The organism is Streptococcus sp. 'caviae', from assembly GCF_001937065.1.
Classification (GTDB): Bacteria; Bacillota; Bacilli; order Lactobacillales; family Streptococcaceae; genus Streptococcus.
Genome location: NZ_MOWR01000005.1, coordinates 1 through 170,626, shown reverse-complemented (window position 1 = coordinate 170,626; position 170,626 = coordinate 1). Strand labels below are relative to the sequence as shown.

The following is a 170,626-nucleotide window of genomic DNA, read 5'->3' as shown; positions in this document are numbered from 1 at the left end:
CGCGACTCACGATTATGGTGTAGCAAGCTACGGTTTAATCGTGCGTTCCACTTGCATGTATTAGGCACGCCGCCAGCGTTCGTCCTGAGCCAGGATCAAACTCTCTTCATAGTTTGAGCTCTCACTCGTTCCTGTCCACTGACAGATTTATTGCTTTGACAGGTCGTATTCCTACAACCCGCACTTGGTTCGTCTTGTTCAGTTTTCAAAGGGCTGATAAGTGCTGTCTGAAACAGCAACTCTGATAGTATATCAAAGCTTTTACAAGTTTGTCAACACTTTTTTACAAAAAAATTTTAAAAGTTAAAAAAACAAAGGAAGGTTGCTCCTTCCTTTGTTCTGGCGTTTCCTCAATCTGTTAAGATTGACAGTGTTTCCAGCAGATTTTCTGCATTGACTTCAATCGTGTCACCGCTTGATTTGATTTTGACTTCAACAATTCCATCTGAGGCTTTCTTCCCAACAGTTACGCGGATCGGCAGGCCAATGAGGTCACTGTCGGAAAATTTGGACCCAATTCGCTCATTGCGATCGTCTGTTAAAACAGAATAATTAGCCTGCATTAGGCATTCTTCCACTTTTTGCGTCAGCTGCTGAGCAGCCTCATCTTTGATATTAACCGTAATCAAATGGACATCAAATGGCGCCAAGGATTTAGGAAAATTGATTCCCCAGGCAAAGCGGTAGCCCCCCTTAGGTGTTTTATTGACAAAAATGCGAGCGTGCTGCTCAATAACTGCTGACAAAATCCGGCTGACGCCGATACCGTAACTGCCCATAACTATAGGAATGGAACGGCCGTTTTCATCCAAAATAGTGGCTCCCATGCTGTCGGAGTAGCGTGTCCCCAGTTTGAAAATATGGCCAATTTCGATACCGCGGGCAAATTTAAGAACACCTTTGCCATCCGGCGACGTTTCTCCTTCACAGACTTCACGAATATCTGCATAGACCGCTTTAAAATCGCGTTCGGGATTAACCCCGGTCAAATGGTAGCCATCCTCATTGGCACCGACAACGGCATTTCCCAAATTTTGAACTTTGAGATCCGCAATAATTGTAACATTTTCCGGCAAGTTAACAGGTCCTAAAGAGCCAAATGAAGCACCGAAAATTTCTTTGGCCTCGTCTTCATTTGCTGCTTCTAAGAAATCAGCCCCAAGATAGTTTTTTAATTTGACATCATTAAGCTGATCATTTCCTGCCAGTAATGCAACAACTGGTTCACCATCTGCAATAAATAACAAGGTCTTAATCGCTTGCGATGAATCAATTCCTAAGAAAGCCGCTACTTCGTCAATCGTCTTACAATCCGGGGTTTCAACGCGCCGAACCTCTTCGTGGGAAACAACCTTTCCGCTTGGCTTATATTCGCTCGTGGCCATTTCAAGGTTAGCAGCATAATCAGATTCACTGGAATAAGCGATGGTGTCCTCACCTGATATAAGCCAGGATGAGAGTTCTTCCTTAATCTCTGATAAAACTTCTTCCGGAATTTCTTCTATGGAAGCGATGGACTTATCAAGAACCAGCCAATGCTCTAAATCTGTGCGGTCCGGTGTAATGGCCATAAATTCTTGGCTGTCCTTACCCCCCATAGCTCCGCCATCACCAATAATTGCCTTAAAGTCTAAACCAACTCTGGTAAAAATCGCTTCGTAGGCAGTCCGATAATCTTCATAGGCAGCATCAAGACTGTCATAGTTCGCATGAAAACTATAGCCATCCTTCATAATGAATTCACGAGTTCGAAGCAGCCCGTTTCGGGGACGCTTTTCATCACGGTATTTCGCCTGAATCTGATAAAGATTCAAAGGCAGCTGTTTGTACGATTTCACAGAATCTCTAATCAGGCTGGTAAAGGTCTCCTCGTGAGTCGGACCCAAAATAAAGTCTGACTGGTCACGGTTTTTTAATTTATAGAGGTCTTCTCCGTATGTTTCATAGCGGCCCGATTCACGCCACAGATCAGCTGTCAAAAGGGCAGGTGCCAGCATCTCAACCGCACCGATTTTATCAAACTCTTCACGCATGATTTCTTTGATTTTTTCAATCACTCGGTTGGCCAGCGGCAAATAAGAATAAATCCCTGCTGATACTTGGCGGACATAGCCTGCACGCACCATAAGCGCATGGCTGATAACCTGCGCATCACTTGGCATTTCGCGCAAGGTTGGGATTAACATGTTACTTTGTTTCATTAAAAATTCTTCTCCATCTAAATTAGTTTAGAAAAAGGCTCGCATAATATCATTCCACGTCACGGCGATCATCAATGCGACCATGACCAGAACACCGGCGAGTGTAATGTAAGTTTCTGTTTCCTGCCTAAGCGGCTTTTTGCGGATAGCTTCTATCAGATTGATTAGAATTTTTCCGCCGTCCAGAGCAGGAATAGGAATCAAATTGAAAATACCTAAGTTAATAGAGAGCATTGCCATTAGGTTGAGTACAGGCGCTAAGCCTCCTCTGGCGGCAGTATTGCTCATTTGATAAATAGCAACCGGCCCGCCCAGTTTGTTGAGACTGGGCTGCAGGATAAGATTCTTCAGCGCATTTAATATGGCAAAAGCACCTTCCCAAGACATCTTAAACGCACCGACTATCTTATCAGAAAAGCCGGTCTTCAAGCTCGGCATAACACCGATAACATAGCTGCCGTTGACTTTCCTTGGGCGAACCTGTAATACTTCAACGCCTGTTTTCGTTTTGACTTTAAAGGGAATCGTTTCGTTCTTGCCCAAATCAGCGGTTGATTCAGCCACTGCCTCGGTCAGATCTTCCCAATTGTCAACTTTATTTTTGCCGATTTGCAGAATTTGATCATTATCTTTGACACCCAGCTTTGCCACAGCACCATCAGGCACTACCCTCACATGGTTGCTGGAACCATCTTGGACGCCGCCTTGCACAAAGACAAGGATAATAAAGACAAGGATTCCCAGAATAAAATTATTCATCGGACCCGCAAAATTAGTAATCAAACGCCCCCAGATACTGGCATTTTGGTATTGAACATCAAGCGGCGCAATTCTGATTTCTGTTCCGTCTTCTTCAACAATCGTTGCGTCATGATCAACCTGATAGGTTTTTGTCTCATCCAGTACACGGCCGGTAATTTCCAGCCTGTCTTCTAAATCATAGGCAGTTACATTCATGGGCAGTGCCGTTTTGTCTAACTGTCTATTCGAAAGATTGATCCGAACCACAATTCCCTGATCATTAAGCGTTAAAGCAGCGGGTGTTCCCGTTTTAATTTCGGTCGTATCATCTCCCCAGCCTGCCATGCGAACATAGCCTCCCAAAGGCAGCATGCGAAGAGTGTAGGCCGTACCGTCTTTGCCCTGATGAGCAAAAATCTTCGGTCCCATACCGATCGCAAATTCTCGAACTAAAATGCCCGATTTTCTGGCAAAATAGAAATGCCCAAATTCATGGACAAGTACTATAATTCCAAAAATAATGATAAATGCAATTAATCCTGACATATTTTCACTGCCTCCCTTTTAGAACAATCCAAAGAAGTGCATAATAGGGAAAACAAAGATCATACTGTCAAAGCGGTCCAAAATACCGCCGTGCCCCGGTATCAGTTTGCCTGAGTCTTTAACACCGAAATGACGCTTTACAGAACTTTCTACTAAATCACCAAACTGAGCGAAAATACTAAAGAGCACAACCAAAAGGAGCATGACAAAGAAATTGTGAGGGGCATAGACAGCCTTATCAAAAAGCATGAACACAAAAGCAATGACAACTGCTGACAAAATGCCGCCCAAGCTGCCTTCAACCGTCTTATTGGGTGAAACAGCCGGCATCAGCTTGCGGTTGCCAAACTGCCGCCCAATCATATAAGCACCGATATCTGTTGCCCAGACGATGAAAAGAGCCAAAAAGACTTTGTCAAGACCAGTGGTGCGGGCATTGATAAGATTTTGAAAGCCGATTCCTACGTAAAGACTGGATGCAATGGGAAAAGCAGCATCGTCAAAAGAATAATGTCCGGTATTGAGAACAGTTCCTGCTAAAATCAGGAAAACTACCAGACTAAAAGTGCTGAAATTACCATCAATCGGCAAAAAAGTTAAGTAATTATCCAAAGGAACGGTCAGCACAAAAGCTGCCAGCATTGTCAGGATACCTTCAAATGAAAAAATTTCTAAGCCCTTCATTTTCAGCATTTCCGATACAGCAATCATAGCTAGAATACCGACAAAGAGCTGAAAAAAGATTCCCCCTAAGAACAGGAATGGCAGGAAAACAGCTAAGGCCGCTCCTCCGAAAATAACGCGTTTCTGCATATGATAAACTCCTTCTAAACGCCGCCAAACCGACGGTGACGATGATTGAATTCTTCAATAGCCAAAAGCAGGGCATCCCTGTCGAAATCCGGCCACAAAACGTCAGTGAAATAAAACTCACTGTAAGCAGACTGCCAAGGCAAAAAGTTACTGAGCCGCATCTCCCCGCTGGTTCTGATGATTAAATCAGGATCCCGATACAGATAAGGAAGGCTGTCAGTCATCAGATAAGCAGCAATAAGATCTTCGGTAATATCTCCGGGATTCAGACGGGCATCTAACACATCCTGAGCAATTAATTTTACAGCATTGGTGATTTCAGCACGGCCGCCATAATTAAGGGCAAAATTCAAAATCAAGCCCGAATTATGCTTGGTCAGCTCTCTGGCACGCTCCAAAGCATCCAAAGTAGGCTGAGGCAGCCCTTCTTTGTCTCCGATGACTACAATACGAACGTTATTTTTATGAAGTTCAGGAACGTACTTGTCAAAAAATTCTACCGGCAGATTCATGATGAACTTGACTTCGTCTTTAGGCCGGCTCCAGTTTTCCGTCGAAAAGGCATAAACCGTCAGCACCTTAACCCCTAAATCCGATGCAGCTATCGTCACTTCCTGCAGAGCATCCATCCCGGCCTTGTGCCCAAAAACACGCGGTTTCATCCGTTTTTTTGCCCAGCGCCCGTTGCCATCCATAATAATAGCAATATGATTGGGGATTTTGGCTAATTTTACGTCTTGTTTTTTTCTCTTAAATGCAAACATTACTTTTCCTTAAAAAATACTATTGTTTCTATTTTACCATAATTTAAGAATTGTGACTGTTCTTTCACCTAAAAAAGCCCCAATCTAGTATGATTGAGGGGCCAATATTATTCTTCAATAGCAGATTCGCCATCTGATGCTTTGTCTGAAGCGTCAACTGTATCTGAAGTTTCAATTGCTTCAGCTGATTCTTCCGGCAGCGAAGATGCACTGTCTCCCTTAGCCACCACGCGCTTGATCGCTGTCAATTCAAACGGAAGGAATACTCCGTCAACATCAAGGACGATTTTTTTGCTGTCATTATCCACTTCGTCAACAACAGCGTACATCCCGCCAATAGTCACTACTTCATCGCCCTTAGTGATAGCATTCAGCTGATTCTGGCGTTCCTGAGCCTGTTTCTTTTGAGAACGTTGCATCAAAAAAATAGCGCCAACAAGAACAGCAAACATAATAATTGTCGTATAAGGCATAGTTAATTCTCCTCATTATTTAAAGTCATCAAATACTATAACAAAATTAAGCCTTAAGAGCAAGCGGAAAGTCAGTAAAAAATCCCTGAGAGCAGGGATTGTAAGCGTTAAGCAATAAAATCACGGATAGCTTCTTCTGACAGTGATGAGTCACAGACAACCTTGATTTGACCATTTTGAGCGACCAAAAGCCCCGGAACAGTATTCACAGAATAAGCACTGCGCAGGTCCTGAATCGCTTTTAAATCATTTTGATCTTCACTGTTTAAAAAGGCAACTGCCAGATGATCAGCTTTAGCTACATTGTTCAATTTAGGGGCAAAGCGCCGGCAAAACGGGCAGGTCGAGCGGCCAATAAAAAGAATAAATTTTTTCCCGCTGTCGATTCTTTTTTGTGCTTCCTCAGCTGTCACACGCTCAAAATCCTTAACAGCTTCTGCAAAATTTAACATATCATTCCTCACTTTTTTTAATATTTTTATGATAGCCTTTTTGAAATCACTTATCAAGCATTTGAACTTAAAAAGAGCGGAACTCAGTCTTGATTTTGCAGCCCGTCCCCGCACGGCTGCTTAGAATCAAAAAACGGGACAGGCAATCATGTGCGCCCATCCCAGACCCTTATCTTATAAACCATCTACATTGTGATAAACCTTTTGAACATCGTCATCATCTTCAAGGACATCTATCAATTTTTCAAAGACGTCTAAGTCTTCTCCTTCCAAAGTAACTTCAGACTGCGGAATCATTTCAAGTTCTGTAATCTGAAATTCTTCGATTCCTGAAGCACGCAAGGCTTCAAGCGCCTTATGCAGATCAGTCGGCGCTGTATAGACAGTGATGCTGCCATCTTCTGCCTCGACATCTTCAACATCAACATCTGCTTCTAAAAGCTGTTCAAAAACAGTGTCTGCATCATCACCTTTAAAGACGATAACACCCTTGCGGTCAAACATATAAGCTACCGAACCAGAAGCTCCCATATTACCGCCGTTTTTACCGAAAGCAGCACGAACATTGGCTGCTGTACGATTAACATTTGAGGTAAGGGTGTCAACAATAATCATTGAACCGTTTGGACCAAAGCCTTCATAACGCCCCTCAACGAAAGTTTCATCGGTATTTCCCTTAGCTTTATCAATGGCTTTATCAATAACATGCTTTGGCACCTGCGCTTGCTTAGCACGCTCCAAAACAAATTTCAAGGCTGAATTTGACTCTGGATCAGGATCTCCCTGCTTAGCGGCTGCATAAATTTCAACGCCAAACTTAGCGTACACCTTTGAATTGGCGCCATCTTTAGCAGTTTTCTTTGCAACAATATTTGCCCATTTACGTCCCATTAAAAATTCTCCTTTGTATTTTTCAATCGTTAATTATTATAGCACAAGATAAGTCATTTGAGAATTCGCTTAAATTAATCTTCCCTCCAAATGATCCATTTCATGCTGGATAATTTGAGCAGGCAGCTCTTTAAAAGACAAACTCTGCTTTTGCCAATGGCTATCAAAAAAGTCAACAGTGATATGATGATAGCGCTTGGTCGGCCTGCTGCCAGTCAGCGACAGGCAGCTTTCTTCCGTCTGATAAGGCTGTGCTTTTGCTGTGATAACCGGGTTATACATGACAAGATTACTAAAGCCGACAGAAACAATGATAATCCGTTTGTTAACACCAATCATGTTGGCTGCCATGCCAAGGCAATTATCCCTGTTAGCTAATAGCGTATCCTGCAAGTCCTGACCGACAGACAAGTCAGATTTTGCCGCCGGCTCCGCCTTTTGCTGTAAAAAGAAGATGTCTTTAACGATAGGTCTAATCATAAGAATCCTTTTCTAGTTTTATAGCTAGTATAACAAATTTTGCAAGAAGGAAACACTCTTAGCTGAAAAAACGAACATAGAAATCAGATTCTGAGAAATATAGCATAAGAGGCCAAAGCTAGTGCTTTGGCCTCTAGAACAAGATTTACTGACAGTAAGCCGCAATCGCCTGAGCCACAAAAGCTGCTGTTCCCTGACCGCCTGCCTGATCAATAAACTGGCTAAATCGATTATCCGCAGCATACATTTGCCCTAAGCCTGCTAAAACATCATTGCTGCAAGGATAAAAATGATCACTGATATAAGCTTTCAGGATATCCACCTGCTGCTGCACCTTGCTATCATCAGCCGATAAGTCCTTCAATCGTCCGAATTCTGCCATAATAGCAGACATTTCTGAACTGATTTGAGCAAAATCTTGCTGATTTGTCCTAGTGTCAAATGCCTGAAAAGCCGCTGTATTTCCCCAACGTTCTTTGGCTTCTGCCTGAAAGGCTGTCAAATCTGTCTTGTCAAATGCTTGAAAATCCATGTAATTGTCTCCCTTCTGCTGCAAGGATTTGGCGTGCTTGATGACCTTCTCCAAATGCTTCTTTTTCAGCTCCAGAAGTTTGATCTGATCTCTTAAAGCAGCATCTCTGTCATAAGCAGCATTCCCTACAATCTTTTTAATATCTTTGAGAGGAAATTCCAGTTCCCGAAAAAGTAAGATTTCCTGCAGCTTTTCAAAAGCCTCATTGTCATAATAGCGATAGCCGTTATCAGCAACAAAACTAGGCGTCAGCAAATTTATTTCATCATAATAATGAAGGGTGCGCACACTGATACCTGAAAGCTGACTCATTTCCTTAACTGTTTTCATAGGTAAACTCCTCTCATAATTAGCAGTATAATCTATGACCCTGCGTTAGAGTCAAGGAAGAAATTAAATAATTATCAGTCATAAGATTATTTTTCGTCTTCCAAAAGGCACTGGATAATTGTCATAATCCAATGCCTTTTTATATCTCTTATTTTTTATCTTTAGGAACAATAAAGATGATTGACAGAATAGACAAGCAGCCAAGGCCGTTACCTCTGCTATATATTTATAATCCTTAACAGGTATAGTTTCCTTTCACTTTCAAAACTGTCGCAAGTTCATTATATCACAAAAGCCCCGTAGAACACGGAGCTTAATAATGATCTTTAAAAGATAAAAAGGCGACACTATCGTTATCAACCATATAGATAATACGATTCTCTGCATCGATTCGCCGTGACCAGGCACCTTGAAAGTCATATTTCAATGGCTCAGGTTTTCCAATTCCAGTAAAAGGGTTGCGCTGAATATCCTTAATAATCTTGTTAATACGTTTCAAGGTCTTACGATCCTGTCCCTGCCAGTAACAATAATCATTCCAAGCATCATCCGTAAAAGTTAATAACATCACTTACTCCTCAATCTGATGAACTTTAACAGCACCTGACTTGACCTGCGCCATGCCTCGTAAAACTTTATCCGACAGCTCTTGATTTTGTGCAATGCGCAAAGTCTCTTGAATACTGTCCCATTCACTTTTAGACAGGACTACAATGTCTTCATCAGGATTTTTATTGACAACCGTTAATGGTTCAAATTCATCATTAACCTTTTTCATATAATCCTTCAAATGATTCCGAAATGTTGAATACAGTACTGCTTCCATTACCATACCTCACTTAACCTTTTTTCCATAAGTATAACAAAAACAAAGAACTTGTCAAGATGTTGTACAAGTTCTTTGTCTTTATTTTTATTATTCGAAAAATCAATATTAAAATAACTTCTCTTCAAGCAATATTCTTGTAGCGTCTATATCATAACCATTATTTAAACAATCCAATTCAATAATTTTTTCAATTTTATTTGTATTTCCATTATATAAGTACATAGATTCAGTATCAATAAGTAACACTTTAAACAAATAGATATCTTTTGAATCAATAATCTTATTTTTCTTTTTATCTAATATACATTTGTCTAAAAAGGTATATGACTGTAATTGCCCTAACAGTTCTTTTTCTAAAGCAATGTTCAGCTTGATTTCAACAGGTAAGTACAAGCCCGCTATCTTAATGACATTATCAACAAATTTGACATTTTCACTAGATTTATAGCAGGCACATTCTTTATAAATGGTTTTAATGTCACTTAGTTCTTTTAGTAAATAGTCAACATAAAAAACTCTAAATTGATATTCTAAAAAGAATTGCCGTCTATACATGTTTCCCATCTCTAGCCAATTCTCTTGATTGATGTTTTTCATGGGAAATGGACTAGCTTCTACAGATAACAAAGTGCTTAACTCTTGATTTTTACGACAGATTAGATTTTTTAATTTAGAAAATTCCATACCCAACACAGGAGTAATACCCGATTGTCTAGAAATATGAATAAATTCTCTAAAATCATCTATTGTTATAGGATTTTTTAATACTTCAACATTATCAATTCCGCTATAAATATTTGAACCCCAATGAAAACTATTTATATAAGCAAAATCATCTCGAAATAATCTACCTCTTACCTGACCGAGAGCAAAAATACTAGCACCAAACTTGCTATAGTAGTACTCGCCTTTATCAAGTAGCAAAAATAATTTTGTAACTTCCTCTACACCAAATACATCAGCATCTTTTACTTCATTTAATTGTTTCCTTAATCGTCTAATAATGTTAATTGATGTTTTAGAATACATAAAAAATATTATATCTCCAACTTTTGACCACCTTGGCACTGTCCATTCAAATTCTTCGCCTGATAATATCAATTCAATGTTCAATTCATCAATTTGCAATAGCTCCTCTAAAGTTTTAGGAAATGATGAGTTTGCTATAAAGGCCTGTACTTGATTTACCATTATAGAATTCTACTTCTTTCTGATATTCACCGGCACCCGTCCCCAAGTTTGCTCCGCTATGTCTGCCTTTCCTAGTTGGTAGACTTGGTCGGCTTGCTGGGTCAATGCGTCCCATGGTGCTTGGCCAATTCGGGAGATGATGGGAACTTTGTTCTTGATCTTAGCCAGATGCCTGCGGCCAGCAGCCGTGAAGCCAAGAATGCGGACACCTTGCGGGAGCGCGGCCTCACGCGCATTGACTAGGATATAGGTCAGCACTCGGCGCACGCGCGCCTTGGTATAGCGTTTGGTGGCTACCGCTTCTATTAATTGGTCAATAGTTGCTGCCTGCCGGACGGCCTTTTGGATGCGGGCAGCTAATTCTTCATTGACCTGAAAGATTTGTGTCAAGTCTGGCTGAGTTGCAATCTGGTATTTCAGAAGCTGGAAATAGTCTGCCCAAGTCACTTGCGGGCTTGCTTGAAATAGGTCTGCATTGGGCATGCTCTTAGCCACAAAAGTCTTATCCTGTCTGTGTTGACGCAGACTGCTTGCAGAAGCGTAAACCGCCTCTTTTTCAGCAGAATGGTAGGCAGCTCCCTGCCTTAGGATAGGCTTGAGCCCTATATTCTTCTCAGCGCCGGCCTTTGCGTAGGCCAATCCTAAAATATGATTGGGAGTGTCGCCTGTGAACTGAACGCCTGCAAATTTCTCCCACATGAGTTGCGTTTTCTGGGGATAGCTGAGCTCCTCAGGCAGCGTCGAAAGGAAATCTGCCATCTGCTCCGCTTTTTCGCCATAAATCGCTGATAAACGCTGATAATCAAGGCTTTCCTCGCTTCCAAAAGCAAGAGTGTCAATGCCCAGCCGACTTAAAATGGCCACTGCTCCGCAGGCAAAATAATCAGCTGACTGAACAGCCACCAAAAAAGGGAGCTCAACCACAAGGTCAGCACCGTTTGCCAGCGCCATCTGCGCCCGCGTCCACTTATCAATGATAGCAGGTTCACCGCGCTGGACGAAATTGCCAGACATAGCGACGATTTTAAGACCATCAGTTTGAGTCAAAAGATACTTGTGTCCATTATGAAAGGGATTGAATTCGGCGATGATGCCTGTGATGATCATGGAAGGGTCCTTTCTGGTTTTATTTATCGCTCACTATTTTGAGCGATAAAATGAGCGATAACTTCTTCATATTTTAATTTTTTCTATTTGAGTTGTAATTACTTTTCAGTTTTCCACTTATTTACAAGTTCCATCGCCTCTTGCTCATTAGTACGCTCCATACCACCCTTATGATGATTCAACACGAACGAAGCCAATTTAATCTGTTCAATTTCAGTAAATTCATCTAATTTGTTCTTATCAAAACTCTGAATTGTATTATATATTTCATCTTGTGAAATATATTCAGAATAGCTTTTTACAAAGAAGCTCCAACCATTACCATTAGTACCATTCCATCTACCTGCCAGCCCACAAATAAATCTAAGTTTATTCACTGTATTTTTAAACAATTTTTCCAAATAAAACTTAGCTCCATCTTTATCCAAACACTGCCACAAATAGAAAACAATATTCATTTCATCTATATCCAAAAGTGACTCAGAATCTGCAATAGAACTGATTCTAACTACATAAATTTTCTCAAGTTCTTCTAGATTAGATAAACTAATTATTTGATCCTCTTCTTTTTCTGAATCTCCAACTAATCTTCCGTATGCAAGCTCTGTCCTGTTGATGATTCGAGCCATCACACCACAAGTAGATTTATCCATATTTTCTACTGCCGAGCGGATGAGTCCATATCTTTCTTTCTCCGTTTCAAGCCTATTCATAATATCATATACAAGATATTCAGCCTTATCCTTTGCCGATATTGAAAAGAGGTACTTTTGTTCTTCACCTTTGAATTCACCTTGTAAATTAAGCATGACTGAAGCCAATAAATCCAATCGAGTATATGGAATTTTATCAACTAATGATTTTAACTCTTCTATGAAGTAAGTAATATTTCCTTGTTTATTAATGCCTGTAATAGTTATTCTTAAAGTAGTTTCATCAAATTCATATATACAATTATTAATTATGTTTCTAGAAACTTTTATATCATCTAAATCAAACATAAAATACAATTCAAATCTTCCCTTATCTGCAACGCACATCCTACTTCTGACATCTGATATAGGCCGATATCCATACTGATGTTCATTAATAACATTTGCAAATACGGGAAATATAGTTGAAACGCAACTCAAGGCTAAATCAGGATTTATTTTCAGCCTTTCAAACTCGTTATAATATAATTTCCGATAATCCGAATTACTATTATTTGACAAAAATTCAGGCATAAATCCTCCACAAACAGACTCTTTATTGCTAGCAATCCACTTATATAATTCTGGCTCTAATACCTCAAGGGTCGTAATTGCTATCATGTCTTCAAAAGAAGTTTCCTGATATACCAAACTATATCTAAACTGAAATGTATTCACTACCCTATTCACATCTCTTAAAGTATGAATAAATGGTTCTATACAATTTCTGAAGACACTGCTCCAATAACTTTCATCCCACTCTACTTTATTAGGAAGATTATTAATAACCTGACCAAGTTTAGCGAAAAATATATCATGCAATTTTGATTTTCTTAATTCCGGCAACTCAAACGGCACTTGAATAATTTTCTCTAAATATTCACTCCCATCTATATTGTGTACTTCTGTTAAAGCACTACGAACTACATCTCTATCCATAGCTAATACATATATTACATTAGGAAAATCAGCTACTTGTTTTACTAATTGAAAAATATCTCTAATTTGTGAATTAGTTAGTCGATCTATATCATCAATTACTATAATAATTTTCTTATTAACATCAATCAATACTTTTTCAAGAATTTCTTTCGTTTTATCTAAATCGGTATCTTGTATCCATTTATTTCCTAACCTTTTCGCAAACATCTTTGCCACTATCGCGCCCGTACTGAGTACCGGAATAGTTGACAGCACATCAAAGGCATTTGAATAATCGTTTAATGCTTTTCCTATCTTCTTTTTAACTTCCTCATTATCTTGAATATCTATTTTATTTTTTAAACTCTGAAAAAATAAACTGATAAGATTATCCTTATCAGAATAATTCCACGGAGCAAATCTCATGATCAATGGCTTATTCTCATCTTTTTCAGAAAGATGAATAATCTCATTTTCTGCCATATTAATAACAGAAGTCTTTCCAGTTCCCCATTTCCCAAATAATCCTATTACTAAACCATCCTTTCCATTATACTCATAAATTGCTTTTCCTAATTGTTTTGAAAAGGAAGCTCTACCTAATAAATCATCTTCTGCTGTATGAATCGGTCTATCTGTACTATAATCCATATTTCTACTCCTGTTTTGCATATAAAATTGATCATAAGTCAAAAAATTTCTCTTATCTTTTTATATAGTTTTTTTCAAAATTAATAATTTAACCAAGTCAACCCATTATAATCTCTAAACATAAAATTCACTCTTACTTTTCTTACATTAACATAGTATCATTATACCACAAAAAGCCCTTGTTTTAGGGCTTTTCAGTTGTTTTATAAGACGCAACCATTTTGCTAGGTCTCATTTTCTGTATAGGATAGTATTGCCAAATAAGTATCCAATCTCTCATTCAGATAGCGCGCGAATAGATGTTCCATTGTCGATAGGTTTCCTTTCGCATGAAAATCATCAAATGCTTGGTAATGAGCTAATCTATCTGTAAATTTGATATCAATAGGGGGATAACCTGCTTTCATCAGCTATAAGTTAACTAGTAGCCTTCCTGTTCGACCATTCCCGTCAATGAACGAATGAATACTTTTAAATTGGATATGGAAACAAGCCATCTTGGTCACTATATTTTCTTGACTAATGGTATAATCTTTTAATAGTTGTTTCATCAAGAGGCGAATTATATAGAGTTGAGCAGGCTCGTTAGTGGCTCCCACGATACGAACGGGAACCTTTCAATAGCCCTCACTTCCATCCTTTTCTATTACTTTATTATACCATAGTCCGGAACAATAGATGTTTTAGCGGAACAACGTTTTACGGTTTACGGAACAATAAAAGGCTATCAAATAGCCACAGACTGTAGACAAATCTCCATTTGTCTACCTTGATCAGCAAAGAAGTCTGCAGACTACCATATAAATTTCACGAACGCAAACGAGTTTAAAGGATACTTCCGCCGTGATGAAAGTGTCAGAAATGGTGAATTTAAGCCAATTCTGACACTCGGAAACTTTGAAACCGTGGCTCAAAGTTTAGGCATGGAATTCCCTGGGAAGTCGCTGCCGTCCGACATCACCTAAGGAAGTATCAAACTTTTTCTTCAAGCTAAGGCTATCAAATAGCCAACTTTTGCCACTATTACCTTATACTGTTTCTTTAGTTAATGAGCCAAGTCCCCGTTATCAAATAAGTGATCAAATCTGAACACAAAACAAAAGTCGCTAGAAAAACCAGGCCCGTTACCATATTTCTAACAGGCTGTCGATGTTTTGCTACAAGCTTATTAAACCATTTTGTAAATGCTAGATGCTTGTTAGTCAAAATGGTGAGCGTCAGTAAAAAAAGAGGCAGCTGGCTTAAAAGAACCCAGATAAGATTGCTCATAAAAGCTAATATTAAATGCTGTCGTCCTGAAAGGGCTAAAACAGCAATGAAAGTTGGATCAATAAGAGCAGTCACAATCATAAAACCAATCATTCCCCAAAGCCCCTTTTTACCTCCCTTTGCTGCCTTATCTGGCGCAGTCTTTTCGATAGCTCGCAGTCTCTTTAGCCCTAAAATGACAAGGAAAGAGATGATAAAAATGTAAATGACAACCCACAGACTATCAGGCAGCTTAAAGAGACTGGATAATAGGTTCTCTATGACATAGCTCAATCTATTGCCAAAAATAGCAGATAAAACCGTTCCTAGAAGACTGGTTCCCAGAAAAACACCTAGCGCATAAATGAGTGCTTTCTTCTTATCAAATCCTTTAGCCAGGCCGCCAAGCAACAGTAAGATACCTACAGGATCAATACCGGCAAAGCCAAGTCCCACAATAATCAGTAAATGTGTCATATTCAACCTCAAAAAACGGAAATTATCTATATTATAGCAAAAAGCCCACTCTCTTGAGTGGGTCTAAAGTCGTATTTAAGGGCTTTCCTACTTCTCACACACAAAAAACCAGCGCTTGCTTGTTGCTGTTGGTTCCTTGTCTTCAAAGTCCGCATAAACCTTCACATTTTGGAAGCCTGCCTGCTCCAGCAAGATATCGTAGGTCAGCAGCTCATAGGTGCGCTCTTCGTGAACCTCGTCATAGCGCGTGAAACGCCCATCTTCGTCCTGAATGAAAAAGGTCAATTCATGGACAACAGAATGCGGCGCTTGGTCGGCATAGGTATCCCAAACCATAGCAAAATCTTCCGCATTTTCATGGTAGGAATAATCCGGAAAAATCTCGTCTGTCTGATAGGTCGAGTGAACATCAAAAATAAAAGTACCACCATCATTGAGATGAGCGTAAACCTGCTCGAAAACATCGCCTACAGCTGCCTCATCTTCCATATAACAAAGAGAATCCGAATAACAAGTCACCAAATCAAACTGACCCACATGGGACAAATCCAGCATATTACCCTGCACAAAGGGAATATCCAAGTGCGCTGCCTCAGCTCGTTTGCCTGCCAATTCCAGCATATCCGCACTCAGATCCAGCCCCGTCACATCAAAACCTGCCTTTTTGAAGAAAACAGACTGAATCCCTGTTCCGCAGGCCAGCTCCAAGAGCTTGGCCTTTTTCGCATCTTTTGGAAAATGGCGGAGCGAAAAGTCGGTCCAAAGATTATAGAGCGAGTCGTCCATGATGCTGTCATAGACGGCAGCGAATTTTTGGTAGTTTTTCATCTTTTTTCGGGTAAGGCTCGCTTTGCTTACCTTTTGTCCTTTCTCTTTTATCAAAACAGCAGCCAAAAGACTGCTGTTTTTTATTCGTCATTTTGCGGCAAAAAGTCCTTAATATCTAATATCGGTGCTTCATGCCAGAGTTTTTCGAGATTGTAGTGATACCGTTCTTCTTCTGAAAAGATATGCACAACGACATCATTGAGGTCAAGCAGCACCCAGCCGCCCTTAGAATCGCCTTCAATGTGGCTGGCATTGCCTCCAGCTTCAATTACCTTTTCACGAATATTATCGGCAATAGCCTCCAGCTGACGGCTGTTGGCTGCATGCATAATAACAAAGTAATCCGTCAGAGTGGTCAGCCCCTGCAAATCCATGACAACAATATCTTCCGCCCGCTTTTCATCTGCGGCTTTAACAATTAATTTCAGTAAGTCTTTTTCCTTCATTTAATCCTCTCTTAAATAGCCCACATAAGCATTGTAGGTCTCAATTGTTTGCGGGTAAATCGGCACGGCCTGATGCGCCAGATGCTCAACCGTATGAACGGTTTCAAAGGCCACTGCCTTGTCCAGCGATTGCTCCGCTATCTCACGCGCTTTATTGACTCCCGGGAAATCGCGATTGCATTCAATATAGTCTGCAACATAGACGATTTTATCCAGCATGGTCATCTCAGAACTGCCAACTGTATGGATTTCTATTGCCCGCAGAATCTCTTTATCCTTTAAACCTAAATCTTCTTGAATTTTGTAAATGCCCACGAGGCCATGCCAGACTTCGTTCCCCCAATTTTTGAGTTCAGGGTTTAAATGGTATTTATCCATCAACGCTAGGAAATCTTCGTCTGAAAGCTCCTTGGCGTAATCGTGCAAAAGCCCTGCAAACCCTGCTTTTTCAGGATCATAGCCATTAATCTCAGCCAAGTAGATACTTGCTTTTTCCACCCCCAGCATATGCTTCAGGCGTTTTTTAGAGACCTGCGCTTTGAGCTTTTCCAGCAGGTTTTCACGGGTCATGCCAACATAGGTTTCATAGGTCATTGATAAAGCCCCTCTTTCTCAATATAATCCAGAACCGGTTTAGGCAGCAAAAAATTAGGCTTCCGATTTTTCCGGATAAATTCTCTGAGCATACTGGATGAAATATCCATCAAGGGCACGTCCACCCAAATCACCGGATAAGATGTTCCAGCCTTGTACTTAGGCCGCTGAACACCGACAAACTGCACTAGCTGCATTAATTCATCAATCTTATGCCATTTGGGCAGATAATCCACCATATCAGCTCCGATAATGAAATAATAATCCACATCCGGATTTTTTTCTGTCAGCAATTTCATAGTGTCGTAGGTATAGCTGACTCCTTTTCGTTCAAGCTCTATAGTCTCAATATCCAGACCTTCAATGCCTTCAATCGCCAGCTGCAGCATCTTTAGACGGTGCTGCTCATCAATCGTTTCTTTCTTATCAACATGAGGCGGTATAAATTCAGGCATCAGCAGCACCTGGTCAAGTCCCAGCTGCTGTCTTACCTGATCAGCAACAACCAAATGAGCATTATGGACAGGATTAAAATTTCCTCCCAAAATACCAATTTGTTTTCGGTTACTATCTTTTTTTTCTTCTTCCAATTCCACCTTGGTAAAAGGTGTCAACAGTTCTAAAGCCATCTTGCCTCCACTATCAAAATTAACTCTTTAGATTGTTTTAACTTTAGCTGAAATCTTCCGATTGTCCTTGCGGCTCGATTCCTTATACAGGATCAAAATACGGCCAATTTTCAGGACTGTCTCCAGGCCAATCTCCTCTTCCAAAATCTCTGCAACCTCATGGATATTCTCATCCGTATTCTGCAACAGTGTTACTTTAATTAATTCACGCGCATCCAGAGCGTTTCGGATACTTGTTTTGATTTGATCATTTAAACCGTTCTTGCCGATGTGAACGATCGGTTTTAGCGAATGCGCTTGACTCTTTAAAAAGGCTCTTTGTTTACTTGTTAATGCCATAAGCTTCCTTTATCATTTTATATCAATGCCTTTCTGGTCACTACAGCAACTCCCTGCGGTGCCCAAGCGGCAATTTTTGCCTGTCCTGCCAGTCGAATCCAGCCTAAGCCAGAAAAAACAATATCCGTTTTTCCATCCACAGCAAATTCGTGTCTCACCAGCTGCGGAAAATCTGCCAATTCTTCCTTGTCCGGCGGCGTCAGAAGTTCTCCTGCATGCTTTTTATAAAAAGCATCTGCCCCAGCCAGTTTTGTTCGGTGAAGTTTAAGATTATTGTCAAAATAAGCGGTAAAGCCCTGCTTATTTCCCTGAAGAAAATCAAACCGTCCCAGACCGCCTAAAAAGAGGGTTTGTTCGGGATTAAGCTGATAGGTCTTAGGCTTGATTTCCTTTTTAGGGCTGATATACTTGAGGGCCTTAGCTGACAAATAATGTGCCATCTGATGGCGGTGAATAATGCCGGGAGTATCAAAAATATAGCTGCCGTCATCCAGCGGAATTTCGATCTTATCCAGCGTCGTTCCCGGAAAACGTGAGGTGGTAATCACATCCTTGTCACCAGTAACTTCCCTGATGATGGCGTTAATCAGCGTAGATTTGCCGACATTGGTAACGCCAACCACATAAACATCGCGGCCCTTGCGCAGTTTTTCAATAGCTGCAATCAGCTCTTTAATGGCATAGTGATTTTGAGCGCTGGTCAAAAGAACATCAACCGGGCGAAATCCTTCTTCATGAGCCCTCTCTCTAAGCCATTGTTTTACCTTGCTGGCCTTGACGGATTTAGGCAAAATGTCAGCCTTATTGCCGACCAAAAGAACATCATTGCCAGAGACAAAGCGCGGCAGACCGGGAATGACAGAACCATTAAAATCAAAAATATCAACGACATTGACAACCAGAGCGCTGCTGTCGCCCACTTCGTGCAAGAGTTTCACAAACGCATCATCCGAAATATGAACATCGGTGATTTCATTATAATGACGCAGCCTAAAACAGCGCTGACAATAGACCTCTCCCGTTTCCAGACCCTTTTCCAAGGCTGATTGCGGCGTGTAGCCAGCACGATTTTTTTCTTCTGTTTGAATTTGGGCTCCGCAGCCGATACAAAATAATGCTTCCACTTAAATTTCCTTTTTATAGACAAATGCACCATATTTGTCTTCGATTTTTTTCCAAACACGGCGTTCACGCGCACGATTAAACTTAGTATTCCAAGCATCTGATTCCACCAAAGGTTTCACTAGAATACTTTTAATACCGGCACGATGAGCCGCACGAATATCCGTCATCAGCTGATCCCCCACCATGACCACTTCATCTTTTGAAAAGCCATAGCGGCTGACCGCCGCGTTAATGCCATGCGCAAAAGGCTTCATGGCCCGGCTGACAAAGTCAACATGAAACCTCTCCACCGCGCGTCTGACACGTGCATGGCTGTTATTAGAGACCACAACGACCGGCATATCTGCTTCAGTCATGCTATCCAGCCAGTCGCGCAGCTCCGGCGTCCCATCAGGATGATTCCAGGCTATCAGGGTATTGTCCAAATCCACAAGAACGGCCTTAATCCCGTGCTTTCGCAGGCTATCAGGGGTTAAATCATAAACAGCTTCCACCACAAAATCGGGTCGATAATTTTCAATACTCACAGACTTCTCCAAATACAATAGTACCCTTTATTTTAACATAAAATGAAGAATAAGGCGAGGATGAAAAAGACCTGCGGCAGTCTGAAAATATGAAGAAAATGCATGAAACCTACGGTGAATGACATGCATTTTTTAATAGTTTTAGACAGATAGCATCCCAGTCCATTCTTTATACCACAATTATACCGCTCTGTTGACACATGAACCAATCCCAAAATCAACCAAAGAATCCAATGATAAACCTCTATAAAATTCTCAAATTTTTCCTTTGCCGGCTGCTAATAACTCTCTTACAGAAATGATGAGGACAGCCAGTATAATCAAGAGCATGCCTAAAAGATCCATGGGATAAAAAACTTCTTTCATAATCGCAGCTGAGAAAAAGATTGCCGCTATTGGCTCAATGGTTGCCAAAAGACTGCCCTTTACAGCACCAATCAGACTGACGCCTTTTAAAAAGGCAGTATAAGCAAAAACACTGCCGACAATAATTAAGCCAAAATAAGCAAGGAGGTTATCCGTTTGAAATTGCGGATTGTATTGCCAAGACTGGGTGCTTAGACCAAATACCAGACCGCCCATCAGCATGCCCAGACCAATGACCAACAGGCTTCCCCATTGTTGAATCAACTTGATGGGCAAAAACATATAAAGGGTATAAGTCACAGCAGAAAAGAGCCCCCAAAAAAGACCGGCCGGAGTCAGAGCCAGACTTCCCAACTGTCCATGCGTTGCTATAACAAAGGCTCCCAAAGTGGCTAAAAGAATCGCAGCAACTTCACCCAATGTCGGCAAACTGCGATCTTTAAAACAAACAACAGCCAAAACTAAAACCGGCGCCAGATACTGCAGAACGGTTGCCGTTCCAGCATTGGTATGATGGATAGCCTGCAGATAGCTAAACTGATTGAAAAGAAGACCGCATATACTAAAAACTAAAATTCTGCTTAACGTCTTTTTATCATTAAGCATTATTTTGACTTGCTTAGGCTGTTTCCAAATCACAAAGGCAAGCAAGATGGTTCCTGATAGGAGCATACGCAATGACGTCAGTAAATTAACGGAAATCCCCTGATTCATTAAATACTGGCCCGAAACTCCTGATAAGCCCCAAGAAACAGCCGCCAGAACAATGAGAACTGTCCCATTAAACAATTTTTTCATACCAGCTCCCAGCCATACTTTTTCCCTTATTGTAGCATAATTTTGCAGCAAAAAATCGGCCGCAGCCGATTTTTAAATTTATAATTTCCCCAATTCTTCATTAAGCAGCTTTTGGGCGACTTGTGGATTGGCCTGTCCTTTGGTGGCTTTCATGATTTGGCCGACCAGAGATTTGGCTGCATTTTTGTTGCCGCCTTTGTAGTCATTGAGAGCTTTTTCGTTGTTGGCAAAGACTTCTTGGATGATTGGCAGGAGCTGAGCCGGGTCTGATATTTGAACAAGACCAGCTGATTTAACATAGGCTTCTGCAGAACCGCCGTTTTTAGCCAAATGAAGGAAAACTTTCTTAGCTATTTTGGAGGAAATTGTTCCGTCTGCTACTAATTGCAGCATTTCTGTTAGGTTTTCAGGGGTTAAGCCGATTTGATCAATTGTTTGACTTTCTGCATTGAGGTATTGGGCAATATCTCCCTGCAGCCAGTTAGAAACAGCTTTAGCATCTGCTCCTTCAGCTACCGCAGCTTCAAAGAAATCTGAAATGGCTTTTGAGCTGGTCAGCTGAACAGCATCGTAGTCTGATAAGCCCAGATCATTGATATACTTGGCACGGCGTTCCTGCGGAAAAGCAGGCAGCTCTGCACGTACTTTTTCAATCCACTCATCTTCAATCTCAAAGATTGGCAGATCAGGTTCTGGGAAATAGCGGTAGTCTGCTGAACCTTCTTTGACACGCATCAGCACTGTTTCACCAGTTGTTTCATCATAGCGGCGTGTTTCCTGCTGAATCTGACCGCCAGAACGCAGAACTTCTGCCTGACGCTTTTCTTCATAGGCCAAACCGCGGCGGACAAAATTGAAGGAGTTCAGATTTTTCAGCTCAGTCTTAACGCCAAATTCTTCTTGTCCATAAGGACGGATAGAAATGTTGGCATCCACCCGCATGGAACCTTCTTCCATCTTAACATCGGAGATTCCTGTGTATTGGATAATTTCTTTAAGAGCTGTCAAGTAAGCATAGGCTTCTTCAGGAGAACGCATATCGGCTTCTGATACGATCTCAATCAAAGGAACACCTTGACGGTTAAGATCGACATAGGAATAGCCGTCTGCACCGTGCGTATTTTTACCGGCATCTTCTTCCAAGTGGGCACGTTCAATGCGGATTTTTTTGGTGCTGCCATCTTCTAATTCAATATCAATCCAGCCATTGTAGCCAATAGGCTCGTCAAACTGTGAAATTTGATAGGCCTTTGGATTGTCAGGGTAGAAATAGTTTTTACGGTCGAAATGCATGCGCTGATGAATATCCATGTTAAGCGCCAAGGCCGCCTTGATTCCATAATCAATGACCCCTTTATTCATAACAGGCAAGACGCCGGGGAAAGACCAGTCAACGATATTGGTATTGGCATTTGGATCTTCGCCAAAATGCGCCGGTGCAGGTGAGAAAATTTTAGAATTTGTTTTTAATTCAACGTGGACTTCTAATCCGATGATAGTTTCAAAATTCATTAGTTGCCACCTCCAAAAATGACTGGCTGTTGTTTATGATAATCCGTACTTGCTTCAAAAGCCGCTGCTGCTTGATAAATGGTTTGTTCATCAAACGGTTTGCCAATCAGCTGCATGCCGACAGGCAAGCCATCAGCAAATCCGGCAGGAATAGAAATCCCTGGCAGACCGGCCAAATTCACAGGGATAGTCAAAAGGTCAGCTAGATACATGGCAACAGGGTCTTGGTGCTGCGAATCCAAATCATAGGCAACAGTCGGTGCTGTCGGGCCTAAAATCAAATCATAGTCTGCAAAGACTTTCTTGAAATCTTCCATGATAAGCGTCCGTACTTGCCCTGCTTTTTTAAAGTAGGCATCATAGTAGCCAGATGACAGACTAAAGGTTCCAAGCATGATACGACGTTTAACTTCCTCACCAAAACCTTCGCTGCGGGTATTGATATAGACATCATCCAGATTTTCATAATCGCTTGTGCGATAGCCGTAACGAATACCGTCAAAACGCTGTAAGTTGGAAGATGCTTCTGACGATGCAATGATGTAGTAAACTGCTACGCCGTATTTAGAATGCGGCAGACTGACTTCCTCAACAACAGCACCTAAGCTTTCAAGCTGCTTAGCAGCTTTCAAGATTGTTTCTTTAACCTTCTCATCAATACCTTGGCCGACATATTCTTTAGGAAGAGCAATCTTCATTCCTTTGATGTCTTTGCCGATGAACTGGGTGAAATCAGGCACTTCCACTTGTGAAGAAGTAGAATCCTTCTTATCATGACCCGAGATAACATTCAATAATTGGGCATTTTCTTTAACCGTTTGCGAGAAAGGTCCGATTTGGTCCAGCGAAGAACCAAAGGCAATCAAACCAAAGCGGGATACGCGGCCGTAAGTCGGCTTAAGCCCGACAACTCCATTGAAGGCTGCAGGCTGACGAATAGAACCGCCAGTATCAGATCCAAGCGACAAACGCACCTGACCGGCAGCAACTGCCGTTGCAGAGCCACCTGAAGAACCGCCGGCAACCTTGTCTTGATTCCAGGCATTTTTTGTTAGTTTAAAGTAGGAATTTTCTGTTGAACCGCCCATGGCAAATTCATCCATGTTGGTTTTACCAACAATAATCATATCCTTGCCGTAGAGTTTCTCAACAGATGTCGCATCAAAAATCGGCTTGTAATTATAAAGCATTTTTGACGCAGCAGTGGTCAGGATATTCTTGGTTGAAATATTATCCTTAACAGCAAGCGGAATACCAGACATAACATTGTCCGCATCAATGCCTTTTTCATCAATAGCAGCGGCCTGGGCTAAGGCTTCTTCTTCTGTTACCGTGATAAAGGAGCCGACTGTTTCCTCACGTTCCTTAATATCTTCCAAAGCAGACTTGGTCAATTCAAGAGCCGAAATTTCTTTGTTGACAAGAAGGTCGTGCAATTCATCAATTGATTTAGTATTAAAAGTCATTAGGCGTCTCCTCCATCATCAATAATTGCCGGAACTTTAATCAAACCGTCTTCGTGCTCTGGAACATTTTTGAACAGGTCATCACGGTTCCAGCCCGGTACTGAAACATCTTCGCGCATGTAGTTGATGTTGTCAGCCACATTGGAAGTAAAGGGCACACCCTCCGTGTCAACTTCATTTAGTAATTCGACCATGTCAACAATCTTGGTCAAGGTCGTTGCAAATTCTTTTGTTTCGCTATCCGAGAATTTCAACTTCGACAAATTAGCCACATGGCGAACTTCTGCTTCTGAAATCTTCATTATTTTCTCCTTAATAAAATATCAACTTTTTTATTTTACCATAAAACCAGCAGCTTAGTCACGCAAAGCAAGACGCAAATCTGCCAGCTGATGCTCCCCGACAAAGCTTGGACTTTCAAGCATTGGATCAGACCCCTGACCGTTTTTAGGAAAGGCAATAACCTCGCGGATATTTTCTTCTCCTGCTAAAATCATGACCAAGCGGTCAAGTCCCAGAGCAAGACCTCCATGAGGCGGGAAACCATAGTCCAGGGCTTCCAGGAAGAAACCAAAATCACGCTCATAATCTTCTTTTTTCATGCCCAGCAGCTCAAACATGGCTTCTTGGGCCTTGCGCTCATGAATCCGCAGACTTCCCCCGCCGATTTCATAGCCGTTTAGAACGATGTCATAGGCTCTGCTCATAATTTTTTCAGGATTTTCCTGCCAGTCGCTGCCTTCTTCAAAGGCTCCCTGAGTAAAAGGATGGTGCATGGCCTGATAGCGGCCCAAATCATCATTCCACTCAAGCAGCGGCCAGTCAGTTACCCAGAGGAAGTTCAACTTATCATTATCGATTAAGTCTAAATCTTTGGCTAATCTGATTCGAAGACCTCCAAGAGCCTCTTGGACACGTCTGAGCGAACCTGTTACAAAGAAGATGAGGTCTCCATCTTCAGCCGCAAACAAGTCCAGCAATTCAGCGTTATGCTCCTTGAAAGTAGATTTGAGAGAGCCTGTAATTTGACCGTTTTCTATGGTTGCTGTCGCAAAACCGGCGACTCCGAAATCCATAACCAATTGTTTCAATCCAGCCATTTGCCGATTGGTGAAAGCCTTGGCAGCATTTTTGGCACAGATTCCCATGACAGCCCCATTTTCTTTTTTGAGGCCTTTTTGCAGAAAGAGCGACGGATTGCCTTTGGAAAGTTCTGTCAGATCCTTAAGTTCCATGGCAAAGCGGGTATCCGGTTTGTCAGAACCAAAGCGGCTCATAGCTTCTGCATAGGAAATCGTTGGAAAATCAGCAGTCAGATCAATGCCTCTGCTGGCCTTGACAACCGCTTTGAGCATGCCTTCTACCAGCTGTCGGACATCTTCTTCGCTGACAAAGCTCATCTCCAAATCAACCTGAGTAAATTCAGGCTGGCGGTCACCGCGCAGATCCTCGTCACGAAAACAGCGGACAATCTGATAATAGCGCTCAAGCCCTGCTCCCATGAGGAGCTGTTTTAACATCTGCGGGCTCTGCGGCAGAGCATAAAATTGATTTTTGAAGACGCGCGACGGCACCAAGAAATCACGGGCACCTTCCGGCGTTGATTTGGTCAGATAAGGCGTCTCAACATCGATGAAATCAGCCTGATTGAGATAATCGCGGATGGCCTTTGTGACTTGATGGCGCAGCTTCAAGTTAGCCGTCATCTTCTCACGGCGCAAGTCCAGATAGCGGTATTTCTGACGGATTTCCTCGCCAGCATGAGCATGATTGTCCAATTCAAAAGGCAGTGCCTTGCTGTCAGCAATAATGTCAATTTTTTCTGCCCGCAGCTCAACCTGACCTGATTTAATATGGGGATTGACAAAGCGCTCATCGCGGGCAACGACCTCTCCTGTCACCGCTAAAATACTTTCCTTATGCAGCTCATGGAGCTTTTCAAAATCAGCAATCTGGCCGTCTACAAATACCTGCAAAAGCCCTTCTCGGTCACGCAGTTCAATAAAGGCCAGCTTCCCGTGATTTCTGATATTAGCGACCCAGCCTTTAGCGGTCAAGCGCTGTCCGACTTGTTCTAAACCGTAATTTCCGATAAATAATTCTTTCATGATTTCCTCTTTATTGTAACTAAAAAAGCACCGCCTTCATCTAAACAGACGAAGACCGCGGTGCCACTGTTATTTGTCATCAAAGTTTTGATAACCTCTTAATTCGTAACGTGAATGAGACGCCTAAATTTTTAAGATAGGAGATTAAAGCATGTTCTTCGGATTCTTTTGGCTTGGCATCACTCCCAGCAACGGATGCTCTCTGGACAAGCCGCAAGGCCTACTCTGCTTCTCTTCATATTTAATTTTTTACTTATTGATTATTCTATTATAGTTGCACCCAGCACATTTTGCAAGTGGTTGAGCGCAAATTGATGATTTTCTTGACTCAAAGAAGCTACAGCCGACTCTATCACTTCAATTTGATAGCCGAGATTATAGGCATCAACAGCTGTATGCAAGACGCAGATATCTGTCAGAACCCCTGTCAAAACAACTGTCTTTACGCCCCGCTCACGCAGGCGGATATCCAAATCCGTTCCTGAAAAGGCAGAATAATGACGCTTATCTAACCAAAAGACACTTTGATCAGTCTTGTGCTCTTGGTAGAAATCAGCCAGAGGGCCATACAAGTCACGTCCGCTTGTTCCTTTGATATTATGAGGCGGAAAGAGCTTAGTCTCCGGATGAAAGACGTCTCCTTCGTCGTGACCGTCAATAGCAAAGAAAATATAGTCGCCCTTGTCATAAGCAGCCTGTGTCACCTGAGCAATTCTTTCTGAAATAGCCTGAGCCGGTTTTCCCGCTGTCAGTTTGCCGTCATCGGCAACAAAATCATAGGTGTAATCAATTGAAATCAGTGCTTTTGCCATTAACTATAGTCCTTTAGTTTATCAAAAATGCCTTCATTGATGACTTTTAAATAAGTCCCCTTCATGCCCAGCGAACGGCTTTCAATGATGCCCGCACTTTCGAGTTTTCGAAGGGCATTGACGATGACGCTGCGCGTAATGCCGATACGATCTGCAATGACCGAAGCCGTCAGGCGGCCTTCATTGCCATCAAGTTCATTGAGAATAGCCGCAACAGCTTTCATTTCTGAATAAGACAAGGTATTAATCGCCATATTAATCGCCGTTTGCTTGCGGATGGTTTCTTCCAGATTTTCTGTCTGCAGGTTCAAGAGCTGAATCCCTACAACCGTAGAGGCAATTTCAATTAAGATCAAATCATCGTCATTGAACTCTTTGTCATTGCGCCAGATAATCAGAGAACCCAGCCGCATACCGCCGCCGTAAATGGGAGCAATGGTCGTTAAACCATCCGGATAGATATCCTTGGATTCAACCGGGAAAATCGTCAGCTCATTTTCAACTGACAAATTAGCCTCTGTGTCATAGATACGGCTGGCCGCTTTGACATAGTCCTCAGGAAGTTTTTTTGCTTGGAAAAATTCTTCAACACGATCGGTATTGGTTTTATATTTCATCGCATAGCCGAGAATTTTGCCGCTCCCATCGATAATACACGTATTGCAGTCAATAATTTCAGCCAACTGATCCGCAATCGTATCGTAGGGCAAATCACTTTGAAGACTTTCGGCCGACCGCTGCAAAATAGACGTAATACGTCGTGTTTTTGATAATAAATTAGCCATAAGTCACTCTTTCTTTGATAGTCAAAACTATTATAACAAAGGATTTTTTAGAATGCAAATAATTGTCAGAAAATTCCTTACTGTTTGACAACTTTTTTGAAAGCCCTTTTATTTTCGATACTGACTGAGAAAGCGTGTCATTTTTTCTTGAATTTCAGAAAGCTCTTCAACACGCGGCAAATAAACGATGCGGAAGTGATCCGGCTCCATCCAGTTAAAGCCGCGGCCGTGAACGAGGAGCACTTTTTCCTGCTTAAGGAAATTGAGCACAAACTGCTCATCATCATCAATGCGATACATGCTGCGGTCAATCTTAGGGAAGATATAGAGCCCTGCCTGCGGCTTAACTGCTGTAATCCCCGGAATCTCATTCATGGCCTTATAGATGAAATTGCGCTGTTCATAAATGCGTCCTCCCGGCAGCAAAAGTTTATCAATCGACTGCACACCGCCCAGAGAAGTCTGAATAACCTGCTGGGCTAAAACATTGGAACAAAGACGCATATTAGAGAGCATATTGAGCCCTTCAATATAATCTTTAACATGCTTCTTCGGTCCGGACAGCACCATCCAGCCGACACGGAAACCGGCAATACGATGCGATTTTGACAAACCATTCATTGACACACAGAAGAGGTCCGGCGCCAGGCTAGCAATAGCCACATGCTCACCGCCATCCATAACCAGACGGTCATAAATCTCATCTGCAAAAATAATCAGATCATTTTGTCTGGCAATTTCTACAATATCCAGCAAGACATCCTTGGAATAGAGAGCTCCGGTAGGATTATTGGGATTAATGATGACGATAGCCTTTGTATTAGAAGTGATCTTGGACTTGATGTCATTGATATCCGGATACCAATTAGAGCTTTCATCGCAAACGTAATGAACAGCGTGGCCGCCGGCAAGACTGACAGAAGCTGTCCAGAGCGGATAGTCCGGCATTGGGATTAAGACCTCATCTCCGTCATCTAAAAGCCCCTGCATGGACATGGTAATCATTTCAGATACCCCGTTGCCGATATAGATATCATCAACGTCAACATCAGGAATATTTTTAAGCTGGCAGTACTGCATGATGGCTTTACGAGCTGGGAAAATGCCTTTTGAATCCGAATATCCTTCGCTCTCACGCGCATTCATAATTAAATCACGGATAACTTCATCAGGAGCAGTCAGACCAAAAGCAGCCGGATTGCCGGTATTCAGCCGAAGAATCTTTTCGCCATTGACAATCATGCGGTTGGCCTCTTCCAAGACCGGGCCCCGAATATCATAAGCGACATGCTCAAGTTTAATGGATTTATTAAATTCTCTCATCGTTTCACCTCACTGGTTACATTGGTGTCATTATTGTAGCGCATTTTAACTAAAATCGCAATCAAGCTCCTAAGAACCAATAGACATTTTGGTTTTATCTGTTGACCAGTCAGCCTGTATACTTGAATCTCCTCTTGCCTTTGTCAAAAAAATGTGCCATAATACAGTTATCCTAAAAAATATCCAAGGTTAACTAAAGGAGCTTTTCGCATCATGAAAACAAAAACAATCGCCTTAATCGCCGTAATGATTGCTATTATCATTGCACTGGGCTTTATTCCCGGTATTCCTCTGGGCTTCATTCCTGTTCCCATTATCTTACAGAATATGGGGATTATGCTGGCGGGAGCTCTCCTAGGCTCTAAGCGCGGGTTTTTATGCGTCAGCATCTTTCTGGTGCTGGCTGCCTTGGGAATGCCAGTCTTATCCGGCGGGTCCGGCAATATCGCTGTTTTCATGGGACCCACAGCAGGCTACTTGTTCTCCTATCCTTTTGCAGCTTTTCTCGTGGGACTGGTCACAGAAAAATGTGATAAGGCCAATGTTTTCTTGGAATTCTTGCTGATTTGGTTAGCTGGAGCATTGTTTATAGATGTCATGGGAGCTATCGGTCTGACAGTTCAATCCCACATGCCGCTGCCGCAAGCTTTAATGGCCAGCCTCATTTTTCTCCCGGGTGATACCATCAAAGTATTGATTGTCACCCTCATTCATCGAAGATTTAAAAATTCCTCTTTCCTTCAGGCATAAGCACTGGTAAAAGCTGCCGGAAACCGCTTAGATATATTTTACTTTTTTTCAGAAAAGGGTTACAATATAAGTATAAAGATGAGACGGAGGTTTAGCTTATGTCTACTTATAAAAATATCATGGTTGCTATTGACGGCTCCTACGAATCTGAACTGGCTTTTGAAAAAGGGGTCAGCGTTGCTCTGAGAAATGATGCCAATCTGCTCTTGACCCATGTCGTTGACACACGCGCACTCCAAAGTGTTGCAACCTTTGATGCTTACATCTATGAAAAGCTGGAACAAGAAGCTCACAGCGTCTTAGATGATTATGAAAAGCAAGCCCGCGAAAGAGGCTTGGAAAAGGTCAGACAGATTATTGAATTTGGCAATCCTAAACCTCTGCTAGCTACCGAGATTCCTGAGCGTGAAAAGGTGGATCTTATTATGCTTGGTGCAACCGGACTCAACGCTTTTGAGCGGCTGCTTATCGGTTCTTCATCAGAATATATCCTTCGCCATGCTAAGGTAGATTTGCTGGTTGTCCGCGACCCTGAAAAAACATTATAAATAAAACAAAATAAAAACGAACAAGCTGAGATATGATGCAAAATCATGATCGGCTGTTCGTTTTTTCATTATGTGACTTTTAGTCCGTCTCGCTCCGTAGGTGCGAGACAAATAAACCACCCGCTATGCGGGTGCGCAATCTGCGGTTATACCAAGAAAACTCCAAACGCGCTACAATAGAGGTGTTCAAACCTATTGTAAAGCGAAAGGAGAAAAGTATGGCTCAAAAAGCGCATAATTTATCACACACAAAGTGGATGTGTAAATACCACATTGTGTTACCCCTAAGTATAGACGAAAAGTAATCTATAATCAATATCGCAGCAGTTTAGGTAAGATATTTCACCGATTATGTCGCTACAAAGGTGTTGAGATTATTGAAGAGCATTGATGCCTGATCATGTTCATATGTTGGTTAGTATTCTTCCTCAAATTATCACATCTAGCTTCATGGGATATTTGATAAATATATCAATCTCAAATATAAGTTTAGGAATTACCATTTTTATTACATGAGAATAGCCGAGCTTAATGAAGCCCACAATAAAGAAATATATTCAAGAGCAGGAACAGACTGTCACCACACTTGATAAACTGAGTGTGAAAGAGTATGAAGATCCCTTTAAGAACAATGCCAAGTAATACAGATACTTTTGTAAGAGGCTGGCTGGTGATATGATATTGACTTATACCCCTAGTTCAAACCACCCGTTTGACGGGTGGTTATGATTAGTGAGCTTAGGTTTTTAAGACTTGCGCAGGGATTTTTGAATCTGCCGATCCAGCTCCCTTTTAATGGCCGGTTCGGGAGCAAAGTGCTCCTCCCAGTCGTCCGGCTTTAGAATCTTATGGGTTTCAGGATCAAAGTGCGCCTTGCCATCCGGAAAAATCTTTCCAATATTAGCTTCGTGCACCGTATCAAAGAAAGGCTTAGGATCGACTCCCATCAGCACAAAGGAACCGTAGGTAAAGTAAAGCAGATCTGTTAGAGCATCTACCTGCCCAACCAAAGGTGTTTCGGGATGCGGCTTGGTTAAAACTTTATCGGCTGCCTTATCAACAGCTTGGTGAAGCCGCTGAACTGCCTGGGCAAAGGCTTCTTGATCCCCGTTGCTGGCAGCGTATAGAAATTCGACAATCTCTTCTGCTTTGAAATCGGAGCGGTGCCCTCCTTCAACAATATCATAAACTCTCGGCGTTTCACAGGTTTCGCCGTCCATCAGCTGATGGAAATCCTTGACCTTGTTGAAGTTATCATCACTGCTGGAGAAGACCTTGGCTGTTTTATGGTGAATCAGGCCAAAATGCGACAGGGCCTTGGAAATCCCGTCGTCATTGTTGCTGGCGGTTGTATAGCTGGCAATTTTTTTAATCTGCTCAGTGGCATTGCCCATGGCAACGCCCAGACCGACACCGGACAGCATTTCAATATCATTGTCAGAATCGCCGAAGGCCATGACCTCAGACATTTCGATATCGAACTCTCTGGCGACACGGGCAATTCCCTTAATCTTAGACATGCCCTTAGAAATCAAATCGGCTGAATAGGGGCTGCTGCGGGTAATGGTCAAATGCGGAAATTTTTCCGCGATAACATCGCTTTGTTCCTTCGTTGCCACCAAAACAATCTGAAAAATCGGCTGGCGCATAATCGTCATCAGGCTATTTAAACTCTGCGGTTTAACACGACGGACAATGTGTTTAAAACTCCTGGTAACTGTCTTCGTCCATCTTTTGGGAATAATCCGGCTGAGCCATTGCCCAAAACGGCTGGTTCCCATATTGATGATATTAGAACCGACAAGACCTGAACTCGTCCCCAGAGAAATGTCACGGCGCTGCTCACTGGCATATTTGATGACACGGTAAACGGTAGATTTGGGCAGCTGGTTCTGGTACAAAACACGGTCGCGCGTGAAAATATACTGGCCGTTATAGGTAATGGCAAAATCAAGCCCTAAATTTTCCATAAAAGGTGCAACAAAAGCAGGCCCTCTGCCGGTCGCCACACCAACAAGAATGCCTTGCTTTTTCATATTTTTAATCGCCTGCTGGGTCGATTTCTGAACATGCTTGCGATCATTCAGCAAAGTGCCGTCAATATCGAAAAAAACTGCTCTGATTGCCACGCTATCACCTTTTATATCCTTTAAATTATGTTAAAATATAGTATAACACAATTTGAAAGAATTTTAAAAACGATGAAAAAAATACTTGTTTTGCATACCGGCGGAACGATTTCCATGCATACCGATGAAACAGGCAAGGTTGTTCCGGACAAGGACAATCCTATGAAAAATGTCGGCTTTACTCTCGACGATATTCAGATTGAAGCGGTTGATTTTTTCAACCTCCCCAGTCCCCATATCAAGGTCGAGCACATGCTCTTATTAGCGCAAAAAATCCGCCAGACAGCCGGAAGCTATGATGGCGTCGTCATTACCCACGGAACCGACACTTTAGAAGAGACGGCTTATTTTCTTGATACTCTGCTGCTGCCCGCTATTCCCATTGTGCTGACCGGTGCCATGCGGTCTTCCAATGAACTAGGGAGCGATGGCATCTACAATTATCTGTCTGCTCTGCGGGTTGCCAGCCATGATAAGGCGGCTGACAAGGGAGTGCTGGTTGTCATGAATGATGAAATCCACGCTGCCAAGTACGTCACCAAAACGCATACGACCAATGTCTCAACCTTTCAGACACCGACACACGGTCCTTTAGGAATCATCATGAAACACGATATTCTCTTTTTCAAAACTGCTGAGCCGCGGGTTCGCTTTGAGCTGACAGAAATATCAGGAACCGTTCCTATTATTAAAGCCTATGCCGGTATGGGAGACTGGCTTTTAAGCAGCCTGAGCCCAAACAATATTGACGGCTTAATCGTTGAAGCATTGGGAGCCGGCAATCTGCCGCCGGAGGCCGCTCAGAGTATCGTCAAATTAATCAAGCAAGGCATTCCTGTCGCGCTGGTTTCCCGCTGTTTCAACGGCATTGCAGAACCCGTCTATGCCTACGAAGGCGGCGGCGTTAGGCTGCAAGAGGCTGGTGTCATGTTTGTCAAGGAATTAAACAGTCAAAAGGCCCGCCTCAAACTTCTAATCGCTCTTAATGCCGGACTCAAAGGACAGGAGCTCAGAGAATATATTGAAGGATAAAAAGTTCCGAGATCCTCACGAAGCTGGATATTACTGCATCAGACAAACCTAAGCAGCAAGAATTCAGCTACTCGCTGGAAATCTCAGAAGGACAAATGTTAACAACGGTAGCTGCTGTTTGCGGAACGGTTCTGCTGCCAACCTTGAACAAAGGCTGTTTAAAAAATAAAAATCCTCTATTAACATGTAAAAACAAGCCAGTTTAAATTTGCTCCTTAAGCTAAAACCTGATAGTTCAGCTTAGGGAGATTTTTAGTGCCCTAAAGTTGTCATTATCAATATTCTTAACTTTAAAGGATGACACTTATAACTTTGCTGTACTCAAAAAGGAGAAATGGCAAAATCTCTCCTTTTGTTTTTTGACACTCAGTCCTCTTTAGCTAAAATTCTATCTGCTAAGGCAGGCTGTTACCAGCACTAAGATAGATATCATACCATTCTGGACGGGTTAAATTCACCCTGTAAGCAGCGGCAATTTTTTCAATACGCTTTGGATTCATAGAACCGATAACAGCCTGCATTTTGGCTGGGTGGCGCAGTATCCAGGCAATAACGATTGCTTCTGCAGAAACACTGTATTGCTGAGCATATTTAGCAATAGTCAGATTGAGATCCTGATAGTCAGGATTTTCTGAAAACAAACCGCTGGCCAGATCAATTTGAAAAGGTGACCAAGCCTGAATCGTGACCTGATGCAACCGGCAGTAATCAACCGTTCCACTATCACGATCAATGGCTGCGCTGTTTTTCATATTAACATTTAAGCCTGCATCAAACAGCGGAGTATGAGCAGGTGAGAGCTGCAGCTGATTGACAGCTAAAGGTTCTTCTAAATAAGCAGCCAGCAGTTCCATTTGGTAGCGATTCTGATTGCTGACACCAAAATGCTTGACTTTACCAGCCGCCTTCAGTTGCATGAAAGCTTCTGCTACTTCGTCAGGTTCCATGAGAACGTCCGGCCGGTGTAACAGCAGAAAATCCAGATAATCCGTGTTTAACCGCTGTAAAATCCCATCTACAGCAGTTACGATATGATCTTTGGAAAAATCAAAATACCCTTTTTGAATACCGCATTTTGACTGCAAAATCAGCTGTTCTCGCTCAATACCGAGATTCCTGACTGCTGCTGCAAAGCGTTTTTCAGATTCACCGCCACCGTAAATATCGGCATGATCAAAAAAGTTTATGCCTTGTTCAAGAGCTGACTTAAGAACTTGCTCAGCATCCTTTATTTCTAGCGCTGCCATGCGCATACACCCTAGAGCAATGCGCGACCCAATCATATCTGTTTGTCCAATCTTTTGTAGCATAGACGATCTCCTTTTTTCTTTTGTCTTTATTATAACATTTTATGTAAGCGTTTGCTTTTAAAATAGACCTCTGACAAGAAGTGCTTCATGGCCTTAATCCTAACTCCTTGATGCAGGAGTTGGGAATAAAAATGACCGATTTCTGTCCCCTCTCGTTTTACTTTTCTCAATACAAAAAGACAAGTGCATGCAGCTTTGATCAAGTCACATGCACTTGCCTTTCTAATTGTTTCAAAAGATGATACAGCGCATTTTTATTGTTCATATCTCAATCCAAAATCTCCTTTTGTCTAAGATTTTGAACGAGAACTGCCCAGCGTTTGTCTTGCTGCCAGTCTTTGTCACGGACAATTTCTGCTGCAAGGCGGCGGGCTTCTTCCAGAATATTGTAGTCCTCTACGATGTCAGCCACCTGAAATTCCGGAATTCCTGATTGACGGGTGCCGAAAATTTCTCCGGAACCGCGCATTTTTAAATCTTCTTCTGCCAGAAGAAAGCCATCTGTCGTTTCAGTCATAATCCGCATGCGATCCTTTCCGGCATCTGTTTTTGGATTAGCCACTAAAATAGCATAGGACTGCTTATCGCCGCGGCCGACACGCCCGCGCAGCTGATGCAGCTGACTGAGACCAAAGCGGTCTGCATCCATAATAATCATGATGGTGGCATTGGGTACATTGACACCGACTTCGATGACTGTTGTTGATACCAAAATATCAACAGCGCCTTTTTTAAATTCCTGCATGATGGCATCTTTTTCGTCGTTTTTCATGCGGCCGTGCATGAGAGCAACGCTGGCAGTATGGGCAAAATAATCTTTTAATTCTTTTTCTAAGGCACTGGCATTTTTTAAATCAAGACTTTCAGACTCTTCAATCAAAGGAGAAACAACATAAACCTGTGCCCCTTTTTCAATCTGATCTTTGACCCAAGACAGAACCTTATCCAGCTGTTCATGCTTGACCCAGCGTGTCTTAACGGGCTTACGCCCCTTTGGCAGCTCATCAATAACAGAGACATCCATTTCCCCAAAAGCGGTGATGGCCAGTGTCCTGGGAATGGGCGTGGCAGTCATCATGAGGACATCAGGATTCTCTCCCTTTTCGCGGAAAAGACGCCTTTGCTTGACTCCAAAGCGGTGCTGTTCGTCGGTAATGACCAAGCCTAGCTTATGATAGTCAACTCCTTCTTGTATTAAGGCGTGTGTTCCGACAATCATATCAACAGAGCCATTGGCAATAGCTGCTAGAGCTGAGCGTTTGACAGCTGCCTTCATGCCCGAGGTCAGCAAGGCAATGGATAATTCAGGAAACAGGGTATTCAGACTGTCATAGTGCTGTTCTGCTAAAATTTCCGTTGGCACCATCAAAGCCGACTGCATGCCAGCTGTATAGGCTGCATACATGGCAAGACCGGCGACAACAGTCTTGCCGGAGCCAACATCTCCTTGTAAAAGACGGTTCATATGAGCTCCGGAGGCCATATCTGCCAGTATCTCTTCCAAGCTGCGTTGTTGAGCACCTGTCAAAGGAAAGGGCAGTTCCGCAATTTTTCGGGCTATTTTTGTTCTGTCATAAGCTATCGCTAAACCATTTGACTCTGCCTTATTATCGGCTTTTAGAATCTGCAGATCCAGCTGAAAATAAAAGAGCTCTTCAAATTTAATACGCCGAAGCGCCTGACGGTACTCTGCCAAATCTTTAGGGAAATGCATGGCCCGTGTCGCCGTCTTTCTGTCCAATAGACGGTACTTATCCAGCAAAACCTGCGGAAGATTTTCCGGCAGACTGTCTGCACAACCTGAGTCAAAAGCCGATTTGATGGCCTTGACAAGCGCAGCCTGCGAGATGCCTTGGGCAACATGGTAAACAGGCTGCATGTCATCAGCTGCCTGAACTAAAATTTTAATGCCTGTCAAAGAAGACTTGGCCTGATTCCATTTGCCAAAAATGGCAATTTCCTGATCAACTTCCACCTTATCCTGCAAATAGGGCTGATTGAAAAAAGACACAGCAATGACAGCCTCTCCCTGCTTGATTTTAAAAGACAGGCGGTTGCGTTTGAAGCCATAATACTGAACGTTTGGCGGGGTCACGACCGTTCCGGTGACAACAGCCTTTTCACCATCCAACAAGTCAAAAACAGACTTGGTCTTAAAATCTTCATAGCGAAAAGGATAATAGAGCAGCAGATCTTCGATTGTATAGATGTCTAATTTGTGGAATTTTTCTGCAGACTTAGGACCTAAACCCTTTAAAACTGCAATTGATGATTGTAAGTCCATAAGCACCCCTCTACTAACTTTTTTACCATTATATCAAAAGCAGCGGACTTTCGACAGGCTGTAAAGCAACTCTTAAATAAGCCATAAAAAGCGGGAGCACACCTGTGACTGTATAGCATTCAGTCTGTGTCCTCCCAAGCCTTTTTATTCACGTACTATAGCAGTCTTAGCGCTGCAAGCTAATTAGCTGCATTGCCGGATTGTGGCTGATATTTTCTGGGAACACGGTCGCTGATGAGGCAAAGAACTTCATAATTAATTGTTCCTTTTTTGTCAGCAACATCAGTCGCCGAAATACTCTTACTCCCGTCTTGACCGATCAGAGTAACTTTTGTTCCTAGCGGATAGCGCTTAGGCAGACGAATGGTAATTTGATCCATGGACACACGTCCGACAATCTCACAATACTGACCGTCTACCAACACTTTAAAGCCTTGCAAATTTCTTGTCCAGCCATCGGCGTAGCCGATAGGCACTGTTCCGATGATTTCACCTTGATCAGCCGTATAGGTGGCACCATAACCAATGGTGTCTCCGGCATTTACCTCTTTGACCTGAACCAAGAGTGATGTCAAGTCCAGTGCCGGTTGGAGAGGATAAGGCAGCTCAAGCGCCTGACCGCTTGGATTTAAGCCGTACATCACAACTCCTAAGCGGACGGCATTCATAACCGTGTCACTGTGCCAAATGCTGGCAGCCGAATTGGAGGAGTGGACAATTGGCGGCCTGCTGTCCAAGTGTTCAACGATTCCTTCAAATTTTTGCAGCTGCTGCTTAAATTTAACATCGGAAGCTTCGTCAGCTGTTGCAAAATGGGTGAAAATCCCTTCAACTGCTGCTCCTGCTTCCTGCAAACCGGCAATAAGCTGATTAGCTTCTGTCAGATTTCTGACACCGATTCTGCCCATACCGGAGTCAACCTTAACGTGCACTGACAGGCCCTTTAAATCAATTTTTTTAGCCTTAGCCTCCTGCAGCCACTCCAGATCAGCAACTGTAAGTGTAATGCCTTCCTCTTTGGCTAAAGCTGCTTCATCAGGCAGAATAACCCCTAAAATCAGAACGAAATCTTTCAAACCGGCCCGACGCAGTTCAAGTGCCTCGTCTAAATTAGACACACAAAAACCATCTACCTGATTTTGAATGGCCTTCGCCACTGGCACGGCACCGTGACCGTAAGCATTGGCCTTGACAACGGCAAATGTTTTAATGTCTTTGCTGATGTGGCTTTGTACCTGTTTGATATTAGAAGCAATGCGGTCCAGATGAATATGTGCGGTTGTTGGACGATGATAACTAGCAATCATGATTCTCCTCCAAAATAACACTGGCTTCAACGAAGTTCCCCGAATGAGAGATACTGATAAAGATATTTCCGGAAAAAGGCGCCTTGGTAAAGATGGGCGCTCCTTTGTCATTAGATAAAATTTCCAAATCCTGAAAGCGCAAACTGCCGATACCGCTGCCATAGGCTTTTGAAAAAGCCTCTTTGGCAGCCCAGCGTCCGGCCAAGTATTCAATCTTTCGTTTCTCAGCAAGGGTTGAAAATATTTCCAGCTCTTTAGCCGTCAGCACCTTATCAGCAAAACGGCTGTTTTTTTGATAGGCCTTCTGAACAGCACCTATCTCTTGCAAATCAATTCCGTGTCCTACTATCATAATATCTTTCTAAAAGAGACTGGGACAGGGTCTCAATCTCTTATCGTTATCAAACTTAACATTTGGCAGGATAAATGCTGACAGCTCCCTGCTTTTTTCAGTAAAATTTTAGCACCAGATCTGCCTGAGATCAGATAATCCGCTTAACTGTCTTTCAAGGTATCATAAATCTCATGTACCAATTGTTCGGTGTTGTCCCAGCCCAGACACGGATCCGTGATCGATTTTCCGAAAACTTCCGGTTCGTCCTGACGGCCGTCTTCTAAATAAGACTCAATCATAAAGCCGCGGACATATTTGTTAATCTTGTCATTCCAATCACGGTTGATAAGCGTGTGGCGAACAATCCGCACCTGTTCCAAATAGTTTTTCCCTGAATTATCATGATTGGTATCAATGACAATGAAAGGATAGGACAGTCCCATATCTTCATACTGGTCAATCAGTTTTAAGAGAATGTCATAGTAATAATTAGGCTCGTATTCACCATGTTCATTGCTGCCGCCGCGCAGGATGACATGAGCTAAAGGATTGCCATCGGTTTCTACCTCAGCACCATTGTAAATAAAATTCTGCGAACTCTGAGCTGCGTGAATAGCATTCAGCATCACCTTGAGATTGCCGGAGGTCGGATTTTTCATTCCTGTCGGAACATCAATCCCTGAAGCTACAAAACGATGTTCCTGGTCTTCAACCGAACGGGCACCGACAGCATGGTAGGAAACCAAATCATCAACTAAGACAAGATTGGACGGATAAAGCATCTCATCAGCCGTTGTCAGCCCTGTCTCAGTAATGACACGGTAGTGAAGATTGCGGACTGCATGAATGCCATTGATAAGATCCGGCAGCTTAGAGCTGTTAGGCTGATGGATAAGCCCCTTGTAGCCGTCACCGTTCGTCCGAGGCTTAGCTGTATAGACACGCATGACAATAAAGATATGATCTTTTACTTCTTCTTGAAGCTTTGCCAAACGATGTGCATATTCCAGCACCGCTTCTTCATTGTCCGATGAACAAGGCCCCATGACCAAAAGAATACGGTCATCTTCACCTTTGATAATCTTAGCCAGTTCAGCGTCACGCGCCTGTTTTCTGGCTAAATCCCCATCTTTTAGCTGCGTATCTGCTTTGATTTTAGAAATATCTATGGTTGTGCTTTTTTGATGAATGCCCATTTTATTTTCCCAAAGTATCGTAAATTTCGTGAACTAATTGTTCAGTGTTGTCCCAGCCCAGACATGGATCTGTGATTGATTTTCCGAAGACTTCCGGTTCGTTTTGACGCCCGTCTTCTAAGTAAGACTCGATCATAAAGCCGCGGACGTATTTGTTAATCTTGTCATTCCAATCACGGTTGATAAGGGTCTGGCGAACAATTCTGACCTGCTCCAAATATTGTTTTCCTGAATTGTCGTGGTTGGTATCGATAACGATGAAAGGATTTTCCAGTCCCATGTTTTCATACTGTTCGATGGTATCTAAAACGTTGTCGTAGTAGTAATTTGGAATATTTTTGCCGTATTCATTAACACCGCCGCGCAAAATAGCATGGGCCAAAGGATTGCCGCTGGTTTCGACTTCTTCTCCATTAAAGAGGAAAGACTGTTTATTTTGAGCCGCATAAATACCATTAAACATAATATTCAGGTTACCGGATGTTGGATTTTTCATTCCTGTCGGAACATCAATTCCGGAAGCCACAAAGCGGTGCTGCTGATCCTCAACCGAGCGGGCACCGACAGCTATATAAGACACCAAATCCTCAATCAAAGGCAGGTTTTCGGGATAAAGCATTTCATCTGCTGTTGTCAGCCCTGTTTCTGTAATGACCCGGTAATGGAGGTTGCGAACAGCCATAATCCCGTTAATCAGGCTCGGTGCTTCTTCTGTATTAGGCTGATGCACCATTCCCTTATAGCCGTCACCGTTGGTGCGCGGTTTAGCCGTATAGACGCGCATAACCATGAACACACGATCCTTGACTTCTTCCTGCAGCTTTGCTAAGCGCTTAGCATACTCAAGGACGGCTTCTTCATTATCCGAGGAGCAGGGACCGATAATTAAAAGCAGGCGGTCATCTTCTCCCTTAATAATTGCTTCCAGCTCACGGTCGCGAGCTTCTTTTTTGTCCAAAGCGTCGCCTGTCAATTGTGACAGGCTGCGGACTTCTTCAACATTAATTTTATCACTGGTTGCTTTAAAAGACATTGTTGTTCTCCCCCTTTTTAGAATCGCTTGCGGCCATGGCAATTCTTAAACTTCTTGCCCGAACCGCACGGACACTTATCATTGCGGCCGACACCTTTAAAAACAGGGTCTTGCTGAGCCGCTGTTCCAGACTGGGCTGAAATATTTTGTTGGGCAGTTGTTCTGCTTTCAGCCTCTTTTTCACGTTCCTGTTCATGAATTTGTGCTTTCATCATCGTACGGGTCACATCAAATTCAATAGCACCAATCATATCCTGGAACATTCTAAAGCCTTCTGACTGGTATTCAACGATAGGATTGTTCTGTGCATAGCCGCGCAAACCGACCGAACTTCTGAGCTGATCCAAGGCATCGATATGGTCGGTCCACTTATTGTCAACGACCATTAGGATAAGCACCTTTTGGAATTCCCGGACCGCTTCTTCATCGCGAAGTTTGGCAATCTGACGGTCATAATTTTTTAAGGCAGCATCATAGAGCAAATCCTTAATATCATCATACTTCAGATCTTCGATATCGTGTAGGCTGATCGAATCTTCGGGCAGCAGATTGGTTTTAGCGAAATTAAGAATAGCCTCGAGACTTTCCTTGCGGTCCAAGCGGCTGTGAGACTCCACTGTGCGCTCAATTGTCCGCTTAATCATGGCCTTGATTTCTGGGCCAAGGTCTCTCTCAGCAGTGATGACATCGTAACGTTCAGCATAGATAATCTCACGCTGTTCACGCATAACGTCATCGTACTGGAGGACTTGTTTCCGTGTGTCATAATTGTTACCTTCAACCCGCTTTTGAGCAGATTCAACCTGATTGGTCAGCATACGCGATTTAATAACCACATCGCTGTCTTCTTCAATGAAGCGGTCGAGAAGAGCCTTGATGCGTTCCGAACCAAAGCGGCGCATCAATTCATCTTCAAGCGACAGATAAAACTGGGATTCACCGGGATCTCCCTGACGTCCCGAACGTCCGCGCAGCTGATTATCAATCCGGCGGCTTTCGTGACGTTCTGTACCGATAACACAAAGACCTCCGAGTTCACGTACACCTTCACCAAGCTTAATATCTGTTCCGCGCCCGGCCATATTGGTCGCAATAGTAACAGCACCGCGCTGACCGGCATTCATAATAATCTGAGCTTCTTTAAAGTGATTTTTGGCATTGAGAACCTCATGAGGAATGCCTGCCTGAGTCAGCATTTTTGAAATAAGGTCTGAGGTTTCAACCGCAACAGTACCGACCAAAACCGGCTGACCTTTCTCATGGCGGGCCTTCACATCAGCAATAACGGCCTTAAACTTAGACTCAAGCGTCGGGTAGAGCAAATCCTGATGATCAATACGAGCTACCGGACGGTTAGTCGGAATCGGAATGACACGCATGTTATAGATTTCGCGGAATTCCTCTTCTTCCGTCTTAGCAGTACCGGTCATACCGGCCAGCTTCTTGTACATCCGAAACATGTTTTGGTAGGTGATAGAGGCACTGGTCTTTGATTCATCCTGAATTGACACGCCTTCTTTGGCTTCAATCGCCTGATGAAGTCCGTCAGAAAAACGGCGTCCTTCCATTGTCCGCCCGGTAAATTGGTCAACAATCAGAATTTCCTGATCCTCACTGACCACATAGTCAATATCAAGCAGCATGATGTAGTTGGCACGCAGAGCATTATCAATATAGTGAGTCAGAGCGACATTTTCAATATCGTAGAGATTGTCCAGATGGAAATAGGCCTCTGCCTTATCAATCCCAGAGTCCTTAAGACCGATGGTTTTCGTCGGCGTATCGATAGCATAATCATCTTCTGTCAGCGTCTTTACAAAACTGTCTGCACGGTAATAGAGCTGGTTGGTTTCTGTGCTGACAGGCCCTGAAACAATAAGCGGCGTTCTGGCTTCGTCAATCAAAACGGAGTCAACCTCATCCACAAGTGCAAAATTAAGCGGCCGCTGTACCATATTTTCCTTGCGAACCACCATATTATCACGCAGGTAATCAAAACCGATCTCAGCGTTGGTCGAATAAGTAATATCACAATTGTAGGCGTCACGCTTTTCTGATGATGATTTGGCTGCCAGATTGATTCCGACAGACAGTCCCAGCCATGAATAAAGCTCACCCATTTCAGTAGCATCACGCGTTGCCAAGTATTCATTGACTGTGACAACATGCACGCCTTCACCGGCAAGTGCGTTGAGGTAAACAGGCATGGTTGCTGTCAGGGTTTTCCCTTCACCGGTCTTCATTTCAGGAATATCGCCGTGGTGAAGAACCACCCCGCCCATAATTTGAACGTGATAAGGATAAAGACCTAAAACACGCTTTGAAGCTTCACGAACAACAGCAAAAGCCTCAGGAAGAAGGTCATCCAAGGATTCGCCATTTTGATAGCGCTGCTTAAATTCTTCCGTTTTAGCTTGGAGTTCCTCATCTGCCAGGGTCTCCATTTCATCAGCATAACTTTCAACTTTTTTTGCTATTTTTGCTAATTTTCTTACTTCGCCTTTATCATTCTCAATGATAGTGCGTAGAATATTTGCCATCTTGCTTCCTTTCGATAGTATTATCGCTCTATTTTATCATAAATACCGCTCTTATTCAAGAATTCCTATGAGCCGTTTAAGCCAAACAAAAGAGTGAAAATTGGAGTTACTTTCACCACCAAAGCCGGCTTTCACGCTCCTATTTGCAGCCTAAAATGCAGCTGTAAAATGCAGGCTTCCAGCAATCAAGCTCTACAGCCAGCCTTGACCGACCGACGAAAATTTTGCCTTAGCTGCTGTGCCAAGAAAGTCTGTTCCTCAATCAGGCGGCTAAACCGTTCAATCCAATTCGATCTTTTACTGTCGGCAGCAGTTCATTTAAAAATCTGCTCCTTGGCAAGGAGCAGATTTCTCATGTCAGCGCTCATTAGGGTGGCTGGCAATTATTGTCAGATTTCCTGTAAATTCCCAGGCTTTGACATCACTTGGAAGGATAAAGTGGTCTCCCTTTTTAAGAGGGTAGTTTTTTTCGTCGACAGTGATGCTGCCCTCTCCGGCCAGTACACTGAGCAAGAGATAGGGAGCAGTCTGCCGCATCCTGACAGAACCGTCTATTTCCCACTTATAAACAGCAAAGAAAGAACTGGAAACCAAAAGAGTGGTCTTTATTCCTTCTAAAGCCAGACTGACAGGGGTTGAATTAGCAGGGGCTCCAATATTCAAAACATCAATGGATGCCTCAATATGCAGTTCCCGCTTTTGTCCTTGGCTATCCCTGCGGTCAAAATCATAAACGCGGTAAGTCGTGTCACTGGACTGCTGGGTCTCCAAAATCATAATTCCCTTGCCAATCGCATGCATGGTACCGCTGGGAACATAAAAGAAATCTCCGGCTTTAACCGGAATGCGCGTCAGAAGCTGATCCCAGTCTTCTGACGCGATCAAATCCCGCAGCTCAGCTTTTGACTGAGCATTATGACCGTAAATGATTTCAGCCCCTTCATCAGCAGAAATAACATACCAGCACTCGGTCTTTCCCAATTCTCCTTCATGCTCCAAAGCATATTGATCATCCGGGTGAACCTGAACACTCAGCCAATCGTTAGCATCTAAAATCTTCGTCAGGAGCGGAAAAACAGGACTCTTGCTCTGCCCAAACAATTCTCTGTGTTCGGCGTAGAGTTTATCAAGCGCAGTTCCTTGATAAAGACCGTTTGTGACAAGAGAAACTCCGTTAGGATGAGCTGAGATTGCCCAATATTCACCGGTTGTTTCGCTGGGAATGTCATAAGCAAATTCTGTTTTCAAACGATTGCCGCCCCAGATTTTTTCATGCATTTGTGATTGTAAAAATAAAGGTTCTGCCATTACATGTTCTCCTGTCATTTTTTCTCATTATATCACATTTTAGCAAAAGAAAAAGACGCAGGGCGAACTTGCTTGGTCTAAAGACCCAAGTTCGCCCTGCGTCACAAAAGTAACTAAGCAGGCAGAGCTGTCTATCAGCCGCCTCTTTTTTTGAAAGATATCAGCGTTCTGAAATTTTTTTCGCCAGAGCAAAATTCCCCAGTGTAGCAGAGCCATTTTCAGCAACTGCCGGCGTAACAATGTAGTCTTTGACATCCGGTACAGGAAGGTAGTCATTAAGCAATGAGGTGAATTTTTCACGAACCCGGCGCAGCATATGCTCCTGGGCCATGACCCCGCCGCCAAAAACGATAACCTGCGGACGGTAAAGAACCGTCGCCTGAATAGCTGCCTGAGCAATATAATAAGCTTGAATATCCCAAACATCAGAATTTTGCTCAATCAGCTCCCCGCGAATACCAGTTCTGGCTTCAAGGCTGGGACCTGCTGCCAAGCCTTCCAGACAGCCCTTATGGAAAGGACAGGTTCCGTAAAAATCGTTGGCTGCATCGCTTGGATGGAGGGCCAGATAAGTATGCCCTGCTTCCGTGTGGCCAACACCGCCAATGAACTCACCGTTTTGAATAGCTCCCGCTCCGATACCGGTACCGATTGTATAGTAGACTAAGCTTTTCGCTTTAGGACGGGCAATGGTTTCACCGTAGGCTGAAGAATTTACATCCGTTGTAAAGTAAAAAGGAATCTTAAAATCTTTGGACATCAAACCTACCAAGTCAACATTAGCCCAATTAGGTTTAGGGGTTGACGTAATATAACCGTAGGTTTCTGAATTAGGATCAATATCAATAGGTCCAAAAGAACCGATTGCTACACTGGCCAAATCAGCTTCGAATCGTTTGAAAAAGTCAACAGTCTTTTCAATTGTTTCATAGGGAGTTGTTGTTGGAAACTGAACCTTTTCAACAATCTGAAACTGTTCATCGCCAACTGCACAGACAAATTTTGTTCCGCCAGCTTCCACGCTGCCATATAATTTAGACATAGTAAACCTCGAATCTTTTTTGCTTCAATACCAGTAGCTGCCCCTGCTTGCAAAAGCACAATTCCAGGAAGAACTACTTTTTTTCATTATACCATAATTAAAGGAACTGCTGAGAAAGAATTCTGCTTTTAATCCGGCAGAATAAAAATAAAAGGCTGAGGCTAGTATATGTCTACTAACCCCAGCAAAAGCTGTTATTTTTTAACTTCCAGCAAGTCGTCGCCAACTTCTACTGTTCCTGAAGAAACAGGTGAAACTGATGCATAATCTGCTGTGTTAGTAATGATAAACATTGTTGTATCATCAAGACCGGCCTGTGCGATCTTCGCACTGTCAAATGTTCCCAGAACATCGCCTTTTTTAACTTTTTGATCAGCTTTTACCTTTTGGTCAAAGCCATCACCATTCATAGATACTGTATCAATACCGATATGAATCAGAATTTCTGCACCCTTATCAGATTTAATACCGTAGGCATGACCTGTGTCAAATGCGATTTGAATGGTACCGTCAACCGGTGCATAGACCGTGTTGCCGCTAGGTTTAACAGCGACACCTTTACCCATAGCTTCGCTGGAGAAAACGGGATCATTTACAGACTTAAGGTCTACGACTTGGCCTGCAAGAGGAGCTGCCAGAATTTCGTCTGTGACTTCTGCAGTTGCTGGAGCTGCTTCAGCGACTTGACCAGTTTTTTCTTCTTCAGCAAGCGCAGCTGTATCAGCGGCTTCCTCAGCAGTTTCCTCATCATTATAACCAAACATGTAAGTCAAAGTGAAGCCGAGGGCTGTTGTCGCAAGTACCATGATAATGTATTTAAAGACTTGACCGTTTAAATAAAGGAGCGTTCCTGGAATAATGGTAATACCAAAACCAGTACCGGCAAGATTAAGGATAGAAGCTAACCAACCGCCGGCAGCACCAGCAACAAGCCCCATTACAAATGGTTTACCAAAGCGCAAGTTCACACCGAAAATAGCTGGTTCTGTGATTCCCAGTCCTGCAGAAAGGGCAGCCGGAAAGGCGAGCGCTTTAAGTTTAGCTGATTTAGTTTTAACACCAACCGCCAGTGTTGCACCGGCTTGAGCAGTCATGGCTGCAGTAATAATAGCGTTAAACGGATCTTTTCCATCAGCAGCAATTAATTGAGATTCAAGAAGGTTGAAGATGTGGTGAACACCGGTAACGACGATAACTTGGTGAAGACCGCCAAGAATCAGCCCTGACAGACCGAGAGGCAATTCTAAAAGGAATTTTGTTGCGGCTAAAACGTAATCTTCCACAGTGTGGAATACCGGACCGATAACAAAGAGGGCAAGAATAGACATTACGGTAAATGTCAGGAAAGGCACTAAGAGCAGATCCAAGACATCCGGGACTCTCTTATGCAGCCATTTTTCAAATTTAGCACCCAGCAGACCAACAAAGAAAGCCGGAAGAACTGAATTTTGATAACCAACAACCGGAACAAAACCGAAGAAATAAATCGGTTTAGCAGCGCCGGAAGCTACATCCCAAGCATTTGGAAGAGCGGAGTTAACCATCATAAGCCCTAGAACCAAACCAATAACCGGATTTCCTCCGAAAACGCGGAAGGCTGACCAAGAAATCAAGGCTGGGAAGAAGGCAAAGGCCGTATCCGTTAAGACAACCGTGTAGGTGTAAAAGTTGGAAGCAGAGAAGGCTTTCGAAGTCGTTCCAAACAGTCCGAGAATAGTGTCATTATTGATGGCACCGCGAATCCCCATGAAAAGACCGGTTGCTACGATTGCCGGAAGCAGCGGTACAAAGACATCACCAAAGGTACGGACAGCACGCTGAAAAGCATTCCCTTGTTTTGCAGCTTCTTCTTTTTGATCGCCTGTTGATGAGGCAGGAAGGCCCAAAGCAACGACTTCTTCATAAATTTTATTAACTGTTCCGGTACCAAAAATGATTTGATACTGACCGGCGTTAAAGAAGGCTCCTTTAACCTTGTCAATGCTTTCCGCCTTACTTTTATCGATTTTTCCTTCATCAACAACCATAACGCGGAGACGTGTTGCACAGTGGGCGACACTTTTTACGTTATCACGGCCGCCAACGGCTGCAATAACCTCTTTTGCAATTTGTGTGTTATCCATTTGCAAAAAACTCCTTTAATTTTTTTGATTTTTGAAAGCGTTTTTTTACTTTCCACGCTTTATATTTTATCATTTTTTCATAATATGTCAATCGTTTTACATAAAAAAGTCACTTTTTGCAGTAAAATATTGATTTTTAAGAAGAAAACGTCTAGTATATAATATAGAATTATACGATGGAGGCACTATGTCATTAACAACTGAACAAAAGTACAAACCTTATGATAAATGGACAGAGGAAGAGGTTCAGAAAATTAAAGAAAACGCTGCCAGCTCTCCCTGGCATACAGTATTTCATGTTGAACCGGCCTACGGTCTTCTCAATGATCCCAATGGCTTCTCCTACTTCAAAGGAAAATGGCAGCTCTTTTACCAGTATTTCCCATTTGGTGCTGCTCACGGTCTCAAGTCCTGGGTACAGACAGAGTCAACCGACTTAATCCATTTTAAAGAGACAGGAACGATTTTATATCCGGATACATCCTTGGACAGCCACGGGATGTACTCAGGTTCTGCCATGCAGTTTGGCGATAAGCTGTTCATCTTTTATACAGGCAATGTCCGCGATGAAAACTGGGTGCGGCATACCTATCAAAACGGCGGTTTACTCGACAGCAGCGGACATTTAGAAAAAGTCCCTCAAACACTGATTGCTAAGCCAGATGATGTGACTGAACATTTCCGCGATCCGCAGATTTTCTTCTACAAAGGCGACTACTACGCTATTATCGGCGCGCAAAGCCTTGATAAAAAAGGATTTATCAAACTTTATAAGGCTCTGAACAACAGTTATAAAGAATGGACTTTTGTCGGAGATTTGGACTTTGACAATGATGCCACCTCTTACATGATTGAATGCCCTAATCTGGTTTTTGTAGATGACCAGCCGGTTCTTCTTTACTGTCCTCAGGGGCTGGACAAAAAGGTCATTAGCTATGACAATATTTATCCAAACATGTATAAAATAGGTCAAACGTTTGACACAGAAAAAGCTGCCCTCATCAACCCTTCTGAGATTCATAATTTGGATTACGGCTTTGAAGTCTATGCAACCCAAGCCTTCAACGCACCTAACGGCCGAGCCTTATCTATCAGCTGGATTGGACTGCCGGACGTGGAATATCCAACCGACAAATATGATTACCAAGGAGCCATGAGCCTGGTCAAAGAACTGACGATTAAAGACGGAAAATTGTACCAATATCCTGTTGATGCCATTACTGACCTGCGTCAGGAAGAAAAGGCCTTCACCAATATGAGTTCAACCAACAATACTTATGAGCTGGAGCTGACCTTTGACAAGGACAGCCGCAGTGAAATTATTTTATTTGCTGACCAAAACGGCAAGGGCTTATCGGTGACTGTCGATACCAAAAAAGGCGAAATTCTGCTGGATCGCTCTCAGGCAGGGGAACAGTATGCTCTTGAATACGGCACAACCCGTTCCTGTGCGATTGATAATGAAGTTACAACTGCAAATATTTTCATCGACAAATCAATTTTTGAAATTTTCATCAATAAGGGAGAAAAAGTATTTACAGGCCGTGTCTTCCCGCATGCAGACCAGAACGGTATTGCTGTCAAAGAAGGACAGCCAACCGGTAAGTACTTTGAATTAAACTATTAGCTTATGGTTACAAAATTAACAGATGTTGCAGAATTAGCGGGTGTCAGTCCTACTACTGTTTCCCGCGTGATTAATAACAAAGGCTATCTTTCAAAGAAAACCATTCAAAAAGTCAATGAGGCCATGCGTGAACTCGGCTATAAACCCAATAATCTCGCCAGAAGTCTGCAGGGAAAATCGTCTAAGCTGGTTGGCCTGATTTTCCCCAATATCAGCCATATCTTTTATGCTGAATTAATTGAACATTTGGAGCGCGAGCTGTTTGACAAAGGCTACAAGACCATTATCTGCAACAGCGAGCACGATTCTGACAAGGAACGCGAATACTTGGAAATGCTGGAAGCCAATCAGGTGGATGGCATTATCTCCGGCAGCCATAATTTAGGAATTCCTGATTACGACCGTGTCACTGCTCCTATTATTTCCTTCGACCGCAATCTTTCTCCCAATATTCCTGTTGTTTCATCTGACAATTTTCAAGGCGGTGCTCTGGCTGCCCATACTTTAGAGCAGGCTGGCTGCAAGCGAATTGTCATGATTACCGGCAATGACGACAGCTGCTCACCGACAGCCCTGCGCCGCACAGGCTTTAGCTCTGTCCTGCCTGACTCTTATTTCATTAACGTTTCCAGCGACTATTCTCCTGTTCGCAAGGAAATGGAAATCAAAAATATTCTTGATCGTTTTCAGCCGGACGGTATTTTCACGTCTGATGACCTGACAGCTATGCTGGTGATGAAAGTCGCCAATGAATTAGAGATTAAGATTCCTGGAGACTTAAAGTTAATCGGCTATGACGGAACTGCCTTCATTGAAAACTATCTGCCGCAGCTGACCACCATTAAGCAACCCATTCACGATATCGCTCAGCTGACCGTTGAGCTGCTGCTTAAAAAAATTGCAGGACAGACCATAACCGAAAAAGAGCACAAACTTCCTATAACCCTGCTGTCCGGCAGGAGCATTTAAAAACTCACAAAGCCTTAGCTTTGTGAGTTTTTTTAAACAACAAAATCGTCTGTCACCGCTGGTTTTAAGAGCCAGGCCTGCAAGTCAAGGTGGGAACTCGCACTGTAGTAAGCTTCCTGTTTGGTAGGATACAGATGGGAGGTAAAGGTGGCCTGCCCGTCATTAATAAATATTTCAACAGAGCTCTTGTCAATATAGACAGCAAGCTTGGTCAGCTCATCTTCCAAGGGAACCGTCAAACACTCCCCAAGCTCTGCATTGAAATGCTGATCCATCTGACTGCGGTCAACTGTACAGAGTTTTGCTTGGCCATCGTAAGAAATGCAAAAACCGCCGCTGCCATCTTTCTTGCTGAACAGTTTCAATTCAAAGTCTTGCCCTTGCTGGTTTGATATCTCCAATTCACAGACCCTAGGCAGTTCTTCATCTAAAACCACAGCTTCCTTTCGAAGCGAGGCAAGGGCCGGCACGGGCCGCTGAAGCAAGCGATTGTTAACAAGGCGCAGCTCACGCGGCAGGGTCAGACTGCCCTCCCAGTCTTCTGCTTCAGTTGGATAGTGATTATCCGGCAGTCCCATCCAAGCCGTTAAAACAGCTCTGTCAGGATCTCCGTCATTGGCAGCAAACTGGGCGGCATAAAAATCAAAGCCGTAATCCAGATGGCGATAATTTCCTTCTGCTGTGAACGTTAAGTTCTTATAATCCATTTTGCCAAGCAAATAAATGTTATGGTTAGTACTTTGGTTACGATTTGGCAGGGTTGTGTACTGGGGTGAGAAAACTAAGACGTCCTTGCCGGAAATGCGCTCGATGGACGGGCACTCCCACATACCGCCTAAGTCTTCAAAGCCCGGAACCTGCAGTTCACCGGCAAAAGTCCAGCCTTCCAGCAGGGAATCCGAACGGTAAATTAAAACCTTCCCTTTAAGGTCTTTAGACTGCGCTCCCAAAAGAATGTAATACTGTTGAGTGTCTTCATCATAAACAACCTTGGGATCACGCTGGTGTTCCGTATAATTTTCATGAGGGCCAAAAAGAGGCTGGGGAGCTTTAACCAGCTCACCGGAATCTTCTAACTTGGCAACACAGGTATAGGGTGTCCGTACCCAGTCTTCATCACGATGGTTGCCTGTATAAAAAAGGTAGAGATCATCTCCTGTCGAAAAACCTGAGCCAGAATGCACTCCTTTATTATCATAAAAAGAGTCCGGATAAATGCCCACACCGCGGTTTTCCCAATGGACCAAATCTTTTGATACTGAATGGTACCAGTATTTTAAGCCGTGCACAGCGCCCCACGGGCACCACTGGTAAAAAAGATGCCAGATGCCCTTATGATAAACAAAGCCATTGGGATCGCTCGATAAGCCTGTAATCGGCTGTACATGATAAGTTTGCCTGTAATCAGATTCTTTGATGCTCTCATAAAGTCCGCGAATGTCATCTGCACCCTGCAGCACACGGTAACGCTCTTCCCGCGTCCATTCTTTCATTTTCTTCTCCTTTGATTAAAAACAGATACTTTCATTATAGCGTATGCGCTTTCATTTTTCAATCATTCTTTTTTCACACAAAAACAGCAGCCCTGCCGACCGCTGTCATAGAAACTATTTTTACCTAAATGCTGATCTATTTGACAATAGCAAAAAAGCAGCCTGAGCCTTTTATTTTTTCTCAGCAATAAACTGACTTAGAACACCATTGATAAATTTACTGGATTTTTCGTCAGCATATTTCTTTGAAATTTCAATGATTTCATTGAGAGCGACACGTTCTGGGGTTTCTTCATAATATTTAATTTCATATAAACCCAGCCGCAGCAGATTTTTATCAACCAGCGTCAGACGAGACAGCGTCCAGCCTGATTTAAGCTGCTGGGAAATGCTTTTATCCAGGTCTTCTCTGTACTCAGATACGCCTTGAACCAGGGCCAGCAGGAACAAAGGCAGGTCAGCTTCTCCCTCATCAGCCTTGTCATAAGTATAAGCAAAATCTGCGGCCTTGAGACTGTCACCGCCAAATTCCAAAGAAAAGAGTGCCTGAAAGGCACGTTCACGAAGATCACGTCTGGAATCACTAAACACACTAGCCATCAAGAAAATCCTCATCAAATAGGGTTTTCATATCAGGTTTTGGTGTTTTTTCAGGAACGATACCAACAACATGGACGTTAACTGCTGAAAGACTGACTTCTGCCATATCGTAAACAGCTGCCTTGACAGCTTGCTGAATCTCGATAGAGACTGCCGGCACATTGACACCGTATTGCAGATAGACATAAATATCAGCGTTAACGGTCCCGTCTTCTTCTGTCTGAAGATAAACGCCTCGTCCATGAGCGACCTTGCTAAGACTGTCAGCTACTTTTTTATTATGAAGTGAGTGAACACCTTCAACCTTGGTTGTCGCAATGCCTGTAATTACTTCAAGTACACGCGGAGAAATGACAATTTCTCCAATCATTTCATTTGCCATCATGCTATCCTTTCTAATAAAGTTTACAAATCCGGCTTTATTTAAGCACGAGAAACGTAAGTACCTTCTGCTGTATTGATGATCAGCTTCTGACCGACTTCAATGAAGTCCGGCACATTAACAACGAGTCCTGTCTCAAGCGTTGCAGGTTTTCCTGAGCCTGTTACAGTTGCTCCCTTGATAGATGGCTGTGTATCCGTAACGGTCAGCTCGACAGTTGTTGGTATGGTAACACCGATAACTTCTGCCCCGTAAAACTGAATTTTAACTTCTGAATTTTCCAAAATGAATTTTAATTCTTCTGCCACATTGGCAATCGGAATTTCATACTGCTCATAATTTTCTGTATCCATGAAATAAGCTGTATCATCCATTTGATAAAGGTATTGAGCAGGACGTGTTTCAATGATAGCCTGTTCAAATTTTTCTTCCGGACGGTAGGTTGTATCAAAAGTTGAACCCGTACGGACATCGCGCAGTTTCATACGCATAACAGTATTGCCTTTACCTGGTTTATGATGGCTGGCTTCAAGTACCTTGATCAATTTACCGTCATTGGTCTCAAAAGTCATGCCAGCCTTAAGCTTACTTGCTTCAATCATTTTTTCTATACCTCTTTACAAAATATTATCATCTCATTCTACCATAATGTCACAGCATTCTCAAATGTTTTCTGAACCTGGCTGCTCTTGCTGCCCCAGATGAATTTCCGGTACATCATGCTGAAAATAGGGAACATTTTTAGCTTCTAACAGTTCAATGGCAAAAGGATGAGGATGGTAGGCCGTCTTATAGGTAATCTTGCTGACACCCGCCTGCAGGAGCGCTTTAGTGCAGTTGATACATGGAAAATGCGTGACGTAAATTTCGGTATTATTAGTCGAGATCCCCTCTTTAGCACACTGAATGAGCGCGTTCATCTCGGCATGAACCGTTCGGATACAGTGTCCGTCTTCCATTTGATGGCCAGCGTCATCACAGTTATCCGTATCAGACACACCGCCGTTGTAGCCCGTGGCAATGATCCGCTTATTTTTAACCAAAACAGCCCCGACATAGGCTCGGTTGCAGGTCGAACGCTTGGAAATCAGCTCCGCATTAGCCATGAAATAATCCTGCCAAGACAGCCTTTTTGTCACCGTCATATAAAACCCCTCCACGTAAATAAAATCCGCCAAATGTTAAAAAATTTTCTTTTATTGCAAGCACCGGCGATTGCTAGACTAGTTTGATTAATTCAAAACAATTAACTCTTTGGGTGCCGAAGTCAGAACCTCGCAGCCGTCCTCAGTAATGAGGAGATCATCTTCGATCCTGACACCAAACCTATCCTCTAAATAAATCCCCGGTTCATCTGTCAAAACCATTCCGGCTTTAATGGTGTCATCGGATTTGCCAAAATAAGGAAGCTCATGAATATCAAGTCCGATACCGTGGCCAATGCCATGCGTAAAATACGCTCCATAACCAGCTGCATCAATCACCTCACGCGCAATCTGGTCATAAGCACGATAAGTCACCCCGGCTTTAGCAGATGCAATCAACGCCTGATTGCTCCGCAGGACAATCTCATAGACTTCCCGCTCCTGATCGCTCGCTTGTCCAATATGGACCGTCCGCGTCATGTCAGAAACATAGTGATTATAGTAACAGCCAAAGTCAAGGGTCAGCATCTCGCCTCTTTGAATGACCTTGTCTGACGCTACTCCATGGGGCATAGCAGAGCGATAGCCTGATGCCGCAATCGTTTCAAAGGATACACCGCTTGCACCGTATTGTCTCATGCGAAAATCTAAAAAGTCAGCCACTTCTAGCTCAGTCGTTTGACCGGGCTTGATAAAATCAAGCACATCTAAAAAAGCTTGGTCAGAAATCTGGCAGGCACGGCGGATAGCCTTAATTTCATCCGCATCTTTAATCATACGGATGGCTTCAATAAAATCCGCCATTGGTCGCAAGTGATAGCCAGCAAAGACATTTTCCAAAGACTTAAAACAGCGATAAGATACTTGGTCATCAAAGCCGATGGCTGTCAATTTATCGCCGGCTATCATTTTGGCAATTTCAGTCAGAGAATCGCGTGTTTCGATAATGTCAAAGCAGCCCTTAACCACATTCTTAGCAATCAAGCTATAGCGAGCATCTGTCAAAAACAAGCGACGGCTCTTACTGATAAAAACGGTTGCCTGTGTTCCCCAAAAACCGGTCAAATAATAAATATTTTTAAGATTGGTTACCAGAACTGCATCACAGCCGGCATCAGCCAGCGCAGCTTCTACTTTTTGAACTCTGTGTTTCATGAAAAGATCTCCTGTATTCTTGCTTATAAGTTTATCATGAATTTAATAGATTTAAAAGAGCCGAGAAGAATCTGTCAACAACTGGCTCTTAGAAATGAAAAGTGGGATAATATTGATAGAAACAATGGAGGTAATCATATGATTTGCAACGAATGTTATGTCGCGGAAAACAGGGCAACACCTTTACTTCATCCGAAAGAGTGCTTAGAAAATCACACGCAATACATTTGTGGAAGCTGCGGGAGATGTATTTGTATTGAACAGACCGAAAAAGGGTTACAGAGATGGCAATTCCCGTTTAAATCCCTAGAAATCGCTAAGCTTTATTTGAGAACAGCAGATTTTACCATGAAGCAGTGCTGCGGTATTTATGAAATTCAAAACAGCAACGGAAGGTTTTCTTATAAAATCTTTACAGATAAAAATACCATGCTGGCTTATCTCAAAAAGAACAAGGATAAGAGCTGTATAAGCGGCAACCCGCTCTTTTCAACATCTGATTATAGAGAATTTCCTAATACAGAAATCAGAAAACTTACGGCTGAAGAAGTTAGAAAATATTTATCCCAACAGTAACAGACATGATGCAGGACAGTTCAGCTGTCTTTGATCAATTTATTCAATAAATGGGATTCTCACTCAGTAAAGCAAAGTGAAGGCAACAATCTATAATTTTGATTTTTAAAGAGTATAAGATAGCAGTAAAACAAAAAGAAACAGGGTGGGACTTTCATGATTATAATAATCATAAAGATCCTGCCCTTTGCTCTTATTTTAACTTATTTTTTAAATACTGACCTGTAAAGCTGTCCGGTACTTGAGCCACCTCTTCTGGTGTTCCGGTCGCAATAACTTGACCGCCGCCAACTCCGCCTTCAGGACCTAAGTCAATAATGTGATCTGCTGTTTTAATCACATCCAAATTATGCTCAATGACTAGCACCGTATTGCCATCATCCACAAAACGCTCTAAAACTTTAAGAAGTCTGGCAATGTCATCGGTATGAAGACCGGTAGTCGGCTCATCTAAAATATAAAAGCTCTTGCCGGTAGAGCGTTTATGGAGTTCGCTGGCCAGCTTCATCCGCTGCGCTTCACCGCCTGATAGAGTAGTAGCCGGCTGCCCGAGTGTCACATAGCCGAGACCAACATCCTTGATGGTTTGAATCTTGCGGGCAATCTTAGGAATCGGTGCAAAAAATTCTGCCGCATCATTGACCGTCATATCAAGAATTTCCGCGATATTTTTTTCCTTGTAATGAACTTCCAAAGTCTCACTGTTGTAACGGGTGCCATGGCAGACCTCACAAGGCACATAAACATCTGGCAGGAAGTGCATTTCAATCTTGATGATGCCGTCACCTGAGCAGGCTTCACAGCGGCCGCCTTTGACATTGAAAGAGAACCGCCCCTTCTTATAACCGCGGATTTTAGCTTCATTGGTTTGGGCAAATAAATCCCGGATATCGTCAAATACCCCTGTATAGGTTGCCGGATTCGACCTTGGCGTCCGGCCGATAGGACTTTGGTCAATATCAATCAAACGATCGATATGTTCAATCCCTGAAATCGACTTGTATCTACCCGGCTTTTCAGAATTGCGGTTAAGCTTTTGCGCAATGGCCTTCTTTAAAATACTGTTGACAAGGGTTGACTTGCCAGAACCCGATACCCCTGTTACAGCGATAAATTTCCCCAGAGGAAACTTGACATTAATCTTTTGCAGATTGTTCTCTGCTGCTCCTTTGACTTCAATGAAACGGCCGTTTCCTCTGCGGCGCTCAAGCGGCACAGGGATCTCTTTCTTGCCGGATAGGTATTGTCCGGTAATGGATTTTTTATTTTTAGCAACCTGCTTAGGAGTACCCGAAGCTACAATTTCTCCGCCCGCAGCACCGGCTCCCGGTCCTACGTCAACCAGCCAGTCTGCGGCCATCATGGTGTCTTCATCGTGTTCAACCACAATTAAAGTATTGCCCAGATCGCGCATCTTCTTAAGACTGGAAATCAGGCGGTCATTGTCTCTTTGGTGCAGACCGATTGAGGGTTCATCCAAGATGTAAAGCACGCCGCTCAGGTTGGAGCCAATCTGAGTCGCCAAACGAATACGCTGGCTCTCCCCGCCTGATAAGGTTCCTGCCGAACGCGATAGGGTCAGGTAATTGAGGCCAACATTGTTAAGGAAGGTCAAGCGATCCTTGATTTCCTTAACAATCGGTGTCGCAATCGTTTTTTCATTTTCTGACAGTTCCAAATGCGTCAGCAAATCCAGATGATCCGCAATAGATAAATCTGATACCTGCCCGATATTCATTCCTTTTTCACCGCCCACACGCACGCAGAGCGCCTGATCATTAAGACGGTAACCCTGACAAGTAGCACAGGGCAGCTCATTCATATAACCGCGCATCACATTGCGGGTGAAGTCACTGTTGGTTTCGTGATAGCGCCGGCTGATATTGCTGACAACGCCTTCAAAAGGAATATCGATATCTCTGACACCGCCAAACTCATTCTCATAATGGAAATGAAATTCTCGGCCATCAGAGCCATACAAAATCAGATTTTTAGCCTCGTCCGGCAAATCCTCCCAAGGTTTATCCATGTCCACAGCAAAAGCATCCATGGCCTGTTCCAACATTTGGGGATAGTAATTTGAAGAAATCGGATTCCAAGGAGCAAGGGCTCCTTCTCTCAGCGTTTTCGTCTCATCGGGAATGACCAAATCTAAGTCCACTTCCAATTTGATACCCAGACCGTCACAGGTCGGACAGGAACCAAAGGGAGCGTTGAACGAAAAGAGGCGCGGTTCCAGCTCAGGCACTGTAAAGCCGCAGACAGGACAGGAATAATGCTCTGAAAAAATCAATTCATTGCCATCCATGGTATCGATCATAACATAGCCGTCACCTAGCCGCAGGGCAGCTTCAATAGAATCAAACAGCCGGCCGCGAATACCCTCTTTTTGCACCAAACGGTCAACAACGACTTCAATATTGTGCATCTTGCTTTTGGACAGTTCCGGAACTTCTGCTATATCGACAATTTCACCATCAACCCGCACGCGGACATAGCCGTCCTTTTGAATGCGCTCAAAAACAGACTTATGCTGACCCTTTTTCCGGCGGACAACAGGCGCCAAAATCTGCATGCGCGTCCGCTCAGGCAAGCTCAGCACCTGATCCACAATCTGCTCTACAGACGAAGCTGTGATTGCACCATGGCCGTTTTTACAGTAAGGGACACCGACACGCGCATACAAAAGCCGCAGGTAATCATTTATTTCTGTGACCGTCCCAACCGTTGAACGCGGATTTTTGCTGGTCGTTTTTTGGTCTATGGAAATGGCGGGGCTGAGACCGTCAATTGAATCCACATCGGGCTTGTCCATATTTCCTAAAAACTGTCTGGCATAGGCCGACAGACTCTCGACATAGCGGCGCTGACCTTCAGCATAAATCGTATCAAATGCAAGGCTTGATTTCCCAGAACCCGACAGTCCGGTCATAACAATCAGCTTATCACGCGGAATCTCCACATCAATATTTTTTAAATTATGAGCACGCGCTCCATGAATAATTAACTTATCCTGCATAATGAATTGAGCCTTCTCTCTAGTCTTATCCTCTTATTATAACAAATATTTAAGAATCAGTTGCCCCAAAATGTTTCAAATGTAGTATAATAAAACAGTATGCATTAAATAAATGAAGAGGAGGGCTTGTCATGAAGCAAATGTTTCTTTCAACAGCAACAGAATTCAAAGAAATTGAAACATTCGAGCCGGGTGCTTGGATTAATTTGGTCAACCCCTCCCAGGAAGAGTCCTTGCAGGTTGCCGAAAATTTCAATATTGACATTACAGACTTGCGGGCACCGCTCGATGTCGAAGAAACTTCACGGATTTCCATAGAAGATAACTATACCCTTATCATCGTTGACGTTCCTACACCGGAAGAGCGCAACAGCCGCAGTTACTATATCACCATTCCTTTGGGAATTATCGTGACCGAAACAGCTGTTATCACGACTTGTTTAGAACCGTTGACGCTCTTTGACAATTTCTTAAACCATCGGATTCGCAATTTCTATACCTTCATGAAGACGCGCTTTGTCTTTCAGCTCCTTTACCGAAACGCGGGGCTCTACCTGACCGCCCTTCGTTCCATCGATCGCCAAAGCGATAAAATTGAAGCTCAGCTGGAAAAAGCGACGCGTAATGAGCAGCTGATTGACATGATGGAGCTGGAAAAATCCATTGTCTACCTGCGAGCTTCCCTCAAGCTCAATGAACGGATTGTCAAAAAGCTCTCCAGCAGCACATCCAGTCTCAAAAAGTATGTTGAAGATGAGGACTTACTGGAAGACACCCTGATTGAGACCCAGCAGGCCATTGAAATGGCTGGCATTTATGAAAATGTCCTTAATGTCATGACAGAGACCTCAGCCTCAATCATTTCCAACAACCAAAATACCATTATGAAGACCTTAGCTCTGATGACCATGGCTCTGGATATTCCAACCGTTGTCTTTTCTGCCTACGGCATGAACTTCCAGAACAACTGGCTGCCCTTAAACGGCATGGACCACGCCTTCTGGTACATCGTGCTAATCGCAGCAGCCATGAGCTCAATCGTCGTCATCTACTTTATTAGGAAGAAATGGTTCTAAATGGGTAAGAATGTCGGACACTAAAAGTGTCTCGTCATTCTACGGCAGCCGCTATTGGGCGGTCTGCCTTACCCATTCACTGGAACAGGCAGGTCAAATAGTATCGATTTGACCGCCTGTCCGGCGTAACTCTTCCTTGAATGTCGGACACTAAAAGTGTCTCGTCATTCTACGGCAGCCGCTATTGGGCGGTCTGCCTTACCCATTCACTGGGTCAGGCAGGTCAAATAGTATCGATTTGACCGCCTGTCCGGCGTAACTCTTCCTTGAATGTCGGACATTAAAAATGTCTCGCCATTCTACGGCAGCCGCTATTGGGCGGTCTGCCTTGCCCATTTACTGGGGCAGGCAGATAGATAGATTGATTCCGCTTCCTACGCGGCCTAACTTAGGACACCCAAACATCAGGCTGCCTGTTCCCATTATGTTCTTATTTTGATTTTTACAAACAGGAGAATTCTGACCCATGGATTTACAAAATCTTACTAAAAAAAACCAAGAATTTATCAACATTGTCACCCATCAATTCATTCAGGCCGGCAAATCTGACGAAGACATCAAGGCCATCCTTGAAGAATACCTGCCGGATATCTTAGAAAAGCAAAAGCAGGGAATCCCCGCCCGATCTTTTCTCGGCGCTCCGAGTGCCTGGGCAGCTAATTTCATTGAAGATGACGCAGACAGAGCAAATAAACCTGCTCCCAAAAATACCAATCCTTGGCTGATGTGGCTGGATACTTCTCTCTTTTTCCTTGCCATTGTCGCTTTAGTCACAGGACTGTTAAATTTCTTCAGCAAACAGGCACCGACCTATGGCATTGTGTCCATTCTCTTTATCGGTTTTGGCGGCGGTGCAGTTATGTTTGCAAGCTATCACTTTGTCTATCGGCATTCCGGCAAACCTAAAGAAGAACGGCCAAGTCTGTTGAAATCAATGGGCATACTGATCCTCTTTATGTTCTTCTGGATGCTGCTTTACACAGCATCGAGCCTGCTGCCCGCAGCGATTAATCCCAAACTCTCAGGCCCTGTTCTGCTTATTTTCGGAGCCATTGTCTTTGGTATTCGCTACCTGCTTAAAAAGAAATATAATATTGAAAATGCGTTAGCTCCGCAGCAAAGTGCAAAATAATTTTTACCGGCACATACGACAGCTTAGACACAAAAAATGACCACTTGGAAAGAAAGCGGTCATTTTTATAATTTTTTATGCTATAGTTAATATATGGAGACGAGATATATTTTTGATGATAAGGTAGCCCCCGGTGTTATGGAAATTCACTTAAACTCTAAACACCAATCCATTGAGGTCTTTTCAGAAAAGGAAATTTTCTTTTTAAATATCGCCGATATTATTTTCATCGAAATCAACAATCGCAAGACCTATGTGCACACGGTAAACAAGGTCTACCAAAGCCGGCTGAATCTGCGTGATTTTCTGGACCTGCTGCCCGATTATTTCCAGCAAATCGGCAAGAGTCAAATCGCTAACAGTCTGGAGATTTCTGCCATCAATAAATCTTTTTCGTCCACTCCAAAAATCAGCTTTAGAAATTCAGCCAAAACAACCTGGGTTTCTCGAAAATATTACAAAGAATTAATCATGAAAAAAAGGAGCTTACTATGAAAAAAGGATACTTTTGGTATTTGCTGCTATTGCTGCTCGCCGTTTATTTGATCGCTATCGCCTTCGTTCCCTCCCTGCACCTGATTCTCGACGGCATGCTGCTTTTAGCTCTGCTCTTTGGCCTTTTTGGCCTGAGCAGCCGCAATTTGATTTTGTTCTTTATCGGATTGGGTTTCTTAAGCATTTACCTGAAAGACGTCTTCCATTTCACCTACTCTACTCCTCCGCTCTTTGCCGGCATTGTTCTCATCGGTATCGTCCTGCACAATCTGATCACCCCTAGCAGTTCCTATACTTATAAGAGCAAAAGCACTTCCCATCATCATTGTGAAAATGAAAAAAGCGCCAATTATATTGACAATGAAACCGACCTTTATCTTAGAACATTTTTTTCAGAAAACACTGCTTATGTTACCTCCAAACAGCTGACCAATGTTTACATCAACACTAAATTCGGTGAGCAGTCCATTGATTTTACTCAGGCACAATTCATGACCGATTCCCCTGAGATTCGGCTGGATGTTGCCTTTGGTCAGACGGATATCCGTATCCCCAGCAACTGGCGTATCGTTAATAAAACAAGTACACCCTTTGCTTCCATTTCTTTTTCAGGCACCCCTGATACCAGCAGCGATAGCGACCTCATATCTGTTGCCCTGACAGGCACAGTCGCCTTAGGAGAAGTTGATATTCAATATTAAAAAGAGCGGTAGAAACCGCTCTTTCTTAGTCTTCATTTACGAAAGGCATCAGTGCCATAACACGAGCACGTTTGATTGCTGTTGTTACTTTGCGTTGGTTCTTAGCTGAAGTACCTGTTACGCGGCGTGGAAGAATTTTTCCGCGCTCTGAAACAAAACGGCTAAGCAATTCAGTATCTTTATAATCAACATATTCAATCTTGTTAGCTGCGATATAGTCAACTTTTTTACGGCGTTTAAATCCGCCACGACGTTGTTGAGCCATGTGTATTCTCCTTTATATGATTAAGATATAAATTTGCACCTCAAAAAGCGATGAAAAATTAAGAGACTGCTTCAGCATCCTAATTTTGTGAACAGACCTTTATAAGCTTTCAGCAAATTTATTCAGTTTTCTTTTTTCTGTCCGAAATTGCTCTTAAAAAGGCAAATCGTCATCTGAAATGTCCATTGGATTTGAATTTCCAAATGGGCTTTCATCTCTGCCAAAGTTTGGTGTTTGCGATTGTGAAGCATCCTGCTGGGAAGAGAAATTACTTCCGCCAAAATTGCCGCCGGCATTATAACTGCCCGATTGAGCTTCACGTGTAGCACGGCTTTCCAAAATTTGGAAATTGTCAGCAACAACCTCTGTGACATAAACACGCTGACCCTGCTGATTTTCATAATTACGGGTTTGAATACGGCCTGTAATTCCAAGCAGAGTGCCTTTTTTAGCCCAGTTGGCTAAGTTTTCAGCCTGCTGGCGCCAAATCACGATGTTAATGAAGTCAGCCTCACGTTCACCATTTTGATTTTTAAAATTACGGTTAACCGCAAGCGTGAAAGTTGCAACAGCTTGATTACTTGGAGTGTAACGAAGCTCAGCATCACGAGTCATGCGACCAACAAGTACTACATTATTAATCATAAACTACCACAACTTTCTTCTTAAGCGTCAAGTTTAACGATCATGTGACGAAGAATATCACCGTTGATTTTTGACAGACGGTCAAACTCGTCAAGAGCTACGGCATCTTCAGCCTCAACATTGACAATATGGTAGAGTCCTTCACGGAAATCTTGGATTTCGTATGCAAGACGGCGTTTTTCCCAATCTTTTGATTCAACAACAGTTGCACCGTTGTCGGCCAAGATAGCGTCAAAGCGTTCTACCAAAGCATTTTTTGCTTCTTCTTCAATGTTTGGACGAATAATATAAAGAATTTCGTACTTTGCCATTGATTTTTCCTCCTTTTGGACTAATGACCCATGGTCTTTGCCATGAGTAAGTGAGGGATACTCACGAAATATTATTATACAAAAATTATAGAACAAATGCAAGGACTTTTCTAAAAGTAAGCATATCAAAAATCGGCAGAGGCTCAATCCATTTTGTATTCCCCATTACTGTGCCATACTATTATCGCAGCACAAGGTCAGGGGCTGAAACAGCTCTGTCCCAGCCCCTTTTTATTCTTTAAAGAAACTCGCTGATTTGTTCAGCCGGATAGCGCTGAGAATGAAATTCTTCCGACTGTTTGTCAGGATCAGGCTTACCAACAGCAATTGCCATGCAAGGCACATAACGCTCGGAATCTAATCCTAAAGCTTCAGCAGCTGCACTGGAATCGTAACCTTGAATAGCATTCGTTTCATAGCCATGAGCCCGTGCAATCAGCATAAACTGCATAGCTGCCAAAGCACTGTTAGTCTTGGCGTCAAATAAGAGTGTTTCCCGACTTGCATTTTCATATAAAGGCAGAAAAGTTTTTAAAACTTCGTCTCTTTTTTCAGGGCTTATCTGTCCGTCATCGCAGGCCTTATTCCACAAATCACGGTAAGATTTATAAGCTTCAGTATCACCAAAAATCATGACAATAGCCGATGCAGTTTCCAGCTGCGGTGTATTAAAGCGCATAAAGAAAGTGCGCAGTTTTTCCTTACCTTCTTCACTGTCAATAACAAGAAAGCGCCAGGGCTGCAGATTGCAGGCCGATGGTGCTGTACGGGTTTCGTCAATCATCTGAATCATTTCCTCACGGCTGATTTTGACAGCAGGATCAAAATGACGTATAGAATGACGATTTAAAAGAATGTCAGCGAAATTATTATTTACAAAGTCTGTCATCTTACTGATCTCCTTCATTAACAAAATTTTACGAATAATTTTACCAACGACTCTGAACTTAATAAAAGCAATTCATTTACCGTAAGAATGGGTACATACATAAACCCCGACGATTTACACGCTCATCGCCGGGGTTCCTTCTGCTTTTACAATTAAAGTGTCATTGGACTTCTCCTTTGCACTTTTTGATTTTCAAGGAGTTATTCACTATTTTCATAGTCTTTCTGATTTATCTCTAAAATGGTAGACCTCCTTTAATATTCTATTTAAGAATTACTAGGTCTTTGAGCTCTCCAACCTAACTATCTACCTAGATTGTCGACCTTAACTTTATTCTTATTTTATCAAAGCAGGGGCATTACTCGCGAGCTTTTTACTTATAGGGATTTTAAATAAGCACCACCCAAAACTTCTTTACTATACAATCGTTTCTGGTCACTTATTCTTCATATCCTGATTATAATCTTCAATTGCCCTCTTGCTTTTTTATCACATCTACAATAAAACATTATTTGTAAAGTTACTGCCTACCGTCTATTCTTTGTCACCGTTCTTATAGCGACCTACATCAAGCATCAACATAAGCGCCACCTCCTATTTAACAAAAAACTAAGGGTTTATAGAAATAGTTAATCTCCGTTTTTATACCGTGCGATATTCAATCTTACCATAAGAATTCCCCCTTATCGTTAATGATTTCTTATCTTATTTCTAAATTTATTGTATCGTAACCGCTTACATTTGTCAAGATAAAACTGTTAAAAATATGGCTTTTTTGGAAAATAAATCAGTATCTGCTACAATAGACTTATGCTAGATTTAAATGATTACGGTATAAAAATGTGGGATGCCGACAAGATTGCCTCCTTCCGAAAAACCTTATTAGCTTGGTACGATCAGGAAAAGCGTGATTTGCCCTGGCGCCGGACAAAAGACCCCTACTGCATCTGGATCTCTGAAATCATGCTCCAGCAAACTCAGGTAGCAACTGTTATTCCCTACTATGAACGCTTTTTGGACTGGTTCCCGAGCATTCAGGATTTGGCACAGGCACCCGAAGAACAATTGCTTAAGGCCTGGGAAGGTTTAGGCTATTACTCCCGTGTGCGCAATATGCAAACAGCTGCCCAGCAGGTTATGGAAAAACACGGTGGGCAGTTCCCCAATACTTATGAAGATATTGCTGCCTTAAAAGGAATCGGCCCTTACACAGCCGGAGCCATTGCCAGTATCGCTTTTGATTTGCCTGAACCGGCGGTTGACGGCAATGTCATGCGGGTTATGGCCAGACTTTTTGAAGTTGACTATGATATTGGCGACCCTAAAAATCGGAAAATTTTTCAGGCTATTACAAAAATCCTTATTGACCCCAAGCGGCCCGGTGATTTTAATCAAGCCTTAATGGACTTGGGAACAGATATTGAGGCAGCCAAAAATCCAAGACCGGAAGAAAGCCCCGTTCGCTCTTTCAGTGCTGCCTATCTCCACGGGACAATGGACAAATATCCGATTAAACTGCCTAAGAAAAAACCGCGGCCCGTACAAATACAAGCCTTTATTATTCGCAATCAAAAGGGTGATTTTCTGCTTGAAAAAAATAACAAGGGCCGTTTACTGGCAGGTTTTTGGACTTTTCCGCTTGTGGAAACGGACTTTATCAGCCAGCAGCTGGATCTCTTTGAAAATGATGAGACAGCTATTTTAGAAACCCAGTCACAAAAGCACTTTTTTTCAGAAGATTATCAGCTGACAGTTGATTGGTCAGATAAAGTTTTTCAGCCTGTCAAACATACCTTTAGCCATCAAAAATGGCAGATTGAGCTGACAGAAGGTTTTACAACTGCTGACAGTCTTTCTGCTGATCATGAGCTCAGCTGGGTTTCTGCCCAAGATTTTGAACAATTTCCCATGGCTGCACCTCAGAAAAAAATGATAGAAGCCTATTTGAAAACAGGCCTCTAAAATCCAGAAATCTTTAAAATTTTCTCTTTCCTTTTTATGGAATCATCTCAGCAGAACCCCCTAATATTCCTCATTTGAGAAGGCAGCGTCAGCTATTTTTTCTTCAGCAAAATCAATTTTGATTTTTAAGTTTTCTGAAAGAATTCTTTAAGCCTATCTTAAGGAATCGTTCGTATACTATAGTCATCCTAGCAATAGGATTCCTAAAAACTTTTCTTTTTCATAAATCTCCTAAAAAAGGCCCTGATTTCAGGGTCCTTTTTTGTACATTTATCGGTTATCAGCTCGAATAGAGATTATCTGCTGCAGCAAATCTTTAAGACTGGACAAAAAATAAACCGAAGCCAAATATTTTCAGCTTCGGTCATCTAATAACAATACAACGATTAGCTAAGCTCGGCTACAATAGCCTTAAGCTGATCTTTCGTGTGAACACCGGCTACTTGTTTCACAACTTCGCCATTTTTCTTGAAGAGCAGGGTTGGGATGCTCATAATGCCAAATTGCTGCGCTGTATTAGGGTTTTCATCCACATCAATTTTGACAATTTTGAGTTCATCTTCACTCAGTTCTTCTGAAAGCTGTTCAAGGATTGGTGCCTGCATGAGGCAGGGACCGCACCAAGTTGCCCAGAAATCAACAAGAACAAGACCGTCTTTTGTTTCTGCTTCAAAGGTTGTATCTGTGACTGTTTTTGTCATAGTCGTTTTCCTCCATTGTTTTTATAAGCCTATTCTACACTAAAAGCTGTTGTTTGCCTAATATTTGCTACGCTATTTGAACGTCACGATTGTTGCTCCTGAACCGCCTGCATTTTGAGGGGCATAGCCAAATTCTTTAACATTTTTATTGCGCCGAAGATACTTAGTGACGCCCTCTCGGATAACACCGGTTCCAATTCCGTGAATAATATCGACCTGAGCCATATTATTGAGCAGGGCCTGATCAATGAATTCATCAAGCTCCTGCATAGCCTCTTCATAGCGTTTGCCGCGTAAATCAAGCCGGGCACGGGGCGCTTTTTGAGAGCTTCTCTTGACCACCTGAACTTGTTTTTTCGGCGAATTTTTTGCGCTGTCTCTTTTTACCAAATCAAATTCACTTTCCTGCAGGGTCATTTTGATTAGGCCAACCTGAGCCTCCCAGCGGCCGTCCTTAAGCTGCTTGACCAAGGTTCCTCTCTGCCCGTAGCTGCTGACGATAATATCATCTCCCACTCGGGCTGCTCGCTTTTTCTTAGCTTTTTTGAGAACCTTATTTTTGGAAAGATCAGCTTCAGGTGCTAAGGCCTTAAGCTGCCTTTTGGCTTCGATGACTTCATGCGGTTTGAGCTGCGACTTTGCATGAAGATTCTTGAGAATGCTGTCGCTTTCTGTCAAGGCCTTATCGACAATTTCCTGAGCCTGGGCTCTTGCCTTATCCAACTCCTTATCTCTGGCGTGTGAGAATTCATTGTACAGTTTTTTAACCGCACGGTTGAATTTTAAATTTTCCTGTTCAACTTCACGGATATTATCCAAGCGTCTGCGACTTTCAATTGTCTGATTTTCCAAACGCTCAATAATCCGATTGACATCAGAATCCGTATCGGTCAGATTTTCAGCCTCTGAAACAATGATTTCTGAAAGACCCAGACGGCGGGCTATTTCAAAGGCATTGGAACGTCCCGGAACGCCCTGCATGAAATGATAGGTAGGACTTAGCGTTACCATGTCAAATTCCATGCTGGCATTTTCCACATAATCAGACTCAATACCATAAGCCTTAAGTTCCGGATAGTGTGTGGTGACCATGGTCTTGATATTGGACAGGCGCAAATGCTCCAATATACTCATGGCCAGAGCTGCTCCTTCCTGCGGATCTGTGCCGGCACCAAGCTCATCAAAAAGAACCAAACTGTCCTTATCAGCTGCCTGCAGGATATCAACAATATGTGTCATGTGACTTGAAAAAGTTGACAGACTTTGTTCGATGGACTGCTCATCACCAATATCGGCAAATATTTCCTTGAAAATGGCAGTTTTGCTCCCCTGGTCAGCCAGAATGGGAAGGCCTGACTGGGCCATCAGCTGAGTTATTCCCAGTGTCTTCAGCATAATCGTCTTACCGCCTGTATTGGGACCGGTAATTAAGATGGCAGTTGTATCCGTGCCAAAATGCAGATCATTCGCGACCGGATGAGTCAAGAGAGGATGCCGGACGCCCAGCAGCTGAATGGTTTTATCTGCTGTCAAGCTGGGAATGGACGCTTGATACTCTCTCATATAAAGATACTTGGCACGGGCAACATCGAGATGCCCCAGCAGCCAAGCATTGTTTCTGATAGAGGCGGTCTCAGGGCGCAGCCTGTCAGACAAGGCCTGCAAAATACGCATCACTTCATGGCGCTCATCAGCACGCGCCTGTGTCATGTCCTCATTGAGGTTGACAACAGCTCTGGGTTCAATATAGACAGTACTTCCAGAGGCGGAAATATCGTGAACGACACCTGCAATCCGGTGGCGATAGGTATTTTTGACAGGCAAAACACTGCGGCCGCTGCGGCTGGCAATCAGATTTTCAGCCAGCAAGTCTCCCTGCTTTTTTAGCATTTCCTGAAGAATCTGGCGAATCTGCTGTTCATTTTGCTGAATCTTGTGACGGATCTGACTTAATTCCGGGCTGGCAAAATCTTCAATAAAGCCGCTGTCATTAATCGCCTGCAGGCTTCCCTGCAAATCGGGAAAGCTCTCAATCTTTTCAAACAGACCGTCCAAAGCTCTTAATGAAACGTTCTCCAAATTATCGTAAAAGTCATTCATTTCGGCTGACAGCTGCAGAATCCGCTTGAGTGCAAGCAGTTCCTGAATATTGAGATCAGCTCCTAATTCCAGACGGCGCAGGCTCTCAGAAATATCCTGACTGTGGCCCAAGCCAAAGGAGCCGTACTCTTGATAAATCTGCTCAATATCTGCCACTTCTTCAAAAGAACGCTCGATTTTAGTCTTATCAGCCATGGGCAGCAGACTGTCCAGCTCTTTTTGCCCCTGCTCGGTCTGCAAAAAACCGGCAAATTGTTTTTTAACCTTATCAAATTCTAAGGCCGTTAAAATCTTTGTATTCATGGCTTTATTATACCATAATGCAGCAAAATGCCGAATACTAAAAACCGCAGCAAAAAAGTGAGGCCGAACCTCACTTCAATACTGCTGCTATCCAAAAATGATTGACAATCCATGAAAATAAAGGAAAATTAATCAGCAGACGAATCACTGCGCTTCCTGCCAGAAAATTCTGGACTGCGGTAACGGGAACAGCTGCCAAAATACTAAAAAAAAGATTAAATGACAGCATGCTCACCAAAACAGCCAGGCCCCCGCTGATATAAGCAAAGACGGGCTTGTCAAAGCGATCCAGTCTTACAAAGTGTACAAAAATGCCAAGCAGACGAAAAATCAGATAGGCCAAGACATAAAGGCTGAAAAAAGACAGCCCTGCATAAAATACCTTATCCAATTCAAACAAGCCTACTGAGCTGAAAAAAGTGACAGACGCACCTTCGCTGGCATTGGAATAAGGCACCCACAGCGTTAGAAGTTCAGCCAGCTGCTTATAGTAAACTGCAGCAATTCCTAAAGAAATTAAACTGGCTGCAAAGTAATAAGCCTGTAAAATGATGCCGCGGTGATAGCCAATATAAAAATTCCAAGCTAAAAGCAAGAGAATTAAAAACGAAATCATTTTTTAGCTCCGCTTCGCTGCTGGGCCCGGCCTTTCAGAATAGACAATTCCTTCGTTCTGAATTTTTCCAGCTCCTCTTCTTTTTTATCAAAATCGATTTCTCGGCTGAGCTGGGTTGATAAGGCATTGATAGCCATCAAAATGGCAATCGTTTCATCATCGGCCTGAGGCAATTTTTCTTTAATGGCGTCATATTTTTCTTTAGCAACCCGTTCAATCTCTTCCATAAAGAGATTGTCTTTGTCAGTTGTCAGTGTTAATGTTTTTTCACCAAATGTGAATTTGTAACGATTTTTACTTGTCATAAGTCCACCTCGAATTTTATTATAGCGTAAAATCCTTTTTTCGTAAATTAGAGAATTTTTAATTTCTGCCAAAAAAGCTCTCTCAAGCAAGAAACAAAGGAGAAATTCTTCTTTTTAATTTTTGTAAAAAAATTTGATTCGTCCTTTTATTATCTATATTACATTAGAATATTCCAAAGATTGGCTTTTTTATGCTAAAATATATCTTATGAATACTTTTGTTCTGCAGCTCGACGAAAAAGCTGTTCAAGACCTGATGGCAAGGCTTAGCAGCTACAGCATTCAAAACAACAATGCTTATGTCCGCTTTGCTGCCAAGTTTCAAGAAACGACCATCCTGATTTACACATCAGGCAAGGTTGTCTTTCAAGGAAAAAATATTTCAGAAACCGCTCAGCATTTAGGTTTTCAGACGGAGCCTTCCGATCAAGATGAGGAAAGCAGCGAAAACCTTTCTCTCATTGGTTCTGATGAAGTGGGAAACGGGTCTTATTTTGGCGGTCTGGCAGTGGTTGCCAGCTTTGTCCGGCCTTCTGATTATCCCTTTTTAAAAAGGTTGGGCGTAGATGATTCCAAGAATCTGACCGATAGCAAAATTCGGCAGATTGCTCCTTTGTTAGAGGCAAAAATACCGCATAAAGCCCTGCTTCTGACGCCTCAAAAATATAATCAGGTTGTCGGTCCCAAGCACAGGCATAATGCTGTTTCTGTCAAGGTAGCCATGCACAATCAGGCCATCTTCCTGCTTTTGCAGGAGGGAGCAGCACCCGATAAAATTGTTATCGATGCCTTCACCAGTCCCAATAATTATCAAAAATATGTGAAGGATGAGACCAACCGCTTCACTAATCCTATCAGTCTGGAAGAAAAGGCAGAAGGAAAGTATCTGGCAGTAGCTGTCAGCTCCATTATTGCCCGAAAGCTCTTTTTAGACAATCTTGCTGCCTTAAGTCAGGAAATTGGTTTTAAACTGCCCAGCGGTGCAGGCTCCCAATCTGATAAGACAGCCAGTCAGATTTTAAAAGCATATGGAGAAGACGGGCTCAGGCGTACAGCCAAGCTCCATTTCAAAAATACAGAAAAAGCCTATCAATTACTAAAATAATAAGGATGGTATCATGAAAAGTTTTTTAAAAGAATGGGGACTCCTTTTGTCCTTCTTGATCGTTTTCGGACTCTTGCGTCTCTTTGTCTGGTTCCCTGTTCAGGTAGACGGCCACTCTATGGATCCTACCTTAGCTGACGGAGAACATCTTATCGTTGTGAAAACAGCATCTATTGAACACTTTGATATTGTCGTAGCTACCGAAGGTGACAAGCATATTGTTAAACGGGTTATCGGTATGCCCGGTGACACTATTACTTATAAAAATGACATGCTTTCTATTAACGGCAAAAAAGCAGATGAAACCTATCTGAAGCAATATAAGAAAAAATTTGCTGAAGACCGCTTGCACAATACTTATTCTTACAATCCCTATTTCCAGGAACTGGCTTCAAAATCTACCGCATTTACAACGGACAGCCAAGGAAATGCCAGCTTTACCATTAAAGTACCAAAAGACCGCTACCTCCTCTTGGGGGATGACCGGATTGTCTCCAAGGACAGCCGCCAAGTCGGGACCTTTTCCAAGGATGAGCTGGTGGGTGAAGTGAAATTCCGCTTTTGGCCTTTAAATGCTGTCCGTTTTATTTCAAATAAATAAGAAGACGTTCAGTTAAACGGGAGCGGGAAATAAACTTAGACATTTCCGCTCTCGATTTTTTATAAGGAACTATTATGACCTATTATTTTTCAGGCACGATTGAACGTGTTATTTTTGAAAATGCCAATAATTTCTTTAAAATTATTCTTTTAGAAATTGATGATACCGACAGTGATTTTGACGACTTTGAAATTATCGTCACAGGAACTATTGCCGATGTGATTGAAGGAGAAAACTACACCTTTTGGGGAGAACTGACCCAGCATCCCAAATACGGTGAGCAGCTGAAGGCTGAGCGCTATGAGCGTGCCAAACCTTCTTCTGCCGGCTTGATTAAATATTTTTCCAGTGACCATTTCAAGGGCATCGGGAAAAAAACTGCTGAAAAAATTATCCAGCTTTACGGTGATGAACCCATTGATAAAATTTTAAAAGATCCCAGCAAACTAAGCACTATCCCCGGTCTGTCCAAAGTCAACAGAGAAAAATTCATCAGCAAACTGCGATTGAACTACGGAACCGAACAAATTTTAGCTAAGCTGGCTGAGTACGGCATCAACACTAAACTCGCCGTCCAAATCTTCGACCATTATCGTGAAGACAGTCTGGATATTATCAAGGAAAATCCCTATCAGCTGGTTGAGGACATTCAGGGAATCGGCTTTAAACTGGCGGACCAATTAGCCGAGCAGCTGGGAATACAAAGCGACGCTCCCCAGCGTTTTCGTGCGGCCTTAGTGCACACTCTTCTGGAAACTTCCATCAATAAGGGCGATACCTACATTGAAGCTAAAGAATTGCTGGAAAAGGCCATTTTTATTCTTGAAGAAGCAAGGCAGGTCGAACTCGATCCCAGCCAGGTAGCGCAAGAGCTGAGCCAGCTGATTATTGAAGACAAAGTGCAAAATATTGACACTAAAATCTTTGATAATACCCTTTTCTACGCGGAGAGCGGTATTCAAAAGCACCTCACCCGTATTCTTGATCAGCCACTGGAAAAGCCTGCTGAAACTAAGGATATTGAAGCTGAGATTAAGCATGTTCAGCAAGAATTTGCTATTCACTATGACACCACTCAGAAAGAAGCCATCCGAAAAGCCCTTCAAAACAAGGTCTTTCTTTTAACCGGCGGACCGGGAACAGGAAAAACAACGGTTATCAATGGTATTATTAAAGCCTATGCCGGCCTTCATAACCTTGATCTCAGCAGCAGCGATATTCCTATTATTCTAGCTGCACCGACTGGCCGGGCAGCCAGACGCATGAATGAATTGACCGGCCTTCCCAGTGCGACTATCCACCGCCATCTGGGCTTAAACAGCGACAGTGACTACCAAGCGCTTGAAGATTTCTTGGACTGTGATTTAATTATTATTGATGAATTTTCAATGGTAGATACGTGGCTGGCCAATCAGCTGTTCAGCGCTATCGCATCAGATACACAGGTCATCATTGTCGGTGACAGCGATCAGCTCCCTTCTGTCGGACCGGGACAGGTTCTGGCTGACTTACTGAAAATCAATGCCCTGCCGCAGGTCTCACTGACGAAAATCTTCAGACAGTCTGAGGATTCAACTATTGTCAGCTTAGCCGGACAGATTCGCCAAGGCATTCTGCCAGCTGATTTTACAGAAAAAAAAGCTGACCGCTCTTACTTTGAAGCACAGAGCAGCCATATCCCGCCAATGATCACTAAGATTGTCAAAGCTGCTCTAAAAAGCGGCATTGCAGCTCAGGATGTTCAAATCCTAGCGCCCATGTATCGCGGACAGGCTGGCATTAACAACCTTAATATACTGATGCAAGAGCTCCTCAATCCCTTGGCCGGACAGCTGGAATTTCAGTTCAATGAACTGCATTTTCGCAAAGGCGATAAGGTACTTCACTTGGTGAACGATGCTGAAATCAATGTGTTTAACGGTGATATCGGCTATATCACCGACCTGCTGCCTGCAAAATATACCGAATCCAAGCAAGACGAAATCATCATTGATTTTGAAGGAACAGAAATTTCCTATCCGCGCAATGAATGGTCCAAGATAACGCTGGCCTATGCCATGAGTATCCATAAATCTCAAGGCAGTGAGTTTAAAGTAGTTATCCTTCCTATCACCCGTCAGGGAGGGCGGCTTTTGCAGCGCAATCTCGTTTATACGGCCATCACACGCTCCAAAAGCAAGCTGATAATGCTCGGTGAAATCGCAGCCTTTGATTACGCCGTTAAAAATCAGGGAACTATGCGCCGAACCTATCTTGTTGAACGGTTTGAAGGTCCAAAGACCAATCAGGTTCCGGCTGCTCCATCAAATACAGAGCAAACCGAAGAAAATCCGCTGTCATCTGAAAAAGACTCCTATATCCTGACTGAAGATAATCTATTGACTATCGATCCTATGATCGGCCTGTCCCAAGCTGACTTTGACATCTTCTTTAAAAATTAGCTGACCTATATTCCAGATTAACTTCTTGGATCAAAGAGTGCTGAAAGGGCGATTGTTCACACAGGCTTTAAGACAGTGAATTGTCTGTTTGCCCTGTTTTCAACAGCTGTAGTTTATGTTAAAATAAGTTTGTGTTGTAAAACACAGGCTTTTTTAATTTTAGGAGGTTTATATGGTATCATACGAAAAAGTAAGGCAGGCACTTAAAACCAGCACAATCGCCGTTGCTGTTCTTAGTATCTTAAATATTATTGGAGCAATTTTGGGGCTGATCAATGTTTTTTCAGTACTTCGAGCTTTTAAAAACGGGACAATTGATAAATATAACTTATCAGCAGAGCAATTAGAATCTCTCAAACAAACGATCTCCTCAACGGGTATCATGATTGTGATTGTTTCACTCATCGTTCATATCACCATCACTGTTTTTTGCTTTATCAATTTATCAAAATTAAAGCAAGAACAGTCTGTCAGCTCCATTCCTTATTATTTAGGGATTGCAGTGTCAACTTTGAACATAATTTTGAACATTATTTATTTCTCTATGTTCAATAAATTTTCAGTCTATGCGTTCTTGATCCAAGCTGCCTATATTGTTCTGTATTTCTACGCCATTCAAAAAGCAAGAACACTGGCAGGAAAAGAAGAAGAGGAATAGTTTTCCAATTCACAGCTGAGAGCGGTACAGAAATCAGTTATTCAAAGCAGATTGGCGAATTCTGCTTTCCTACAGCTGATTAGGGAACTGTTGCAGTTATCACTTGTGCAGTAAGGCTTTAGACTATAAAAAACGGGAAGGTGAGATACTTTTGTCTCACCTTCCTGTCTTTTTTTACTATTTATAGTGCTAAAAACTATCATTAGTTGTCATTATTTCTGCCAAAACCTTTCAAAAATAAAATTAGCATTGTCTTTTTCTGAAATTTTTTTCACCTGTAAAATGCCTAGTTTTGCTGCTTTTTGCCACTTTTTGATTTTTTTCTTAAAAAGCTATTGCTTTTTTCATGAAAACGTTTTACAATAATAATGTTCTTAAATTTCTTTAACAAAGGAGAATTTTGTGCTTTTATTCAAGGAGGACATTATTCTTTTTAATTGAGAAAAAATATTTAAAAGGAGGAAGAACAAGAATGGCTATCGGAATCATTATCGCCAGTCATGGTGAATTTGCCGCTGGTATTCATCAATCCGGTTCTATGATCTTTGGCGATCAAGAGAAAGTTCAAGTTGTTACTTTCATGCCAAGTGAAGGACCTGATGACCTTTATGCCAAATTCAACGATGCAGTTGCTGCATTCGATGCGGATGATGAGATTTTAGTTCTGGCTGACTTGTGGAGCGGATCTCCATTTAATCAGGCCAGCCGTGTCATGGAAGAAAATCCTGACCGTAAATTTGCGATCATCACCGGACTTAATTTGCCCATGCTGATTCAGGCCTATACAGAACGCATGATGGATGCTTCTGCAGGGGTTGAAAAAGTTGCCGCAAATATTATTAAAGAGGCTAAGGACGGTGTCAAAGCCCTTCCTGAAGAACTGCAGCCCAAAGACGCAGCTCCCGCTGCCGCTGCTGCAAGTGCTGCGCCTCAAGGTGCCATCCCAGAAGGAACAGTTATTGGTGATGGTAAACTTAAAATCAACCTTGCCCGTGTTGATACCCGGCTTTTGCATGGACAGGTCGCTACCAACTGGACACCGGCTTCTAAAGCTGACCGTATCATCGTAGCATCTGACACTGTAGCCAAAGACGAGCTGCGCAAAGGGTTAATCAAGCAAGCCGCACCGGGCGGTGTTAAAGCTAATGTTGTTCCAATCAAAAAACTGATTGAAGCAGCCAAAGATCCACGTTTTGGCAATACGCATGCGTTGATTCTCTTTGAAACACCTCAAGAAGCTCTTGAAGCGATTGAAGGCGGTGTGCCGATCAAAGAATTAAACATCGGTTCCATGGCGCACTCAACCGGAAAAACAATGGTCAACAATGTTATTTCCATGGATAAAGATGATGTCGCAACCTTCGAAAAACTCCGCGATTTAGGCGTGAAGTTTGACGTTCGCAAGGTACCAAACGACTCTCAAAAAGACTTGTTTGAACTCATTGAAAAAGCTCACGTCCAGTAAAGATAATGTGACTGTTTCCTGAAACAGCCCCGTTATCTTCTCGTCGTCCTTATCAATTCATTTATAACTTAATCAAAAAGGAAGGATGTAGAAACATGTCAGATATTTCTATTATTTCTATGATTTTAGTCGTTATCGTCGCCTTCTTCGCAGGGCTGGACGGTATTCTCGACCAATTTCAATTCCACCAACCGCTGGTCTCATGTACTTTGATCGGTCTTGCAACTGGTCATCCAGCTGCAGGTATCATTCTCGGTGGTCAACTTCAAATGCTTGCCCTTGGTTGGGCTAATATCGGTGCAGCTGTTGCCCCTGATATTGCGCTTGCTTCAACTGCTGCTGCAGTAATCATGGTTAAGGGTAATGACTTCAGTCCAAAAGGAATTGTCATTGCCTATGGTATTGCTGTTCCATTGGCTGTTGCTGGACTTGCCCTTACCATGATTGTTCGGACCCTTTCCGTTGCTATCGTTCATGGTGCTGATGCTGCTGCCAAAAATGGTAACATCGCCGGGGTTGAACGTGCCCACTTCACTGCTCTTCTCCTGCAAGGTCTCCGTATTGCTGTCCCAGTAGCTCTTCTGCTGGCTCTCCCTACATCAACTGTACAGTCGCTGCTCAATATGATTCCCGACTGGCTGGCAGATGGTATGACTATCGGCGGTGGTATGGTTGTTGCCGTTGGTTACGCTATGGTAATCAACATGATGGCAACCCGTGAAGTTTGGCCGTTCTTTGTCCTTGGTTTTGTCTTCGCAGCCCTTACTGATTTAACCTTAATCGCTCTTGGTGCAATCGGTGTTGCCATGGCTCTTATTTACCTCAACCTTTCAAAACAAGGCGGTAGCGGCGGTTCCGCCGGCGGTTCTGGAGATCCAATCGGCGACATCTTAGAAGACTACTAGAAAGGAGCGATTAACATGGCAGAAAAAATTCAATTAACACAATCTGATCGTCGTAAGGTTTGGTGGCGCTCCACTTTCCTGCAAGGTTCTTGGAACTATGAACGGATGCAAAACTTGGGTTGGGCTTACGCACTTATTCCCGCCATCAAAAAACTTTATACAGCACAAGAAGAGCGTTCTGCTGCTTTGGAACGCCATCTGGAATTCTTTAATACCCACCCTTACGTAGCTGCTCCTATTATGGGGGTTACCCTCGCTCTGGAAGAAGAACGTGCTAACGGTGCTCAAATTGATGATGCAGCTATTCAAGGGGTTAAAATCGGTATGATGGGACCTTTAGCCGGTATCGGTGATCCGGTTTTCTGGTTTACCATTCGTCCTATCCTCGGTGCCCTTGGTGCCTCTATTGCAGCTTCAGGTAACATTCTTGGTCCGATTATCTTCTTCCTTGGCTGGAATATTATCCGTATGGCCTTCTTGTGGTACACACAAGAACTTGGTTATAAAGCAGGTTCTGAAATTACAAAAGACCTCTCCGGCGGTATCCTCAAAGATATCACCAAAGGAGCTTCTATCCTAGGTATGTTTATTCTAGCAGCCTTAGTAGAACGCTGGGTATCCATCAAGTTTACGGTCGGCCTTCCTCCTACACAATTATCTGAAGGAGCCTACATTAAATTCCCTAACGGTTCAGTTTCTGGTGGTCAACTGCAAAAGATCCTCGGTCAGGTGGCAGACGGCCTCAGCTTAACACAGGACAAGGCAAATACTCTGCAAGATCAGCTGGACGCCTTGATCCCAGGTCTTATGGGCTTGCTCCTTACCTTCTTATGTATGTGGCTGCTTAAGAAAAAAGTTTCTCCAATCACAATTATCATCGGACTCTTTATCGTTGGTATTGTAGCCCATGTCATTGGATTGATGTAATAAGCACATACTATAACAAGATACTCTAAAGTTCATTAGGCTTTAGAGTATTTTTAGTTTCAGCTGAAATGTCAAAATAATAATCAGCATTCTATTCACAAAACACTGCGCAAGCTTTCTTTTTTTGATATAATAAAACATATTATTCAGGAGTAAGTTATGGTACAATCAATCAATACAAAAGTGGAATACACTGGTAAGGGCGTTTCTTATCTGGGTATCGGCGGCAAGGTCGGAAAATTTCTTCTGGGCGACCGCGGGTTTGAATTTTACAATGATGCAAACGTTGAACATTTCATTCAGATTCCTTGGGGCAGCATCATTGAAATGGGCGCTAACGTCAGCCGGAAAAAGGTCAGCCGCCATTTTGAAATCGTTACTGATCAGGGAAAATTTCTCTTTGCATCATCGGATTCAGGCAAAATTTTAAAAATAGCCCGTGAACATATTGGTAACGACAAGGTTTTGAGGTACCCCAGCCTCATTCAAAAAATTGCTTCGCGTTTTAGCAGAAAACATAAAGCAGCTAAGCCTTAAACAGCAAAGCTATTCATTTGATAAATAAACCCATTAAAAAATGCTGAGACACAATAATGTCTGCAGCATTTTTTTAGTTTTCATAGTCTCCAAAAGGCAGCCAGCTGTCTACTTTCATAATCACTTGCTTCAGATTCAGCCAATCAAACAGCTTTATTCTCAGCATTTCAACTACGGTAGAGACTACATAGATAAGAAAAGCCGTTCCCAAAATCAGAAAAGGAAAGAGCCAGATAGGTGCTGTAACAAATGATTCAAACTCATCCTCTAAGAAAAAGCGAACCATTAAAGGGTTAAGGTGAAACAGGTAAACTCCCAGTGTTGTCGGAGCCAGCACCCTAATTAATTTGAAAAAGCGGCTGTCTTTCTTGATATCTAAGGTTGCAAAGAAGATAAAAATAGCTAAGGCTTCACAAAGAAGAGTCGGTGAAGTGTACCAATACCAAATATCGCCGATGAGCAGTTTAGCAGTCAACGTTGCAGCCATAGCTGTCAGAGCAATCAAAAGGATCAGTCTGCGGCTGAATAATTTTTTCAAATCAAGCCGCTGCAAGTAAGCTCCAATGATATACAGAACAATCAGCCAATTCATACTAAAACCCTTGGCAAAAGAAAATTCATCCACCTTGGTATTAAACAAAACCGGAAGCACAGAAAAAAAGACAATGGCCAGAATGACAATATGCTTTAAATCTTTTGTTCGCAGCCTGTTTAAAGCTATATTTAAAATAGGCATGAAAATCAAAAGTCCGAAATAAGCGGTCACATACCAGTACTGTCCTGTGATAATAGGAAAGAAGGCCTCAATCCAGTCGCGGTAGGTTACCGGTTTTTGCAAAACCGTAAAGATGCCGGTAAAGGCAATTGTATAAAAGAACACCTGCAGCCATAAAGAAAGGCATTTCGAATAGCGATAGCGTGAATGAGCACCCACATAGCCGCTAATCAAGGCATAACAGTTGACAGCACTGTAAGCCAGCACCTGAATGCTCCAGGTCACAAAATAATAAGGATCAAAATCCTCCTCTACAGTTGAGCGAATGCCGCCCTTTCCCAAAACATGGGTGACAACAATCATAAACATGGCAAAAATACGAAGAAAATCGATTCCAGAATTATAGTGTGAAGGTCTTTTTTCTCTAATCTTTTCTTTCATCGTTTTACTATTTTAACACAGGAAGCAGGCAATCGGAAAAATGTTTCAAATTTGAGATATTTTGTTAAGGCAATTTCACAAAATTAATGATTCTGAACAAGAGAATTCCCATCTCCCATATTTACATTCTATGTTAAATCCTGTATAATGAAAACAGCGGATAAGTAGCATTGAATCTTTTTCAGAAAGCCTGCGGCGGCTGCGAGCAGGTAAAGAAACCGTGTGAAATTCTACCGTGAAATTTTTATTTATTATAGTAATTAAGGGCACAGAATGTGAAGCTGGATGGAACCGCGCTTAGGGCGCTCCAGCAAATCACTGTCTGTGTTTTTATGTTAAGGAGAAAAAATGCTGGATATCAAACAAATTCGCAACAATTTTGACAGCATCGCTGAAAAATTAGTCCATCGCGGTGTCAGCCAAGACACCCTGCAAGAGCTCAAAGACCTTGATGCCAAACGCCGTGCTCTTCTGATAAAATCTGAAGAGGCTAAAGCAGAACGTAACACAGCTTCTGCTGCTATTGCACAGGCTAAACGCAATAAAGAGGATGCTTCTGCACAGATTGCGGCCATGCAAAAATTATCAGCGCAGATCAAAGCAACTGATGCTAAACTGGCTGAAACTGATGACAAACTGAATCAGATCATAACGGTCTTGCCCAACACACCTCACGAAAGTGTTCCTCTAGGAGCTGATGAAGATGAAAACGTTGAGGTCCGCCGCTGGGGAACTCCCCGTGAATTTGACTTTGACATCAAGGCTCACTGGGATCTGGGCGAAAATCTCGATATTTTAGATTGGGAACGCGGGGCCAAGGTCACAGGGTCACGATTCCTGTTTTACAAGGGACTGGGGGCTCGTTTAGAGCGGGCCATCTATAACTTCATGCTCGATGAACACGCTAAAGAAGGCTACACAGAGGTTATTCCGCCATACATGGTCAACCATGAGTCCATGTTTGGAACAGGCCAATATCCTAAATTCAAAGAAGATACCTTTGAATTGGCAGATACTGACTATGTTCTCATTCCGACAGCTGAAGTTCCACTGACCAATTATTATCGCGATGAAATCATTGACGGCAAAGACCTGCCGGTTTACTTCACTGCCATGAGTCCTTCTTTCCGATCTGAAGCCGGGTCTGCCGGCCGTGACACCCGCGGACTTATCCGCCTGCACCAATTCCATAAGGTCGAAATGGTAAAATTTGCCAAGCCGGAAAATTCTTATGAAGAATTGGAAAAAATGGTGGCTAATGCCGAAAATATTCTGCAAAAACTGGAGCTGCCTTACCGTGTCATTACCCTCTGTACTGGCGATATGGGCTTCTCAGCTGCCAAGACTTATGACTTGGAAGTCTGGATTCCTGCACAAAACACCTACCGCGAGATTTCTTCATGCTCAAACACCGAAGATTTCCAAGCACGCCGTGCGCAAATTCGTTACCGCGACGAGGCTGACGGCAAGGTGAAACTGCTCCATACCCTAAACGGTTCAGGACTGGCCGTAGGCCGAACGGTTGCTGCCATCCTTGAAAATTATCAAAATGCAGACGGTTCCGTGACTATCCCTGAAGTACTCAGACCTTACATGGGCGGGGCTGAGGTCATTGGTCCCAAAAATAAATAGACGCAGCCATAGCTAATGAGTTGCTTTTACTACATACAACTAGAGTGCACTTGAGAGGCACTCTAGTGTTTCTTAGTAAGCTCTATTTTAGAATCCTTGCGATTAATCTAAAAGCCCCGCTAAAGCTGTCAAAAAAATTAAATATAGGTGGCAAATCCTGCTTGCCCTTGATTTTTTTATAAAACCAGCCTAAAATGAACATGTATTAATAGGTTAAGAACCTGCTGCTAATATAAAAGGCAGGGCTAATTGAGATTGTAGTTTTGCTGCTGTGGCTTAGGGTGCTGCAACTAGGGCTGTTTGCCATGGCTAGAGGTCCGATTGGTTGGGAAGTAAGAGCAGCATACCTTGCTACTTGTGCAGCTTCAGATGTATCCCTTGGTTATGGTTCTAGCAGCCTAATCTCGGTATTTGTTAAAGCAAGCTAGATTTTGAGGTGGTTATCGTGAGAAGAAAAAGTTCTTTTATCATTTGTACAGCAATTATCATCATATCAAACATTCTTATGATGACAGTGATTAACAATGGTGAGGAGAAATTATCAAATCTATTTGTAATAGCGATTACATTAGTTTGCTTTCCAGGCTTTTTGTGGGCAATTGACAATGGGATGACATCACTTATCAGGATTGAATCTTCTGCACTGCTTCTTCTCGCTATCCTTTCTGCTATACGTTTAATCAATAGAATTGATACTTTACCTACTGTAGTAAATTCTACGGTTGTTATTATCGCTCTGGGATTAATAACAGTATTATTAGTTGCCGGAATTGTCAGATGGATAAACAAGAGGAAAGGTTGATTAACTAACAATCATAGCTGTAAAATAAACTTCAAATAAAGGTCCTTGAAAAGCATTTTCTGAGGACTTTTTTGTTTCGTTCCAAAATTTTTTAACTAAAAGAAAAGACAAAAAATGGCTCCTGTCAACGTGACAGCTGACAGGAGTCCAGATAAATATATTATTAGGAATTTTCCTCATTTTTATCCTTAACCGCAAAATAACGGGTCGCAGCAACAGCTCTTTGCCAGCCCTGATAGAGTTCTTCGGCTTCTTTAGCAGGCATTAACGGTTCGAATCGCTGACCGGCAGTAAAAAGCGCCTTTAATTCTTCTGTATCCTGCCAATAGCCAATGGCCAAGCCCGCTAAGAAAGCTGCTCCCAGAGCTGTCGTTTCCAGATTAGCTGCCCGTTCAATCGGTATCTGGAGAATATCTGCTTGAAACTGCATGAGATAGGTATTCATAGCCGCACCGCCATCCACCCGCAGCTGAGGAATAGCAATCCCCGTGTCAGCGCGCATAGTGTCTATGACATCTCGTGTTTGGTAAGCCAATGACTGCAAGGTGGCCTTGATAAGATCATCATCGCTCGTCCCGCGGGTCAGACCAAAGACCGCACCGCGCGCTTCACTGTCCCAGTAAGGAGCTCCGAGGCCCGTAAAAGCAGGAACCAGATAAACTTCGTTATGACTTTTAGAACGGTAAGCCGCTGCTTGAGAATCAGGCGCTGACGCTAAGAGATGCAATTTATCACGCAGCCACTGCAGAGCAGATCCTGCTACAAAGACAGAGCCTTCCAAAGCGTAGGTCACCTCTCCATCCAAAGCATAAGCGATGGTCGTCAGGAGATGATTGGCCGACTTAATGGGCTGGGTGCCCGTATTCATCACAATAAAGGCGCCTGTCCCATAGGTATTTTTCACCATGCCTTCTTCTAAAGCCAGCTGGCCAAAGAGGGCAGCCTGCTGATCTCCTGCCATGCCGCAAATAGGAACAGAACTTCCGAAAAAATGAAAAGGAACAGTGTAACCATATATTTCTGAATTGGCTCTTACTTCCGGCAAAAGATTGGACGGAATTTTAAGCAAATCCAGAATCTCTTGATCCCAAGTCAAATCATGTATATTAAAAAGCATGGTTCGGCTGGCATTGGAGTAATCAGTCATATGAGCCTGCCCGCCTGTCAAACGCCAGAGCAGCCAAGTGTCAATCGTACCAAAGAGCAGCTCTCCCTTTTCAGCTCGCTGCTGGGCTCCCGGGACCTGATCTAAAACCCAACGAATTTTCGTCGCAGAGAAATAAGCATCGACAATTAATCCTGTTTTAGCATGAATCATCTCCTCATAACCATCAGCTACCAGCTTATCAGCAATACTGCTGGTTTGTCTGGACTGCCAGACAATGGCATGGTAGATAGGCAAGCCTGTCGTCTTATCCCAGATGACCGTGGTTTCACGCTGATTGGTAATACCGATACCCGCAATCTGCTGAGGCTTGATGCCGGATTCAATGAAAAGAGCCGCTAAGGTCGCCTGAACAGCATTCCAAATCTCATTGGCATCATGCTCAACCCAGCCGGGCTGCGGAAAGTATTGGGGAAATTCCTTTTGAGCTTCATGCACCTTTTTCCCTGCTTTGTCGAAAAGAATGGCCCGCGTTGAAGTTGTTCCTTCATCAATTGCTAAGATATAAGAATCCGTCATGCTTATCTCCTTTTTGATAGCGTTTACAGACATTATACCCTACTATTCTTCTTTTCTCAAGGCGATAACAAAGGAACCTTTCAAGGAACTTAACTCTCCATAATCGTCATTCATCTCAAAATCTTCAAGACAGCAACCTATTTTTTGTCCGCCTTGCCATACTCTTTAAAAATGCCCAATAAAACCAGCAGCATACCACTAATGGCAAATGCCATCTGCAACATATTACTTGACGTTACAAGAACCCCAATCCCTAAAAATAGGATTATCAATAGACAAGGAATGACTAAATATTTTTTCATATTACTAACCCAAATAGTATAATTAACTGACAGTATCGTAACAAAAAGCTGTACTGCCACCTGCAAAGCCAGCAGCAGCTCCACCCGGACCAAAAAGTGCACCACCCATAATAGTACCTCCAGCAGTACCTAAAATGCATTGAACACCATACCCACTACCTCTAATATCAGATAAAGTCTTTACATCTAGCTCTTCAAATTGTTCTAAAATAGAATTATTCATAACTTACCTCCAAACATATATTCTATATTTTCAATCAGGTTTACTAAAAGCAAAAAGCTGCTGCTCCGACCATTGCTCCACCAACTATTCCCCAAGGGCCTCCGACTGCTCCAAGTCCGCCTGTTCCAAGAATACCCGTTGCACAATCCGAAAATCCACCCTCAACAGCAGCGAGTGCTTGATTATCCATTGCTTCAAATTGTTCAAATGCCATTGTATTCATAACAAAACTCCGTTTTCATTTTTTGATCTTGTTCCTTGGCCAAGAAACACCTATAGTATACCTTATTTTGATGCGTTTGTGTGGTCATTGTCGTAAATGGTATCAAATATGTCGTGAATGGGAAAAAATGACTCTTGATTTCTCAAAAAATATCCATTCACGACATATTTGGGGTCGTTCACGACATTCGCTCCAATTCTTTTCGATTTTTTAGACAGATTTATGACAGTAAGGAAAGCAGGTATGTTATCAATGAGTTTTACCATGTATTTGAAATTAGAAACCTGAATATCATACTGTTGACTAAGTTGGGAACAAGACACCCCATTTTTTCTTAGCTCATATATTCTTAATTTATCATCATAACTTAATTTCATAAAAAAAGCACCCCATTTGTTAGATTCTCTGTCTAACTTTTAGGGTGCAGTTCAAGGTTTAGAAGGAAATCAGGCTGTTTTTTCATCCGATCAATTAAGTTATAACATTTCCTATTTGGCAGCTTGATAATAAGGCATTAGTTTATCAAATCCCTGAGCCAACTGATCTGTCAGTATGTTTAGATCTAATTCTTCTGATAAAGGAATGTCGTACTTGACCAAAACTTTTCGAACCTGGCCGCTTACAATTTTCTCCCGCAAATTCTGACGATTGTCCTCAGTTCCCGCAAGGCGGTGACTGAGGCCGTTTTCCTGAGCAAAATAGTAAAGCGGTTCAGCAATCGGTAAGTCTAAAATCTTATGCTGCTTAAGGAGTGTCGTTTCTGATTTTTTACGCTCGACAAAACTGACCTCAACTGAAATACCATAAGCCTCCTCTTGCCCGTAAAGGCGAATAGCAAGGCCAACATCATCCTGACTGTCTTGGGGCTGCTTGAAGTAGCACCAAAAATGAGGTCTGGCAATCTGAGCCTGATTGGCCCAATTGCTGACGCGAGTCATCTGAAACGGCGCAACTTTAGGTTCCAGAGTCTTAGCTATCTCGGTAAATTCAGCACGCGCAGCTTGACCTAAAGCTTTCAGCTCCTTCATTTCAGCTGCCAAAGGGCCTGCCTTTTCAGGTTTTATATATTTAAACCCCTGATAGGTTAAATAGTCTTTGATAAATGGCATTTTTTCTCCTTTAGAGAACAGGTATTTTCAGGGTAACCCTCAACGCTACATTCTTTGGGAATAGGTATGATTATACACTAAGCGGTCATACACGCTCCAGACAAGACCAGTCCACTAGTTGACAGATTCGCAATGCTATTGCCACTATAGACCTTCTTTAAGCCGCCTAAACTGTTGCCAGCATCTACTTACGTTTTCGGGCGATCAAACGGATAGGAGTTCCTTCAAAAACAAAGGCCTGACGAATTTGATTTTCTAAGAAACGCAGATAAGAAAAATGCATCAGCTCTTCTTCATTGACAAAAATGATAAACGTTGGCGGCTTAACAGAAACCTGTGTTGCATAGAATATTTTAAGCCGTCTGCCTTTATCGGTTGGGGTTGGATTAACAGCAACAGCATCCATGATGACATCATTGAGAACTGCCGACGGAATTCGCGTATTTTGACTCTGGCTGATCTGCTTAATCATATCCGGCAGCTTATTTAAACGCTGCTTGGTTAAAGCCGAGACAAAAATAATCGGTGCATAAGTGATATATTGGAAATTATCTCTTATATCAGCTTCCCACTGGGCAACTGTACGATTGTCCTTTTTAACCGTATCCCACTTATTGACAACGAGGATGATACCTTTGCCGGCTTCATGAGCAAAACCGGCTATGCGCTTGTCATACTCACGAATTCCCTCTTCCGCATTGATAACCATAAGTACAATATCAGAACGTTCAATAGCGCGCATGGCTCGCATGACAGAATATTTTTCCGCATTTTCGTAAACCTTTCCGGACTTGCGCATACCGGCCGTATCGATCATGATAAATTCCTGACCTTGGCTGTCTGTAAAATGCGTATCAACAGCATCGCGTGTGGTACCGGCAAGGGGGCTCGCAATCACGCGCTCTTCCCCTAAAATAGCATTAATAAGACTGGATTTACCAACATTGGGACGGCCGATCAGACTGAATTTTATCACATCAGGATTGTCTTCTTCGAGTTTCGTCGGAAGGTTTTGCACAATAGCATCCAGCACGTCTCCGGTTCCAAGTCCATGGACAGATGAAACAGGATAAGGGTCTCCCAAACCAAGCGAATAAAAGTCATAAATGTCATTGCGCATCTCAGGATTATCCACCTTATTGACAGCTAGGATAACAGGCTTGTTGGTCCGGTAGAGAATCCTTGCAACATACTCATCAGCATCTGTGATTCCTTCTCTGCCAGATACCACAAAAACAATAACATCAGCCTCTGTCATGGCAATATCAGCCTGATGCTTGATTTGTTCCATAAACGGCGCATCAACATCATCAATACCGCCTGTATCAATCAAAGAAAACTTGCGGTTGAGCCACTCAGCACTTGCATAGATGCGGTCTCTCGTCACTCCTTCAACATCTTCAACGATGGAAATACGTTCACCGGCTATACGGTTAAAAAGCGTCGACTTGCCGACATTGGGACGGCCGACAATCGCTACGGTTGGTAAAGCCATTACTGCTCCTTCTTATCTTCTGTTTTCACCTTCTAGGTGAATTTCTTTAGCCAAATAGCGAATCCGTTCCATGACACGCTTAGCCTGCCAGGTTTCGTCACTTCCGCGGATATTGGCCAATTTAGCTTCTAAATCTTTAAAACTGTAGTTAGAGGTAAAAAAGGTGGGCAATTCCTCTAACATGCGGTACTGTAAAATGACCTGAAAAACTTCGTCCCGAATCCAGGAAGTGCTCTGCTCGGCACCGATATCATCCAAAATCAGAACTTCAGCCTTTTTGACGGCATCGATCTCATCTTTGACAGTTCCGGTATTGATAGCGTTCTTCACATCAATGGTAAAACTTGGAAAATGCAAAAGCGTTGTCGCAGCGCCCTTTTGCTCTGAGAGTTCATGAGCCATGGCTGCCATTAAATAGGACTTGCCGATTCCCATATCGCCGTAGAGATAAAGTCCCTTTTGCTCAGGGCTGGGATAATTTTCGACAAAATCAGCAACCATCTTAAAAACATCCAAACGCTTGACATCATCAAGACTAATATCATCAAAAGAGATATTCTTATAGGATCTGGGCAGGCTGATAACATTGATACGTTCTGAAACAGCCTGCCTCCTTTGAGAGTCTTTAAGCTCCTTGGTTTCTAAATAAGACACGTCCGCATAGCCTTCATTCATAGCCAAAATTGGCTGATAACCCTTAGCCACATAAGCTGCATCGCGATTTTTAAAACGATCGCGCTCTATCAAGTACTGATTAAATTTAGGCAGACTGAGCTTGATCTGCTCCTGAGTCAAATGATGAGCAGTGATAAAATCAGCAATATCTTGATCTGCTAAAATAGTCTGCATCATTTTTTCAGTATCATAGTGCTTTTGATGATTCTTTTTAGCTAGGGTTTTCCCAATCTTTTCCATCTACTCACCATCCTTTCTCAATCTGGCAAGCGTCTGACGTTTAATTTCGTCTAAACGCGCCTGCTCATCTGCTGTTGTCTCATTTTTATAGTCCTGATTGCTCCACTCGGGAACATTGCTCTTTGCCTTCGTTTTTCCTTGATTCTGGCTCGTCTTGCGTTCAGCAAAGGCACGCATTTTTTCAACCGCCTGCTCTGCAGAAACAACCTTTTGATAGGCAAAATCATTGGCAATTTTCATCAAATAGCGCTTATTGAGATTGGCCGAATTGGTTTTGGAGACGGTATATAAAACCATAACATTGATCACTTCGTCCAAAAAGCTCATTTCTGCTAAATCAGCCAGCAATTTTCGTTCATCTGCTGTAATCGCTGCATGCCGCGCCTTCTTTATCTTAGCCAGAAAAACCTCAGGCCTGTCAGACTTGGCTTCATGAATAATAATTTGCTCTTCCTTAGAAAATTGACTGGCCGTATCACCATGCTTGATCTGCTCTTTTTTCAGCTGCATGCGCTTGGTGGAAATCTTATGCTGACTGGCCGTCTCTTTTGCCAAAAGATAGGTTTCATACCAGGTCAGTTTGTACTTTTCAGAAATCACATATAAGGCTACAGCATCTGTCTGTTCATCAGCAAACTGCAGGCCGTCTCTAGCCATCAGATGTTTAAAACTGTCTAAATCAAAATCTGTTTTGCTTTTAACTGTTTCCTGCGGCTGAGGCTGCTCAGTCTGCCCAAAAACGTCAGAAAACTGTTTGGACAGATCCCTAGCGTCCTTGGGAACATCCAGCTCCAGATATTCTAAAGCAACCTGACCGATCTTTTGTTCTAAAAGATTGCGGTAAACAGCATTTTTACAAAAGGCTTCGGCAGTTAAAGGCGCCAGCAATTTGACATAGTAGAGGCCGTCTTTCTCATAAAAAGCCAACAGATCCATAGCTGTCAAAATAGACAGAGACTCTTCAAAACGGGTCATACCAAACTGCGTATGATTAAGAATCTCGCTAAATTTATGCCTTTTTTCACCATTATCAAAAAAGCTGATAAAATACTGATAAAGAGCCGCAGCGTCACTGCCGATAACGGGCAAATAAAAGCGCATCAAGCTGACAGTATCCGGCAGGAGATAGTTCTGCCTGACATAGAGAAATTCATCAATCGGTTTCATCTAAGCTACTCTTTTTCTTACTTCTGACACGGTTGGTAATCTGCTGCAGGAGCGCTTCAATCTCATCAACGTCCTTAAAGCTGCGGTAGACGCTGGCAAAGCGAACGTAAGTAATCTCATCCAATTCTGCCAGCTCATCCATGACTAGATTCCCAATGACAACACTGGAAACTTCACTGTCATAGTCACTGCGGATTTTTTGCTCAATATCATTGACAACTTTTTCAATAGCACTGCTGGATACAGGACGTTTCTGAGCACTGCGGATAATACCATTGAAAATTTTATCACGGGAAAATTGCTCTCTGGTTCCATCTTTTTTAACAACTAAAAGCGGCAGTTCTTCTATTCTTTCAAAGGTTGTAAAACGTGTATGGCAATTTTCACATTCTCGGCGGCGTCTGATTGTGTTGCCTTCCTCAGCCTGACGGCTGTCAACAACACTGGATTTTAAATAATTACACTTAGGACAGCGCATGAAAACACCTCACTTCTTGATTCAAGTTAGTACTTTATTTTACCATATTTTGGTCTGGAACAAAAGTAAGCAGCAGCCCGACAAAACCTATTTCCTAAGTCCGGCAGCTGTCCGCATGCCCACAGATAAAAATCAGGGACAGAAATCTCTTTCTCCCCCTGGTTTTTTTATCTATTTTTCGCGGATGACATAACCCATACCGCGGACAGTCTGAATATAGCTTTCCTTACCGGAAACATCAATTTTTCCGCGCAGATAGCGAATATAAACATCAACAACGTTTGTTTCGGCCTCTTGATCATACTTCCAGACACGATCCAGAAGCTCTTCTCTGGTCATAACCTGATTGATGTTTTCCATGAGAGCGCTGAGCAAATCAAATTCCCGCTTGGTTAAAGGGATAGTTTCACCGTTTCGAATCGCAGCTCGATTGTGCACATCCAGCTGCAAATCACGGTAAGTACTGTCTTTCTTTACAGAATGCTTAGCTCTTTCAATATCCTGACGGCGAAAAATGGCGCGAACCCGAGCCAGTAATTCTTCAATAGCAAAAGGTTTTATAACATAACCGTCTGCACCGCGATCCAATCCCGTGACAATATCCATAGTAGAATCACGGGCAGTAATCATAATGATATAAGTCGTTTTTTCCAGCTGCAGCCGACGCGTTACTTCATAGCCGTCCATTTTCGGCAGCATCAGATCAAGAAGGATTAGATCAAAATCCCTTTCGAGAGCCCTGTCTAAGCCGGAACGTCCATCGTGTTCTACGTCAACTTCATATCCTTCATGCTGCAGTTCCAGAGAAACAAACTTCGCAAGATTTTTTTCATCTTCAATAATTAAAATACTCTTAGCCATATACCCCTCAGCTTATTATTCTAATATAGTTTTCTAATTTTATTTTAATAAAATGAAATTTTTATAACTAAACTATAAAGTCTGGGCAACAAACTTATTACAGTCCTATAAGGTCATTATTTTTTTATTATGATAATGTCTAATCCCTTTAATATCAAGGCAAGTCGAACTTTATCAACCCCTTTTTTCAAAATTTTATTTTTTAAAATAATCCATCAGTTTTTTCATTATACTATTTCTATTTTCTTTTTTCAATGGCTGTTATTAATTTTCCTTGGTCAATTTCTAAGAAAAAAATTTGATTTATTCAACAACTTGAAATCTTAAAGCTGTTTCCTGATATCCGGCAGGAAAAAACATCACTCGTCATCAAATAAGCCATCCAGAGCTGCAAAGGGGCTGTTTTTTTCTTTCTTTTCTTTCTGTAGATTGTGATAGTCTTCCTCACTGAGAAGATTCCAATCCTGTCCTGAAGGCAGCTGTTGGTCTTGTTTTTCTTCTTCAGTAAGAATCTTTAAAGGAATATTGAGCAAAATATTATCAATAACACTTTCTTCTAAATCAATTACCGCATCTTCTAAGATCAAGACGAGATCTTCATCTACCAGTTCCTTCTTATCTTCTAACTGGCTGTTTTCTATAAAGACTTCATTTATCAGTAATGATTTGGTTTGTTTCACAGTTTCTAAAGATCGGCTGGAAGGCAGACTGATGGTATAGCTCAAATCATAGTTTAACAGATACAAACCATCATCATAGCTGACAGTTCCCTTGGCCAAGACATCTTCAAGAGCCAAGACATCAGGATTCCTTTCCTTAACAGCCTCTTCAATAGAGAGCTTTTCTTCAAATGCCATACCTTCCGGCTGCTTTTTTATATCACTAATGGTAAACATTTTTATTTCCTCCGACAATTGTTCTTTAAATCGTTAACATTATATCAATAATCCACTGACTTGTCCGTGAATTTCTGTTTAAGCTCCTGCATCTAAAAAGAGCAGAAGCCAATCGTTTTGGTTACAAACCGATTGTTTTCTGCTCTCTTGTTTTAAAATGGACTGAGCCTTAAAGACTGGCTGAAACTATTCTTCAGCTTAAATAGGCAGTAAGAGATTTTTTAAGTATGTATTTGCAGCTTCTGATTTTACATTTGCTCCAGGCGTTTAATGCGGTCAGCAAGCGGCGGATGAGTGTAAAACAGATGCTGCAGGCTGGATTTCTTCTGCGGATCGTTGATATAGAGCGCAGCACTGGCATCATCAACGGGATGTGCCATGGGCTGTGACTGCTCCAATTTGCGCAGGGCCCTAATCATCCCTTGCGGATTGCGGGTCAATTCAACCGAGCTGGCATCCGCCAAATATTCACGCTGGCGAGAGATAGCCAGCTGAACTAAACTAGCTGCCAAGGGCGCTAAAACAATAGCTAAAATGGAAAAAATCAGCAGGATAATCTGCACATAACCGCCGCCTTCACTGTCATTTGACCGGCGGTTCCTACCACCGCCAAACCACATCATGCGCCCGCCGATACTGGAAATAAGAGTGACAGCACTGGCAAGAGCCACGGCAATTGTCGAAATTCGAATATCGTAATTGCGGATATGGCTGACTTCATGGCCGATAACACCCTCTAACTCTTCACGGTTCATGAGGGTTAAAAGGCCTGTTGTTGCTGCAACCGCAGCATTCTTAGGGCTGGAACCGGTCGCAAAGGCATTGAGCGAAGGATCATCAACCACATAGACACGCGGCATGGGAATCTGCGCTACCATAGCCATATCTTCTACAATATGGTAATAATCAGGCATTTCCTCTGCTGTCACTTCTCTGGCATTATTCATGGCCATTACAACGTTGGTTGATTGAAAAATCATACTGAAGGCATAGATAAAGCCAATGATTAAAGCAATGATAACGCCGCCTGTTAAATTATCCAGCCAAAGATAACCGACCGCCGCACCGATGGCAGCTAAAAGCAGAAAGAAGACAACCAGCAAAATGATTGTCTTTCTTTTATTACTGGCTATTTGATCAAACAGCATAGCAGTCTCCTAGGCCATGTCGCCAAAATCAACTTTTGGCACTGATTTTTCTTCTTCAGGCGTTTCCAAAAATTCACTGGCCTTAAAGTGAAACAGCCCGGCAATGACATTGCTTGGGAAGGTTTCCAGCTTAACATTGTAGTTAGCGGTTGTCGAATTAAAGAGCTGACGTGAATAAGAAATCTTATTTTCTGTATTGGTCAGTTCGTCCTGAAGCTTCATAAAGTTTTGATTAGCCTTGAGATCCGGATAGTTTTCGGCAACGGCTAAAATACTGGCCATTTGCTTTCCAAGTGCATCACTGGCCTGCATAGCTTCATTGGGCGTACTGGCATTAGAAATTTTGCTGCGCAGCTCTGTCACCTTTTCCAGAGTGCTTTGTTCATAATTGGCATAGGCTTTGACCGTTTCCAGCAAGTTAGGAATAAGATCATTTCTGCGTTTTAACTGCACATCAATCTGACTCCAAGCCTCCTGTGTCTGCATACGGCTTTTAATCAAAGCATTATAACTTACAATTACCCAAACAACAAGCAAGGCAATAATAATTAAAACAATCCAAATAAGCATGATAGTTCTCCTTAAAAATTCCTGCTTCCATTATATCAGAAAAAGAAGAATTATGTTAGAATGAATGATGATAAAAGGAGAAAGCATGACCCCTGAAGAATTTTACCAAGCATTGGCCAAGCACCAAATCAATCTGTCTGATCGGCAAAAAAGGCAGTTTGCTTCTTATTTTAAACTTTTGGTCGAATGGAATGAAAAGATTAACCTGACAGCCATTACCGAGGAGAAAGACGTCTATCTTAAGCATTTTTATGACTCGGCAGCTCCTATCTTAGAGGGCTGCATTAAAAATGAACCGCTGAAGCTTTTGGATATAGGAGCTGGAGCTGGCTTTCCAAGTCTGCCCATGAAAATCATCTATCCTCAGCTAGAAGTGACAATCATTGATTCTCTAAATAAACGCATTAAATTTCTGCAGGCGCTGGCTGATGAGCTGGAGCTGACTGATGTTCATTTTTATCATGGCAGAGCGGAAGATTTCGGACAGGACAAAAATTTCCGCGCCCAGTTTGATCTTGTTACTGCCCGTGCTGTTGCTCGCATGCAGATATTAGCCGAGCTGACCATTCCCTTTTTAAAGGTAGGCGGACAGCTTCTGGCGCTGAAAGCCAGTGCTGCTGATGAGGAAATTGCTGCTGCTCAGAATGCGCTGAAAGTGCTGTTCAGTCAGGTTTCGAGAAAGTACCATTACCAGCTTCCTAACGGAGATGAACGTAATCTTACCCTAGTAACCAAGAAAAAGGAAACGCCTAATAAATACCCGCGCAAGGCCGGCATGCCCAATAAAAAACCGCTGTAGAAAATCAAAAAAGCTGTGGTCCGGCTGCTGCACAAGTGCTGCGGAATCGGACGACAGCTTTTTTATCTGTTTTATTAGATTTATTATCTTTATTTCCAAGGATTGTAAAAGCGGCCCTCGTTCAGGCTGAAAAGCCAGAAACTGCCCATTAATATGAGGCAAGCTAAGCCGATTGCTAAGATATCTTTTTTTCTAAAGGGCTGATACATGTACCAGGTCCTTTTTTTATTTTTGCCGAACCGCCGCAGCTCCATGGCCGTTGAAACGGTATCAATACGATCTAAAGAGCTGAAAATCAGAGGGATGATAATTTGCAGATTTCCCTTAATACGGCTAAGCAGGTTGGCCTTTTGGGATAATTCCAGACCGCGAGCTTCCTGCGATGTCCGAATCATGTAAAATTCTTCCTGAACGTCCGGAATATAGCGCAAGGTCAGGCTGACAGCGTAAGCTACCTTATAAGAAATGCCAATCTGGTTAAGACTTGCTGCAAACTGACTGGGATGGGTCGTCATCAAAAAGAGTATGGCTAAAGGAACCGTACAGAAATACTTGAGAACCAGATTTAAAAGGTAAAAGACTTCCTGCCAGCTCAGGTAGAACCGTCCTGCTCCTGCCCATAGCAGGGTTTTGGCACCATAGATTTTTTCACCGTAATCAGGTGCAAAAAGATAAACCATAACTACATTTAAAACAGCAAAAACCGTCACAAACTTCATGACAAAAGAAATATCCCGCCAATGAATATCTGCTGATTTAAACAGTAAAACAGACATCAGGCCTACTGCTAAAATAAGACGGGTATCATAGGTTGTCATACAGGCAATGGAGACAAGCAGAAAAAAGAGGAGCTTGCTGGCGCCTGACAACTCGTAAAGGAGACCTTCGCCATCATGATAGCCGATCAAACGTTTATTCATCCTGCCCTCCTTGATGCTCAATATAATAACGGGTCAATGAAATAGGGTCGCAGCCCAGTTTTTTAGCCAAATCAAAGAGACTGGTCTGTTTCAAATTAGCAGCTGCCAGTAAGTCCGGCTGGCTGAAGAGCTCAACAGGACTTTGATCTGCTAAAATCTGCCCCCGGCTGATGACCAATACCCGGTCTGAGTATTCCAGCACCAGCTGCATATCATGAGTAATCATAATAATGGTATGTCCCAGGGCATTCAGACCATCCAAAAAGTTCATCATTTCTGTATAGTGCCTCTTATCCTGCCCTGCTGTGGGTTCATCCAATAGGATAATTTCCGGATTTAAAACCAAAATTGAAGCAATGGTCACACGTTTTTTCTGTCCAAATGACAGAGCAGAGATGGGCCAATTGCGAAATTCATAGAGACCGCAGGTTTTCAGAACTTCAAAAACCTTTTCTTTGATCTGCTCTTCAGCAAAACCGCGAAGCCGCAGCCCCAGAGCCACCTCATCAAAAATCATAGTTTGACTGATCATCTGATTGGGATTCTGCAGAACATAGCCAATCCGCTCAGACCGCTCCTTGATGGAATCAAGGGAGATGTCTTTTCCCTGATAATAAATGTGGCCGCTGGCCGTTATAAATTGACAAAGGGCCTTGGCTAAGGTAGATTTGCCAGCCCCATTTTTCCCGACAATGGCAATGCGCTCTCCTTTATTGATCTTAACCGATAAATCTTTCAAAATCGGCCTATCCGGAGTGTAGGCAAAATTAAAATGGTCAATAGTGAGCAAAGGCGAGGCAGCTTTAGAGACAGGCAGACTGCCGGTTTCTTCAAAATGAATACCGGAGAGGTCAAGCTGACTGAGTGCCGCTAAGTGGAGTGTTTGGGTCACATCCAAGCCCAAATGGCGCAGAGCCGTCAAATAAAGGGGTTCGCGGATGCCGTTTTCCCGCAGCAGATTGGTCTGCAAAATCTCATCAGGACTGCCATCAAAAAGAATCCGGCCATCATTAATCAGCACAATTTTATCAACAGGGCGGTAGAGAACATCTTCCAGCCGGTGTTCAATAATAATCGTAGTTGTTCCTTCTTCTTGGTGAATCCGATCGATCAAATCAATGGTGTCCTGGCCAGCTTTTGGGTCCAGATTAGCCAGAGGCTCATCAAAGAGCAAAATCGGACTTTCATCAATTAAAACGCCGGCCAGACTGACACGCTGCCTCTGACCGCCTGAGAGGTCCTGAGGGCGATGATCAAGCAAATCCGTCAGTTCTAAGCGCTCAGCCCAGATATTGACCTTTTCAACCATCGTCTGATGGTCTGCGCAGTCATTTTCCAGTGCAAAGGCCAAATCCTCAGCCACTGTCAAGCCGATAAACTGACCGTCCGGATCCTGCAAAACGGTTGAGACAAGATGTGACTTTTCATATACAGACAGATTAAAGGAATCCTTGCCGCCAATAGTCAGGCTGCCGCTCATCTGTCCCTTGTAGATATTAGGAATAATGCCATTCAGGCAATGGCCTAAAGTTGATTTGCCGCAGCCGGAAGGGCCGATAATCAGCACTTTTTCTCCCTTTTTCACTGATAAATTGATATTTTTCAGAGTGGGTTCTGCCTGGGCATCGTACTTGAAGGAAAAATCTTTAAATTCAATAAATGGTTCCATAAGATGTATCCCTGATTTTCAAAAAAGTCAGTCTTTGGATAGGCTTCCTGACTGTGTCCGTGTTTTAGCATAGACAGCCAGCAAAATAGTAGCACCGATACCAATTGTCAAAGCGTTGGCTACACTGGCCAGCAAGCCCTGAACAAATACCTTGCTGGCAGGTTCATTGAAAATGACAATATCTCCCAGAGGCGCCACAATTCCCCAGGCAATAATATTGATAATCACTTGTACAGTGTTAAAAGTCAGCACATCTTTAGCTGTAAAAAGTCCCTGTTCGACCCGAAGACGATTTTTCAAAAAACCGATGCCAAGGCCAACCAGACCGCTTGGGATCACCCATGACCACCAGATTCCGTAACCGGCAAACATATCTTTAACCATGTGTCCGATAAGACCGGTGAAAAAACCGACCGCAGGCCCAAAAAGAACAGCCAAAAAGGCTTGAACCGCATACTGCAGCTGAATGCTGGTATTGGCAAAAAGAGGAATATTGATAAAAATACCGATAATGACAAACAGAGCTGCACCGATACCGGTTGCGACAACCGCTTTAATAGAATTATTTTTCATGTCGTCTCCTTAGTTAATTTTTTTAATTTCAATGCGCCATTGCGGCCCAACCCCGACGTTGTAGGCCTTGGCAAAGGAACCCTGATTGATGGCAACCCCTACACGGTAGAGAGAATTGATATAGATGATGGGCTGGCCGACACGGACAGCAGCAAATGACTTGCCATAGGTAACCTGATTCTGGTAAACCAGCATATCATTATTGTAGATGGTCACTTCAAAGCGATCATTGAACTCAGGCTGAAGCGTGTAAAATTCCTCGCGGGTAATTGAGGTCCATAAAGACCCAAATTGAACATCCAGAATATCAACAGCCCCGCGGACCAGATCATCCTCAATAACCGTCGTCACTGTCGGCAGCTCTACAATAGCCTCAACAGGCAGTTCCGGCCCTACATCTTCAAAAGCAATATGACCGCTGGCTAATTTAGCTCCTGTGAAGGCATAGACATCGCGTCCGTGAAAAGTATAGGAAAGTTCTGTGTTGCGCCGGCGGTTTGCAATTTCAGAAATTTCCCGAACCGCCTTAATACCGATGTGTTTTTTGATATAAGACAGCGTGCCGTTGTCAGGCGTCACAATGTATTGATTTTTCTTCGTCAGCGCCACAACGCTTTTTCGATCCGAACCGACACCCGGATCCACAACCGATACAAAAGTCGTGCCTTCCGGCCAGTATTCCACCGTTTGAAAGAGACGGTAGGAACCTTCAAAAATATTGTAGGGAGTGATTTCATGGGTCAGATTGTGAATGCCAAGCGTCGGGTCCTCCTGCAGTGCCACACCAATCATGGCTGACACCGCACCGTCAACCAGACCAAAGTCTGACTGCAAAACTAATAAATTATTGCTCATTTGAACTGACTCGCCTTCCTTTCACTTCATATTTTATCACAAGACAGCCTTCTGTGACGCACCTATTAAAAAATTAAAAGCAGTAAGGCTAACTTATTTTTAGCGCCGGCAGCTGTTAATAGAGGTCTGGCCGCCGATCGGCAAAAACAGGAATCTGTCCGCGAACCGCTGCAACCTGGTGCACGTCAATTTCAGCGCTGAAAATTCCTTCACTGTCATCGGTTTCTAATAAACGATTTCCCAGAGGGTCAATCACAAGCGAATGACCGTTAAACTGATCCTTCAGCCCCTGCCCCACACGGTTAACAGCAATGACAAAGGCCTGATTTTCGACAGCCCGCGCCTGTAAAAGGATTTTCCATTGCTCAATACGGCTGGCAGGCCACTGGGCTGATACAAAGAGCAGCTCTGCTCCTTGGCTCATCAATTTGCGGGTCCATTCGGGAAAACGAATATCGTAGCAGATGACCTGGCTGGCAGCAACAGTTCCGATGTGGAAATGGCTTTCCTTTTGTCCCGCGGTCAAGAACTCATCTTCACCCATGAGCCCAAACAAGTGCACCTTGTCATAGGCATTAATCAGTTTTCCGTCTGCAGCAAAGGTATAACCAGTGTTATAAAACTTTCCCTGCCGCTTAGTAGCGACAGAACCTGCAACCAGAGCCACCTGATGTTCACGGGCAAACTGACTGAGCCAAGAGACACTGTCCTCTCCGTTTTCGTCAGCAATCTCTTCTAATTGTTCCAAAGCATAGCCTGTATTCCACAATTCCGGCAGGACAATAACATCCGGCTGGTCTGACAGAGCCCGCTGCATGAGCTCTAAAACCCTGTCCTTATTTAACTGAGGCTGCCCGTCTTTGACATCAAACTGTATCAGACTTACCTTCACAAAATCACCTCCAAAACCATCAAAGCGTCCATTAGCTTAAGCAGCTGTCCTATTTGTCAGCGGTGGCTGACCTTTCTGGTCAGGGTATCACCGATAAACTGAATGGTAAAAATAAGCAGGAGAATTATTAAAGTTGCCACCCAGGTTACATCATTGTTAAACCGATTATAACCGTAAGAAATAGCAACATTTCCAAGTCCGCCAGCTCCGATTGCGCCGGCCATGGCCGTTTCGCCGACCAGGGAAATCAGAGTTACTGTCGACACGCGAATCAAATCTGGAAAGCCTTCACTCAAATAAACCTTGACAATATCCCAAAAGGTAGCGCCAGAAGCCTGAGCCGCTTCGATAACACCGCGATCTAACTCAGAAAAGACAACCTGCACCTGGCGGGCAAAGAAGGGGAAGGTCGCAAAGGACAGAGGAACCAAGGCCGCCGTTGCCCCTAAATTGGTCTGCATCAAAAGCATGGTCAAGGGCGCCAGTACCGCAATCAAAATGACAAAAGGAATGGCACGAAAGACAGATGTCACCTTATCAATAATCCAGCAGACAGTCTTGTTTTCAATGACGCCGTCAGGTCCCATCAGCACGAGCAGAAGACCAAAAACCAATCCGACGCCGCCGCCGATAATAAAAGGAACAATGGTCATATACAGCGTATTTAAAAGGGCTGTCAGCCAGCCCGCATCTCCGGTCAGACCAAGCTCATACACATTTGGTAAATAAGTTTGAATTAACTGCATTCCTTAAGCCCCTCTCTTTAGAATAGTCACTGTTAAATCTAAGGATTTTAAATGATCAAGTGCCTGCTGAATATTAGCAGCATCACCTTCTAAAATAACAATCATTTCACCGACAGGCGTTGCTTCCAAAATTTCTATATTGCCGTAAAGAATGTTGGCAGTTACCTGATAGTGCTTGTAAAGATTATTTAAAATCGGTTCATCTGTGGCTGTACCAGCGTATTTCAACTGCAGTAAGACCGCATCAGCCGGCAGGTTTTGAACAATATCCTGCTGCTTGATCTTAATCAGAGCTTCTTCAATACCAGTCGCCGTTTCAATAAAGTCCTTGGTCAGTTCTTCCTTGGGATTGGAAAAAATATCCAAGACCGAACCTTCTTCGATCAAAGAGCCGGCCTGCATAACTGCCACACGGTTGCAGATATCTTTGACAATCTGCATTTCATGGGTAATCATGACGATAGTCAGACCTAATTTTTTGTTCAAATCCTGCAAGAGCGCTAAGATCTGCTTGGTCGTTTTGGGATCCAAGGCAGAGGTCGCTTCATCTGAAATTAAAATTTTAGGATCATTGGCAAGAGCTCGCGCAATAGCCACGCGTTGCTTTTGGCCGCCTGAAAGCTGGGCAGGATAATTATCCGCACGGTCAGATAAGCCGACCAAATCCAGCAGCTCTGTCACCTTCTGCTCTTTTTCTGCAGGGCTTAAATTTGAGTGCCGCAAGGCAAAGGCAACATTTTGCCTAGCAGTCTTTTGAGCCATGAGATTGAAATGCTGAAAAATCATGCCAATTTCATGTCGCTTCTGCCGCAGTTCCTGACTGGACAGCTGAATTTTTCCTTTATCAAAGGTAACATCATCATCAACTGTGACTTTTCCGGCTGTTGGTGTCTGCAACAGATTGATAACACGCACAAGGGTCGACTTACCGGCACCGGAATAGCCGACAATGCCGTAAATATCGCCTTGATTGATGTGAACACTGACATCCTTAACCGCCTCTATCCGGCGTTTCTTTTGATGAAAGGTGATATCAATATGATCGAGTTGTATAATCGCCTTACTCATAACTTCTGATTAACTCCTTTATTAATTCAATATGGGTATAATAGTCGGCCAAGTTCACATTTTCATCGCCGCCGTGATCCCGGCTGTTGGGATTGCCGATGCCAAAAGCCAGCATAGGAACCCCCAAAGCTTCATAGACCGTATGCATAGGACCCGTACCTGCTGCTGTCGGCAAGACCGAAACTCCCGCTTCATAGAACTGCTTGCTCAATTCAACAATATTCAAAATAGCCGGAGCGCTCATATCACTGCGGTAGGACTCTTCTCCCAAGGTATAAGTCACCTTAACATGCTCAAATCCGAGTTTTCGCAAGTGGCTGTTAATCTTTTCAAAAACATATTTGGGACTGAGCCCCGGCACCAGGCGCATTTCCATCTTGGCACTGGCAGAAGCCGGAAGAATGGTCTTGACACCCTGCCCCTGATAACCCGAGGAAAGCCCTTCTATAGACAGAGCCGGCTCAAAAAAGTAGGTTTTAAGAAAATCCTGACGCTCTTTTTTCAAAGCTGGAAGTTTTAAACCGTAAACTCTGCGCAGACCTTCGCTGTTTTCAAGAGCAAAGCGCTCTACTAAATCCAGTTCGCGCTCATTGGGCTCTAAGACCTGATCATAAATACCGTCAATCAAAATCCGGCCATCATCAGCCCGCATACTGGAGATAGCATTCAAAAGATACCAGCTGGCTGATTCAACAACGGCACCGTATTTAGAATGAATATCAACCTCAGCACTGGAAACTGAAAGATTAAAAGTAATAATCCCCTTGTTTCCGCCTGTCAGCTCTAACTGTCCGAGGCTGTTTTTGACCCCCTGCTCCCAGATTAAAACATCTGCCGGCAGCAGACTGTCTGCATACTTGGCCAAATACTTATCAAGGTCAGTCGAAGCCGACTCCTCTGCTCCTTCCATGATAAAGGTAATGTTAACAGGAAGATCGCCAACCTCGCGCATATACTTTCGGACGGCTGTCAGGCGAGCTGTGATGTGTCCCTTATCATCATCGACGCCGCGGCCGTACATATAGCCTTTTCTGACAGTCAGTTTAAAGGGATCATCTGTCCAAATCTGATCGTCATCAGCCGGCACTGTGTCATAATGATTGTAAAAAATAATTGTCTTGGCCTGAGGATTGGAACTCTTAAATTTAGCAATGACAAAAGGAGCCGTATAGGTCTCATCAATAGTCACTTCTGCACCAACATTGGCAAAAATTTCTCCCAGATAGGCAGCAACATCCTGAAGCCCTACCTGCTGAGCAAAAATAGACTTCTTAGAAATCAGGGTTCGCAAAACTTCAAAATAATGCTGAGCCACTTCATCCTGCCAAAACTTAGCAATTTGTTCTTTTTCGCTTGAAACTACCATTATTCTCCTCTTATATGATAAGAGGCTGAAACCCAGTCTCAGCCTCTCATTTTTAGTCATCCTACTATGTGTTAAGCAGCGGCTTCCTGTTACCAAACAGGCTGGTCAACATTTTTGGATGTTTTTTCGATAACTTTCTTAACAGCATCTGTATGATAAACCTTGACTAGTTTCTTAATAGCAGCTGCCTTATCTGATTTTTTCCAGTTCTTTTGCGCTGCAATGATGTTAATCCACTGCTTAGAACCATCATTGACTTTTTCCTTATAAAGAGATGTTTTAAAATCAATTTTAGCCGGAACAGCGTAACTGTTATTGACAACCGCAGCGTCGACAGAAGTCAGATTACGGGCTGTCTGACTGGCGTCTACTTCCTTGATATCAAGATCTTTTGGATTGGACTTGATATTCTTAATAGTAGCCAGCGTGTCGCCTGATACATCTAGCTTAATAAGACCGGCATCCTGAAGAACGTACAGGGCGCGGCTTTCATTGGTAGCATCGTTAGGAACAGCAATCTGAGCCTTGTCCGGCAGCTGTTTGACGCTGGTGTATTTAGCCTTGCCGTTTTCAGTCCCCGAGAAGAGATTGACAGGGCTGATGTAAGTTTCAGCAACAGTCACCAAGTCTCCCTTATTTTCTTTATTCCAGTTGTTGAGGAAATTATAATGCTGGAAGGCGTTGATATCGACTTCTCCGTTTTTCAAAGCCTTATTTGGCTGAGAGTAATCTGTAAACTCCTTAAATTTAAGCTTGATATCATCCTTCTTAAGCAGGTCTTCAATTTTATCCCAGCGAGCCTTATCCGAATCGGTCATAGTCATCACACCGACAGTCAGAGTATTTTTATCGCTTTTTTGACCGCAGGCTGCAAGGAAAACTACCGCTGCTAAGGCCAAACCTAAAACACTTATTATTTTCTTTATTTTCATTAATCATCCACCTTTTCTACTAAAGTAAATTTATTTTCTCATAATTGCTTATAGCTATCAAATTGTTATTTCAATGATTTTCCTATAGTTTTAAACTATAACTCTGTTTTTCATTTCCGTCTGGCTGCTAAAAAAGAGCTGGACTTTTCCAAGTATCCATCTGGTCAGTCCGCTCCTTGTAAGATTATTTAATATCTTTTTTGTCCGGCAGGTAGCTTCCGCCCAGATATTTTTGAGAAATTTTTTCCAGCGTTCCATCATTATACAGCTTTTTGATTCGCTTATTGACAAACTTTTGCAGATCCTCTTGTCCCTGAGCAAAAATGAAGTAAACATACGGTTTTTGCTCTGACGGAAGTTCAATGACTTTCAGGTTATTGAGCCCTTGATCTTTGATGATTGTTTCAGCGGAAATTTTTTCAAAGATCTTAAAGTCATATTTGCCATCGCTGACATTGCGGATTTGATGGGCAATGTCTTCGCTGGTGAAATTCAGCTCTACTTGATTGGCCTTGCTTTGTTTTTTGTTAAAGTCTTGCAGCATGGACACTGTTGTATTCCCTTGAACCACTTGGGTGCTGTGTCCGGCAATATCATCATAAGACTTAATGTCACTGTCCTTAGGCACAACGAGCACTAAAGGATTGGACGCTGTCGGATTGGAATACAAATATTTGTTAGCCCGTTCTTTGGTGTAGCTGATGTTGTTCGCTCCGATTTGGTATTTGTCACTGTCAAGGCCTGAGAAAATACTGGTCCATTCGGTCTTTTGATATTTGACCTTGTATTTGTCTGTTCCCTTAAAGACAGCCTTTGCAACTTCAATATCGTAACCCGTCAATTTACCGTCTTTCTCATAAGAAAAAGGGTTAGTGGTCCCAACAGTTGCAAGCGTTACGCTTTCTTTTGATGATTTAGAGCCAGAGCTGCAGGCCGCCAGCAAAAGAACCGAGGCAGCGGCAAGAGCGCCTGTCTTAAAAATCGTTTTCAATTTCATAAGTTTCCTCCCAAAATAATGATTATATCTATCTTATCACTAATTGAGAACCTTGCCTATTATATAATTTCTATCACGGTGATAAGATATTTCTATCACAGCTTTTTGGCTTTTTTAACATTAAAAAACAGATCAGTTTTTATCTGATCTGCCCAGATTGTAGACAAACTCTCAAAACTAAATTCTCTCTAAAATTTCATCATAGAATAGTATCACTTTTCATTTTTATAAGATGATACAAAAATGATCGAAGCCTCACCCGATACTTTCCGATGTAGCAAAAGAGACAGAAACATCGAGTTTCTGCCTCTCGGAGATTTTGAGACCTAGGCTCAAAATCTAGGTATGGAATTCCGAAGGAAGTCGCTACCGTCCGTGCTACTTAAGGAAAGTATCATAACAAAATATTACTTTTTGAGAAAATAGACTTTTTTCTTCAGTCTGAGCAGATTAGCATTTATTTGATCTGCCTTGAACTATCTTTTATTTCACAACAATATTAACCAGCTTATTAGGAACTGCAATGATCTTGATGATGTCTTTTCCTGCAATTTCAGCCTGAATTTTATCGTTGGCAAGAGCAATCTTTTCGAGTTCTTCACGGCTGGAATCTTTAGGAACAACAGCTTTGGCACGGACCTTTCCTTTGATTTGAAGGACAATTTCAACGTCATCTTCAACCAATTTGCTGGCGTCGTAAGTCGGCCAAGCCACATAGGAAATGGATTCTCCGCTTTGTGTCAGCCTTTGCCAGAGCTCCTCAGCCAAATGTGGCGCAAACGGCGCTAACAACTGAACAAAACCTTTGGCATAGTCAAGGAAGAGTTCGTTTTCCTTATTGGCAGCATTGACAAAGATCATCAGCTGAGAGATGGCCGTATTAAAGCGCATGGCTTCGATGTGCTCTGTCACCGTTTTAACCGCTTCGTTATACACCTTGTCTAAGCTGCCATTATTTTTAGTGACAATTTCCTTCGAGGTCAAAAGGCGGTACACGCGGTCAAGGAACTTACGTGACCCTTCAAGTCCTTCTTCGCTCCAAGCAATAGATGCGTCAAGCGGGCCCATAAACATCTCATAAACACGCAGAGTATCGGCACCGTACTGCTCAACTACATCATCCGGATTGACAACATTTTTGAGCGATTTAGACATCTTGGCCGGTGCTTGTTCCAGCTCTTCTCCTGTTTCAATATTGAAGAAAGAACCATCACGTTTTTCAACCTTATCTGTTGCGACAAGGGCACCGCGGTGGTCACGATAGCTAGTTCCCAAAATCATGCCTTGGTTAAAGAGCTTTTGGAAGGGTTCCTTGGTCGGTACAACACCAATATCATAAAGGAATTTATGCCAGAAACGAGCATAGAGCAAGTGAAGTACGGCATGTTCGGCACCGCCGACATAAATATCAACCGGCAGCCACTGTTTGAGCAAGTCTTCATCAGCCAGTTTTTGGTCATTGTGCGGATCAACATAGCGCAGGAAGTACCAGCTTGAACCTGCCCACTGCGGCATGGTATTGGTTTCACGGCGGCCTTTGACACCGTCTTCGCGAGTCACTTCCAGCCAGTCTGTCAAGTTAGCCAGCGGCGACTCACCTGTACCTGACGGACGAATGTCTTTCGTCACCGGCAAAACAAGGGGCAGTCCGTTTTCTGGAACAGCTGTTGAAGTCCCGTCTTCCCAATGAATAATCGGAATCGGTTCACCCCAGTAGCGCTGGCGGCTGAAGAGCCAGTCACGCAGGCGGTAGGTCACTTTTTTATTGCCGACACCCTTGTCTTCCAGCCAAGACACTATTTTATCAATAGCGGCAGCCTTGTCAAGACCGTCTAAAAATTCGGAATTAATGTGAGGACCGTCTTCCGTATAAGCAGCTTCTGCTACATTGCCCCCTTCGAGAACCGGAATAATATCAAGGCCAAACTGTTTGGCAAATTCCCAGTCGCGGTCATCGTGAGCCGGAACAGCCATGATGGCACCGGTTCCGTAACTGGCAAGTACATAGTCAGCAATCCAGATAGGAATTTCTTTGCCATTGACAGGATTGATAGCATAGGCACCGGTCCAAACACCGGTCTTTTCCTTGGCAAGGTCGGTTCTGGCAAGATCCGATTTAAGGCTTGCTTGGTGCTTGTAATCAGCGACCGCCTGTGCTTGATCAGCAGTTGTAATAACATCCACCAAGTCATGTTCAGGAGCCAAAACAGCATAGGTTGCCCCAAACAGCGTGTCAGGGCGCGTTGTAAAGACTGTAAAGTCTTTGTCTGTATCCTTAATCTTAAAGGTCACATTGGCACCGGTTGACTTGCCAATCCAGTTGCGCTGCATATCCTTGATAGATTCAGGCCAGTCAAGGTCTTCCAAGTCTTCTAATAGGCGCTCTGCATAGGCTGTGATTTTGAGCATCCATTGGCGCATGGGTTTGCGGACAACAGGATAACCGCCGCGCTCTGATGTCCCGTCAGGCAGGACTTCTTCGTTGGCAATGGCTGTGCCCAGCTCTTCTACCCAGTTGACAGGGACTTCGGCTTCATAAGCCAAACCTTTTTCATAAAGTTTGGTGAAAATCCACTGCGTCCATTTGTAGTAATTAGGATCTGTCGTATTGATTTCGCGGTCCCAGTCATAAGAAAAACCGAGCGAATTGATTTGCCGCTTAAAGGTTTCAATATTTTTAGCCGTAAATTCAGCAGGGTCATGACCCGTATCCATAGCATACTGTTCAGCAGGCAGGCCAAAAGCATCCCAGCCCATTGGGTGAAGAACATTATAGCCTTGGGCACGCTTGAAGCGGCTGAGAATGTCGGTCGCCGTATAACCTTCCGGGTGACCTACATGGAGCCCTGCTCCTGATGGATAAGGAAACATGTCCAGTGCATAAAAATTAGGCTTTGAGGCATCCGTTCCAGTCTTAAATGTATGATTTTCAGCCCAAAAGGTCTGCCATTTTTTTTCAATTGCTTTGTGATTATAGTAAACCATAGTATTCTCCAAAAAATAATATCGGTATTATTATAGCACGAAATAGATAAAGAAAAAAGGCGGAAAAAGTCCCTTCTCCGCCTTTTCGGTTGATAGTACTAGGTAAGGCAGCTCTGCCTCAGCAAACAGCTGCAGTCGTTCTCTAATAGCTGCAATGGGTACATTCACTTTGGATATTAGAGCCGATTCTTCACTATTGTGCTTTTTATAGCTGCTGTGTCAGCCAGTTTTGTGCCCCAATCAGCTCAATCAAATCAAGCTGAGCCTCTGTCCAAAGCATATCTTCCTCTTCATCTTTGTAGTAAGCTTTCAAAAGATCATAGGTGGCATAGTCTGTTTTAAAATCTTCAAAAAGACCGTTTGCTTTTAAGGAAGCAAGCCCCTCTCGTGAAACGTCAAGATCGTGCTTCAAATAATCAATTGGGTTTTGAAAAAGCGGTTCTGCTTCCCCTGCTTCCATCTTCAGCTCTCCGCCCAAGTCCAAAATACGATTAATGAATTGATTCATAAAGTCACGCTCTTCTTCTGCGTGACCGTCATATTTTGTTTCTAACTTACTAAAGCCGAGTGCCCCAAAAATTCTAGCTTGCATCTGATGATGGGTTGCCTGCGTATTCATTGCTGTTACAAGATTTTGCAAATATGCAGCTGCTTCTTTTGTCATAAGGAACTCCTTTCAAATTAACTATATGCACCTTACTTTTTAAATTTTATCACTTTAATTTTTTAAATCAATTTTTTAGTTGTTTTCTGCTTCATTTAATCTGCTAAGTAGGTCTTCAGAGCAGGCATGCGTTTTTCAGCGTCAGCCAGGCCTAGCTGGTATATCTCATCAAATTTTTCAGGATTCTTCTCCAGACGGCCAATCTCAACCGCACGGCTGGGACGAAGAGCAAAGAGTTCCCTGTCTTTTTCCAGGTTAATGATATGCTCAACTGTCGCATTGTAGTGCTCAGGACGCTTCGAAGCTACCCTAATAAAGTTTGGGTATTTGCGATAGAGCAGCTTATATATTCGGCCGCCGGACGGTTTTTTGCGATAGTCAATAGGCCGTGTTAGGACCACGAGCAGCTTATCAAATCCCAAACTTCTGGCAAAATCAACCGGAATAGAGTCAGAAAGACCGCCGTCCAGATACTTTTTGCCCTCCCATTCGACAATTTTAGAAACTGCGGGAAGAGCCGAGCTGGCCCGAAGAGCTTCCATTTGCTTAAAAACATTTGTAATTTGGATATAGTCGGGCTTGCCGGTTTCTATATTTGTCGCTGCTGCATAAAAAGGAATATTCGCTTTCTCAAAAGCCTCTTCATCAAAAACATCTAATTCCATAGGAATCTTATAATAGGTGAAGTCCTTATTAACCACATTGCCGGTTGTCAGCCAGCTGCGCAGTCCCATATAATTAGGGTAGGAGATATATTTTTTGTTGTAACGCAGGGCACGGCCGCGCTGTCCTGATACATAATTCACCCCAAAAAGAGCACCCGCAGATACTGCAACAATGCCATCAACCTTAATCTTTGCATCTAAAAAGGCATCCAGCACACCAGCCGTGTACAGACCGCGCATGCCGCCGCCTTCCAAAACCAAACCAACAGACATCTTATCCTTCCTTTCACCAATTAATTGTCCTTATTATAGCAAAAGCCCGCCGAAAATGCGGGAAACCAGAACCGGTTTTTGCACGCAAGAACTCCCATAGCTAAGGAAAAACACCCCAGCCGTTAGATTTTATCTAACTCCCGGAGTGCTAGTCACAAGCGTTTCAGCCTCATTGTGCTTACAGTTCTGCAATTTGATACAATTCTAGCTCTGCCTGTGTTTCAGCGCCAAACATGTTAATCATGATTTTGACCTTATTGTTTTCAATTTCGACAACACGGCCTTCCTGTCCCATAAAGGCACCGTCAATGATTTGAACCACATCGCCTTCTTTGATGTTGGTATCAATAACATCAACCGTTTGTCCCATTGACAGGAGAATCGAACGAATTTCCTCTTCAAGCAGCGGTGTCGGTTTAGAACGGTTCCCGTGTGAACCGACAAAACCGGTGACATTTGGTGTGTTACGCACGACAAACCAAGCTTCGTCTGTCATAACCATCTCAACCAAAACATAGCCTGGAAAACGATTTTCTTCAATTTCTTTGGTTTTCCCATTTTTTTCAACATTGACAGTCTGTGTGGGAATTTCCACGCGCAGGATATTATCCAGCATGTTGTAAGTCTGTGCCCGCTGCAGAAGATTTTCCTTAACCTTATTTTCATAACCTGAATAGGTCTGCAAAACGAACCAGCCCTTATCAAATGAATCTAACATAGTAATTTCCTCCATTATAAAAAAGCCTGTGCGGCTTTTGGAACTTTTGTTCTATTATACCATAAAAGTGTCAAAAACGATAGGCTTTTTTGCATTCCAGACAGCAAAAGCGGGACCGCTTAGCTGTGTCCCGCTTTTTACCAATTGAACAGTTGAACCTTCCAATAATCGGAAGAATTCACTGCATCTTCTGCTCACAAGATTTCATTTCCTCTGATTAAAAACGATTCAATAAATCTGTTAAACCAAGGTTCAGCAACTTATCAAATAAAAAGATGATCAGAGCAAAAAATGCTGAGTATTCAAGAATCGAAATAAAATCATGCCAAGACTGCTTGCGCGTCGGCCAAGTGGTATTTTTTAGAAGGGAAAATACGCCTCCGATAAATTTCATCGCTCTTTCTCCTAACGTGTTTCTTTGTGCAGTGTGTATTTCTTACAATGTTTACAAAACTTATTAACTTCCAGCCGATTAGGTTTGGGATTGCTGCTCACTCCAATAGAATAGTTGCGCGAGCCGCATTCCACACAGGCTAGACTTGCTTTTTTCTGTGCCATAATGCCTCCATAGCTTTTCTATTTTAACACGGTTCAATTATTCTTGCAAGTTACTCAAAATAATTGACGACCTTGTCCCAAAGGTTTTTCGCCTTGTCTGCCAGATTGGCATCATCCACTTGCTTCTTAATCGAATCTGTAGCATTTTTAGCCTTTTCCCGGATACTGTCAATGATGTCCTGAGAATCTGTATTAGTTGCATTTGAAGTATCATCCGGGTCATAGGTTGATTCAATGCCGTCTTGGAAGTAGGCATTCTTAACCTTAAATTCCGTACCTTTCGTATAAGGGAGAATGTAGCTGGCCTGGGTACTGAAAATATTTGAAGCCGTTCCTGAACTGGAATCACTCAGATAGTGATTTTCATCCGTCTTATTAAAGCCCAGCCACTGGCTGATAACAACATCCGGCGTATAGCCGATAACCCACTGGTCGCTGGCAAGATTAGCATCAAAATTAGTTTCCGTTGTTCCCGTTTTCCCTGCTAAGGTGTAACCGTAAACATTGGCATTAACTCCTGTACCGTTAGAAAAGGTACCAAGCATCATGCTGGTCATTTTATCCGCCACAGACTTACTGATGACGCGTTTATCATTCGGTGTAAATTTCTTCAAAATTTCACCGCTGGCAGTCTCAATCCGGGTAATAAGATGGCCTGTCGGCATAACGCCGCCATTGGCAAAGGCCGCATAGGCCTGAGCCATCTCCAGCGGATTGGTCGTAACGCTGCCTCCTAAGGCGACGCCCAGTTCTCTTTTAGCGTCGTCCATATTTAAACCAAACTTCTTGCCATAAGAGAAAGCTTTGTTAATGCCTAATTTATCAAGAGTATATACGGCAGGGATATTATAAGAATTAGCCAGAGCCTGATACATGGGTACATCTTCTGTTTCAATATTGCCGTAGTTATTTGGCTTATAGCCGTCAAAATCTCTGGCTTTATTTGGAAGAAGCTTATCCATAGACCAGCCCGAAGCAATGGCCGGAGCATAGACAGTCAGAGGTTTAATGGTTGATCCTGGACTTCTGCTGGATTGTGTTGCATAGTTATAGCTTCTAAAGGTGACATCTTTGGTACTATTCACCCGACCGACCAAGCCTCTGACACCGCCGGTTTTGGGATCGAGAGCCACACTGGCAGCCTGCGCACTGCTGTTATCATAGGGCGAAACAGGGAAGAGACTGTCTTCATCAAAGGTCTGCTGCATACCAGTCTGGTAGTTCTGATCCAGTTCCGTATAAATTTTGTAGCCATTATTGACAATATCTTTTTCACTGATGCCATAAACAGAGCTGGCTTCACTGATGACAGCATCAAAGTAAGACGGGTATTGATAGTCATCTGTTTTAGCCACATAGGTATCATTCAAGCGGTTGCCCATACCGACACTTTGCGCTTCGCTAGCCTGATTTTGCGAAATCTTGCCGGCAGCCACCATATTTTGCAGGACGGTATCGCGCCGGTTGGTTGCATTTTCAATCGAATAGAGGGGATTATAAATGCCAGGTCCCTTAAGCATGCCCGCCAGAGTCGCTGCTTCATCAAGGGTCAGCTGAGCAGCCGTCGTTCCAAAATACTTTTGGCTGGCATCTTCAACACCCCAGACACCGTTGCCAAAATAGGCATTGTTCAGATACATGGTCAGGATTTCTTTTTTACTGTACTTTTTCGTCAGTTCCAGAGCCAGGAAAAACTCCCGCGCCTTTCTTTTAACGGTCTGTTCCTGAGTCAAAAAGGCATTCTTGGCTAACTGCTGGGTAATGGTTGAGCCGCCGCCGGAATAGCCTAAAGTAACGACAGCTAGCAGCATCCGCTTGTAATTAATACCGCTGTTTTCATAGAAACTTCTATCTTCTGTTGCAATAACTGCATTTTCCAAATCATCCGAAATTGCATCCAGCTCAACATAGGTCCCCTTTTGCCCATAAAGAGAGCCGGCCTGCTTTTCATTCTTGTCATAAATAACTGTTGTTGCTTTCAGAGCCTGCTGCAAATTGGAAACATTGGTCGTTTTGGCAAGATAAAAAAGATAAGAACCCGTCAAAAGAACAAAGGTTCCAAAGGCAATCAGCAAAATTTTTCCGACATGATAACGGCGCCAGTACCTGCGCACCAGCCCATTTTTAGCCAGACCAATCTTGCTTAAGAAGACATTGAATTTACCAGTGTCTGCCTTTTGGCCGTAGCTGCGATGGTAGCCGCTGTCATCTGCTTCATCTTCCTTGCTTTGGGCAGCAGCTGTCTCTTTCTTGCGGCGCTCCTGTTCAGCCTGATATTGTTTGGGAAAAAATTTCTTTTTTAACAAATCTAATATATTCATGTCCCTATTATATCAATTTTGGCGAAAATGATATAATAAAATCATGACTTTTACCGTAAAAATTACCAATCCCTATCCTAAAGGGACTGTTAAGGAGCTTTTAGAAGAGCATTTGCTGATTCCAAGGAAAATCAGACATTTTCTAAGAACTAAGAAACATGTTTTTATTAATGGCCAACATATCAATTGGCAAAGCCCTGTTAACAAGGGAGACCTGATTGAGTTAATCTTTGATGGTGATGATTATCCCGTCAAGACTATTCCCATGGGAAACAAGGACTTGGCAGATTGCCTTTATGAAGACGAGCACCTGATTATCGTCAATAAACCCGAAGGGATGAAAGTACACGGTAATGAACCTAAGGAAATCGCCCTCTTAAACCATGTCTCCAGCTATGCGGGACAGACCTGCTATGTTGTACACCGGCTTGATAAGGAGACCAGCGGGGCTGTCCTGTTTGCTAAGAATCCCTTTATCCTGCCTATCGTCAACCGGCTGCTGGAAAACAAGCACATTCAGCGTGAGTACTGGGCCTTGTCAGCAGGTCACTTTCCTAAAAAAACAGCTGTTTTTAAGGAAAAAATCGGACGCGACCGCCATGACCGCCGTAAACGGTTGGTGGACCAAAAGCACGGTCAAACAGCCATCACCCACGTTTCACTCTTAAAGCATTTTCCCAATAATACCAGCCTGATCAAATGCCGGCTTCAGACCGGCCGCACCCATCAAATCCGTGTTCACCTGGCTTACCACGGCTATCCTCTGATAGGAGATCCTCTTTACAGCAGGCAAACTGCCGGCAGGCTCATGCTGCATGCCCATCAATTAAGCTTCATACATCCTTTGACCTTACAGAAAATAACCGTGCAAACACAATCAGACAGTTTTGAAAAAGAGATCCAAAAATTATCATTTTAGGATCTCTTTTCTTATCTCTAATAAATTACTTTCCTTGTGCACAAGGAAAACCGGCTCATTGGCCTGCAGACTTTATGCAGACAAGGGAAATAGGAATTTCCACTATTTACTTTTTATTCAAACTGATACCTGTCTTAGGAGCACCGCTGGTATCATCGGTTTCCCAGTAAACAGTTGTAATGCTGCTGCCATTGATTTTCACACCGTAGGTGTACTGATCATTAGCACCGATATCATCCAAAACGGTAAAGGCTGCTTTATCGCCGGATTGATAGTAATAGCGATAGGTGCCGTCCGATGTTTCCTCAGTTTTTTCGACCTTAGCCGTTTTTGTCGTGTCTTCTTTCTTATCATCCTTATAATCAGTCTTTTTCGTCACAGTTCCGTCTTCTGAGAAAGTCATAGTTACTGTCTTATCATCTTCCTTGGTCTCCCAAGTTCCTATCAGCTCCTCAGGCAGCGGTGTAGGACTTTTCACCTGATTGTCCTCGCCGACCATATTTGGGCCGCTGATTGATTTAACAATAGTGTAACCTTTTGCTGTTCTTTTCACCCTGATTTGACCTGTAAAGCTTTGCAGCAGATGACCCGAGGTCTTCTTTTCCGGATCTGTTGCTTCATCATAGTAATAATCATAGGTGGCCGCATAAGACAGACTGTAAGTTTTTACACCTGTTTGGTGCAAATCGCTGAGCGCCACAGAAGTAATGGCAAAGCTGGATGGTTTTCGGCTGTCCGTTACCATCTTTTGCTTGATACTGCCTTTTAAAGCACTGTAAAAATTATTGGCTGTGCCGTTTTCAAAAAGAGCAGCTAAATCTGCAGGATCCTGCCCGCTGGTAGCATAGGCAGAAAATTTCTCAAAAGCAGACTTCAGCAAATTCTGGGCAGCTGCATCGTCCAGCTGATTGGCAACATCCAGCTGAACCGTGCTGCCGTCTGCAATATCAAGGAGCGACTGTTCTTTAGATTTTATTTCGCCGTCTGAAAAAGTCTTTTTGACATAGACAGGTCTGCTTCCCATGACAGGGTAATCACTGACCGCATACTCGCCGTTAGAAAGAGAAGAAACCTTCTTTTTGCCGAAATAAAGATCGCCATTTGCAAGATTGCTTTTGACCGTAAAGTTCTTAAAGGCCAAAGTCATATCGACTGTCCTGTGCTTGCCATCATAATCTTTGCTGAATTCAACTTCTTTTCCATTGTGCAAACCATTCAAAGTAAAGCGATAATCCCCCACCGGTAAATGGTCAAGAGTCAGCTGATACTGATCAGAATCGCTGGTAGCAACCTTCTTATCATTCAAAAGAACATCCAAATTTGCAACATTTGTTTTTAACTTTAATTTGAGCGGCTTCATTGCTAGGCGATAGTCTGAAAAAAAGAAGAACCGGCGCCCAACACGTTTGAGGTAAACAGTGTCAGAAGTATCAGCCGCCAACAGTTTTTGGCGCAGACTGCGCTGGGCGGCTTTTGTTTTCAGGCGCGAAAACTTGGTATATTGAGCTTCATCATTAGTGATTAACTCGTTGGTATCATCCCAGACCATGTATTCCTTGATGTTTTCAAAAGTCTTTCCTGAAGCACTCCGATCCTTGATATAGCGGTCCAGCGTAGCTGTTTTGGAATAATGAAGACTTCCCCACAAACCAAAGATGACCAAAAGAACCCCAATAATCACGAGAGCTGTACGTATGGGCTTTCTTTGGAGCAGTTTTTTGCCTTCCTTCTTCATTCTTTCAAAAAGCGGTCCCAGCAGCTCTTTTATCTTTTGAATGACCGGCTGCCACTTTTTCTTTAAATTCTCCATTTTTACTCCTCACCACTAAAAGCGCTGACGGCGCTTCGATTGACTGTTATCTGCTCTTAATGTTTACTGTCCTTCTATGACAAAAAGAACGGCAGGCAGATCAGCAGCAGTCTCTAAGCGGATACCGTTCAGAAATCAAACTTTTAGGCTGTTATCGCATTATACTTTTTTTCTTTTTTTAAATTATAACAAAATGATAACAAAACTATCAAAATCAACTGTTTTTTTGAGTAAATATAATAAGTTCCCTTCTTTTAATGACTGTCAAATTTTGCAGATAGTATTATTTTGCTTATCGGCGGCCTCCTTTTATTACAAAAAATATCAAGTCTGTACGTCAAAAGAGAGCGGGACAAATTGGTTTCTACCATTTGCCCCACTCTCTTGTTTGCTTATTTTATGACAATACCCGTCATAATTCAATAAATATTTGACTATAAACCTTACAGAGAATATTTCACTAACAAAGCTTAAACCCAGCAATTATATTTGATAACAAATAGCAACCATATAATCTTTATTTATTAAGAAAGATTCAAAATGATACCCTAACTTATCTACGATGATTTGGTCATCTTTTATTATGATTTCAATTGCCTGTAAATCGGTGATTCCTGTTCCAAGACACTTAAAATAGGCTTCTTTCAAGGTCCAAATTTTATAAAAATACTCTTTTTGATAAACACTTTTTTTGAAATTAGCATATTCCAAATCTGTGCCAAACTGTTTAAAGATAGCATCAAACTCTATCTCTTCCATCTTTTCTATATCTACCCCAATCGGATGGAACCCAAAGCCAAGAATAGATAATTGATGAGAGTGACTGACACTGTATTCTAAACGACAATTTGGTGTATACGGTTTTCCAAATGGATTGGTCAAAATTTCAACGTTCTCAATTGGAATGTTTTTATAAGTTGAAACTGTTTGTCTTATCAAGATATCACTAGCAATGCTTCTTAATTTATCATCCTTATTTTTAAATTTGTCTATCCTTTCCCTTTTGTAAGAAGAAGCCAGACTTAAGTGTAACTGATATACTTCTACTGAAATATCATTAATAGAGAGAATTTTAATATTATTCATAATTAATGTCACTCACTTTAATATTATCAAAGATTTTATAAGTTGATACAATCGATAACTTATAAATCATATATATCAAAACAAAAGAAGCAACAACATTGAGAAAAGAACTATTGAATTCAATGTAGATATCAACAGCTGAATTGATGTAAGTCTCAAAATAATGAAAAATCTTTCCTAAAAAACAACTTGCAACAAGGCAGCCCGCTAGCATTATCCAAGTATAAATATTAATCAGCATATTCATGATTAATTTTTTCGAATAACCCATCAGAATCAAAATAGAGATATTTTTCTTATTATCATTTATATTGAGATAGGCCAGCAGTATTGATATACTGAACACAATGACTAACGTTATCGTCACAATGGTAGGAATTAACATTAAACTGCTGCTTACTAAATCTTTAATCTGATGTACTTTTTCCTTTTTTGATTGAGATTTAACAGTCTGATTTTCTTTTACAGCAGTATCAGTATAGGTTATATTATATCTTGATTGACTAACACCGTCTGCCATACCTTCAATTGATTCAATATTAACATATAAGGTATTGTCATAAGCAACAGGATTTATAGACACTACCGTATAAGCGTGAGTTTTTCCTGTATATGTTTTAACCTTAACAATGTCCCCTTTACGCAACTGATATTTCGCAGCCATTTTTTTTGAAATGATAATATTATTTTTATTAGAAAGTTCTCTAAAGATACTGGTGTTCTTTGATGTACGGATATTTAAAGCAGTAAATTCAGGACTTACATAAGATATATTATAATATTGATAGTCAGCCTTTGATGTTCCTGCAAGAAAAGATGCAGAGTAGCTCTGATTTTCTGACAGTCTATCCAAATGACTATTTTGTACTGTGTTAAAAGTATTTTCAAATTTATAATTTAAAGAATTGCTGTAATCATTCAAGGGTTTCGATGAAAGGCTAAATAAGGAAAAAGCAAAATTTAATAAAATAAAGGATATAAACGACATAAAGAATACAATAAGACTTCTGATAATATTCTTTAATAAAAAACTGACTCTCATTCTGCTAACCATAGGTAATTTACCAATTTCACCATTAAAAAACTGCAGAGAATAACGCTTTTGTTTTTCTGACTTGCGAGAATAAATGCTGTCTAAAATTGGTTTTGAAAGTATACGGTTAGTATAAAAAATGCATATCACATTTAAAATGAAAAACACTAGCAGACAAATAACTAACAGCTTAGCAATATTTATAGGTACTTTAGGCGCAATAAAGTTAAAGGTTTTCAGATAAGAATTACTAAACTCTTTAGATTTAATATAGCCAACTATAAAACCAATCATTAAACTAAGCATGATGGGAATTGAGAAAATTAAAAATGTCAACGACAGCTTCAAGGCACTATATCCTGTCGCTCTTAAAATCCCCAGACTTTTAGAATACTGCTGTAACTGGTTTCCCAATATTTGAAATAGTAAAACAATGATAACAAAAGTAAATAAACTAAGACAAATGACCATAATTGATATGCTTGTATTAAAATTCGATAAAAAAGAATTATAGAGGGGCAAATCTTTGCTACTGGATAATTTTTTAACGCTATTGTCTTCCATAATCTTTTGCAATTTATCAGTTAAGACTGAGTCTGAGACTTTATCATTAAATCGACAAACATATATTGACTCTGCAGGACCGTTCATCCGTTTTAAATCGTTATTAGTGAGTAAAACTCCTGCATTTTTCTTTGTGCTTAAATTTGCTGAATAAGCTGAGTTGTAGATCAAACTCTCAGAAGGCTGATAATATAAACCAGATACTTTGTACTTTTTATTTTGCAAGGTTAAAGTATCACCAACAGAAACTTTGTTTTGTCTGGCAAATTGAACTGACAATAAGACATTTCCGTCTTTTAATTTATTGTCTCCTTCAACCATTGTTATCTTATTGAGTTTTGTTCCTTGGAAAAAGGTTAGATAGTAGGTAATTCCATTTGTTTTAACATACTTTCTTTTTAGAATTTCTGATGTAAATCCGTACTTCTTTTCTAAGGTTGATATTCGATTCTGATAATAGTCGGTTAAGTCAATAACATCTTTTTTAACCAGTCCATCTATTTTTTGAGGAGAGGCATTTTTAATTTCATAATCTTTTATTATTTTTTTGTATTCCCGACTACTTAACTTTAACTCCGGAATAATTCTGAATTGCTCGCCGTTGCTGTCTTTAAGTTGCTTTTCATATAACTCTTTCATGGGAACATTCCCAAAATATAAATAAGAGATAATAAAGCCGAGTATGCTGGATAATAAAACCAACAAAACAATAAAAATTTTATTTTTTAATAATCCAAATACATTATTTTTTATTAACTGATACATTATAACCAATCAACCTCCTCTACTTTAAGAGGTGCAGAATGATTATCTACTTTAGTAATTGCACCATCCCTCATATGAAGAACCCGATCTGCAATTGAAGCAATCTGATTGTTATGAGTTACTAAAATAATAGTTATACCATACAATTTCTGCAATTCCTTTAGTATTTTTAAAACAGCAATACCTGTTTTGGTGTCCAAAGCCCCAGTAGGCTCATCACAAAAAATAATTCTTGAATTCTTGGCAAGAGCCCTGGCAATCGAAACACGCTGCTGCTCACCGCCCGATAGCTGGTTAGGATATTTATCCAGTTTATCATCTAAAGATAATTCCTTAAGTATTTTCCACATATCTAATGAATCTTTAGCTAAATAACTTCCTGTTGCAATGTTGTCTGTTACATTGAGGTTAGGAATTAAGTGATACTGCTGGAAAACAAATCCTATATAATCTTTTCGGATCTTCAAAATTTGTTTCTTATCAGAATGATTGACAGATTCACCATAATACCATAATTTACCCGCATCAAATTCTTCTAGAGTACTCAGTGAATTGAGGAGAGTTGATTTTCCTGAACCAGAAGTTCCTAGAACCACCAAAAACTCACCTGCGTATATATCAAGACTGACATTATTTAGTGCTCTAAACTTAGTACTGCTATTCCCATATTCTTTAATAAGATTCTCTGCTTTTATGATAAGATCTTTTTTATTAGAATAGCATTCTTTTAAAATATCAAGAAGATGATTTCTGTTTATAGTAAGCATCTCTTCATCATTTAACATACTTAAATGACTGCCTACACCTTTAATATAGGTAACCTCAGAAGCAGATACATCATCCCAACGGTGACGTGTATCTTTTGATGGATCCACATAGTGATCTTCTGATTCAATATTATATATCTTAGTCTCCGATAAAACTGCTGTCTTATTTTTGTTGTTTTGACAATATTGTTGATAAACTTGAGCTTCATTTAGAAAATTGCTTCGCTCTCTTAAAAGCATTTTCTCAAGTTTCTCTCCCAAATCATATCTGGTCAAATGATTTTGTTTTAGAAATTCTTCCAGCATTTCATCAATATTTTTTTCATTGACAACGACAAAATCCAAACCATCTTCCCATTTGAAACCATCAATCATAATGATTATTTTGACCTTGATATTGAAATTCTTTTCCAAAAACAAAGCAGTATCATAGGCTATATTAGCTCCTCCTGAATAACCTATAAAAACCAGCTCCTCGCAATTTTGCGACATAATATATTCAGCATATCTTTCTACTATATCCTTATCGTTCAGTAGATGCAAAACATGACATTTATAATCCAAATCAGAAAAAAGCTTTTTATACAGTGGTAGATAAGCCACCTTTAACATAGCAGGTGGAAAAATAAAAATATTTTTCGAACTTCCTGAATTCATAACATCTGCTAAATCATTATTAGGATTATAATCTTTTAGCTGGTTAAGAATAGATGAATTGCTTTTAGAAACTGATTTTAAGTACCATTTTAAATTATTTTTAAAATAAGAGATTAGTTTTTGTACCCTGTAATAATTATATATAGATTTATCATACCTGAAATCCGCTATTAATTGACCATCTTGTATTGCTATATTAATAATCATTGGATTTTGCATCTCTATATTACCAGAAACTTCCTGACCTATTGTTGTTGGTAACAAAGTCAAATCTGCATCTGTCTCTTCTTTTGAATCAAACTCACCTAGGTAATTAAATAGGACAGGAGCATAATTTTGGACTTCTTCCTTTCTTGTTAAATAGTAAGACACTCCTCCATTTGGTATTCCTTCAAGATGTTCATGAATATTGTGTAATTTACTTTCTAATGGCATATCCTTGCTAAATTTTTTAAATGTAATTGGGTATATAGAAGTGAACCATCCAATTGTTCTAGAGACATTTGAACTCATCTTCTTTATATTTCGTCCATAACCTTCAAAATCAATCGTAAAATGTTCGAGACTTCTATATACTTTAAATATAGCCATTAAGAAGCTATAAACCAGTAAATCCTGTATATTAATGTTAATATCCTGATTAATGTGTTGACGGATTTGAGCGGATAAGTCTTTCCCAAAATCAATTTTCAAATGACGTGACTTGCTAACCTTGCACAGCTCTTTTTTGTTTAAAAAACTTGAAATTTCATTTTTCTTCCAAAACTCTTCATCCTCTTTAAAGATTCCCTCATCGACTTTATCAAATAATTCCTTGCTATAATCAATCAAAGAATTTGTTTTCAATGGCAATACATTTTCATCATTTTGATTTCTATATAGCGTACAAAAATCATCAAAAATAATCCTCATTGATACTGCATCAGAAATAAAATGATGTAATATAAATAAAAGATATTGTCCTTTTTCTGTCCGAATAGAGACTAATCTAAATACGTCTCCTTCTTTAAGGCTAAGACTTTGCTGCTGCTCTGTTGCAATTGCCTCTAGTTCTGATTCAAAACACTCTACACTTACAACATTCATTTTAATCTTCAACGATTTATAATTTAAAATTGTTGCGAAATTAACTCCATAAGAATAACAGACTCTTAAAGAATCATGATGTTTCAGCAATTTATGATAAATAGTATTTAAAGTATCATAATCAATCATTTCTCTTGACTTAACTAAGAATGATTGATTAAAATAATCTGCTTCAACCTCTTTTACCCAACTAACAAATTTATTTTGGCTTGGTAAAAGTTTAAATTGTCCGCTTATCTCTTCTTGAGATATTGCATTTTTATTTCTCTTCAAATGTCCTGCTAATTGTGAAATTGTAGGATACTTCAAAATATCATCAACTGAAACTTCAAAATCACTTAATAAGGAAACAATTCTAATAGCCTGAATAGAATCTCCACCTAACTCAAAGAAATTGTCCGTTATTGTTAAATGATTATTCTTAAAAATTTTTTTATAAACATTTAATATCTTTTTTTCATCATTTGTTAGTTCTTTTGAATTTTTTAATTCCTTAGCCTCACAAGTGACATCCCCAAGAAGCATTTTCAATTTCTGTATATCAAGCTTTCCATTTATAGTCATCGGAAAAGCATCCAGTTGTTTTATACCCCTAGGAACCATGTAGTAAGGTAGCTTTTCCTCCAATTGAGATAAACAATTATCTAAATCAATAGCTTCATTTGACATAATAAATGCAAAAATATTGTTTTTTTCTACTAATGCTACTGCTTTCTTTATTGCATGCATATGAATCAACAATGTCTCAATTTCACTTAACTCAATCCGATGACCATTTAATTTAATCTGTGAATCCCTTCTGCCTACGATCTCTAATTGTCCATTTTGATTCCAATATCCAATATCTCCTGTTAAATAGCCACTTTCTTTGTCACTTCCCCAATTAGTAAAACCAGTATCAGTATAGTTCTTTTTGTTAAAAGATACATAGCCATCAGCAACACATTCACCAGAGATAAATATTTCTCCAAGCATCCCAATTCCACAAATTGATTGATTATTTACAACTTGAATCTTTGTATTGTATATTGGTCTCCCTACTGGAATTTTATTTAAAGTATCATCTATAGAATTACATAAATAATATGTTGCATCTACTGTTGTCTCAGTAGGGCCATAAACATTATAAATATCCGACTGCCGTGACACAATATGTATCTGCTTTACCAACTGAGGCGATAATACTTCTCCACCAATTAAGTAATTCTCGACACCCAACTGTCCTTGATTTTCAGATATTAAAAGTTCTATATAAGAGGGAGTTCCATCTAAAATTTTTATTTCATTCGTATTGAGATAATTCCAGAGAGTTTTAGGAGCAAATTTTAAATCTTCATTAATTAAATGTAAAGTATGCCCAAATAATAAGGATGTGAAAATTTGTTGAACTGAAGCATCAAAAATTTGATTAGCTAGCATTCCAACATTTGTTCTAGAATATTTTGAATATATTTCATCATTCAAAAAATGAACTAAATTAATAACTGAGCTTTCTTTTACCAAAACTCCCTTTGGAGTCCCTGTAGTTCCTGAAGTATAGAGTATATAAAGATGAGGATTATCCGATGTAGTACTTTGTTCATATTCTACATATTCTTCAATTTTTTTAACATTTATACATTTTACACCTTCTAAAACGTTATCAGAATCAGATAATACAAGTTTGGCTCCACTATCTTTTAGAATAAATAATAATCTATCATTATTAAATTTCTTATCTACAGGAACATACGTACACCCACATTTTATTGATGCAAAAAGACTTGCAATAAAGTCTATAGTTTTATTACATAAGATAAGAAGTCTATCTCCGCTTTTAACACCACTTTTAATTAATTTAGTTTCAATCTTTAAAATGTACCTATATAATTCATAATATGTGATAGAACCATTTGCATCCCTAACTGCAACAGTGTTTGGATTCAATAAAACTTGATGCTCAAACTGTTTAATGATTGAAGTAAAGCCGCTTTCTTTATTTCTCCCCAACGAAAAATCTTTTAATTTTTTCTTTTCTTCAACAGAAGTCAGAGTTACATTTGCAATTTTTTTATCAGGATTATCAATGATATCATTGATAATTGAAACAAAATGTGACATAAATAACTCAATTTCTTCTTTAGAAAAGATTTCTGAATGATAATTTATATCAATTTCATAGTCTGCTTGCTTAATGATTGATAATGATAAAGGGTACTCTGTAAACTCTTGCTTATTCTCTATTTCAACTTCAAGATCAGCTGGCGTATGCAGTGCATTTTCATCAATAAAATAATTTTCAAATATGAATAAGCTGTTAATAAGATTAGTACCTAAATCATTGAGCTTCATAATATCAAATAGAGGATAAAAATCATGCTCATCACTCTCTAAATTTTGACTATACAACAATTTTAAATGTGATTGATAGGATAACTCCTCATTTAATTTTAATCGTGTTGGAATAGTATTTATGAAAAGTCCCAACCCCTCTTCAATTCCTTGAAGAGAAGCTCGTCTACCTGAAACAACTTTACCAAAAATGATATCTTCTACAAAATTTTGTTTAGCTAAAAACAATCCCCAAGAAAATTCAAAAAATGTACTAATTGTAATATTATTAGCGAGGCAAAGCTTTGATATTCGATCAATTAAAGTTTTGCTTGGAAAGTAAGATATAATTCCAGTATTATTATCTGTTTCTTTATATTGAAGTCTTGATTCAATATTTCCATTTTCTTGATAATCTTTTACTAAATTTGACCAATAGTTTTTTGCAGAATCATAATCCTGAATTCTTAACCAGTTCAGATATTCTTTATAATCAAATACACTTTCTAAATGATCAACTATAGATTCAAAAGAATTGCCCTTCTGAAACGACTCATAGTACTTGAAAAATTCACGTAAAAGAATTGACATACACCAACCATCCAAAATAATATGGTTAAAATTCCAAATTATGGTACAGTGATTATCATCATGGGTCACAAAAACCACCCTTAAAAGAGGGTCTTTCGATAAATCAAACCCTCGAGACTTTTCGCCTTCTTCAATTTTTTTGAGAGAACTTGCATCAGCCTTTATAACAGTATATTCAATTTCTCTGTTTTTTAAGATTACTTGCTTAGGATCTGCACCCGTTTTATAAAAAAATGAGGTCCTTAAAATTTCGTATTTACGACTTAATACTTTCAAACTCAAAATTGCATTCTGAATGGAAAAATTCCCTGTCAATTTCACTGACTTCTGAACAAAATAAGTCCTCACTCCGCTTTTTACATAGTTAAAAAGCATTCCCTTTTGCATAGGAGTTAAATCTAACACCTTTTCAATGTTACTTTTAGTCAAAGAATCTCCTCCCTTCTATTGGTAAAAATCAACCAATTCTTCCCAAAGCTCATCTTCTAAAACCGTATCGGATACATCTGATTGAGTAATAATTTTCTCATCTGAACCACTTAGAATTTGACTCATTTTAGCAAAGAACATTGTAATTCTGTTTTTAAATTTTTGGATATCTATTTCAAATTTTTCATTATAGCTTAATTCAAATTTGAAATCTTCACTATTGTATATATTTATTATTATAGCTTCCTGATTCAAATTTTTTACATTAATACTTCTACCAACTGGTAGATTAACCAAACTAAATAATTTATTTTCCTTAGCTTCAGCTTCGAAATTACCTAGATAGTTGAAAATAATATCTGGGGAATATTCAGTGTACAATTGGTCTTCTTGTTCTATCAAACCAAAACTAACTTGATGCTGTGCTGATCTTCTCAATTTATCCTTAATTGACAAAGTCAAATCTAATGGATTATCTTTATATTTTAAAATCAAGGGATAAATAGCAGTAAACCAGCCCACCGTCCGTTCATTCGGAACTGTCTCAAAAGGGATTTCTCTTCCATGTCCCTCTACATTAACAATAAATTCTTCATCTAGAATATTAGATAAGGCATAAACTACTGCAGCTAATAATAGTTCTGAAAATTCTAACTCTAAAATTGTAAGAGATTTTTTGTAGACTTGATTGATTTGTTCTTTTTCTAACAAAACTAGGTTAGTCAACATTTGAGAATCTGCATTAGTTGATTTTTTATGCAAGAAATTTGTTAGTTTATTGATGATATCATTCCAATAATCTTTTTCAAGTTTAAAACTAGGTGAATTTTGATAATTTTTTAATATCTGAGACCAGTTTTTAAAAGGAACAGTTTTTAACGGTAGTTCAGTGTTTAAGCCACGGGAAAATTGAGAATACAGACTATTTAAATCATCTACTAAAATCCTCCATGAGACTGCATCAACAATAAGATGATGGGCAATTAGAAATACATATTCTGTTTCTGTCTGTAACATCTTAAATACCCTTACCTTAAATAAATTGCTACCATTGAAGTCAAAAGACTCTTGTAAATTATTACACACTTTTTCTAACTCAGTTAAATCGGAAACAGTAATAAAGTCAATATCAAGTAAATAGTCTTTAATATGCGAGATATTTAAAGAATTATTTAATACATGTGCCCTCAGCATATCGTGATGGGCTGTTAACTTTTTAAGTGTTTGAATTATATATGTTTCATTGATATGTCCTTGAAACTGCAGTAGCACTGACTGATTATAATGTTCAGGTTTGAAATACTGTTTTTCAAAAAAACTTGATAAAATAGGAGTATTTTCAACAATTCCATCAACGGGTGATTGATCAACACTCATAAAGTCTACTGTTCTGCATATACTAGCAATATTTGCAACAGTGGAATTATGAACAACTTCTTTTGAAGTTACTTCATATCCTATATGTCTTAATTTAGCTACTAGCATCATATTTTTTATTGAGTCACCACCAAATTCAAAAAAGTCATCATAAATTCCTAAATTTTCATATCCCAGAACATCTTTAAAAACATCAAGAATTTCAGCCTCTTTTTTATTCCTTGGGGAGATAATTTTATCTGTATTTTCAATATTAATATCTGGAAGCTTATTTTTATCAAGTTTTCCATTATTAGTCAGAGGGAAACTTTCTACAGCTTTCCAATATTTAGGAATCATATAAGTTGGCAAGAATTCTCGAAGCTTGTTACAAATATCTCGAAAATCAAGATTTTTATTTTGGTGACTGATAACATAGCTATACAGAGCTTTCTCTCCTGCATTATCAAATCTGTCAATTACAACACAATCTTTTATCTCTTTTTTTAATTTTTCTAGTATTGTATTTTCAATTTCTTTTAACTCTATTCTAAATCCGTGAATCTTAACTTGCTTGTCAATTCTACCTAAATATTCAATGCTCCCATCACTTAAAAGCCTTGCTAAATCTCCAGAACGATATAATTTTTTATTAAATTTTGGGTGATATATAAACTTTTCCTGAGTTAATCTTGAATTTCCAATATATCCCGAAGATAATCCAGCTCCAAATACACAAATTTCTCCCGGAACCCCTATGCCACTTAGTTCATTATTATTTAACAGGTAGATTCCTAAAGTGGATAACGGATAGCCAATATTACTAATTCCAAGTTTGATATCAGTTTCATTAATTTTTTTATATGTAACGTGAACAGTTGTTTCGGTTATACCATACATATTTATGATTGATACTTGAGGATTACTCAAAAAGAAATCTTTTATTCTTCTGGTTTCTAATGCTTCCCCACCAAAAATTAAATATCTCAGTTTATTTAATTTTTTATCACCTAATGATAAGAGCAGTGCATAAAAAGAGGAGGGAACTTGGTTAAAAACTGTTACTTCATATTTTTCTAGAAGACTAATAAGTGCAAAATTGTCTTGTGTTTCTTCTAAAGTAGGTATGATTAAAGTACCTCCAAAAAGCATCGCCCCAAAAATCTCCCACACTGAAAAGTCAAAACCATAGTAGTGAAATAGTAACCAATTATCTTGAGAAGTAAAATCAAATTGTGTTTTTTCATTATAGAATAATCTAACCACATTTTTATGAGAAATCTGAACTCCTTTTGGTTTTCCTGTTGTTCCTGATGTATAAATAACATATAAGTAATCATCACTGCTGATATCTATTTTCAGATCATCTTCTAATTCCTTTTTAAAATTTGAAATCTTAGTTGTTTCAATTACAGAAATATCAAAATAATGCTTTATTTCAGAGGAGTAAAGAATGAGTTTAACATCACTATCTTCTAACATATAGTTAATTCTATCTTTTGGATATTTAGGATCAATTGGTATATATCTAGCTCCAGCTTTTATAACAGCTAGTATATTAATAATTATATTTTCATTTTTATCTGAAATAACAGCAACAGAGTCTCCACAACGAATCCCTTGATTTAATAGCACTCTAGCAATTTGATTTGCTTTTTTATTTATTTCAGAGTATGAATATTCTTTCTTATTATGAATAACTGCTGTCTTATTGCCAAATTGGCGAACAATTTTTTCGAAGATATCTTTAATATTAACTTTTGGATACTTGACATTTGAAAATTGATTGAGTGTTTTATAAAGATTTCTTTCAATTTCATCAGCCATTGTCAATTCCGAAATAGTCTTTTTATCATTTTGAACTCCATCAAACAAAAGATTTTTAACATGTCTGTGAAGTCCTTTGATTTCTTCAATAGAGAATATATCTTCCAAAAAATCAAAGTCAATATCAAAACAACCATTTTCCCATGTATTTAAGCTTATCGTCAAATTATTTGATTGGTACTGACAATTTTGCCAATTAATTTTTATTTCATCTTGGAATTCTTTCTTAGCAGACTGATAATTGATAATAACATCAAATAAATCACCTTTAAAACCAATATTTTTAGCTAATTCATTTTTCAGGCTAGTATAATTATATTTGCTATGCTTGAAAATTTTCATCTTTTTTTTATCAACCAGAGAAACAAAATCTTTAAAACTTTGGGCTTCATTTAATTCAATATGAACTGGGACAGTGTTTACAAACATTCCCATTGTATGTTTTTGATTTTTGCCAAATCTACTATGAAGTGTTGTACCGATATTTATCCGATTAGTTCTAGTGAGCCTTGACATGTAAACTGAAAAAGCGGACATATACAAAAATAATTCTGAAATACCTCTATTTTTAGCATACTGTTTTATACTCTCACTTTCCTCATGATTTAAATGAAAAGATAAACGTCTGACTTTATAATTTGTAGATGTTTTATTTGAAATATAACTATTGCTTATATCTGTTGAAAATTCATTTAACCAAAATTCTTTATCTTTATTAAACTTATTCCCGTCTTTGTAGTTTTGCTCCTCTTCAAGTATAGTTTCATATGACCCTCTTTCAATTCTAGGAGCTTCTCCCTTTTCAAGCCCTCTATAGGTAAAAATAAATTCATTAACTAATAGTCCAACTGAAAAAGCATCTGAAATTATATGATGAATTTTAAAATATAATCCAAATCCATAATCTTTTATTATTACACCATATAGCTCCATTAAATGATTAAGGCTTATTTTTTTAAAATCATAGCTACTCTTCCACTGTTTAAAATCTTCAAGATTTTGAAAATCTATTATTTTATAAGTATATTTGGAGTTGGTTAAGAGTTCTTGATAAATTTGCAGTTCTTCTTGCTGTAATTGTATTCTAAAAATATCGTTATTTTTAATAATCATTTTTAGACTGTTTTCAAATATATCTCGTTTTACTTTTCCTTTAAAAACAACATCAATTCCAACTGAGTAATCCCCTTCAACCATTTGAGAAAATGTGCTAATCTGATTTTGAGACAGTGTCAGTAAATGCTTCATATTTATATTTTCTCCTTAATTACTTAATTTATACAACGCCCAAAAATCGCTTTGATTTTTCATCAATTCATCAAATGTTCCACTTTCAACAAGTCGACCATTTTTTAAAACTAATATCTGATCGAATTTAGATAAAATATTCTTGTGTAACTTATGTGAAACAACTAAACAAGTAACTTCATCCATATTTAATATTAATTCTTCAATATTAGCAGTAGTCTCATTATCAAGCGAGGACGTCGCTTCGTCAAATAGCAAGATAGGAGCTTTTTGCAACAAGCTTCTAGCAATAGCTATTCTCTGTCGCTCTCCTCCTGATAAATTATAACCATTCTCTCCACATAAATAATCTATTCCTTTATTGACTATTACCTCATCTAAATTTGAATTTTTTATGACAGATTTTACATCCTCATCTTTAAAATCTGAAAACAAAGTTATATTATTTATAATAGTGTCATCAAATATAAAGACCTCCTGTTGCATAACTGATAGGTTTCTGTATAGAAGATTACTACTAATCACTCTAAGATCTATTCCACCTATATAAATATTTCCCCAATAAGTTTCCCAGTGTTTTTGAAGAATATTTAACAAAGTACTTTTACCGCTTCCACTATGTCCAACAATTGCATACTTCTTCCCTTTTTTAAAAGTAAAGTTTATATTATCTAAAGCTGGCAAACTAGAATCTTTATAAAAAAATGAAACATTATTCAAAACTATATCTTGTGAAAAAGATATAGAAGCTTCCCCTATCTCTCTTCGTGGTTTTTCATTTATCAAATGAAGAATAAAATCCACAATATTCTTAGAAGAACTAAATTTCATAATTGAACTAGGGATTTTTTGAATTGGAACAACGACAAAATTTAAAAGTTGAATATATGCTACAACAGTACCCATACTTGTATTACCTGATATTACTTGATTAGCTCCAATATAAAATAATACAAAAGCCATAATATTTGTACTAGCCTCAGAGAAAACGCTTACAATATTGTATATATTATTCTTCCTTAACAATAGTTTTTCTTCTGTATCTAATTTTCGTAAGAAGATTTTATTTGTTCTTTTCTCAATTTGGAAAATTTTAACTATCTGAAAGCCTTTTAATAAATCAGAAATAAATACATTCAGTGAATTACTGCTTTTAATTGTGTGCTTTTCAATATTTGGAAGAATTTTATTAAACAGTGCACCGATTAAAACAGATACAATTGTAGTAGCAAGAATTCCTAAAAATAAATAGATATTTAAAAATATCATAGACAAGAGGCCTAATATTAAAGTAATAATATTTTTAAAAAAATCAACTTTATTTTCAATAATATTGACTTTTACTGTTTCTAAATCTACGGAAAATAATTTGATATAACGATTTGTGTTTTCACTATTAAAAAAATTAATAGTTTTATAAAGAATTGTATTTAATAATTTAGATTTTAAATTATAATTTCCTTTAGAAATATATAAATTTTTAAAAAAAGTTGCCGCATAGGAAATCAAAAGAAATAATATGATATAGATTATTGCCAAAAGCAATAAATTATTTAATCTCTTGATATTTCCAGACAAAGCTATATCTATAAAATCTTTTAAAATAAAAGCTGATGCTATATTAAATATAGCTGTAATTGAACAAAATAAAATTGATAAGATAAAATTAACTTTATTTTTTTGCAACACAATTTTAAAAATTTCACTCATTCCTATGCTCCTTACTTTGATAATCAAAGTATATCATTTTTTTAACGTTTTCTCAATAATGTATCAAATTTTAGTGTCGTCTCTATAATCTTTGTAATAGGCTCTGTCACAAAGATTATAAAATACTTCTAAGTAAAAAAGTCCCATATGACTTATAATGAAAATGATTAAGCTTACATTATAAGTCATATGGAACACCCTAAGAATACTACTGATTTGATTGAAAAAGAATAAGCATCAATATTTATTTGTTCTATAACATCAAACTTATATTGAATTGCGAGTTAAATTTTTGACCTCTTTGAAGACCGGCTTAAGACTAATTCCAACTGCCTTCAAAATTTCTCTCAAGTATCAAAAATATATTACCAATAATTTAAAACGAAAACTCTCATCGCTTTTATCGCTTATTGTAGTTGATAAAGAATCAATTAACTTTATAAACAAATAAGACTGCAAAATCTCCTTGATTCTGCAGTCTTATTTTCTTGTTTTAAATTACATCATGCCGCCCATCATGCTTGGATCCATGGCTGGAGCTGCAGGTGCTTCTGGTGCTGGATGATCAGCTACAACTGCTTCTGTTGTCAGAATAAGACTTGCTACAGAAGCCGCATTTTGCAGAGCTGAACGTGTCACCTTCACAGGGTCAATGATTCCTTCTTTAATCATATCAACCCACTCACCATTGGCAGCATTGAAGCCTGTACCTACAGGGCTGTTCTTCAATTTGTCAATAACAACTGAACCTTCATAGCCGGCATTTTTAGCAATTTGGCGAACAGGTTCTTCCAAGGCACGCAGAACAATATTGCGGCCTGTTGCAGCATCATCTTCCAAGTCAAGGGCAGCAACTTTTTCAATCACATTGATAAGGGCTGTACCGCCTCCTGAAACAATGCCTTCTTCAACAGCAGCGCGTGTCGCATTAAGCGCATCTTCAATACGAAGTTTCATTTCTTTTAATTCTGTTTCAGTAGCTGCTCCGACTTTAATGACAGCAACACCGCCAGATAATTTGGCTAAACGTTCTTGCAGTTTTTCACGATCAAAGTCTGACGTTGTTGTTTCAATTTGTGATTTGATAAGTGCAACACGGTTTTCAATAGCTTCCTTGCTGCCTGAACCTTCAACAATGACCGTTGTGTCCTTATCAATTGTGACGCGGGCTGCTTGACCAAGAGCATCCATTGTCGCATTTTTAAGTTCAAGACCGAGGTCCTCTGTAATGACAGTTCCGCCAGTTAAGATGGCAATATCTTCTAACATGGCCTTACGGCGGTCACCAAAGCCGGGAGCCTTAACAGCCACAACATTGAAGGTACCGCGAATCTTATTCAAAACGAGGGTTGGAAGAGCTTCACCATCCACGTCGTCAGCAATAATCAAAAGCGGACGGTTCGTTTTAAGAACTTCTTCCAGCAAAGGAAGAATATCTTGAATGTTTGAAATCTTCTTATCGGTAATTAAAATATAAGGATTTTCCAGATCGGCAACCATTTTTTCATTGTCAGTTACCATGTATTGAGACAGGTAGCCGCGGTCAAACTGCATTCCTTCAACCACTTCAAGCTCAGTTTCCATACCGCGTGATTCTTCAATCGTGATAACACCGTCATTGCCAACTTTTTCCATGGCTTCAGAAATGTATTCTCCGACTTTTTCAGAACGTGACGACACAGCTGCAACCTGAGCGATAGCTTCCTTGCCGGAAACAGGCTGAGCAATAGCCTTCAGACCGTCAACAGCTGTTGCAACAGCTGTTTCAATTCCGCGGCGGATGCCGATTGGATTGGCACCGGCCGTTACATTTTTAAGACCTTCGCGAACAATGGCCTGTGTCAAAACAGTCGCTGTTGTCGTACCGTCACCTGCAATATCATTGGTTTTTGAAGCAACTTCTGAAACCAGCTTAGCTCCCATATTTTCAAAATGGTCTTCCAATTCGATTTCCTTAGCAATGGTTACCCCATCGTTGGTAATCAAAGGAGAACCAAATGACTTTTCAAGAACCACATTGCGTCCTTTAGGGCCTAAGGTCACCTTAACGGTATCTGCCAAAGTATCTACGCCGCGTACCATTGCGGAACGGGCATCTGCTGAAAATTTAATATCTTTTGCCATAATCTAATCCTCTTTATCTAAATAATATATAATCTAATAATCTGTCAGTCTCATCAGGCGCTTTTTAGCGCCAAAACCTTAAAACTGCAGCCTCACATTTTCAGATATATGTTACAGACTTTCTCATTAGTCCTGAACGACCGCTAAAATGTCTGCCTCACGAACAATGAGATAGTCCTCGTCACCATCTTTAACAGGTGTTCCCACATGACTTTCAAGCAGGACGGTATCTCCCTCAGCTATGCTTGGAGCAACTAAGTCACCGCTCAATGTACGAATACCTTCACCGACAGCTGCTACCGTCGCCTTTTGCGTCTTATCTTGACTGGCACCGGCAAGAACAAAACCGCCGACTGTCTTCTCTTCTTCTTTGATTACTTGTACGACCACTCGGTCTCCTAAGGGTTTTAACATAACATACCTCCATAGAAATTTTTAGCACTCTTATCCATCGAGTGCTAATTACAATTATTATTGTATCACTTGGTCAGAAATAGTCAAGAAAAAACTCTACCTTTCGGTAAAGTTTTTTGAACTTATTTGGACTCAGAAAGTTTCAGCTTTTCTTCAAAATCATTAACAACCTTCTGAACATTGATCCGACCTTTGTAAATACCATAGCCAAAAATCAACATGGCTAAGATACCCAGAACGGTTAAAACAATGCCAATAATAAGTCCGATCAGATTAGCTGAGAAGGAATAAATCAAGACAACTCCGATACTGGCAATGATAAACATCAGGGTAAACCAGCGTCCCAGATTTTCAATCATGTGCTTTTGATAAGCTATTTCTTCTTCATAGCCTTTGATAAATTCTTCTTTTGTCAGCATAATCTCTCCTTTTTAGCTTAGTATTTCAATCCTGGATCGAAGAATCCTGTCAAGACACCAACAAGAGCAATGACTACCAGTAAAAGCATAACTTTGATTGGTGACATATTCTTCTTAGCCATCAGCCACCAGCAAAATACAGTGAACACGGCTGTCAGCAATCCCGGATAAACGCCGTCCAATTGATCTTGGAGCACCAAGAAAGCCTTGCCGGAAGAATTTTTCAGTTCAAAGGCCGTCTTAATAGGTACCCAAGTTGCCGCTACCGCACCGACGACCATACCGCCGACAATGGCTACGGCTTTACGAATAGCTTGTCCTTGAGGGCCAACCAGCACTTCAACCGCCTTATCTCCCAGTTCATAACCTTTGAAGTAGGCAAAACGCATACCAAAGTAAGCCAGAAGGTTCCAGACAATGATATAAAAGATGGCGCCGACTGGTGAACCGCCCGTTGACAAACCAAGAGCAATCCCTAGGATAATTGGAATCAAAGTACCGACAACCAGAGAGTCTCCGATACCGGCAACCGGTCCCATCAGACCGGCACGCAGACCATTGATGGTTTCATCATCAACACCGTCAGCACCGTTGGCACGCGCTTCTTCAAGACCCGCTGTAACACCGACAATAAGGGAACCTAATTGCGGTTCAGTGTTAAAGAAGGCTGTATAAGTTTGCATTGAACGAGCTTTGTCGTCTTCATTGTCATAAAGTTCTTCAACGATTGGCAGCATAGAAGTCAGGTAACCAAAAGTTTGCATATGCTCTTGTGAGAAGCAGGTCAGGTTACCATAGTACCAATGATGGAAGGACTTGCTTAGGGTTTTCTTTGAAATTTTCTTTTGAGCCATCTTAGATATCCTCCTCATCGTCATCAAAATCTACGCCGTCTGCACCGGCTACTGCCGTAGCTTTAGCATTTTTGGCCATTTCCAATTCATAGAACAATACAGCAAAGATCAGGGAAATTACGGCACATGATACCAGATTCAATCCCAGTGAAGCTGCTAAGGTAAATCCAACAAAGAATGGAACAAAGTCAACAGCTTTTTCAACAATTTGTTTCAAGAGGATGGCAATCCCCACACATGGCAGAAGAGAACCAACGGTAAAGAGGGTTTTCATTGGGATACCGTCCATTGGCAGAGCTTCCTTCAGAGCTGTAACAGCATCTGCTCCCAGCTTACACATAATCAAAGTTGGGATAAATGAGAAGACGATATGAGAAATCCAAGGGAAGCCCCAGTCTACTGCGTACAGTTTTTTATAATCTCTCTTTTCAACTGCTCTCCAGCCGATATGCTGCCAAACCAGGTTCATAGTAGCTGTTCCGTAGAAAAGTACAGTACCAATGGTTCCTACCAGAGTACCCATTGATTTTGCAAGGTTGGCTGCATCAGCTGAATTAGCAGACAGTCCTTGTGAATGAATGGCAACCATTGCCAAAGGAATACCGATATAAGACACTGCACGGACATCGGCCGATACCGTACCGCCAGGTGTTACCAAGGCAATGTAAACCAGCTGCATAGCAACCCCACAAACGATACCTGTCTTAACATCTCCAAGAACCAAGCCGCAGACCAAACCACCGACTAAGGGGCGGCCTAGAGTATAGTTACCAATGGTAGTACCACCCAAACCGGGCATTGAAGACAAACAGGCAAACAAGCCAAGAATGGCTGCTTGTAACCAAGAAATTGTCATAATATTTCTCCTTTTATTAAGATACAAAGGGCGTTAAGAAAGCGAGAAGAAAATAGGAGCCTAACGCCATGCGCTTTAGCGCATAAGGCAGGCTATCTTTTTCTCGACGCTTTTAGCCCGTGTTCAATTAGTAAGATACAAAGGCGTAAGCGACACACAGCAAAATAGGAAAGCTGACGAAGATGCTTGGCATCTAGGAAGTCTTTATCTTTTTGCACAGTGTCGTAGCCGTGTTCAATTATTTAAGATACGGCAGAGGATTGTTATCTAAGTGCTTCGCACTTGACAACAAACGCCAGTTACCATAGTGAATTGGCTACCTCAATAACCAAATTTAGATTTGAAATCTGACCAGTAACCGATTGAAACATCCGGCAAAAGTTGGAATTTTACTTTATAGCCGGCTTTTTCAATAGCTTCAATAGCGTCTGCTTCTTCCTGAGTAATTGATTGGTTGTTGCCGAGCTTAACAGCACCTGGACGGTCATTTGCAGGGCCTACGATAATTTCTTTCACATCTCCCGGAACAAATCCCTGATCCACCAAAATTTCTTTCATATCAATAGGGTTTTTAGTGATTAGGAAGTAACGGCTGTCTGAGTCTGATACTTTTTGTGATTTTTGAGCAAAGGCTTCCTTAGTCCAAACAAAAGTCTTCTTGTCTGAAGCCCCTTTATAGGCTTGGATTAACACCTTGTTTTTAGCCGCAGCATCGTTAACAGCAATCAAGCCATCACATGGATACTCCTTAGCCCAGCGTGTTACAGTTTGTCCGTGAATCATACGGTCATCAATTCTTACAAATGATACAGTCATTTTCTTCTCCTTTATTAGATGTCATCATCGTCGTCATCTTCATCATCAGAAGTGACCTTGAATTCCTGCAAAGCACTTGTTGCTTCACCCAAAACAGTTGTTACAAAATCCGATCCATCAAGCATGTCTTTCATAACCACTGCATTTACTGCCATTGGCAGATTCATTCCGCCCAGAACAACGGCATCGTCCAGTTTGCCTAATTCTGCCAGAACGTTGCAGGCTGTCGTCAAAGGACTGCCGCCAACAATATCCGCCAAAACGACCACTGAATCTTCTTCCTTGAGCTCTGAAAGAGCTTCCCTGAAGGACTGAGCAAAATCATCTACAGATTTGCCATTTTCTAAACCGACAGCTATCACTTGGTCAACCTTATCTTCAGCAAACATGGCTAAAGACGTTTTTAAACCCTGCGCAAAGCCGCCATGACTCACAAGTATTAGGTATTTCATGACTACCCCCTACCTTCTTTTAATTTCACTCTTATTTTATAATTTTTGAAAACGCTTTTGCAGTGTCATTTGTCATCTTTAAATACCTGACAAATGTCATTTGAGAAGTGACATTTGTCAATTCTCTCTATCAATACCCATAAAAGCACAACTAAAGGAAAAGCAGATCGATGTAACCTAAAAGAAATTATCACGGAAGCAAAAAACGAACAGCTGATATGGCAAAATTTGCTGTCAGCTGTTCGCTTTACTAATCACTGCCCTGCGGTGAAACGGGCTACTTTTTTATTTCAGTTCATCCTCAATGTCTTTTTGGATATCTGATAGGTCACTTTCAACAGTATCTTCTTCCAAAGACTTGGTGATGAGATAGCCCGCCTTTTCATAAATGGTGTTATAGGACTTAAACCTAGGAGTAGTTGTCGCTTTTTTCAGCATGCTGTCAAGCGTGCTTACCGTCAGAGCCTTGGCCCCAAAACTATCATTTTGCAAGAGATTTTTGCTTTCCTGGCTGTTCATTACCGATTTTAAAACAGAAGCTCCCTGGGAATCTTCAAACAGCTGCTGCTGGGTCTTTTTATCCGCGCACAAAAGCTTCAGGAATTCCCAGGCCAGCTTAGACTGGGAAGTTTTAGCAGATATGGCATACAAAGAAGTGCTGGATTGAGTTCTTGCTAAGGATGATTTTTGAGAAGGCATTTCAACACAGCTCCAAGAAAAGGAAGAATATTTTGAAACGTGATAAGGATAAGGCTTATAGGTCCTATACTGAGCCAAAGTCATAGGGAAAAAGGCTACCCTGCCTTCATCAAAATCCTTAAGTGTCACACGGTAACTGCCATTTAGATTCTTTAATTTCGTCACCAAGGATAAGGCCGAGCGAACTTTCTTCGTGTTAAAATACGCTTCAGTTCCCGTCTTATTAAACAGTTTGATGTTATAGGCTGCCAGAGCCTCTTCCCAGCCATAGCTAAAACTGCCATACTGGTCAATAACACCGTCACCGTCAGTATCCTTAGTGACTTTTTTACAAATATTATAAAAATCTGCTATTGTCCAATCCGAAGCAGGCAGCTTTATGCCCTCTTTTTTTAATAAGTCAATGTTAATGCACATCATGACGGGATTGCTTTCAAAAGGAAGGGCAAATTGATTTTGCCCAAAGTGCCCGGCATTATAAGCCGAAGAATAGAATTGAGAGGTCTTCAGTTCCTTTTTTATGCGGCTGTCCAAATTGGCCAGAGCCCCTGTCGAGGCCAATAGATTAAAATCATTTTCAGGAACCACAAAGACATCCGGCTGTGTGCCCTCAACAATCTTGCCGGACAGCCAGGAAGAATAATCCTCTTTCAAAATCCCGCTTTCATACTGAACCTCAACATTGGGATGTTTCTTTTCAAAACGGCTGATGACTTCATCTAAGAATTGGTATTCTTTGCCGCTGGGAACATCCCAGCTGCTGCCGGCATAGACACCTAAACGCAAAATTTTCTTTTGCCTTGACTGAAAGACGAAAAAGCTCAGCACGGCTGCTAAAAGGACCAAACCGCCTATCAAAGGAAATTTACGGCGCCGAATCCATTGTTTAATCATTATCATCTCCAAAGTATCTGTTAGTGACGCCTGTCTGCACTGCCCAAATAGCCAGCTGCGTTCGGTCACGCAGGTTTAGCTTGGACAGAATGGTCGACAGGTAATTGCGGATCGTTCCTTCTGACAGGAACAGCTTGGCTGCAATTTCTTTATTAGAGAGACCAAAGCCGATTTGCTGAATAATTTTCCACTCGGCCTTGGAGATATGCTCAACGCTCTTTTCCTGCACCTGAATGGCCGAATTGGACTGAGCCATCTGAGAAAATAGTTTGACAACTTTCGTTGCAACATCCGGATTAATCATGGCATTGCCCTTATTGACTGTTACAATAGCCTGATGCAGATCTTCCATCGAAATACCTTTTAAAATGTAGCCCGAAGCCCCATACTGGAGCGCCTTGAAAATAAAATCATCATCGTCAAAGGTTGTCAGAATAATGATTTTGATATGAGGATAATTTTCCTTGACTTCCTTGGTGCATAAAACCCCATCCATCTTCGGCATGCGGATATCCATCAAAATGACATCAGGCTGGCTTTTCTTCAGGCTCTCCAAAACCTCAGTCCCGTCGTCAACAGCACCGACAACTTCAATATCCTTATAAGATGACAGAACAATTTTCAGCGATTCTCTAATGAGCTCTTGGTCATCAGCAATAAGTACTTTAATCACTTTTCTTCTCCTTTTTTCTTGGGGATAATGACAGTGGTTTGAAAACCATCCTTACTTTCAAAGCTGGCGCGGCCGCCAATGATAGCCAGACGTTCTTGCATCTGCGTCAGTCCATAACCCGGTTTTATCTCCTTACAGCCTAAACCGTCATCCTTGATTTTAATGATATAGGAATCTGTATTGAGCATTTCAATCCAAACATGGCGCGCATGGCCGTGGCGTAAGGAATTGGTAATGGTCTCTTGGATAAGACGGAAAATAATGTCCTCTTTCGTTATGTCTAAATCAACATTATCCCATTTGTAATCCAAGCTGACCTGCAGTTTGGACAAAGTTTCATAATCAGCAATCATCTTCAGGAGAGCTTCCTTCAAGCTTCCCTTTTCAAGAGCGCCGGGTCTCATTTTTTCCAAGGACCTTCTGACATCCTGAATACCTTCCCTGACAACATCTGAAACATTTTTCAGCTGATCCTTAGCATGGCTGGGATTTAAATCCACCAGAACACTGACCGCATCAATTCCTGCTGAGATACCTGTTAAAGCATGTCCTAAGGTATCGTGAATTTCTCTGGCAATGCGCTTACGCTCTTTGTCCTCAGCAATTTTTTCAGCCAGAGAAACATAAGCGTTTAATTCGGTATTAGCACGCGCAGCCATGCGCAGCTCCTCTTCGATCTTGTGATTCTCAGCAATTGAGTACATAATATAGGCCACCAGCGATACGATAAAAACGATGATATTCAAAGAATAAAGAAAGTTTTTAATAAAGAGGACAACCAGACGGCTGGTGCTGGGGAAAAAACTAATGTAAACGTCCAAAGACGGCAGTTTCATGACCAGAGACAGAAGGTCAAAATTAGATATCAGCAGCAGGCCGAAACCCAGAAAAATAAAGAGCAGCCAATACCTTTGTTCCTTGACATTATAGAAATTAGCGTAGCTGTAAAAAACATCCGCAAAGACCAAGAGGAACAGGCCATTATAAGAAAACTGCAGAGAAATAAAGGTGAAAATAATCAGCATAACTTCCGCCGCAATCAGCCAGTCATTGATTTCTTCCTTCTTATTAAGAATGCTTTCGCGATAAAACATGACTATTAAGAATAAGGCAAAGAAGAACATGGTTGAAAAAAAGATGCTTTCAGGAGCCGTCGGAACAACATCTAAATTGTCCAAAAGGACATGGCTTAAGTTTTTGGCAACAATATACTTACTGGCAAAGAGATACACAAAAGCATAGTAAATCACCGCCAGCAAATTGATAAAAATCAAGGCTCGTTTGGCATATTGACTGTATTTTAAATATTTATAGCTATTCATTACTGCCACCCTGCTAAATCAGCTTCCCCGATGTTCTTTTTTGTCAGCAGCTGAACTGGTACAACAATTTCTTTGGGATACGCTTGATTCTTGGAAAGTTTAAAGGTTGCTTTGATGACTTCCTGTCCCATGGTATAAGGGGACTGAGCAACAGTCGCTTGAATTTCCGGCGTCGCAGCAAGCAGACTTTTCATATCGGGAGACCCATCAATGCCGTAAATCTGCGTGTTTGCCTTCTTTTCCCCCTTAATAGCAGCCAAAGCTCCGATAGCCGCTCGATCATTAAGTGCCATCACCGTATCAAAATCAAGACCGTCCTGAATCAGTTTTTTGACCTTGGGCATAGCAATCTCAGTCTGTCCTAAGCTGTCAATCCGCGATACAATTCGGTAGGCTCTGTGCTTTTTGATAGTATCAAGAAAACCCTGAATCCTGCTCGCTGCAGACAAAGCATCCCGGTGTTCTAAAAGCAAAATATCAGCACTTTTCTTTGTCCTCATCATCTGCTCAGCACATAAGACGCCTGCCTTATAATTATCTGAAGCAATTGTCGTATTAACAGCCGAGCTGTCCTTAAACTGGCTGTCCACCGCTATCACTTTAATCCCCTCTTTTTTAGCCTTTTTGAGACTGGCAATCAGCTGGCTGCTGTTGCCGTCCACCGGATTAATAATGATAATGTCAACCTTTTCTCTGATGAAAAAACGAACCTGTTCAACCTGTTTTTTGATACTGAGAGCCGGGTCGCGCGTGTAAAGCTGATCGTGCCGCTCATTAACACTTTTTTCAACTTCAGCATTCAGGTACTTATAAAAATCATTATTCATGGTCATATATGTAGCACCGATTTTTGTTTGCTGGGGAAAAACAGGTGCTTCTTTGTAATGGAAAAATAGGGCACAGACCACTGCCGTGACAAAAAGGCAAGCCAGAAGCCTGAGAAGCTGTTTATATTTCATATCTTCCTCCCTGTCTTTACAATCAAATTATACTGTTCATTAAAAAAGTGTTTGGCAGATGAAAGCAAGAATTGTTTACAAGTCTTCCTTCTCTAAACAGTTACAGCGTCTTGTCTGTTACTTTAGTTTAACACTTTCAGCTACCCATGGCAAACCCCATCAGATGCTCTGAAGACAGGTGCCTTTTGACACAAATTGGACTTTTCGGACCAGTTGTTTTTACCTGTCAGATTATATCTGAACGAAGCATGAGAGTGGGCAGACAGCCTTATTTGTTTTGCACCAAAGGACACAAAAAGGACTGGAAGTCACATAAAAACTCTCTCAGGATAAAGTCCTAAGAGAGCTTGCAGATACCAGATATTGCAAAGTAAGCCAAGTCGCAGCTGAAAAGAGGGGCCCCGATGAACCGTTTAAAACTCGGCCAGACTGACAATAGCTCGAAAAACTACATTTACGTATTTTTTGATGCATATCCTACCGCCCGTCTTTAAAATGGCAGCTCTTCCTCTTCAAGAACCAGATCAGCCAATTCATTTTCAGCATTGTTTTCACGTATAGCCCGCTGAGCCCGGCTTTCAAGCAGCTGAAAAGAATGTCCCAAGACCTCTGTCACAAAATGAGTAACCCCGTCTTTTTCATATCTGCGAGTGCGCAGTTCACCATCAAGCGACAAAAGACTTCCTTTGCTGCTGTATGAGACTAAGGTCTCAGCTAATTTCCCCCAAAAAACAATTTGAATAAAATCAGCCTGCCTCTCACCATCCTGTCCTTTAAAGCGACGGTTGACAGCTAGGGTTACGCGCGATACGGTCCTATCGTTAGCCGTTTTGACGGCTTCCGGTGCGGCTGTTAAGCGGCCAATCAAGATAACTTTATTGTACATCATTTTTCCTCCTGCTTTATTATTCGAAAAAGCAGACAAAAATTGACAGCAGACATCAAAATACTATGAACAAGCTTGATAATTGCTAACATCATACCGATTACGTCATCTTAGAGGAACTTTTTCTCCTAGCTGACAGCAGAACCCGCATTAATTTGATCAAGGCTTATTGGGCCTAATTCCTATTTGCAGGCAGTCAAGCAAACCTTTGCTCAAGGGCCGTTTTTGCCGTAAAATCGGATTGCCTGAGCCTGATAACCTATTTTATCCAGTCAGAACAATTCATCACTGCTTCTTAGCCAAAAAACAAGGAGCAAAGCACATATTAGCTAAGCTCCTGAAAATGATATCCGTTTTACCGCCTGCTCCTTTGGCTGCCGGCCTTATCCTTGCCAATGTTTCTTAGCATCGAAGGCTTCTCCTACGGTCGTCTGTGCAGCAAGCTCAATGATACCGCGTTTTTGCGGAGCATTCGGCAGAGCAAGCTCCCGCGGTGCACACATCATGCCAAAACTCTCTTCACCTCTGAGGCTACCCGGGAAAATCAAGCTGCCGTTTGGCATCATGGCTCCCGGCAAAGCAACAATCGTCTTTAAACCAAGGGCTGCGTTGGGTGCACCGGCAACAATCTGAATGATTTTATCGTCCGCCACCTTGACTTGACAAATATTGAGATGGTCACTGTCCGGATGAGGAACCATTTCAACAATCTCACCCACTACGAACTTAGGATTTGGATCATTTTCCAGACTTTCTTGAAATCCTTCCTTAGCCAGTTCAGCATTTAAAACAGCTATTTGTTCATCTGTCAGCGATACCTGACCCACTCCCTCAAGAGCAATCAGTTCAGACACTTCAAAAATATTCCAAGCAACCGTTTCATCGCTCTCTTGCAAGAAAACACGGGCAACTCTCCCCTTGCGCTCAGAAGTTAGTTTCCCACCCTTGCTGTCTTTGACAATAACCATCAAAACATCACCGACATATTGTTTGTTGTAAGTAAAAATCATTTCTATTCCTTTCAATTATGCAGTTTTCAAATAAAACTGAACACCAATTATCTAACGTAGAGTTTAAGGCTGATGCGCCCTGAGCTCAGCCAAGAAGGCATTGATTTGGGCTTTTGTCTTGCGATCTTTATTAACAAAACGGCCGATTTCCTTCCCGTTTTCCACCGCAATAAAACTCGGAATACCAAAGATATTCCACCTTTGAGCCACTTCCATAAAAGCATCGCGATCCACACGCACAAAAGTAAAGTCGGAATTTTCCGCTTCAATCTCAGGCAGGGCCGGATAGATAAACTGACAGTCCGGACACCAATCTGCTGTGAAAAAGAAGACGGTCTTCCCCTTTTGTTCCAGACACGCGGCTAATTCCTCATAGGACTGCGGAGCAATCATCTCTTTTCCTCCTCATAATCAATACTGCCATTTTGATAGGTAAATTGATAGACAGTATCATCCTGCATGACCACGCCGCCGCGAAGCTTTTTCTTATCGGATTCAAATTCATTGATATAGAGAACAGCAATCTCACCAAATTGACTGAAAAACTGCCGGATTTTCTTTTTAATTCTGTTCCGCCTTTGGTCTGCCAAACGCTGCTGAATAAGCAGACCGGCAAGAGCAGCACCGCTTATTCCCGCAAGACCGGCAGACACCAGTGTGATTTTTTTACTTTTCATAACCTTTATTTTATCATAAAACATGCTAAAATATAAAGTATAGAATTAAGCAGGGATGCTGGTATGGTTCGACACATCCCTTTGCAGCTATGAGAGGTAAACATGACAGATTTATTTGATAAAATCAAAACCGTCACCGAATTGGACGGTATTGCCGGCTATGAAAATACTGTTCGCGATTTTCTGCGTTCTAAAATAACACCTTTAACAGACGAAATCCAGACAGACGGGCTGGGCGGTATTTTTGGCATTAAGCACAGTTCTGCTGAAAAGGCCCCTCGAGTTATGGTCGCAGCCCATATGGATGAGGTTGGTTTTATGGTCAGTCAGATCAAAGAAGACGGTACGCTGCGTGCTCTGACTGTCGGCGGCTGGAATCCTTTGGTTATCAGCTCCCAGCGCTTCACCCTTTATACTCGGAACAATCAGGCCATCCCCCTTATTTCTGGCTCTGTACCGCCGCATTTTCTGCGTCACAGCAATGGTTCTCCTTCACTGCCAAAAGTTGAAGATATTGTCTTTGATGGGGGCTTTGCTGATAAGACAGAAGCGGAGTCTTACGGTATTTCTCCAGGTGATATTATCGTGCCGCAAACACAAGCCATTTTAACAGCCAACCAAAAAAATGTCATCTCCAAGGCTTGGGACAACCGCTATGGAATTCTGATGGTAACCGAATTATTAGAAAGCCTGAAGGACCAGCAGATAGACAGCACTCTCATTGCCGGAGCCAATGTTCAGGAAGAAGTCGGCCTGCGCGGAGCTCATGTTTCAACGACTCAATTTGATCCGGAACTCTTCTTTGCAGTTGATTGTTCGCCTGCCGGCGATGTTTACGGCGATCAGGGAAACATCGGCCAAGGAACCCTGATTCGCTTCTACGATCCGGGACACTTGATGCTTAAAAATATGCGGGACTTCCTGCTGACAACAGCGGAAGAAGCTGGTATTAAGTACCAGTACTACGCTGCTAAAGGCGGAACAGATGCCGGTGCAGCTCACCTTCAAAACAAAGGAATCCCTTCCACAACTATCGGTGTCTGTGCCCGTTATATTCACTCGCATCAAACACTTTATTCTTTGGATGATTTTCTGCAGGCGCAAAATTTCCTCCAAGCCATTGTTAAAAAACTTGACCGCTCAACGGTTGATCTTATTAAAAATTACTAGAAAGGACGAGACGGAACAGGTGCTCTACAATCTCTGTTTGCTCAATCCATATCGACCTCATGAGCACCTTGCACCTCTCAAATCTCCCATTATGACTATTGGATTTATCGGCGTTGGAAAAATGGCCAGCGCCATCATTACCGGACTGAAAAAAACAGAATTCAAGGTAATCATCTCAGACAGCAGTCCCGAAAAAAGCAGGGAAAAAGCTGAAGCATTGGATGTTGATTTTGCCGCCTCCCAGCAAGAGCTTATTGACAAGGCTGACCTTATTGTTTTAGGTGTTAAGCCGCAGGTTCTACCTCTTGTTCTAACCGATTTGGATATGAACAAGCCCATTCTTTCAATGGCCGCCGGAACAAGCTTAAGCCGTTTGGCCGAATTGACTCAGGCAGACCTGCCTATTATCCGCATTATGCCTAATCTCAATGCACAGCTGCTGCAGAGCACTACTGCTATTTGCCGAAATAGCAAGGTCTCTGATCGACTTTTTGAAACAGCCAAACAAATTACAAACTCATTTGGCACAACCTTTGAAATTGCTGAAAAAGACTTCGATACTTTTACTGCTCTGGCAGGCTCCAGTCCCGCCTATATTGCCCTTTTTATTGAAGCCCTGGCTAAGGCCGGCTTGAAATATGGTTTTTCTAAAGATCTGGCTCTTGATATTGTCAGTCAAACAGTACTGGCTACCAGCCAGAACCTTCTCTCAAACGGCATCAGCCCCAATGATTTTATTGATAAGGTTTCAAGCCCGGGCGGCACAACCATCGCAGGACTCTTAGATTTGGAAAAAACCGGTTTTACTGCCAGTGCCATCTCAGCTATTGATACAACGATCGAAAAAGCTAAAAACATGTAAAAGAAAAATGCTCGTAAAGCTGCTGACACTTTGCGAGCATTTTATTTTTAAATGATAATTGAAAATCCGCAAATCAGCCATTTCCCACAGCAAGTAAAGGTTTCAAACTTACTGACTCATCAGATTCGTCACAAGCAGGGCAGCAAATCCCAAAGCATTGTTGAGACCATGTATCCAGATACTGTATTCCAGATGCTTAAATCTGTAACAAACAATAGCTAAAACAGCTCCCATACCAACATACAAGACAAAACTGCCAATATCACTGGGGCCGTGGAGCAGGCCGAAAAGCAGAGCGCCAAGAGCAAATCCCCAACCTTCAAACCGCTTCGAGAATAATCTAGGAATAAGACCTCTAAAAATAATTTCTTCCGTTAGAGGAGCTATAATAACAATAAAGATGAACATAATCAAAAGCGAGGAGTTTTCAAAGAGCTGATCAATCGTTGCCTGATTGTTCGTAGTCGTCTTGCCTTCCAGCGTTAAAATAATGCCGCCGATAAGCTTAACAATAAATAGCGCTATAAATCCCAGCGAGACCACCGCAAAAGTTTTCCAGCTCAGCCAGTTCTTAATATCAGAACCAAGCAGTTCTTTGCGCCTGGCCAGCACATAGAAACCAGCAATCACAAGGACTTGCATAATAACAATCGCTAATGTTTGCCACACATTAAGAACTGAGCTCTCCCTTTTCCAAATTATCATTACTAAATCAGGCACCTGACTCACAACAAATAAACCAACAATAGCGGCTGCAGCCGCTGCTTTTTTTAAAATTCCTTTCATATCTCTCCTTTGATTAATAACTATTTTTCTCGCGATTTTAAAGCAGAAGGGTATATTTATAACGCCTGCCAGCTAACATAAAAGACCAGTTACGCAAGTGATTGCTGCAAATCTTTTTCACCTACATAACTGAGCTTTGATTTAACAAAAAAGTTGATAGGTGAATATCTATCAGCTTTTTCGGTCTTATCATAAAATGTGATAACTTATTTAACTTTCAGACGCTCAACATCACGCGCAATGACAAGCTCTTCATCGGTCGGAATAACCAGCACTTTGACCTTAGCATCATCCGATGACACCACACCATAGGCTGGGCGCGCTTCATTCTTTTCGGCATCAATATCCGCACCAATCCAAGAAAAGTGCTTGATAATTTCATCTCGAATATGAGCATCATTTTCACCAATGCCTGCTGTGAAGACAATAGCATCAACACCATTCATTACCGCAGCGTAGGCACCGATATGTTTAACAATACGGTCAATAAACATAGCATAGGCCAAGGAAGCATCCTTATCGCCATTTTTTGTTGCCGTCTCAATCTCACGCATATCATTAGATAATTCTGAAATACCGAGCAGACCAGACTCATGATTGAAAATACGGCGAATATCTTCCGGCGTTTTGAAATCATCGGTATTATCCATCAGATAAGGAATAATCGCCGGATCCAGATCCCCCGTGCGCGTTCCCATCATAACACCGCCCAGCGGAGTGAATCCCATGGAAGTATCCACTGATTTACCGCCGTCAACCGCTGTGAGCGAAACACCGTTCCCCATATGAGCCGTAATAAGTTTAAGCTCTTCAATAGGCTTACCTAAAACTTTAGCCGCTTCATGAGCAACATAATAGTGACTGGTCCCATGAGCGCCGTACTTACGAACCTTATTTTCTGTAAAGTATTTATTTGGCAATGGGTAGCGGTAAGCAACCTCCGGCATTGTTGTGTGGAAAGCCGTGTCAAAAACCACAACACTGGTAATGTCTGGAAGAATTTCTTTAAATGCTCGTATTCCTGCAGCATTGGCCTTGTTATGCAGGGGTGCCAGAAGGGCCAGCTCTTCAACTTTTTCAATGACCTCTTCACTGTCCACCAGAACAGATTCATTAAAATAAGTTCCGCCTGCAACCACACGGTGCCCCACACCTGTAATTTCATCATAAGATTGGATAATTCCCAAATGAATTAAATCATCCAAGAGAATTTTTACAGCAGCCGTATGGTCTTTAATCGCCAAAGTTTCAGAAACATTTTGGTCATCAAATTTTACCGTTGAAATGGCATCATCCTTACCAATACGCTCAATTAAGCCTTTTGCTAATACTTTTTCTTCAGGCATTTGATAAAGCTGCCACTTCAGACTTGAAGAACCTGCATTAATAGAAATTGTTTTTGACATAAGATACCCCTTCATGAAATCGTTTACGATAATATATGATTATTATAGCAGATTATCCCTTAAATGACATTATCTTCCTTCCATTTTTTAAAATTTTTCATAAAACCTCGTAAAACATCAGGATTCTGTAAATCCGTCAGCGGGTAAACAAAGGTCTCGCAAGCCTGTTTTTCTTGTTTCTTTAAGATAAAAATAGATTTCATATTGTTTTTATGACTAAAAACCTTCTCCGGCAGAGAGATAACCGATAAAACAGCAGCCTTTTCCTGCAGCCATGCCTTTAACAAAGGACTCTGTTCGCTGGTCAGCAAATCAACAGGTGCCAGAAAAATAGCTAATCCATTTTTCTTTAAATACTTAAACGACTGCTCCATTAAAAGATGGTGAGCATAGGTATGCCCTTCTGCCGCTGCAACCTCATAGCGTTTGGCAATGTCATCGTTAGGATAGAAACCAACAGGCAAATCACTGATAATAACATCACTTTCCTTTAAAATTTGCGGCCGCACAGCATCTTCTTGAATAAAATGAACAGGAGAATCTAAGACATCTGCAACACTTGCGGATAGATCAATCAAAAGATCATCCACCTCAATACCCATATAGTCGAGCTCTTTCGAACTGTTATTAACCAGCGTTTCTGCGAGATTTCCTGTTCCTGAACCAATTTCAAGAACATCTAACTGATCACTGTCAGTCAATTCTTCCAGTAAATAAAGAAGTATAAAGCCGATACTGTCCGGAGTAAACTGGTGGTTTGCCTGCAGCTGAGACTCCTGAGCCGCCTTAATAAACAGAAACTGAAAGGTTCTGCGCCACTCTTCTTTACTGAGATTCAGTTGCCGTAACTGATCATTATTCTGTCTAATCATATCATCGGCTCCGTCAGCTCCCAGATAATAAGCATTTTGCTCAATTAGAGCATCGTAAAGGTTTGTCTGAATTTTCGCCTCCAGCTGCTGACAATTGTCTAACAGTAACTTATAGGCTGTTTCTATTTTTTCAAAGTCCATGATTTCCTCCAGCACCTATCATATCAAAAATAGATGGAACTGGCAAAATCAATTATGGGTTTGAGAAGGTCTCTTTTCCTTCGATTCTTCAGGGGCTGTTTTCTCTTTTTCAAAATTTCTTTCAGCCGTTTCCTCCTTTGTTTTATCACTTTCTTCTTTAAAGTGATAGCGGTAAGACCGACCGCTTTTCAAACGCACTTCAATCACAATCTGCTGATTTTCCTTCTGATAAGATGAACTGCCGTAATTAAAAGTAAACTGCCCGCTATTATCCTTGGCCAGATCCTGAGTTAATTCTGCCATAAGATAGGCCTGACTGGCTGATAATTGCAACTGATTCTGCCTTTGCGTCGCAAGAACACGGTTAAGATAAAACTGCAATAAAAGGCTAAATATCGCTGCCATTAGCAAGGCATATAGAAGAACACCTGCCTTAACTTTTTTCGTCAAATGCATAGACAAAAGTCCTCTCTAATCCATCGTCAAAAGTAATATCTAACCTGACAATTTCTCCGGATTGACTAAAATAAGCTGTCTTAATTCCTGTCAGCATAGGCTGATAGCCGCGCCCGTCAGCATTCGTCTTCCTAAAGTCTGTCGCTTTGGATTTGCCAAAAGCCAAGTTCTGTCCGTCTTTACTGATGTAAAGTTTATGGTTATCTAATTTCTGCAGACTTGTCCCTTCAAGTTCTGAACGAAATTGTTGGCAGAAAAGCAGCCATCTATCTTTTTGATTTTTTGACAAATAGTGAATATTGCTGCTAATCACTTTAGTTAAGCCACTGTAAACAGAAATACTGCCGGCAATGACAAGCAGGGCGACCAGACACTCCAGAAGTGTAAATGCTCTTAATTTATTCTTTAACAAGACTTATGACCTCCCCTTGATCGTGGTAAACGGCGATCGAAGTTTCATCTCTGACAACCCTCACACTGACGCCGTTGAGGCTCAGTTTATCCTGCTTCGTTTGAACAGCCATTATCGCTGCGTTCATCACTTCCTGTCTTTGCAAATTGTCAGCTGCTCTTTTTTGGTCGTGATTAATCTGCTGCAGAATTAAAGATGTGATTGTTACTAAAAGACCTAGAGCAATTAGGCTTTCAAGGAGAATATAAGCTTTCATTTTCTGTTTTTTTATATTGACCACTCCCTATGTATAATTGATAAGTTACCGTCTTTTTTGGAGTCTGGAAACTAAGTTTAGCTAGCGATGAGTTCCCGCCTGCCTGATCAAAATGCAGCGTCATGTCTTTTCCCAATTTAATATTCTCAGGAACATCAAGCGTCTCAATACCATTAGAAATCTTTTCTTTGTCTAAAGTTAGAGTCATTTCCTGTTTAGATAGAGCACTGAGCTTCTGTGTATCACGATAAAGATGCTCAAAGGACAGAAAAAAGAGCTGCTCTTCTACACTGGCAAAGGTCTGATTAATTCCTCCAGACAGACTTAGAATTAAAAAAGCTGTAATGGCTAGAGTTACTAGGCTCTCCAGGAGAGTAAAAGCTTTAATTCGCCACATGACATGCCTTTTCAGGATGTTTCGCATAATAAGCCTTATAAGAATCCGCCTGTTCCTGAGTAATATTGCCGCTAGCTACTAATTTTGAAAGGGTTGCCGAGTCAGTCTGATCCAATTCATACAGTTCAGCCTGACTTTCGACCACTTTGACAACAGCCGAATTGCCCGTATCCTTTACCTTATCTTTTTGCTTTGCTAAATTGGGTACAAATAAAAGCAGCAAAACACTGATAATCAGCAGCACAATTAACATTTCAATTAATGTGAACCCTTTAACGGTAACTTTCTTTAATTTTTTCATTACAAATTAACCTCCATATTTTGATAAATCGGCAGCAGCATTGCCACATAAATCATCACGATAATCACCGCCACCAGAACAAAGACAAGAGGCTGGATGAGCTGCATAGCCTTATTGAGTCTGCTAAAGAAATGCTCCCAGCTCTCCTCGGCGTAAATTTCAAGCTCACTGCCCAGTTTTGACTTGATCTCTCCATATTCAATCATTAGGCTAAGCTCTCGCAAAAAGAAAGGATAGTCTAAAACTTTCTGATGAAATTCCTGCCCAGATATAAGCGCCATTTCCATATCCCTGCCTATTTCTCTAAAGAGCTTTGACTTTTGCTGCTGCATCAAGCGAACAATCTGAGCCATCTCTACTCCTTGTCCTATAAGATTGCCCCATTCTCGTGCATAATAAGCTGTCAAATACAGCCGAAAATAACTGCCAGCAAACGGTATCCGACTGCAAACTGTCATTAAGCGAATCCGGCTCATTCTTCTTGAAGCAAAATAAAGGATTCCTGTTAAAAATATGAAGAATCCGCAGACTAAGAGAAAAATAGACGGAAAATGAGAAATAAGTGCTGTCGCAAAATTTCCATTTTCAAGCTGAGGAAGCAGGTAATTTTTTAATCCCAGCATGATGAGAATAAGAAAAAGGATTAAAATAACAGGATAGGTAGCTACCTCAATCAGCTTCTTTTTAACAACAACAAGATTGCTTAAATAAGCCTCAATTTTTAAGAGACTTTTCTGAGTATTCCCATGAATTTCAGAAAGTGCCAACTGTGTCACAACATTGTCTGAAAAACCTAAAGAACTCATTATTTCCGCTAAATTCAAGCCGTTTAGAAGTCCCTGACGCATGCCGTCCGTATAAACCTTTGCCAGTAAGCGGCTTCGCTCTAAAAAATCTACAATTTCAGTCAGGTTGAAGCCGCTGGTGAAAAGGTTATTAAATAATTGGATGACTTTCCTTTGTTTTTCAGTCTTCAATTTTTTCTGCTTCGGCTTCTTCCTTAGTGATATATCCTTCTGCAAAAAGGCTGTCAATTTGCTTATTCCACCTTTGAGCTGAATGTTTTTGGTAGTTTCTTTGGGCAAAATCAATTACACCTCCTCCCTTGATTAAACGTTGGTAAGCAATTCCGCGCAAAGCATTTTCCAGCTCCTCTTGGCTGACTCCCAATTCCAGCAGCCTGGCATAGACTCCGGGAATACTTTTAGCATGAACAGTCGAAAAGACAACCGCCCCAGTCAGACTTGCTCTGATAACTGCCCGCGCTGTTTCTTTATCTCTGATTTCCCCGATAATCAGAATGTCCGGCCGATGCCTGAGAGACAGTTTAATTAAATTATCATAGGTCATATCAATACTTTCATTTAGCTGCAGCTGCAGCATATTATCCTCTTTAATTTCCACAGGATCCTCAATGGTAATCACCTGTCTGCTGCTAAACTTTTCCTTGACCAATTGATACATCAGTGTCGTTTTCCCGCTGCCGACCGGCCCTGAAAAAAGATAAAGTCCTCTCCCTTTAATTTCCTTTAAAATGAGATTCATGCCATTAAACCAAAATTTTAAATCGTGGCGGCCATCAAATAAAAGACGAATGACCAAACTTTCATAACTGCGATAATCTCCGACACTTGATAGCCGTAAAGAGATTGTTTTGTCTTCATCATAGTGATAATCACAAGCCCCTAGCTGGCTTCGCCTTTTTTCGCCAACATTCATTCCCGCGACAAATTTAAAATGGCTGATAAGATTCGCCATAAACTGATGCTCGTAATCATCAATAAACCTTCTTTCATCCCCGATTCTCATATAGAGCTCATAAAAATCTCTTTTAGGAATAATATAAATGTCCTGAGCTCTGTTTTGAACTGCTTCTGCAATAATTTTCTTTCCTAACTCTTGAACCATAAATCCTCCTACTTTACTTATTCGCAAAGAAGAGAAATTTTGACTAAACTATTATTAATTATTGCTTGTAAAAGCCAAAAAAATAAACCGCGGCTTATACTTGCGGTTTATTCTTCTTAATAGAACAGGTCCGATGATTCGGTCTGTCATTTCGTCTGTCATAGGCCGGGCGGTGCATTTCCTCAGGAACTTCCTGCCAATCGGTTAAAAGAGCTAAAGAATAGTACTGCTGCACATATTCATCGCATTCTTCACACCAGCGCTGATCCTCTTCATCCCAAAAAGCTGTCATAATACTGCTGCGGCTGTTAAAACTTGAATGGGTACCATGTAAGTTTAACCATTCCTTTTTATAACATTTCAAAGCTTCATAATAATGCTCAAATTCATAGACCTGAACAATGTCATCTTTCCAGCCATCTAAGAACCACCAGGGTTCCATATCGCCGTACATTTTTACTACTTGATACATAAACCTTACTTCCTTGATACACTCATTATATAGGAAAAGCCTCATTTTTAAAAAAATTTTGCTCATTTGTGAGAAAGATTAGAATTATTATAAAAAAGCCCTGCTAAGCAGGGCTCCTCTCTATTCTGTTACGAGACTTTCATCAGTTTCAGTATCTTCAATAAGCTCAACTTCATTAACAGCCTGCGGCTCAATGTTGCGGTAGCGTGCCATTCCGGTACCGGCCGGAATAATCTTACCGATAATAACATTTTCTTTAAGACCAAGCAAGTGATCCTTCTTACCGCGGATAGCAGCATCTGTAAGAACACGAGTTGTTTCTTGGAAAGAAGCAGCAGACAAGAATGAATTTGTTTCAAGGGAAGCTTTTGTAATTCCCATGAGAACCGGACGGCTTGTGGCAGGAATGCCGCCAGCAATGACAATATCCTTATTGGCATCTGTAAAGTCAGCAATGTCCATCAGAACACCCGGAAGAAGATCTGTATCTCCCGGATCCATAACACGTACTTTGCGAAGCATTTGGCGAACCATAACCTCAACGTGCTTATCTCCGATTTCTACCCCTTGACTGCGGTAAACTTTTTGTACTTCAGAAAGAAGGTAAGTTTCAACAGATAAGGTATCACGGACTTCCAGTAGATGTTTGGGCTGAATAGACCCTTCGGTCAGCGGTGCTCCGCGGTGAACTTCATCGCCCACTTCAACTTTCATGCGAGCTGTGAACGGTACAGTGTACTCACCTTCCCCTGTTGCACCTTTGACGTAGACCTTCTTAGTGCGGGTAGCAGCATCTTCTTCAATGTCTGTGACTTGTCCCTTAACCTCTGTGATAACAGCTTCACCTTTAGGATTGCGGGCTTCAAAGATTTCCTGAATACGAGGAAGACCCTGTGTAATGTCGGCATTTGAAGCAACACCGCCCGTGTGGAAGGTACGCATCGTCAGCTGTGTACCCGGTTCACCGATTGATTGGGCAGCAATCGTACCAACTGCTTCACCAACTTCAACAGCATCGCCTGTTGCTAGGTTGATACCATAACAGTGGCGGCAGACACCGTGACGCGTGTTACATGTAAAGACTGAACGGATCGTCACTTCAGTAACACCGGCATCAACAATCTTACGGGCCATGTCTTCAGTGATTAATTCATCAGCTCCTACAAGAACCTGATCTGTTTCAGGATGCTTAACTGTCTTCTTAGTGTAACGGCCGACGAGGCGTTCTTCAAGCGTTTCAGTCACTTCCTTGCCATCAGTAATGGCTGTAATTGTCAAGCCTCGGTCCGTATGACAGTCATCTTCACGGATAATAACATCCTGTGCAACGTCAACCAAGCGGCGGGTAAGATAGCCGGAATCGGCAGTCTTAAGCGCTGTATCGGTCATACCTTTACGGGCACCGTGGGTTGAGAAGAACATTTCTAATACAGACAGACCTTCACGGAAGTTAGACAGGATAGGCAGCTCCATAATGCGTCCGTTAGGAGCAGCCATCAAGCCGCGCATACCGGCAAGCTGGGAGAAGTTAGAGATGTTACCACGCGCTCCAGAGTCCATCATCATAACGATTGGATTCTTAGCATCCTGTGTCTCAACCAAACGCTCTTCCAGTTTTTCCTTAGCATCACGCCAAGTTGCGGTAACAGCTTCATAGCGGTCGTCGTCAGTCATCAGACCGCGGCGGAAAGCTTTGGAAATCTCTTCAACGCGATGGTGGGCTGCATCAATAATTTCTTGCTTGTTATCAATAACCGGAATATCTGCAATTCCCACTGTCAAACCAGCCAAGGTTGAGTGGTAATAGCCCAGATCTTTCAGGCGGTCAAGGAAGGCCGAGGTTTCCGTTGTACGGAAACGTTTAAAGATTTCAGCGATAATGTTTCCGAGGTTTTTCTTTTTAAACGGAATATTTAAGTCAAGATTTTTAATAACTTCCTTGATATCAGAACCAGGCGTTAAGAAGTACTTATCAGGAGTTTTGTCTGTTAAGTTAGCATTGTTTGGTTCCTGAAGGTAAGGAAGGTCTGCCGGCATAATATCATTAAAGAGAATTTTACCAACAGTTGTAATCATGATTTTGTGCTTTTGCTCATCTGTCCATGGTTTGTCAGACATGCTGTCAACAGCAATACCCACACGGCTGTGGAGATGCACATAACCGTTGCGGTAAGCCATAACTGCTTCATCACGGTCCTTGAAGACCATGCCTTCACCCTCACGGCCGGCATCTTCCATAGTCAGATAGTAGTTACCAAGAACCATGTCCTGAGAAGGAGTTACAACTGGTTTACCATCTTTAGGGTTAAGAATGTGTTCAGCAGCTAACATCAAGAGACGGGCTTCTGCCTGAGCTTCTTCTGACAGCGGCACGTGAATGGCCATTTGGTCCCCGTCAAAGTCGGCATTGTAGGCTTCACAGGCAAGCGGATGAAGTCTGAGAGCTTTACCGTCAATCAAAACGGGCTCAAAAGCCTGAATACCCAGTCTGTGAAGAGTCGGTGCTCGGTTAAGAAGAACAGGGTGCTCTTTAATAACTTCTTCGAGAATATCCCAAATGCGGTCATCGCCGCGCTCAATCAAGCGTTTTGCTGCCTTAACATTTTGCACGATGTCGCGGGCGACAATTTCGCGCATCACAAACGGTTTAAAGAGCTCGATAGCCATTTCACGCGGAACACCGCATTGATACATCTTAAGTGTCGGACCAACGGCAATAACGGAACGGCCTGAGAAGTCAACCCGTTTACCGAGCAAGTTTTGGCGGAAACGGCCTTGCTTCCCTTTAAGCATATGGCTCAAAGACTTAAGCGGACGGCTTCCGGGTCCTGTGATCGGACGGCCGCGGCGGCCATTATCAATCAAAGCATCTACCGCTTCCTGCAGCATCCGTTTCTCATTTTGAACGATGATACCGGGAGCATTCAATTCAAGCAAACGTGCCAACCGGTTGTTACGGTTGATGACACGGCGGTAGAGGTCGTTAAGGTCAGAAGTTGTAAAGCGGCCGCCGTCCAACTGCAGCATTGGACGAAGATCCGGCGGAATAACAGGCAGGATGTTCAGTACCATCCATTCGGGTTTGTTGCCTGATTTTTGAAAGGCGTCAAGAACATCCAAACGGCGAACAGCCTTCACGCGTTTTTGACCGGAAACTGTTTTTAATTCAGCTTTCAGCTCTGCAATTTCTGCTTCTAAATCAACACGTTTCAAGAGGTCTTGGATAGCTTCTGCACCCATTTTGGCAACGAACGATCCCGGACCGTATTCTTGAAGCTTTTCACGGTATTCACGCTCAGTCAGCAGAGATTTTGGCTCAAGCGGTGTGTCCTTGGGATCAATCACCACATAAGCGGCAAAGTAAATAACTTCCTCCAGGGAACGCGGGCTCATATCAAGAGTGAGACCCATGCGAGAAGGAATACCTTTGAAATACCAGATATGAGAAACAGGTGCTTTCAATTCGATATGTCCCATGCGTTCGCGGCGGACTCTGGTACGGGTCACTTCAACACCGCAGCGGTCGCAGATAATCCCCTTGTAGCGAATACGCTTGTATTTACCGCAGGCACATTCCCAGTCTTTCGTTGGACCGAAAATAACCTCATCAAACAGACCGTCACGTTCTGGTTTTAAGGTCCGATAGTTGATTGTTTCAGGTTTTTTAACTTCGCCGTAAGACCATGAGCGGACTTTATTAGGCGAAGCTAATGTGATTTGCATACTTTTAAAACGATTTACGTCAACCACTAATTTTACCTTTCTTATGATTATCAGCAGCCAGACAGCCTAAGCTATCTACAGATTAAGCAGCTGGCAGTTTATTTATCTGTTATTTTTCATCACCATTTGCAAATTCGGCGGCTTCAATAACTTGTTTTTCACGCGCTTTTTCAAGGTCATCAACATGCATGACATCTTCATCTTCACCTTCATCAAGGTCGCGAAGTTCAACTTCTCTGTCATCCTCGTCAAGAACGCGCATATCAAGTCCCAGCGACTGCAATTCCTTCACAAGAACGCGGAATGATTCCGGCACACCTGGTTTTGGAATTGGATTGCCCTTGGTAATGGCCTCATAAGCTTTGAGACGGCCTGTGATATCGTCAGACTTGTAGGTCAGAATTTCTTGCAGAACATTTGATGCACCGTAAGCTTCCAGCGCCCAAACTTCCATTTCACCGAAACGCTGTCCGCCAAATTGAGCCTTACCTCCCAGCGGCTGCTGAGTGATCGTTGAATAAGGACCGACAGAGCGAGCATGGAGTTTATCATCAACCATGTGATGCAGTTTAATCATGTACATAACACCGACAGATACACGGTTGTCAAATGGTTCACCAGTCCGGCCGTCATAAAGGACGGTCTTGGCGTCAGAAGCCATACCGGCTTCCTTAACCGTTTCCCAAAGATCATCAGATGTCGCACCGTCAAAGACCGGAGTTGCAATATGAATGCCTAAGCTGCGGGCAGCCATACCAAGGTGAAGTTCCATAACCTGTCCGATATTCATCCGTGATGGCACACCGAGAGGATTCAGCATGATATCAACAGGTGTTCCGTCCGGAAGATATGGCATGTCCTCAACAGGAACAATACGTGAAACGACACCCTTGTTCCCGTGACGTCCGGCCATCTTATCTCCGACTTTGATCTTACGTTTTTGCGCAATGTAAACACGAACCAAGGTGTTAACACCTGACTGAAGTTCATCACCATTAGCACGGGTAAAGATCTTAACGTCGCAGACAACACCGTCTCCGCCGTGCGGCACGCGAAGAGAAGTATCGCGCACTTCACGCGACTTGTCACCAAAGATAGCATGCAGGAGACGCTCTTCAGCAGTCAGATCTTTTTCACCTTTAGGCGTTACTTTCCCGACAAGGATATCTCCTTCTTTTACTTCGGCACCAATGCGGATAATACCCATTTCATCAAGATCTTTGAGGGCTTCTTCCCCAACATTTGGAATCTCACGGGTAATTTCTTCAGGGCCAAGTTTTGTATCGCGGGTTTCTGACTCGAACTCTTCTAAGTGAACCGATGTATACACATCATCTTTAACCAGACGCTCACTCATAATAACGGCATCTTCAAAGTTGTAGCCTTCCCATGTCATATAGGCGACGATTGGGTTTTGACCGAGAGCCATTTCGCCTTTTTCCATGGAAGGTCCGTCAGCAATAAAGTCACCCTTTTCAACACTGTCGCCTACCTTCACAAGTGTTCGCTGGTTATAGGCAGTTCCTGAGTTAGAACGGCGGAATTTTGTAATATTGTAAACATCAAGGGAACCGTCTTCACGGCGGACTTCAACCTTGTCCGCGTCAGAATAAACAACCTTCCCATCATTTTGAGCGATAATAGCAGCTCCCGAATCATGGGCAGCCTGATATTCCATCCCTGTTCCCACAAGCGGCGCTTTCGGATCGATCAAAGGCACAGCCTGACGCTGCATGTTGGCACCCATGAGGGCACGGTTGGAGTCATCGTTTTCAAGGAATGGAATACATGCTGTCGCAACGGCAACTACCTGTTTAGGCGAAACATCCATATATTCTACAGAACTTGCTGGGAATTCTTGGTTGTTCCCTTGGTGGCGTCCCATAACGATTTCTTCAGCAAATGTGCCATCTTCATTGAGTTTTGAATTGGCCTGAGCAACAGTGTATTCATCTTCTTCATCCGCAGTCAGCCATTCAATTTCATTGGTAACCACGCCTGTACTGCGGTCAACCTTACGGTACGGTGTTTGGATGAAACCGTATTTGTTCAGATGCCCATAAGAAGACAGGTTGTTAATCAAACCGATGTTAGGTCCTTCAGGGGTTTCAATAGGACACATACGGCCGTAATGAGTATAGTGTACGTCACGAACTTCATAGCCGGCACGGTCGCGGGTCAAACCGCCAGGCCCTAAGGCTGACAGACGGCGCTTGTGAGACAGCTCAGACAGCGGATTGTGCTGATCCATGAACTGTGACAGCTGAGACGAACCAAAGAATTCTTTGATGGCTGCTGTTACCGGACGAATATTGATGATCTGCTGCGGTGTAAGCACTTCGTTGTCTTGAACGGACATGCGTTCACGAACATTGCGCTCCATACGAGCCAGACCGATGCGGAATTGGTTGGCCAGCAGCTCACCGACTGCGCGGATACGGCGGTTGCCTAAGTGGTCAATGTCATCAACCTTGCCCAGACCTTCAGCCAAGTTAAGGAAATAAGACATTTCAGCCAAAATATCGGCAGGTGTCAGGTGGCGTACCTTGTCATCCGGATTAGCATTGCCGACAATAGTCACAACACGGTCCGGATCGTTAGGAGCAACGACTTTGAATTTTTGCAGAATAACAGGCTCTGTCAAAACAGCATACTCATTAGGGGTATAGACAATCTTGTTGAGATCGCCTTCCAGATAATCAGAGATGGAATCAATCACACTGCGTGTCATCTCAGTTCCTGATTCGACCAGAATTTCACCTGTTTCAGGATCCACCAAATTTTCAGCAATAACTTGATTCAACAGACGGGTTTTAATATTTAACTTTTTGTTGATCTTATAACGGCCGACAGCTGCCAAATCGTAGCGGCGGGCATCAAAGAAACGAGCAATCAAAAGGCTGCGCGAGCTGTCAGCTGTTTTAGGTTCACCCGGACGAAGACGTTCGTAAATTTCCTTAAGAGCCTCATCAGTTCTGGAGTCATTGGGATTTTTATGAATATCTTTCTCAATAGTATTGCGAACCAGTTCGCTGTCCCCAAAGATATCGAGGATTTCATCATCGCCGGAAAAACCAAGAGCCCGCACAAGTGTTGTAAATGGAATTTTACGCGTCCGGTCAATTCTTGTATAGGCGATATCCTTAGAGTCCGTTTCAAGTTCAAGCCAGGCACCGCGGTTTGGAATAACAGTAGAGCCATAGCCGACTTTACCGTTTTTATCAACCTTATCATTAAAGTAAACACCTGGTGAACGAACTAACTGGGAAACAATAATCCGCTCAGCACCATTGATAATGAACGTTCCCATTTCAGTCATCAGCGGGAAATCGCCAAAGAAAACTTCCTGAGTCTTGATTTCACCGGTTTCTTTGTTAATCAGGCGGAAGGTCACAAAAATTGGCGCTGAATAGTGTGCATCATGAGCGCTTGCTTCTTCCAAAGTATACTTAGGTTCCTTAATTTCATACCCCACAAACTCGAGTTCCATGGTTTCAGTAAAGTTTGAAATAGGAAAAACATCTTCAAAAACTTCCTTAAGACCAGTATCTAAAAAGTCTTTGAATGAGTCCGTTTGAATTTCAATCAAATTTGGTAAATCAAGAACTTCTTTGATTCTTGAAAAACTGCGACGAGTACGGTGTTTACCGTATTGAACTTCATGTCCTGCCAAGTTTTAACTCCTTCTTCTTTCTAGACCTCTCAAGAGGCCAAAACGTTAGCAAATTTGCCGTTTACAGCAATTTTCAGAAACTTTAAATGTGTATTACAAATAAAGCCATTTCCTAAAATTAAGCACAAAAAGAGCAGCTAAATCTGACTCTTTAAAGCTTGATTTAACTGCTGTAAGCTCTGATTGGACAATATTTCAACCAAAGCAGACGACAAATAATTACATATATTATATACTATCTCTTTATGCTTGTCAAGAAATACTACCTTCCTCCAATGCTTGACCAGGCCTTTTGGTAGTCGCTGTCTGTACCGCCTATGGCAAATTTATAGACTGTATTGCCCGGACCGTTTTTCGCCCAGTAGCTCGTAGTGGTGGCACCGCCGACCGAAATAGTTTTTCCATTGACATTGACCGTCGCTGGTTTCAGGCCTGTTGATTTCAGAACATTGGCTTTAATAACACTGGAATCAAGGCTAAAGCGCTGATTGGTCCCCCAAACATTTGGATCTGCCTGATTAATCGCATTGACCAAGTACGCCATATATTGGGCATTGTTGTTGTAACCCGACATTGATTTTAAAGACGTGTTATTATCATGGCCGGCCCAGCCTCCAAGGGTTGTTTTGGGCGTAGACAGAATCAGCCAGACATCAGTATAATCATCGGTTGTTCCCGTTTTCCCTGTCCAGTCAGCATTGGCCAGACCTGAATTGAGGGCTTTCAGCTTATCTTTAAAAGTTGTCGTTTTGCCCGAACTAATAGGACCCCTAAGCAGCTCATTTAAGATGCTGGCAGTTGCTTTCGAATAGACCCGCACCGGTTTAGATTGATGCTGATAAATGACCTTGCCTTGACTGTCAGTAATCTTTTCAACCATATATTGTTTTTGATAAACGCCGCCATTAGCAAGGGTCTGGTAGCCATTTGTCTGCTGGGCAACCGTTGTTTCAACGCCGCCGCCTAAAGGAAGACTTTCAATATAATATTCAGGAATATGATAGCCCATTTTTTCCATATAATTGGGAACATCTACGCCTTTTTGCAGTAACATCTGGTAGGTCCAGTAAGCTGGAATATTCCAAGAAACATCCAGTGCTTCCTGCAGATTGACCATAGCCGTACCTTCATCACCGGCATGCATAATTTTTTGTCCGCTGGCAAAGGTTGTGGGATAATTTGAAAGCATGCTTGAGCTGCCCATAAGTCCCTGGTCAATGGCAGGGCCGTAAGCCAATAATGGCTTGATGCTGGATCCGGGTGATCTTGCCGTATCAAAAGCATGATTGTTTTGGTTGCTTTTATAGTCGCGTCCTCCTACAAATCCAAGGACAGCTCCGCTGGAATTATCCATAAGAACATTGCCGACTTCAACTTTGCCCGTTCCATCATCAAGAGAACCGCCATGCTGGGCAACCGCCGTCTGCATAGCTTTATAAACTTTCTTATTGATAGTCGTTGTAATGGTATAGCCGCCTAAACGCAGCTCCTGCAGGGCTTTTTCTTTATAGGCTTCCTTGGTTTTATCATTCTTTAAATCCTGTGCAGAAACCTTATCCTTTTTGACAAGATAGTCGTACATAAGATCCTGAGCTTCTTCAAAGACCGAATAGTACAAATAATCATGGGAGTCTGCCCGTGCTGCCTGCGGTTTTTTAAAGTCTTTTTTAAGATCGTATTTTTTATAACTTTCGTAGTCAGCCTTTGACAAGACACCTGTGCGATACATATTGTACAGCACATTTTGCGAGCGTTTCAAGCCCAGCTGCATATCTTTTGCCGATTTGAGCTTCCCTGCAGCTGTATAAGGTGAATAAGCAATAGGGCTCTGCGGCAGTCCGGCTAAAAAGGCTGCCTGAGGAATGGTTAAATCTTTAGCAGCAACACCAAAAATTCCCTGAGCCGCTTCTTCAATTCCGGCAATATTTTGTCCCTTATTATTGCGCCCAAACGGAGAGACATTAAGATAATTGGTCAGAATTTTATCCTTATCTTCATAACGCTCAAGAGCCAAAGCATAAATAATTTCTTTGGTTTTACGTTTAAAGGTAGGATCATCTCCCAAAACCTGCTGTTTTAAGAGCTGCTGCGTCAGTGTTGAACCGCCGCTGCTCTCACCAAGTCCTAAAACCGAGGCAAGCGTTGCCCGAAAAACAGCTTTGGGAACCACTCCCTTGTGTTCTTTAAAGTTTTCATCTTCCGTTGCAATAACGGCTTTTTTCACATTTTCCGAAATGTCCTTGCCATCTACCGGTGTTCTTAAAAGATCTGTATCAATGGTTGAAATCAGCGACTTATCTGAATAGGTCATCTTAGAAATTCTGGTTAAAGTATTAACCTGAGTGACCAAGTCCGTCTTTTCAGGAACAGTTACATGTTCTACCTGACTCGCCAGATAGCCGAATCCCACACCAATGCCTAAAAAAAGAAATAAAAGAATAAGAATGTAAGCAAAATCGGACAGCAGTTTAAGGGTGCGCAAAAAAACTGAACCGAAATCCAGATAATCAGCTCGCTTTAATTCCTTTAACTTCAGGTTTTTAATTGCTTTAGCAAAGTCAATTTTGCTAAGATCAGGCCTTTTAGCAAATACTTCTTTGAACTTTCTTTTAATTTTTTCTAGCAGGGACATAACAATACCTCAGTTTACATTATATCAAATTTATTATTTTTAACATAGCCGATGTTCCTATCAAGTCAATTATTTTCTTCCTCTTTCATAAGAACTTGCACAGCCCCTGTTGTTTTTGATATAATGCTTTGTAATGTTATAAGAATATGGAGAAAAGCTATGACTATTTTTGAAGAACTCAAAGCACGCGGCTTAGTCTTTCAAACTACTGATGAAGAGGCCCTGAAAAAAGCGTTGGATGAAGGGCATGTCTCTTTTTATTCAGGCTATGATCCAACAGCAGACAGCCTCCATCTAGGTCATCTGGTACCCATTTTGGTCATGAAGCATCTGCAGTTAGCCGGACATAAACCTTATCCGCTCGTAGGAGGAGCTACCGGCTTGATTGGCGATCCTTCCTTTAAAGATGATGAACGTAGCCTTCAGACTAAGGAGACTGTCAAAGGCTGGGTTGAAAGCATTCGCAGCCAGCTGGAGCGTTTTATTGAGTTTGAAAACGGTGATAACAAAGCGCAGATGGTTAACAACTATGACTGGTTTGAATCTGTCAGCTTTATTGATTTCCTGCGCGATGTCGGCAAATATTTCACAGTCAACTATATGATGAGCAAGGAATCTGTGAAAAAACGCATTGAAACCGGAATTTCATATACTGAATTTGCCTACCAAATTATGCAGGCCTATGATTTTTATGTTCTCAATCAAAAATACGGTGTGACCCTGCAAATCGGCGGCTCTGATCAGTGGGGCAATATGACTGCCGGTACTGAACTGCTTCGCCGTAAGGCTGACGCGCAGGGACATGTGATTACTGTTCCTTTGATCACAGATGCTACCGGCAAAAAATTTGGCAAATCAGAAGGCAATGCTGTCTGGCTGGATGCCGACAAGACGTCTCCTTATGAAATGTATCAATTCTGGCTGAATGTTATGGATGCTGATGCTGTGCGTTTCCTGAAAATTTTTACCTTCCTGTCTCTGGATGAAATTGAAGATATTCGTCTCAAATTCGAAGCAGCTCCTCATGAACGTTTAGCACAAAAAACATTGGCAAAAGAAGTTGTCACCTTCGTTCACGGTGAAGAAGCTTACAAAGAAGCTGTAAAAATTACCGAACAGCTCTTTGCAGGAAATATCAAGAGCCTTTCTGCTAAAGAACTCAAACAAGGCCTCAGCAATGTGCCTAACTATGCGGTGAAATCAGAGGACAGCCTTAATATTATTGATATTTTAGTCGCTACTGGTATTGTCAATTCTAAACGCCAGGCTCGCGAAGATGTGCAAAACGGCGCTATTTATATCAACGGCGAACGCATTCAGGACTTAGATTATCAATTATCTGACCAAGACAAAATTGATCATGAACTAACTGTTATCCGCCGCGGTAAGAAGAAATATTTTGTCTTAACTTATTAACAGCCCAATAAAGAAAGTGACCTAAAAAATGTTGATTTTAGGTCACTCTTTTTTAAATCTGTTTAATCTTTTATCAGCCGGTTCAAAAGACCGACAAGCAAGAAAATAGCAATGAAAATCATGGTTATAGTTGCACTGGCGGGAGTTTCTGCCAAATAAGAAATAAAGATGCCGGACACCATTCCCATGAAACCAATCAGAATTCCCAGAGCAATAACGGTTTTAAAACTTTTTCCCAATCGCATTGCAATGCTGGCAGGCAAGACCATAATCGTTGATACCAAAAGGGCACCGGCTGCCGGAATCGTCAGAGCAATAGCCACTCCTGTAACCACATTGAATAAAATGGACATCAGCCGAACAGGCAGCCCATCCACAAAAGCGGTATCCTCATCAAAAGTTAGAATATACATAGGACGAATAAAGCAGACAGTGAGAATTAAGACAATCGCAGCAATGGCAAAGAGGGCAACCACCTGTTCAAAACTAATCGTAATAATAGAACCAAAAAGGTACTGTTCCAAACTGACGTTGCTGGCATCACCAGCCTTACTCATAACAATTAAAGAAAGTGCTAAGCCCATCGACATCAGAATAGCTGTTGCAATCTCCATGTAGTGACGGTAAACCGTACGCAGATATTCAAGCACGACAGCAGCCAAAGTAACCACTAAAAGTGTCGTCCAGGTCGGAGAAATTCCCAGTAAAACCCCAAAAGCAACCCCGGCCAAAGAGACGTGGCTCAGGGTATCGCTCATCAGGCTCTGGCGGCGCAAAATGAGAAAGAGCCCCAAAATCGGAGCAAAGAGACTGATTGCCACAACAGCAAGTAAGGCACGCTGCATGAAATCATAAGCTAATATATCACTTAACATCATCTTTTTCCCCCTTATCTTTGTCATGGATGTTAAAGCAGCGCCAAGGCAAGTCTTGATTTCTTACCAAATGAATATTTCGGTCGGCGTACTTTTTGACTTCCTCAGGATCATGCGTAATCATCAAGACCGCCTTGCTGTGCCGATGAGCACTGTGATGCATTAACTCATAAAAGGTTTCTGTTGTTCCTGCATCCATGCCGGTCGTAGGCTCGTCTAACACAAAAATGTCAGGATCACTGGCAAACATTCTGGCGATAACAGCACGCTGCTTTTGTCCGCCGGAAAGACTGCCAATAGGCTTATGACGATTTTCCCACATACCGACGGATTCCAAACTAGCCTTAACATGCTCCTCATCATGCTTTGTCAGCCTTCTGAACCAGCCATTTCTGGGGTAACGGCCTGATTTAACAAATTCGTAAACCGTGCTTGGAAAACCAGCATTAAAACTGGCAATCTGCTGAGGCAGATAGGCCAGACGTAATTTTTTACCAGCTACATTTGTTTTAGAAAATTCCACAGAACCAACCTTGGGCTTTAAAATACCCAGAGTGGCCTTGATTAACGTTGATTTGGCGGCTCCGTTTTCACCCGTTAAAGTGACAAATTCACCGCTGTCCAAATGATAGGTAATCCCTTCTAAAACAGGTTCTGAATCGTATTGGTAAGATAGATTTTTAACAGTAATATATCGCACAGCTACTCCTTTAATTCCTCACTTAAGGCAGTTAAAAAGCGACTGATAACAGCCTGTTCCTCTTTTGAAAAGGTGTCTAAGAGATGATTATAAACCGATAGCGTCAAAGCATGATGGTGCTCGTGTTCCTGAGCAATAGGCTTAGCCAAGTCCGTCAGACGAAAATAAGTCACCCTCGCATCAGCCTTATCTTTGATAGACTCCAGCATCTCCTGCTTCACAAGCGATTTGACTGCCTTCGTCACCGCTGCCTGGCTCACATTCAAGCGTTTGGCCAAGTCTGAATTGGTCAGATTTTCCTGTGACAGCAGCATCAAGATGTGCTCCTGAGTATTAGTCAGCTTAATCTCACTTTGGCAAGATCCGATCAGCAGTTCGTGCTGATTTTCAGCCTTTAAAAGAATCTGATTGATCAAGCGATCAATTTCCTGTCCTAATGCCATAGCTCCCTCCTTTTAATTAACCGGTTAATTATTTATCGCTTAATCTTACCATAAATAAAAAAAAGAAGCAAATGAAATTGATTCTTTTTATATTATTCTCACCTTATAAACTTCCTTGCAAAAGCCCTTCATACTGTTAACAACGCGGTTGGCGCGTTTTTCAGTCCGGCAAAGGGCAAAAACTGTCGGCCCGCTGCCTGTCATCAAAGAAATGTCAGCACCGCATTTGTCCATACGATCCTTAATTTTTTGGATAAAAGGTTTCCTGGCAATGGTAATATCCTCAAGTGAATTGCCCATGAATTGCAGCACATCGTCATAGGAATCTGTCAGAATAGCCTCTTTTAAAGCATCAATATTGACACGAGAAATAGTCTCTGTGTTAATTTCTTTGAAAATCGTCCTTGTGGAGATGCCGAAGTCGGGCTTAACCAAGACCACCCAGGCCGACAAAGAGCTGGGCAGATTTTCGACAATCTCTCCCTTGCCCGAAATAAGAGCACAGCCGCCTTTGATGCAATAAGGAACATCACTTCCAATTTCAAAGCCAATTTCAATCAGCTCTTCTTCTGATAAGTTAAGCTCCCATAAACGGTTAAGAGCACGCAGGGTCGCAGCAGCATCACTGGAACCTCCGCCTAGGCCAGCACATATAGGAATCGATTTTTGAAGTGTTATTTCAAGGCCGGTACTAATCTGGTAGCGATCTTTCAAAAGCTGAGCAGCCTTGCAAACATCGTTTTTACTATTCAAAGGCAGCTTACAGCTATTGGAATTGACGATGACCTGATCTTCAGCGATTTCAGTAATTGTAACATAATCATTTAAGTCAACACTGACCATAATCATTGACAGTTCGTGAAAACCATCCTGACGCTTGCCGGCAATATCAAGACCAAGATTGATTTTAGCAGGAGCTTTCTCAACAATTTCCATATCATGCCTTTCTTGTGAATGATTATATTCATTATACCAAAAACTTCTCTTGTGTGCTCTGCCAAACCGCATAAAAGCGAAGTTTTCCCCAGTCTAAAACAGCCAAATGACATGTAAAAAGACTGACATAGATTGAACTGCTCCCTGTCAAGTAGACAATGAAATAATAAAAGATTAAACAACGGCCTTGTTCCTCACTTCAAGAGGGGCAAGGCCGTTGTGCTTCTCTTGAAAACGTTCATTGTTGTAAAAATAGATATAGTCATCACTATCAGCGACTAACTCCTCAAATGTCTTGTAGGTCTTCAAATCATAACATTCCGTTTTAAAGTGACCAAAGAAACTCTCAATTGGGGCATTGTCAATGCATTTTCCAACTCGTGACATAGAGCGTGTCATCTGATATTGTGTCGTTACCATTCGGTATTCCCGTGAAGTGTATTGGGAACCTCGATCACTATGGAGCAGTGGCGTGGCTCCTGGGTTAATCTCCATTGCCATTCTTAGATTTTCCATAACAAGTAGATTATCATTATGCTTACTGATATGGTAAGCTACGATAGAGCCGTCATAAAGGTCTTTAATAGCACTTAAATAAGCCTTACAACCTAATCCATATTGCAAGAAGGTCACATCTGTACACCACTTCTGATTAGGTGACTGAGCTGTAAACTCTCGATTAAGAAGGTTCTCTTCAATGTTGACGAAGCTAGTCTTTGTGCAGTAGCCTCTAGAGCGGCGAATAATTGAGGAAGTTCCTAAAATTCGCATGAGCCTCCTGATTCGCTTCTTGTTATAAGTTGTCCCAAGTTGGCGGTTGACAAATCGTGTCATTCGACGATAACCTAAAATTCCTCTGTGTTTGGCATGAAGTTCCTTAATGCTCTCTAATAGTGTTTGATTCGTCTTCTCAGATGTCGTTTCCTTGTGATTGAGCCATTTGTAATAACCTGACCGAGAGACACCAAGCAATTGGCATAACTGGCTAATAGAGCCTTCATGATGTTTAGCAGAATAATCTTGAATAGCTTGAAAGGCTTCCAAGTAACGTCCAAGTCTTACCGTCGGTTTCTGCGTCTGATTTCTTGTAACTTTTTTAGCAGTCCTACCTCCATCTCAAGGGAACGATTGCGTTCTTCTAGTTGCTTGATTTTGAGCTGCATCTCTTCTTCTGGGGTAAGGTTCGGCTTACTTTCTAACCCTTTACCTCTGCGGTCTAAAAGTCCTTGACTACCATCCTTCTCAAACTTCCTCACCCAAGAATAAACTTGTTGGTAGGAAATGCCATATTTCTCAATCGCTGCCTGATAGTCCTTATCATGAGCAATAGTGAAATTGACAATCTCCACACGTTCTTCAAAAGTGGTTTTACGTCCCTGTTTCATACGACTGAGTCCTTTACTAGTTGCTTTGATTTCTTTACCACTAGTATACCGTTTTATCCACTTTTCGAGAACACTTTTAGAGGATATTTGATACCTGTCACAAATAGTATACGTTGACCCTTTTCCATTAAGATAATCATGAACTGCTTGTTCTTTCAGCTCTTGGCTATAGTGCTTCCAAGTTTGACTTTCTTTTAGCTCCTATTTGCCTGCATACATGTATTTACGAACCCAAGTTCTAATGGTGATATCACTCACTCCATAAGACTTTACTAGGGTGGACATAGAGACTCCTTGTTCTAAATAAAGTCGTACGATTTCTAACTTTTCCTCTATTGATTTTTGACTTCTTTTAGACATACGAAAACTCCCCTTATAGTTTCTAGTGAATTTTTGTTTTTTCACTGTCCACTATATGGGGAGTATATCAATTATCTCAGCCTTTTGTTTTAGATCTTTTGCTGTCCATGCAAGAAAAACACAAAACTTTTGTAAAGTTCCTTTTGTGTGTCCCAGTTTGATTAACTTTTTGATAGCTCTTCCCTTTTTGTCATAAGATAATCAAGATTAAACTAATTCAGCAGGCGGTCAGTAAAGAATTTTTCCTACTGTTCTCTTAAACTGGTGTCATCGAAATCACTCAATTTTTTCTTGAGATCTTTAAGCATTTTTTGCCTTCCCAAAAATCGTTCCCCAGCGACCAGACGCTCAAACTGCTCTTTCTGATTCTCATCCAGTCCCTTCTTGTAAGCCGTTAAACGGTCATAAAATAAGACATATTCATCCAGCTGCATGCCTGCACTAGAAACACAGTGAGCCACTTCACTGATTTCATCATAAGGCATTTTGTTAAAACGACGCTTTTGACTTTCCTGCTGACGCAAAACATCTTTAATATAATTCGAGAATCTCGTTTTAAAATAAACATAAAGTTTTGCATCATCCTTAGCTAATTCAGGATGTTCTTTTAACAATTGATGTAAAACCAGCATTCCCTCTTGCTGCCAGTCTTCCCGAGTCCACAGCTTAATAAAGTAGCAGCGCTGCAGCTTAAATATAATCGGCTTAACTTTATTAAAAGCAATTTCAAAATCTTCTTCCATCTTTACGATGCCCTCCTTTGTTTGATGACATCATTATAAAGCTAAAGCGATTTTAAGAACAGGACATAAATGTCCTGTTTTCTCATTATATACTAAAAAACACCTCAATGAGGTGTTTCAGACTGAAGAAAAAGTCAATTTTTATCAAAAGAACTATTGTGTTATGATACTTTCCTTAGGTAGCACGGACGGCAAAACCAAACGCCAACGCTATAGCTTTTGACTAGGTTTTGCATTAGATTGCCGTTAGAAATAGTATCGATTTCTAACGGCAATCGTCGCAGCAACTTCCTTTGGAATTTCATACCTAAGTTCAAGATACAATCCGCAGCCTGTGTTCAATTAAGATTTTGAGCCCAAGTCTCAAAATCTCCGAACGAGGCTGGG

151 protein-coding genes, 1 rRNA gene and 4 pseudogenes are annotated in these 170,626 nt (G+C 41.6%); 27 read left to right on the top strand and 129 right to left on the bottom strand.

What is annotated here, in order from left to right:
• The 32 genes and pseudogenes from BMI76_RS06790 to BMI76_RS06635 form a co-directional block, all read right to left on the bottom strand.
• Positions 1-111, bottom strand: a 16S ribosomal RNA gene (locus BMI76_RS06790); the annotation flags it as partial.
• Between the two features lie 239 nt (positions 112-350).
• Entirely contained in the window at positions 351-2,201 is a 1,851-nt protein-coding gene (locus tag BMI76_RS06785; protein ID WP_075346823.1) for a proline--tRNA ligase, read from the bottom strand.
• Between the two features lie 27 nt (positions 2,202-2,228).
• Positions 2,229-3,488, bottom strand: a complete 1,260-nt coding sequence (locus BMI76_RS06780; RefSeq protein WP_075346822.1) for an RIP metalloprotease — start codon at positions 3,486-3,488, stop codon at positions 2,229-2,231.
• 18 nt (positions 3,489-3,506) lie between these two features.
• Positions 3,507-4,301: a phosphatidate cytidylyltransferase gene (locus tag BMI76_RS06775; protein WP_027975407.1), complete on the bottom strand. Its 795-nt coding sequence runs from the start codon at positions 4,299-4,301 to the stop codon at positions 3,507-3,509.
• A 14-nt stretch (positions 4,302-4,315) separates the two neighbouring features.
• Positions 4,316-5,065 carry an isoprenyl transferase gene (locus tag BMI76_RS06770; RefSeq protein WP_027975406.1) on the bottom strand — a complete coding sequence of 250 codons (750 nt, stop codon included), beginning with the start codon at positions 5,063-5,065 and terminating at the stop codon, positions 4,316-4,318.
• A gap of 107 nt (positions 5,066-5,172) precedes the next feature.
• Positions 5,173-5,538 carry a preprotein translocase subunit YajC gene (yajC, locus tag BMI76_RS06765; protein ID WP_027975405.1) on the bottom strand — a complete coding sequence of 122 codons (366 nt, stop codon included), beginning with the start codon at positions 5,536-5,538 and terminating at the stop codon, positions 5,173-5,175.
• A gap of 107 nt (positions 5,539-5,645) precedes the next feature.
• A complete protein-coding gene (locus tag BMI76_RS06760; protein WP_075346821.1) occupies positions 5,646-5,990 on the bottom strand; it encodes a thioredoxin domain-containing protein in 345 nt (114 codons plus the stop codon).
• Between the two features lie 174 nt (positions 5,991-6,164).
• Entirely contained in the window at positions 6,165-6,881 is a 717-nt protein-coding gene (locus tag BMI76_RS06755; protein WP_075346820.1) for a YebC/PmpR family DNA-binding transcriptional regulator, read from the bottom strand.
• 69 nt (positions 6,882-6,950) lie between these two features.
• Complete coding sequence (locus BMI76_RS06750; RefSeq protein ID WP_075346819.1) at positions 6,951-7,361, bottom strand: peptide deformylase; 411 nt, start codon at positions 7,359-7,361, stop codon at positions 6,951-6,953.
• Positions 7,362-7,506: 145 nt separating this feature from the next.
• Entirely contained in the window at positions 7,507-8,223 is a 717-nt protein-coding gene (locus tag BMI76_RS06745; RefSeq protein ID WP_075346818.1) for a MerR family transcriptional regulator, read from the bottom strand.
• Positions 8,224-8,536: 313 nt separating this feature from the next.
• The gene (locus BMI76_RS06740) at positions 8,537-8,791 is read right to left on the bottom strand and encodes a Txe/YoeB family addiction module toxin (RefSeq protein ID WP_003086504.1); all 255 of its coding nucleotides are present in this window, start codon (positions 8,789-8,791) and stop codon (positions 8,537-8,539) included.
• Positions 8,792-8,794: 3 nt separating this feature from the next.
• Positions 8,795-9,049: a type II toxin-antitoxin system Phd/YefM family antitoxin gene (locus tag BMI76_RS06735; protein WP_003090931.1), complete on the bottom strand. Its 255-nt coding sequence runs from the start codon at positions 9,047-9,049 to the stop codon at positions 8,795-8,797.
• Between the two features lie 108 nt (positions 9,050-9,157).
• Positions 9,158-10,243, bottom strand: a complete 1,086-nt coding sequence (locus BMI76_RS06730; RefSeq protein WP_257615252.1) for a hypothetical protein — start codon at positions 10,241-10,243, stop codon at positions 9,158-9,160.
• A gap of 9 nt (positions 10,244-10,252) precedes the next feature.
• Positions 10,253-11,350 (bottom strand): nucleotidyltransferase, encoded by a 1,098-nt coding sequence (locus BMI76_RS06725; RefSeq protein WP_075346817.1) that lies wholly within the window; start codon positions 11,348-11,350, stop codon positions 10,253-10,255.
• A gap of 98 nt (positions 11,351-11,448) precedes the next feature.
• Positions 11,449-13,614, bottom strand: coding sequence for a P-loop NTPase fold protein (locus tag BMI76_RS06720; protein ID WP_075346816.1), 2,166 nt, complete (start codon positions 13,612-13,614; stop codon positions 11,449-11,451).
• 224 nt (positions 13,615-13,838) lie between these two features.
• Positions 13,839-14,231, bottom strand: a pseudogene (locus tag BMI76_RS06715) (Fic family protein); the annotation flags it as partial.
• Between the two features lie 424 nt (positions 14,232-14,655).
• A complete protein-coding gene (locus tag BMI76_RS06710) occupies positions 14,656-15,339 on the bottom strand; it encodes a hypothetical protein (protein WP_075346815.1) in 684 nt (227 codons plus the stop codon).
• An 87-nt stretch (positions 15,340-15,426) separates the two neighbouring features.
• Complete coding sequence (locus BMI76_RS06705) at positions 15,427-16,167, bottom strand: class I SAM-dependent methyltransferase (protein WP_075346828.1); 741 nt, start codon at positions 16,165-16,167, stop codon at positions 15,427-15,429.
• Between the two features lie 80 nt (positions 16,168-16,247).
• Entirely contained in the window at positions 16,248-16,613 is a 366-nt protein-coding gene (gene rsfS / locus BMI76_RS06700) for a ribosome silencing factor (RefSeq protein WP_075346814.1), read from the bottom strand.
• The gene (yqeK, locus tag BMI76_RS06695) at positions 16,614-17,207 is read right to left on the bottom strand and encodes a bis(5'-nucleosyl)-tetraphosphatase (symmetrical) YqeK (RefSeq protein ID WP_075346813.1); all 594 of its coding nucleotides are present in this window, start codon (positions 17,205-17,207) and stop codon (positions 16,614-16,616) included.
• A complete protein-coding gene (locus BMI76_RS06690) occupies positions 17,204-17,836 on the bottom strand; it encodes a nicotinate-nucleotide adenylyltransferase (protein ID WP_075346812.1) in 633 nt (210 codons plus the stop codon). Before BMI76_RS06690 ends, yqeK begins: the two co-directional genes overlap by 4 nt.
• Positions 17,837-17,863: 27 nt before the next feature.
• The gene (gene yhbY, locus BMI76_RS06685) at positions 17,864-18,175 is read right to left on the bottom strand and encodes a ribosome assembly RNA-binding protein YhbY (RefSeq protein WP_003086522.1); all 312 of its coding nucleotides are present in this window, start codon (positions 18,173-18,175) and stop codon (positions 17,864-17,866) included.
• Positions 18,176-18,192: 17 nt separating this feature from the next.
• Complete coding sequence (gene yqeH, locus BMI76_RS06680) at positions 18,193-19,299, bottom strand: ribosome biogenesis GTPase YqeH (RefSeq protein ID WP_075346811.1); 1,107 nt, start codon at positions 19,297-19,299, stop codon at positions 18,193-18,195.
• Positions 19,300-19,827, bottom strand: a complete 528-nt coding sequence (locus BMI76_RS06675) for a YqeG family HAD IIIA-type phosphatase (RefSeq protein WP_057491744.1) — start codon at positions 19,825-19,827, stop codon at positions 19,300-19,302.
• Positions 19,828-20,082: 255 nt separating this feature from the next.
• Positions 20,083-20,991 carry a DMT family transporter gene (locus tag BMI76_RS06670; RefSeq protein WP_075346810.1) on the bottom strand — a complete coding sequence of 303 codons (909 nt, stop codon included), beginning with the start codon at positions 20,989-20,991 and terminating at the stop codon, positions 20,083-20,085.
• Between the two features lie 78 nt (positions 20,992-21,069).
• Entirely contained in the window at positions 21,070-22,503 is a 1,434-nt protein-coding gene (gene gatB, locus BMI76_RS06665) for an Asp-tRNA(Asn)/Glu-tRNA(Gln) amidotransferase subunit GatB (RefSeq protein ID WP_075346809.1), read from the bottom strand.
• Positions 22,503-23,969, bottom strand: coding sequence for an Asp-tRNA(Asn)/Glu-tRNA(Gln) amidotransferase subunit GatA (gene gatA / locus BMI76_RS06660; protein WP_075346808.1), 1,467 nt, complete (start codon positions 23,967-23,969; stop codon positions 22,503-22,505). The genes gatB and gatA overlap by 1 nt, the downstream gene beginning before the upstream one ends.
• Entirely contained in the window at positions 23,969-24,271 is a 303-nt protein-coding gene (gatC, locus tag BMI76_RS06655) for an Asp-tRNA(Asn)/Glu-tRNA(Gln) amidotransferase subunit GatC (RefSeq protein ID WP_075346807.1), read from the bottom strand. Before gatC ends, gatA begins: the two co-directional genes overlap by 1 nt.
• A 54-nt stretch (positions 24,272-24,325) precedes the next feature.
• Positions 24,326-26,077, bottom strand: a complete 1,752-nt coding sequence (aspS, locus tag BMI76_RS06650) for an aspartate--tRNA ligase (protein ID WP_075346806.1) — start codon at positions 26,075-26,077, stop codon at positions 24,326-24,328.
• A gap of 260 nt (positions 26,078-26,337) precedes the next feature.
• Positions 26,338-26,889 carry a cysteine hydrolase family protein gene (locus BMI76_RS06645; protein WP_075346805.1) on the bottom strand — a complete coding sequence of 184 codons (552 nt, stop codon included), beginning with the start codon at positions 26,887-26,889 and terminating at the stop codon, positions 26,338-26,340.
• Positions 26,889-27,674, bottom strand: a complete 786-nt coding sequence (gene codY, locus BMI76_RS06640; RefSeq protein WP_075346804.1) for a GTP-sensing pleiotropic transcriptional regulator CodY — start codon at positions 27,672-27,674, stop codon at positions 26,889-26,891. Before codY ends, BMI76_RS06645 begins: the two co-directional genes overlap by 1 nt.
• A 108-nt stretch (positions 27,675-27,782) precedes the next feature.
• Positions 27,783-28,997 (bottom strand): pyridoxal phosphate-dependent aminotransferase, encoded by a 1,215-nt coding sequence (locus BMI76_RS06635; protein ID WP_075346803.1) that lies wholly within the window; start codon positions 28,995-28,997, stop codon positions 27,783-27,785.
• A 213-nt stretch (positions 28,998-29,210) separates the two neighbouring features.
• Between BMI76_RS06635 and BMI76_RS06630 the strand changes: the two genes are divergently transcribed.
• From BMI76_RS06630 to tnpA, 3 genes and pseudogenes are all read left to right on the top strand, one after another.
• Positions 29,211-29,747 carry a biotin transporter BioY gene (locus BMI76_RS06630; RefSeq protein ID WP_075346802.1) on the top strand — a complete coding sequence of 179 codons (537 nt, stop codon included), beginning with the start codon at positions 29,211-29,213 and terminating at the stop codon, positions 29,745-29,747.
• A gap of 98 nt (positions 29,748-29,845) precedes the next feature.
• Entirely contained in the window at positions 29,846-30,295 is a 450-nt protein-coding gene (locus BMI76_RS06625; RefSeq protein WP_003086587.1) for a universal stress protein, read from the top strand.
• A 218-nt stretch (positions 30,296-30,513) separates the two neighbouring features.
• A pseudogene (tnpA, locus tag BMI76_RS10565) lies at positions 30,514-30,937 on the top strand (IS200/IS605 family transposase).
• Positions 30,938-31,041: 104 nt separating this feature from the next.
• Here the strand turns inward: tnpA and BMI76_RS06610 are convergent.
• Positions 31,042-32,424, bottom strand: a complete 1,383-nt coding sequence (locus BMI76_RS06610; protein ID WP_075346801.1) for a Cof-type HAD-IIB family hydrolase — start codon at positions 32,422-32,424, stop codon at positions 31,042-31,044.
• Positions 32,425-32,496: 72 nt separating this feature from the next.
• On the opposite strand from BMI76_RS06610, the gene BMI76_RS06605 reads away from it, so the two are divergent.
• Entirely contained in the window at positions 32,497-33,456 is a 960-nt protein-coding gene (locus BMI76_RS06605) for an asparaginase (protein WP_075346800.1), read from the top strand.
• Positions 33,457-33,851: 395 nt separating this feature from the next.
• Here BMI76_RS06605 and BMI76_RS06595 read toward each other — a convergent pair whose 3' ends face one another.
• The 10 genes from BMI76_RS06595 to BMI76_RS06550 all read right to left on the bottom strand — a co-directional run bounded on the left by BMI76_RS06595 (position 33,852) and on the right by BMI76_RS06550 (position 47,933).
• Positions 33,852-34,766: an aldo/keto reductase family oxidoreductase gene (locus BMI76_RS06595; protein WP_075346798.1), complete on the bottom strand. Its 915-nt coding sequence runs from the start codon at positions 34,764-34,766 to the stop codon at positions 33,852-33,854.
• 268 nt (positions 34,767-35,034) lie between these two features.
• Entirely contained in the window at positions 35,035-37,050 is a 2,016-nt protein-coding gene (recG, locus tag BMI76_RS06590; RefSeq protein ID WP_075346797.1) for an ATP-dependent DNA helicase RecG, read from the bottom strand.
• A 179-nt stretch (positions 37,051-37,229) separates the two neighbouring features.
• Positions 37,230-38,357 carry an alanine racemase gene (gene alr, locus BMI76_RS06585; protein ID WP_075346796.1) on the bottom strand — a complete coding sequence of 376 codons (1,128 nt, stop codon included), beginning with the start codon at positions 38,355-38,357 and terminating at the stop codon, positions 37,230-37,232.
• On the bottom strand, positions 38,347-38,709 hold the full coding sequence (gene acpS, locus BMI76_RS06580; RefSeq protein ID WP_075346795.1) for a holo-ACP synthase: 363 nt from the start codon (positions 38,707-38,709) through the stop codon (positions 38,347-38,349). The genes alr and acpS overlap by 11 nt, the downstream gene beginning before the upstream one ends.
• A gap of 143 nt (positions 38,710-38,852) precedes the next feature.
• Positions 38,853-39,887, bottom strand: coding sequence for a 3-deoxy-7-phosphoheptulonate synthase (locus BMI76_RS06575; RefSeq protein ID WP_075346794.1), 1,035 nt, complete (start codon positions 39,885-39,887; stop codon positions 38,853-38,855).
• A 1-nt stretch (position 39,888) separates the two neighbouring features.
• Complete coding sequence (locus BMI76_RS06570) at positions 39,889-40,920, bottom strand: 3-deoxy-7-phosphoheptulonate synthase (protein WP_075346793.1); 1,032 nt, start codon at positions 40,918-40,920, stop codon at positions 39,889-39,891.
• Positions 40,921-40,937: 17 nt separating this feature from the next.
• Entirely contained in the window at positions 40,938-43,460 is a 2,523-nt protein-coding gene (gene secA, locus BMI76_RS06565) for a preprotein translocase subunit SecA (protein ID WP_075346792.1), read from the bottom strand.
• A gap of 357 nt (positions 43,461-43,817) precedes the next feature.
• The gene (gene manA / locus BMI76_RS06560) at positions 43,818-44,768 is read right to left on the bottom strand and encodes a mannose-6-phosphate isomerase, class I (RefSeq protein ID WP_075346791.1); all 951 of its coding nucleotides are present in this window, start codon (positions 44,766-44,768) and stop codon (positions 43,818-43,820) included.
• 160 nt (positions 44,769-44,928) lie between these two features.
• Positions 44,929-45,810 carry a fructokinase ScrK gene (gene scrK, locus BMI76_RS06555; RefSeq protein ID WP_075346790.1) on the bottom strand — a complete coding sequence of 294 codons (882 nt, stop codon included), beginning with the start codon at positions 45,808-45,810 and terminating at the stop codon, positions 44,929-44,931.
• 194 nt (positions 45,811-46,004) lie between these two features.
• Positions 46,005-47,933 (bottom strand): sucrose-specific PTS transporter subunit IIBC, encoded by a 1,929-nt coding sequence (locus BMI76_RS06550; RefSeq protein WP_075346789.1) that lies wholly within the window; start codon positions 47,931-47,933, stop codon positions 46,005-46,007.
• A 187-nt stretch (positions 47,934-48,120) separates the two neighbouring features.
• Here BMI76_RS06550 and BMI76_RS06545 point away from each other — a divergent pair, with 187 nt between their 5' ends.
• On the top strand, positions 48,121-49,560 hold the full coding sequence (locus BMI76_RS06545) for a sucrose-6-phosphate hydrolase (protein ID WP_075346788.1): 1,440 nt from the start codon (positions 48,121-48,123) through the stop codon (positions 49,558-49,560).
• A gap of 3 nt (positions 49,561-49,563) precedes the next feature.
• Positions 49,564-50,529, top strand: coding sequence for a LacI family DNA-binding transcriptional regulator (locus BMI76_RS06540; RefSeq protein ID WP_075346787.1), 966 nt, complete (start codon positions 49,564-49,566; stop codon positions 50,527-50,529).
• A 32-nt stretch (positions 50,530-50,561) separates the two neighbouring features.
• Here the strand turns inward: BMI76_RS06540 and BMI76_RS06535 are convergent, their stop codons facing one another.
• The 6 genes from BMI76_RS06535 to BMI76_RS06510 all read right to left on the bottom strand — a co-directional run bounded on the left by BMI76_RS06535 (position 50,562) and on the right by BMI76_RS06510 (position 55,304).
• Positions 50,562-52,022, bottom strand: a complete 1,461-nt coding sequence (locus BMI76_RS06535) for a sucrose-6-phosphate hydrolase (protein WP_075346786.1) — start codon at positions 52,020-52,022, stop codon at positions 50,562-50,564.
• Positions 52,023-52,193: 171 nt separating this feature from the next.
• Complete coding sequence (gene nusB / locus BMI76_RS06530) at positions 52,194-52,622, bottom strand: transcription antitermination factor NusB (RefSeq protein ID WP_075346785.1); 429 nt, start codon at positions 52,620-52,622, stop codon at positions 52,194-52,196.
• A complete protein-coding gene (locus BMI76_RS06525) occupies positions 52,615-53,004 on the bottom strand; it encodes an Asp23/Gls24 family envelope stress response protein (RefSeq protein WP_003090909.1) in 390 nt (129 codons plus the stop codon). Before BMI76_RS06525 ends, nusB begins: the two co-directional genes overlap by 8 nt.
• Positions 53,005-53,045: 41 nt before the next feature.
• Positions 53,046-53,606, bottom strand: a complete 561-nt coding sequence (gene efp / locus BMI76_RS06520) for an elongation factor P (protein ID WP_075346784.1) — start codon at positions 53,604-53,606, stop codon at positions 53,046-53,048.
• A 60-nt stretch (positions 53,607-53,666) separates the two neighbouring features.
• On the bottom strand, positions 53,667-54,149 hold the full coding sequence (locus BMI76_RS06515; RefSeq protein WP_075346783.1) for a deaminase: 483 nt from the start codon (positions 54,147-54,149) through the stop codon (positions 53,667-53,669).
• A gap of 87 nt (positions 54,150-54,236) precedes the next feature.
• The gene (locus BMI76_RS06510; RefSeq protein WP_075346782.1) at positions 54,237-55,304 is read right to left on the bottom strand and encodes a Xaa-Pro peptidase family protein; all 1,068 of its coding nucleotides are present in this window, start codon (positions 55,302-55,304) and stop codon (positions 54,237-54,239) included.
• A gap of 141 nt (positions 55,305-55,445) precedes the next feature.
• On the opposite strand from BMI76_RS06510, the gene BMI76_RS06505 reads away from it, so the two are divergent.
• Positions 55,446-55,880 (top strand): hypothetical protein, encoded by a 435-nt coding sequence (locus tag BMI76_RS06505; RefSeq protein WP_075346827.1) that lies wholly within the window; start codon positions 55,446-55,448, stop codon positions 55,878-55,880.
• A gap of 193 nt (positions 55,881-56,073) precedes the next feature.
• Here BMI76_RS06505 and uvrA read toward each other — a convergent pair whose 3' ends face one another.
• Positions 56,074-58,899: an excinuclease ABC subunit UvrA gene (gene uvrA / locus BMI76_RS06500; RefSeq protein ID WP_075346781.1), complete on the bottom strand. Its 2,826-nt coding sequence runs from the start codon at positions 58,897-58,899 to the stop codon at positions 56,074-56,076.
• 131 nt (positions 58,900-59,030) lie between these two features.
• Between uvrA and BMI76_RS06495 the strand changes: the two genes are divergently transcribed.
• The 4 genes from BMI76_RS06495 (at position 59,031) to BMI76_RS06480 (ending at position 62,303) form a co-directional block, all read left to right on the top strand.
• On the top strand, positions 59,031-59,975 hold the full coding sequence (locus tag BMI76_RS06495; RefSeq protein ID WP_075346780.1) for a magnesium transporter CorA family protein: 945 nt from the start codon (positions 59,031-59,033) through the stop codon (positions 59,973-59,975).
• 466 nt (positions 59,976-60,441) lie between these two features.
• The gene (locus BMI76_RS06490; RefSeq protein WP_075346779.1) at positions 60,442-61,107 is read left to right on the top strand and encodes a DUF1129 domain-containing protein; all 666 of its coding nucleotides are present in this window, start codon (positions 60,442-60,444) and stop codon (positions 61,105-61,107) included.
• Positions 61,108-61,245: 138 nt separating this feature from the next.
• Positions 61,246-61,602, top strand: a complete 357-nt coding sequence (locus BMI76_RS06485) for a LytTR family DNA-binding domain-containing protein (RefSeq protein ID WP_075346826.1) — start codon at positions 61,246-61,248, stop codon at positions 61,600-61,602.
• Positions 61,599-62,303 carry a LiaF domain-containing protein gene (locus tag BMI76_RS06480; RefSeq protein WP_075346778.1) on the top strand — a complete coding sequence of 235 codons (705 nt, stop codon included), beginning with the start codon at positions 61,599-61,601 and terminating at the stop codon, positions 62,301-62,303. Before BMI76_RS06485 ends, BMI76_RS06480 begins: the two co-directional genes overlap by 4 nt.
• 25 nt (positions 62,304-62,328) lie before the next feature.
• Here BMI76_RS06480 and rpsR read toward each other — a convergent pair whose 3' ends face one another.
• From rpsR to BMI76_RS06460, 4 genes are all read right to left on the bottom strand, one after another.
• On the bottom strand, positions 62,329-62,568 hold the full coding sequence (rpsR, locus tag BMI76_RS06475) for a 30S ribosomal protein S18 (RefSeq protein WP_000068664.1): 240 nt from the start codon (positions 62,566-62,568) through the stop codon (positions 62,329-62,331).
• 153 nt (positions 62,569-62,721) lie between these two features.
• Entirely contained in the window at positions 62,722-63,213 is a 492-nt protein-coding gene (locus tag BMI76_RS06470; RefSeq protein WP_075346777.1) for a single-stranded DNA-binding protein, read from the bottom strand.
• Between the two features lie 20 nt (positions 63,214-63,233).
• Positions 63,234-63,524 (bottom strand): 30S ribosomal protein S6, encoded by a 291-nt coding sequence (gene rpsF / locus BMI76_RS06465; RefSeq protein ID WP_075346776.1) that lies wholly within the window; start codon positions 63,522-63,524, stop codon positions 63,234-63,236.
• 238 nt (positions 63,525-63,762) lie between these two features.
• Entirely contained in the window at positions 63,763-64,413 is a 651-nt protein-coding gene (locus BMI76_RS06460; RefSeq protein WP_075346775.1) for a nitroreductase family protein, read from the bottom strand.
• Between the two features lie 810 nt (positions 64,414-65,223).
• Between BMI76_RS06460 and mutY the strand changes: the two genes are divergently transcribed.
• Entirely contained in the window at positions 65,224-66,375 is a 1,152-nt protein-coding gene (gene mutY / locus BMI76_RS06455) for an A/G-specific adenine glycosylase (protein WP_075346774.1), read from the top strand.
• Between the two features lie 386 nt (positions 66,376-66,761).
• On the opposite strand, the gene trxA is transcribed toward mutY, so the two are convergent.
• From trxA to BMI76_RS06435, 4 genes are all read right to left on the bottom strand, one after another.
• Entirely contained in the window at positions 66,762-67,076 is a 315-nt protein-coding gene (gene trxA / locus BMI76_RS06450) for a thioredoxin (protein ID WP_075346773.1), read from the bottom strand.
• Positions 67,077-67,148: 72 nt separating this feature from the next.
• Positions 67,149-69,479 (bottom strand): endonuclease MutS2, encoded by a 2,331-nt coding sequence (locus BMI76_RS06445; RefSeq protein WP_075346772.1) that lies wholly within the window; start codon positions 69,477-69,479, stop codon positions 67,149-67,151.
• Between the two features lie 70 nt (positions 69,480-69,549).
• Entirely contained in the window at positions 69,550-70,095 is a 546-nt protein-coding gene (locus tag BMI76_RS06440; protein ID WP_075346771.1) for a CvpA family protein, read from the bottom strand.
• Complete coding sequence (locus BMI76_RS06435; RefSeq protein WP_075346770.1) at positions 70,092-70,400, bottom strand: hypothetical protein; 309 nt, start codon at positions 70,398-70,400, stop codon at positions 70,092-70,094. The genes BMI76_RS06440 and BMI76_RS06435 overlap by 4 nt, the downstream gene beginning before the upstream one ends.
• Before the next feature lie 208 nt (positions 70,401-70,608).
• On the opposite strand from BMI76_RS06435, the gene rnhC reads away from it, so the two are divergent.
• The 8 genes and pseudogenes from rnhC (at position 70,609) to BMI76_RS06395 (ending at position 79,039) form a co-directional block, all read left to right on the top strand.
• Complete coding sequence (gene rnhC, locus BMI76_RS06430; RefSeq protein WP_075346825.1) at positions 70,609-71,505, top strand: ribonuclease HIII; 897 nt, start codon at positions 70,609-70,611, stop codon at positions 71,503-71,505.
• Between the two features lie 13 nt (positions 71,506-71,518).
• Positions 71,519-72,106: a signal peptidase I gene (gene lepB / locus BMI76_RS06425; protein WP_075346769.1), complete on the top strand. Its 588-nt coding sequence runs from the start codon at positions 71,519-71,521 to the stop codon at positions 72,104-72,106.
• A 74-nt stretch (positions 72,107-72,180) separates the two neighbouring features.
• A pseudogene (locus BMI76_RS06420) lies at positions 72,181-74,377 on the top strand (ATP-dependent RecD-like DNA helicase); the annotation flags it as partial.
• A 342-nt stretch (positions 74,378-74,719) separates the two neighbouring features.
• Positions 74,720-75,205 carry a hypothetical protein gene (locus tag BMI76_RS06415; protein WP_027975337.1) on the top strand — a complete coding sequence of 162 codons (486 nt, stop codon included), beginning with the start codon at positions 74,720-74,722 and terminating at the stop codon, positions 75,203-75,205.
• Between the two features lie 472 nt (positions 75,206-75,677).
• Positions 75,678-76,670, top strand: a complete 993-nt coding sequence (locus BMI76_RS06410) for a PTS sugar transporter subunit IIB (RefSeq protein WP_075346767.1) — start codon at positions 75,678-75,680, stop codon at positions 76,668-76,670.
• Between the two features lie 95 nt (positions 76,671-76,765).
• Positions 76,766-77,575, top strand: coding sequence for a PTS mannose/fructose/sorbose transporter subunit IIC (locus BMI76_RS06405; protein ID WP_075346766.1), 810 nt, complete (start codon positions 76,766-76,768; stop codon positions 77,573-77,575).
• Positions 77,576-77,590: 15 nt separating this feature from the next.
• Positions 77,591-78,502, top strand: a complete 912-nt coding sequence (locus BMI76_RS06400) for a PTS system mannose/fructose/sorbose family transporter subunit IID (RefSeq protein WP_075346765.1) — start codon at positions 77,591-77,593, stop codon at positions 78,500-78,502.
• A gap of 159 nt (positions 78,503-78,661) precedes the next feature.
• Complete coding sequence (locus BMI76_RS06395) at positions 78,662-79,039, top strand: DUF956 family protein (protein ID WP_075346764.1); 378 nt, start codon at positions 78,662-78,664, stop codon at positions 79,037-79,039.
• 73 nt (positions 79,040-79,112) lie between these two features.
• Here the strand turns inward: BMI76_RS06395 and BMI76_RS06390 are convergent, their stop codons facing one another.
• A complete protein-coding gene (locus tag BMI76_RS06390; RefSeq protein ID WP_075346763.1) occupies positions 79,113-80,195 on the bottom strand; it encodes an acyltransferase in 1,083 nt (360 codons plus the stop codon).
• A gap of 348 nt (positions 80,196-80,543) precedes the next feature.
• On the opposite strand from BMI76_RS06390, the gene serS reads away from it, so the two are divergent.
• Both serS and BMI76_RS06380 read left to right on the top strand, forming a co-directional pair.
• Positions 80,544-81,827 (top strand): serine--tRNA ligase, encoded by a 1,284-nt coding sequence (gene serS, locus BMI76_RS06385; protein ID WP_075346762.1) that lies wholly within the window; start codon positions 80,544-80,546, stop codon positions 81,825-81,827.
• A gap of 445 nt (positions 81,828-82,272) precedes the next feature.
• On the top strand, positions 82,273-82,629 hold the full coding sequence (locus BMI76_RS06380) for a hypothetical protein (RefSeq protein ID WP_075346761.1): 357 nt from the start codon (positions 82,273-82,275) through the stop codon (positions 82,627-82,629).
• Between the two features lie 163 nt (positions 82,630-82,792).
• On the opposite strand, the gene glpK is transcribed toward BMI76_RS06380, so the two are convergent.
• The 12 genes from glpK to BMI76_RS06310 all read right to left on the bottom strand — a co-directional run bounded on the left by glpK (position 82,793) and on the right by BMI76_RS06310 (position 93,700).
• Positions 82,793-84,313 carry a glycerol kinase GlpK gene (glpK, locus tag BMI76_RS06375; RefSeq protein ID WP_075346760.1) on the bottom strand — a complete coding sequence of 507 codons (1,521 nt, stop codon included), beginning with the start codon at positions 84,311-84,313 and terminating at the stop codon, positions 82,793-82,795.
• Positions 84,314-84,637: 324 nt separating this feature from the next.
• Positions 84,638-84,838 carry a ComC/BlpC family leader-containing pheromone/bacteriocin gene (locus BMI76_RS06370; protein WP_075346759.1) on the bottom strand — a complete coding sequence of 67 codons (201 nt, stop codon included), beginning with the start codon at positions 84,836-84,838 and terminating at the stop codon, positions 84,638-84,640.
• A gap of 43 nt (positions 84,839-84,881) precedes the next feature.
• Positions 84,882-85,061, bottom strand: coding sequence for a Blp family class II bacteriocin (locus BMI76_RS06365; RefSeq protein WP_075346758.1), 180 nt, complete (start codon positions 85,059-85,061; stop codon positions 84,882-84,884).
• Between the two features lie 488 nt (positions 85,062-85,549).
• On the bottom strand, positions 85,550-86,170 hold the full coding sequence (locus BMI76_RS06355; RefSeq protein WP_075346757.1) for a ribonuclease P: 621 nt from the start codon (positions 86,168-86,170) through the stop codon (positions 85,550-85,552).
• Between the two features lie 184 nt (positions 86,171-86,354).
• Entirely contained in the window at positions 86,355-87,665 is a 1,311-nt protein-coding gene (gene der, locus BMI76_RS06350; protein WP_075346756.1) for a ribosome biogenesis GTPase Der, read from the bottom strand.
• A 12-nt stretch (positions 87,666-87,677) separates the two neighbouring features.
• Positions 87,678-88,580 (bottom strand): primosomal protein DnaI, encoded by a 903-nt coding sequence (dnaI, locus tag BMI76_RS06345; RefSeq protein WP_075346755.1) that lies wholly within the window; start codon positions 88,578-88,580, stop codon positions 87,678-87,680.
• Positions 88,581-89,747: a DnaD domain protein gene (locus BMI76_RS06340; protein ID WP_075346754.1), complete on the bottom strand. Its 1,167-nt coding sequence runs from the start codon at positions 89,745-89,747 to the stop codon at positions 88,581-88,583.
• Positions 89,734-90,225, bottom strand: a complete 492-nt coding sequence (gene nrdR, locus BMI76_RS06335; RefSeq protein ID WP_075346753.1) for a transcriptional regulator NrdR — start codon at positions 90,223-90,225, stop codon at positions 89,734-89,736. The genes BMI76_RS06340 and nrdR overlap by 14 nt, the downstream gene beginning before the upstream one ends.
• A 171-nt stretch (positions 90,226-90,396) precedes the next feature.
• The gene (locus tag BMI76_RS06325; protein ID WP_075346751.1) at positions 90,397-91,086 is read right to left on the bottom strand and encodes a response regulator transcription factor; all 690 of its coding nucleotides are present in this window, start codon (positions 91,084-91,086) and stop codon (positions 90,397-90,399) included.
• A 359-nt stretch (positions 91,087-91,445) separates the two neighbouring features.
• Positions 91,446-91,982: a DUF177 domain-containing protein gene (locus BMI76_RS06320; protein WP_075346750.1), complete on the bottom strand. Its 537-nt coding sequence runs from the start codon at positions 91,980-91,982 to the stop codon at positions 91,446-91,448.
• Positions 91,983-92,230: 248 nt separating this feature from the next.
• Positions 92,231-93,130 (bottom strand): zinc metalloprotease HtpX, encoded by a 900-nt coding sequence (gene htpX, locus BMI76_RS06315; protein WP_075346749.1) that lies wholly within the window; start codon positions 93,128-93,130, stop codon positions 92,231-92,233.
• A 9-nt stretch (positions 93,131-93,139) separates the two neighbouring features.
• Entirely contained in the window at positions 93,140-93,700 is a 561-nt protein-coding gene (locus BMI76_RS06310) for a LemA family protein (protein ID WP_075346748.1), read from the bottom strand.
• Between the two features lie 85 nt (positions 93,701-93,785).
• On the opposite strand from BMI76_RS06310, the gene rsmG reads away from it, so the two are divergent.
• Positions 93,786-94,499, top strand: coding sequence for a 16S rRNA (guanine(527)-N(7))-methyltransferase RsmG (rsmG, locus tag BMI76_RS06305; protein ID WP_075346747.1), 714 nt, complete (start codon positions 93,786-93,788; stop codon positions 94,497-94,499).
• 89 nt (positions 94,500-94,588) lie between these two features.
• Here rsmG and BMI76_RS06300 read toward each other — a convergent pair whose 3' ends face one another.
• The 17 genes from BMI76_RS06300 to pbp2a all read right to left on the bottom strand — a co-directional run bounded on the left by BMI76_RS06300 (position 94,589) and on the right by pbp2a (position 112,701).
• Complete coding sequence (locus tag BMI76_RS06300; RefSeq protein ID WP_075346746.1) at positions 94,589-95,419, bottom strand: energy-coupling factor transporter transmembrane protein EcfT; 831 nt, start codon at positions 95,417-95,419, stop codon at positions 94,589-94,591.
• Positions 95,412-97,088, bottom strand: coding sequence for an ABC transporter ATP-binding protein (locus BMI76_RS06295; RefSeq protein ID WP_075346745.1), 1,677 nt, complete (start codon positions 97,086-97,088; stop codon positions 95,412-95,414). Before BMI76_RS06295 ends, BMI76_RS06300 begins: the two co-directional genes overlap by 8 nt.
• Before the next feature lie 27 nt (positions 97,089-97,115).
• A complete protein-coding gene (locus tag BMI76_RS06290; protein ID WP_075346744.1) occupies positions 97,116-97,661 on the bottom strand; it encodes an ECF-type riboflavin transporter substrate-binding protein in 546 nt (181 codons plus the stop codon).
• 9 nt (positions 97,662-97,670) lie between these two features.
• Positions 97,671-98,516, bottom strand: a complete 846-nt coding sequence (locus tag BMI76_RS06285; RefSeq protein ID WP_075346743.1) for an S-adenosyl-l-methionine hydroxide adenosyltransferase family protein — start codon at positions 98,514-98,516, stop codon at positions 97,671-97,673.
• A 115-nt stretch (positions 98,517-98,631) separates the two neighbouring features.
• The gene (locus tag BMI76_RS06280) at positions 98,632-99,408 is read right to left on the bottom strand and encodes a carbon-nitrogen family hydrolase (RefSeq protein WP_075346742.1); all 777 of its coding nucleotides are present in this window, start codon (positions 99,406-99,408) and stop codon (positions 98,632-98,634) included.
• 56 nt (positions 99,409-99,464) lie between these two features.
• Complete coding sequence (locus BMI76_RS06275; protein ID WP_075346741.1) at positions 99,465-100,154, bottom strand: methionine ABC transporter permease; 690 nt, start codon at positions 100,152-100,154, stop codon at positions 99,465-99,467.
• A 3-nt stretch (positions 100,155-100,157) separates the two neighbouring features.
• Positions 100,158-101,222, bottom strand: a complete 1,065-nt coding sequence (locus BMI76_RS06270) for a methionine ABC transporter ATP-binding protein (protein ID WP_075346740.1) — start codon at positions 101,220-101,222, stop codon at positions 100,158-100,160.
• Positions 101,215-102,588, bottom strand: a complete 1,374-nt coding sequence (locus BMI76_RS06265; protein ID WP_075346739.1) for a M20/M25/M40 family metallo-hydrolase — start codon at positions 102,586-102,588, stop codon at positions 101,215-101,217. The genes BMI76_RS06270 and BMI76_RS06265 overlap by 8 nt, the downstream gene beginning before the upstream one ends.
• Positions 102,589-102,677: 89 nt before the next feature.
• Positions 102,678-103,520 carry a MetQ/NlpA family ABC transporter substrate-binding protein gene (locus BMI76_RS06260; protein ID WP_075346738.1) on the bottom strand — a complete coding sequence of 281 codons (843 nt, stop codon included), beginning with the start codon at positions 103,518-103,520 and terminating at the stop codon, positions 102,678-102,680.
• A 184-nt stretch (positions 103,521-103,704) separates the two neighbouring features.
• Positions 103,705-104,517: an amino acid ABC transporter substrate-binding protein gene (locus BMI76_RS06255; RefSeq protein ID WP_075346737.1), complete on the bottom strand. Its 813-nt coding sequence runs from the start codon at positions 104,515-104,517 to the stop codon at positions 103,705-103,707.
• A 483-nt stretch (positions 104,518-105,000) separates the two neighbouring features.
• Positions 105,001-107,502 (bottom strand): leucine--tRNA ligase, encoded by a 2,502-nt coding sequence (gene leuS, locus BMI76_RS06250; protein WP_075346736.1) that lies wholly within the window; start codon positions 107,500-107,502, stop codon positions 105,001-105,003.
• Between the two features lie 205 nt (positions 107,503-107,707).
• The gene (locus BMI76_RS06245) at positions 107,708-108,166 is read right to left on the bottom strand and encodes a bacterioferritin (RefSeq protein WP_075346735.1); all 459 of its coding nucleotides are present in this window, start codon (positions 108,164-108,166) and stop codon (positions 107,708-107,710) included.
• Positions 108,167-108,261: 95 nt separating this feature from the next.
• A complete protein-coding gene (locus BMI76_RS06240; protein ID WP_075346734.1) occupies positions 108,262-109,104 on the bottom strand; it encodes a patatin family protein in 843 nt (280 codons plus the stop codon).
• Positions 109,105-109,282: 178 nt separating this feature from the next.
• Complete coding sequence (gene nusG / locus BMI76_RS06235; RefSeq protein WP_075346733.1) at positions 109,283-109,822, bottom strand: transcription termination/antitermination protein NusG; 540 nt, start codon at positions 109,820-109,822, stop codon at positions 109,283-109,285.
• 217 nt (positions 109,823-110,039) lie between these two features.
• A complete protein-coding gene (gene secE / locus BMI76_RS06230) occupies positions 110,040-110,216 on the bottom strand; it encodes a preprotein translocase subunit SecE (protein ID WP_075346732.1) in 177 nt (58 codons plus the stop codon).
• 11 nt (positions 110,217-110,227) lie between these two features.
• Positions 110,228-110,380, bottom strand: a complete 153-nt coding sequence (gene rpmG / locus BMI76_RS06225) for a 50S ribosomal protein L33 (RefSeq protein ID WP_003086794.1) — start codon at positions 110,378-110,380, stop codon at positions 110,228-110,230.
• Positions 110,381-110,430: 50 nt separating this feature from the next.
• Positions 110,431-112,701, bottom strand: coding sequence for a penicillin-binding protein PBP2A (pbp2a, locus tag BMI76_RS06220; RefSeq protein ID WP_075346731.1), 2,271 nt, complete (start codon positions 112,699-112,701; stop codon positions 110,431-110,433).
• A 43-nt stretch (positions 112,702-112,744) separates the two neighbouring features.
• On the opposite strand from pbp2a, the gene BMI76_RS06215 reads away from it, so the two are divergent.
• Positions 112,745-113,620 carry an RluA family pseudouridine synthase gene (locus BMI76_RS06215; protein WP_075346730.1) on the top strand — a complete coding sequence of 292 codons (876 nt, stop codon included), beginning with the start codon at positions 112,745-112,747 and terminating at the stop codon, positions 113,618-113,620.
• A gap of 106 nt (positions 113,621-113,726) precedes the next feature.
• Here the strand turns inward: BMI76_RS06215 and BMI76_RS06210 are convergent, their stop codons facing one another.
• The 21 genes from BMI76_RS06210 to BMI76_RS06105 form a co-directional block, all read right to left on the bottom strand.
• Entirely contained in the window at positions 113,727-115,430 is a 1,704-nt protein-coding gene (locus BMI76_RS06210; protein WP_075346729.1) for a zinc ribbon domain-containing protein, read from the bottom strand.
• Between the two features lie 483 nt (positions 115,431-115,913).
• Positions 115,914-116,516: a 4'-phosphopantetheinyl transferase superfamily protein gene (locus BMI76_RS06205; protein WP_075346728.1), complete on the bottom strand. Its 603-nt coding sequence runs from the start codon at positions 116,514-116,516 to the stop codon at positions 115,914-115,916.
• A complete protein-coding gene (locus tag BMI76_RS06200; protein ID WP_075346727.1) occupies positions 116,509-118,878 on the bottom strand; it encodes an ABC transporter permease in 2,370 nt (789 codons plus the stop codon). Before BMI76_RS06200 ends, BMI76_RS06205 begins: the two co-directional genes overlap by 8 nt.
• Positions 118,878-124,718: a condensation domain-containing protein gene (locus BMI76_RS06195; RefSeq protein ID WP_075346726.1), complete on the bottom strand. Its 5,841-nt coding sequence runs from the start codon at positions 124,716-124,718 to the stop codon at positions 118,878-118,880. The genes BMI76_RS06200 and BMI76_RS06195 overlap by 1 nt, the downstream gene beginning before the upstream one ends.
• A gap of 15 nt (positions 124,719-124,733) precedes the next feature.
• Positions 124,734-129,149 carry a non-ribosomal peptide synthetase gene (locus BMI76_RS06190; protein WP_075346725.1) on the bottom strand — a complete coding sequence of 1,472 codons (4,416 nt, stop codon included), beginning with the start codon at positions 129,147-129,149 and terminating at the stop codon, positions 124,734-124,736.
• A gap of 15 nt (positions 129,150-129,164) precedes the next feature.
• Entirely contained in the window at positions 129,165-130,859 is a 1,695-nt protein-coding gene (locus tag BMI76_RS06185) for an ABC transporter ATP-binding protein (RefSeq protein ID WP_075346724.1), read from the bottom strand.
• 498 nt (positions 130,860-131,357) lie between these two features.
• The gene (groL, locus tag BMI76_RS06180; protein WP_075346723.1) at positions 131,358-132,983 is read right to left on the bottom strand and encodes a chaperonin GroEL; all 1,626 of its coding nucleotides are present in this window, start codon (positions 132,981-132,983) and stop codon (positions 131,358-131,360) included.
• Between the two features lie 126 nt (positions 132,984-133,109).
• On the bottom strand, positions 133,110-133,397 hold the full coding sequence (gene groES, locus BMI76_RS06175) for a co-chaperone GroES (RefSeq protein WP_075346722.1): 288 nt from the start codon (positions 133,395-133,397) through the stop codon (positions 133,110-133,112).
• Between the two features lie 122 nt (positions 133,398-133,519).
• On the bottom strand, positions 133,520-133,816 hold the full coding sequence (locus BMI76_RS06170) for a PTS fructose transporter subunit IA (RefSeq protein WP_075346721.1): 297 nt from the start codon (positions 133,814-133,816) through the stop codon (positions 133,520-133,522).
• Between the two features lie 17 nt (positions 133,817-133,833).
• Positions 133,834-134,670: a PTS system mannose/fructose/sorbose family transporter subunit IID gene (locus BMI76_RS06165; RefSeq protein WP_075346720.1), complete on the bottom strand. Its 837-nt coding sequence runs from the start codon at positions 134,668-134,670 to the stop codon at positions 133,834-133,836.
• 1 nt (position 134,671) lies between these two features.
• Entirely contained in the window at positions 134,672-135,526 is an 855-nt protein-coding gene (locus BMI76_RS06160; protein ID WP_075346719.1) for a PTS sugar transporter subunit IIC, read from the bottom strand.
• Positions 135,527-135,847: 321 nt separating this feature from the next.
• Positions 135,848-136,342, bottom strand: a complete 495-nt coding sequence (locus BMI76_RS06155) for a PTS sugar transporter subunit IIB (protein ID WP_075346718.1) — start codon at positions 136,340-136,342, stop codon at positions 135,848-135,850.
• A gap of 14 nt (positions 136,343-136,356) precedes the next feature.
• The gene (locus BMI76_RS06150) at positions 136,357-136,794 is read right to left on the bottom strand and encodes a PTS sugar transporter subunit IIA (protein WP_075346717.1); all 438 of its coding nucleotides are present in this window, start codon (positions 136,792-136,794) and stop codon (positions 136,357-136,359) included.
• 285 nt (positions 136,795-137,079) lie between these two features.
• On the bottom strand, positions 137,080-138,387 hold the full coding sequence (locus BMI76_RS06145) for an ABC transporter substrate-binding protein (protein ID WP_075346716.1): 1,308 nt from the start codon (positions 138,385-138,387) through the stop codon (positions 137,080-137,082).
• Complete coding sequence (locus BMI76_RS06140) at positions 138,380-139,060, bottom strand: response regulator transcription factor (RefSeq protein ID WP_075346715.1); 681 nt, start codon at positions 139,058-139,060, stop codon at positions 138,380-138,382. The genes BMI76_RS06145 and BMI76_RS06140 overlap by 8 nt, the downstream gene beginning before the upstream one ends.
• Positions 139,057-140,382: a sensor histidine kinase gene (locus BMI76_RS06135; protein WP_075346714.1), complete on the bottom strand. Its 1,326-nt coding sequence runs from the start codon at positions 140,380-140,382 to the stop codon at positions 139,057-139,059. The genes BMI76_RS06140 and BMI76_RS06135 overlap by 4 nt, the downstream gene beginning before the upstream one ends.
• Positions 140,382-141,341, bottom strand: a complete 960-nt coding sequence (locus BMI76_RS06130; RefSeq protein ID WP_075346713.1) for a sugar ABC transporter substrate-binding protein — start codon at positions 141,339-141,341, stop codon at positions 140,382-140,384. The genes BMI76_RS06135 and BMI76_RS06130 overlap by 1 nt, the downstream gene beginning before the upstream one ends.
• A gap of 490 nt (positions 141,342-141,831) precedes the next feature.
• Positions 141,832-142,227 carry a single-stranded DNA-binding protein gene (locus tag BMI76_RS06125; RefSeq protein ID WP_075346712.1) on the bottom strand — a complete coding sequence of 132 codons (396 nt, stop codon included), beginning with the start codon at positions 142,225-142,227 and terminating at the stop codon, positions 141,832-141,834.
• 383 nt (positions 142,228-142,610) lie between these two features.
• The gene (gene ytpR / locus BMI76_RS06115; protein WP_075346710.1) at positions 142,611-143,237 is read right to left on the bottom strand and encodes a YtpR family tRNA-binding protein; all 627 of its coding nucleotides are present in this window, start codon (positions 143,235-143,237) and stop codon (positions 142,611-142,613) included.
• A gap of 63 nt (positions 143,238-143,300) precedes the next feature.
• Positions 143,301-143,630, bottom strand: coding sequence for a thioredoxin family protein (locus tag BMI76_RS06110; protein ID WP_075346709.1), 330 nt, complete (start codon positions 143,628-143,630; stop codon positions 143,301-143,303).
• Entirely contained in the window at positions 143,627-143,914 is a 288-nt protein-coding gene (locus BMI76_RS06105) for a DUF4651 domain-containing protein (protein ID WP_075346708.1), read from the bottom strand. Before BMI76_RS06105 ends, BMI76_RS06110 begins: the two co-directional genes overlap by 4 nt.
• A 102-nt stretch (positions 143,915-144,016) precedes the next feature.
• On the opposite strand from BMI76_RS06105, the gene pepA reads away from it, so the two are divergent.
• Both pepA and proC read left to right on the top strand, forming a co-directional pair.
• Entirely contained in the window at positions 144,017-145,084 is a 1,068-nt protein-coding gene (gene pepA / locus BMI76_RS06100; RefSeq protein WP_075346707.1) for a glutamyl aminopeptidase, read from the top strand.
• Between the two features lie 91 nt (positions 145,085-145,175).
• Positions 145,176-145,946 carry a pyrroline-5-carboxylate reductase gene (gene proC / locus BMI76_RS06095; protein WP_075346706.1) on the top strand — a complete coding sequence of 257 codons (771 nt, stop codon included), beginning with the start codon at positions 145,176-145,178 and terminating at the stop codon, positions 145,944-145,946.
• Between the two features lie 108 nt (positions 145,947-146,054).
• On the opposite strand, the gene BMI76_RS06090 is transcribed toward proC, so the two are convergent.
• The 14 genes from BMI76_RS06090 to pbp1b form a co-directional block, all read right to left on the bottom strand.
• Positions 146,055-146,732, bottom strand: coding sequence for a CPBP family intramembrane glutamic endopeptidase (locus tag BMI76_RS06090; protein WP_075346705.1), 678 nt, complete (start codon positions 146,730-146,732; stop codon positions 146,055-146,057).
• 206 nt (positions 146,733-146,938) lie between these two features.
• Positions 146,939-148,138 (bottom strand): acetate kinase, encoded by a 1,200-nt coding sequence (locus tag BMI76_RS06085; RefSeq protein WP_075346704.1) that lies wholly within the window; start codon positions 148,136-148,138, stop codon positions 146,939-146,941.
• Positions 148,139-148,197: 59 nt separating this feature from the next.
• Entirely contained in the window at positions 148,198-149,151 is a 954-nt protein-coding gene (locus BMI76_RS06080; protein WP_075346703.1) for a class I SAM-dependent methyltransferase, read from the bottom strand.
• Positions 149,152-149,199: 48 nt separating this feature from the next.
• Positions 149,200-149,607 carry a competence type IV pilus minor pilin ComGG gene (gene comGG, locus BMI76_RS06075; RefSeq protein WP_075346702.1) on the bottom strand — a complete coding sequence of 136 codons (408 nt, stop codon included), beginning with the start codon at positions 149,605-149,607 and terminating at the stop codon, positions 149,200-149,202.
• A complete protein-coding gene (gene comGF / locus BMI76_RS06070; protein WP_075346701.1) occupies positions 149,585-150,019 on the bottom strand; it encodes a competence type IV pilus minor pilin ComGF in 435 nt (144 codons plus the stop codon). Before comGF ends, comGG begins: the two co-directional genes overlap by 23 nt.
• A complete protein-coding gene (gene comGE / locus BMI76_RS06065) occupies positions 150,006-150,299 on the bottom strand; it encodes a competence type IV pilus minor pilin ComGE (RefSeq protein ID WP_075346700.1) in 294 nt (97 codons plus the stop codon). Before comGE ends, comGF begins: the two co-directional genes overlap by 14 nt.
• Complete coding sequence (gene comGD, locus BMI76_RS06060; RefSeq protein WP_075346699.1) at positions 150,253-150,672, bottom strand: competence type IV pilus minor pilin ComGD; 420 nt, start codon at positions 150,670-150,672, stop codon at positions 150,253-150,255. Before comGD ends, comGE begins: the two co-directional genes overlap by 47 nt.
• Positions 150,659-150,973 (bottom strand): competence type IV pilus major pilin ComGC, encoded by a 315-nt coding sequence (gene comGC / locus BMI76_RS06055; protein WP_075346698.1) that lies wholly within the window; start codon positions 150,971-150,973, stop codon positions 150,659-150,661. Before comGC ends, comGD begins: the two co-directional genes overlap by 14 nt.
• On the bottom strand, positions 150,973-152,016 hold the full coding sequence (comGB, locus tag BMI76_RS06050) for a competence type IV pilus assembly protein ComGB (protein WP_374057272.1): 1,044 nt from the start codon (positions 152,014-152,016) through the stop codon (positions 150,973-150,975). The genes comGC and comGB overlap by 1 nt, the downstream gene beginning before the upstream one ends.
• Positions 151,940-152,881 carry a competence type IV pilus ATPase ComGA gene (gene comGA / locus BMI76_RS06045; RefSeq protein WP_075346696.1) on the bottom strand — a complete coding sequence of 314 codons (942 nt, stop codon included), beginning with the start codon at positions 152,879-152,881 and terminating at the stop codon, positions 151,940-151,942. Before comGA ends, comGB begins: the two co-directional genes overlap by 77 nt.
• Positions 152,882-152,975: 94 nt before the next feature.
• A complete protein-coding gene (locus BMI76_RS06040) occupies positions 152,976-153,353 on the bottom strand; it encodes a DUF1033 family protein (RefSeq protein ID WP_075346695.1) in 378 nt (125 codons plus the stop codon).
• Positions 153,354-153,473: 120 nt separating this feature from the next.
• Complete coding sequence (gene rpoC / locus BMI76_RS06035) at positions 153,474-157,103, bottom strand: DNA-directed RNA polymerase subunit beta' (protein WP_075346694.1); 3,630 nt, start codon at positions 157,101-157,103, stop codon at positions 153,474-153,476.
• A gap of 82 nt (positions 157,104-157,185) precedes the next feature.
• Complete coding sequence (gene rpoB / locus BMI76_RS06030) at positions 157,186-160,749, bottom strand: DNA-directed RNA polymerase subunit beta (RefSeq protein WP_075346693.1); 3,564 nt, start codon at positions 160,747-160,749, stop codon at positions 157,186-157,188.
• 262 nt (positions 160,750-161,011) lie between these two features.
• Positions 161,012-163,381 carry a penicillin-binding protein PBP1B gene (gene pbp1b / locus BMI76_RS06025; RefSeq protein ID WP_075346692.1) on the bottom strand — a complete coding sequence of 790 codons (2,370 nt, stop codon included), beginning with the start codon at positions 163,379-163,381 and terminating at the stop codon, positions 161,012-161,014.
• Positions 163,382-163,540: 159 nt separating this feature from the next.
• Between pbp1b and tyrS the strand changes: the two genes are divergently transcribed.
• On the top strand, positions 163,541-164,797 hold the full coding sequence (tyrS, locus tag BMI76_RS06020; RefSeq protein WP_075346691.1) for a tyrosine--tRNA ligase: 1,257 nt from the start codon (positions 163,541-163,543) through the stop codon (positions 164,795-164,797).
• A 62-nt stretch (positions 164,798-164,859) separates the two neighbouring features.
• Here the strand turns inward: tyrS and BMI76_RS06015 are convergent, their stop codons facing one another.
• The 6 genes and pseudogenes from BMI76_RS06015 to BMI76_RS05985 all read right to left on the bottom strand — a co-directional run bounded on the left by BMI76_RS06015 (position 164,860) and on the right by BMI76_RS05985 (position 170,239).
• Positions 164,860-165,672: a metal ABC transporter permease gene (locus tag BMI76_RS06015; RefSeq protein ID WP_075346824.1), complete on the bottom strand. Its 813-nt coding sequence runs from the start codon at positions 165,670-165,672 to the stop codon at positions 164,860-164,862.
• Positions 165,662-166,372, bottom strand: coding sequence for a metal ABC transporter ATP-binding protein (locus BMI76_RS06010; protein WP_075346690.1), 711 nt, complete (start codon positions 166,370-166,372; stop codon positions 165,662-165,664). The genes BMI76_RS06015 and BMI76_RS06010 overlap by 11 nt, the downstream gene beginning before the upstream one ends.
• Before the next feature lie 2 nt (positions 166,373-166,374).
• Positions 166,375-166,815: a zinc-dependent MarR family transcriptional regulator gene (locus BMI76_RS06005; RefSeq protein WP_075346689.1), complete on the bottom strand. Its 441-nt coding sequence runs from the start codon at positions 166,813-166,815 to the stop codon at positions 166,375-166,377.
• Positions 166,816-166,902: 87 nt separating this feature from the next.
• Entirely contained in the window at positions 166,903-167,751 is an 849-nt protein-coding gene (gene ispE / locus BMI76_RS06000) for a 4-(cytidine 5'-diphospho)-2-C-methyl-D-erythritol kinase (RefSeq protein WP_075346688.1), read from the bottom strand.
• Positions 167,752-167,925: 174 nt separating this feature from the next.
• A pseudogene (locus BMI76_RS10560) lies at positions 167,926-169,496 on the bottom strand (IS3 family transposase).
• Between the two features lie 245 nt (positions 169,497-169,741).
• Positions 169,742-170,239 carry a sigma-70 family RNA polymerase sigma factor gene (locus BMI76_RS05985; RefSeq protein ID WP_075346686.1) on the bottom strand — a complete coding sequence of 166 codons (498 nt, stop codon included), beginning with the start codon at positions 170,237-170,239 and terminating at the stop codon, positions 169,742-169,744.
• Positions 170,240-170,626 lie beyond the last annotated feature (387 nt).

Coding starts and splice junctions, on each gene's coding strand:
- BMI76_RS06090 (WP_075346705.1), bottom strand. CDS start 146,732: ATGAAAGGAATTTTAAAAAAAGCAGCGGCTGCAGCCGCTATTGTTGGT.
- BMI76_RS06435 (WP_075346770.1), bottom strand. CDS start 70,400: ATGACAAGTAAAAATCGTTACAAATTCACATTTGGTGAAAAAACATTA.
- BMI76_RS06635 (WP_075346803.1), bottom strand. CDS start 28,997: ATGAGAGAATTTAATAAATCCATTAAACTTGAGCATGTCGCTTATGAT.
- comGG (WP_075346702.1), bottom strand. CDS start 149,607: ATGCATTTGACGAAAAAAGTTAAGGCAGGTGTTCTTCTATATGCCTTG.
- BMI76_RS06105 (WP_075346708.1), bottom strand. CDS start 143,914: ATGAAAAGTAAAAAAATCACACTGGTGTCTGCCGGTCTTGCGGGAATA.
- codY (WP_075346804.1), bottom strand. CDS start 27,674: ATGGCTAATTTATTATCAAAAACACGACGTATTACGTCTATTTTGCAG.
- uvrA (WP_075346781.1), bottom strand. CDS start 58,899: ATGCAGGATAAGTTAATTATTCATGGAGCGCGTGCTCATAATTTAAAA.
- BMI76_RS06470 (WP_075346777.1), bottom strand. CDS start 63,213: ATGATTAATAATGTAGTACTTGTTGGTCGCATGACTCGTGATGCTGAG.
- dnaI (WP_075346755.1), bottom strand. CDS start 88,580: ATGGAAAAGATTGGGAAAACCCTAGCTAAAAAGAATCATCAAAAGCAC.
- BMI76_RS06290 (WP_075346744.1), bottom strand. CDS start 97,661: ATGAAAAATAATTCTATTAAAGCGGTTGTCGCAACCGGTATCGGTGCA.
- scrK (WP_075346790.1), bottom strand. CDS start 45,810: ATGTCTAAATTATATGGCAGCGTGGAAGCTGGCGGAACAAAATTTGTC.
- htpX (WP_075346749.1), bottom strand. CDS start 93,130: ATGCTGTTTGATCAAATAGCCAGTAATAAAAGAAAGACAATCATTTTG.
- BMI76_RS06185 (WP_075346724.1), bottom strand. CDS start 130,859: ATGAGTGAAATTTTTAAAATTGTGTTGCAAAAAAATAAAGTTAATTTT.
- BMI76_RS06155 (WP_075346718.1), bottom strand. CDS start 136,342: ATGACTGTATCATTTGTAAGAATTGATGACCGTATGATTCACGGACAA.
- BMI76_RS06485 (WP_075346826.1), top strand. CDS start 61,246: ATGGAAATTCACTTAAACTCTAAACACCAATCCATTGAGGTCTTTTCA.
- BMI76_RS06525 (WP_003090909.1), bottom strand. CDS start 53,004: ATGGCAAATGAAATGATTGGAGAAATTGTCATTTCTCCGCGTGTACTT.
- acpS (WP_075346795.1), bottom strand. CDS start 38,709: ATGATAGTAGGACACGGAATTGATTTGCAAGAGATAGGTGCTGTTCAG.
- BMI76_RS06190 (WP_075346725.1), bottom strand. CDS start 129,149: ATGAAGCATTTACTGACACTGTCTCAAAATCAGATTAGCACATTTTCT.
- BMI76_RS06310 (WP_075346748.1), bottom strand. CDS start 93,700: ATGCTTATTTGGATTGTTTTAATTATTATTGCCTTGCTTGTTGTTTGG.
- BMI76_RS06150 (WP_075346717.1), bottom strand. CDS start 136,794: ATGAAATACCTAATACTTGTGAGTCATGGCGGCTTTGCGCAGGGTTTA.
- aspS (WP_075346806.1), bottom strand. CDS start 26,077: ATGAAAGAATTATTTATCGGAAATTACGGTTTAGAACAAGTCGGACAG.
- BMI76_RS06460 (WP_075346775.1), bottom strand. CDS start 64,413: ATGACAGACTTTGTAAATAATAATTTCGCTGACATTCTTTTAAATCGT.
- comGD (WP_075346699.1), bottom strand. CDS start 150,672: ATGTGGCGAATTAAAGCTTTTACTCTCCTGGAGAGCCTAGTAACTCTA.
- BMI76_RS06160 (WP_075346719.1), bottom strand. CDS start 135,526: ATGACAATTTCTTGGTTACAAGCAGCCATTCTTGGCTTGTTTGCCTGT.
- serS (WP_075346762.1), top strand. CDS start 80,544: ATGCTGGATATCAAACAAATTCGCAACAATTTTGACAGCATCGCTGAA.
- BMI76_RS06595 (WP_075346798.1), bottom strand. CDS start 34,766: ATGCTACAAAAGATTGGACAAACAGATATGATTGGGTCGCGCATTGCT.
- mutY (WP_075346774.1), top strand. CDS start 65,224: ATGCTAGATTTAAATGATTACGGTATAAAAATGTGGGATGCCGACAAG.
- secE (WP_075346732.1), bottom strand. CDS start 110,216: ATGAAATTTATCGGAGGCGTATTTTCCCTTCTAAAAAATACCACTTGG.
- BMI76_RS06705 (WP_075346828.1), bottom strand. CDS start 16,167: ATGAAAAACTACCAAAAATTCGCTGCCGTCTATGACAGCATCATGGAC.
- BMI76_RS06110 (WP_075346709.1), bottom strand. CDS start 143,630: ATGATTGCTCCGCAGTCCTATGAGGAATTAGCCGCGTGTCTGGAACAA.
- BMI76_RS06270 (WP_075346740.1), bottom strand. CDS start 101,222: ATGAGTAAGGCGATTATACAACTCGATCATATTGATATCACCTTTCAT.
- BMI76_RS06440 (WP_075346771.1), bottom strand. CDS start 70,095: ATGATTTCGTTTTTAATTCTCTTGCTTTTAGCTTGGAATTTTTATATT.
- manA (WP_075346791.1), bottom strand. CDS start 44,768: ATGGCAGAACCTTTATTTTTACAATCACAAATGCATGAAAAAATCTGG.
- nusB (WP_075346785.1), bottom strand. CDS start 52,622: ATGGCTAGTGTGTTTAGTGATTCCAGACGTGATCTTCGTGAACGTGCC.
- efp (WP_075346784.1), bottom strand. CDS start 53,606: ATGATTGAAGCAAGTAAGCTTAAGGCTGGCATGACTTTTGAGACCAAT.
- BMI76_RS06490 (WP_075346779.1), top strand. CDS start 60,442: ATGGATTTACAAAATCTTACTAAAAAAAACCAAGAATTTATCAACATT.
- leuS (WP_075346736.1), bottom strand. CDS start 107,502: ATGGTTTACTATAATCACAAAGCAATTGAAAAAAAATGGCAGACCTTT.
- BMI76_RS06495 (WP_075346780.1), top strand. CDS start 59,031: ATGAAGCAAATGTTTCTTTCAACAGCAACAGAATTCAAAGAAATTGAA.
- BMI76_RS06135 (WP_075346714.1), bottom strand. CDS start 140,382: ATGAATAGCTATAAATATTTAAAATACAGTCAATATGCCAAACGAGCC.
- BMI76_RS06265 (WP_075346739.1), bottom strand. CDS start 102,588: ATGGTAGTTTCAAGCGAAAAAGAACAAATTGCTAAGTTTTGGCAGGAT.
- BMI76_RS06570 (WP_075346793.1), bottom strand. CDS start 40,920: ATGTCTTTTAAAGCAACCAGTGATAAAATTAATGTTGAAGAAGTCCGC.
- BMI76_RS06735 (WP_003090931.1), bottom strand. CDS start 9,049: ATGGAAGCAGTACTGTATTCAACATTTCGGAATCATTTGAAGGATTAT.
- rpmG (WP_003086794.1), bottom strand. CDS start 110,380: ATGGCACAGAAAAAAGCAAGTCTAGCCTGTGTGGAATGCGGCTCGCGC.
- BMI76_RS06690 (WP_075346812.1), bottom strand. CDS start 17,836: ATGGCTTTAGAACTGTTGACACCTTTTACCAAGGTGGAATTGGAAGAA.
- BMI76_RS06125 (WP_075346712.1), bottom strand. CDS start 142,227: ATGTACAATAAAGTTATCTTGATTGGCCGCTTAACAGCCGCACCGGAA.
- BMI76_RS06015 (WP_075346824.1), bottom strand. CDS start 165,672: ATGTTAAGTGATATATTAGCTTATGATTTCATGCAGCGTGCCTTACTT.
- BMI76_RS06205 (WP_075346728.1), bottom strand. CDS start 116,516: ATGAATAATATTAAAATTCTCTCTATTAATGATATTTCAGTAGAAGTA.
- BMI76_RS06540 (WP_075346787.1), top strand. CDS start 49,564: ATGGTTACAAAATTAACAGATGTTGCAGAATTAGCGGGTGTCAGTCCT.
- BMI76_RS06165 (WP_075346720.1), bottom strand. CDS start 134,670: ATGGCTCAAAAGAAAATTTCAAAGAAAACCCTAAGCAAGTCCTTCCAT.
- BMI76_RS06040 (WP_075346695.1), bottom strand. CDS start 153,353: ATGTATCAAGTAGTAAAAATGTACGGCGATATGGAACCCTGGTGGTTC.
- BMI76_RS05985 (WP_075346686.1), bottom strand. CDS start 170,239: ATGGAAGAAGATTTTGAAATTGCTTTTAATAAAGTTAAGCCGATTATA.
- BMI76_RS06725 (WP_075346817.1), bottom strand. CDS start 11,350: ATGATCATCACAGGCATCATCGCCGAATTCAATCCCTTTCATAATGGA.
- BMI76_RS06355 (WP_075346757.1), bottom strand. CDS start 86,170: ATGCCATTTATCAAAGACTATTTAACCTATCAGGGGTTTAAATATATA.
- recG (WP_075346797.1), bottom strand. CDS start 37,050: ATGGACTTACAATCATCAATTGCAGTTTTAAAGGGTTTAGGTCCTAAG.
- BMI76_RS06300 (WP_075346746.1), bottom strand. CDS start 95,419: ATGAATAAACGTTTGATCGGCTATCATGATGGCGAAGGTCTCCTTTAC.
- BMI76_RS06365 (WP_075346758.1), bottom strand. CDS start 85,061: ATGAATACAATGGCATTTGAACAATTTGAAGCAATGGATAATCAAGCA.
- BMI76_RS06730 (WP_257615252.1), bottom strand. CDS start 10,243: ATGGTAAATCAAGTACAGGCCTTTATAGCAAACTCATCATTTCCTAAA.
- glpK (WP_075346760.1), bottom strand. CDS start 84,313: ATGACGGATTCTTATATCTTAGCAATTGATGAAGGAACAACTTCAACG.
- tyrS (WP_075346691.1), top strand. CDS start 163,541: ATGACTATTTTTGAAGAACTCAAAGCACGCGGCTTAGTCTTTCAAACT.
- BMI76_RS06545 (WP_075346788.1), top strand. CDS start 48,121: ATGTCATTAACAACTGAACAAAAGTACAAACCTTATGATAAATGGACA.
- BMI76_RS06480 (WP_075346778.1), top strand. CDS start 61,599: ATGAAAAAAGGATACTTTTGGTATTTGCTGCTATTGCTGCTCGCCGTT.
- BMI76_RS06775 (WP_027975407.1), bottom strand. CDS start 4,301: ATGCAGAAACGCGTTATTTTCGGAGGAGCGGCCTTAGCTGTTTTCCTG.
- BMI76_RS06670 (WP_075346810.1), bottom strand. CDS start 20,991: ATGAAAAAATTGTTTAATGGGACAGTTCTCATTGTTCTGGCGGCTGTT.
- BMI76_RS06575 (WP_075346794.1), bottom strand. CDS start 39,887: ATGGGCATTCATCAAAAAAGCACAACCATAGATATTTCTAAAATCAAA.
- gatA (WP_075346808.1), bottom strand. CDS start 23,969: ATGACTTTTAATACTAAATCAATTGATGAATTGCACGACCTTCTTGTC.
- BMI76_RS06510 (WP_075346782.1), bottom strand. CDS start 55,304: ATGAAACACAGAGTTCAAAAAGTAGAAGCTGCGCTGGCTGATGCCGGC.
- BMI76_RS06410 (WP_075346767.1), top strand. CDS start 75,678: ATGGCTATCGGAATCATTATCGCCAGTCATGGTGAATTTGCCGCTGGT.
- BMI76_RS06260 (WP_075346738.1), bottom strand. CDS start 103,520: ATGAAAATAAAGAAAATAATAAGTGTTTTAGGTTTGGCCTTAGCAGCG.
- trxA (WP_075346773.1), bottom strand. CDS start 67,076: ATGACAAAAACAGTCACAGATACAACCTTTGAAGCAGAAACAAAAGAC.
- BMI76_RS06325 (WP_075346751.1), bottom strand. CDS start 91,086: ATGGCTAAGAGTATTTTAATTATTGAAGATGAAAAAAATCTTGCGAAG.
- BMI76_RS06550 (WP_075346789.1), bottom strand. CDS start 47,933: ATGGATAACACACAAATTGCAAAAGAGGTTATTGCAGCCGTTGGCGGC.
- BMI76_RS06710 (WP_075346815.1), bottom strand. CDS start 15,339: ATGACACATTTACTGATTATTGTGGGACTTGGCTTTGCCGGTATTGAT.
- ytpR (WP_075346710.1), bottom strand. CDS start 143,237: ATGATTTTTACTTACAACAAACAATATGTCGGTGATGTTTTGATGGTT.
- BMI76_RS06645 (WP_075346805.1), bottom strand. CDS start 26,889: ATGGCAAAAGCACTGATTTCAATTGATTACACCTATGATTTTGTTGCC.
- BMI76_RS06215 (WP_075346730.1), top strand. CDS start 112,745: ATGACTTTTACCGTAAAAATTACCAATCCCTATCCTAAAGGGACTGTT.
- nusG (WP_075346733.1), bottom strand. CDS start 109,822: ATGTTAGATTCATTTGATAAGGGCTGGTTCGTTTTGCAGACCTATTCA.
- BMI76_RS06415 (WP_027975337.1), top strand. CDS start 74,720: ATGGTATCATACGAAAAAGTAAGGCAGGCACTTAAAACCAGCACAATC.
- BMI76_RS06145 (WP_075346716.1), bottom strand. CDS start 138,387: ATGATTAAACAATGGATTCGGCGCCGTAAATTTCCTTTGATAGGCGGT.
- rpsR (WP_000068664.1), bottom strand. CDS start 62,568: ATGGCTCAACAACGTCGTGGCGGATTTAAACGCCGTAAAAAAGTTGAC.
- BMI76_RS06170 (WP_075346721.1), bottom strand. CDS start 133,816: ATGCTGACAAAAGAAGAATTTATCAAAGGCTATGAAGAAGAAATAGCT.
- BMI76_RS06760 (WP_075346821.1), bottom strand. CDS start 5,990: ATGTTAAATTTTGCAGAAGCTGTTAAGGATTTTGAGCGTGTGACAGCT.
- yhbY (WP_003086522.1), bottom strand. CDS start 18,175: ATGGCATTAACAAGTAAACAAAGAGCCTTTTTAAAGAGTCAAGCGCAT.
- BMI76_RS06340 (WP_075346754.1), bottom strand. CDS start 89,747: ATGAAACCGATTGATGAATTTCTCTATGTCAGGCAGAACTATCTCCTG.
- BMI76_RS06780 (WP_075346822.1), bottom strand. CDS start 3,488: ATGTCAGGATTAATTGCATTTATCATTATTTTTGGAATTATAGTACTT.
- BMI76_RS06400 (WP_075346765.1), top strand. CDS start 77,591: ATGGCAGAAAAAATTCAATTAACACAATCTGATCGTCGTAAGGTTTGG.
- proC (WP_075346706.1), top strand. CDS start 145,176: ATGACTATTGGATTTATCGGCGTTGGAAAAATGGCCAGCGCCATCATT.
- alr (WP_075346796.1), bottom strand. CDS start 38,357: ATGATTGCTAGTTATCATCGTCCAACAACCGCACATATTCATCTGGAC.
- nrdR (WP_075346753.1), bottom strand. CDS start 90,225: ATGCGCTGTCCTAAGTGTAATTATTTAAAATCCAGTGTTGTTGACAGC.
- pbp1b (WP_075346692.1), bottom strand. CDS start 163,381: ATGTCCCTGCTAGAAAAAATTAAAAGAAAGTTCAAAGAAGTATTTGCT.
- BMI76_RS06755 (WP_075346820.1), bottom strand. CDS start 6,881: ATGGGACGTAAATGGGCAAATATTGTTGCAAAGAAAACTGCTAAAGAT.
- comGC (WP_075346698.1), bottom strand. CDS start 150,973: ATGAAAAAATTAAAGAAAGTTACCGTTAAAGGGTTCACATTAATTGAA.
- BMI76_RS06720 (WP_075346816.1), bottom strand. CDS start 13,614: ATGGATTATAGTACAGATAGACCGATTCATACAGCAGAAGATGATTTA.
- ispE (WP_075346688.1), bottom strand. CDS start 167,751: ATGGAAATTGTTGAGAAAGCTCCTGCTAAAATCAATCTTGGTCTTGAT.
- BMI76_RS06295 (WP_075346745.1), bottom strand. CDS start 97,088: ATGGAACCATTTATTGAATTTAAAGATTTTTCCTTCAAGTACGATGCC.
- BMI76_RS06370 (WP_075346759.1), bottom strand. CDS start 84,838: ATGAATAATTCTATTTTAGAACAATTTGAAGAGCTAGATGTAAAGACT.
- yqeK (WP_075346813.1), bottom strand. CDS start 17,207: ATGACCTATGAAACCTATGTTGGCATGACCCGTGAAAACCTGCTGGAA.
- groES (WP_075346722.1), bottom strand. CDS start 133,397: ATGTTAAAACCCTTAGGAGACCGAGTGGTCGTACAAGTAATCAAAGAA.
- BMI76_RS06285 (WP_075346743.1), bottom strand. CDS start 98,516: ATGAGCAATAATTTATTAGTTTTGCAGTCAGACTTTGGTCTGGTTGAC.
- BMI76_RS06745 (WP_075346818.1), bottom strand. CDS start 8,223: ATGAAAACAGTTAAGGAAATGAGTCAGCTTTCAGGTATCAGTGTGCGC.
- gatB (WP_075346809.1), bottom strand. CDS start 22,503: ATGAATTTTGAAACTATCATCGGATTAGAAGTCCACGTTGAATTAAAA.
- pbp2a (WP_075346731.1), bottom strand. CDS start 112,701: ATGAATATATTAGATTTGTTAAAAAAGAAATTTTTTCCCAAACAATAT.
- BMI76_RS06005 (WP_075346689.1), bottom strand. CDS start 166,815: ATGGCATTAGGACAGGAAATTGATCGCTTGATCAATCAGATTCTTTTA.
- rsmG (WP_075346747.1), top strand. CDS start 93,786: ATGACCCCTGAAGAATTTTACCAAGCATTGGCCAAGCACCAAATCAAT.
- BMI76_RS06630 (WP_075346802.1), top strand. CDS start 29,211: ATGAAAACAAAAACAATCGCCTTAATCGCCGTAATGATTGCTATTATC.
- rnhC (WP_075346825.1), top strand. CDS start 70,609: ATGAATACTTTTGTTCTGCAGCTCGACGAAAAAGCTGTTCAAGACCTG.
- BMI76_RS06130 (WP_075346713.1), bottom strand. CDS start 141,341: ATGAAATATAAACAGCTTCTCAGGCTTCTGGCTTGCCTTTTTGTCACG.
- BMI76_RS06200 (WP_075346727.1), bottom strand. CDS start 118,878: ATGTATCAGTTAATAAAAAATAATGTATTTGGATTATTAAAAAATAAA.
- BMI76_RS06740 (WP_003086504.1), bottom strand. CDS start 8,791: ATGTTATTAACTTTTACGGATGATGCTTGGAATGATTATTGTTACTGG.
- BMI76_RS06445 (WP_075346772.1), bottom strand. CDS start 69,479: ATGAATACAAAGATTTTAACGGCCTTAGAATTTGATAAGGTTAAAAAA.
- BMI76_RS06255 (WP_075346737.1), bottom strand. CDS start 104,517: ATGAAATTGAAAACGATTTTTAAGACAGGCGCTCTTGCCGCTGCCTCG.
- BMI76_RS06515 (WP_075346783.1), bottom strand. CDS start 54,149: ATGACGGTGACAAAAAGGCTGTCTTGGCAGGATTATTTCATGGCTAAT.
- BMI76_RS06785 (WP_075346823.1), bottom strand. CDS start 2,201: ATGAAACAAAGTAACATGTTAATCCCAACCTTGCGCGAAATGCCAAGT.
- BMI76_RS06240 (WP_075346734.1), bottom strand. CDS start 109,104: ATGTCTGTTGGTTTGGTTTTGGAAGGCGGCGGCATGCGCGGTCTGTAC.
- BMI76_RS06085 (WP_075346704.1), bottom strand. CDS start 148,138: ATGTCAAAAACAATTTCTATTAATGCAGGTTCTTCAAGTCTGAAGTGG.
- comGA (WP_075346696.1), bottom strand. CDS start 152,881: ATGGTTCAAGAGTTAGGAAAGAAAATTATTGCAGAAGCAGTTCAAAAC.
- BMI76_RS06395 (WP_075346764.1), top strand. CDS start 78,662: ATGGTACAATCAATCAATACAAAAGTGGAATACACTGGTAAGGGCGTT.
- rsfS (WP_075346814.1), bottom strand. CDS start 16,613: ATGAAGGAAAAAGACTTACTGAAATTAATTGTTAAAGCCGCAGATGAA.
- BMI76_RS06245 (WP_075346735.1), bottom strand. CDS start 108,166: ATGACAAAAGAAGCAGCTGCATATTTGCAAAATCTTGTAACAGCAATG.
- BMI76_RS06080 (WP_075346703.1), bottom strand. CDS start 149,151: ATGGACTTTGAAAAAATAGAAACAGCCTATAAGTTACTGTTAGACAAT.
- BMI76_RS06320 (WP_075346750.1), bottom strand. CDS start 91,982: ATGTTTACCATTAGTGATATAAAAAAGCAGCCGGAAGGTATGGCATTT.
- gatC (WP_075346807.1), bottom strand. CDS start 24,271: ATGAAGATTTCAGAAGCAGAAGTTCGCCATGTGGCTAATTTGTCGAAG.
- BMI76_RS06535 (WP_075346786.1), bottom strand. CDS start 52,022: ATGAAAGAATGGACGCGGGAAGAGCGTTACCGTGTGCTGCAGGGTGCA.
- BMI76_RS06605 (WP_075346800.1), top strand. CDS start 32,497: ATGAAAAAAATACTTGTTTTGCATACCGGCGGAACGATTTCCATGCAT.
- yajC (WP_027975405.1), bottom strand. CDS start 5,538: ATGCCTTATACGACAATTATTATGTTTGCTGTTCTTGTTGGCGCTATT.
- secA (WP_075346792.1), bottom strand. CDS start 43,460: ATGGCAAATATTCTACGCACTATCATTGAGAATGATAAAGGCGAAGTA.
- BMI76_RS06390 (WP_075346763.1), bottom strand. CDS start 80,195: ATGAAAGAAAAGATTAGAGAAAAAAGACCTTCACACTATAATTCTGGA.
- BMI76_RS06275 (WP_075346741.1), bottom strand. CDS start 100,154: ATGCAGTTAATTCAAACTTATTTACCAAATGTGTATGAGCTTGGTCTG.
- BMI76_RS06770 (WP_027975406.1), bottom strand. CDS start 5,065: ATGTTTGCATTTAAGAGAAAAAAACAAGACGTAAAATTAGCCAAAATC.
- groL (WP_075346723.1), bottom strand. CDS start 132,983: ATGGCAAAAGATATTAAATTTTCAGCAGATGCCCGTTCCGCAATGGTA.
- pepA (WP_075346707.1), top strand. CDS start 144,017: ATGACAGATTTATTTGATAAAATCAAAACCGTCACCGAATTGGACGGT.
- rpsF (WP_075346776.1), bottom strand. CDS start 63,524: ATGGCAAAGTACGAAATTCTTTATATTATTCGTCCAAACATTGAAGAA.
- der (WP_075346756.1), bottom strand. CDS start 87,665: ATGGCTTTACCAACCGTAGCGATTGTCGGCCGTCCCAATGTCGGCAAG.
- lepB (WP_075346769.1), top strand. CDS start 71,519: ATGAAAAGTTTTTTAAAAGAATGGGGACTCCTTTTGTCCTTCTTGATC.
- BMI76_RS06625 (WP_003086587.1), top strand. CDS start 29,846: ATGTCTACTTATAAAAATATCATGGTTGCTATTGACGGCTCCTACGAA.
- BMI76_RS06210 (WP_075346729.1), bottom strand. CDS start 115,430: ATGGAGAATTTAAAGAAAAAGTGGCAGCCGGTCATTCAAAAGATAAAA.
- BMI76_RS06405 (WP_075346766.1), top strand. CDS start 76,766: ATGTCAGATATTTCTATTATTTCTATGATTTTAGTCGTTATCGTCGCC.
- BMI76_RS06750 (WP_075346819.1), bottom strand. CDS start 7,361: ATGATTAGACCTATCGTTAAAGACATCTTCTTTTTACAGCAAAAGGCG.